Consider the following 230,686-nt stretch of genomic DNA (forward strand, 5'->3'; position numbering starts at 1 on the left):
CCAGACGACTGCCACGTGGCAGGAACGCTACCGTCACGACCTTCTCGGTGTGTTCGGCAGCCCCCAGCTGTGTCTGGAGCGCGGGCACGGTTGCGTCGTCGTCGACAGTGACGGCAAGGAATACCTTGACCTGCTCGGTGGTATTGCCGTCAACGCTCTGGGATATGCACATCCCGCATGGGTTGAGGCAGTCAGCCACCAGGCTGCCAGCCTTGCTCATGTCTCGAACTTCTTCACCACGCAACCGCAGCTCAATCTTGCCGGGAAGTTGTTGTCCCTGGCCAAGGCGCCACGGGGATCCGCAGTGTTCTTCTCGAACTCGGGCACCGAGGCCAATGAGGCGGCGGTCAAGATCTGCCTTGCCCATGACCCCGGTGGTCGAATCATCGCGCTCGAGCATGCCTTCCACGGCCGGACGCTGGGCGCCCTCTCGTTGACGCACAAGATCGCCTACCGTCAGCCCTTCGGACCTTCGGCGGTTGACGTGACCTTCGTCCCCCCGGAGGATGCCGAAGCTCTTGCCGCCGAGTTGGACAAGGGCGACGTGGCCGGGGTCTTCATCGAGCCGGTCCAGGGAGAGGCTGGTGTCGTTCCTATGTCGGTGGAGTACCTGCAGCAGGTGCGAGAGCAGACGGCCTCGCACGGTGTCCTCATGGTTGTCGACGAGGTGCAGTGCGGGATGGGGCGTACCGGTCATTGGTTTGCCCACCATGGCGCTCACATCACACCCGACATCATGACCCTGGCCAAGGCGCTGGGCGGCGGATTTCCCATTGGGGCGACGATGACATTCGGGCCGGACGTGTCCGGGATCCTTACTGCTGGCCAACACGGGACGACCTTCGGCGGCAACCCGTTGGCCTGCGCGGCGGCCTACTCAGTCATCAGCACCATCGAGTCCGAGGATCTGCTGGCCCGTGTGCGTCAGATCGGTACCTTGTTGTCGACGGCGCTGAGGCAGTGCCATCCTCGGGTCACCGAGGTGCGGGGCAGTGGCGCGCTCATCGGTATCCAGTTCGACTCCGAGATCGCCGGTGCCCTGGTGGGTGCAGCTCGCGAGCATGGTTTCATCGTGAATGCTGCCAATCCATCGACGGTGAGGTTGGCCCCTCCATACATCCTTGGCAAGGAGGAGGCTCAGTCCTTCATCGATGCCCTGCCCGATCTCATCGACGCGGTGACCGTCTGACAATCTGGTCGGGGTCCCCGGGAAACGCCACAGCTGGACGGGGAGGGGCATGGTGGCGGGTAAGCTGAAAACACGTTCCCGAGCGAGGAGTTCTTCTTGACCACCGAACCGCACGACCACAACCGGAACAGCTCTGACCGTCCGATGGCATTGTGGGGTGGACGCTTCTCCGGTGGGCCGTCCGAGGCGTTGGCGGCCCTGTCCGTGTCGACCCAGTTCGACTGGCGGCTGGCACGCCACGACATTGCTGGTTCCAGGGCCCACGCCGGAGTTCTCCATACCGCGGGTCTGCTGGACGACGAGCAGTACCAAGGCATGATCGAGGCTCTCGACAGGCTTGAGGACGATGTCGTCTCCGGACGATTCGTCGCCGGCCCTGATGACGAGGACGTTCACACCGCCCTCGAGCGCGGCCTCATGGAACGAGCTGGTGACGATCTTGGCGGACGTCTGCGTGCTGGTCGCTCCCGCAACGACCAGATCATTGCCCTGTTGCGGCGGTATCTGCGTGAGGAGGCTCGTAGCCTGGCCGGTGAGGTGCTGGAACTGGTCGACGTGTTGGCGCGACGGGCCGAGGAGGCTGGTGACGCCGTCATCGCTGGCCGTACCCACATGCAGCACGCCCAGCCGGTGCTGTTGGCCCATCATCTGCTTGCTCACGCCTGGCCACTGGTGCGCGACGTGCAGCGTTTCCGTGACCTCGATGCCAGGATGGACTGCTCTCCGTACGGCTCGGGGGCCCTTGCGGGGTCGTCACTCGGTCTGGATCCGGAAGCCGTCGCACGGGACCTCGGGTTCTCATCGTCGGCTCCCAACTCGATCGATGGCACCGCGGCTCGCGACGTCGTTGCCGAGTTCGCCTTCGTGGCTGCCCAGGTTGGGGTTGACCTCTCGCGGCTCAGCGAGGAGATCATCATCTGGAATACCCGCGAGTTCAGCTACGTCACCCTTGACGACTCGTTCTCGACCGGGTCGTCCATCATGCCGCAGAAGAAGAACCCCGATATTGCCGAGCTCGCTCGTGGCAAGGCGGGCCGACTCATCGGCGACCTTGCGGGTCTCATGGCTTCCCTCAAGGGCATGCCGCTGGCATATGCGCGGGACCTGCAGGAGGACAAGGAGCCGGTCTTCGACCAGATCGATCAGCTCCATCTGCTGCTTCCTGCCGTGACCGGGATGATGGCCACCGCGGTGTTCAACACCGAGCGCATGGCCGAGATGGCTGGTCAGGGATTCTCCCTGGCCACCGATGTCGCCGAGTGGCTGGTGCGACAGGGGGTGCCGTTCCGCGTCGCCCACGAGCTGTCCGGGGCGTGCGTGCGTGAGGCTGAGTCCCAGGGTGAGGAATTGGCCGATCTCACGGACGAGGAGTTGTCGGCCATTGATCCTCGTCTCACCCCGCAGGTCCGTGAAGTCATGACGGTCGGGGGGTCGGTGCGCTCCCGGTCCGGACGCGGTGGCACTGCTCCTGTTCGCGTGGCCGAGCAGATCACCGAGTTGCGAAACGATGTTGCACAGTTGAGCGTTTTTGCCGAAGACGTGTCGCGATGAGTACCGCGTGGCAACCGGAGACCTCTTCACTACGTGTGACACACGAACAGCGCGAAAGAGTCCTGGACCACGTCAGTGACGCTTATGCGCACGGAGTCATTGACGACATGGAGCGAGAACGCCGAATTGAGACTGCGTTGTTGGCACGAACTCGCTCTGAACTCGACGAGAGCTATCGCGGGTTGCCGTCCTTCAAGCCATCGGTTCCCGAAGGGATCAGGGCACCGTTGCCGGACGTTCCCGAGGAGCGACCGACGATGGGCGTAGGACTGTGTGGATTGTCGGCGCTCGTTAGCGGCCCCATTGGACCCGCTGCCGGGTTCGCGCTGACTCCTAAGGGGTCATGGGCACACCGGAAGATCACGCATCAACTAGTGACTCAGGTGGTGTTCCTCCCCTTGCTGATCGGGATCGGTTCGGGCTCGGTCGGCTCTTTCAGGGGTGTAAGTCTTGTGGCGCTGGTCTGGATGATTCTCACCATCTCCCACGCCGTTCGTGGATTCCAAGGTCAGGACTGAGACGCTGGTCTGGGTTCAAGCCGTGGCTCCTATGGCCACGGTCGATGCCGCAATGGCGGTCATTGGTTTGTGCCGGTGACCGGGTCATCATGGACAACGTGAACAGTTATCAGCCGTGGCAGTCGGGAGGGGATCAGTGGCTCGTCAACGACGTTCAACGCGACCGAGTCGTGGCCTTCTTGCGCACTGCCTATGTCGACGGTCGGCTCTCGTCGGCTGACTTCGAGGACAGGGTGAGTCGTGCTCTGGCCGCGGTGACGCGAGCTGATCTCAACGCCACGTTGAATGGTCTGGCCGTCATCGGTGGTCAGGCACGGTCGTCTCGGGCGGGGCGTGTCGCTTCCGGGGAGTCGCTGGCTGCTGGGCTGATCGGGTTGTCCCCGCTCTTCCTCGGGCCGCTGGGTCCGATGTTGGGGGTGGCAATGTCGCCTCGGGGCTCGTGGACCCGTCGTCAGGTTGCTCATCAGGCGAACTTCCAGGTGCTTGCTCTGCTGCTGGCCATGGTTGTGTTGGGAGTTGCTGCCAACACAACCATGCTCATCATCGCCTTCCCCCTTGCTGGGATGGCGTGGTTCGCCGGGACGATCATTCACGCCGCTCGTGCCTTCGAGGGGGTCGAGTGGACGAATCCGCTGCTCGACGCGATCCCGCTGAAGTTCTTCGACGACGGTCGGCGTCGGCTGACGGGTTCGGTGACTCGGGGCCGATGAGGTAGACTTGACTGGTACAACACCATAGAGGGGATGACTGGTTTCGACTTGGAATGGTTGTTCCAGGAGAAGCGGGCCGAGGACCCAGGGTCAACTCGTTAACGACCCCTGGAAACCTATAAGTGCCGAGAACACTCGCACTGACTTCGCTCTCGCTGCCTGATCAGTGATCGAAGGGTCAGCCCGGATGTAGCCTTCCGTCCGGATCCTGGCCTCGTTTAGAAGGCTTGCTGTACAGCCGTGGTCACGGAGGCTGTACGGGACTTTTCCGTGACTGGGCTTGTCTGCACCATGTCGGTGTGTGTGCAGGAGCCGAGTAACAACGACAGCATCGACTGCGCCCGGAGAATGTCTGGACTGTCTTTCAAGGACGCGGGTTCAATTCCCGCCATCTCCACTGAGTGCCTGCTGGCGTTGGTACATTGGCGCGCCGGCAGGCATTTTGATGCTGTCTGCGCTGGGGCCATCGGTCCTAACCGGGGGGAGCAGGAGGACCGGGACATCGAGCGCACTCTCTACTACCCGAGGAATAGAACGGGACGAGCTGGTCAATGTCCAAATCGGTCGGGGTACTCACTCGATAGGTTGCAACGACCAAGACAGTGTGAGGGCCTTTCCGGTTGAACCCGTCGTCAACCGGAAAGGCCCTCACGGCGGCTCATGATGCCGGCCTTAGTCCTTGGCCCCAACCATTAACAGGCGCTCAGCAAGCCTTGTTGACGACTTTGCTCGTGGTCAGCAGCTGGTTGGTCAGAGTGGTGCTCGAGGGGGAACTGGACGGTTGCCCGGTGTATGTGATGGTTGCTGACTGCACATATGACGTGAGACTAAATGATGACCATCCGTCATTAGCCATCATCCGGAACGTTGCCGGCATGATGAGGGTTTGCCCGTAGTACTTGGTCTTTGACTGGGTCACCGTGAATGACTTCGTGGTCGTGAAGGTGAGCGTGCCGGTGACCTTCAGTGATCCGTCTGGCAATGTGGTTGTTGTCGGCGCGGTGACGGACCAGCTGCCACCGACATTTTGGCTGGCCAGATAAGGCGCTTTGCCAGGTATCGTGATTAGTTTTCCAGAAAGCTCTTCAGTCCAGTAGTCCTGCTGGTTCACCCTAATGTGGTTCGCCGCGTACTGGGCCTCTTGCGGAACGATGAACTCGATATCGGTCACGAAGGTGGCCCCACTGTTCAGCGTCGCGGTCGAGCCAGGAATATATCCGGTGCCCGTCTGTGACGACGTGGTGGGAACGGACCACCAGAAACCGCTCGCCGAAGCATAAGAGCCATTCGTTCCCGATGAAATGTTGGTGACGGGAGTGAGTGACCCTTCACTGTTGTGGAAGAAGGCGCTATTGCTGTAGCACGTGGCAGAATCGTCCCAATAGATGTCATTTTGAGGGCTGCTACCGGACTTGACTGCAGTGAAGTATTCGCTGGGGGTCGTCGGGTAGTTGCCGGTAGAAGGATCGTCGGTTTGGTCATATCCGACATAATTCGTCGAAACGAACTCAGTGCTCATGCCGGCAGTGACAAACAGACCATACTCGGCGGAGGCTGCGGGGGGGGGGGTGGACGCTGCGGAAGCTGGCAGTCGGTGTGCGGAGATGACAGCCGGCGTCGCCCACGCAGTGCCTGAGATCACGGTGCGGCGTCGGATCGCGGGAGAATTCACGGTAGCCTTTCACAGTATGGCAGCATAAGAACGATTTCATCCTGCCCTATTGATTGATGCCGTGCAAAATAATGCTCATCATATGGTCTCACTGTGCTTGCGCCCATACCTTAGGCTATCCTCCTTCGGATACCGATCATGTGCCTCTGAATCCCTACACCGTCGAGTTGGTCACAGGTCGACACGATTGAGCTATTGCGGCGGCCGCTTACAGTCGACCTCACATTGACGATTACCTCGAATCACCCCGGCTCTGGGTGACACAATGGGCGTCGTGATACTCGCGAACCCTCTCAAAGCTGGTGACCTGCTGTTGGCGAGTCGCCACATCGACGAGGGGTGCTTCTGCGAGTCCGTCGTCTATCTCATCGACGTCGCCCCTGACGGTGTCCTCGGGGTCATCGTCAACCAACCCTGCTCGGCGGGAACGTTGCGCAGCCAACTACCCGACTGGGAGCCTCTCGCCACCCCTCCGCAGGACCTCTTCTTCGGGGGGCCGATGTCGCCGAGCGGGGCCATCTGCCTGGCCCGCGTGCAACGATCAAGCGAGGAGCCTCCCGGGTGGCGACGTGTCGATGGGCTCACCGGACTGCTTCACCTCGACACCCCGACCGAACTCGTGGATGGCGCCTTCACTGACCTCCGTGTCTTCGCGGGATACGCCGGATGGGAGCCCGGACAGCTTGAGGCTGAGTTCATCCGCGGCGACTGGATCAGAGCCGTCGCCCACCCCGAGGACATCTTCTCCTCTGAGCCGAGAGCTCTGTGGCGAGCCGTACTGCATCGTCAGAACGGCGCTGCGGCGGTGCTTGCCACCGCCACGGACACCCCCACCCTGAATTGATCGATGGTCGGGAGCCATTGGGGCTACGATGTGCACCATTGCGGAATGAGTCAGGAGGTCTGTGGTGGACACCGCCGCTGATCACGGGCCGATTCTTGTCGTTGATGACGATGCGGCCCTGGCCGAGATGCTTCAGCTCGTCCTGGTGAAGGAGGGTTTCTCAACCGTGTGGGTCGGGCACGGCGATGATGTCATGGATGTGTTCCGGCAGCGCACGCCCGCGCTCGTTCTCCTCGACCTCATGCTTCCGGGCCGTGACGGCATCGAGATCTGCCAGGACATCCGACGCGAATCCGGCGTCCCGATCATCATGCTCACGGCCCGCTCGGACACCCCTGACGTCGTTCGTGGATTGGGGGCAGGTGCCGACGACTACGTCTCGAAGCCCTTCCGGTCCGCCGAACTTGTCGCCCGCATACGTGCCCGCTTGCGCACTCCAGCCATACAACGAGACGAAGGCGGAATCATCAGTGTCGGGGATCTGACCATTGATTCATCAGCCCATGTGGTGCAACGCGGAGGGGAAGAGATCTCCTTGACGCCGCTGGAGTATTCCTTGCTCGTGACGATGGCTCAGCATCCCAACAAGGTCTTCAGCCGCGAGACCCTGCTCCGGGAGGTCTGGGGTTACACCAGCAATGCCGATACTCGCCTCGTCAACGTCCACGTGCAGCGGTTGCGCTCCAAGGTGGAGGGAAACGCTGAGCGTCCTCAGATGATCGTCACGGTGCGCGGAGTCGGATATCGCATCAGTACACCTGGGGAGGAGAGCTGATCACCCCGGCGCGGCGTGCTGGGCGCCACCGACGATCTGGTTGGCCCCGGTCCTGGCTTGCCGGTCTGCGGCGGCTGTGGTGGTCGTCATTGCCGCTGCGTATGGTGACCATCACGTTGTCGAGCAGTCTGGTCATTCTCGTCGTCGGTGGGTTCTTCCTGGTTCGTCAGGCCACCGCGGGAATCGTCGAAGCCAAACGTGCCTCTGCCATTGCGGAGACGACTACGACGATCACTCGCATCCAGGGCCAGCTGCGAGACACCGATCTGCGCACTGCCTCTCTCCATGAGCGGCTCAACCGACTTGCAGACGACGCAGCTGGACAGTCTGGGCAGTATCACGTCGTCATCCAGGGCCCTGTCTCCGGACTCATTTCCCAAGGGGTCGCGCCGGAGTCCGTCCCGGCTGAACTCACCGCGAAGGTGGGGGAGTCAAGTGGGATGTGGACCGCGCCGACGATGATCCATTACACCGACCACGTGCGTCCTGACGTCCCTGGGATCGTGGTCGGGTCGGTCCTGTGGTCCCCTGGGACCAGCCAGTCCATCCCGGTGTACTTCATCTTTCCGGAGACCCAGGAGGTCGCCACCGTCGAGTTGCTGCGACGCAGTGTCATCAGCGTCGGAGCTCTCATGGCCCTGGCCATCGCTTTGGCGACCTACATGGCGACCCGTCACCTGTCCCAACCCATTCGGCAGGCCTCCATCACAGCGTCGAGATTGGCCGGCGGGGCGTTGGACGAACGCATGGTGATTCGGGGGACTGACGACCTGGCGACCCTCGCCAAGTCCATGAATGACATGGCAGCCCAGCTGGATCGACGAATTGGGGAATTGGAGAGGTTGTCGACATTGCAGCAACAGTTCGTCTCGGATGTCTCCCACGAGTTGCGCACACCCATGACGACGATGCGGATGGCCTCCGACATGATCGTGGCCAATCCCGATGATCCGGTCCAGGTGCGGTCGGTCGACCTCATGCGGACCCAGATGGAGCGTTTCGAGACTCTGTTGGCCGACTTGCTCGAGATCTCTCGGTTCGACGCCGGAGCCGCACAACTGTCACTGGAGGACTGCGACATCGTCGAACTTGTCCGCACCGAGATCGTCGATGTGACGCCACTCGCAGAGCGTCTGGGAGTTCCGATCGTACTCACCACCGAGACGTCGCAGACTGCTGAGGTTGACCCGCGCCGGATCAGCCGCATCGTCAGGAACCTGCTGTCGAATGCCGTTGAACATGCCGAGGGAAAGATGGTCGAGGTGACCGTCGCCGGTAATGACTGTGCTGTGGGGATCGCCGTGCGTGACCACGGGGTCGGATTCGAGCCATGGCAGGCGGAAAAGGTCTTCGGTAGGTTCTGGCGCGCAGACCCGTCCCGGGTGCGCACCGTGGGTGGCAGCGGTCTCGGCCTGGCGATTTCTCGTCAGGACGCCAACCTGCACAATGGCTGGCTGACGGCGTGGGGACGACCCGGTGAGGGCGCCTTCTTCCGGCTGGTCATTCCGAGGGATTCCGGCGCAGTGGTCGTCGAGTCCCCACTGCCCGCCAAGCCCAGCGATGCCAGCCCGACCGGATCTGAGGAGGAGCGATGACACTGCGTCCCACACGCCGTGCCGTGTTGTCGGGAGCCGCCCTCGTGCTGGCGGGTTGCGCCGAGGTGCCGTCCACGGGGGCAGTGAGACAGGCCGACGACCCACACGAGGTCTCAAGTCAGCGGGAGGGCATTGACGTCGCTCCTCAGCCTCCTGTTGATGGCGCGTCGATTGACCTTGTCGTAGGCGGTTTCCTGCAGGCAATGACGAGTGCGGATGACGACTACCGTGTCGCTCGTGCTTACCTCACCAAGGACGTGGCGGACCGCTGGGATCCCCATTCCCGGGCGACGATCTACGAGGCCACCAATTACAAGCCGACAAGCACGGTGGCGACGGCGTCTCTTCAGGCTCCGATCGTTGGCACCATAGATGCCGACGGGCACTACCACCCGGCGACGTCACAGACGCTCAAACACGATTTCGGCATGGCTCAGGAATCCGGACAATGGCGGATTTCCCGGCCCCCCGAAGGGCTGTTGATCTCGCAATATACTTTTCAGCGCGCCTGGTCGGCGATTCCGATCTACTTCTTTGCCGCCGACGCCGACCGTCTGGTCCCGGATGTCATTCACCTGCCGAGCCCGCGGGCTACTCCTGACGTCGCACTCAGGGCGATGATGGCCGGTGTACCGGAACACTTGAAGCCTGTACTTCGCACGGCATTACCGGACGGTGTGAAGGCCCTTGGGACGACCTCGGTTGACGCTGTTGGCGTCGTCACCGTGCCACTGAGCGCGTCCGCAGCCCAACTCTCAGAATCTCAACGTCGGCTGCTTGCCAGTCAAGTCACCTGCACTCTGAGTGGTTTTGCCGCCGTCTCACGCATCCGATTCACCGCCGGCGGATCCCTACTACCTCTCCCCGAAGCGGCTGAGGACAACACTGTGTCGGCCGACCTGTACGCCGACCTCATACCTCTCCCGTCAACGGTCTCCCCAACGGTCGTTGCTGTCGTCAAGGGGCAGATGGGACGGGTCAGCCCATCAGGCCAAGCCCTCCAGATCATGCCCGGGGCATTGGGCCAGCAGACTCGCCCGGAGGCCGGTGTCTCAACTGTTGCGTCCACCCAGTTCGCCATGCCCGTCGCAACCTTGAGTACCCCCGGCGCGGTGTGGCACGCGGTTTCTGCAGATCGTCGATCATTGGTGACATGGCGGGAAGGTAGCGATCAGGTCAACGTCGTCGCCACCGGGGCGAATCTGCTTCGCCCACAAGTCCTCGTCGATCGCAGTGTGATGACGTTCTCCTCGACAGATCCCACACTCGTCGTCGTTGACGCGGATGGGTCCCGAGTGGCCACTGTCGTTGACCTTGGCGGCCGCACAGTAACCTCGTTCAGTGTCTCTCCCGATGGTATTCGTGCGGCTCTGGTCCTCAAGCGGGGGAAGACCTTCGGATTGGGTATCGGCCTGCTGTCACGGCAGGGCCGCGTAGTTCATCTAGGCCACATCGTCGAGACACCGTTGTCCGCCTCGGACGCGAACTTGTCGAAGATCAGCGACGTCGCCTGGCTTTCCCAAACCCAACTGTGTGTCCTGGGCAGCGCGATCGAAGCTGGGGTGACTGCGCCGTACGAGGTCATGGTTGACGGCTCGGGCGCAACCTCCATGGGGCCGCTCAGCGGGGCGAGCATGAAATCCGTGGTGACAGTCCCGATGGAAACCGGCATTGAGGCCGTTGTGCTCAGCGACGACGGAAAACTGCTTCACCACGAGGAGAGATTCCGCTGGCGCCAGGTTCTGCAAGGGGTCAGCGCGGTCGCGATGACAGCTTGACCCTTCCATGACATGACGTTGACCGGCGAGACTGGTTCATCGTGAACCCACTGGACTGCCTGGCCGACCTGCTGCTGGGAGCATGCTGTCCTGGCTGCGGGGAGCCGGGTGTGGGGCTGTGTGAGACGTGTCGGTCTGCGATCAACCCGGCCCCACGGGTCATTGTTGACGGTCCGCCACCGATCATTGCCTGTATGGGGTATCACGATCCTGTTCCCGGGATCGTGACAGCTCACAAGGATCGTGGTGCCGCATGGTTGACCGATGAACTCGGCCAGTGGTTGGCCCAGGGGCTCGCTCCAGCGATAGCTGCCGCTCCCAGCCACGTCGACGTCGTTCCGGTGCCCTCATCGGCGAAGGCTGTGCGGCGGCGAGGTGCTGATCATGCCGCCAACATGGCGCGATCAGCTCTGCGAACCTTGGATGCTTCCAACGCCTCGCTCGCTCAGGTCTTGCACCGAACTCGACGGGTGGCGGACCAACTTGAGGTACGGCATGAAGATCGCAGTGCCAATCAGTGCGGATCGATGAGAGCCCCGTCGGCGCAAGGGGATGTCATTCTCGTTGATGACGTTCGCACCTCAGGGGCGACGATCGACGAGGCGTGCAGAGCCTTGAGGCGGTCTGGGCGACGGGTGCTGTCGGTGGTTGTCCTGGCTGATGCTGCTACCCCACTGAGATGGCCGTGATCACATCTGACCACAAGCATGAGTGACATGGTCGCCTCGGATGTCGAACCTTGCCAAACAACTGTTGGGAGCCCCCTCATGGGCTAGCGTAGATGCATGGCACGACGTGATTGGTACCCGGCCCTCCACGAGAGGTATGAGGGGCGGCGTCGTGCCATTCGTGTCAGCGTCGGAAACACCGATGCGAACCCCAATACAGGAGGTTGTCATGGATGCCATCGTTACGGGTCGGCATTGCCACGTCAGTGATGACGTGCGCGCCCAGGTCGAGGACAGGCTCTCCGGGGTCGAGAAGTTGAAGGACCGGGTCCAGCGCGCCGAGGTGGTCTTCACCGCCCAAGGCACCAAGGGGCCCAAGGATCAAGCCATGACGTGTGAAATCACACTGCGGGCGAAGGGGCCGGTGGTGCGAGCCGTCGGGCAGGCGGAGGACAAGATGGTTGCCTTTGACATGGCTGCCGATCGACTTCGCACCCAGCTTGTCAAGGCCGCTGATCGTCGTCGCAGTCGTCGTGGACTGCGCGTCTCCCAGGTTCTGGACGTCTTGCCCGAGGAAAGCACCGATGATGCACCCGAGATTCTGGCCACCAGGAAGATCGCGGGCGACGTGGAGGTCACCGGGGACAGCCCCATCTATGTCAAGGAAAAGGTCTTCCAGGCCGTTCCCCTGACCCTTGCTCAGGCCCTCGACGAGATGGAACTGGTCGGACACGACTTCTTCCTCTACCTCGATCAGGATTCCAAGCGGCCCAGCGTCGTGTATCGGCGAAAGAAGGGTTACAACTACGGCGTGATCCATCTGGATCTTGACCACGAGTGATCCTGGAGCGTCAGCGAGCAACGACACCGGCGGCAGTGCGGGATGATCCCGCACTGCCACCGGTCTGTGTCGTGAGCCGACGGCGAGGAAGGATGGTCAGGAGAGGTCGTCGCAACTCTCAAATGCCCACGATGAAAGGCCACGGCGTTCTTGCTTCGGTCGCAAACCCCCTAGGATGGGGGAGGTGGCTCTCTTGAGCTGCTCGTCCGGCATGCGCCTGGACGACACGACGTCTACTCCTTGAAGGACCCACCCCGTGAACCTCATGGATCGCGTGCTGCACGCCGGTGAAGGCAAGATCATCCGCCGACTCAACCGCATTGTCGGCCAGGTCAATAGCATCGAGGAGGATTACGTCGCCATGAGCGACGACGAGTTGGCAGGCCAGACCGCCGACTTCCGTCAGCGTCTCGACAACGGCGAGAACCTGGAGCGGCTGCTCCCAGAGGCCTTCGCGACGGTGCGTGAGGCGTCCACGCGAGTGCTCGGCAAACGTCACTTTGACGTTCAGATCATGGGTGGCGCCGCCCTCTACCAGTGCAACATCGCTGAGATGAAGACTGGTGAGGGCAAAACCCTTGTTGGTCTTCTTCCCGCCTACCTCGAGGGGCTCCTCGGCAAGGGCGTCCACGTCGTGACCGTGAACGACTACCTGGCTCGAGTGCAGTCCGAGCAGATGGGTCGGGTGCACCACTTCCTGGGGCTGACGATCTCGGCAATCCTGTCGGACATGTCTCCGACGGAGCGCAAGGAGGCCTACAAAACCGACATCACCTATGGCACGAACAATGAGTTCGGCTTCGATTACCTGCGTGACAACATGGCGGGCTCCCTGAGCGAGTGCGTGCAGCGCGGTCATCACTTCGCCATCGTCGACGAGGTTGACTCGATCCTCGTCGATGAAGCCCGTACCCCGTTGATCATCTCGGGCCCCGCCGAGGAGAACAAGCAGTGGTACCCGGAGTTCGCCAAGATCGTTTCGAGGCTTCAGCGTGACGTCGACTACGAGGTCGACGAGAAGAAGCGTACCGTTGCCGTCCTCGGTCACGGCATCAGCGTTGTCGAGGAACGTCTGGGCATTGAGAACCTGTACGAATCGGCGAACACCCCGCTCATCGGTTACCTCAACAACGCCATCAAGGCCAAGGAGCTCTTCCACCGTGACAAGGACTACGTCCTCATCGATGGCGAGGTCCTCATCGTTGACGAGCACACCGGTCGTACCCTGGCAGGGCGTCGTTACAACGAGGGTCTGCACCAGGCCCTTGAGGCCAAGGAACACGTCGAGATCAAGGACGAGTACCAGACCCTCGCAACGATCACCCTGCAGAACTACTTCCGCATGTACGACAAACTCGCCGGGATGACGGGTACCGCCAAGACCGAGGAGAGCGAGTTCCAGAAGATCTACGGGTTGGGCGTCATTCCGATTCCGACGAACCGCCCGATGATTCGGAAGGACCAGAAGGATCTCATCTACCGCACCGAGGACGCCAAGTTCGACGCCATCATCTCCGATGTCGTCGAGCGTCACGAGGCTGGTCAGCCCATCCTCATCGGTACCGCATCCGTCGCCAAGTCGGAGCTGCTGTCGGAGAAGCTCAAGCGGGCTGGCGTTCCCCACAAGGTGCTGAACGCCAAGCACCACGAGTCCGAGGCGGCGATCGTCGCCCTGGCCGGTCGCAAGGGAAGTGTGACGGTCTCGACTAACATGGCCGGTCGTGGTACCGACATCATCCTCGGTGGTAACCCAGAATTCCTCACGGAGCTGGATCTTCGCGAGAAGGGACTCGACCCGGTGGAGGACGAGGAGGCCTACCAGACCGCTTGGAACAACACCTTGGCGAGGTATGAGGAGCAGTCGAAGGCTGAGCACGAGGAGGTTGAGGCACTCGGTGGCCTCTACGTCATCGGTTCCGAGCGTCACGAGTCTCGCCGTATCGACAACCAGTTGCGTGGACGTTCCGGTCGTCAGGGTGACCCGGGGGAGTCCAGGTTCTATCTCTCCTTGCAGGACGAGCTCATGCGGCTGTTCAAGCCGGAGGTCATCGACCGCGCCATGGTCACCCTCAAGATGCCTGAGGACATGCCGATCGAGTCCAAGTGGGTGTCTCGTCAGATCGAGAGCGCCCAGAAGCAGGTGGAGGCGCAGAACTTCGAGATGCGTAAGAACGTCCTGAAGTATGACGACGTCATGAACCGGCAGCGTCACGTCATCTATGGCGACCGTCGTAAGGTTCTCGAGGGAGCCGACGTCGAGGCCGAGCTGCGCGCCACCACCGACCGCGTCGTCGAGGCCGGGGTGCGCAAGTACACCGAGGGGTACTCGGAGGACTGGGACCTCGAGGCCATGTGGAACGAGATCGGTACCGTCTACCCCGTTGGTCTGGACATCAACGAGTATGCCGACTGCCAGGATGTCGAGGAACTCGTCGAGGACTTCAAGACGGATGCCCAGGAGGCCTATGACCGTCGCGAGACTGAGCTCGGTGAGGCGACGATGCGTCAGCTCGAGCGTGAGGTATTGCTGACCGTGCTCGACCGCAAGTGGCGCGAGCACCTCTACGAGATGGACTACCTGCGTGAGGGCATCGGCCTGCGTGCGATGGCCCAGCGTGATCCTCTGGTTGAGTACCAGCGCGAGGGCGGCGACATGTTCACCTCGATGATGGATTCCTTCAAGGAGGAGGTCGTCGGCTTCCTGTTCAACCTCGAGATTGAGACCGGACCTCAGGTTGGCCTGGTGACCGATGATGAGGGGCAGCCGGTCACGGCAGACTCGGTGCTGCCCAAGGAGAACCATTCGCGTCGTGCGCTCAGCTACTCGGCTCCCGACGAGCAGGGTGATGCCGCGACGACCTCCGAAAATGGCGCGCCGAAGGATCCGAAGGCCGGGGGCAATCGTGCCGCCAGAAGGGCGGCGTCCAAGAAGTCGAAGAAGAGGCGCAAGAAGCGCTGATGGCACATTGCCGCGGTGTCGACGCTGCTTTTGTCACGCCATACCGACGGCCTCCTGTGTGATGTGCTTGTCGGACAGGAGTGCGGCCACTCTGGGGTTCAGGACGAGCTCGACGGCTTCGAGATGCCAGACACCCACGTGCTGAACCAGGTTCGTGGCCAACGGGAGCCGTCTGCCACGTAGATCGATCAGGCCGACCCCGTCCACGTGGTCCTCGTCGAAACTGACCTGAGGCTCGCCGACGAGGAGCATGCGGCTCCAGCCAGGACCCCGGGGCCATGTGCGCATGGTTGCCGTGGCACGAGGGCTGGATGCTCTCATGAGCTGATTCATGGGGCGTCGACCAGCCATCGTCTCGATGATGATGATGTGCATTGCCCGAGTCAGCCGCACAGCCTGTTGACAGGCCTTTGAGTCGTCTTGTGTGGTGCTCGTCACTGGTGATGACGAGACGACGCGCAACTCGTCCGGCCACCAGTCCCGGTCGAGCTCCAGGACGATGTCCGAATGGTGTCGCCGCGTCGAATCAAGGGGGATGGGCGTTGATGTGATCGTCATGGGCCCTAGGACAGCGCAGGAAGTCGTTCCAGGGGAAGGGCTGATGCGCACATCTGTGGAAAAGTCGAGTGAACACACCATTTCGTCATCTGGGATGGTGCGAACCAATATGTGATTCCTGTTCGTATCTGAGTACCGTGGACGATGCACTAGGGGTCACACTGACCAAGGAGGGTTCAATTGTCGACGTCCACCATCGTTTTCATCCCAACCAATGCGCAACGGGCCCGTGAGCTCGTTGCTGCGCCGGGAGAACAGGTGACGGCCTTCACAGTCACCGAGGAGCTTCGTTCCATCCTCGACGTCACCGATCCCGAGGAAACCGAACATGCCGCCATGGTCATCGGTTCGGTGTGGGGTCTGACCCATACCGGTCGTCGACTCGTTCTCGTCGCCCATGTCCCTGCCGAGCAGATTGCCGACCATGAAGAGGTCGACAACGGCGGCGTCACGCTGACTCGTCTGGAGCCCTCGCAGATCACGGCATGGTTCGCCGACGATGACGACGCCGACTCCAAGGGTGCTGCTGCAGCTGTCAGGGGCATGGTTATTGACGACGCCTGGAATGACGTCGCTATTCAGACTCTCATCGGTGAGCACGGGCTGTCCTGGCACGACATCACCGAGGAACTTCCGAGGGCCGACACCGATCCCGAGGGTTTCCCTGGATTGGAGTGACGTCGGCCCCGCACCGGGTGGGTCCGGCTCAGCGGGAGGCCAGCCAGTCGTCACCCGCCTGCTGCTGCATGTCGAAGGCCTGGGTGATGTGCGGAGCTGCGGCCTTTTCCAGTTTCTTGCCCACCATCGGGACCGAGACGGTGAACGTACCGGTGTAGATGACCTCGGTTCCGGTGGCGTCGGGACGCACGGAAGCATGCCCGTCCGCCCTCGCCGGCATGCCCTGAGGAACGATCTGCAAGGTACCTTCTCGCGATCCATCGGGGTTGGCGGACTGCCACGACACGGTCTGCTTGGCAGTGAGGGTGGGGCCGACGAGCTTCGTCACCTGGCTGGGAGCGGGCATGGCCACGTCCATACTCAACGAATCGCCCGTGACGACGGCATTACTGGTGGTGCCCCCGGCGCGATGGTGGACATCCTGCCACCATGCCGGATTGGTCATCATGGTGACGACTTGATCAGGGGTTGCGTCGAAATGGGCCCGTGAATTGATGTCCATGTCACCATGATGCCCGACGATTGCGACACATCGTGCACAACGACCTTGCTCGGTGGTTCACGGGGAGGCATAGACCCTTGTAGAGTTTCCATCGAGGACCACATCGAAGTGGCCCCGTGACCATGACGAAGGTGACCTGATCGTGTCAGAGATGGACAAAGTCATCCCGGCTCTCGTGACATCGCTGCTGGAACAGCACACCATGGGAGATCACTGCTGTGAAGAGGTGATTCGTCAGATGATGGAACGGCAGATGACGCTTGCCGTGAAACCTGGCCCGGTTCGCGTCGACGTCATCGTTGATCCACCGTGGTCTGACGGCCAGGTCAACTCGGTGCAGGTGGTCATGGATGACCGTCCCTTCCTCGTCGACACGGTCGTGTCGTGCTTGCTTCGTCACGGGTGGCGCGTCGAGGATGTTCGGCACCCGATCTTCGGTGTCAAGCGTAACGCCGAGGGAGCCGTCGAGAGCGTCGGAACTCCGGGCCGAAGCGGCCATGAGTCGGAATCGTGGATACACATCGATGCCTTGGCGCCGCTCGGCATTGATACTGGTGAAGCTGCCAAGAGGCTCGATGAGGATCTTCACAGCTGCCTTGACCAGGTTGTCCGGGCCACCGACGACTGGGCAGCGATGCACGAGGCAATGCTGCGAACCGCCGAGCTGGTGAGTGCCTCCCAAGGGCCCGCCGATGATCGTGACTCGACGCGTGAGCTGCTGGAATGGTTGGCCGACGACCATTTCATGTACCTGTCCTACGAGGAGTTCCGGGTTGACGGGGACACCATGACGCCAGTGCCCGGTACCCGGCTGGGTATCACTGACCACGGATCACGCTTCGATGCGATTCCTCACAGCGAGGATGACTCCACCCTCGTCGTCACGAAGGACTCGGTTCGGTCCACCGTGCAACACAATGGGTACCGGGATTACGTCGGAGTGCGAATCCGTAACGAACACGGCGTCGTTGTCGCTGAGCACCGCTTCATCGGTCTGCTGGGGTCAGCTGCCTACACCGAGTCGGTCATGCACATTCCGGTCCTGCGTGCCAAGGCCTCTCGTGTGCTCGCACTTTCGGGATATCGAGCCAACTCCCACGGCGGCAAGGCGGTCATTCGCACCATTGCTGAGTTCCCACGTGACGCCCTGTTCGAGGCCTCGGCGGAGGAGCTCGTGCCACTCATCATGACGATCATCGACCTGCGCGAGAGGCAACGTCTGCGGGCACTGGTCCGTCGAGGTCCGTGGGGTCGGTTCTTCCACCTGTTGGTCTTCATCCCGGCCGATCGTTTCGACGCCAGCACTGTTGGTGTCGTCGAGGGAATCGTCGCCAAGCGGACTGGTGCGGTGGAGATCGACTCGACCACGATGATGGGTGAGTCCTCCTTGGTCAGGATCACCTTGACTGCCAAGGTTCCTGACGGTGAGGTCCTTCCCCCGATCGACGACGAGGAGCTGCAGGCTGAGCTCGCCGAGGCCACCTCGAACTGGGATGACGAGTTCATGGCCCTGGCCAGCCGCATCGAGAGCGACCGACGCGGAATTGACTTCGGACCTGAGTACAAGCAGGAATTCACGGCCACGCAGGGCGTTCTGGATCTCGAACTGCTCAACGGGTTGGCCAAGGACGACCTGGGCCTGGTCATGTACCGACCGAATGACCCTGCCGATCCCTCCGATTTGCGTCTCAAGATCTTCAACCAACACGCGACGATGACGTTGTCCCAGGTCATGCCGCACCTGTCGAGCCTCGGCGTCCATGTCGTTGATGAGCATCCGCACCGGATCGTCCTGCGCGGTCGGGAGATCTGGCTGTTCGACCTTGGTCTGCAGACCCCCGGGGAATTGTGGAACGACTCCGAGCGAGATCGTTTCACCGAGGCGTTTGCCGCATCCTGGCGTGGCGAGTGCGAATCCGACACGTTCTCCGGCCTCGTGACCGAAGCGGGCCTGACGTGGCCCCAGGTGTCCATGTTGCGCGGTATCGCTCGTTACCTCCGACAGGTGGGTAGCCCATTCTCCCAGACCTACATGGCGAAGGCGCTACGGGCGAACCCCAATCTTGCTGGTGACCTCGTCAGAATTGTCGAGGCCAAGTTCGATCCGGCAGCCTACGATGACGGCGTCGATGCGGGAGCCGAGCGGCTGGCCACGGTGGAGGAACTGTCACAGACCTTCCTGTCTGACCTGGACGACGTCGCCTCCCTTGATCACGATCGCATCCTGCGCATGATGCATACCGTCATCAAGGCCATGATCCGTACGAACTGGTGGAAGAAGGATCGCCGCGCACTGGCCTTCAAGGTGCGTCCGAGTGAGCTCGACTTCGCCCCAGCTCCACGTCCCACCTTCGAGATCTTCGTCAATTCCCCGAGGGTTTCCGGAACGCACCTGCGTTTTGGTGCGGTGGCGCGAGGAGGCCTGCGGTGGTCGGATCGTCCCGAGGACTTCCGCACCGAGGTCCTCGGTCTGGTGAAGGCCCAGATGGTCAAGAACTCGGTCATCGTTCCTGCGGGCGCCAAAGGCGGCTTCGTCCCCGCCCATTTGCCCGATCCCACGACTGACCGCGCGGGGTGGGCCGAGGAGGGTAAGGAGTGCTACCGCATCTTCGTTTCCTCCCTGCTGTCCCTGACAGACAATGTCGTTGAGGGCAAGGTCGTCGTCCCGGAGAACGTCGTTCGCCACGACGGGGATGATCCCTACCTCGTCGTTGCCGCTGACAAGGGCACCGCTACCTTCTCCGACACCGCGAACGCGATTGCTGCAGAGCACGGGTTCTGGCTTGGCGACGCCTTCGCCTCGGGCGGATCCCACGGTTACGACCACAAGGCGATGGGCATCACGGCGCGGGGCGCCTGGGAGTCGGTGACCCGGCATCTCGCCGACCTCGGTATCGACCAGACGACTGATGACTTCACCTGCGTGGGTATCGGCGACATGTCCGGTGACGTCTTCGGAAATGGCATGTTGTTGAGCACGCACATCAGGCTGGTGGCAGCCTTCAACCATCGTCACGTCTTCGTCGACCCGAACCCGGATCCTGCCGCATCGTGGCAGGAACGCTGTCGCCTCTTCGATCTCCCGCGTTCGAGCTGGGGCGATTACGACTCGTCCCTCATCTCTGCGGGAGGTGGTGTCTGGGATCGCACCTTGAAGTCGATCCCGGTGAGCCAGCAGATGCATGAGGCCCTCGGCATCGACGAGTCCGTCACGAAGATGACCCCCGACCATCTCATCTCCGCAATCCTGCGGGCCCCGGTCGACCTGTTGTGGAACGGCGGAATCGGAACCTATGTGCGTGCCACGAGTGAGACTGACGCCCAGGTCGGCGACCGTACCAATGACCCGGTTCGCATCACGGCCACGGAAGTGCGGGCCAAGGCTGTTGGCGAAGGTGGAAACTTGGGGTGGACCCAGGCGGGCCGCATCGAGTACGCCCGTAACGGTGGCAGGATCAACACCGACTTCATCGACAACTCCGCCGGCGTCGACACCTCGGATCATGAGGTCAACATCAAGATCCTGCTCGATGCCGAGGTGGCTGCAGGGCGTCTCAGCGCAGAGGAACGTGACGAACTCCTGCCTGCCATGGCTGATGATGTCGCTGCCCTGGTGCTACGGCACAATCGTTCACAGAACCTCGCGCTGGCCAATGCGTTGAGTCCGTCCGGCCCGACTCCTGGAGTCCTGGAAGCCTGGATGTGCGAACTTGAGGAGTCCGGCCATCTTGATCGCGTCGTCGACACCATGCCGTCGACCGCCGAGATGAATCGCCGAATCGCCGCAGGTGAAGGGCTCGCCAGCCCGGAGCTGTGCACCCTGCTCGCGTGGACGAAGATTGCCCTGTGCGACGCCGTGCTCGCCACTGATCTTCCAGAAGATCCCTTCGTGGCCGACAGTCTGGCCGGCTACTTCCCACCGCTGCTGCGTGAGAGGTTCGCAGATCGGATGTCAGATCACCGGCTGCATCGGGAGATCATCACGACCGAGGCCGTCAACAAGTTCGTTGACTCCCCGGGTATCACGGCCTTCCACCGCCTGCATCTGCAGACAGGGGCTGACATCGCCCAGGTCATACGCTGCCAGCTGGCGGCCCGATCGGTTTTCGAACTGGACAGGGTGGAGACGAACCTCACCGATCTCGGACTGGACGCAGTTCGTACCGGCGAGATCAGGTTCGCTCTTCGAGATCTCGTCATGGACACCACGGGGTGGTTCCTCACTCACGGTGGTGTGGACAACATCTCTGCCACCATCGAGACGTACCGCCCAGGTATCGCCGCACTCGTCAACAAGCTCTCCGACCTGCTGGGCGACAGTGCCGACGAGTGGCAGGAGAAGGTTGACGAGGTCACCGAGCTGGGACTAACCCGTGCGGATGCCGCTGTGGTGGCCTCACACGATTGGTGTCAAGTCCTGTTGGGCGTCGTCGAGATCTCCGACGAAAGTCATCCTCTCGACGAGGTCGCCGAGGCATACCTGACGCTGGCACGCCGAGTGGACATCACTGGCCTGACCCGTCTTGTCGAACAGCTTCCTCAGGACCGTCCGACGGATGCCCGAGTGCGGGCCAGCCTTCGCGAGGATCTTCTCCAGGTGATGTCCGATGCGACGCGACGGGCTCTTGAGGTTGGAACGGACAACGTTCTGGTCGATGGTGGACGTATTCTTGAGAAGATGACGACAAACCCGGATCTTGCGCACTGCGTCGTGATGGTCAGCGACCTGAGGTCCGCCGTGGGTCAGGAGGCCACACAGTGAGAATTGATCTCCACACCCACTCCACGATCTCGGACGGGACGGATTCCCCGACCCGCCTCATGATGAAGGCTGCCACGAGCGGTTTGGACGTCATTGCCCTGACCGATCATGACACCTTCGATGGGCTGGAGGAGGCTCAGGCAGCCGGACAGCGGTTCGGCGTCCGGCTGCTTCCCGGTCTCGAAATGACGTGCCACATCGGTGATCGTGACGTCCACCTTCTCGGCTACGGGCCGCATCCCGACGATCCAGCGTTGAGCAGGGAGCTGCAGATCACGCGGGCTTCGCGAGCCGGGCGCCTGGACGCCATCTGCCAGAAACTTGCCGAGGCCGGATTGTCGGTGACGACGGAGGATGCGCACCGAGCTGCTGGCACGGCCTCGAGCTTGGGACGGCCCCATGTGGCAGATGCGATGGTGGCCAAGGGATACGTCGAGGATCGCGACGAGGCCTTCCGCGACTGGCTCGCCGACGGTAAGCCCGCTTATGTTCCGCGGCACAGCGTGGCACTGGAGAAGGGTATTGACCTCATCCACGACGCTGGCGGCGTGGCCGTCGTGGCCCATCCGTGGGGCAGGGGAGCTCAGCAGGTTCTCACCCCGCAGGTGATTGCGGCGCTGTCCGCCTATCACCAGCTCGACGGCATCGAGGTGGAGCACCAGGACCACGACCAGGCCGCTCGCCGGATGCTCTTCGACCTAGGAGGACGGCTCGGACTGGTTCGTACCGGCGCGAGCGACTATCACGGCTCAGGTAAGAAGGACCATGAGCTGGGATGCAATCTCACTCGTGAGACCGCATACCGAGAGCTCGTGACGAGGATCCAGCTGCGCGGTGGGGTTCTTCGCGTCCGGTGAGACTGCTACAGTGGCCGACATGACGATTGCACCTGCGAATGCCACCTCGTGGTGGCGTCGTTGCGTGCGGCACTGACGATGTGACGGCCGCCCTGCCCGGCGCGTCGCCTCGTCGCCAAGGAGGGCGGCGAGGAAGGGATTAGTGATGACCAGCGACGTTTCCAAGATCGGATCGAACGCTGCCACCTTGGCGCGCTCACAGGCCCGCAGTGCCAAGGTCGAGGCCGATCTGGCCGTCCATCCCGAGAAATGGCGGATTCTCACCGGGGACCGTCCCACCGGAAGTCTCCACATCGGTCACTACTTCGGCTCGCTGGCCAATCGGGTGCGGCTGCAGGACAAGGGAATCGAGTCGTTCCTCGTCATCGCTGATTACCAGGTGATCTATGACCGTGACGGCGTCGGCGAGCTTCAGGCCAACGTCATGTCGAACATCGCCGATTATCTCGCCATCGGTATCGACCCGACCCGTACCACGATGTTCACCCACTCGTCCCTACCAGCCCTCAATCAGCTCCTGCTGCCCTTCCTGTCGTTGGTGACTGACGCCGAGCTGCGTCGCAATCCGACCGTCAAGGACGAGTTGGCCACTTCGGATCGGCCGATGTCGGGCCTCATGCTCACCTTCCCGGTGCACCAGGCCGCTGACATCCTCTTCTGCAAGGCCAACCTCGTCCCGGTGGGCCGGGACCAGCTGCCGCACATCGAGCAGACCCGCGTCATCGCCCGTCGTTTCGACGAGAGGTATGGACGTGTCGACGCCTCCAAGGCGGTCTTCCCCGAGCCGGAGGCGTTGCTCTCGGCCACCCCGCACGTGCTCGGCCTTGATGGCACGAAGATGAGTAAGTCGAAGGGCAACACCATCGAGATCGGTATGACCGCCGATCAGACCGCCAAGCTCATCAAGAAGGCCAAGACAGACGCGCAACGGCGCATCACCTGGGATCCGGAGAACCGCCCCGAGGTCTCAAACCTGCTGTTGCTCACCGCCTTGTGCGAGAACGGTGATCCCGCTGACATTGCCGATGAGATTGGTGATGGTGGCTCGGGCACCCTCAAGAAGCGTCTCACCGCCTCACTCAACGATTACTTTGCCCCAATTCGTGAACGTCGCAGCGAGCTCGCAGCGGACGAGGGCCACCTGCGTGACGTGCTCCGGGAGGGTAATGAGCGTGCCAATGCCGTGGCGGATCGGACCCTCAGCGAGGTACGCCAGGCGATGCAGATGGTTTACTGATTGACGCGATCCACAGCGCGGGATCACAGGATTGGTGGCGTGATGAACGGCAGATACGACACGGTGCGGCACCTGTGACACGAGGCACGGGCCTCAGCCGCGTGCCTCGTCCTAGTCGCTCTCAATGCCTCACAGCGAGCGGCGCGCCCTGCGGTGGCGGGGGGCGGTCTCAGCACCCTTGCCGCCACTGGCCTTCTTCCTGGCCGTTGCCTTGGGAGCCTGGTCCCTGTGGGGAGCGGACTCCTTCTTCGAGGACTTCGACTTCTTGTGGCCCTTCGCCTCGTGCGTGCCGTGGTCGCTGCTGGCCTCGCCGCCGCGGATCACCTTGCCGTTGCGACGACGGGTGCGCTTGCGGCGCGGCTTGTCCTCGTCCTTGGAATCCTTGCGGGACCGACGGCCCTCACCATGATCGCCATGCTTGTGGTGGCCGTCATGTTTGTGGTGATGGCGCTCGCGTTTCTCGGCACCGGGCAGAGCTCCCTTGGTGCCCTCCGGGATGTCGAGATCGGTGTAGAGGAACGGGGAGGTCGAGTAGGTCTCGACGGGTTCGGGGATCTCGAGATCCAGCGCCTTGTTGATGAGCTTCCAGCGGGTGACGTCAGCCCAGTCGACGAGGGTGACGGCCACGCCTTTGGCACCGGCACGTCCGGTACGGCCGATGCGGTGGACATAGGTCTTCTCGTCCTCGGGGCACTCGTGATTGATGACGTGGGAAACCCCGGTGACGTCAATGCCACGGGCTGCGACGTCGGTGGCAACGAGGATGGTGGCGTCACCGTTGCGGAACTTCTTGAGGGCCTTCTCGCGAGCGACTTGGGTGAGGTCGCCATGGATGGCCCGAGCCTTGAAGCCCCGGTTGTCGAGGTCGTCGGCCAAACGTTGACAAGCGCGCTTGGTACGGCAGAAAATGATGGCCTTCTCGACGTCGCGGGACTGCAGGATGCGCCCGATGATCTCGATCTTGTCCATCGGATGGGCCTGGTAGACGAACTGCTGAGTGTCCGGAACAGTGGCCTGGGCGTCGGCACCCTCGGCACGCACGTGCACCGGACGGTTCAGCTGCGAACGGGCCAGAGCCATGATCGGCGCCGGCATGGTGGCCGAGAAGAGCATGGTCTGACGGGAGGTGGGGGTACGTCCGATGAGGTTCTCGACGTCCGGCAGGAAGCCCAGATCGAGCATTTCGTCAGCTTCGTCCAGGACGACGATGCGCACGTGGGACAGGTCCAGGTCCTTGCGCTGGGACAGGTCAAGAAGACGTCCAGGGGTGCCGACGACGACGTCGACCCCATCCTTCAGGGCATCGATCTGGGGTTCGTAGCCGACGCCGCCATAGACGGTGAGGACTCGGGCGCCGCGCACCGAGGCGGCGGTCGAGATGTCCTTGGACACCTGGAGGGCAAGCTCCCGGGTCGGGCACATCACCAGTGCTTGGGGCTTGCCTCTGTGCTCGGACTCCTCCCAGCCGTCATCTCCGGGCAGGGTGATGCGCTGCAGGAGGGTGATACCGAAGGCAAGGGTCTTGCCGGTGCCGGTGCGGGCCTGGCCGATGAGATCGGTGCCCTGAATGGAGATCGGGATGGACATGGCCTGGATGGGGAAGGGAGAGACGATTCCCATCCCCTCCAGCGCCTGGCAGATGTCTTCTCGGACGCCGAGATCGGAGAAGGCGGTGGAAACGGAAACTGTGGTCTCGGTCAGTGTCTTGGCCTCTTCGTGCGCGGGCCCGTCAAGGCCCTGTGTCATTCTTCTGTCATTCTTCGTAGTCGCTCCTCGTGATGTCGTCGCGCGAAACTGTTCCGCGACGATGTCACGCGCGGTGCGGACCTGCGAGGTGGCGCGGTCGACACACCATCGCCTATCTTACCTCCAGTACCTTCGACCCTCTAACCTGTTGGCGTGAGCATCGAAGACACGAACTCCAACGACTCCTCGGTTGTGACGCTCTTCTGGTCCGTCGCAGCGTCCTGTGCCTTGCATGGATTCTCTGCAACGGTGTCTGGCATGAATCTGGCCACCGGCCTGTCAGAGCGGTTCCTCGTCGTCGATCGCAGCGCTGAGGTTCAGAAGATCTTGGCTGAGACCAGAACCCACTTGACGGATCGCGCGCTTCTGGCAGAGATGGAACCCCTCATCGGGTCCGTCAAGGAGTATGTGCCCTCCCAATCCTGGTCCCAGGTGTTGCTGCGCGACCACATCGTCGTTGATCTCATCGCCGATTTCCTGGATCGGATCGAGCCGAATCTCGCACCTGAGCTTCATCCGGCCTGTGGGTCTTTCGGCCCGTGGCTCGGTCGCGGTACGGGGAGCCGCGTGAGATGGGATGCCGCGATGCGTCACACCATCGCAGGGCAACGTGACACGTCGGCGGAGTCCCTGTTCGCGCGCCGTCTCGTGGGAGAGGTGCTGTCAGTGGCCCAACGCCTCTTCGCGCGTCATCAGGCGCTGACCTCGGCCCTGACGCAAGCTGGTGGGGGAGAGTTCGATGATCTCGACCTCATCAATGAGGTCATGGCTGGTGTGTTGAACGCCCACGACGAACGCATGATCGATCTCGGCCTCGAACCGTGAATGACGAACGGCGACTGACTTCGAGCGGAACGTGACCGAGGTCAGAGAGCCCCAAAACCGACCTGGCGGCTGTTCGGCTGCCCCAGGTCGAGGTAGGCAACCCCACGGGCGGGAACGAGAACCTTGCGGCCCTTGGCATCGGTCAGGGCGAGGACGGCGTCGGGCTGGCTGAGGCTGTTCTTGAGCTGCTGCTCAATGGACTCAGCGCTTTCCTGAGCGTCGATGCTGACTTCACGTGCGGTGTTGACGATGCCGATCTTGATCTCCATGACGACAAACCTACCGCTGGATCAAACATCCCGGCGCCACAGCGCCACGGTGATGTTGTCATGACCGCCGCACTTGTTGGCGTGCGCAACGAGTGCGGCCGCGAGGTCTGCAGGGTCGCGACGGCCTTGATCGTCCTTGCGAGCCCTGCTGGCAAGATCTGCGATGAGCGTGGCCAGGTCGTCCGGATCGGGAACGTGATTCCACAATCCGTCGCTGCACACCAGGAGCCACCCGGAATGCTGCGGTTGGTAGGCCATGACGCGCGGAGCGAGATCGGTGGCGGAGGCGCCGATCCACTTCGTGATGGTATGGGCGCCGATCCCTGCCTCAGCCTCTTCCCGGGACATTCCCAGATCCATCTGCGCCTGGACCATCGAGTCATCGACGGACAGCCGGAGACAACCACCCTCATCAGGAAACCAGTAAGTTCGGGTGTCACCGATGTTGCCCACGACGATGCGTTCTTGCGTCGCAACGGCGATGGCCAGAGTGCACGCACCAATCGGAGGCGATGAGCTCACGACGGCCTCGTGTGCCTTTCGGAACGCCCGCTCGAACAGGGTGACGATGGCATCGTCGTTGGCTGGCACCCCCTGGTTCATCGTCGCCGTCAGGTAGTCGCGCGCGGCGCGGGATGCGATTCTGGCGCATTCCTCAGCGCCATCGGTCGATGAGACGCCATCAGCGACGACGAGGACGACATGACGCCCGGAACTGTCGATGCCGAGGGCTGCGGCGTCCTGGTTCGTCTCATGACGCAGTCCGATGTGCGAGGCGCAGGCGACATCTTCACGAGCTGCAGCTCGCTCGGTGAGGTCCACTCGCGACGTGGCGGAGGTCTCTGGTGTCACGATGTCGACCGATGACTGCTCCGATTCATTCATGAAGGTCCTCAGGCTGAGCAATTGTTCTCCGCACGGCTCCGGCCGAGACCGGGTGCAGCGTTCGATGCAGTGTGGCGATCGCGGTAGATCCATGTCTACTGACGACGCTCATGGCCTGCTACGAGCGTGCGGACACGTCCCATGGTGATGAGACAGCACTTCTACCATCTCACATGGTGGGTCGATGGGGCCAGGAAATGGTTGCTGACGTCGTTGTTCTGTGGAAAAGACACAGTCGGACGGCGATTCTGTCTCATGTCAGTGGTGAGATGTGTGCCATGCATGGATGGGATGACGCTCAGGCGCGGGTGCTCAATGATGACGCCGGTACGGTCCTCGTCATGGGAGGACCGGGCACCGGACGGACGAGTCTGTGTCTTGAGGTGGCCGCGCGGTACGTCGAGGCTGGCGGATCCCTGTCCGACGTCCTGCTGCTCGGTCAGACGCGACCAGCTGCCCAAGCATTGCGCAATGGCCTCGTACGACGACTCGGAGGCGCTCATCTGGATCCTCGTGTCATGACGGTTCATGCCCTGGCCCGGCGAATCCTAGGATCTCGGCAGTTCTCGGGACGGCTGTTGACCGCTCCTGAGCAGGAGTTCCGTATCAGAGAGCTTCTTGCGGCTCGGGACATGACGGACTGGCCGGAGGAATTGCAGGCATGCGCACAGACCGCTCAATTCGCCGCTGACGTGCGTGTCATGGCGGCGCGACTCCGTCAAGAAGGATGCGATCCACAGGACCTCACTGGTGCGGGAATGACTTGGGGCATGCCGGAATGGCAGGTTCTTGGACCATTCCTGACGGACTACCTCGATGTCCTTGATCTGGAGGGAGCAGTGGATTACGCCGAGGCGGTGCATCGTGCTCGGATCGCCTTGACGCGCCCAGGAGTGGCCATCGACGTGAGGTCACGAGTCAAACTGCTGCTGTGCGACGATGTGACCGAGTGTGATCCGTCCCAGATTCGCCTTATTGCCGACATTGCGCAATACCATGTTCCGTGTGTGCTGACCGCTGATCCGGACCAGACGGTCTACGGCTTTCGTGGCGCAGTTGCGGAGCGCTTTGACGATCTGATTGATGAGTTTCCGGATTTGTCAATTCACCATCTGACGATCAATTACCGCAATCATGAGCATGTTGCTGACGTCGTTGAGTCGTTGCGCACGGGAATGCCAGCGATACCGTCGTCCAGCCGTCTGCGGCGGCGGGCGAATCATGCCGTGACCGCAGACGCGGGAATGGTGGCCGCCGTCCGGGCTGGCAGCACCTCTCGCCTGGTGAGAAAGGTTGCTGGAACTCTTCGTCACGCCCACGTGGCCAATGGGATCCCCTGGAGCGAGATGGCTGTGGTGACCCGTCACAGGGCTGAGTTGGGAGTGATCGCGACGATTCTTGCCTCTCAGGGCATACCAGTCCTGCGCTCGCGAGATGAGCACGCGTTGTCTGACGTCCACGCCGTCACTCAGATCCTCAATGCTCTTGAGGTGGCGATCTGTCTCGCGACAGGAACTCGACCTGGCCAGCGAGAAGTGACGGCCCTGATGACGAACCCATTGGCAAGTATTGATCGCACTGTCGTTCATCGCCTCGAAACCTGGTGCCGACTCGTTCGCCGCGAGGAACTGAATTGGCAGGTGATGCAGGAGCTGGCCACTGATGTAAGCGGTTCCGTGACGAGGACAGCGCTGGTCGACGACGCCGTCATCGGTGAATCTGACGACGACAGCGAGACGTCCACCGTGCCCCCAGGTCTACGGGTTTTGGCGGAGCCGCTTGCCGCATTGGTCCGGCGAGTCCAACGCGCAGCGAACCTCTTGCTCTCCGGTGGCACGTGCCATGAGGCGTTGTGGGTCTTGTGGCAGGGCAGTTCGTGGGCGTCTGCCCTGCGACGTCGCGCCTTGGCCGGGGATGCGTCGGCTGATCGTGATCTCGACGGGCTGTGCTCCCTCTTCGACATGGCAGAGGCAGCTCACACCATGGCTGGAGTGTCGGGAGGACGTCGCCTCATCGACATGGTCAGGCGAGAGCAGATTCCAGCCGACCGCGCGCGTGAATCTGATGAGGATCGCGATGCGGTCACCGCTGTCACTGCTCATCGTGTCAAGGGAAGAGAGTTCAGCGTGGTGGCGGTCTGCGGATTGGAAGAAGGTAACTGGCCTGCCACCAACCACACCGGCTCCCTGGTCGGTGCTGACAGGTGGTCTCCAGACGGCCCCGTGGTGGTTCCCGGATGGTCCGACAACCTTCGTGCCGAGATCAGGCTGTTGCTCGTGGCGTGTTCGCGCGCGAGGAATCAATTGCTGTTGTGTTCTGTCGAGTCTGCGGATGAGGGCATCCGTCCATCTGGGGTGTTGACGGGTATTCCGCACCTCGAGGACAGCGCGAGTGTCGTGAACGTAGCCAGCCTCACCGAACTTGTTGGTGAACTACGCCGAGTTGTCGCGGACGAGACCGAGTCACCCGGGGTGCGGGTCCAAGCTCAGGAGCTTCTCGATGATTTGCGTGGCGAGGAACATCACGGCCGGCCCCTCGTGCCACAAGCTGATCCGCAGACCTGGTGGCGCAAAGGTGCCCCTCGTCAGGCTGATGTCACCGGTGAGATCGAGCTGGGCGCCTCGCACATTGGGGAATTGCTCACCTGCCCGAGACGGTGGTTCATGACTCGTCGTGCCGGCGCCAGCAGCGGTACCGCCCTGAGAGCGAGTATCGGCACCCTTGTCCACCGGATCTGTGCGGAGAACATGGATCGTTGGTCCTTGCCGGGAGCACTGGCTGAGTTGGAGGAGTCGTGGCCCGAGATCGAATTGACCGCGCAGTGGCAGCGAGGGGCCGAGCTCGACGATGCGAAAGCTGCGCTGAAGCGTTTTGATGGGTGGCTGGCCTCGCGTACTCGAGACCTCATCGGTGCTGAGGTGCGCGTCAACGGCACGATCAAGGTTCCGTCCGGTGTGGCTCGAGTACGTGGCAGCGTGGACCGGCTCGAACGAGACGCAGAAGGAGCCTGCTATGTCGTGGATCTCAAGACCGGGACCAGCAAGTCCCCTGAGACGAAGAACTCCCACCACCTCCAAATCGGTGTTTACCAAGCCGTCATCGCCTCCGGTGGAGTCGCCAGTCTCGGGAAGGCATCGGTGAGTGGCGCGGAATTGGTCCATCTTCGGATCGGGGCGGGCAAGGGCCAGGCGAATGCGAAGATCGACCGCCAAAGTGGGCTTTCGGATGTCCCCTGGCCCAACGACATGGAGCCAGTTGATGGCTGCCAGAACTGGATTGAGGCAAGCGTTGACAAGGCCATCGAGATCGTCAAATCCGGTGAGTACACCGCGATTGCGAACAAGGGTTGCAGCCATTGCCCTGCGAGGGCCGGATGCCCAGCCCTGGTCCCGAAGGACTCCTCAACCGCAGTGCCTCGACAAGGTAGGAGGGCCTCATGATGGAGCCGACTGATGACATCCACGACAATGATGATGTCGACGTTGCATCTCTGCTTGGGATTCCCATCTCAGCTGAACAGGAGAGGGCCGTCACGGCACCGCTCAAGCCGTGCGTCGTCATTGCTGGAGCAGGTACGGGTAAGACGACAGTGATGGCAGCTCGGGTGGTGTGGCTTGTCGCCAGCGGGCTGGTCCGGCCTGAGGATATCCTGGGGCTGACGTTCACCAACAAGGCCACATCTGAATTGTCGGAGCGGATTGAGAAGAACCTCATCAGTGCGGGTTTACTGACCCCGGAGCAACCCAGGCCCACAGTGGCGACGTATGACAGCTTCGCCGGAACTCTGGTAGCCGACTACGGGGCCTGGGATGGGATCGACACGGGTGCTCATCTCATCACAGGGGCGAGGGCATACCAATTGGCCGCGGAGGTTGTGTCAGAGCTGGACACACCACCGCTGGTGGGCACCCATCTGACGCCGACGTCGATTGCTCAGGCTGTGGTGTCACTGGCCGGCGCGATGGCCTCCCACGATGCACGCGACGACACGGTTCGAGCTGCGGATGCTCGTTGGCGTCAGATGCTTGTCGATGCTCCGAAACGACGCGACGGGCAGCAGTACGCCAGTGTGAAGAAGAACCTTCTCACGGTGGACGAACGTGAGGACCTGCTCGACCTGGTGAAGGCCTACCAGGATCGCAAGCGGCAGCGTGGATTCGTGGAGTTCGGCGATCGCATGGTGCAGGCCCTTCATCTCGTCGCACATCATCCAAGGGTCGGGCAGGAGGTGAGGGCCCGGTACCGTGTCGTTCTTCTCGACGAGTATCAGGACACGTCGTCGGCGCAGGCTGACCTGTTGGCTGCCCTCTTCTCTGGCCCGGACGTTGATCACGGAATGGGTCATCCGGTGATGGCTGTCGGTGATCCATTGCAGGCCATTTACGGGTGGCGTGGAGCAGCCGCGAGCAACATTGTGGATTTCCATCGGCGATTTCCGGATGCGACGGGTTGCCCTGCGACCATGCTGTCCCTGGCCACGAATCGACGATGTGCCAATCAGATCATTGACGCCGCGAACGTGGCATCCGAGGAGCTTCGGGCGTCACTGGTTTCGTCAATGAAATGCGTTGACGACAGCGTGGCTGACGACCGTGTGGAACTCGCGGTAGGGATGCCGCTGGTTGCCCCGGAGGAGAACCTTCCAGGGGAGGTGGGTGTTGCCGCACATCTGACCTGGGTTGATGAGTGTCGTGCGTGCGCCGACATGCTGGTGGAGGCCAAAGAACGTGGGGCACTCACACGGTGGTCCGATGCCGCGATCCTCGTGCGACGTAACGGCGACATTGCCGACCTCTACGACGCGCTGAGCTCTCGTGACATCTCGGTGAGAGTGGCAAACCTCTCAGGGTTGTTGTCTCTGCCGGATGTTGCCATGGTGGTGGCCCACCTTCGGCTGCTCGTTGATCGTCACGACGATGCAGCCATGGCAATTCTGCTCGCTGCTCCTCGATTTGGGTTGGGAACGGACGATCTTGCGTGGGTCCACCGCCGAGCACGGACATTGGCCAAGACACAGGCAGAGGCCGACGGCCTGGACACCAAGGATGTTGACGCCCATCTCGTGGACGCCGTCATGGAAGGTCGACCAGTAGGAGATGAACGAGTGCAATCTGCACTCAAGCGCCTCGCTGCGGAGATCACCGAGGTTGCGGTTCATCAGGGGGACAGCCCTGACGACCTGATCCTGCGCATCGAAGCCATTACGGGTCTCGTGGACGACATGGCCGCTGACGACCCAGGTCGTAGCGTGGCCCGCCGTGACCAGCTCGACGAGTTGTGGGACGCGGTACGACAGGTGCGTTGGAGCGACCCCGACATGACGATCGCGGGGATCGTCGCATGGCTGGCAGCCGAAGAGGAGCATGGACATGGTCTTGCCCGAGCCGCTGTTGACCAGGGCGACGCCGTGACGATATCGACCGTCCACGGGGCAAAGGGACTGGAATGGCCGTTCGTGATCATTCCTGACATGGCCCAAGGCGTGTTCCCGTCGGAACTGAGCCCGGACAACTTCGTGACCGTGGCGGCTGTTGTGCCATCCTTCGCCAGGGGAGATGCGAGTGAGATCAGCCACCCCGTTTCCGGAAGCGATGTCGATGCCAAGGGATACCTCGCAGCTCTCAAGGACGATTCACAATGGTCAGAGGCCAGGTTGGTTTATGTGGCCCTGACGAGAGCCAAAGAACGCTTGATCGTGTCATGGCACAAATGGGATTCACGACGACAAGGTCGTTACAGCCCCAGCCAATACGCGGATCTTCTTGCCGCCATGCTGGATGTGAAGTGGCCAGAGTTGGGTGAGCGCCCCGAGACCAGTAGCCAGGACGGGACTCCATGGCCTGTATTCGCTGATGAGAGCGCCATCTCGTGGATCAACAAGAAGGTGCCAGATGGTGCTGATACCCCAGCAGTTGATGATCCCGCTGACGCTGATCGGGTGGCATCGTGGCGATCTGACGCGCAAGCGTTGGTGGCTGATGCTCGACGTCAGTGTGATGGCAGCGACGATGTGGTCATTCCACCGCGACTGACCGCCTCCCAGATGGTGAGGCTCCACGCCAACCCACAGGGGTTCCAGGAGGATGTGCGACGTCCGATGCCTCGACCAGCCGACAGGGGAGCCGGTATTGGAACCGCATTCCACGAGTGGGTGAGTCAACGCCTCGCCCCAACCGAGCCGATCCCGCTCTTTGACACCGACGAGATCGCCGAACTCGAGGAGGACAGCCGTGAGCTCGAGGATGAGGCGGCGACTGGGTCGGTTGGGGGGCATGCATTGCAAACCCTTTGCCAGGCTTTCGAGAAAAGCCGATGGGCAGATGCCACGGTCCTCGCGGTGGAGAGATCTTTTGTCATGACGATTGGGAGCACCGTCGTCCGCGGGCGTCTTGACGCGGTGGTGGCTGACCCTGATCATCCCGGTGACGAATTGGTCATTGACTGGAAAACCTCGCGGCCGCAGTCGGCTGATCCTCTTCAGCTGTCCATCTACCGGTTGGCATGGGCCCGGGCACGAGGGATCGAGCCGTCCAGGGTGCGAGCGGTTTTCCATCATGTCGGGGCCAACGAGACGATCACCGCAGAACCGTTGCTGGATGCTGATGAGGTGGCTGCGATTCTGGACGGGGTGGGCGGCGGATCCGATATGTCGTCAAGCAGGTCACGGCCCTCGGCTGGTTCACAATGACCGGATTACAGTGACAACGTGACTGGAACCAGCGAGACGCGAATCGTGGCTCGACCAATATTGGATCGTTGCCATACAGACCGGGACGACGACGAGGCGAATCGAGCTCGGTGGGAGGATCCGAAGGCCCGATTGTTGCTGATCGACCTGCATGACAAGGTCGTGATGTCCGACGGACGCGTGGCTACTGTTGCGACTGAGGGGGAGCGGGACGACCAGCGCGACCTATTCCTGGGCATCGTCGATGGAGTGCCGTGGTTCGCCCGACGGAACGGTGAGCCGCGTTCAGAAGCTCGCAGCGTGCGCACCGTAAACCTTGACCCGACTGATCGTGAAGTGGTGATGTCGGCTGTCGCAGCTCTCGCGTGGCACGAGGACAATCCGACGTGCCCCCGCTGCGGGGAACCAACACGCATCACCAACGGTGGCCCGGCTCGGGTCTGTGCCCATGGTCACCAGGTCTTCCCACGTACGGACCCGGCAATCATCGCTGCGGTGCTGGATGCCGAGGACCGGATTGTGCTTGCTCGACAACACTCCTGGGCTCCTCACCGTCGATCCGTTCTGGCGGGATTCGTCGAAGCTGGGGAACCAGCGGAGCATGCCTTGGTTCGGGAAGTGGCCGAGGAGACGACCCTGAATATCACAGCGGCGCGGTATGTGGGATCACAGGCATGGCCTTTCCCGCGCTCACTCATGTTTGGTTACGCCGCACGAGCAGTCGGAACGATCGATGTGGGCCACGACGAACTGGCGGAGGCTGATTTCTTCTCCCGCGACGAGATGTCCGATCAGGTTGAATCAGGTCAGTTGCAGTTGCCGCCGACCTTGTCGATTGCCAGGGCTCTCATTGATGCATGGTTGACACATCAGCTCCCCGACCCCGAGAGCGGGTTCGACTTGTCGTCTCCGCTGAGGTGAACGCCGGCAAGCCCTTCGGCAGTTGCTCTGGTCACAGCGAGTGAGTCTCCTCCCATCGACGCTGAATGCCAGACCTGCGGTCATTGGCCCGATCGATGGCCCGCTCCACGGACTCCTTTGTGCCGACAACCGTGAGGTGCTCACGAGCACGAGTGATCGCTGTGTAGAACAACTCACGGGTGAGGAGCGGTGAATCCGGGGGCGGCAGGATGACCGTGACATTGGTGAACTGACTGCCCTGGGCCTTGTGAATCGTCATCGCTTGCAGAGGCTGCAGGGACGGGATGAGTGAACAAGGCAAGCGCCGAGGAGCGCTGCCAGGTCCGGGAAGAGCTACTGTCGGAACAGGTCGCGTCTCCACGACAACCCCGCAATCGCCATTGTTGACGCCCAGCTGAGCGAGGTTATGTGTGACGATGACGGTTTCACCGAGCGCCCATCGGCTCTGGTCAACTCCCGGAAGGACGTCGGTGAGGACAGAAACCGTGCGTTGCGACCACTCGTCGACACCATATGGTCCTTCCCGATGGGCGCACAGCAAGCGATGAGCGTCCACGAGTTTGAGGGCAGCGGCGTCAGACCCTGACTGGACCAGCTCGAGCATCCGCGATCCTGTCTGGGCGATGACGTCCGCGACGGCTGGAAGGTCAGCCATGGTGATGTCGGCGGGATCGGTATCGATCCAGGACATGCTTGGCAGAACGGAAGCTGACCCTGACACATCGTGCTCGGGCCGGAACGTGGTGAGCACCTCAAGAGCGGTGTCCTTGTCCCCCTCACGAACGGCTTCCGAGAGATCCGCGATGTCTCCTCGTGATCGGTGATTGTGAGTGAGAATCGTGACAGGCAGACGTGTGTCGAGGGTCTCGGCTGAGGACACAATATCTGCCAGAACACTTCCAGCGTCCACGGAAACGAGCTGGCCCGGGTCTCCCACCAGGATGAGGCGAGTTCCGGTTCCAACGGCGGCGAGGAGACTGGCCGCCAGTGGGAGGGAGAGCATGGACGCCTCGTCGACGACGACCACTCCGAACGGAAGCTGGCGCTGCTCGTCGTAGCCGAAGGACGTCCCTGGTCCCTGCCATTTCAAAAGCGAATGGACGGTCGTGGCATCAGCGACGACGGGTCTGAGATCGTCAGGCATGCGCTCTGAGACCTCTGACACCGAGTCACGAAGTCGGGCCGCTGCTTTGCCGCTGGGGGCTGTGAGGGCAATGGCACCGAGGTGAGGATCTGCCTTCTGAAGTGATGCCAAGATGGTGCACACTGTCGTCGTCTTTCCGGTCCCAGGTCCACCAGCAAGGACACTGATCCGGTGCGTGATGGCGGCAACAGCAGCCTCGGCCTGGGCCGGATCCAACACGATCCCGGAAGACGCGAGAGCAGCGCTTACCTCTGAGACGATCTGCTCGGCGGGAACGGGTCCCTGGCCTGGGGGGTTCGCGGCCAGGGAGGCCACGTCGCGTGCGACATCGTGTTCAGCCTGCCAGTACTTCTCAAGGTAGAGCAGGCCCTCGTCCAAACGGGCCGGCAATTGATTGAGTGGATCAGCGCGGCCCGCAATGACGGGGCTTTCGGCAAGGGCAGAGAGCCACTGCCCAGGTTCAGGCCATTCCAGGTCGTCAAAGAGCGCAGCCAGTTCGCTGTCGTTGATGTCCGGAATGGCTGGATCGAGAACCTGATGTCGGATGGACTCGGCAATCTCGTGGGGATCCCAGAACACTGATCCTCGGCGCAGCTCACGGCACGACAACGCAATAGCCAAACTCACGTCAGCGTTGTGTTCCCCGCCGATACGGCACACCAAGTTGGCAAGGTGAATGTCGCTTGGTTCGAGGACGCCTGCGCGGGCGAAAGGCTCCAATCTGTTTCCGGCCCCGACCGGCACGAGTTCAGGCACGATGACCTCCCAAACAGTCGCTGATGGCCTCGATGAGTTCCGGCTTTGGATGCCAGGTGAACACTCCCTGCGGCATCCCCGTCTCCGGAGCTGGGCGACCGGTCATCCCTCGAACGAAGAGATACCCAATCGGGCCGAGGTGGCGGGCAGGGTCGTACCCGGTAAGGCTCGACGAGAGAAAACGATGCAAGGCCGCCGAATACAACAGCCCCTGAAGGGGGTAGTGAGAGCTGAACATCATGGCGCGCATGGTGTTGGTGTCGTACATGTCGGCCCGTAACTTCCGAGCACCAGGAACTCGATTCGTCTTGTAGTCGACCACGAGGTGGCGTCCATCCGGTCGCCTCAGAACAGCATCAATCGACCCGGTGAGGAATCCGCGTAGGGCCTGATCACTGTTGGGTATGTGGGCCAGCGCGTCTCCATAACCATGGATCGGATCGTCGGGTGGCACCAAACCTGGATCCCCGAGCAGGGCTGCCAGGTCGGTCGTCGTTGCTGCGAGACCGGATTGAGACATCGCCAACTCGAAGTTCATCTCGGCGAGTCGGTCGTCGGGGGAGAAGCTCGCCAAGGACATGCCCGGCGCCAGCTCGCCGAGATCAGTTCGCAGAACCTGTTCCAAACCGTTGGCAAGATCTGTTGCAGGGACATCCGGCAGCGGCGTAGTTCGCAGAATCCTGCGGGTGATCGCGAGGACCTCGTTGAACACATCCGCAGAAGTTGTGTCGACGTACTCCAGGACTTCGTGTACCAACGTGCCGAAGGACGTGCCGCCTGGAAGGCCGCAGAGGCCTGGTGCAGTGGTGTCGGGGGACCCATTGTCCTTGGGCTCGTCAGTCAATGTGGTCGTCAGGGCAGTGAAGGCGGAGCCATGAAGCTCGGCGGTCAATCCCGAGTACGAGGTTCGGACGAAGTCGAGGTCGAGCGGTCGCCTCAGAGAGCGAGGAGATGCAATGACCCGATGCTCGGCGTCGGACGTTCGAGTGAGCTGTTTCTGATTGATGGGTGCGAGGGTTGTCATAATGGGCCCTGAGTTGAGCCAAGGGAGGGTACCTGGATCAGTTCCGGCCCTGCCAAGGCCGAGTTTGCCAGTGGACCGGTCCATTTCGACCAGACGCTGGAAGGCTGACCATCGATTGCGCCGTGAGCACGGAGACCACCACAGCCGAACGGCTGATCGGGCACGGGTGAGGGCAACGTAGAGAAGTCGCAGATTTTCGCCACGCTCGTCCTCCTCGTGGCTCTCAATGGCCATGGCACGATCAATCCCCTGGGAGGAGATGTCGAGCACGCGGCGCTGCCCGTCATGCCAGACAACCGGCCCGCTGATGCTCTTCCTCGGCGCCCATCCATGGGCGACATCAGGTAGCAGGATGACCGGGAACCCCAAACCTTTCGCCTCATGAATGGTCATGACGTTGACGGCTTGGTGGTCACTGTCGAGACGACGGGGATCATCGTCACCAGCTCGTTGTTGCTGATCGCGTATCCATCCTGCGGTTGCCGTCGGCGTCAATGCGGCCTCGACAGCTGCGGCATGGGCCTTTTGAGCGATCTGACGGAGGTCGGTGACGTATCGCTCGCCCCCGCTCATGCTGACAAGACGATCCAACACCCCTGGTCGGTGAAGGGCGGCTTCCACGGTGCCCCAGACCCCGGTACTGGGCCACGCGCTCGCCCAACGGGCCACGTCGATGGCGAGGTCGGAACGCACTCGCGACTCCGATGCCGCGAGGTCAGCAGGAGTTGCACCAATGAGGTCAGACAAGCACAACCGGGTTCGCAGCCTCTCGTCAGTGTTGTCGAGAGCTTCCAGGACGGTGATGAGATCCTCGGCTGCACGGGAAGACCACACCGGTGATGCGCCGGAGAAGACTGCAGGTTGATTGGCCCGTGACAACGCGGCAGCGATCTCGGCACCTCGCCTCCGCGTCCTGACGAGGATGGCGATGTCGTTGGGGCGAAGTGGCCTGTCATACTCGTCGCCATCACGAATGGTCGTGCCGCCTTCCAGCATCATAATGACTTGATTGACGAGGTCCTCGGTGATGAAGCAATCCGAGGTGGTGGCATCCAGTTGCCCGTCAATGGGGGCTTGGAGACAACGGATTTGGAATGGTTGTGACCAGCTGTATCGGTGGCCCTGCGAAGCTTCGGTGCCAATTCGTGACGTCTGGTGACGGGCGGTAACCGGCTCCATGGCGATACCGCGTCCTAGCTGTGCATTGCCGAAAAGGGTATTGACCGCCTCGACGATGGGCTTGTCCGCCCGGTAATTGACGTCGAGGTGGAGGACGTGTTCAGCAGAATTAGCGGCATCCTGATAGGCGTAGATGTCGGCACCGCGAAACGCGTAGATGGACTGCTTGGGATCTCCGATGAGCCACAAGTTGCTGTGTCCATGAAATGCCCGGTGCAAGATTTCCCACTGGAGAGGATCTGTGTCCTGGAACTCATCAACCATGACCAGGGAGAACCGCTGTGCCAACGTCGTACATGCCATTGGGCCACGTACGTGATCCCGCAGCGCTCCGACAAGATCTCCGATGAGGTCGTCAAAGGTATGGACTGCTCTCGTCCGCGAGCGCCTTCGTACCTCGTCACGCACGGACATGGCCCAGCCAAGATCGGGCGACGCGACGTCCACATCTGTCGCGATCGGCACTTCGCCGTACCTGACGGCAACGGCCCTGGACAGATCCCGCTTGTCACCGACCGAAGGAGGTCGGTCAGCATCGAGGTATCGAGCCAGATAGAAGTCGTCAGACACCTCGTTGGCCACTGGAGTGAGGTCAGCCATCAGGACTGACGACGGGTCGTGATCTGCCAGGACTCCCAACTCGGCGAGCATTCGGGCGGCGAACTCGTGGGTGGTTGTCATGACGGCCCGGTCGAAGGAGTCGAGGGCCGCCTCCACACGTTTCAGCCCTTCTGCACCTAGGCTCTTCAGGGAGCCATCGCAGGTGTCAGCAGACTCCCGGCGACCTGCGAGCAAGGATGCGGTGCTGACAAGGCGTTCATACACTCGGCCACGTAGTTCCTGAGCTGCTGATCGGTTGAAGGTGACCAGCAGGAGATCCTCGATGTTCACCATTCCGGTAGCGATCGCTTTGGCACACACCGCCGAAATCGTCCACGTTTTTCCGGTTCCCGCGCTCGCAGACAACAGGACCGTTCCCTGTGGTAGCGGATCAGCGATGTTGAATGAGGTGTTTGTCGTCATGCCATACTCCCGGGATGAGTGAAACGAGCCATTGAGGGTTGTGAGGACCCGGTTTCTTGCGACGCCCGAATGATGGGGTTGAACAACCACCCGGAAAGCTCCTCAAGGGTGGTTCCGAGTTCATGACAGCGGGTGATCAGCTCGGTAACGTCAGTGCCCAGGAATGCTGCCCAGTTCGGATCACGTTCCCGCGACCACTGCACTTGGAGAGCACTGGCCCCGGTGCGGTAGTCATTGCGGGCCATGGGAGACAGGCCCACCAGAGCATGGGCCAGTTTGACGGGCAAAGGGATGAGCTGTTGGTTGCTCCACCATGCCAGACGTGCCAGACCGGCGAGAATCCGGCGTGCACGGTCGGGATCCGGGGCCACCATCTTTCGAACTCCGTCGCTCGAGACCAGCGCGCCACTCCATCCGACCTCCTCAGTGGTGATGGCGACCGCTAGGAGGTCAACCCACAGGTCAAGAATCGGCCTGGCATTGGCACGGGTCGCGACAGCGTGAACGATCTGTTTGTTTCTCACGCCCACCCGGCCTCGCAGCGAGACCGCATGTATCGGGTCGATGATGAGACCGTCAGGCCACCTCAATGGCGGGTTGTCACCTTCAACGAGATCAAGGTTGATTTCGATGAATCGTTCATCGGCATCACCACGAAGCTGGTTGGCCAGCTGTGAAATACGCATCGCATCGTTTGCCAAGGAAGTGACGAGATGCTGACCCAAGCGGCCCGGGGGAGTCGATCCGCGCAACCGCTCGGCGTCAATGGCATCGTCTGGGTTCGAACCATGCTCGAGGTCCGTGAGGATCCGAGAACGGATCCAATACTTGTCCAACGGTGTTGGGGCAAGGGGGAGGTCGATTGGCAACGGCGTGGTTCTCTCGTTGGCTGGAGCACCTGCCCGTGCCCGGAGCAATGTCCGAGCTGGGTGAGACAACGCCAGGGTGAGATCGGTTGGCGACATTCGCGATTCGGGAAGCTCCGCCACCGATGGTAGAACAACGCGTTCACGACGTCGCTGCGAACCAGGTTGGCATCGTGCCGCACTGGCTGCGATGTGATCGAAACCGCGCCACGATACGCCGCTTCCATCACAGAACTCATCAGGCGAGAAGGGCTGCAAACCGTGATCGACGTATTGGGCAGTGGTGGATCTCACCTGGAGTGATTGCTCGAGCGACGTCGTGAATGGGCCAGGCAGCACGGGCAGGTTGGTCACGGCGTTTCGAGCCTGTCGCACGACGATGAGACGGCTCCTTGCCGACAGGGCAACGTCAAGCAGGTTCTGGCGTGCTCTCGCAGTCGGGTCGAGGCAGTCATCGCGCAACCCTTGCAGCTGGTCGGCCCGAATGACGTCTTGATCAGGGTCAACGATGATGACGACTTGATGATCAATGGGGGAGAGATCCCCGGGACGACACACGTGAAGCGAACCGTCGAACCATGTGTGACGACCGTGATGTGTACGCGACAGCCAGATCAGAAGATCAATGATCTCCTGGCGATCGAAGTGTCGGTTCTCCGCAGCCACGTCAAGACCGGTCAGAAGGGAGAGGGTGTCCAGGACAGAGCGCGGAGCATCACTGGGCGCGGCAGTGAGGGTGTCGACGAGATCGCTGATGCGAGTTGACCACGCCGTGATTGTCGCGGGTGCCTCGGTGTCCAGAAAGGCCTTGCGCAGTCGCGATACCAGTTCGGCGAGCTTTCCGACCACTGGGATCGTGGTGGAACCGACGTCAGTAATGGGTGTGACGGTACCAAGATGGGTAGGAGGAGCTGACGACATCGCGATGGCGAGAAGCATGCGCTCGATTCCGGCCAACCAGGTCGACTGCCTGATGCGTCCCAGCCCGGCATTCTCTCGAGCCGCTGGATCAACCCCCCATCGGATGTCCGACTGGCTCACTAGTCGTTCGATGGTTTCCTGGTCATCGTCGGAGAATCCGAAACGTGCCCTCACAGCTGGCATCGCGCACAGATTGAGGAGATCTTGTCCGGTCGCGCGAGACGACGCCAAGCCAAGGACGGTTGTGACGGCCTCGGTCACCGGATTGACACGATCCTGGGGAGGGAGAGTCGTGAAACGGATTCGGTTGGCCGGGTGAGTGACGTCCGCCATAGTGCTTGCGGACAACAGGTGCACAGTATCCGGGCGTCCCGAACAGACGATGACGACATCCCTTGGTTGAACCGTCTCGTCATCGGCGAGAACTGCGCAGACGACGTCGCGTATCACTTCTGCCTGACGGTCTGGCCCGTGGCAGTTGTGGATCTCGACCGGGGCCAGCTCGTTGGCTGGAGCGCCCGAAGCCTGACCCGTCACCGGAAGCGATGATGCGGTCCACTTCGTGGTCGTCCTGGTGCGCAGGCGGTCGAAGGTGCGCCACGGATCGTCATGGTCAATGGCGTGGTCGAGGTGGACGATCATGATCGTGCGCGATGCCGCCAGTGCTTCGACCAACTCGACGTCATGATGGGGCAGAGCTGTCGAGGACAGCCACACGATGGGTGCACCGGATGACGGTTCCAGGCTTCGTACTGCGTCGACCAGCATCTCGTGCCTGGTCACGGGGTCGGCAACGGGGCAGGACTCTGCGAGCAGGGTACGCCAGAGTGGGGCCCACCAGGACCGGGCGGGATCCAGGGGGGTGCCGGTGAGATCGACGTCATGGTCATCGTCGCGTCCGGGACCATGACCTTGTGACCAGGTTCGCAGCACCTCGTGGGAGTCTCGGACCAACGCCGTCAAGGCTTCTGCGGCTTGCCGGGCAGTCGTCCATGATGCGCGCGGAATACCTTGTCGGCGGCTGGCATCGACATGAGCGGAGACGATCTCGAAACCCGGGGAATCGGTCTCGATGATGCGTGCAATTCGCAACGCCAATGGCCCAGGGCGCCACGGATCCTCGCCGCGCTCAATCCCGAGGAGCTGTTCCTCGAGACGGGTGCGGAGACCTTGAGGCGTTGCCGACTGGATACCGGCGGCGATGCCATGACGGCGGGCAAGTTCCTGCAGCAGAGCGCGGGAATGGGCAGCGCTGGGTGTCACGAGCAGCGGGCGAATGAAAGGGTCCTCAGAAGGTTGCGCAAGGGCCGCCGTCACAGCTTCGCAGACCTGGTGCCAGCTGTGAACAACCTTCACCACTCCTGCCATCGGAGCACCTCCTCGTGACGACTCGGTCCCATCCTGAACTGTTGGAAGCCGAACTGGTCAGTCAGTTTAGGGGCGCTGTCGGACAGGATTTGAGACAGTTGGATACGTGTCAGCCGAACAGCTCGACGGACCATGCCGCCGTGGAGCTGTCGGTACGTGCCTCTAGGGTGAGCACCGTGAGACCCCGATCGGCGGATGCGATCCTGGCAGCACTGGATCCTGAGCAGGTGAAGGTTGCCAAGACCTTCGACGTTCCGGTGTGTGTCATAGCTGGTGCCGGAACGGGAAAGACTCGCGCTGTCACCCACCGCATCGCCTACGGAGCCGCGACCGGAAAGCTTGACCCGCGCCGGACTCTTGCCGTGACCTTCACCACCAAGGCCGCCGGCACGATGAAGGGACGACTCGCTGACCTCGGTGTGATGGGGGTACAGGCTCGCACCATTCACTCGGCAGCCCTGCGCCAGATCAGATTCTTCTGGCCGCGCGCCTACAACTGCGAATTGCCACCGGTGAGCGATTCGAGATTCTTCATGGTTGCCGAGGCCACCCGACGTATCGGCCTGGGACATGACACAGCACTGTTGCGGGATCTGTCTGCCGAGATTTCCTGGGCGAAGGTCTCGAATGTTCCCAACGAACGATATGCAGCCTTGGCGCGAACGGAAGGACGGGTGGTGGCCGGGGTGTCCGCCACCGATGTCGGCAGGGTCCTGGCCGGATACGAAGCGGTCAAACGGGAGCGTTGCGTCATTGACCTGGACGACATCTTGCTGTGTGCCGTCGGAATGTTGGTTCAACACCGCGACATCACTGAGGAAATCCGTTCCCGATATCAACACTTCGTCGTTGATGAGTATCAGGATGTGTCTCCCCTCCAGCACCGGTTGCTCGAGCTGTGGTTCGGCGACCGCAATGATGTGTGCGTTGTCGGGGATCCCCATCAGGCCATTCACTCTTACGCTGGTGCGCGGGCCGACTACCTGATGAACTTTGTGGCAGATCACCCTGGTGCCACACGCATTGACTTGGTCCGGAACTATCGTTCGACTCCGGAAATCATCCGGCTGGCCAATGGAGTTCTCGTCAACCGCATGGCCTCCGATGAAGCTCCCGAACATGGCAGGGGAGTGACCTTGGTCTCTCATGGCCGTTCGGGCCCCGAGCCGATCTACCAGGTGCTTGGTGACGACTCGTCCGAAGCCTCGGCGATCGCGATGTGGGTGGAATCGCGTCATGCCGCGGGGACCCCGTGGTCTGAGATTGCCGTGTTGTACCGAGTGAATCCCCAGGCGAGCCATCTTGAGGCAGCGTTCGCCGAGCGGTCCATCCCATACCTGGTCAAGGGATCCGAGCGGTTCTATGAGAGGCGGGAGGTCCGGCGCACTCTCGATGCCCTCATCCGGATCGTCGCTGATGAACCTGGGGCCGACGCCATGCTCGCCTTCGACCAACTTCTTGCCTCGCAAGGGTGGACGACCGCAGCTCCCCAGGGAGAGGGAGAGGTGAGGCAGCGGTGGGAATCGCTGCAGGCCCTCCATGACCTCGCGGCCTCTGCCGTCAGGGAGGGGGCGACGACCCTGGCGGACTTGGCCACCGTGTTCTCGCGGCGAGCTGCTACCCGGGAAGTCCCTGTTGGAGACGGCGTCACTCTGTCGACATTGCACGCATCGAAGGGGCTCGAATGGGATGTCGTCGCCCTGTATGGGATGAGCGACGCCATGGTGCCGTTCATCATGGCGGAAACTCCCGCCGAGATCGCCTCGGAGCGACGTCTGCTTCACGTCGGCGTCACCAGAGCTCGTCGAGACCTGTGGGTTTCGTATTCCTGGGCGGGATCGAACCGCGACCGCCAGGGGATCTCGCGCTTCCTGCGAGGATTGCCGGGCGCCGCAGACGCATCCACCACACCTCCACACCACCGGAAACGCCGCGCGACCGTCGCAGTGTGTTCGGTCTGTGGGGAGGCGTTGACTGTTGCGCGGGATCGCAAACTCGGCCACCACATTGCATGCGAGGTCGGGGTTGACCCGGCACTGGTCGAGCGGTTGCGCGCATGGCGTAGCGAACGAGCGGAGGCGGATCGCGTACCCGCCTTCGTCATTCTCACCGATGCCACCTTGCTCAGCGTGTCCGAGAAACGGCCAAAATCGGTGGAGGAGCTGCTGCAGGTTCCGGGAATCGGCCGACGTAAGGCCGATCTTTACGCAGCTGATCTCATCCAGGTGTTGCACGACCCCTCCTGAAACGACCAGCAGTGACAACCCGGCTGAGCCGGCACATCGAGACTGCGTTCGCCGGCGTCGGTCTTCACGTGGACGGACTTCGCGCGACACACATCTGAGCCATCGCGAAGGGCCAGAGCTGCCGCTTCGATCTGGTTCACCAGCCACGCGGTGACAGTCGGATCGTGACTGTCTCCCTTCGTCGTACGAGCCATCGTCATCCAATCGGGATCGCGCGCCGCCAGCGCCATGTCCGCGCAGTGCTGGCACCCCGGGTGATGATCGTTGATCGGTCCGAGAACACCCCAACGATGGCGTCCCCAGGCAATGACCGACGGGATGCCGGCTCGATGACACTGCTCGGCAATGTCACGGCCTCCGGACAAGGTACTTGGACAGATGACGACGACGTGGACCTCGGGGCAGGACACCTCGGACACGCACTGAAGGTCGCGAAATCCCCGGGCCTGCCCGCCACGCATCCACATCGTCACCTCGACACGTCGTGCATCCAGACCGTGAACGATGTCCTGGGAGACGCCGTCGTCACTGACAACGGCAACTCGCAGGCCGGTCGGTCTCATCACCATTGCGCACGTGTGAAGGCAATTCGCGATATCTGCAGGAACATCGATGTGTCCGTCATGGCTTGCACGCACGCCTCGCAGCCGAAATGATCGACCGTCTGGGGCAAGCAGGCGCAATCCGCCGGGTACGGGCGTCCAAGGACAATCAAGTTCAACACGCATGCCTTGAGAATCGCGAAAGGCTTGAAGCGCGGGAAGGACCAACAAGACGACGGGCAACACGTCAGCAGTGACGGGCAACACACTGCCCCTCGCGGACAACACATGCGGACGTTCGAACAACACCGAGTCCGAGCACGACCTGGCACGTCAGGACACGAGGCTAGAGGGGACATGGGAACCCCCGGACCACCACGATGTGCCTTCCCCTGCACACCCGAGATCCGGGGGTTGGTCTCAATCTAGGGCAGGTTGGGGTTCTCGTCAACCACTGTGCGCTCAGATTTCGTGATGCCTCAGAGCCGAGCCGCAGCGCAGGACACTGCCTCGCCGACAGTGTCCTACCCACCGGGCATGATGGGTCACATGGCTGGCAGGGCAACCACTGACGAGATCATCGCAGCGCGCGACGGTAGGCCAGAAATCATCATTCGGCGTAGTTCTCGACGCCACCGCACCTTGAGCGCACGAATGGAGGGCACGTCCGTCCTCGTCATGGTTCCCATGGGTATGCGGAAAGCCGATCAGAATCGTCAAGTCATGGACCTGGTCGACAAGGTGACGCGATCCCAGACTCGACGACGATCCAGTGCGACATCTGAAGAGCTGACACGTCGCGCTCGTCGGCTGTGCCGGACTCACCTAGAGCCGCGGGTGAGGCACCCTGTCGAGCCCACCTCAGTGAGGTGGGTGTCAAATCAGAACACTCGGTGGGGATCATGTACTCCGGCGACGGGACAGATCAGGCTGTCAGACCGCATGGTCGGATTCCCAGACTGGGTTCTGGATCATGTTCTGGCCCATGAGCTGTGCCATCTGGTGGAAGCCAGTCACAATCGACGGTTCCACGAGCTGCTCGCAGGATTTCCCAATGCGGAGCGTGCAGAGGGATTCCTTGACGGGTATCAGTGGGCTGCTTCCGGAGGAGTCGATACTCCCGAACACCAGCCCGACGACAGGTTGGCTCAGTCGCCCTGACCGTGATCGCGCAACAGCTTCTCCAACTCGGCATCGAGATCATCGCCGTCTTCAGCAATGTTCTGACGATCGCCTGAGACATAGCCCAACGGGTCATCAAGGTCGGCAGCGGTGGGCACGAGATCGGGGTGGTTCCACACCTGGTCGCGTCCGACCGTGCCACGGGCCTCGCGCAGTGCCGCCCACAGGTTAGCCGCGTCGCGGACGCGGCGAGGGCGAAGCTCCAGACCGAGCAAGGACTGGAAGAACGTCTCGGCGGGGCCAGATGTGGCGCGACGACGGCGCACGGCCTCGGCCAGCTGGTCGTGGCTGGGAAGCCAGGTGCGGGCGACCTGGGATGTCACCTCGTCGACCCATCCCTCAATGAGGGCGAGCAGGGTTTCAAGACGCTGAAGGACGCCCTCCTGCTCCGGCGTGCGGGTCGGCTCGAAGAGGCGTCCTTGCAACCGCTCGGACATCTCCTGGGCCTTCTCCGGGGTCAACTGGGACAGGTCATCAATGTCGATGGCGTCCTCGATGGCAGAGGAATCGATGCGAATTTCGCGAGCATAGTGCTCGACGAGGGCCAACAGCTGCGGTCCAAGCCAACTCACCGCGTTGAACAGACGCTGACGGGCCGACTCACGCAGCACGAGGTAGAGCTCGACATCTCGTGGATCAAGGTCGAGGTCATTCCATGCCGCGGCAATGTTGGCCGGAAGAAGGACGACCTGCGGTACCGGCAACACCTGCAGACCAATTTCGGTTCCCGTCACCGTCGAGGTCGACAGTTCACCAAGGCCCTGGGCCAGCTGTGCTCCGTACAGCATGGCCGACATCCGGCGAAACACCGGTCCCATCATCTGGGTCAGGGCAGCCACCGGGTCATCGGGGCCGCCAGGTGACATCAATCCAGTCATCGCCTCGGTCAGGGAGACCAGTACCGGCTCAACGACCGACTGCCATGAGGAAAAGGTGTGCTCGATCCACTCCGCACGGCTCCAACAGGCAGGCTGCGTGTTGACCTGGGCGAACTCGCATTCTCGGTCGAGCCAGCTCTCTGCAAGACGCGATGCGTCGAGCAGGGCGGTGCGCTCCTGCTGGCCTGGCGTCGGATCAGGGCCGCGAGAGGCAGTGATGTGGCGAGCCATGTCCTTGATGTGAGACCAATCGACCGGTCCGTCGCTCGGATTGGCTCCCGGCATTGCGAAACCAACCGGTCCGTCTGAGCTGAACATCTGCGACAACTGGGTCATGAACGAGGTGAGGTCACCATTGGCGGGCAGGCCCAGTTGCTGCATCATGCGGCGTAACTGCGCGGCCATCTCCTCGGGGTCGGGCTGCCCAGAATTCTGGGGTCCGTCACTCATTCCCGTCTCCGTTCGCTCGTCGTGGTGTCCCTGCCAAGTCTAGAGCTGTCGCCGTGGTGGAAAAGTGATTGCCCGTTCCGGCTAGCATGGCCACCATGTCCGAGTCGATCACGCCCACTTCACCGGCGCAGGACTCCGGCACGCCCGCAGCGACGACCACCGCGGTCGATGCCGAGACCCGCCAGAGGGCGCGTTTTCCCACTCGTTGGACCGCGATCTCGTCGGCTCTTGTCGTGCTGCTGTGCGTGCTGGCCCTGATCCTCGTGCCCATCCCATTCGTAGCCAGGTCGCCAGGACAGACGGTGAATCTGCTTTCGACGAACGAGCAGGGTAAGCCGATGATCCAGATTGACGGCTTGACCACTCGGCACAGCGAGGGCGAGATGAGGATGACCACGGTGTCCACCACCCGTGCGGATTCACGTCTCAGTCTCGCGGAGGCGTTGGTGGACCACATCCGTCAGGACCATGATGTCTTGCAGCGGGAGGCCATCTACCCGCCTGGGCGTTCCCCTCAGCAGGTCAACGCTGAGGAGTCGTACATGATGGACACCTCCCAGCGTGATGCTGCCGTGGCTGCACTGCGCGCCGCAGGTCAGCCTGTCGTTGAAATGCCCATGGTCAATGCCGTCAGTGCGGTTGGTCCCGCCCACGGAAAACTCGAGCCCGGTGACCTCATCGAGAAGGTCGATGGGAAGCCGGTGAGCTCCCTTCTCGACGTCGGCAAGGCGCTTCGCAAGCACGCCGTGGGCGACACAATGGTGTTCGGGGTGTTGCGGAACTCCACTTCGAGGACGGTTGCTGTGACGACGGTCTCATCTGTCAGCGATCGCAGAGCTCCCGCCGTCGGCATCACCGTCGACACCGGATACCGCTACGCCCCGACGGTCAACTATGGAATCCCAGCAGACATCGTCGGCCCTTCAGCCGGACTTGCCATGGCCCTGTCGATCTATCAGATGGTCGCCCCGAATGACCTCATCGGCTCGCTTCGAATCGCCAGTACCGGAAGTATTTCCCCTGACGGCAACGTGGTTGCCATCGGCGGTATCCAGGAGAAGATCGCTGGCGCGGAGCGGGACGGCGCCAAGATCTTCCTCGTGCCGGCAGGCAATTGTCGCGACGTCAGTGGGGTTCGGACCTCGATGCGTCTGGTCAAGGTCTCAAACCTCAAGGACGCGATTGCGGTCATCCAGAAGATCCGCAGTGGAGGAACGGGAGTACCGCATTGCTGAGTGATGAGGGCGAGAAGATGAGTCAGGATGTCGAGAACGCAGGGTCCGAGACACCGTCGGTCAATGATGCGCTCGTGGCATGTCTGGCTGAGATCGAGAGGTTCGTCGGAACATCGAGCTGGGGTGGCCCCCCACGCCTGTTCGCCCTGGCGCGCACCGTCGACCTCATGAAGGCCGAACCTGCACTTGCCGGTCAGCTCGCCCCGGGCAGTCCGGGTAGTCTCTCCAGCATCGAGCAGGACGACTTCCATGCGGGGGAGGATCTGGCCCAGGCCCTCGCCACGACGGCTTGGGGAGAGGCCGTTGACGGGGCGGCCATCTGTGTCGAACGGATCTTCCTGCCCGACGAGTGTGCCAACGAGATTCCGGACGGTCCGGACAAGGCTGCAGCTTTCGTCGCAGCTCATCCCAAGCGTCAGGACGTACGTGTCGTGGCCGGTGCGCTGCGTGATGGCAGCCACTATGGGGTGGCCCGTCTCGTCGATCATCCGGAGGACTTGCTCGGATCGGTCGACCTCGTCCCGGCCTTGGAGTCCGCCGTTCTCGGCACCCTGAGGTGACGACCGGTCGTGAGGTCGTCTCGTGGTCGGTAATGTGCACCGTGTCGGTAACGTGCCGCCACATGTAGGAGACGATCATGACCGAGCAGCAACACGAGCTGGCCAAGGACACCTCCGTGACCGACCGCCGTGCATCCGTGACATACGAGCGTTCGCCCCGGGGGACGATGAGGGGCCGTCCGGTCATCGTCGCGATCATGCCGGACATTCCGCGAGCCGTGCTGGAGGTCGGCGTCGAGCATGCCAGGGCCATGGGCGGCAAGATCGTCTTCGCTTATGTCGCGACCGATCGTGTGCCGAACCCGTCTGATCCCGACCAGAGCCACCCACTGGACCCGAGTGCCCAACGCATTTCGATGGCGACTGCCCGGTCGTCGATCCAAGGCGCTCTGGACACCTTCATGGCGAACTACCCGGAGATGGAGTGGGACCTCATCCACCTGTCCGGCCTGCCGGATCAGCAGCTTGCCCACCTTGCTCACAACATCGACGCCGGATGTTTCGTGCTGGGGACACGGCGTCCCGGGTTCCGTGCTGGTTTGCAGGAGTGGCTGGACGGCTCTGTGGCAGTCCAGTTGGGACGCCGCCAGCTGCGTCCGGTCATCATTGCCCCACTGCGTGGCGAGGACTGGGACCAGCCGCTGTGTCGGTGAGGCCCATGGCGTCTGGCGGTTCCGTGCCGGGAGGTGTGGCTGACGAGGGGCTCGGCGAGACGTTCCGGTGCCGCTCAGTCCTCGTCAATCTCTAGTTGAGGCACCTCCCGGCGAGCCTGCGCCCACACGTCCTTGGCGGCGTTGGCATTGATGGCGGACATCACGAGTCCGACGATGACGTCGGGCCAGACCGTGAACCACACCGTCGTGATGAGACCAGCGACCAGAATGAGCACATTGCCGAGCACGTCATTGCGTGCGGCCAGCCATGCCCCTCGAACCAGGCTCGATCCTTGGTGACGCAATGTCATGAGTGCGATGGCGCACGACAGGTTGATGAGCAGGGCAATGATGGCCGTCACTGACAACGGCACGGGCTCGGGCGGGACCCCTGAGATGATCTTCCAGACGGCAGTTCCCAATGCTGCAGCTGCCGGTACGAGGATGAGACCGGCCAACCAGATGCTGGCCTTCCGTCGTGACTGCACCGACCACCCGAGGGCCACCAGGACGAGTCCGTTGATGAGGACGTCCTCGAGGAAGTCTGCCGCGTCGGCGAACAGCGATGCTGATCCGATTATGGATGCGACCGTGACGTCAATGACGAGTCCGATGGCATTGAGGATCGTCACGAGAGCGATGATCCGTCTGGTCGATGGTGAATTGATCTCGTCGGCTGCGTCGGCGGTACAGGTGGGGGACTCATCGGAATGTGTCACGAGTCGCCAGTCTGTCAGATTACGCATGACCGAGTGACCGTGTCCGATTCCTGCGGACGAGTCCGTCATCCCTCGCGAAGCGAACTCAGGGGGCATGACGAAGGCCGGTTCACAAGGAGAGTTCCTTGTGAACCGGCCTTCTGGTGGTAGCGGGGACAGGATTTGAACCTGTGACCTCCGGGTTATGAGCCCGGCGAGCTACCGAACTGCTCCACCCCGCGTCGACTTGCTCGACTATACAGATCACACCGGTGCAAGACAAATCAGGTCGGGACGTGCTTCACACGCCAGGCGCATCACCCCCCGTCTTCGGCATCCGGCCGGTCCGCAGATCGGGCACATCTCACCCCACTACCAACCTCACTGTCAGTATGAATCCGGGGTCGGTTATGCTAACCCGCAGGGTGCTGAACCCGAGGGGAGCGTGACCATACGATGCGAGGTCAGTTGAAAGCTGCGGGGCTTGCCGTGGCAGTGGCTCTGTCGACCACCGGAATCGCCGGTTGCCAGTCCGCCGAAGAGGGAGTTCTCACCATTGGGGCGACGGCTGCTCCTCCGACACTGGACCTGGTGTCGAATGCCGCCGCAGCGATCCCACAGGTCCTCCTCTACAACGTGTATGAAACCCTCGTCCGCATTGACGACTCGGGCAAGCTCGTCGGTCTGTTGGCCAAGTCGTGGCAGCTGTCCGAGGATGGACTTCACCTCACCTTCCGCCTCGATCCATCAGCGCGCTTCGCGTCCGGGACCGCGGTGAACTCAGCGGCGGTGAAGTCCTCCCTGGAACGGATGAGGGCCGAGTCCGCCAGCCCCGTCAACCAGGCGAACCTGTCGGCAATCAAGGCCATCCGTACCCCCGACGACGACACGGTCGTCCTCGACCTGTCCCATCGCGACAATTTCCTGCTGTTCAACCTCGCAAGCACATCGGGTGTCGTCATCGATCCCGCCACCAAGGACCTGGCCACCCGGCCACAGGGATCTGGGCCCTACGTCGTCACCGAGTTCACACCGGGTCACTCGGTGACCTTGTCGCCGTCCCCTCGCCCGTGGCACGAGGGGGGACGTCCCACCGTTCGTTTCTCGTACTACTCGGACCCGACCTCGCAGACGGCCGCCCTGCTGTCGGGAGATCTCGACGTCGTCTCCGATCTGACGACACCTCAGGCGCTCTCCCGCTTCACCGGCAACCCGGACTACCGGGTACTGCGGGGATCCACGAACGGCGAGGTCGTGCTGGGCATGAACAACACCTCCAAGCCGCTGTCAGACCGACGCGTCCGACAGGCCATCCTCATGGCGATCGACCGCAAGGGATTGCTCGATGTCGTGTGGAATGGCCAAGGAACACTCATCGGTTCGATGGTCCCACCTACCGACCCTTGGTACACTGATCTGTCCCACACCTGGCCCTATGACCCAGCACGGGCGCGCAAGCTTCTCGCTGAGGCCGGATACCCCAATGGGCTGACTCTCAGGTTGCGGGCCGCAGCCCTGCCCTACGCGACGGCAGCATCCCGGGTGATTGCCTCCGACCTGGCCCAGGTCGGCATCACCGTCGACAACGACGAGCTGGAATTCCCGGCTCGCTGGCTTGACGTCGTCTACACCCATGCTGATTACGATCTGACGATCGTCGCCCACGTGGAGGCTCGCGACATCGTCAACTGGGCCAACCCCGACTACTACTGGCGCTACCGCAACAAGGAATTCAACCGTCTCATCGACTCCGCCCGGACCGGCCCAGCCGACCGCACCAACGACACCATGATGCAGGCCAGCCGGATCCTGGCGAATGATGCTGCTGGGGGGTTCCTCTTCCTGATGCCAAAGATCACCATCAGCAAGGCTGACATCAGCGGACTTCAACGCAACACCACCTCAATGAGCTTTGACCTCACCAATGTCAGGAGGTCGAGGTGACCTTCCTCAAACGTGTCCTCCTCCCATTGGGGGAGTTGCTGGTGTGGTTGCTGGTTGCATCCTTGGTCGTCTTTGCCCTGCTCAGCTTGCTCCCCGGTGACGTCGCCCAGGTGATTCTGGGAGCCAACGCGGACCCGAAGGCTGCGGCAGCCGTCCGCACCCGATTGGGCCTGGACCTTCCTTGGCCCCAGCGTTATTGGGATTGGATCAGCTCTTTGATCAAGGGAGACTTGGGTACCTCGATCGTGTCGGCCGAACCGATCGGGCCGCAGATCACCTCACGCCTGGCGGTGACGGGTTGGCTGGTGGGGCTGGCCCTGCTGTTGGCTCTCCTGGTCTGCCTGCCGATGGGCGCCTATGCAGCTGTCCATCGTCGGGAGGGTCGCGGATTCGCCGCCTCGGCACTGTCCCAGATCCTCATGAGCATCCCAGCGTTCCTCGCCGGAATCCTTCTCATCCTGCTGTTCTCGGTGACCCTTGGATGGCTGCCTGCTGGCGGGTATGTCCCGCTGCACGAGGATGTCGGAGAATGGGCAGCACACCTCGTCCTTCCTGTGTTGTCCCTGTCCATTGTCCAGGCTGCGGTCATGACACGTTACGTACGCAGCGCCTTCATCGACGTTCTCGCTGACGATCACCTGCGCACCGCACGCGCTGCCGGCTGGCGGCTGTGGCCCGCGCTTCATCGTCACGGATTGCGTAATGCTTCGATCAGCCTGGCCACCGTCCTCGGTCTGCAGGCAAGCGCAATGCTCGTGGGAGCGATCGTCGTTGAAGAGGTCTTCGTCATCCCAGGTTTGGGGTCCTATCTCCTCGATGCCGTCAGTACCCGCGATCTTCTCGTCGTCAGCGACGTCGTCATGGTCATCGTGGCCCTCGTACTGCTCATCTCCTACCTCACGGATCTTGTCATCGTGGCCCTTGATCCTCGGCTGCGTACCAGTGCCGCTTCCAGACAGGAGGACCGCTCATGAAGAGGGCAAGTCTGGTCATTGGGTGTGTTCTGGTCGGCGTGGTCGTCCTCGCCGGAGTCACCTCCGCGGTGTGGACACCATATGATCCCAATCTCGTCGTTCCGGCAGATCGTCTTCTGGGGCCCAGCAGCCAGCATTGGCTTGGCACTGACGGGTTCGGCTCTGACATTGCATCCCGGATGCTCGTGGGCGCCCGTACCTGCCTGCTCGTCGGTGTGGTGTCAGTACTCATCGCTGCCGGAATCGGAGTGCCGTGGGGGGTGACATCTGCCATGCTTGCCCGGCCTTGGTCCATGATCGTGGGACGAGCTGCCGATCTGCTGTATGCGTTCCCAGCCTTGTTGCTGGCCATCATTTTTGCCGCGGCGGTGGGTGGATCAACCCTGACCGGCATGGTGGCCATCGGCGTCTCGACGGTTCCGGTATTCGCGCGAATCACGAGAACGGCCAGTCGGCAGGTCCTTGCCCAGGATTACGTCGTCGCGGCCCGCAGCTCAGGAATGTCATGGCACTCCGTCGCCTACAACCACGTGCTGCCCAACATTGCTCCACTGATCGGCGTGCAGGCCTCGGTGTCCTATGGCACCGCGATCCTGGCAGAGGCAGCGCTGAGTTATCTCGGTCTGGCCACTCCGGCAACCGTTGCCACCTGGGGACGAATGTTGCGTGATTCCCAAGTGTATCTTTTCGACAACCCCTGGCTAACCGTGGCGCCGGCGTTGGCGATCGCCGGAGTCGTCATGGGCTTCACGCTCCTGGGAGACGGTTTGCGCGATTTCCTTGATCCGAGATTGCGGGAGGTCCGCTGATGGCACTTCTGGAAGTCAACGATCTCGTTGTCGATTTCGGACGGCACCGTCGGGTCGCGGTCGATCATGTCAGCTGGTCCCTGGATCCCGGTGAGCGCCTTGGCCTCATCGGTGAGTCCGGATCGGGGAAGTCCGTCACTGCCCTGGCGATCATGGGCCTGCTTCCTGGAAACGCCCACGTCTCGGGTTCCATCCGTTGGAGGGGCGAGGAGATCATCGGGGCCAGCGATCGAGCTATGTCCGCATTGCGAGGCAGCAGCATCGGGATGGTGTTCCAAGAACCCATGACAGCACTCGACCCGACGATGAAGGTCGGAAGGCAGGTTGGCGAGGTTCCCCTGCTGCACCATGCCATCGCGCGAGGCCGGGCTCATGATCGAGTCATGGAGATGCTGGAACAAGTTGGCATTGAGGACCCGGCCCGAGTGGCCAACTCCTACCCACACCAACTCTCCGGTGGCCAGCGTCAGAGAGTCCTGCTTGCCATGGCCCTGGTCAACTCCCCGGACCTGCTCATCTGCGACGAACCGACGACAGCCCTTGACGTGACGGTGCAGGCACAGGTACTCACAACGATTGACGAGGTGCTTGACTCAGTGGGCGCGGCCTGTTTGTTCATCACTCACGACCTTGCGGTGGTGTCCCACGTCTGCCACGACCTCATCGTCATGACCTCGGGCCGGATCGTCGAAACCGGCCCGGCCCGCACAGTGCTGTCCGAACCAGCTCATACCTACACCCGACGGCTACTGCGAGCCGCCCGACTCGACCTTGTCGAGCCCGGGGCAGCGATCGTGTTGGAGGATTCATGACCACTCAGATCGAGGTTGAGGACCTGCATCTTCATCTGGGGCCGCGTGGCGCCGGGGTTGACGCTCTGGGCGGGGTCTCCCTGCACATCGACGAGGGGGAACGGCTCGGTCTGGTGGGGGAGTCCGGATCAGGGAAGTCCACCCTGCTGAAAGTCATGATGGCCTTGCGGCGGCCGGATTCTGGCTCCGTCCGCTTCCGGGGACGATCCTTGGACGATACCGACGCGGTACGTGATTTGCGTCGGTCGGCCTCGATGGTGTTCCAGGACCCGCGGTCCTCCCTGGATCCGCGTATGAACATCGGTCGAGCGATCACTGAGCCACTGCGGTCCCCGGTCGCGCGCAAGATGACCCGCCAGGAACGAAAGGACCGGCTGACGAAGGCCATGATTGACGTCGGACTGGATCCCGAGTCCGCCAGCCGTTTTCCCCATGAGTTCTCTGGTGGTCAGCGTCAGCGTATTGCCATTGCCAGGGCCTTGGTCACTGAGCCCGCCGTCCTGCTGGCCGATGAACCGGTGTCGGCGCTCGACGTGTCGGTGCGTGCCCAGGTGCTCAACCTGCTGAATGACTTGGTGCGTCGACGAGGACTGACGATGGTCTTCGTTTCTCACGATCTGGCCGTGGTGCGTCATCTGTGCGACACCGTGGCTGTCATGAGCGCTGGACGCATTGTCGAAAGAGGCCCTCTTTCTGACGTCTACCGCGATCCGCACCACGAAGTCACCCAGGAATTGTTGGCAGCGATTCCTCGGATCCGTGTGGGCGATTCCACCCACTGAGACGGGCTCGGCACGTCGACCCTGCTGTCTCCATAGACTGATCGCCATGAAGGCGCTCCTGCTTGAGAACATCCACGATGAAGCCGTTCGAACCTTGAAACAGGCCGGTTATGAGGTCGAGCGGGTGAGTGAGGCCCTCGACGAGGACGACCTCATCAGCGCTCTCGACGGAGTTGATCTGTTGGGTATCAGGTCGCGGACTCGCGTCAGCGGTCGGGTCGTCGAGGCGTGTGGTGACACTCTCACTGCTGTGGGAGCTTTCTGCATTGGCACGAACCAGATGGATCTGGCCACCATGGCCCAGGTTGGTGTTCCGGCTTTCAACGCCCCTTATTCCAATACCCGATCAGTTGTTGAACTGGTGATGGCGGAGATCACTGCGTTGGCCCGTCGTCTTGGTGATCGCAACACCCAGATGCACAACGGGGTGTGGCGCAAGTCCGCCATTGGGTCCCACGAGATCCGCGGTCGTCGTCTCGGCATCATCGGATACGGAAACATCGGCCAGCAGCTGTCCGTGGTGGCCGAAGCGATGGGCATGCAGGTCTTCTTCTACGACATTGCTGACGTCCTGCCCATGGGAAACGCCCACAAGTGTGAATCCATGGAAGAGCTGCTGGGCAGTGTTGAGACGGTGTCCTTGCACGTTGATGGACGCCCGAGCAACGACAACCTCATTGGAGCGCGGGAGTTTTCCATGATGAGGCCGCGCTCGTTGTTCCTCAACCTTTCTCGCGGCAAGGTCGTCGACATTGATGCTTTGGTTGACAATCTGCGTACCGGACACATCGCAGGTGCAGGAATCGACGTCTACCCTGAGGAACCCGCCTCGGGCAAGGAGCCGTTCATGTCCCCATTGCGTGAGCTGGACAATGTGATCCTCACTCCGCACATTGGTGGCTCCACCCAAGAGGCCCAGGTCGACATCGGTCGTTACGTCGCCGGGAAGCTCATTGATTACGTCGAAAATGGCGCAACCGGGATGAGCGTCAATATTCCCGAAATCACTCCGTCTCCGCGTACTGGCGCCCGTATCGGTCATCTTCATCGCAATATCCCCGGTGTGATGGCCACGCTCAACCGACTCGTCGCCGACCAGGGAGGCAACGTCACGTATCAGGCGCTGGCCACCAAGGGGGAGCTCGGCTATTGCGTCCTCGACATTGCCGAAACTGACGGCGAGTTGTTGGCCAATGTCACCGATCTCGAGGGGACGATTCGCGCCAGAATCCTCTGATCCCAACGACACAAGACAGCAGGAGGCGATGATCACCCGTCCGCTCCCTTACCAACGGGTCTGAGGTTGACGGCGGAGCCTCAATCCTCAGGCCTGACCAAGCCCAAGGCCTCGTCGTGAAGGAATCCGTTGGACGCCATGGCATTTCCTGACCAAGGGCCCTCCCTGCCATCGAGGCCAGTGAACTTGCCGCCGGCCTCGGTGACGATGACGTCAAGGGCGGCCATGTCGTGCAGTCCCAACTCCGGTTCGCATGCCAGGTCGACGACTCCCTCGGCCACCATCATGTACGACCAGAAATCACCGAAGGCGCGGGTACGCCACACCGATCTCATGAGCTCGCCGAAACCTCGACCGCGTCCACTTTCCACCCATCCGTGGAGGGAGGAGTAGGACAGGAAGGCGTCGTCAAGGTTGCGCACATTGGACACGTGAATGGGTGTTGCCGAGGCAAGTGACTTGCCGGTCCACGCCCCGGAACCCCTGGCGGCCCACCAGCGTCGTTTCAGGGCTGGAGCCGACACGACGGACGCGACGACCTGGTCCTCGACGCTGAGGGCAATAAGGGTGGCCCATACTGGAACTCCGCGTAGGAAATTCGCGGTGCCGTCGATCGGATCGATGATCCAGCGACGCGGGCCCTCGCCGGTGTCGGCCCGTTCCTCGCCATGTACGGCGTCTCGGGAGCGCATCCGCGACAAGGTGCGACGTACCGAATCCTCAACGGCCAGATCTGCGTCGGTCACTTCGGAACGATCGGGCTTGGTCGAGACCGTCAGGTCCCGGGCGCCGAATCGAGACGTCGTCAAGGAGTCGGCATCGTCAGCGAGAATGTGTGCCAAGCGGAGGTCATCGGTGTGATCGGCCATGTCCTCACCCTACTGGTGTGCGCGGCATCGAGGACACCGAAACTCAGGAGGTTTGCGATCGACAGTCCTAGGCTGAGGTCATGACGACAGATGAAACCTCCACCAAGGGCCCAGAGACACCCGCTCCGACTGATGACCTGGTGACGACTCACCACACCATCTCCACGGTTGACGGTGACCTCAGCTACACCGCAACCACCGGACGCATCGTCCTGGGCAGCGAGAAGATCGTCAACAATGCCTTCACCGCTCACACGCCGCTGGCTCTCATGGGAGTGACGGCCTACACCTTGGACGACATCGATCCCACCACGCGACCGTTGACATTCGTGTTCAATGGTGGCCCGGGATCCTCCTCGGTGTGGTTGCACATGGGCCTGGTTGGACCCCGCGTCGTTGATCCGGGGACCCCTGAGGACCCGGCCACCCCGCCGTTCCACCTCATGGACAACGAGCACACACTACTTCGGGAGACCGACCTCGTCGTCATTGATGCGATGTCGACCGGATACTCCCGAGTTGTTGACGGCGAGGACCCCACTCAGTGGCACGGCTGGAGCAAGGACGTCGAGCTCGTCAGTGAGCTCATCCGACTGTGGGTCACCCGTCATGGCAGGTGGGCAAGCCCGCTCTACCTGTTGGGAGAGTCCTACGGAACTGTCCGGGCCGTGAGTGTTGCGCAGCGCCTGCAGGACACCTTCTCGATGTACCTCAACGGCATCATCCTCGTCTCTTCCGTGCTCGACTTCGGTAACCAGGACTTCGAGGACCTCACCTGGGATCGCGCCTGCGTTGACTTCCTTCCAACTTATGCCGCCGTCGCCCACTACCACGGCCACAACGCTGATCGCAGCCTTGAAGACGTGCTCGCAGAGGCCGAGGAATTCGCCGTCGGTCCCTACCGTCAGGCTCTCGCCGCCGGTCATCGCCTTGACCGTGCGGAGAGGGGTCAGGTCACGGAGACCATGTCCCGGCTCACCGGTCTGAACGGCGGCTACATCGAACGTGCCGACCTGCGTGTCGAACACATGCGCTTCTGCACCGAGCTGCTGCGTGGCGAGGGCAAGGTTGTCGGCCGTATCGACGGCCGCTACAAGGGTGCGTTGCCGAAGCGAACCGACGAGATTGCCGACACCGACCCGAGTGGCGACGACACCGGGGCAGCCTTCGTCCATGGCTTCCAACACTACCTGCGCAGCGAGCTCGGGGTGACCACCGAGTCCCAGTACAACCTGGGCCTGCCGCTGTACAAGAACTGGAATTACAAGGAGTTTCAGGGCCGTCCGGTCAACGTCACCGACAAGCTGGAACGGGTCATGCGAGCTCAGAAGGGCCTGCACATGCGCGTCGAATACGCCCACTACGACCTGGCCACCCCGTATTTTGCGGCTCGCGACACCATCAACCATCTCAAGCTCGACGACGATGCCTTCGATCGCATCGAGGAGGCCTTCTTCGACACCGGTCACATGCCGTACATTGGCTGTCGTGATGAAGAAGCCGACGGGATCGCAACCTTCATCCGTCGTACCAGCGGACGTCTTGCCATCGAGGTGCTTGAGGAGAACGCCGAGGACAACCGGGATGACAGCAAGTGAATGACGCTGCTGCCCTGCTCAGCGCGGGGCGGTAGCGCTCAACAGGCGTCGCAGTGAGTCCACCCGGGACTGCCGCACCCTTCCCGTGGCGAGGGCCTCGTCAATGGCGCACCCGGGACTGTCGTCACTGTGGCGGCACCCGCGTGGGCACTCGACGGCAACCTCGTCGAGTTCCTGGAAACTGGCGAGGATGTCATCGGGCTCGACGTGGGACAGGCCAAAGGACCGCACCCCAGGGGTGTCGATGATCCAGCCGCCCTGGGGCAGCGGGATCGCTTCCGCGCTGGTGGAGGTGTGGCGGCCACGCCCGGTGACGTCGTTGACGTGGCCCGTGACCCGATGGACGCCGGGAACCACAGCATTGATGAGCGTTGATTTTCCGACTCCGGAATGGCCGACGAGTACGCTGATCCTGCCGTCCAGCAGCTCGTGAAGATCCTTCAGATCGCTACCTGGGCGGCTGGTCACGACCGGAATCCCCAAGTCGCAGTAGAGCGCCACGAAGTCATCCCCCGGCGCCAGATCAGCCTTGGTCAGGCAGATGACGGGGGAAACCCCGGAGGCGTGGGCAGCCACCAGAATACGGTCGATCATCCCGGGACGCGGTGGGGGATCGGCGAGGGCGGTGACGATGACCACCTGATTGGCATTGGCAACGATGGGACGCTCATGCGGATCGGTGTCGTCGGCCGTGCGACGCAGGACGGTGGCACGTTCCTCGGTGTGGACGATTCTGGCCAACGTCCCCTCGCCACCCGACACGTCGCCGTCAAGACGCACTTTGTCCCCGACGATGACTGACTTGCGGCCAAGTTGTCGTGCCTTGGCAGCGATGACCTCACTGTCGTCATCGAGACGGCAGCGGTATCGGCCTCTGTCGATGGTGATGACGGTCCCGATGGGCAACGAGGAGTGATCCGGGCGTTGCTTGGTTCGCGGCTTGGTGCGGCGACGTGGTCGGTCGTAGGAGGACCAGTCGCTGGTGTCGATTCCCGAGGAGGCCAGACGTCGTGGTGACACTCAGCTCTCCTTGACGAGGTCAGCCCACATCTGTGGGAACTGCGGCATGGTCTTGGCCGTGCACGTGATGTCGTCGAGCTCGATCCTGTTGACGGCCAGGCCCAGAAGGGCACCGGCATGGGCCATCCGGTGATCGGCGTAGCACCGGATCAACCCGCCATTGAGGGAGTCGGCACCGTGACCGTCGATCTGCAGACCGTCCTCGGTCTGTTGGACGGTGACGCCGATCCTGGACAATTCATGCTCGAGGGCGGCAAGGCGATCGGTTTCGTGGCCGCGAATGTGTGCGACCCCACGAATACGCGACGGCCCCTGGGCAAGGGACGCAACAGCAGCCACAACGGGGGTGAGCTCGCTCGCTTCATGCAGGTCGACGTCGATCGGTTGGAGGGCTTGCCATCCGGGGGATTCCAGTGTCATCGAGCCTTCGGAATGAGTCGCTGTGGCTCCCATCATCGTGGCGATCTGGATGAACTGTGCCCCGGGTTGGGCGCTGGATGCAGGCCATGCCTGCACCGTCACGAATCCGCCAGCGACCAGGGACGCGGCGAGGAAGACGGCGGCATTGGTGAGGTCTGGCTCGATGACGTGGTCAAGGGCGTGAATCGGGCCGGGCCGCACCACCCAGTGGCAGAGCTCGTCACTGGTCACCGTGACGCCACGATCCGCCAGCATCTCGCAGGTCATGGCGATGTGGGGAGCTGACGGCACAGACGTCCCGTCGTGATGAAGATCAATACCACGTGGGAAGCGAGCCGCGGCTAACAACAAGGCCGAGATGAACTGGCTCGACGTCGAGGAATCGATCGTCACCTCGGGGCCACCCAGACGGTCAGGAGCTGTCATGGCGAATGGCAGCTGGTTGGAATCAACTGTCACACCGAGCTGGCGCAACCCGTCGAGAACGGGGCCGATCGGACGTCGGCAAGCCTGCGTGTCACCGACGAAACGGGTCTTGCCGGGGACAAGTGCGGCAACCCCCGGGAGGAACCTCATGACGGTGCCGGCGAGGCCGCAGTCAATCAGACCGGCAGAATGCGCCAGGCCGGGCATGACTCGAACCGAGGACGGGCCGACTGGCTGGATGTCAGCACCGAGGCGCTGCAGCCCGGCGGTCATGAGGGCAGAGTCACGCGAGGTGAGGACACCGTCAAGGACGCTGGGTCCGTCACCGAGTGCAGCGAGAACAAGGGCGCGGTTCGTCTGGGACTTGGATCCCGGGACGACGACACGCCCCGCGAGACGATGGTCGACTCGCGGGGCGGTCCAGCGGTGCTGGTCAGTCAGCAATCTTCTTCTGAGCCTTCTTGGCCTTTTTCTGCGCCTTGACAGCTTCCTTCTGAGCTCTTTCCTGGGCCTTCTTGAGCTTCTTGCGGGCCGACTTCGACAAGTCGTCGACGGAGGAGCTGACGGCCTTGCGCTGGTCGCTGGCAGCAGACGAGACCCGACGCTGGGTGTCAGCAGCGCGCCAAGCCAGGCTGGGACGACCGGCGGTGTCGCGGGAGGCCATCATGGCCCCACCCAGAAGAGCGACGTTACGCAGCAGGACCGAACGGGCCGCGGCGCGCTCGTCCTTCGGCAAGGACTTGTCAGGAATGGAAGCGAGCACATGCGGAATCATCGTGGTGGCGACAACTCCGGCACCGACACGACGGGCGAGACCCGTCGCCATTCCAAGACCGCCACAAGCCTGGGCAGCGCCGGTGATGCGAACCAAGATCTTGGTGTCCTCAGGGATGTACGCGCCGACAGATGCCGGCAGTGCGCGCTGTACCAGAGGAAGGAGACGGTCGGCAACCGGCTCGGCATCCTCCACGAAGGAATCGGGCTTCATCGCGGAGTTCGTCCCCTTGACGATGAAGTAACTGGCGAACATGGTTCGGCCCAAGCCTCGGATGATACTCATGAATACATGTCTACCGCGCCAACGGCCACCGCGGTAGCCGGATGGGCAATATTTTCGTCAGATGAACACGTGCCGTGGGAATAGATCAACCTTTGTGATGTGTTGACCGGACATGAACGCTGTCCTCACCACGCGATGTACCGGGCGGAGCCGTCGCCCCTCCGATCGTCATCGGCGCTGTGCATTAAGCTGGACAGCGATGACCACAGGAGAGCCCAAATCCATGATGAATCGCCGCGGGGACGCGTCGAGCACCATGGATGTCACCAAGGAAACCGAGGCTGAAAGGGCCGAGCGGTTCGAACGTGATGCCCTCGAGTATCTTGATCAGCTCTACGGCGCCGCGCTGCGAATGACCCGTAACGCGGCTGACGCCGAGGACGTCGTCCAGGAGACCTATGCGAAGGCATTCGTGTCATTCCGTCAGTTCCGCCCAGGGACCAATCTCAAGGCTTGGCTCTACCGCATCCTGACGAACACCTACATCAATTCGTACCGAAAGGCCCAGCGCCGACCGCAGACCTCCGACGATGAGGACGTCGAGGACTGGCAGATCGCGCGGGCTGCATCCCATGACAGCAACGGACTTCGATCCGCCGAGTTGGAAGCCTTGGACGGGCTGCCCGACCAGCAGATCCTTGATGCTCTTGACGGGCTGTCCGACGAGTTCCGACAGGTTGTGCTGTTGGCCGACGTCGAGGGATTCGCCTACAAGGAAATCGCCGAGATCATGGGTACGCCCATCGGTACGGTGATGAGCCGGCTCAACCGCGCCCGCAAGCAGCTGCGCACGCAGCTGGTTGACGTCGCAGGTGCGCGAGGGATTGGCCCTCACGCCGGTCAGGTCGACGAGGAGTATCTCGGCCGTCCGGAGTTGGCCCGTGTGGCAGGAAAAGAGGGACCACGATGACACAGCCCCTCGGTGACGAGGAATCCTGTTACTGGGTCATTGACCACCTCCAGGATTTCCTGCACGGTGAGATGAGTGCGCAGGACGCCGACGCGTTCCGCCGTCACATCGTGGCTTGCGAGAGCTGCATGGACGAGGCGGACATGGAGGCAGCCGTGTCCCGTGCCCTCAAGCGATGCAATCGCACTGTTGCTGCGCCGATGCAGTTGCGCAGCCGTGTCGTGCACATGCACGTGGCATATCGCTGACAGTCCTGACACCGCCCACCGGGGCCGAAGCATGTACAAAAGACCCCCGTCCATATGGACGGGGGTCTCGTCAGCCCACAAAAAACTCAGGCGTTGGGACGCTTACCGTGGTTGGCGCCCTTCTTGCGACGCGCACGACGCTTACGACCAGTCTTGCCCATGGCGCTCTCCTTCCTGAGGGGTCACAAACCTCCCTACTGATGAAGGAGGGTCCGCGCGGATGCGCGGCAACGACGACTAATTCTGCCGTATCGGGTGGGCGTGCCCCAAATCGAGACGCACATTCGTCGACAACAGGCGCCGGGTGGAGATCGCTCGATCCTGGTCACTAGAGTGACGGCATGCCTGCCATCAATCGCTTGGTCGCCGACCGGACCAGCCTCGCTGCTGCCGACATCACATGGCTCGAGGAACTCGTCGACGACTGGCAGATGTTGGCCGACACGTCCTTTTCCGATCTTATCCTCTGGGTTCCCGACAAGGACCCCAATGTTTTCTGGGCCGCGGCCCAAGTCCGTCCCGACACCGGCCCGACCGCCCTGGAGGACGACGTCGTCGGCGAGTCGGTCTCCTACGACGACGAGAGCCTCGTCACCGAGGCGTTCATGAGCGCCGAGATGTGCGAGACCAGCGACAACAAGCTGTCGGCGGGTATTCCTGTGGACGTCTGGGCGATTCCCGTCATTCGTCATGACGATGTCATCGCCGTGGTCGAAAGACACACCAACCAGATGGGGGTGCGAGCTCCCGGCAGCACCGAGGACAATTACCTCGAAATCGCCGACATCCTGTCCGAGATGCTTCACCATGGTCGGTTCCCGCTCTTTCCGGACTCTGACCGGGCACTGGCTCCGAAGGTGACCGACGGCGTCATCAGGGTCGCGTCGACGGGAATGGTAACCTTTGCCAGCCCGAATGCCCTGTCGGCCTTCCGCCGCCTGGGCCTGGCAGGAGACCTGGACGGCGAGTACTTCATTCCGACGGTTCGGGACCTGTGCCCCAAGGTGCGCGAGGTCGGGCAGTCCCTCACCCTCGATCTGGAAGGCAGGTGGCTTTCCGAGACCGATGTCGAGAACTCCGAGGCGACCTTGCGTGCCCGCGTCATTCCCCTGCAGACCTGGCTGGATGACGTCGAGGTCTCGGCAGGAACGATGATTCTCATCCGCGATCTCACCGAGTTGCGGGACCGAGATCGTCAGCTCGTCACCAAGGACGCCACGATCCGTGAGATCCATCACCGGGTCAAGAACAACCTGCAGACTGTGGCAGCTCTGCTGCGTCTGCAGTCGCGACGGATCAGGAATCCGGACGCCAAGGAAGCTCTCCAACTGGCCATGGGACGAGTCTCGGCCATCGCCGTGGTGCACGAGATCCTGTCACAGAACTTCGAGGAGCAGGTTGCCTTCGACGAGGTCGCCGATCGCATCCTCCACATGGTCGGGGACGTCGCAGCATCATCAGGATCTGTGGTGGCGCGGCGCGAGGGGACCTTCGGCAGTGTTCCTGCCGAGGCTGCCACAGCATTGTCACTGGCGACGACGGAGCTGTGCCAGAATGCCATTGAGCACAGCCTGGCCTCCTCATCGGGAAACGTCATCGTGCGTCCTCACCGCACCGAAGACTCGCTGGTCGTCGACATCGTCAACGACGGAAAGCCTCTACCGGAGGGGTTCGTGCTCGACCGGCACCGAAGCTCCTTGGGCCTGTCCATCGTCACGACATTGGTCCAGGACCTCGGTGGAACCTTCACCCTCGAGAACAATCCTGACGGCGTGGGGACCTGCGCCAAACTCGTGATCCCGCTTGACCGGTTGTGAGTCTGAGACGCGACCGTCGGTCGGCCCGGGATGGATTCGAATCATTCTGGGCTGCTGTCCGACCTGCGTCAGGACCGACGAACACGCGAGCGGGACTGACGACGCTTGATGGCGCGCCTCTCATCCTCGCTCATGCCGCCCCACACACCGTGATCCTGGCCGGCTTCCAGAGCCCAGGCCAGGCACTCGGTGCGAACCTCGCAGCGGGCACAGACCTTCTTGGCCTCCTCGATCTGGGCAAGGGCCGGGCCGGTGTTCCCAATCGGGAAGAACAGCTCGGGATCCTCAGTCAGGCAGGCAGCCCTGTGGCGCCAGTCCATGCCTCTTCGACTCCTTCTCCCCAGCGCAACCCGGGGCACGTGTGATATGCGGGTGGATGACCCGTCATGCCGTACGACCGACGAGCGACCGTGCGGCGGGCAACCATCAAAGTTTGGCAACCGTCGAATGTTCTGGCAAGAGCATCCACCGAAGGACGAACATCCTCCCACGAATTATCCGGACACGATGAACGTTAATCCGGGAGATGACGCTTCGAGGAGTTCGCGGCCAGTTCGATTATGATACGTCGCCGGTCCACCCGTGCAGGAGCAAAACAATGATTCCCTCAGGCGAGCAGGAGTCATGATCGCCAACGGTCTGCTTCACGTCGTTGCCCTGGTGTCTCAGTCGTCCTCGTCGTCGAGTCGGGCGAGGAAGGTGGCCAGACGCTCAACGGGGACTTCAAACTCTGGGTTGAGGTCGACGAAGTGACGTAGCTCGTCGGCCAGCCACGCGAAGGTGATGTCCTCGTCTCCGCGACGATCCTCCAGTTCCTCAATGCCCCTGTCGGTGAAATACATGGGCACAATGATGCACCACGGCGCCACCCATTGTGGGATGGCGCCGTGGTGGTGATCAGGCGGGTCAGGCGATGGCCTTCTCGAGCAGCTCCTGCTCCTCGCGGACGTGCACGCTGTGCTGGCCCACGGAGGGGGCTGAGGACGGCGGACGCGTCACGGCGGTCAGGTCATCGAGGAAGCCGGGCAGTGTGTGGGACATCGCCTGAGGCAGGTGGGTGAGGATGTAGTACCAGGCACCCTGGTTCTCCGGCTCCTCCTGCACCCAACGAACGTCAGTGACGTTGCTGTAGGGTGCGAGCACCTCGGTCAGCTCCTTGTCTGGTAGCGGATAGAGACGCTCCAGCGGAATAATGGCCAGCTGCCCGTCGAGTCCGGCAGACTTGCGCCGCTTGACGAGCTCCCAGCGCACCTTGCCCGAGCACAGGATGACCTTCTTGACGGTCGACGGATCAGTGATTGACGGATCGGGAAGGACCGGACGCCACTTGCCGGTGGTGAACTCCTCTGGGTCAGAGGTCGCCATCTTGTTGCGCAGCATGGACTTCGGGGTCGCGATGACGACCGGTCGGTGCATGTTGACATAGGCGTGCTGACGCAGCAGATGGCTGTAGCTGGCCGGGGTCGAGGGTTGGCAGACAGCCAGGGCGTCCTCGCTGCACAGGTTGAGGAAGCGCTCCAGACGGGCTGAGGAATGGTCCGGTCCCTGGCCCTCATAGCCGTGGGGGAGCAGCAGGACGACGCCGGACTTCTGGCCCCACTTCGAACCTGCCGAAGCGATGAACTCGTCAATGATTGTCTGGGCTCCGTTGACGAAGTCACCGAACTGGGCCTCCCACAGCACCAGGGAGTCCGGACGGGCGACCGAATACCCGTACTCGAAGCCCATTGCTGCGTACTCGTTGAGTGGGGAGTCGAACACGTCCAGGTGAGCCTGTTCGCCACCGAGGTGGTTGACGGGCACGTAGAACCCTCCGGTCGCACGATCGACCAGGGCCGCGAAGCGCTGCGAAAAGGTGCCGCGGCGGCTGTCCTGCCCGGCCAGGCGGACGTGGACGCCATCACGCAGCAGGGAGCCCAAGGCGATCATCTCGCCGGTTGCCCAGTCGATCCCACCCTCGCGGATGTGCTTGGCGCGACGCGTCATCTGAGGAGCAACCTTGGGATGGGCGTTGAAAGTCTCCGGCAGGTTCTCGTGAGCCCGGGCGACGGCCTCCAAGGTGTCGGCCTCGACCTTGGTCGGATGCAGGCCACTGTGCTTGACGGGGTAGTCCGGAACGCCGCTGTAGGGCTCGGGCTTCGAGGTGGCCTCCCGGACCTCCTTGAAGACCGTCTCCAAGCGAGACCGGAACTTCGACATCACGGCATCGGCGTCCTCGTCGGTGATGTCACCACGACCGATGAGGCTCTCGGTGTAGAGCTTTCGGGTCGAGCGCTTCTCAACGATGAGGTCGTACATGTGCGGCTGAGTGAAGCTGGGATCATCGCCCTCGTTGTGGCCGCGGCGGCGGTAGCAGATCACGTCGATGACAACGTCACGGTGGAAGGTCTGACGGTACTCGTAGGCAATACGAGCAGCATGGACAACCGTTGCGGGGTCATCTCCATTGACGTGCAGGACCGGCGCCCCGACGGCCTTGGCAACATCGGTGCAATAGGTCGAGGAACGTCCGTCACGAGGCGAGGTGGTGAATCCGACCTGGTTGTTGACGACGACGTGGATGGTGCCACCGGTGCGGTATCCGTCGAGCTGGCTCATCTGCAGGGTCTCGTAGACGACACCCTGACCCGAGAAGGCAGCGTCACCGTGCATGAGGATTGGCAGCACCGGGAAGTCGTCCGGGTTGCCCAGAGCGTCGAGCTTGGCCCGGCAGATGCCCTCAAGGACCGGATCGACGGCTTCGAGGTGACTCGGGTTGGCGGCGACCGAGGCCTTGATGGTGTTGCCGGAGGCTGCGGTGAACTCACCCTCGTCACCGAGGTGGTACTTGACGTCACCGGATCCCTGCGAGTTCACCGGTTCGGCATTGCCCTCGAACTCACGGAAGATCTGTCCGTAGGACTTGCCGATGATGTTGGCCAGCACGTTGAGACGACCGCGGTGAGGCATGCCGATACACACCTCGTCGAGGCCGTTGTCGGCAGCCTGGTTACACAGTGCAGCCAACAGGACGATGGCCGACTCTCCACCCTCGAGGCTGAACCGCTTCTGACCGACAAACTTGGTCTGCAGGAAGGTCTCGAAGATCTCGGCCTCATTGAGCTGGTCGAGGATCTGCAGGTGCATCTCGCGGGAGAGGGGCTGGTGCTCCTTCTCGAAACGATCCTGGAACCATTTGCGCTGCTCGTGGTCAGCAATGTGCATGTATTCGATGCCCATCGTCGAGGCGTAGGAGTCACGCAGGATCGTGAGGATCTCACGCAGAGTCATGATGGCGCGACGCTGCCCGGCGAAGTTCGCGATCGGGAAGGTGCGGTCCATGTCCCACAAGGTCAGGCCGTGGCTGTTGAGCATGAGATCGTGGTGGAACCGCGGTCGGTATTCGATGGGATCGATGTCGGCGGACAGGTGGCCGAAGCGACGCCAGGAGTTGATGAGTTCGATGACGCGGGCTTGCTTGCCGACCTGGTCGGGGCGGTTGGCCTGACGGTCGCTTGCCCACTGGACCGGAGCGTAGGGGATGCGTAGCGACTCGAAGATGCTCTCGTAGAAGCGATCGGCGCCCAGGAGCAGCTGGTGCATGCGCCGCAGGAACTCGCCGGACTGGGCGCCCTGGATGATGCGGTGATCGTAGGTGGAGGTGAGGGTCGTCACCTTGGAGATGCCGAGCTCCGCCATACGAGTGGGAGAGTTGCCCTGGTAACCAGCCGGGTAATCGATCGAGCCGACGCCGAGGATCATGCCCTGACCAGGCATGAGGCGGGCAATGGAGTGGTTGGTGCCGAAACCACCGGGGTTCGTCAGGGAGGTCGTGACCCCCTTGAAATCCTCGATAGTCAGCTCATTGGTGCGCCCCTTGCGGACGATCTCCTCGTAGGCACGCCAGAAGTTGAGGAAGTTCATTTGCTCGGCGCCCTTGATCGCGGGCACCACGAGCTTGCGGGAGCCGTCCTTGTTGACGACGTCAATGGCCATGCCGAGGTTGATCTGACGGTTCTCGATGAGGTGTGGCTTGCCGTCAATCTCGGCGTAGGAGTTGTTCATGGCAGGAATGGTTTTCAAGGCCTGAACCATCGCGTAGGCGAGGATGTGGGTGAAGGAGACCTTGCCGCCCTTCGCCTTGCGGAGGAAATTGTTGATCATGGTGCGCTGCTCGATGACAAGCTGCATCGGCACGTCACGCACCGTGGTGGCAGTCGGCATGGTCAGTGACTGATCCATGTTCTTGGCGGTGCGCATCGGCGCACCCTTCATCTTCGTCACCGTCGGCTCGACGGTCTCCAGCTTCGCGCTGTGACGCGGGGCATCGGCCGTCAGCAGAGGACGGGCAGGCTTGCGGGAGACCATCGATGGTTCGGGCTCTGATGCCACGTCCATGGCTCTCGGCGTCGAGGTGGGGCCGGGCTTGAGAGTCCGCTCAGGCTTGGGATCCTGACGCGCAGGCTGTTCGTCGACAGTCGATCCATTCACCTCGTCGTACGTCTGGGTCGCCTCGTGGCGAAAAAAGGTGACCCAGGCGGGATCGACCGAGGTCGGATCATTCTGGTACTGGTCGCGCATCTCCTCGATGAGCCAGTCATTGGCCCCGAAATCAGAAGAGTTGTTGGACTTGTCGTGTGGGGCGGGACTCACCACTGCCTTCTTCCGTCAAACCGTCGTGTCAAGCATTCGCGGAACCTCTGGAAAGGCCCTCCGAGCTGCGTTGCTCCATCTGTGTCCATCGACCCAGACGTCATGATCGTAGCCGGATTGACCAAGCCATCCCAACAATTTGGGCGCATCGGGGAACACCGCCCCCCGATCGCTCAAATGTGAGATTGGTCACCGCGCTTCCAGAGCAGCGTGGGCTGGTCTTGCCGGTGCCGATGCTGGCTGGGTGGGACGGTCCACGCGGAGGCTCGCGATGAGCGCGACAACACAAACCACGAGGGTCACAAGGGTCATGACGTTACGGGCGACCAAGACGCTCGTACTGGCGCGGCCGGGAGACGACCCGATGATGCCGCCGTAATGCAGTGGGTACACCAGTTGGGTCATGCAGGCTGTGATGAGCAGGAACCCCGCGACGATCCAGCACCATGTCCGGGCCCAGGACAGGGCGCTCGGATTGGGAGGATTCTCAGAGGTGTTCTCCCCCCGGACTCGATCGAGAACCATGGCTGCTGGCGCAGCCCACCACACGAAGTACTGAGGGGACAACGTCTTGTTGGCGATGATGAGATCGCCGATGATGACGAGATCAGCCAGCACAGCGCTGCGGTAGTCAAGACCATTGCGTCGCCACGAGAGAAGGGCCATCCCGATCGCCAGCGCCACGGTGAGGGACATGAGGACGGTCGAGATCGATTGCCACGTAGACACGCCTGGTCCATAGATTTCGAAGGCGTTGTACTTCGACATCTCGACCTTGTAACCACCGTCGGGGTTCTTGAACCGTTGGTACATGGGGACGGTTGCGAGTACGGATTCAGCCTGGAGGCCCCGGTCCGACTGCCACGTCAGGGGGGACATGAGTCGGTCCCATCCGCCTGCCAGCAACGAGGCCAGTGCAAGCGCAATGCCAGTCACACTGAACGCGATGAGGCGTCGGACAGCTGCCTTGTGCCGGGAAATCATGGGAAGGATGAGAAGGGCCGGCCACAGCTTCACCGCGGCACCCAAGGCAATCATGACACCACAAGCGGCGGGGTGACGTCGGCACCATAAGACTGCCAACCCCACGCAAACGGCGGGGACCATGTCGAAGCGATTCCACATGATCGGTCCGAGGCATGGCACCAGGACGATCCACCACAGTGCCCCAGCTCGGTGGCCTTCGAGCCACATGGCGACAGCGAGCAGCGCGTCAAGCAGCAGCATCGTCGTGGCGAATGCCGGTAAGAAGTAGGAGTTACCGGCAGACCAGTACAAGGCTCGCAGGAACCACACGACAGGAATCGGATACTCCGGAAGAACTGCTGAATCGGGCTGTCCGCTCTGCATCCACCACAGGTAGTACTGCACATCCCCGGTGATGTAGTTCGACGACGGTTTGATGAAGACGTGGAGCATGATCATGCGTCCGACGACCCACAGCATGATGGCACCGGTCCCGGAGAACAGGGCGGCTCGTGATCTCTGATGAGGAGAGTCGGTGTCAAAGACTTGCACGATGTGAAACCCTAGCCGACAAACTGGTGCCCCGCTGCGTCACTGGTGGGCGCTCCCGGAGGGATTCGAACCCTCGCTCCCGCCTCCGGAGGGCGGTGCTCTATCCCCTGAGCTACGGGAGCCGTTGGGTCCGTGGGCCCCGACTGTCCGTTGACTTTAGCGCACGGGTGGGGTGATTTGCCATTCATGACCACGGGTATGGACACCTGCCAGTCCTGTCGTCACTCTCTGGCAAGGTGGAACCATGACGCACATGCACGTTGCCGGCTCGGTCCATGCCGACGTCGCGGCTGCCGGGCCTCAGTGGCTGACCCTGCCCGATGACGTCAACGCCTTGGATCCTGCGCTCTGGTCAGCGTCAACGGGACGTGGCGATGATGGAATCGTCGATGTCGCAGGCGTTTGCGTGACAGATCTTCTGGCCGAGTACGGTTCCCCCCTCTACGTCCTTGACGAGGCTGACTTCCGCCAGCGCGCCCGGACCTTCCGCGACGCTTTCGCAGGCTGGGACGTCTACTACGCAGGCAAGGCCTTCCTGACGCGCACCGTCGCCTCCTGGATCGACGAGGAAGGCCTTTGTCTGGACACCTGCACCGGTGGAGAGCTCATCACCGCTCTCCAGGGCGGAATGGATCCTGCGCGCATCGGCCTGCACGGGAACAACAAGTCCATTGACGAGCTCAAGTTGGCGCTCAGTACCGGGGTCGGTCGGATCATCGTCGACTCGCTTGATGAAATCACCCTTGTCGAGAATCTATGTCGCGAGCACGGCTGGCACGCCCGTGTCATGGTGCGTGTCACGGCGGGTGTCGAGGCTCATACACACGAGTACATCGCCACCGCACATGAGGACCAGAAGTTCGGTTTCTCGATCACCAATGGTGCAGCCATGGTGGCCATGGTGAGGTGCCACACCAGTGATGTCATTGACCTGTTGGGCATTCATTCCCACATTGGCTCCCAGATCTTCGACACCGCAGGTTTCGAGGTGGCGGCTCGTCGCACCATGAAACTGCTCGAACAGTTCAAGCAGGCTACCGGTATTGCCCTGCCGGAACTCGACCTCGGTGGCGGATTCGGTATTGCCTACACCAGCCAGGATTCTCCGGCCACCGCTGAGAGCCTGGCTGACTCCCTTCGGGAGATCGTCGCCCTTGAGGCCAGGGGGAGAGGAATGGCGGTTCCTCACGTCTGTCTGGAGCCTGGTCGTGCGATCGTCGGGCCGACGACGATGGCCCTGTACACCGTCGGCACTGTCAAGCCGGTGGACCTGTCCACCGGCGCTCAGCGGATCTACGTGTCGGTTGACGGTGGCATGAGCGACAACATTCGTCCTGCTCTCTATGCCGCGGAATACTCCGCCGTCATCGCCAACCGTGCCTCCACGGTCACCCCGTTGCTGTGCCGCGTCGTTGGAAAGCACTGCGAGGCCGGCGACATCCTGGTCCGCGACGTGTACCTCCCCGGCGATGTGTCTCCGGGCGACGTCATCGCAGTTCCTGGTGCCGGCGCCTATTCACGGTCCATGGCATCCAACTACAACCACATACCGAGACCTGCTGTCGTCTGCGTCGGTACCGGAGATCCCCCTGGCACATCGGTATTGCTACGGCGCGAGAGCATTGACGACCTGCTGTCCCTGGATCCGGGCCCTGTCAAGTCCGAGGTGACGTGGCCGTGATAGATCACAAAAGCAGGTGGCCCAGGCCCCCTCAACAATCATCAGCTGACAACAACGAGATGAGGACGAGATGACGAACACCATCGATTCCGCGTCAGCCCAGCCGATCCGCGTGGCCCTCCTGGGGTGCGGGGTCGTGGGTTCCCAGGTGGCCCGCATGATTGAGTCCCGCAGCGACGACGTCACCGCTCGAGTGGGCCGTCGCGTCGAGCTCGCAGGCATCGCTGTTGCCCATCCTGATCGCCCGCGCCAGGGCCTTGACTCGCGGCTGTTCACGGATGATCCGACAGCGCTGGTCAATCGTGGCGACATTGACATCGTCATCGAGCTCATCGGTGGCATCGACCCTGCGCGTCAGCTCCTGACAACCGCCCTTGAGAAGGGTCATTCCGTCGTCACCGCCAACAAGGCTCTGCTGGCCGCCCATGGTACGCAACTGCACGCGGTCGCCGAGGATCATGGCGTCGACCTCTATTACGAAGCTGCTGTGGCCGGAGCCATCCCGATCGTTCGGCCTCTGCGCGAGTCACTCGTCGGTGACCAGATCACCCGAGTCATGGGCATCGTGAATGGTACGACGAATTACATCCTCGACCAGATGACGACCACGGGAGCAGGTTTCGACGAGGCCCTGGCCCAGGCGCAGGCCAAGGGATATGCCGAGGCTGATCCGACTGCCGACGTCGAGGGCTATGACGCCGCTGCCAAGGCGGCCCTGCTGTCCACCCTGGCGTTTCACACGCGCATGCGCGGCGACCAGGTGTACCGGGAGGGCATTACTGCGATCACCCGTGAGGACATTGCCGCCGCTCGGGACATGGACTGCGTCATCAAGCTGCTCGCCGTCTGTCAGGCCGCCCCTGTCGGTATCTCCGCTCGCGTTCATCCGGCTCTGATTCCTGCCGCTCATCCGCTGGGCGGAGTGTCCGGCGCCTTCAATGCTGTCTTCGTGGAGGCCCGCGAAGCCGGACACCTGATGTTCCTCGGGCCGGGTGCTGGGGGTGCCCCGACGGCCTCAGCCGTGATGGGTGACTTGGTGACGGTGGCTCGTAACCTGGTTCGAGGAGTGGCCGGGCCTCCCCAGGACGTCTACGGCGAGTTCCCGATTCTGCCCATCGCCGACGTGCACACCAGGTTCCACCTGCGCCTGCAGGTGCGCGATGAACCGGGCGTCCTCGCCGAGGTCGCGAAGATCTTCGCGAGTCATGGTGTCTCCTTGCAGACCGTCCAGCAGTCAGCGGTGGAGGGCAATGACCGTGCCGACGGCTGGTCCGCGACCCTCAAGATCCTCACCCACGAGGCCCGAGAGTGCGACGTCCAGGAATGCGTCGATGAACTCACCGGACACCATTACGTCAACTCTGATCCTCGTGTCATCCGAGTGGAGGGAATGTGATCATGACCAAGCAGAAGTGTCCCTTCGGCGTCATCGAGAATTACCGAGACCATCTCCCGATGGAGGGTATCGACGAGATCATCACCCTGGGGGAGGGCTCCACACCGTTGGTGCCTGCGTCGCGTCTAGGCGCCGAGCTTGACGCCTCGGTGTGGATCAAGGTCGAGGGGGCCAACCCGACCGGTTCCTTCAAGGACCGGGGCATGACGATGGCCATGACGAAAGCCGTGGCCGATGGTTCCAAGGCCGTCGTGTGTGCCTCCACCGGCAACACCTCGGCCTCGGCCTCGGCCTACGCAACCCGGGCCGGCATGACCCCAGTCGTGCTTCTTCCGCAAGGAAAGATCGCGGCCGGCAAGCTTGCCCAGGCCGTCGTCCATGGCGGTCGCATCATCCAGGTCCTCGGAAATTTCGACGACTGTCTTCGCATCGCTCGTGAGCTGGCCGAGAACTTCCCGGTGTCCTTGGTGAACTCGGTCAACCCGTACCGCATCGAAGGGCAGAAGACGGCTGCCTTCGAAATCGTCGACGTCCTCGGCGATGCCCCTGACATCCATGCCCTGCCGGTCGGCAATGCAGGAAACATCACCGCGTACTGGAAGGGTTATCGTGAGTACGCCGCTGACGGCTCTGCTGGTCACGCCCCGAGGATGTTTGGGTTCCAGGCCTCTGGGGCTGCTCCGCTGGTGTTGGGCCACGACGTCGACGATCCCGAAACAGTGGCCACGGCCATTCGTATCGGCCGTCCGGCATCGGGCAGTCTCGCCCTTGCCGCCCGCGATGAGTCGAACGGTCTCATCGAGGCCGTCACCGATGAGCAGATCCTCAACGCGCAGGCTTTCCTGGCAGCTCGCGAAGGCATTTTCGTGGAGCCAGCCTCGGCCGCTGGGGTGGCCGGTCTTCTCAAGCTGAAGTCTGAGGGTCGTCTGGAGTCCGGGCAGCGCATCGTCATCACGGTGACGGGCAATGGCCTCAAAGACATCGACACTGCTCTGAGCCGTACCACCTTGTCGACCGAGGCCGTCGAGGCGTCGACCGACAAGGTCGCAGCGTTGTTGGATTTCCACTCCTGAGAGGTTGACAATGGCTGACAGTGTGCGGGTGCGTGTTCCTGCCACCTCGGCGAATCTGGGTCCTGGCTATGACTGTATGGGCCTGGCACTGGACCTGTGGGACGACGTTGGAGTCGAAGTCCTTGATCAACCCGGGGTGCAGATCGATGTCACGGGGCAGGGGGCCGACACCGTTCCCCATGACGAATCTCACCTTGTCGTCGCGACGCTGCGACAGGGGTTGGTGGAACTGGGTTACCCCCACCCGGGTGCTGGATTGCACCTGACCGCTGTCAACGCCATTCCGCACAGCCGTGGCCTCGGGTCCTCGGCTGCGGCAATCGTGTCAGGATTGGCCTTGGCCTGGGGACTGGCGCGTCCCGGAGTCCCGTTGGATCGCACCGAGCTGCTGACGATGGCGGCTGCCATCGAGGGGCATCCTGACAATGCCGCCCCGGCCATCCTCGGCGGTGCCCAGCTGGCGTGGTTGAGCGGGGACGTCGTCAATCACATCGGGCTGGCCGTCAACCCGTCAATCATCTTCCGGGTCTTCGTTCCCGACCGCCATATGCCCACTGCACTGGCACGCCAGGTCCTTCCAGAGCAGGTCGATCGTGGCGACGCCGTGCACCAAGTTCTGGCCGCGTCCCTCCTGGTCACAGCGTTGACGACCGCACCGGAACACCTGTTGGCTGCCACTCAGGACTGGCTACATCAGCCTTACCGTCGCACTCTCATGCCGGAGTCAGCTGCGCTCATGGACACCCTGCGCGATCGTGGTGTGGCCACCGTTGTTTCCGGCGCCGGACCCACCGTCCTGGCCTTGGGAACGCGTGAACAGTTCGAGGCAGCCTGCGACGTCGACGCGACCGGTTTCGTCGTCCACGATCTCGTTCTCGGTGAAGGTGTTCATGTCCTTTGACCGCTGTGTGAACGCGATCCGTTGTGTGCGTTATAGTAGTGACGTACACGCGCCGGATGCGCGCAATTCCCCACTGACGATCGAGTCGTGACCCTTGTGTCACAGTCCCGTCCTTGGGGACCATGTCCTCGGCGTTCGAGGGCCTCGAACGCCACACCATGGCCGAGAGTCTCACTCAGCAGACCATCCCGGATCTCCGTGGTGTCAGCCGCCCGACCCATTGTCGATTCCGACGGCAGGCCCGATGAAACCTCGCCCGCCGGAAGTTGCACCGGCCAGGGCAGTTCGAAGGGACTTACGTGACTCAAACCTCACAGCCGGGTGGATCCTCGGATCTGTCCACGAAGTTGCTGCCTGAACTTCGATCCATCGCCACCCAGATGGGTATCAAGGGAGCTCGCAGTATGCGCAAGGCTGACCTCGTGGCCGCCATCTCAGAAGGGGGATACCCAGGAGCCAGGAAACCAGCCCCGCGCCGTGACGGTGGTCAAAAGCCCCACACTTCCGGTGAGGGGGACCAGACCCGTCCACAGCGTACCCAGCGTCGTCGCGACAATGACCTGATCGATTCCGAGTCGCGCTCCTCGAAGGGCGAGAACACTCCGTCGGTCGGTGACCTTCTTGAGTCCGCGGAAGCACACAAGCGCGCCGACAAGACGAAGAAGCTGGAAGGCGACGGCCAGCGTGGCGAGGACGACACCAACGACCGTCCGCACGGCGACAATGGCGACCGTGGCGGCAGAGGAGACCCGCCGCGTCGTCGGGCTCGCAACACCTCCCGCGAGAATTCCAACGGAGATTCCGGCGACAGCAATGTCAACGATGAGGTCGGTGCCCGGTTGGAGGCACTCTCGCGTGGGAAGAACGGCGAGCGTTCCCAACTGGATCGCGGAGGTCATCGTGACCGCACCAACAATGACAACGACTCGAACCATGAGTCCGACGACGACTATGGCCGCTCCTCGGACTACGGCAATGGTGGTCGCCGCTCGCGCCGTCGCCGTCAACGCGATCGACAGAACCGTCGCAAGCGTTCCAACGATCGTTACTCAGATTCCGAGCCGAATGTCCGCGAGGATGACGTCCTCGTGCCGTGCTCCGGCATTCTCGACACTCGCGACCAGTACGCTTTCGTGCGTACCTCGGGATACCTGCCCGGCTCGAACGATGCCTATGTCTCAATGGCCATGGTTCGTCGTCATGGGCTACGCAAGGGCGATGTCATCGTCGGTCAGATGCGTGCACACCGCGAGGGGGAAAGGCGTGAGAAGTTCGCACCCTTGGTCAAGATCGAGCAGGTCAATGGTGCGGATCCTGAGCAGATGAAGCAGCGTCCCGAGTTCTCCAAGCTCACCCCGCTGTATCCGCAGGAGCGTCTGCGTCTCGAGGATGACCCGAAGAACATGACCGGCCGCATCATCGACCTGGTCAGCCCGATCGGTAAGGGCCAGCGCGGCCTCATCGTCTCGCCTCCGAAGGCCGGCAAGACGATGATCATGCAGTCGATCGCGAACTCGATCACCAAGAACAATCCTGAGGTTCACCTCATGGTGGTGTTGGTCGACGAGCGCCCTGAGGAGGTCACCGACTTCCAGCGCACCGTCAGTGGTGAGGTCATTGCGTCGACCTTTGATCGTCCTGCCGACGATCACACCCAGTTGTCCGAGTTGGCCATCGAGCGAGCCAAGCGTCTGGTGGAACTCGGTCATGACGTCGTCATTCTGCTGGACGGCATCACCCGTCTGGGACGTGCCTACAACCTGGCCGCCCCCGCCTCCGGACGTATCCTCTCCGGTGGTGTCGACTCGGCCGCTCTGTATCCGCCCAAGAAGTTCTTCGGCGCGGCCCGAAACATCGAGCACGGCGGCTCCCTGACGATTCTCGCCACCGCCCTCGTGGAGACTGGCTCGAAGATGGATGAGGTCATCTTCGAGGAATTCAAGGGCACCGGCAACATGGAGTTGCGCCTGCGCCGCGAATTCGCAAACAAGAGGCTCTTCCCGGCCATTGATGTCGACGCATCCGGTACCCGGCGCGAGGAATTGCTGCTCTCGCGTGAGGAGACCGCGATCATGTGGAAGCTGCGCCGCGTTCTCTCTGGTCTGGAAGGCTCCCAGGCCCTCGAGATGATGCTCTCGAGGCTGCGCAAGACTCAGACCAACGTCGAATTCCTCTACACGATTTCCAAGACGACTCCCAGCCAGGACTGACACGGCCGAGTGGACCGGTACCGGCCATTCGGTGTACTGTGGAGCGCCGGTTCCGGTTCACGCCCGAGTGGATCAGTCGGGCGACCCGGAGCACGTTTGATTAAGGAGATCACATATGAAGCAGGGAATTCATCCCGAGTACCATGAGACGACCGTGGTGTGCACGTGTGGGAACACCTTCACCACCCACAGCACCGCGAAGTCCGGCACCCTCAATGCCGACGTCTGCTCGCAGTGTCACCCGTTCTACACCGGTAAGCAGAAGATTCTCGACACCGGTGGCCGCGTCGCCCGGTTCGAGCGCCGCTACGGCAAGAAGAACTGACGTCGTCCATCAATGACGTATCACCATGACGCCGGGCTCATGCTCGGCGTCATGGTCGTTTCCGGGGCCTTTCAACGCCCCCCGGGCATGGTTGGTCAGGAGGGTCATGAGTGAATCGACGCAGCAAGCGGTTGACGAGGTTCGTCGTCGGCTGCGGGAGGTTGAGACCCAACTTGCCGACCCACATGTGTTGTCTGACCCGGCAGTGATGGGGCGATTGGGCAAACGCCACTCACGCCTATGTCACGTTGTGTCAGTCGCCGACCGCGTCAACCAGCTGACCGCAGACATCCAGGCCGCTGACGACCTTGCCGACGAGGACCCCGCCTTTGCGCAGGAGGCCGAAACCCTGCGAAACCACCTCGATGCCTTCAATGCTGAACTGACCGAGCTGCTCGTCCCCTCGGACCCACTCGATCATGAGGACGCCTTGGTCGAGATCCATTCGGGTGAGGGCGGCGAGGAGTCCGCCCTCTTCGCCGCTGATCTGCTGCGGATGTACACGCGCTACGCCGAGAGGGTTGGCTGGTCGGTTCGTGAACTCACCAGCGAGTTGACTGACTTGGGTGGTTACCGTTCTGTCGTCGTCGCCGTCGAGGGTGTGCCGTCACACCCGGCGTACGGCTACCTTAAGCACGAGGGCGGCGTTCACCGAGTTCAGCGGGTGCCAGTGACGGAATCCGCTGGACGTATTCACACCTCAGCGGTCGGTGTCCTCGTCATGCCTGACGTCGACGAGACAGAGGTGGACATCGATCCTGCCGATGTTCGCGTCGACGTGTACCGCTCGTCGGGCCCCGGCGGACAAGGAGTCAACACCACCGATTCCGCGGTCCGTCTCACCCACCTTCCAACCGGAATCGTCGCCAGCTGCCAAAACGAACGTAGTCAGCTGCAGAACAAGACCGAGGCCATGCGGATGCTGCGTGCCAAGGTTGCTGCTCTGGCTGCCCAGCGAGCTGCTGATGAGAATGATCGTATGCGCCGGGACCAGGTCCGTACCGTTGACCGCTCGGCGCGAGTGCGGACCTACAACTTCCCGGAGAATCGGCTCACCGACCACCGCATCGGCTACAAGTCCCGCAAACTCGACCAAATCCTCGCGGGTGATCTCGGCGAGGTACTTGATGCTCTCCACACAGACGAGGTGAGACGGCGGATGGCTGACGAGCGTCATGAGCAGGAGGCCTCATGACAGATCCCAGCCCCTCACTGCTTCTGGCACGAGCTACCCGAAAGCTGGCCACCGGAGGTGTCGAAACCCCAGCTGCTGACGCACGGATGTTGCTGTGCGAGGCCCTTGACGTCCAACCCGCCACGCTTGTCTTCGTGTCGAGTGTGAGCCCTCATGACGCGGATCGCTTCGACGAGATGGTGGACCGACGTCGATCCGGGGAACCGACCCAATACATCGTCGGTCATGCCTGGTTCCGCGGGCTGCGCATGGACGTTGGACCTGGGGTCTTCATACCTCGGCCGGAAACCGAATTGCTGGTCGAACGGGCCGTTGACGAGGCACGCCGTCTCGTCATGGCCGGATCCGCCCCGAGCGTCATCGATCTGTGTGCGGGTACCGGCGCCATCGCGCTAGCGATTGCCAGCGAGGTACCAGGAGCGCGTGTCAGCGCGGTCGAGCTCGATGAGGACGCCTTGGTGTGGACTCGTGGGAACCTTGCCGGTTCCGGGGTGGAAGTTCTCGCCGGTGACGCATTGGAGGTGCCGGATGATGGACGTCGCTTCGATGTCGTCGTCACCAACCCACCGTATCTGCGACGCGTCGATGCTGCTGCCATGCCCACTGACGTCACGGACCACGAACCCGACCTCGCGCTGTTCTCCGGGGATGACGGGTTGGACCTTCCACGTCGACTCATTGACCGTGCATCAGAGCTCCTCGTGCCGGGAGGACTGTTCGTGATGGAACATGGTGACACTCACCGCCAGGCCGTGACTGAGTACATGACGACGACGGCACAGTGGGACGAAGTCGAGGATCATGATGATCTGGCAGGTAGGCCGAGGTTCGTCACTGCTCGACGACGGTGGAAGGATGTATGGCATGGATGAGACTGACCAGACGATGGTCGAGGACAACGAGCTGACGGAAGGCGCTGACGTGGAGTCGGCCGACAGTCAGTCCGATCCCATTGAGGCCGAGGCCGACACGGAGGGCATCGGGACCACCCCGCTCATTCTCGATGTCACGAATCCAGACACCTACGAAGCGGCTCTGGAACAGGCCGCGGATGCCATCGCTGATGGCGAGTGCATCGTCCTGCCGACCGACACCGTGTACGGGATCGGCGCTGATGCCCTCGACACCTTGGCCGTTCAGCGTCTTCTCAATGCCAAGGAACGCGGGCGTGACATGCCACCGCCGATCCTCGTCAGTGATTCGGTCGCGCTGCCGGCCCTGTGCCAGCGCATCCCGGCCGCAGCGGAGGCTCTCGCGCAGAAGTACTGGCCAGGTGGTCTGACTCTCATCCTGCGTGCTCAGGAGTCGCTCGGGATGGACCTGGGAGAGACCAACGGGACTCTTGCCGTGCGCGTCCCTGACCAGGAGCAGACCCGTGAGTTGTTGCGCATGACGGGCCCCATGGCGGTCTCGAGTGCGAACAAGTCCGGACATTCGGCTGCGCTGACGGCTCAGGGAGCCGCCGAACAACTCGGCGTCACGGTTGCGGTGTATCTGGACGCCGGACCGAGTCGGGTAGGGGAGGCGTCCACCATCATCGACTTCGTGTCGACCACTGACGGCAAGATCGTTCGTCAGGGTGCCTTGTCCTTGGAGGCCATCCACGAGGTGGCTCCCGATGTTGTCGGAATGGAAGAGCCCAAAGCCGCCGAGGAGGACGTTCGCAAGGCCGACACCACTTCGTCGGACGAGCCCGGTCCAGACTCCGAGCCTCCAGCCACCTCGACCGGCGAGAACTGACCCGCGAACATGCGCGAGTACATCCTGGTGATGCTGACATCAGGTCTGACGACCTATTTGTTGTCGAGCCTGTGTCGGCAGGCTGCTCTGAGATGGGGGGCTGTTGCCAAGGTGCGCTCGAGAGACGTCCACACCAGGCCTGTTCCCTACTTCGGAGGGGTGGCCATGCTCGGTGGAGTGGCATTGGCATGCTTGTTGGCGCGAAACATGCCTTTCTTGGGGCGTCACCTCCTGGTGGCTGATGATGCCCTGACGATTTGCGTCGCGGGGGCCGTCATCTGCGCCGTGGGTGTCCTTGACGACCTGCTTGACCTACCTGCTCTGGCGAAGGCTGCAGGGCAGGTGTTGGCGGCCGGAATCGTCGTCACAGGTGGAGTCCGGATGTTCTGGATTCCGCTGCCCAACTCAATCATTGCCCTGGGGACGCCAACGTCGATCCTCGTCACGGTCTTCTTCATCGTGTTGTGTGCAAATGCGGTGAACTTCATCGATGGCCTGGACGGGTTGGCCTCTGGTGTCGTCGCCATTGGGTCTCTCGCCTTCTTCTTCTACACCTACCTGCTGGCCCACGAGCAGGATTTCGTGGTGGCGACGACGACGAGCCTCATCACCGCTGCGAGTGCGGGAGCCTGTATGGGATTCCTGCCGCACAACTGGCACCCCGCGAAGATGTTCATGGGGGATTCGGGATCCCTGTTGCTGGGTTTGCTTCTCGCCACGTCCACGATCTCTTTGACCGGGCAGATCGACTCCACAGCCCTTACGGCCCACGGTGGTGGGTTGGTTCCCGCCTACCTGCCGATCATCGTCCCGCTCATGGTGCTCGCGATTCCCTTCCTCGACCTCGTCATGGGGTACGTCAGGCGAACGTGGCGAGGAACCTGGTTCTTCGTCGCCGACAAGCAGCACCTTCACCACCGTCTTCTGCAGCGAGGGCACTCCCACATTCGAGCCGTGTTGCTGATGTACCTGTGGACCACTGTGTTGACCTTCGGAACGGTGTTCATCGGCTTGGAGAGAACCTGGTGGGCGGTAGCCATCGTCATCGCGGGGCTGATCATGTGCGTGCTCCTGACGATGGAAAACTCGCGGCATCCATCTGCCGAAACCTGAGACTTCGACGCCATCACGCGTCATGTGTTACGTTTCTCACCGAGGGCGACCTCACCAGGCCAATCACTCGACTCACAGCGTCGCGTTGCCGAGTTCTGATGGTTTGACTCACCACTTTTGGATTCATTGGTCATGACCACGGGGAGGGATGACGAGATGACACGTCTCGCCATGGGTCATGCTCGCGTTGACCGTCGTGCGTCGGCGACATCTCGTGTCGTGTCTCGTGTGTACCGTAGTGGGCTGCTGTGGGCTACAGTGACCGGCCTGCTCGTGACCTCAGTGACGACCGTCATCGTTCGACCCCGCGTACCGTCAGCCTGTAGTGGTCTGGCTGGCACCGTCGTGGCTGTGGCATTTCTTGCGTGCGGCCGTGGTGTTCATCTGCTCAATCGGAGCGGTTCCTGGCTTCTCGGCGTTGGACTCTTCGTCATCCAGATCAGTGTTCTGGGCGGCCTTGGGGTTCTGGTATCCGAGCACCACACTGGGCTTGTCCCGCTTCCATGCGCATCAGCAATAGTCGGGTCCGCACTGGCCTGGACCGTCGGCGCGGCCCTAGCTAGTTCGCAGCCACAGCGGATTTATGAAGATCCTGAAGATCCCAATCCGACCGATGCCGAGTGTCGTCACGACGATGGCAGCCTTCGATGAGTACTAGTGGGGTCATGGCTGCTAAAGTCACCATAGACATGAGTACGAACTCAATGACGCGAACGAGTACCAGCTCCGCGCCGTCCAGTGACGGCGACGCCTGGGGGGTCTTGAGCTATGTCCTCGCGGGCATGCTCTTCTATGGTGGTATCGGCTGGCTACTGTCAAGCCACTTCCATCAAGTGTGGATTTTTGTCGTCGGCATGATCGGTGGCTTTGCGGCGAGCGTCTATCTCATTGTCAAGCGCTACGGGATCGTGCCCGACCAGAACAACGACCGGGAGGGTCAGTGAACGGGATCGTGTCTCCCCTGGAATTTCACACTCCAGGGCTTGAGGACTTCATGTTCGACGGGACCTTCGGGGTGGCTTGGATGGACAAGCCGTTCTGGCAGGCGATCATCGCCTTCATCGTCGTCATCGCCTTCTGGGTATGGATGAGCCGCGGGCTCAAGGTCGTTCCCGGTAAGCGTCAGGTTTTCGGCGAGTACTGCTACAACTTCATCCGCAACGCGCTGGTGCGCGACACCATCGGTCATGGGTTCGAGCCCTGGTTGCCGTACTTGGTAGCGCTGTTCAGCTTCATCCTCATCAACAACTGGTTCGGCGAGCTCTTCGTCTTCATGTTCCCGACCTTCTCCCACGTCGGGTACGTCTACGGTCTCGCGATCGTCTCGTGGTTCGTCTACGTCATCGCCGGCTTCAAGACCAAGGGCATCCGTTACCTCAAGGACTCGATGCTTCCTCCAGGCGTCCCGTGGTACCTGTGGTGGCTCATCATCCCGCTCGAGTTCCTGTCAAACTTCATCACCCGTCCGCTGACCTTGTCGTTGCGACTGTTCGCCAACATGTTCGCCGGCCACCTCATCATCATGATCTTCGTCGTCGGCGGCGGATTCCTTCTCACCTATCCCTCCAGCGTCATGTACAACATCGCTGGTGGTTTCTCCCTGATCCTCAGTTTCGCGCTCTTCGCGCTGGAACTGTTCGTGGGCTTCCTGCAGGCCTACGTGTTCACCGTGCTGTCGGCACAGTATGTGGCATCCTCGATATCCGAGGAACACTGACGGCACGCTGCCTCTAGGACCTCGTCGTCAAACAGACCGGCGACGAAGACAACGCCCCACAGGGGCACAATTCGGAAGGAAACACCATGGTACCCATGCTCATCGGTGGCTCGCTCAACGTGCTCGGCTATGGCCTGGCCACCCTCGGCCCGGCCCTCGGCGTGGCGTGGATCTTCGCTGCCGTCATCAATGGCACCGCTCGTCAGCCGGAGGCCCGATCGGCTATGTGGACGCCGGCAATCCTCGGCTTCGCTGTGGTTGAGGCCCTGGCGCTGTTCGGCTTCGTTCTTGCCTTCGTCGTTAAGTGAGCCCGGACGTATGAACATCCTCGAGATGGATCTCGGGCCGCTTGCTCCTGAGGATCCCATCGAGATCATCGTCGGAGTCATCCTTGTCCTGCTCCTCACGTGGCTCATCGCCAAGGCGGTTGTTCCCCGTTTCGAGGAGCTTTACGAGGAGCGCACCGAGACGATTCAAGGTGGAATTGAGAGGGCCGAGAAAGCTCAAGCTGAGGCGAAGGCGGCTCTGGAGAAGTACCAGGCTCAGCTGGCCAACGCGCGCGGTGAGGCCGCCCAGATACGTGACGACGCCAAGAACCAGGGCGCGCAGATCGTTGAGGAGATGCGTGCCCAGGCCCAGGCCGAGGCCAGTCGCATCACTGAGCGCGCCAACGCCCAGATTCAGGCGGAACGCGATCAGGCTGTGCGCGACGTACGTGCCGAGATCGGTGGCCTTGCGACCACTCTGGCCAGTCGGATCGTAGGGGAGTCCTTACAAGACGACCAGCGCGTCCAGGCGACCGTCGACCGCTTCCTGTCCTCGCTGGCCGAGGAGCCCTCGGCTTCTGACTCGCGGACGGTGAATCGGGTATGACGACGGCGGTGAGCGCATCACAGCACCTAGACGAGGTTGGCGATCGGCGTGGTACAGGTACCGATTTCGCTACTGAGATTTTCGCGGTTGTCGACGTTCTGAATCGTGAGTCCGGCTTACGACGCGCAGTGTCAGACACTGGTTCTGAGGCCAAGGCGCGTCAGGGACTCGTGGACGCGGTCTTCGCGTCGAAGGTCTCTCCTGACTGCAAGGAACTTCTGGACGCGACCACCACGTGCACGTGGCGGTCACCAGCAGCCTTGACGCGCGCCCTGGAGCGTCAGGGTGTTCGTGCCGTGCTGCGCGGAGCCCGACAGGCTGACCGTCTTGAGGCGGTTGCCGACGAGTTGTTCCACATCAGTCGGCTGGTGCGCGGACAGGCTTCACTTCAGGTGGCGATCGGTGATCCGAACCGTTCGGTGGAGGATCGCCAGAAGCTGTTGACGACGCTGATAGGCGACCGAGTCAGCGCGGACACCCTCGCTCTGGCTCGCCGCGCGGTGGTGTCATCCGACAGCACTTTCGAGCAGGTCGTCGACGGCTATCTGCACATTGCCGCCGAAATGGCCGAACGGAGGCGTGCCATCGTGACGACTGCCAGTGCGCTGACTGCCGCACAGCGTGCCGAGATGGTGAAGCAACTGGAACGGATCACCGGCAGCCCGATCGAGCTGTCCGAGGTCGTCGACCCGGCGGTGCTTGGTGGTGCGCTCATCGACCTCGGCACCGAGGTCATCGACTCGACGGTGGCCCACCGTCTGGACAAAGCCCGACGAGAACTGGGCTGACACACGTGACCCCCACCTCGAGTGCGGGACAGGGGAGCTTACAAGGAGACGCAATGGCGGAACTGACGATACGTCCGGAGGAGATCCGCGACGCCCTGGACAACTTCGTCCAGAACTACGAGCCGGAGACGGCGGCCCGTGAGGAGGTCGGCACTGTCGTCACCTCCGGTGACGGTATCGCCCACGTCGAGGGTCTTCCCTCGGTCATGGCCAACGAGTTGCTGCGCTTCGAGAACGGGACGATGGGCATTGCCCTCAATCTGGAAGAGCGGCAGATTGGTGTGGTCGTGCTTGGCGACTCCGACGGCATTGATGAGGGATCGACCGTTCATGGCACTGGCGAGGTGTTGTCGGTGCCGGTTGGTGAGGGTTACCTCGGTCGCGTCGTCGACGCGATGGGCAACCCCGTGGACGGCCTCGGCGAGATCAAGGATGTTGAAGGTCGCCGTGCCCTCGAGATTCAGGCTGCTGGTGTCATGGATCGCCAGGAGGTCCGTGAGCCGTTGCAGACCGGTCTCAAAGCCATCGACTCGATGATCCCGATCGGTCGTGGTCAGCGGCAGCTCATCATTGGCGACCGCAAGACCGGTAAGACCGCCATCGCGATGGACACCATCATCAACCAGAAGGCCAACTGGGAGTCCGGCGACCCCAAGAAGCAGGTCCGCTGCATCTACGTGGCCGTCGGCCAGAAGGGCTCGACGGTTGCCGAGGTCAAGGGCGCCCTCGAGAAGGCCGGTGCGATGGAGTACACCACCATTGTTCACGCTCCTGCGTCCGACCCCGCCGGCTTCAAGTACATTGCTCCGTACGCCGGATCGGCCATCGGACAGCACTGGATGTACCAGGGCAAGCACGTCCTCATCGTGTTCGATGACCTGACCAAGCAGGCCGAGGCCTACCGAGCAATGTCGCTGCTGCTGCGTCGTCCGCCGGGCCGCGAAGCCTACCCCGGTGACGTTTTCTACCTCCATTCCCGTCTACTGGAGCGTTGTGCGAAGCTCTCCGACGAGCTGGGTGGGGGTTCGATGACCGGTCTTCCAATCATCGAGACCAAGGCCAACGACGTGTCGGCCTTCATCCCGACGAACGTCATCTCCATCACCGATGGTCAGATCTTCCTGCAGTCCGATCTGTTCAACGCCAACCAACGTCCGGCTGTCGACGTCGGTATCTCGGTGTCCCGTGTCGGTGGGGCGGCCCAAATCAAGGCCATGAAGTCGGTGTCCGGCACGCTCAAGATCTCCTTGGCCCAGTACCGGGACATGGAAGCCTTCGCAATGTTCGCCTCCGACCTGGACGAGACCTCTCGTCGTCAGCTGGATCGTGGCGCCCGCTTGATGGAGCTCCTGAAGCAGGGACAGTTCTCCCCTTACCCGGTCGAGGAGCAGACCATCAGCGTGTGGGGCGGGACCACCGGCAGGTTCGACGACGTCCCCGTTGATGACGTGCTGCGTTTCGAGGGCGATGTGCTCGAGTACCTGCGCAGCCACGGAAACGTGCTGACCACGATCCGTGAGACCGGCAAGTTCGACGACGACGCCCAGAAGGAGGCTGCGGTCGCCTTCGACGTGGTCAAGCAGGGATTCAAGACCTCTGACGGCAAGGTGTTGGCTGGTCATGAGGAGTTCGATCCGATGTCCGCCGAGGACATCGATCAGATCAAGATCGTTCGCGCGAAGAAGGGCTGAGTCGTGGCCTCAAACCTTCGGGAACTGCGGGAACGGCGGAACTCGGTCGCGACGACGAAGAAGATCACTCGCGCGATGGAGCTCATTGCCTCCTCCCGGATCGTCAAGGCACAGAACATCGTCAAGGCGGCGAGTCCGTACTCCTTGGAGCTGACGCGAGCCCTGTCGGCGGTTGCCTCTCGCACTCACGAGGAGCATCCGCTCACCTCCGTCAATCCGGATCCGAAGCGTTCGGCCGTGCTGTTGATCACCTCCGATCGTGGCCTTGCCGGAGCATATTCCTCAAACGTGATCAAGTCGGCTGAGCAGTTGCACGCTGCTCTCAGACCGAGGCAGGAGGTTGTCACCTATCTGTGTGGTCGCAAGGGAGTGCAGTACTTCGAGTTCCGTGGCCGCAAAGTCGAGCACGTGTGGGGTGGTTTCTCCGACTCGCCTACCTACAAGCAGGCCCGGGACATCGCGGACACGCTGATCGAGGAGTTCCTCCGTCCGACCGAGGATGGTGGGGTTGACGAGATTCACGTCGTGTACACCCATTTCGCCTCGATGCTGACGCAGATGCCGAAGGTCGTGAGGTTGTTGCCGCTGGCCGTCGTCGACCCGGAGGCGACGCCGGAGGGAGAACTCGAGGCTGGTGATCCTGGAGTCGGTACATCTGATGAGGAGATCTTCCACGAGTACCGCTTCGAACCGGATCCGGTCAGCGTTCTGGATCAATTGCTGCCCTTGTACGTCGCGAACCGTATCCATTACGCCCTGCTGCAATCGGCTGCCTCGGAGCTGGCAAGCCGGCAGCGCGCCATGAAAGCGGCCACCGACAACGCCGAGCAGTTGATCCAGTCGCTGAGTCGGCAGGCCAACCAGGCTCGTCAGGCTGCCATTACCCAGGAAATCACCGAGATCGTGGGTGGCGCCGCTGCCCTTGCAGAGTCCGCCCCACAGGAGTGAGAGAGAACATCATGACTGCGACAGCTATGTCCCCCGAGATGAAGGACGAGGTTGCAAGTGTCGGCCGCGTCGTCCGCGTTATCGGCCCCGTCGTTGACGTCGAGTTTCCGGCTGGACGGATGCCGGAGATCCTCAACGCCCTTCACGTCGACACCGAGGTGATGGGGGAGACCCATACCATCACCCTCGAAGTGGCCCTGCACATCGGCGAGAACGTTGTGCGTGCCATCTCCCTCAAGCCGACTGATGGTCTGCGCCGAGGCACCGAGGTCCGTGACACGGGTGCTCCGATCAGTGTGCCGGTGGGCGATGTCACCAAGGGCCACGTGTGGAACGTGACCGGTGACGTCCTCAACGTCGATCCCTCGACCATCGAGGTCACCGAGCGCTGGCCGATCCATCGTGATCCGCCCGGATTCGATGACCTGGAACCTGAGACCGAGATGCTGCAAACCGGCATCAAGGTTCTCGACCTGCTCACCCCGTACGTCAAGGGCGGCAAGATCGGCCTCTTCGGCGGCGCTGGCGTTGGCAAGACGGTTCTGATTCAGGAGATGATTTACCGCATTGCTCACAACTTCGGCGGTACCTCGGTGTTCGCCGGTGTCGGGGAGCGTACCCGTGAGGGCAATGACCTCATCAATGAGATGGACGAGGCCGGAGTGCTGAAGGACACCGCCCTTGTCTTCGGCCAGATGGACGAGCCCCCGGGCACCCGTCTTCGCATTGCCCTGACCGGCCTGACAATGGCTGAGTACTTCCGCGATGTCCAGAATCAGGACGTGCTGCTGTTCATCGACAACATTTTCCGCTTCTCGCAGGCTGGTTCCGAGGTCTCGACCTTGCTCGGCCGCATGCCTTCGGCCGTGGGTTATCAGCCGAACCTGGCGGACGAGATGGGCCAGCTGCAGGAGCGAATCACGTCGACCCGAGGTCACTCGATCACCTCGATGCAGGCCGTCTACGTCCCTGCCGACGACTACACCGACCCAGCTCCGGCCACGACCTTTGCTCACCTGGATGCCACCACCGAGCTCTCCCGCGAGATTGCCTCTCGTGGTCTGTACCCGGCTGTGGACCCGCTGACGTCGACCTCTCGTATCCTCGACCCGCTGTACGTGGGCCAGGAGCATTACGACACTGCGACCCAGGTGAAGCAGATATTGCAGCGCAACAAGGAGCTTCAGGACATCATCGCCATCCTCGGTGTTGACGAGCTGAGCGAGGAGGACAAGGTCACCGTCGCTCGTGCCCGTCGCATCCAGCAATTCCTGTCGCAAAGTACCTACACGGGTGAGAAGTTCACTGGTGTCCCTGGCTCGACCGTCTCCATGGCCGACACCATTGAGGGATTCCAGATGATCTGCCGCGGTGACGTGGATCACGTCCCGGAGCAGGCTTTCTTCAACGTTGGCAACATGGACATGGTGATGGAGAACTGGGACAAGAAGAAGAGGGAGGGCTGAGTCCCCATGGGTCACCCGACGCTTCAAGTCAAGGTCGTCTGTGCTGACGGCGAGGTCTGGAAGGGGGAGTCGATCAACATCATCGTTCGGACCACCGAGGGTGATATTGGTCTCCTTCCCGGACACGAGGCCTTCCTCGCGGCCCTCGTACCCTGCGCGGCCCAGATCATCACTCCTGATGGAGCTCGTGAGGTCATCGCCTGCGACGGTGGCTTCGTGGCTCTCGACAATGACGGGCACGTGTCGATCATCACCCAGTACGCCACGAAGTCGGAGGAAATCTCGGTCGATCAGGCCCACCGTGACCTCGACGAACTGAGGAAAAAGATCAATACGGACGAGCGCACCGAGGAGGACTCCTTGGTCATCCAGGATCTGACCCATCGTCTTCACCTGGCCCAGGCTCAGCTTGCTGCTTCCCGCATCGCCGGGAAGAAGAACGTCTGACAAAGGCCGGGAAGGGGCTGTCGCGACTCATGGCAGCCCCTTCCCCGTATCGTCACCGGCGGTCAACCTTAGGGTGACCTTCATGGACTATCAATGATCTGATGACTAGCGTTGAAACGTGCGTGCTTCCATCGTTTTCATCGGGATGAGACCGATGTTGTCGACACTGGCGATGGATGCCGTCATCATCGGCCTCATTGTTTGTTGTGCCGTCATCTACATGATTTGGCTCCTCGTCAGGCACCGCGTCCTCATGCGTAGACGCGGTGCTTTTTTGTGTGGCTTGCGAGTCATAGGTGGGCCCAAACCCGGTGGATGGATGATTGGATCTGCCCGCTACGTCGACGGCGCCTTCGAGTGGTACCGGGCAATTGATCCACGTCACGTTCCCACCATTGTCCTGAGACGGGGCGGACTCGTCATGGTCGAGCATCGCCCACCGAGTGTGGATGACTCGTTGGCACTTGCCTCCGATGCCTACGAGACCGTCACCCTTGAGACGGGGCGCAAAGGCAAGTATTCGGTGTGCCAGATCGTCGTTGACCCTGGCGTGGTGACTGGCCTCATGTCGTGGCTCGAGGCGGCTCCCCCTGGTGGCGTCGAATACGCCACCAGGGGTCACCTCCTCTGATCATTCCTTGTGAGCCGCCGAGTTGCGTTCGCCGCCCGGAACCCACAACACCTCGTCGGAAGAATCCTCGCCAGCCTTGTTGGCTGTCCGCGACAGGATGAAGAGCAGGTCGGACAAGCGATTGAGGTACGTGATCGCCAGTTCGTTGACGCCTCCCGGAGTCGTCTCGGGATCGTCCGAAACCTCAGTTCCGTATGCTTCCGCAGCGCGCCATGCCGCTCGCTCCGCGGTACGAATGGCAGTTCGGCACACGTGCAACTGCGCACCGACAGGGTTTCCGCCGGGCAGGATGAACGACTTCAGAGTCGGAAGATCGGCACCGAACTCGTCACACCAACGCTCAAGCCGATCAACGCTTCCCGCATCGGTGCGTAGCGGCTCCCACTTCGGGTTTGCGGTAAGGGGGTTGGCCAGATCAGCGCCGACGTCAAACAGCTCGTTCTGGACGATGCCGAGGGCTTCGCGCACCTCATCGGTGAGGACGTGGACCATTGAGTCCAGGGCAACAGCCAGACCGATGTTCGCGTTGGCCTCATCAATGAGACCGTACGCTTCGACGCGCAAATCTGACTTCGCTGCCACGGAGTTGTCGACCAGACGAGTCGAGCCGTGGTCGCCAGTACGGGTGTAAATCTTGGAGAGAATGACCATGTTCCCAGCCTACGAGCATTCTTCATGCGCGGAAGGCGGTCATGGTGCGTGGTTGTCCACATCGCCAGCTATCCTTACGCGATGGATCGAGGTCTCTTCTTCAGTGTCGATCAGGCCGCTGAACTGGCGATGGCGTGCGGCAGGGTGCAGCGTCATGCCAAGAGAATGGCTGGTGTGCCAGGGGCATCTGTGACGTGGCGGGTGCTGCGCACCATCGAAAGCGAAGGCCCCTTGCCGATGGGCGCTCTCACTCGGATCGAGGGGACCAAGCCCGCCACCACGACTGACCTCATCAATCGCCTCGTCGACGAGGGGTATGTCACGCGGACTGTCAAACCCAGCGATGCTCGCACGAAGGTGGTCGCCATCACGGACCAGGGACGCCACTACTGCCGCGAGTCCGAGAGGAAGGTTGGCGAAGGATTGGTTGGCGCCCTCAACGAGATGTCCGTTGAGGAGAGGCGGATCCTGTTGGCCGCACTTCCGACGCTGTCCCACCTGGTCACCGTACTCAGGTACACCCACCACGACGGTGAGGCTGTGTCATCCGAGGGCCAGACCGCGAAGCGTGTGGACGGCGTCGCCGAGCATCTGTCGCGTGAGGCGTCCGGTGTTCGTGTTCTGCCGACTGACGTGGTAACACCCGACGATGTGGACTGTGGTGCCATCTGTCCTCGTGATCTCGGCTCGAGCCCCGTGACCGAAGCGGGGAGCGGGACGGGGGACCTGCCACCCGAGCCTGCGGGCAGCACCCAGAGTTGACGTCCAGGCAATCTGGCCAAGACACATCATGGCGCGCAGGGTGGCCAACGCAGAGAGTTCTCGGTCGAACCAGATCGCACAGGTGCGTTTCTCGTCGGGATTCGGCCAATTGTCTGGGGGCGCGCAGTGCACCGGGGCAATGATGCGACAGTCGTTGAGGCTCAGACCATCAGCGGCGTCGACGCTGTCCGCCTGAGAAGCGATACCGGCGTCATGCAAGGCACGGTACAGCCACTCTCCAGACTGGTCTCCGGTGAACATCCGACCAGTCCGATTCGCCCCGTTGGCCGCGGGAGCCAAGCCGATGACGGCCATTCGGGCCGTCGGATCCCCGAATGAGGGCACGGGCCGTCCCCAGTAGGGCTCGTCGCGCCATTGAGCGCGCTTGCTGATCGCTTTGCCCTCCCGCCACTCGATGAGTCGAGGACATGCCCGGCACACTGAAATTGCGGCGTCAAGGTTGGCAAGTTCATCGCACTGGGCAGCGATCCTCGCAACGGCATCAGCGTTGGTGGCAACTGGTGTTCGTGCTGTTGCCAGATCGCCTGGCCAGCCGGTTCCAGGAATGACAGGGGATGTGAACAGGTTGCCTGTGCGTGGATGGGGGAGAGCAGTCATGGTCACTTCTCAATGATTCGGTCGTGTTCAGTCGGGTCTCGGTCGAAGTGTTTCATGTGGTGGCGGCTCATGACAGTGACGACGAGGACGACCGCAACCAAGGAGTCGGTCACGATGAAAGCGATGGTCGCAAGGAGGTTGAGTAGATGGAACCCTGCCTCATGAAGGTTGGTAGTCGGGCGTCTGGCTCGACGAAAGTGCCGATGATCCAACCAACGGCCCGACACACAGTGCCACACCATGACGCCGCGGGAATGGAATGTCCTCTCTTCACGACCATCGGTGGCGTCGTCGTGTCGCTCGTGGGTCCTCATCAGTAAAGTGTCGCGTCACATGCTAGGGGACATAGACGTGGCGATGACCTCATGATGAAATACTCCGGAAACCGGAGTACTCTGAGATCATGTGACTCCCGGACGCACCCTGCCCGAACCCTTCACTCCGTCCGAGGCCGAATCCGCGGCCGACCTGGTTCTCGCCTGCGGTCGATTACAACGCCTGGCCAAGCGACGTGCTGGCATTCCGCCGTCCTCAGTGACGTGGCGGGTCCTGCACACCCTCGAGGTGATGGGGAACATCAGTACTGGGACCCTCAGCCGTGTGGAAGGCACCAGACCAACCACCACGACGGACATCGTCGAGAGGCTCGAGCGTGACGGATTGGTGACCCGACGGCGTGACCCCAACGACGCCCGCAGCAGGTTGATCGAGATCACCGACGAAGGCCACGACTACTGTCGCCGTTGCGAAGTGTCAGTGGGGAAGTCGGTCGTGCCCGCCCTCAAGGAAATGACCGACGAAGAGCGCTCCATCCTGAGTCACGCGCTTCCAGTTCTGCGGAAGGCGGTCCAGGTGCTGGCTGCCGACGAGAGGACGACAAAGAAGTGACGAGTAAGGAACCCATCAGACCGGCCGTGTGGGCGGTCACCATTGCGGCGGCCTTCTCCTACATGGGGGTGGGCGTGGTTGACCCCATCCTCCCGGAGATTTCGTCGGCCCTGCACGCCAGCCCGGGGCAGACCGAGCTGCTGTTCAGCACCTATCTCTTCGTGTCTGCCGCGTCGATGTTCTTCGCCTCATGGGTGGCCACTCGCATTGGCCGCAAGAAGACCCTCCTCGTCGGACTCATCGTCATCGTGACCTTTGCGACAGCATGTGCATTGTCTGGTCACGTCAACCTCATCATCGGGTTCCGCGGCGGTTGGGGAGTGGGGAACGCCCTCTTCGTCTCAACCGCCTTGGCGACCGTTCTTGGTGCTTCTTCCGATGCCCGTCGCGCCATCATGCTGTACGAGGGGGCTCTTGGAGCAGGGATGGCCCTGGGGCCACTCATCGGTGGCGCTTTGGGGTCTATGTCATGGCGAGGCCCTTTCATCGGCACTGCTGTTCTCATGGCGATCGGTCTCGTCGCCATCGCGTTCTTCGTCCCACCAACCCCGATCCACAAGTCCCAGCGCCGGTCTGCCGCCGAGCCGTTCAAGGCTCTCGTCGATCCGCGGGTCGCGATTCTCATGCTGGCTGCCCTGGTCTACAACTACGGCTACTTCACCTTGCTTGCCTACGCGCCGTTCCCGCTGGCCGAGGCGTCCATTCGAGCTGGTGGTCAATTCACCCCACTCGATCTGGGACTGGTCTTCTTTGGTTGGGGGCTCATGGTCTCATTGGGGTCGGTATGGCTCGGGCCGCGTTCCTGCGAGCACCTCGGTATCCGTCGCACAGTTGTCGTCACTCTGGTCCTGTTCACCATTGACGAGATCCTGCTGGCGACGTGGATCTCGCCCATTCCTCAGGTGATCGGGGTCATCATTGGTGGTCTGTTCATTGGCATCGTCAACACTGCCATGACCGAAATCGTGATGTCTGCAAGCACCATTCAGCGCGAGGTCGCGTCGTCGGCCTACTCCGGGGTTCGCTTCCTTGGCGGCGCATGCGCTCCCACCCTTGCGGGTGCGCTGAGCTCCTTGTGGGGAGTTGGTGGACCGTACTACGTCGGAGCCGGCACCCTCGTTCTCACAATCGTCTTGTTGTGGATTGACGGTCAGCACCGCATGCGGATGACGGCACACAGCGTGGCATTGAAGTGACGTCGATTCCCGTGAAGTCTTGAGTAGCCCACATCAGACTGGTGCGAACCCTCAATCGGGTGGAGAGGGGGAGCTCAGCCGCTCCTTGATGTCATCGGGGAATACAGGCTTTGCGTCACGCTGTGGACACATTCGGCAACAGCTATTCTGGGAATATCAGACTGGGCACATGAAAGCGAGGGGAGTGACATGGTCAAGGAGCTGGAAGTCATTCCTGGTTTCGTCATTCCCGAGTCACAGTTGCATGAGAGGTTTTCCCACAGTTCTGGGCCAGGTGGACAGGGCGTCAACACCAGCGACTCTCGGGTGGAGCTCCTGTTTGACGTGGGTCACTCTGACGCCGTGCCGGAACACTTGCGGTCGATTGTGCTCACATCACTGTCGAAGCGCCTTGTCAATGGTGTGTTGACGGTAACCGTTCAGAATGAGCGGGCTCAGCTCGCGAATCGCCGGTTGGCTCGGGCCCGGTTGGCCACTGTGCTTGAGGAAGCGTGCATCCAACCCCGCCGACGTCGTCCCACCAAGAGAACCAAAGGATCACAACGACGCCGTCTTGACGCGAAGAAACGGCGTGGAGAGGTCAAAAGGAATCGGCAACGTCCAACGTGGTAATCGCGATGATCAGTCATGTTTCTCGCGGGAACTGGCTGGGGAGCGTTACCCACTGGCGTAGTGACATAATGATCCTTATCGGACATACGGGGATGGTCATGTGCGACTGCCCTGTGAGAATTGCATCACGGCTATCTTGGTCTGCTTCGACCGACACGATGCAGCCAGGACCACTGTCCTGGACATCTCCACGATCGCACGCACCCCGTCACCAGGGGGGAAACTGGCTTGGAGTCCTTTGTTCTGGGGGCTCAACGCAGAGTGTCGAGCCCCCATCCATCACTGTTGACCCACCGTCATCACCTGGGCTGGACGGTCCACTCCGGCGGGGTGTCCTTGCCGGACTCCTCGTCCGCCTCGGCGTCGGCAGCGGTCTCATGGATGATTCCCTTGGCGTGGTGACTCGGCGCGTACACCGCGTAGACCTGCATCGGCTCGTCGCCGGTGTTGACGATGTCGTGCCACGTGCCGGCCGGCACCTGCACGGCCCAGCCGTCGCTGACGTCCTGCACGACGGTGGCCTCATCCTGGTTCTCGTTGGGGCCCAGGATGCACTTGCCCGTGCCGCCGTCCAGACGCAGGAACTGATCGGTCTCGGGGTGCACCTCCCAACCAATGGACTCCCCCACCGGGATCGACATGAGCGTCACCTGCAGGTACTTGCCGGTCCACGCCGTCGTTCGGTAGTTGGTGTTCTCCTCGGTGGCTGTCTCGATGTCGAAGACGTTGGGTTCGGGTCCGTTGTCCACAATCTTCACGATGAACTCCATCCTTCGTTGTCAGGCTCACTGTCAGCGTTCGATCGCTTGCGCAATCGTCAACTTCCTACTTTGGCACAACCACAACGTGCCGCCACGTATTCCCCTGTCCATGATCGTCACGCCGGTACGGCTGAGGGGCCACGCCAGTATCGTGCCGAAATACCTCCGTCGATGACGAACGGGATACATTGTTGGGGTGCATTGTGACAGTCAAGGGCCTGTGACGACGTGGTGAGTGACTATGTGGTCGCGCGATCCTTCAACGTTCTCTACATCTGGATCGACGTCATACTGTTGCTGGCCTTCCTCTGCATACTGGCGTGGACGCGGCGTCGTGCTGCGCTCGTCGTTGGCCTGCTTGGTGGCCTGCTCTACTTCGTCGTCGACTACGGCTTCTTCCACATGTTGCTTGGAACCCGGAGCGTGGTCGGGATGGGTGTCCTGTCACTGGAGTTCTGGCTGTCCTTCAGCTACGGCATCACGAACATGGCATGGATGTGGCTCTGGTTCGACGAACCGGACAACCGCTGGGAGTGGTCGATCCTCTTCCCCGCAGGGTGGCTCACCAGCGCTCTGGTCAGCCAAGGACTTGGCGACACCTTCCACAGCGTGGAGATCGCGCGTCATGTCGGCAGTTACCACGGCGCGATGGCTGCCTTCGCTCTCGTGGGATACGGATGGCTTGCGCTGCACAACCTGCGCCACCAGGACGAGCGCTATTCGATTCGCTCGGCATTGACGATCGGTATCGGTATTCAATTCACGTGGGAGGCGGTGCTGATGATCTCGGGCATCAGGCCGTTGTCCTGGCGTCCGCTTGTCGTCGATTCCCTCATCGAGACCAACCTCGGTGCCCCGTTCATGCTCCTCATTGTGCGGGCATGGCGGGTGCGTCATCCCCGGGAATTCTCGGATCCAGCCCCAGCTCACACTGGGCGGTCGGTGATCCGACAGGAATCCATCTGATCTGGTGGGGCGAGCCTGTCAGATGTTGATCATCTCACCGGTAATGCCCTCAACGGCCTCCTTGAGAGCCTCGGACAGCGACGGATGCGCGTGGATGTTGCGTCCGATCTCCTCGGCGGTGATGTCCCACAGCTGAGCCAAGGTCAGCTCAGGCAGCAGCTCGGAGACGTCGTGTCCTACCAGCGAGGCCCCCAGGAGCTCCCCGTGACGGGCGTCAGCAACGATCTTGACGAATCCGCTGCCATCTCCCAGTCCCCAGGCCTTGCCGTTGGCGGCGAACGGGAACTTGGAGACCTTGACCTCGTAGCCCTTCTCGCGGGCCTGGTCCTCGGAATATCCGAAGGAACCGATCTGCGGCTGACAGTAGGTGGCGCGCGGGATCATGTCGTAGTTGATCGGCATGGTTTCAGCCCCGGCGATGGTCTCAGCGGCGACGACGCCCTGGGTCTCGGCGGTGTGGGCCAGCATGAGCTTGGCGGTGCAGTCACCAATGGCGTAGATGCCGTCGACGTTGGTGCGCATGAAGTCGTCAATCCCGATGGCGCCACGCTCGGTGAGCGTGACCCCGGTCTTCTCCAGACCGTAGCCTTCGACACGCGGGGCAAATCCGACGGCCTGCAAGACGCGATCGGCCTCGATGACCTTGGAGTCGCCACCCTTCGAGGGCGAGACAGTGACCTTGACCTTGTCGCCGGAGTCGTCGATGGAGTCGACCTTGGTCGATGTCAGGAGCTTGATGCCGAGCTTCTTGTAGGCCCTGGTCAGCTCGGCCGAGACGTCCTTGTCCTCATTGGGAACCATGCGGTCGAGGAACTCCACGACGGTGACGTCACAGCCGTAGTTGGCCAGCACATAGGCGAACTCGGTGCCGATAGCGCCGGACCCGGCGATGACGATCGATCCCGGGACGTTGCCGGAGAGGATCTGCTCCTTGTAGGTGACGACGCGATCGGACAGTTGGGTGCCCGGCAGGGTCTTGACGACCGATCCTGCAGCGATGATCGCATTGTCGAAGGTGATCTCATCGGTGACATTGCCCTCAGAGTCCTTGACGGAGATGGCCTTGGGGCCGGTGAATTCTCCCCATCCGTTGAACTCTGTGACCTTGTTTTTCCTCATGAGGAAGTGGATGCCCTTGACCATGCGAGCGGAGACCTCACGAGACCGGCTGAAGGCCTTGCCGTAGTCGACGGTGATGTCGCCACCGATGCCGAAGGTCTTGGCCTCCTTGGTGACGATGTGCGCAAGTTCTGCGTTGCGCAGAAGAGACTTCGTGGGGATGCAACCAACGTTGAGGCAGACACCACCCCAGTATTCCTTCTCGATGATGGCAGTCTTCTTGCCGAGCTGAGCGGCACGAATGGCGGCAACGTAGCCACCGGGGCCAGCTCCGAGGACAACAACGTCGAAATGTGAGCTCATGGGTAACACTCTAGTGGGAAGGTCAGTGTGTGACGAAGATCTCACTGAAGAGATTTCGGACGGATCGCACAGCGCCCTTCTTCCCCACATCTGAACTCAGATCTGATATATCGTTGTCGGAAGACTTCTTCTCGTTGAAAGGATCTGCTGTGGATAACATCACCCCCGCTGCCGTTGGTCGCCTCATCCGCGACGCACGCAAGCAGCGTGGCATGACGCAGAACCAACTAGCGGAGCTTCTCAAGACCTCCCAGAGCGCCATCCACCGGGTTGAGTCAGGCACACAGAACCTGTCCCTGGAGTACATCAACCGCATAGCGGAGGCCCTTGAGTCCCCCATCATCACTCAGCCTGGTAGCGGCACGATGAACTACCGCATCGAAGGTGGCCACAAACTTGAGGGCTCCATCGAGGTACGTTCCTCCAAGAACGCTGCCGTCGCCCTGCTGTGTGGGTGCCTCATCAACCGTGGTCGCACTGTGTTGCGCGGGATCGCTCACATTGAGGAGGTCAATCGCATCCTCGAGGTGCTGACCTCCATCGGTGTCACCTACGAGTGGTCCGAGGACGAGCGCGACCTTACCCTCGTTCGTCCCGCTGAACTCAACCTTGACGACATGGACATCGAGGCTGCCCGTCGCACTCGAAGCGTCATCATGTTCCTCGGCCCGCTCATGCGGTTCTACGACTCCTTCAAGCTTCCCTATGCCGGTGGCTGCAATTTGGGCGCCCGCACCGTCGAGCCTCACTTGCAGGTCCTACGCGCCTTTGGTCTGGACGTCGTCGCGACCGAGGGCTTCTACCAGTGCCGCGTCACGGATCGCACGGTGAGGGAGCGTCACATCGTCCTGACCGAACGCGGCGACACCGTCACCGAGAATGCCCTGCTCGCTGCAGCCCAGACTCCGGGCGTGACGGTGCTGCGCAACGCCAGCCCCAATTACATGGTTCAGGACCTGTGCGTCTTCCTTTGTCAGCTCGGCGTCGAGATCGAGGGCATCGGGACGACGACCCTGCGCATCCGTGGCGTCGAGAACATTGACGTCGACGTCGAGTATGCCCCGTCCGAAGACCCGATCGAGGCCATGAGCCTCATCACGGCAGCTGTCGTCACCAAGTCCGAGTTGACGATCACCCGCTGCCCCATCGAATTCCTCGAGATCGAGTTGGCGATTCTCTCGGAGATGGGTCTGGACTTCGATCTCTCCCCCGAGTACGTCTCCCACAACGGATTCACCCGTCTGGTCGACGTCACTGTCCGCCCGAGCGAGTTGCGCGCGGTCGCGGACAAGATCCACCCGATGCCGTTCCCGGGCCTCAACATCGACAACTTGCCGTTCTTCGCCGTCATCGCCGCCGAGGCCAAGGGCCAGACTCTCATCCACGACTGGTGCTACGAGAACCGAGCCATCCATCTGCTCGACCTTGGCAAGCTCGGTGCCGACGTCCAGCTCCTCGATCCGCACCGACTCATCGTGCGCGGACCGACGCGCTGGCGTGGCCGAGAGCTCATCTGCCCGCCGGCCCTGCGCCCGGCCGTCTGCCTGCTGTTGGCTGCCCTGGCGGCCTCCGGCGAGACGACCCTGCGCGACGTCTACATGATCAACCGCGGTTACGAGGACCTGCCCACGCGACTTGGGGCGCTGGGAGCCAAGATCTCGGTCTTCCACGGCTGAGCGAAAGCGTCCTCCGGCCACCAGTTCAGCTCGTCACCGGGATGGTTCCAGGTGCGCTCGAGGACGGCATGGACGACGCCGGACGCTTTGCCGAGAGCGGACTGCCAGGACTCCCCTGCGGCGAGTTGCGCGGTCAGGACTGCCGTCGTGAGATCTCCTGCACCGTTGAAGTGACGATGGATGAGTGGGCCATGGGTCATCGCGGCCCACTCCCGCGCCACCGCAACCATGCCCAGCCCAGCACCGTCCTCATCCTGGTGCGGTACTGAGGTGACGACGACGAGCTGTGGTCCGGTCAGGCCACGAGCTGCCTGCACGATCTGGTCAATGGTGCGCGGCATCGTGTCGGTCAAGATGCCGAGCTCGGCCACATTGGGTACGAGGACGTCGGCACACTGGATCGCTTCTTTCATGAAAGCCACGGTGTCGTCGGGAACGTAGACCCTCACCTGGTCGCCATCCATGTCCCCCATGACGGGGTCGCACACCCACATGGCATTGGAGTGGCGTTCCCGACATTTCTTCACGGTCCGCAGGACGGCGGGACCGGTGAGAGCCGTGAGATAACCCGACAGCACTGCGTCAACATGCTTGAGTTCGCCGTTGGAATCGAGGGCGTCAACCATGCCGTTGATGTGCTGCGCCTCGATCGGGGCGCCGGCGACGCTCGAGCGACCGTTGTGGTTGGACAGCAGGGCAGTCGGCATCCCCCATGCTCGGATCCCCATGGCGCGCATCACCGGAACCGCGATGCTGTTTCCGACGGTGCCCTGAACGACCTGGGACTGCAATGACAAGACGGTGGGGCTCACACATGGACACTGTAGTGGCCAAGGCGATCATGGATCCGAACCAGCTCAGCGGCAGAATGGATAGCCGTGAGAGCCACTGAATACCCGTATTGCCAACGTCCCTTCACCGTTCTTGCTCATAGGGGCGGAGCCGGAATGGCAGTCAACACAGGGATCGAGAACACCCTGGCGGCCTTTGGACATGCGGTGGATCTGGGATGCACCCACCTCGAGACTGACGTCCACGCCACCAGAGACGGTGTGCTCGTGGCCTTTCATGACCCTGTTCTCGACCGAGTGACGGAGTCCAGCGGTGTCATTGCGAAGATGCCGTGGCACGAGGTCAAACAAGCCAGCGTCGGCGGCGAGCCCATCCCGACGCTTGATGAGATCCTCGACACGTTTGCGGAGTCCTTCATCAACATCGACATCAAGCACGACGCCGCCACCATGCCCCTCATCGACGTACTGTCCCGCCACCGTGCCTGGAATCGGGTCTGCGTCGGATCGTTCAGCAGCAAACGAATAAGAACATTCCGCCGGTTGGTGCGCGAACGCACGGCCACCGCAGTGGGACCGCTCGGGGTCGGTTGGGCCGTCATCGGACCGAACAGTCTCCAGATGGCCGAGTCCCGAGGTGAGGCGTACCAAGTTCCCCACCGTGTGACCCGTTACGGTGTTCCCCTAGTGACACCAACCTTCATTGCCGCTGCCCATCGCCTTGGTCGCGCGGTTCACGTCTGGACGGTCAACGAGGTGTCCGAGGCTCTAGAACTCATGGACATGGGAGTCGACGGGATCGTCACGGATCGTCCCGACCTCATGTGTGACTTCGCGCGTATTCACCAGCCCAAGGATGCTCCGACCCTCGTTCCGAGGTGAGTGACGACGAGCTGAATGCCTACTTGGTCACAGGTTGCTCCGCGACGTGAACACCCGTCCCGGAATCCGGTTCTGTTCCCGGGATTTGTGGCTTGTGGGATGCTGGACCTGTGGACGACGGCCCAACCAGGGCCGGACCCCTACGACCAGGAGGGAGCATCATGGCCGACCGTGCACTGCGAGGCATGGGTTTGGGATCCAAGAGCTTCGAGGACGAGGAAGGCGTTGAGATGGCCGAACGCCAAGAGATTGGCTTCGACTGTCACAACGGCCACCACTTCGACCTCACTTTCTCCACCGAGGCGGATCTGCCGAGCTTGTGGGAGTGCCCGCGCTGTGGCGCTGAGGCGCTGCGAAGCGACGGCACCGACCCTCAGTGGAAGAAGCAGAAGCCACAGCGCACCCACTGGGACATGCTCACTGAGCGCCGCTCGATCCCCGAACTCGAGGAACTGCTTGCCGAAAGGCTGGAGGAGATCCGGAAGGAGGACTGATTCCCCGACCACTCCGGCTCCAGGCCACCAGACCGACGTGGCTTGGACTCCAGAAACAGACGGATGTGCCCCGCGGACATCCTCCGCGGGGCACTGTCATGCTCTGTGGTTGCCCTCAGTGCTTCGAGCGGCGTTCCTTGATGTCGCCGGCAACCTGCTCAGCCCGTTCGAGGGCGACGTGTCCGAGATCCTTGAGCTGATGAGAGCGATGATGAACCCCCCACACGGTGGTGCGAAGCAGAGCCTCAACGACGATGTCCTTGCTCATCTTGGAGTTGCCATACTCGCGCTCGATGAACTCAATCGGCACCTCGGCAACGGTCATGTCCTTCTTGAGGGTGCGCCACGTCAGGTCGAGCTGAAAACAATAACCCGCCGAGGCGACCTCGTCCAAGCCGATGGTTCGAAGGGTGTCTGCGCGGAATGCGTTGAATCCACCGGTGGGATCCTTGACATCGATTCCCAGGCACATGCGAGTCCAGAGGCCGCCACCGCGTGAGATGAGCTCACGGTACTTCGGCCAGTTCACGACGGACCCACCCTTGACGTAGCGGGATCCCTTGACCATGTCGGCATGCTTGAGGGCCTCGAGGAGCAACGGCAGCTGCTCGGGCTGGTGGGAGCCATCGGCGTCCATCTCGACGAGGACGTCGTAGCCGTGGTCCAGACCCCAGTGGAAGCCGGCAAGGTACGCGGCGCCGAGGCCTTCCTTGCCCTTGCGATGCAGGACGTGAACGTGATCGTCCGCAGACGCCAGACGGTCAGCGATCTCGCCGGTGCCGTCCGGAGAGTTGTCATCGGCGACGAGAACGTTGACCTTCGGATTGGCGCGGCGGGTACGCGTGACAATCATCTCGACATTCTCCGCCTCGTTGTAGGTCGGAATGATGACGAGGGCCTTGTCGAGCCGGACCTCAGTGTCGGTGGCGGACATCTTTCTCCGATCTGTTGTGGTGTGCTTGTGTGAGCATATCGCGGCGGTGCCGAGGCACCGACATCACTGTTGCCCCAGTCGCAGTGAGAACGACGACGACCCGTAGCCACCTTGCAATTCTTACGGCCGGCGTCAGCCCTGACTCCAGCGGCAGCGTCACCGTGACATTGGTGTGCCCTCCCTCGTCAGTACGTAGCGCGACCGAGCCATCTGGATTGACCAACCCGGAAAAGGAGTTCGTCGTCGAGACGATGATGTGACGGCCGGTTTCAACCGCTCGCGCCCTGGTGATCTGCCACTGCTGACGAGTCTGGCCTGTGTCGATGAAGGACGAATTGTTCGACTGGACGGCCAGTATCCGTGCCCCATGGCGAACCGTGTCCGCGACGGTGTCGTCGTGGGCCACTTCGAAACAGATCGCCACACCAACCGATATCTTCCTGCCAGCAATGGTCGCGTCGAGGACACCGGGGGCCGTCCCCGGAACGGACTGTCGTCCGATGTTCTTCAATATGGGAATGAGCGGCAGGAAGAATGACCTTGCGGGGATCCACTCACCAAATGGCACCAGGTTGCGTTTGTGATAGGTGGATGTCGGCTCAGGTGACGACACCGGCCACCACATTGATGTCGTCTGGCGTTCGTCGTCACCGGGACCGTCAGTCACGGCCCCCACGAGGATTGGCAGCTTCGAGATGGCCAGCGCCCCCATGACGATCTGGTGACTTTCGTCGTCGAGAATCGGATCGATGTCAGTGGAGTTCTCGGGCCACAGAATCATGTCGGGCGCGCCCCTGCCCGAGACGCGGTGCTCGGCGACGGCCATGATCGTCTGGGAGAGATGATTGTCCGTGACGGATCGGGCGTAGCCCATCGCGTAGGGGCCAGCGGTGCCGTCCACTCCTCCTTGGACCACGAGTACCCGAATCTTCTCATCGTTGGTGGCGCGCGTGGCGATCACTCCTGATACCGAAGCCAGGACGGCCACGACGAGAAGCTCCGTGACGAGTGCGATGGCGTGGCAAAGGCGTGACCTTCCACGTGTGACGACAACACGCGCCAGGAGAGCTGCTGCCAAGGCGACGAGAAGGCTTGTTCCCGCCGTGCCAGCCCATCTCAGGGCTCCGACCCATGGAGTGTCGACGACAGTCCATGCCAGCCGAACCCACCCGAAACCGCCGAGCGGGACCGCAGCCGCTCCCACCTCGGTGGCCGTCCAGACCATGGCCTGCCACAAAGGTGCACCGGGAAGCCCGCTGACGCAACGGATGGCCCATCCAGCCAGCAGACACCACATCGCCATGACTGCGACGAGGAGCACCGCCACTGGCGGACCCATGACGCCAACCCAGGCGAGGGTGGTGGTACACAGGCCGAGACCGAAGAGGTACCCCAGACCGGCGGCGGCCCGCCCGGTCGTGGGACGGACGAGCAGGATGAGTACGGCGAGTCCTGGGATGACGAGGATCCACCAGTTCTGCGGATGGAATCCGGCACCCGTTGCGACTCCGGCGACGAGTGCGGCCAAGCCGCGCAGCCACGAGGTGCGCGGGAGACGGGAGAGCCGCGTCACCGGATTCCCAGCATGCCGAGATCGTCGAACATGGTGTCGAGGACGACCACCGTCTCCGTGCCGCAGTGACACTCCTTGCGGATGCGGGTGAGCAGCTGGTCGAGGTGACTGGTGTTGGGGGCCTGGACCCGGGCTAGGTAGGAGGCCGAGCCTGCGATGGAGTGACAGCCGCGCACCTCTGAGAAGGTCCTCAGGATGTCAGGGATCTTCTCGTCCTCCTCAGGATCAATAGGGTTGAGGAAGATGAATGCTGTGATCCCAGCGCCGATGGCTTCCAAATTGAGAGTGGCGTGGTAACCGCGGATGATTCCCTTGGCTTCGAGCCTCTTGACGCGCTGCTGGGCAGCGGAGGTTGACAAACCCGTTTGGTGCCCGAGCTCGGTCCACGACATCCGACCGTCTTCCTCGAGCAGACTCAGGATCTGACGATCGGTGGCCTCCAGAATCGGCGGCCGCTCCTCGTCCTCGTCGTCGTGGTGCTTGGTCATGAATGGCTCCTCCCCGTACCCGGTTCGGCCCAGTGGGATCTCAGCACGTGAATGGTGGACCCGGCGAGCAGATTCGGTCCTGCAGATGCTACCCGGGATGGACGACCTCGGCCGTCGAGGCACACCCTTTCCACGGTCTCCAGATTGAATTCGGCGAACCAGTCCTCAAGGTCTGCCACACCGGAATACGACTGGTTGGGGGTGTCATGCCAGGAGTACGGTAGGTCATGGGAGGTAGGCATTCTGCCTCCGATGATCTTGAGTCGGTTGCGCCAGTACACGAAGTTCGGAACGAGCAGGATGAGCAGGGTACCGATCCGCGCCATTTCTGCGAGCACGACGTCGGGTGAGACGACGGCCTGCAGGGTCTGGGACAGGATGACGACGTCGTAGGAGTCGTCGTGGAACTCCCCCAAGTCCTCGTTGAGATCCATCCCCAGCACCGGCACGCCCGTCGACATGGCCGCCACCAGGGAGGATTGATCGAGTTCAACCCCCGTTCCCAGGCAATCCCGGGTGGTGATGAGATGCCGAAGCAGAGATCCGTCGCCACATCCAAGGTCAAGGACACGGGAATGGGACGGCACCAGCGACGTGATGATGCGTTGATCGGGACGAATTGTCACAGCGTCGTCTCTCTCGTGCATAGATGGCCGTCAACGTGCGGGGCACGCCGTGATGCCCTCATCGGCAGCCGATCGGCGTTGAGGAAGGCCCTGACGAGGTCGTGGTAGGGGTCGAGCTTCATGAGGAAGGAGTCATGACCCCATGACGAGGCGATAGTCGCACAACTCACTGGTAGTCCTGCCCCCTCGAGATGACGGACGATCCGGCGTGAGTGGGCCGGGGAGAACCGCCAGTCGGTGTCGAAGCAGATGACGAGGAAGTTGACCGGATCTGCCACAAGTGCGTCGGTGGCCCCAGCTCGACCGAAGGGGTCGAAGTAGTCCATGACCCGCGTCAGATAGATGTAGCTGAGTGGGTCGAATCGGGTGAGGAAGGCCTCGCCCTGGTGATCCAGGTAGGACTCGACGGCGAAATTGATGCCGAATCCGCGTTTCACCGATTCTGATTGACGGGACCGTCCGAACTTCTCGGCGAAGGCGTCCTCGGACAGATAGGTGATGTGAGCGAGCATCCGCGCAATCGACAATCCGGTGTCGGGACGGACGTCGTCATAAGTACCGTCGGCAAAGGCCGGATCGCGCAGGATGGCTTCGCGCCCCACTGCCGAGAAGGCGATGTTCTGGGCCGTCAATCCACTCGATGAGGCGATGATGATGGCATTGTCCAGGGTGGTCGGACGCGTCAACGACCAGTCGAGGGCCTGCATGCCGCCCATGGAGCCGCCGACGACGGCGTGAAAGTGCTCCACACCCAGGTGCTTGGCGAGTCGTAGGTGCACTTCGACGAAATCGTGCATGTCAATCTGAGGAAAATCGAGTCCCCAGCGTTTCCCGGTGTCCGGGTTGGTCGAGGCAGGTCCGGTGGTACCGGAACAGCCTCCCAGCAGGTTGGAGGCAATGACGAAGAAACGGTCGGTGTCGATGGCGCGCCCTGGGCCGATGATGTTGTCCCACCATCCAGGGCGATCCGCTCCCGGGTGGAAACCCGCCGCATGGGCATCGCCGGTGAGAGCGTGACAGATGTACACCGCGTTGTCACGAGCTTCATTGAGAGCGCCGTAGGTTTCATAGGCGACGGTGACATGATCGAGACGGCCACCTGCGACCAGATGGAGAGGGTCATCCGGTGTGGCGACCGTCGCGTATTGGGTCTCGACGATCCCGATTCCGGGACCGTCGGGGCTAGTTCTGGGCGCTGGTAGACGAGGTGACATCGTGACCATTCTGCCAGTTCTCGTCGTCGTGCCCACGATGTGAAGGCCTTCAGCCACTACGCTCTTTGTCATGCGCATGATGGATCAAGGCGGACTCGAAGGCGTCATGCATGGTGTCAGGGGCCAGCCCCGGGTGATCTGTGGTGGTTCGGGGGCCACTCCCCTGCCACTTCTGGACGTCATCGACCGATGCGTCGAGAGGTGGCGGTTGGTGTGCGTCAATGCGCCACTTGGCGTTCCGACACGCAAGGACGTCGTTCACGAGACGATCTTCATTGGCCCGGGTGGCCGTCGTGCCGAGAGCCTCGAGTACATTCCTTGTCGTCTGAGTCTGGCACCGAGTCTCTACGAGGAACGATTGGCGCCCGACATCCTCGTCCTACACACCAGTACTCCGCGCAACGGCTCAGTGAGCATGGGCATTGAGGTCCAGGTGTTACCGGCTGCCCTGGAGGCGGCCAAGCGTCGGGGGGCCCTCATCATTGCCCAAATCAATCCGAACATGCCCTATGTCCTCGGCGATGGGATCGTCAACGTCGACGACATTGACATAGGCGTGGTCGTCGACGTACCCCTGCCTGCGGTCGCCATGCCGTCGCCGGGTCCACTGGCTTGCCAGATCGGTGACCGAGTAGCATCTCGGATCCCTGACGGTGCCACTCTCCAGGTGGGCATCGGTGCGGTTCCTGATGCGGTCGTCGCTCAACTGCCCGAGGACATCCACGTGGGCGTGTGGACTGAACTCCTCACCGACTCCATCCGTGTCCTGGAGGAGGCTCACACACTGGATGATCGCGTCATCACCGGCACCTTCGCCATGGGAACACCCGCCTTGTACGAATGGCTTGAGGATAACCCGCGAGTGTCGTTGCTGCGCTGTGAGACGACGAATGACCCCGGTACCATCGCCGGCCAGCCCAAAGTCACCAGTGTCAACACGGGTTTGCAGGTGGACCTGTTCGGTCAGGTCAATGCAACTCGAGTGGGAACCAAGATCCATTCCGGGGTGGGAGGCTCCACTGACTTCCTGGTGGGAGCCATGCACTCCCCCAGCGGTCAGGCTCTCATTACCATGCTCAGTTGGCACCCGAAAGCCAACTGCTCGACGATCGTCGACGCGCTGGACTCACCAGTTTCGGCGATCCAGCCCTCGGTGATCGTCACGGAGCAGGGCACGGCTGAGCTGTTCGGCAATTCCCAGAACGAACAGGCCCGTCAACTCATCGAGAACACCGCCCACCCCGCCGCCCGCGACCATCTGTGGCAACGGGCCCGGGAGTTTGGGCTGGTCTGATCAGACCTCCGGAACATCGACGCCGAGCAGCTGAGCAAGGACCGTGATGACGCCGTTGTCCTTGTTGGACGGGGCAACGTAGTTCGAGGCCGCAATGATGTCGGGATGGGCGTTGGCCATGGCAAAGGACCACGTCGCCAGCGGCATCATCTCGAGGTCGTTGAGGAAGTCCCCGAAGATCGCCGTCTGGTCAGGGGAGACCCCCAGGTCGGCCTGCACAGCCTCAACCGCGCTGCCCTTGTTCACTCCTGGGTTCATGATGTCGACCCAGTTCGGGGTGGCAAGGATGACTTGGTGGTCAGGGGCGATGTCCTGCATCGTCGGGTGGGTGACCTCGGAGGCCTCACCGAAGTCGTAGATGGACAGCTTGATGACGTCGTCAATGCGCTCCGTGAGGTCATCGACGACGGTGTTTCTGTGGTAGTAGGTTGCGACGTGGGAGACGAAGGCGTCGTCACCACGCTCGAGGTAAGCGATGGACTTGGTCGCGAGGACCAGCCCGACGTCATGACCATCTTCCACGAGCTTTCGAACTCCCTTGATGACCTTGCGAGCGAGGTTGGGGGCGATGATCGAGGAGGAGACGTCGACGCCATCGCGAACGACATAGGTACCGTTTTCCGAAATGAGTGGCATCCCGTCAAGGTGGGAATGAAACATCGTGGACAAAGTGGTGCATTGACGTCCGGAGGCCGGTACGAAGGCTACGCCACGATCATTCATGATTTCCAGCAGAGGCCACAGCTGGGGCGGGATGTTCCCCTCTCCGTCGAGAAGAGTGCCATCCATGTCGGAGATGACCAGTCGGAGGTCGTCGGCGGGGGCAGGAAATGGGGTCGGCTTCGGCATATCCACGCGATCAGGATAGCGATCGCGGCACGGGCCGGACACACAGGCGCCGTGGCTGTCCTGGGAGTGTGCATGTACTCCTCGCTGGCAGCCTTCGAACTCCTGCGATGTGGCCCAACGGGCGGTCAAGATGTGACTTATGCGGTTTCGTTGTGACGAGGTGCGACACTCGGATGGGGATAATACGAGTCCCATTCGCCGAGGACCACAAAACCGCGTCGTTGCGGGTGGATATGCGGACAGTCCTTCCCCGGAAATGATGAATGCCTGGCGAGAACCACGTTCTCACCAGGCATGTCGTCGGGCTGACAGGATTCGAACCTGCGACCCCTTGACCCCCAGTCAAGTGCGCTACCAAGCTGCGCTACAGCCCGATCGGATCGCTTGGCAATCCGAGGAAGCACATTAGCTTACTTCCACTCCGGCGACCAAATCGGTCACTTCTTCCCGCGCCTGCCGCGCGGTCGAATCTGGACGTGAACTGGCGATCCGGTGAAGCCGAAGTCCTCGCGAAGTCGCCTGATGATGAACCGCACGTACCCCTGGTCGAACATCCCGGAGGTGAACAGGGCGAAGGTCGGCGGGCAGTTGTGGGCCTGGGTACCGAAGAGGATCCTTGGCTGCTTGCCACCACGCACCGGATGCGGATGAGCCGCCGCCAGACGTCCGAGGAACGCGTTGAGCTTGCCGGTCGAGATCCTCGTCTCCCAACCTGCTGCGGCCGTCTCGATGGCCTTCTCGAGCTTGTCGACGTTACGACCCTTGAGAGCAGAGATGTTGACTCGGGGAGCCCAGGTGTAGGCCTGCACATCCCGTTCGATCTCACGCTCCAGGTGACGACGACGCTCATCGTCGGTCAGATCCCACTTGTTGTAGGCGATCACCATGGCGCGTCCGGTGTCCTCGACCATGGTGAGGATGCGCAGATCCTGGTCACTGATCGGCTCCGAGGCATCGATGACGACGACGCACACCTCGGCACGCTCGATGGCAGCCTGGGTGCGCAAGGAGGCGTAGTACTCGTGCCCCGAAGCTTCCTTGACCCGCTTACGCAGACCAGCGGTGTCGATGAACTGGTACACAGTGCTGCCAACGGTCACGAGCTCGTCGACCGGGTCCACCGTCGTACCGGAGACGTCAGAGACCACCGCACGGTTGTGACGGGCCAGACGGTTCAGTAGGGACGACTTGCCGACGTTCGGCTTGCCGACGATAGCGACACGGCGCGGGCCGCCCGTCGTCTCGTAGTTGGCGGGACTGTCAGGAAGCACGTCTATGAGGGCGTCGAGAAGATCACCCGATCCACGACCGTGCATGGCTGACACCGGATGGGGCTCCCCCAGGCCGAGATCCCACATCGTTGCGGCCTCGGCCTCGCCACGCACGTCATCAACCTTGTTAGCTGCCACGACGACGGGCTTGCGTGACTGCCTCAACACCTGGACGACCGCCTCGTCCTCGTCAGTCGTACCGACATTGGCGTCGACGACGAACAACACGGCGTCAGCCGTCGAGATGGCCAACTCTGCCTGCTCGGTGATCATCGCGGCCATGCCCGAGGCATCGGAGGCCCAACCGCCAGTATCGACGAGCACGAACTGCCGACCGGACCACTCGGCGTCATAGGACACCCGGTCACGGGTCACGCCGGGAACATCCTGCACAACAGCCGCTCGGCGACCAAGGATACGGTTGACGAGGGTGGACTTACCCACGTTGGGCCGTCCGACGACGGCGACAACAGGCTTTGGAAAAGTCTCCTCGGTGCCGTCGAGGAACTCGGGCGAGTCGGACATGAGGACACCCTCCTGCTAGGGGACTGGACCACGGTACACGCTCTGGCGCCCGTGGAGATGCTGCTCAACGCAGCGACGGGGGAACCAGATCGATGACGGCGTTGATGACCTGGTCCAGATTGAGGTGGGTGGAGTCGAGCAAGGTAACTCCCTCGGCGGGCTTCTCGAAGGTCGACACCGTCGAGTCGTCACGGTCGCGACGCACGATCGAGTCGATGACCTGTTCCATGTCGACGTTCTCGCCCAGCTCAGCCTGACGGCGCGCAATACGGACGGCGGGATCGGCGACGAGAAGCACTCTTACCTGAGCGTCGGGGTACACCACCGTGGTGATGTCGCGTCCTTCCATGACGATACGCCCGCACTCGTCCGCGATCTGGCGCATGCGAGCGGTGAGGGCGTCACGAACAGGCTGAATCGTGGCAACCGCGGACACCTGGGCACTGGTTTCGGGCCGTCGGATCTCCTCGGTGACATCTTCGCCGTCGATGAGGACGAGGTCATGGTTGGCAGAGGTGTCGAGGTTCAAGTGACAAGTACGAGCCACCTCGATGGCGTCACGAGGATTGGCCTTCGGATCGATCCCGAGGTGGGCAACACGACAGGCCACCGCGCGATACATCGAACCGGTGTCCAGATGGGCCACGTCGAGTTGATGGGCAACCCCGCGAGAGGTCGATGACTTGCCGGACCCGCTGGGCCCGTCAATGGCGATGACAAGAGGTGAGAGGGACACGTTCTGCCTGCCTTTCGATGGCGCTCCGACGAGGTGAGACTATCGGTATCCACCGACAAGGGTCAGGAACGCACCGACCATCCATGATCGCGCATCAAGACCGTCAACTGCTCCGCACCTTCCGGGGCAACATCGATGGACAGGAAACCTATCTCTCGAGCCGGATCATGCTCCACCGACAAATCCTCGACGTTGACCCCGGCAGCCTCGACGTCGGCGAACAGCCTTGCGAGGGCACCAGGGGCATCGGGAATCTCGACAACGACAGCGGTCGTCTCCATCATCTGGTGACCATGCTTACCTGCGACCTTGCGTGCCCCCGACTGCCCGACGCTCAGGAATTCCTCAAGACAGTGCGGGTCGTCCAGACGAGACAACAGGTCGTCAACATCGTCACGAATGGCTTCCAGCTGACGCCGAACCTCAGTGCGATTGGAATTGAGGATCTGGCGCCACATGGCGGTCTGGGAACGAGCCACTCGCGTGACGTCACGGATCCCTGATCCTGCCAGTCTGAGATGTTCGGGGCGAGCATGCCGCAGATTGGCCGCCGTGAGGATGCTCATGAGATGAGGAAGGTGAGACACCTCGGCGACGGCTCGGTCATGCTCGTCAGCGTCCATGCTCACTACGCGAGCACCACATGCCCCAGCCAGTGCAATGACCCGTTCGACGTCGTCATGACGGTTGTCACTGCGAGGAGTGACCACCCAGGTGCGATCGACGAAGAGGTCGTCAGAGGCCGTCAGTGGGCCGGTGTACTGAGTGCCTGCCATCGGGTGTGAACCGACATAACGGGTGAGGTCGACATCGCGGCCAGCTGCCAGGTCAAGGAGGTCGGCGAGTACCGCCCCCTTGACCGACGCCGTGTCCGTGACGACGGCGTGGGGATGACGGTTGAGGCGCTCGACGATGGTTGACGCGACGGCGGCGGGCGGGGTCGCCACCACGACAACCCGATAGGCATCGTCGTCGAGACCGTCCAGCTGTCCTGCGCCGCGTCCGGCTGCCACCAGGGCGTTGGCGCGATCGATATCCCACAGGTGGACGTCAATCCCTGCGGTGACGAGGGCTCTCCCGATCGACGCACCGATGAGCCCGGTACCGACGATGAGAACGGGCCCCCTCAAGGCCGGTGCAACGCTGTCAGGACTCGTCACCATCAGCCTCCAGCACGGTGACAGCGTCGAGACGACGGAAATGACGTCGAGTTGAGGCGTGGCGATCGAGAAATCCTATTTCAAGGCTCTCTGGTCCGGCACCAAGAATGCTCACCGAAGCCCGAACGACGTCAGACACCGCCGCATGGTCCGGCAGATCGAGAGAGTGCTGAGAAGCCACCCCCATGAGAACAGGACCGGTGCTGGCACGCACGGTGCCGTCAAAGTCAATGGTGTAGAAGCGATCCTCGGAAGGGACGAGGCCGAGTTCTGCCACGGTCACCTGAACCTGGTAGGGCTTGACCTCAGGGTGAGCGAAAACCTTGCCTATGATGCGGGAATACATGCTCGCCAAGCTGCGTCCCGTCACGTCGAGCCGGTCATAGGCATAGGCGCGAAGATCGGCGAACCGAATGCCCGCCACCCTCAGGTCCTCGGCCTCATGGAAGATCCCGACCGCGGCGAAGGCGAGCCGATCGTGCGTCTCGGAGATTGACCTCATACCCCTGGGCAGATGTGCACCACTGTGACGCGCGACCAATGCAATGCCTTCGGCACATCGAGCGACGACGACGCCGTCACCTTTATCGCGGATCGAATCAGACACGAAGCTGGCCCGGTCAGCCACCCACTGACGTGGAGGAACGTAGGCAGGAATCGTCATGACCGAGCCTCCTCATGCTCCGTCTCGGCAGTGATCCCATCAACGACTCGCTTCGCCAACATCGCGATCTCCTCGGTGGGAATCCGCGTGACACCGGTGGGATCGGCATGGCACACGGTCGGGTACAGGCCACGGGACAAATCAGGTCCTGACGGCGCCGAGGTGGTGTCGTCGCTGACGGCGGCGTGCAAGGCGCGAATCGCAAGCATGACGGCGTCGTCGCGATCCATACCGGGGCGGTAGCCGTCATTGATGACACCGGTTGCGAAGAGGGTCCCCGCCCCGACGCAGGCGTGGGCGCGCTCCTCAGTGCGTCCACCCGTTCCGTCGTAGGAGAAGATGCGTCCTCGATGAGCGAGGTCATCCCACCCGGCCAACAACGGCGTCACCGCCATACCCTGAGCCATCATCGTGCCGTTCGAGCGAACCAAGCTGGACAGCCTCGCGGCTCGACCGTCCATGCTGATGCGTTGTCCTTGGATCTTCTCGAGGTGATCGACCTCGGCCTGGAAGAGGCGAATCATCTCCCCTGCGAGACCCGCCGCCCCGGCGGCTCCGATCACGCAGCGATCATCGGTACCGAGAATTCGGTCAATGTCTCGCTGGTTCGGGTGCCGCGTCATCGTCGATCCAAGGTCAGCGGCGGCTATCACGCCCCCACTGCAACGAATGGCCAGCACCGTTCTGCCGTGCCTCAACAGCTCAGGAACACTGGTGTCCACCGTCGTCGGGGGCAGCAGCTCAGGGGCCACACGCCTCAAGAACAGGGCAAACGAATCGGTGGTTGTACTCGAGGTGAGGTAGGCCTCATCAAGATCGGACAGCGACAGTGGCATGACCCTCCTCGTCACGGATGCACTCGGGATTTCCAGCCTAGCCGACCGATTTGGGTACGGGCCTCGATGCGGATACCATTGGTATTCGATACCAGTGGTACTGCTTACGATCCCCTTGCTCTTCCAAAGGACGCCAACCTGTGATGCCCACCGCAGTGGAAAGACCTCATCGCGATGAGGTCAGAAACCGTATCCTCGCCGCTGCTACCAAAGAATTCGAACGGGACGGCTATGCCGGCGCAAGTCTGCGTCGTATCGCATCGGATGCCGGATTCACCAAGGGAGCCGTGTACTCCAACTTCGGATCCAAGCCCGACCTCTTCGGGCAGGTGTGCACCGAAAGACTTGCCAGTGGCGAGCGGGACGTCGTCGATGCCCTCTCCCCCATCTTGTCGAACGGTGGCAGCCCTGACGAGGTCATGAGGCAGATCAGCCAGAAACTCACGGAAATCCTCCTGGAGGATGCTCCGTGGCAGGTGATCCTCGCAGAATTCCGCGCTCTGGCCCGCCACGACGAGGAGATCGCCGAGGCCTACGCAAAACTGCAAAAACAGCGGATCGCTCAACTGGTCGATGTGACGACCCAGTACGGTGTACTCGATCACGTCGACTCCACAGAAGCTGCCAACCCACGCAGCCTCGCGGTGGTGGTCCTCAGCCTGGTCAACGTACTCGCCTTGGAATTCTCCGTGGCCAGTGCGGTCATTGACCAGCAGGTCATAACCGATGTCATCGAACGTTCAATCAGGGGGTTCCTTCAGTGATGCGTTTCTCGAAACGTCCTCCGGTCGACACCCAGGCCCTTGAGGACGCCTCGGGAGTGGTGCTCCACGCCCACGACTTGAACGCCCAGGGGCGGCAGGGGATGATCTTCGGGCCTCTCGACATGGACCTGGCGCCGCGTCAGCTCGCCGTTATTCACGGCCCGGCTGGCGCCGGAAAGTCCGCCCTGTTGTTGGCGTTGTCCGGACGATTCCGCAGGACGCGCGGGACTCTCATCATTGACGGTATTGACGCGATGGCCGAACCCTACCGCGCGATTCAGCGCACGTCCGTCGCCCGCATTGCCGATTACGTCGTCCCGGAGGACCGCCTTACCCTCAACGAGTCGCTCGCCGAACGGTGCCATCTCGATGCCGTCAACCTCAAGACAGCCGAGGGCAGGGTGCGTCAGATCGAGGAAATCGTTGGTTTCCGCATCGACCGCTCCTGCGAGTTCGAGCAACTCGATGCCATTGAGCGTGCCGTGGCGTCCGTAGCTCTCGCCATGCTGAGGGAGACGAAGGTTGTCGTCATCGACGATGCCGACGTCATGGTTCCCCACAACCAGCAGCGAGTGTTGTTCGAGATGTTCTCGAAGCTCACCGAGCTCGACGATTCGACCATCATCGCCGCAACGGTCGATGACGACATGGCTCCGCCCGGATCTCTCGACGTCGAGTTGCCGGCCCACCACCGCACCCATGCGGTCACGGACATTCATGGCAACAAGGACGACGACGATAATTCTGGTGGCCCAGAAGTCCCAGAGGTAACACACATTCCTCGCGAGGCCGACGAGGAAGGCGCAGAGACCACGGTGGAGATCGAGTCCAGATCTCCATCCGATGACGAACCCGAAAACAACGCCCTGAGGGAAAGTGACCGTCCCGATGACTCCTCCCGGAGATAACGCATGCTGACTCGATTCATCAGACTCGTACAGTTCGAGTTCCGGCGTTTCAAAGGACGCTCCAAGCTCGGACTCATCTTCATTCTCATCATTCCGCTGCTGTACGGCGGTATCTATCTTCACGCCAACTGGGATCTTTACTCCAATACCGACAAGGTGAAGATCGCCATTGTCAGCCATGACAAGCCGGCCACGTTTGACGGACGGACCGTCGAAGGTGGTAAGGAATTCCAGGAAACCCTGAAGAAGAACCCGCGATTCGACTGGCAGTTCCTCGGAACCGATGAGGACAAGGCTTATCAGGGGCTTCGTGACGCCGAGTACTTCATGGTCATCGAGGTACCTGATAATTTCTCGACGAGCATCGTGTCCGCCGGTGACTTCAAACCAGCTCGCGCGACACTCAAACTCCACCGAGACGACGCCAACGGATTCATCATCGGTCTGTTGACCTCGCAGGTTCAGACAGCCCTCGAACAGGCCTTGGACCAGAGTGTGTCCGAGACCTACTTCAATGCACTCTTCATCAACCTGGGCGTCATCAAGGACGCATTGACCAAAGCGTCTGAGGGGTCAGCGACACTCGATACTGGCATGAAGACCCTCGACGCGGGGGTCAATGAGATGAACACCAGGGTCTTGGGGGCAACCAAGGCTATCGGCGACTCCACCGCCACCATCAACAAGGTCAATTCCGCACTGGCGAACGCCGACTCGGCAGCGGCCAAGACGTCGATGGCAGTTGGCCAGACTCGGGTGGGTGCCCAGGCCATTACCGGGTCCGCACAAAGCGTCATGGCCGATACCCAGGCCGTCAATTCCGCGATGATTCCGCTCATCAACAATGTGACCAAGAATCTCCCTGCCCTGCAGAAGCAAGCCAGGAATCTTGTCTCCGCGACGGCGACGTTACAGAACCCCAACGGGAATTCAGTCGTCAAGATTCAGCATGATGTGAATGGAGCAGCCAACAAGGCATCCTCTCTCGTTGCCAAGCATCCTGAAATTGCCGATGACCCTGACTACATCGCTTTGGTCAAACAAATCAATGGCGCCGCGAGTTCGACGACGACCGTGTCGTCCAACATCGCGGCCGTCGCAAATATCTCTGCCGGTCTCAACTTGAGCCTCAATCAACAGAACGCTGACACCTTGGCCGACAATGCCAAGGCTGCGCTGAATCGTCTCAACAAGGACGCCCAGCAGGTCAACAACGGCCTTGAGACGATCAACGGCGCCATGGACACCGCTGATTCGGCTGCCAAGGATCTCAACAAGGCCGTCAACAATGCCACCGACGCCGGTCGAGACTTCACCGCGAAGGCTCCCGAAATTGCATCCGGCGTCATGCAGTTGAGCAACGGTCTGGGACAGCTCAAGTCGGGTGCTGACGCCCTGTCCAAGGGAGCGACACAGCTCCATCAGGGCCTCGACAGCGGTGCCAAGCAAATTCCCGGCATGACGGACGACCAGCGCACCAATCTGGCCAATGTCATGAGCTCCCCGGTCGACGTCGAGCAGACCATCCTCCACTCCGCAAAGTACTACGGACGTGGCCTTGCACCGATGTTCTTCTCCATCGCGATGTGGATCGCCTGTATCTCCACCTTCCTTGTCGTGCGTACTTTCTCCGGTCGTGCCATGACGGGGCGGGCGAACGCCCTGTCGATCGCGCTCGTCGGCTTCGGTCCGCTGGCCGTCATCGCCCTGGTCGGTGCGTACATCATGGCCTTCGGCGTCTGGTTCACCTTGGGACTCGACCCGGTCCATCCCTGGCACTTCATAGGATTCGTCACACTGACCTCACTGTCATGGATGATGCTGGCCTTCTGGATTCGACTCATCTTTGGCTCTCCACAGACAGCTATCTTCCTCATCCTCCTGGTGCTTCAGCTGCCCACCTGTGGCGGAACCTTCCCCGTGACGATGCTGCCGCCGGTCTATCAAAAGCTGGCAGTCGTCATGCCGATGAAGTACTCCGTCGACACCTTCCGTGTCGTCATCTCCGGTGGACCGATGTCGACGATGGCGCTCGGATTCGCCGTCCAGGGTGGCATCCTCATCATCTCGACGATCATCACCTTGGCGCTCGTCCATCGCCACAAGCTGTTCCGTATGCGTGACCTGCACCCGCCGATGATCACCTCGACCTCCACGGCCGACTTCGCCTTCTCCGTGAGGCCGCGATGAGCGACGACCTGGCATCGCCCTTGGTGCGAAGGGCACTCGTCGCTGACATCATCTGTGTGATCCTGTTCGCGACGATTGGACGGGCCAGCCACGGAAGGGCCCTCTCCCCCGGTGGCCTGTTGCGAACCGGCACTCCCTTCGTGCTGGGACTTGCCGTCGGTTGGGTCATCGTCGTGACGGCCCGTGTCCCGGCACAGCGCTGGGTGGCTGGACTGGTTGTGTGGGCGTCCACCCTCATCGTGGGAATGGCAGTTCGCTACTTCACGAACCAAGCAGTGACAGTCTTCTTCGTGACCGTGGCGGCGAGCTTCTTGGCTCTCGCCCTCATCGGGTGGCGGGCCGTGATGATTGGCATCACAGCGACACGTCGCAAGAAGCCACAAACGTGACCGCGAGAGGGCCGGCGGGATTCACCCTGCCGGCCCTCTGACTGTGGTTGAAACTATGCGGTCGAACGCATCAGCCACAGCGTGGTCATGCCGCTCCAGCCATCACTTCTGCTCCTTCGGCAACCGCCACTGGTCGTGCTCTGTGATGTTGCGTGGCCGAGGGCCGTGATACTCAGGCCCGTAAGCACCCGGGGCAGGACGACGCTTACGCATGGGTGCCGTCACACCAGGAGCAAGACGTCGTGAGATGACAAGGAAACCGGTGTGGCCTGTCGTACCGTGCCCCGGACGGATGGCCAGGCCCTCCGCGTGCCAGTCTCGGGTCGTGGTCTCAGTGGCCTGGGGCTCCGTCCATCCACCGTCGGCACGGAGGGTTTCCATCACCCGACCCATCTGGGTCGTGGTCGCGACGTAACAGCACAGCACGCCGCCCGGAACCAACACCTTGCCAACCGCCTCGACGCACTCCCAAGGAGCGAGCATGTCCAGGATGGCGCGGTCAATCGGCTCAGATGTCATGCCGGTCACCAGGTCGGAGACCTTGAGGTCCCAGCTGGACGGCACCTCGCCATAGAAGGACTCGACGTTCATGCGGGCCACGTCAGCGAACTCCTGCCGCCGCTCGTAGGAATGCAGACGCCCGTTCGGGCCAATGGCGCGCAGCAGTGGGATCGACAGACCACCGGACCCGACTCCTGCCTCCAGCACGCGCGCCCCGGGAAAGATGTCAGCCCACATCGTGATCTGGGCCGCCTCTTTCGGATAAATGATTGCGGCCTCGCGCGGCATGGAGACGGTGAACTCGCTGAGAATCGGTCGCATGGCCAGGAACTCCAGGCCTCCGACTGAGGTGGCGACGACCCCCTGAGGCCCGCCGATGAGGTCGTCGTGGCGAACTGCCCCCTTGGTGGTGTGGAAGATGCCACCTGACTGCAGGACGACTGAGTGTTTGCGCCCCTTGGGATCGGTGAGAGTGATCCGCTCACCAGCACGCAGAACTCCCCCGCCCCCATTGGCCACCGGAGCAGCAGGCTCGTCGGCAAGGTGCCAGAGGCTGACGAGATCAGCCAGCGACAGACCGGACAGGTCCGGGCGATGAACCCGGCGCGGTCCGGGACCGACACCAGCCAGCCCGTCGACGGTGAGTACCGCGGCACCGGCTGTCGTCGCCGAGGTGGCCCCCTTGGGGGAATCCTCGATCGCCAGGCAGTCGGCGATGTCGACGCCAAGCCTGTCGGCAGCCAACAAGTACGGCTCTGGAGCTGGCTTGGCGGTCTCCGGGGTGACGTCGTCGAAGGTCACGACCGTGTCGAAGGGGTTGCCGATAAGGTCGCGGATTGCCTCGAGCACCGGTTCGACGACAGCGTGTGCCGATCCCGTGACGATCGCCATGGGGATGCCAGCCTCACGGATCTGTGTCAGCAGGTCCAGCACACTCGGACGCCACGGCACCTCTCGTTCCCGGTTGAAGGTCGAGACCATCGTGACGAGCTGGTGTTGCACGTCCTCGGCGGTCACCGACTCACCAATCTCCGCAGCCATCGCCTGGCAGACGTCGGTCATCGGTCCGCCGGTGAAGCTACTGGCTTTTTCGGCCTCCCACGGGATCCCGTGGGAGGCCAGAATCGCCAGTTCTGCCTCGACCCAGCGAGATTCGGTATCGACGAGGGTCCCGTCAAAGTCCCACAGCACTGCCGCAAAATGGTCGGCAGTCCAGGTGTGCACGGGCGTCTCACTTGGCATTGAAATAGTTGGCCTCCGGATGATGGACGACGAAGGCGTCGGTGGACTGTTCTGGATGGAGCTGGAACTCCTCCGACAGCTCCACTCCGATCCTCGCCGGGTTGAGCAGTGTGACCACTCTGGCCCTGTCTTCGAGGTTTGGGCAGGCGGCGTACCCGAAACTGTACCGGCAGCCACGGTAGGTCTGATGATCGATGGCATCGGCGACGGAGGAACCGTCGTCGTCAATCCCCAATTCGTGACGCACGCGAGCATGCCACATCTCGGCGAGGGCTTCGGTCAGCTGGACAGACAACCCGTGCAACTCGAGGTACTCCCGGTAGGAATTGACCTCGAAGAGCCGTTGGGTGGCAGCCGAGATGGCCTTGCCCATCGTCACCAGCTGGAAGCCGATGACGTCTGGTCCGTACTCGCCGGCCTCGTCAGTATCCCGGAAGAAGTCGGCCAAGCAGAGTTTCCTGCCATTGCTCTGGCGCGGGAACGTGAATCGAGTGAGCTCCTTCGAGGTGTCCTCGGGATCCAGGACGATGAGATCGCGCCCCTGCGAGAAGCACGGCCAGTAGCCATCGACCACGCCGAACTGGGCCAAGTTCTCCTGACGAACGCGGTCGAGCAGGAGGCGCAGGCGGGGCCGAGCCACCTCGTTGACCATGCGATCCCAGGACCCGTCGGTGCGCGAGCCCTTGAGGCCCCACCGGCCCATGAAGGTGGCGCGCTCATCGAGCCAGACCAGAACGTCGGCCAACGAAATACCCGTTGAGACTCGCGAGCCCCAGAACGGTGGGGTCGGGATCTCGACCGAGCCCGGCACCGGACGTGCCACATCGGCGCGTGGGACGTCGTCATCACAGGTCATGTCGTCGGTCTCACCAGTGGTCCGTCTGATCCTGGCACGACGGCGTCGGGGCTTCGGGAGTTCGGCTCCCGGGACCCCCCTCTTGACGGCCATCACGGAGTCCATGACGCGAAGCCCCTCGAAGGCGTCCTTCGCGTAACGCACCTCGCCCTCGAACAGGTCATTGAGGTCTTCCTCGACGAATGTCCTCGTCAGGGCTGCGCCACCGAGCATGACGGGGTACTTGGAGGCCAGTCCGGCCTGGTTCAACTCGAGCAGGTTGTCCTTCATGACCATCGTCGACTTCACCAGCAGACCGGACATACCGATGACGTCAGCCTGGTGAGTTTCGGCGGCCTCGATGATGGCTGTCACCGGCTGCTTGATGCCCAAATTGACGACGTGGTAGCCGTTGTTGGAGACGATGATGTCCACGAGGTTCTTGCCGATGTCGTGGACGTCTCCTTTGACCGTCGCGAGCACCAGGGTGCCCTTGCCCGAGGTGTCCGACTTGTCCATGTGAGGCTCGAGGTGAGCCACTGCCGCCTTCATGACCTCCGCAGACTGCAGCACGAAGGGAAGCTGCATCTTGCCCGACCCGAAGAGGTCGCCAACCACCTGCATGCCGGCCAGGAGATCCTCGTTCACGATGTCGAGAGCGGGCTTGGTCTCCATGGCCTCGTCGAGGTCGGCCTCCAGGCCCTTCGCATTGCCGTCGATAATGCGCCGCTTGAGGCGCTCGGACAGCGGCATGGCAGCCAACTCAGCCTCACGCTCAGCGCGCATCGAGGCAGCCGTCACACCCTCGAAGAGTTCCAGGAAGCGATTGAGCGGGTCATAGCCCTCATGACGACGGTCGTAGACGAGGTCGAGGGCAACTTCCCGCTGCTCGTCGGGGATGCGATCGATCGGCAGGATCTTCGCGGTGTGGACGATGGCCGAGTCCAGACCGGCCTTGACAGCCTCGTGGAGGAAGACCGAGTTGAGGACGATGCGAGCGGCCGGGTTGAGGCCGAAAGAGATGTTCGAGACGCCGAGTGTGGTGCGCACACCCGGGTAACGCTTCTTGATCTCGGCAATGGCGTTGATGGTCTCCAGACCGTCGCGGCGGGTCTCCTCCTGACCGGTGCCGATGGGGAAGGTGAGGCAGTCGACGAGAATGTCACCGATGTCCATGCCCCAGGTACCAACGAGATCGTCGATGAGCCGAGAGGCCACCCGGACCTTCCATTGGGCAGTGCGGGCCTGACCATCCTCGTCGATGGTGAGCGCGACGACTCCAGCCCCATTCTCGACGACCATCGGCATGACACGCTGGTAGCGCGACCCAGGGCCGTCCCCGTCCTCGAAGTTGACCGAGTTGATGACGCAGCGACCAGGCAGGTGCTCCAGACCAGCGGCCAGGACGTCGGGCTCGGTGGAGTCGAGGATGATCGGCAGCGTGCAGGCGGTGGCGAGGCGAGCGCTGAGTTCCGACATGTCCGCCACGCCATCACGACCGACGTAGTCGACGCACAGGTCGAGCAGGTGGGCACCGTCGCGGGTCTGAGCCTTGGCGATGTCGACACATTCATCCCAGTTCTGGGCCACCATCGCTTCGCGGAAAGCCTTGGAACCATTGGCGTTGGTGCGCTCGCCAATGGCGAGATAAGCGGTGTCCTGGCTCAGCGGGACGTCGTTGTACAGGGAAGCCACAGCGTTGACGTGGTGACTCTCTCGCTGGCGAACCGGGCGGCCTGACACCCGCTCGGCAACAGCACGGATGTGGTCGGGGGTGGTACCGCAGCAGCCGCCGACGACGGACAGGCCGTAACGATCGACGTAGTCGTCCAGAACGGGGGCGAGATCGCCAGGACTGAGAGGATAATGGGCTCCCTCCCCCGTGATCTCGGGAAGGCCGGCATTGGGCATGCACATGATCGGCACCCGTGCACCACGGGACAGGGTGCGCAGATGCTCGGCCATCTCAGCAGGTCCAGTGGCACAGTTGAGGCCGATGGCGTCGACACCGAGGGACTCCAGCACCGTCACAGCGGCACCGGTCTCCGACCCCATGAGCATGGTTCCGGTGGTTTCGACGGTGAGGTCGACGAGAACCGGCAGGTCAACCTTGCGCGCGGCGGCGGCACGATGAGCGCCGATGATGGCAGCTCGGGCCTGCAGGAGATCCTGGCAGGTCTCGATCTGGACGCCGTCGGCGCCGGCGTCAATCATGGCCTCGATGACCTGCTGGTACACGTCGCGAATCGCGGCGAAACCGATCTGACGAAGGGTCGGCAGTTTTGTTCCTGGACCGATCGATCCGACGACATAGCGCGGCTTGTCGGTGCGTTTGTCAGCTGCTTCACGAGCCAGTTCCGTGGCCGCGGCTGCCAGTTCAACAGCGCGTGGGGCAATGCCGTACTCCGTCAACGCCGGTAAGTTCACACCGAAAGTGTTGGTCTCGATGATGTCAGCACCGGCATCCAGATACGCGTCATGAATCCCGGAGATGACGTCGGGTCGGGTGACATTGAGGATCTCATTGCAGCCCTCGAGTCCTTGAAAGTCATCGATTGTGAGATCGCTGCTCTGCAGCATCGTGCCCATGGCGCCGTCAATGACGAGAACGTGCTGGGACAGAGCGGTGCGAATGGTCATGGCTTCCAGCCTAGGGGCCGGGCTAGCCTTGACACCATGCGATTTCGACACATGGACCGGCCATGGGTCGTGGTGGCCTTCAGCGGCTGGAACGACGCCGGCTCGGCCGCCACTCAAGCGGCAACCCTCATCGCTGAATACTCCGAGGCGAAGACCTGGCGCACGATCGATGGCGAGGAGTTCCACGACTTCCGTCAGACCCGTCCGGCCATCACCGTCATGAACGACGTCGAAATCGTCAACTGGCCGCGCACGACGATCTGCCTCGGCAGCTGGCAAGGCCGGCCGATCATCGTCGTCACCGGTCCGGAGCCGAGTCTGCGCTGGCGAACCTACTGCCTGCGCTTGCTGCGACGACTACGCCGGTTCAAGCCGGCCGGCCTGGTCGTGCTCGGCGCAATGGCCACTGATGTCGCCCACACACGGCAATTGCCGGTGATGGTCTCGACGACCAACCCTGACCTCATCAGTGCGCTGGGCGCGGAGAAGCTCACGTACGACGGTCCGACGGGGATCCCCTTCGTCCTCGTCACTGAGGCACGGCGTCACGACTTCAACGCGATCGGGTTGTGGGTCGGGGTGCCGCAATACGCCTGCGAATCCGCCTGCCCGCCGGCTGTGCAGTCCCTCCTCGTCCGGATCGAGGAGCTCACCGGAATTGCCGTACCGCAAGCCGGTCTCGAGGAGGACACGCGGGAGTGGGCCACAGCCATCGACGAGGCCTTGTCAGAGCATCCCGAACTGGCCGAGTACGTCGCAGCCCTGGAGACCGAACAGGACGCCGCCCTGCCCGAGGGGCTCACAGGAGACGTCCTGGCCGTGGAGTTCCAGTCCTATCTACGACACCGCAACACATGAGACCGCGGTGACTCAGTGGCAGCAGCTCTGGGCCGCCTGAGCCTGACTGCGCAGTGAGGCGACGACCTGGTCCGGGTCATCGGATCGGTAGACGGCAGAACCCGCCACGAACGTGTCAGCCCCGGCCTTGGTTGCCCGCTCAATCGTGTCAGCCGAGACCCCGCCGTCGATCTGTAGCCAGATGTCTGCCCCCGACGCGTCAATGAGTGTGCGTACTCGACGGATCTTGGCAAGGACCGGGTCGAGGAATCCCTGGCCGCCGAATCCAGGCTCCACGGTCATGAGGAGGATCTGGTCGAACTCCGTCAGGACATCAGCGAGCTGCTCGACCGGAGTGGCCGGACGCAGTGCCACGGATGCACGCGCCCCCATCGCCCGGAGCTCACGGGCCAGCTTGATGGGCGCGGTGGCAGCTTCCAGGTGGAATGTGACCGACTGGGCACCGGCCTCGACATATTGCAGTGCCCATCTGTCGGGATCCTCGATCATGAGGTGGACGTCAAACATGAGGTCAGTGGTCGGACGCAGGGATTCCACGAAAGACGCCCCCATGACGAGGTTCGGTACGAAGTGACCGTCCATGACATCGATGTGGAGGCCGTCGGCAGAGGGGATTCGCGCCACCTCCCCCGCAAGGTTGGCCAGGTTGGCGTTGAGGATTGACGGTGTGATGCGAACTGTCATGCTGTCAGCCTAGAGGGTCAGGGGACGCGGGGAAGGACTCTCCTTGCCACGACGTCAGGACCGTGCCCACCATCCCCGCTTGAAGTGATGGTGTACCCAGAGTTGATGACGACTACCGCGTCGCTCGTCAACTATCGACACAGGCTTGGGTGCAGGAACACCGACGCCTGACCCGCGACATGTCGCGATGTACGACCACTTGACGGTGGCCGATTCGGTAACCGTCATGGGGGGTGGACATTCGCAATACCCTTTCGATGCATCATCACCAACATCTTGGCTTCCGCATCGTCCATCGGTGACGACTGCGACTCACGTCTTTGTCCCGGATGTGGAAAGGACATTGATCACGACTGACATGACCAGCCACACACAAAGCGATCATCAGGACCACCAGCGTGGTCCTGATGATCATTGGTATCAGGCGAAAGCCACCGGAGCATTGGCAGCCGGCATGCAGAAGGATGGCGAGGCCGGAGCGTCCTTCTTGTTCGGAGCTTTGAGGGCGTCCTGGTAGGCGACCTTGAGGTCCTCCATGGCCTGGTCGACTTCGGCGACCCGCACCCATGCGTTACCACGAATGAGACCAGCCCTGTCAATGGCACGGTTGAGCTGACGGATGGTGTCGTTGTCCTTGTAATTGATGACGCAGGTGTCGCGATCGAACAGAACTTGCGCCATCAAGCGTCCCAGTTTGGCGCGCACGAACTTGGTGGCAACATCGGTCGGCTTAAGGTCGGGCATGGCCTGAGCTGTAGCGAGAGCCTTTTTAAGTGCAGCCACCTCGTCGGTCAACTGCGCGGGGGTGGAATCAAGAGAAATCAGCACGTTGATGGCGTGGGCAATCTCATCGAACACGACAGTATGCGCGTTCTGCACCTTGTCTTGAATGGTGAGAGTCGCGGTGTGCGTGGTGTCGCACATGGTCAGGAACAACTCGACACGAGCCGGAATCGACTTGACGAAGGTGGTGACTCCCTTGATGACCTTCTCAAGTTGAGCCTTGAGAATCTTGGCCTGCTTCAGTAGGTCCGAAATGGTGTCAATGACCTCCTTAGGAGACAGAGAGACCTTGGCGACCTTGAGATCACTGGTCAGCGAGTCAATACGATCATTGACATCGCCGAGCAATGCGTGTGCATCAGAGGTATTGCTCGACACGGCGGAAACAGCCGGTACGGCAGCCTGAGCCGCGGGGGTGGAAAGAGCGGCTGGAGCCATCAGGGCACCGGCAACCAGTGGGGCGGCGATCAACTTGATCCTCATGAGGTTCTCCTCGTTAGAGCGACTTGTCCACGATCTCGGACCACATCACCATCGCAGACGAGCCCGAGTGCTGAGAATGCAAGAGCCGGGACATCCCCCAAAACGCTACCTACATGTATACCAAGGAACTCCGCAGGATGACGAGAGCTAACTTTTGTCTTCCATACCGTGTCGAGCACCACGCGCACCAAGGCTGCTGCCGACTCATGTCACACGTAGCCCGTTCCGACCTACGGTGTGGTTGCCAACCAACCCGGGGGCAACCACTCCCCTCGGCCCCGCTTCCGGAAATACCCAGTGCGTCAAGTGCCGACGTCAGCGTGGACTGGGCTGTTTCTGCATCTTGGGATGTCGTTTGACATCCTTCAGCCACACATATGCCTGATAATCGCATTCCTCACTCGTCATGTCTGCGGAACAATGCGCAACACATGGCGTCGGTGCCGTGACGATGTGGCCACAGTTGGATGACGTTTGAGTTTCCGGACGCAGCGATACCAGGAATGCCCGGGAGCATGGCAGGAGCGTCGAGGACGTCAACTGGCAGGGACGCGCGAGCATACTCAACGATGTCAACGGTTTCGGCTCGGTGCGGTGAGCACGTGACGTATCCGACGATCCCACCTGGTCGGCTGAGATTGACCGCCGAGGTAAGGAGTCGACGCTGCAGGTGGGTCAACTCCTCGACGTCAGCAGGAGTACGACGCCAGCGCGCTTCTGGACGTCTGCGCAGGGATCCCAGACCCGAGCACGGCACATCAGCAAGGACGGCGTCAAAAGACCGAACTGGAAGTGGCGGGCACGTGCCGTCGGCAGTCATGACGCGATGGTTGCCCGGGATGGTCTTGAGGGCCTTCGCCACGAGATCAGCACGATGTTCATGCAGTTCCACCGCGGTCAGATTGGTGTTGTGCTGGTTCGCGAGTCCGGCCAGGAGCGCGGATTTGCCACCCGGCCCGGCACAGAGATCCAGCCATTGACCAAAATTGCCATTCGCCTCGGCTGCATGAAGCAAGGCCAGGATCACCAATTGAGAGCCCTCATCTTGTACGCCGACCCTCCCCTCACGCACCGCAGTGACATCGGACGGGTTTCCTGGACGCACGACACCCCATGGGGAATACCGAGTTGGGGTCCCAGACTCAATTTCGTCGCGCTCAGCGAGGCCAGGGCGGACGACCAGGGTCGGGACCGGCGGCTCGTTGTCCGCCAGCAGGGCGGCCTCCACCTCGTCAGTTCCAAGACGATCCTGGAAGGCCTTGACGATCCAGGTCGGGTGCAGGGTTCGCAGGGCCATGACGTCGACGCCCTCGCGTCCACCGATCTCGCTGGCCCATTCCTCGAGGCTGTGGGTGCTGATGCGCCGGGATACAGCGTTGACAAGACCTGTTACTCGTTCTCCGATGACTTGACGGGACAAATCGACCGAAGTGGCCACAGCAGCCCGGGTGGGCACCCTCATGGCAAGGATCTGGTGTGCCGCCATCCGTAGGACGACGCGCACTCCGGGCTGGAGTTTGGCAGGGTTTCGCCCTGATGCGGCCTCAATGATGCGATCCCAGGTACCCGATCCGCGGGAGGTGCCGTCGACGAGCTCGGTCGCGAACGCCGCGTCACGTCCGGTCATCCCGGTGGCACGCAATTGGTCGGCCAGGGCAAGGTTGGCATAGGCACCATGGGTCTCGACGGCCAACAGTGCGGTGTATGCCAGCCGTCGTGCTGGATCCGTCTTGCGGCGTTTCTGGTGGGGACGCTGATTCATCGCAGCCTGGTTCCGGCGTCAATCCCTGCGCCTCGCGCCCAGTCAGCTCCGTTCATGGCCTTCTTCCCGAAAGCCTGGACCTGCAGCAGTTCGAGGGGCCGAGAACCAGTCCCGAGGAAGAGCTGTTTGCGGGTGGCGACGAGCTGGCCCGGTCGAGCCGTCGTCACGGTGTTCGGGACCGTGGCGTCGGGGCCAAGGTGGCAGGTGCGCAACACTTTGAAGCGCTTGTCATCGAGTTCAGCCCATGCTCCCGGGGTCGGGGACGTGCCACGGACCAGATGGTCGATCTCCTCGGCAGGAGCCGTCAGATCAATGCGGACGTCACCTGGGTGTATCTGTGGGGCGGTCGTCACCCCTTCAGACGACTGAGGCGTCGGCTCGATCCCGGAATCGATGTCCTCGAGTGTCTGAGTCACCAGCGGGGTCGCGGTCTGGGCCAGTTCGGCGAGGAGCTCACCAGCTGTGGTCGTCTCGCCAATCGGCACTGTCATGGAGCGATACACCGGTCCGGCGTCGAGGTCCTTGACGAGTTGGAAGACGCAGGCACCCGTCTCCTCGTCCCCAGCCATGATGGCCCGCTGCACCGGGGCAGCTCCCCTCCAACGGGGCAACAGGGAGAAGTGCAGATTGATCCAACCATGTTTCGGCGCAGCCAGGAGATCAGTGGGGATGAGACCGCCATAAGCGACAACGACTGCGGCATCAATGTCGAGGGATGCGACAGCATCGTGCCCCTCACCTGACTTCACGCTGGCTGGCTTGATGACGGGAATGCCGAGATCCTCGGCTGCCTTGGCGACTGGGCAGGGACGCGGTGTGCGATGACGTCCGACTGGGGCGTCGGGTCGAGTCAGGACGGCGACGACCTCGTGGTGCGGGTCGTCAACAAGGGCCGTCAGGGTGGGGACGGCTACGTCCGGGGTGCCAGCGAAAAGTAATTTCACCCTTCCAGCCTATCGGCCGGACAACGCCTGCCGGCTTCACAAGAGATGCGCAGGATCGATGACGACGCGCAGAGTGCCCTGCTCATGGTTCATGGTGTGTTTGGAACGCAGGTGGAACAGGGCTGAGGACAACTCCCCGACGGAGAGTTGTCCCACCGGACGCACGATGATCCGGTCACGCTCACTCTCTCCAGCTCGCCGCTGTTGGGGGGCCGGGCCCAGCACTTCCAGCTTGTCCCCCATGTCCGCGTTCAGTCGCTCGGCTGCCAGGGCGACCGCTTGCGGTTCCCCGTCGACGATCCCACAGGGAACCGCGGGTGGGAACCGAGCCTCTCGTCGGTCCTCGAGCTCACGGGCCGCCCAACCGATGGGATCGTTGCGAACCATGGCCTGCAAGGCAGCATCCTCCGATGGGCCGACGACGACTACCCGCCCGCCATCGCGAACTGATCTGACGAGGGCCATGATCGCCATCCAGCGATCAACGGTCTGCTCCACCGCAGCCAGCCCCGGTCGAGACAGGGAGGACAGCGCATCGAGGATGACGGCGCAGGAGTATCCCGATTCCGGCGCTGGTTCAGCCCCCGGCGTGGCGACGACGAGTCTGGGAGCTGGGTCGACGCTGTCTCGCACGTGGTTTCCCGAGGAGTCGACGACGGGCACGTCCGGGAAGGCGCGGCCCAGTTCGCCGGCCGTCGTAGTCGCTCCGACGATTCCGGACCTGACGTCGGTGGAACCGCACTCGGGGCAACGCCACCGAGGTAGATGGGTGCCGCACCAAGTGCAGTGCAGGTCAACTCCCGTGTCAGTACGCCGTCCTGTCACCGGGCCGCCGCAGGAAGGACATCTCACGGGTGTCCGACACACCGAGCAGGATGGTGAGACCAGATCCCCAACTCGAGGCACCGACACGAGGACCGGTCCACGCAGCAATCCTTCCCTGATCGTCGTCATCGCCAGATCAGGCAGCCGCACGGACCGGGCCAATGGATCTCGTTCCAGAGCGATGTCGGAATCGCCTGGGATGCGTACCGGCGCACAGACGGATCTCATCGTCTGACGGTCTGCCCCGATGCTGACGAGCCAGCCTGACCTTAGCCACGACGCACAGCGAACCGAGCAGGAGTAGCTCGCCAACAGCAGAGCGCCGTGGTCGACCTGGGCTCGTAGGGCCGCAACATCCCGGGTGTTCGGGTAGGGAGCTCGGGGCTCGTCATGAAGGTCGGAGCCCTCGTCCCAGACTGCGACCAGCCCGATGTTCTCGATGGGCGCCATGACAGCTGACCTGGTGCCGATGACGACCTTGGCTGTACCACGAATGACGGCCAGATAATGACGCCATCTCGTCGACGCCGGTTGATCAGCGTGGAGGACGGCCACCGTCCCCGCCCCCAGGACGGCTTCGAACCTGGAATGGAGGGTGGTGACATCCTCGACGGTCGGACAGCAGACAATGGCACTACGCCCGGAGGCAAGAGCTGCGGAGACGGCCTGCAACAGGCCATTGGCCCAGTCCCCCAGACCTTCGTCATCTCCTGGGCCGCATACTGGGGTGACCCGCCAATGAGCTCGGGGACGCTCGCCGGCTGCCACCAGGTCGAGGAAATGACGTCCATCCGTGAGGGCCCGCAAGGTGCCTGACGGCATCGTCTCGGACGGGTTTGGCCACGGCGGCGGGTCAGCAGCCTCGGTCGTCGCGTGACGGGTCGGAATGGCCCACCTGAGCACCTCGTCGAGAGTGCCAGCCCAGTGATCGGCAACCTTACGAGCCAGCCTGAGCTGGTTCGGGGTCGACACGACCTGTTCGGAGATCAGCTTCACGACCGGGGAAAGCTTGACCCCTGGTTCCTGTTCGTGGTCGACCACCATCACGACGCCGTCACACAGTCGTCCGGCGAGTTTCACCCTGACCCGCGCACCCACCTGAATCCGACCGACGAGGTCATCAGGGATGAGGTAGTCGAAGGGACGGTCTAGGTGCGCCAAACCAGTGGAGACGACCACATGGGCAATCCATGTGGTCGTCTCCAGCAGCGGTTCGGTCATGGGTCAGATGCTACGGCCCACCACCGACGGCATCGCGACAGGTGGTGTTCTCTCAGAGACGGGCGGCCGCGGCCAAGGCCTCGGCACGGTCCGTCACCTCCCAGGTGATGCCGGGGAGCTCGCGTCCGAAGTGTCCTCCGGCGACGAGCTGGGAGTAAATCGGACGAAGCAGGTCGAGGTTCTTAATGATCGCCCCGGGACGAAGGTCGAAGACCTCGGTGACTGCGCGCTCGATCTCGATCTCGGGAACATGGTTGGTCCCGAAGGTGTCGATGCGGAATCCCACTGGACGCGCGGCACCGATGGCGTAAGCCACCTGGCACTCGCAGCGGTCGGCCAGACCTGCGGCGACGACGTTCTTGGCCACCCAGCGCATGGCGTAGGCAGCGGAACGGTCGACCTTGGAGGGGTCCTTGCCGGAGAAGGCACCGCCACCGTGACGGGCCATGCCGCCATAGGTGTCGACGATGATCTTGCGACCGGTCAGACCGGCGTCGCCCATGGGGCCACCGATGACGAACTTGCCGGTCGGGTTGACGAGCACCCTCATGTCCTTGTGATCAAGGCCGTAACGCTCCACCACCGGGTCGATGACAAGACGCCGCAGGTCCGCGCTCATCGTCGCGTCAATGTCAACGCCGTCACGATGCTGACTGGACACAACGACGGTGTCCACCGCCACCGGCTTGTCGTTCTCGTCGTAACGAATCGTGACCTGGGTCTTGCCATCGGGGCACAGGTAGTCCAGCGCACCCTCCTTGCGGACCTTGGTGAGCGTCAGGGACAGGGCGTGTGCCATGTCGATCGGAAGCGGCATGAGGGACGGGGTCTCGGTGCAGGCGTATCCGAACATCAGGCCCTGGTCGCCGGCGCCCTGGGCGTCGACGAGGTCAGTGGAACCGTGCCGTGTCTCGTAGGCCGAGGTCACTCCCCGAGCGATGTCGGGACTCTGGGCATCAATCGCCACCGATACGCCGCAGGAAGCACCGTCGAAACCCTTGGCCGAGGAGTCGTAGCCGATGTCGAGGATGCGGGACCGAGCAATACCTGCGATGTCGACATAGGCCTCGGTGGTGACCTCGCCACAGACCATCACCTGCCCGGTCGTCACGACAGTTTCGACGGCTGCGTGGGAATGCGGGTCCTCGGCAAGAAGAGCATCGAGGACGGCGTCAGAGATAGCATCAGCAATCTTGTCGGGATGGCCTTCCGTCACCGATTCGGATGTGAACAGACGAGTGGTGGGCATGGTGATTTCCTGTCCGCGCGGCCACAAGCCGCGCATCGTGTTACTGAGTGGCCAGCAGCGTGTGGACCTGGTCGAGAATGGCCACTGCAGCCTGCGACTTCGATCCGGTGAAGCGTCGACCGGGCCCCTGCTGGTGGACCACAGTGACGTCGGTGCCGGCCTTGCCGAACACCTTCCCCTCGCTCACGTCGTTGACGACCAACAGGTCGCATCCCTTGCGGGCGAGTTTGGCCTGAGCCAGCTCAAGGAGCTGGTCACGGTCAGGTGCCGTCTCGGCGGCAAACCCGACGACGACCCGGTGCGGTATCGATTGGGCACAGATTCGGGCCAGGACGTCAGGAGTCTGGTGTAACTCAAGGGATGTCGTCGTGGCGCCGACGGAGCCCTCTTCGTATTTCTTGATCTTCGTACTGACTGAAACCGGGGCGAAATCGGCAGCTGCAACGGCCTGGATGACGACGTCAGCCTCCAGTGCCAGATCATCCATGGCCTCGGCGAGGTCCTCGGTACTGGAGATCCGCGTCAGCTCGACGCATGACGGCATGGTGACATCAGTATGAGCTGCCACGACGTGAACGTTCGCACCGCGAGCAGCTGCCACCTGAGCGATGGCCCTTCCCATCCGTCCGGAGGAGGAGTTCCCGAGGTAACGCACTGGGTCAATGGCTTCGCGGGTGCCACCCAACGAGATGACGACGCATTTTCCTGCAAGATCCCGACGACACATTGCGTCAGCGGCATCCGGACAGGTCAACAAAAGCTCAACGAACTCGGCGATCTCGTCAGGATCGGGCAGACGTCCCGGACCGGAATCCCGACCGGTGAGACGTCCGGAGGCCGGATCCTTGACGACGATGCCGCGACGACGCAGGGTTGCGACATTGTCAACAGTGGCTGGATTCTGCCACATCCCGGTGTGCATGCCGGGAGCCAGCAGAACGGGCGCGGACGTGGCGAGAATCGTCGTTGTCAGGAGGTCGTCGGCGTGACCACCGGCGATCCGTGCCATGAGATCGGCGGTCGCTGGGGCGACGACGACCACGTCGGCACGCTCGGCCAGCCGAATGTGTTCGACGCCGGGAACGTCGTCGAAGACATCGGTGTGGACCGGGTGCCCACTCAGTGCCTCCCACGTGGGGCGTCCGACAAATTCGAGAGCAGCCCTGGTGGGGACGACGTGGACCTCATGGCCAGCCTCGGAAAGGAGCCGCAAGAGCAGACATGCCTTGTAGGCGGCAATTCCTCCTCCGACGCCGAGGACAACGACACTCACGCCGGACTCAGATCAGGCGTTCGGATCAGCGAGGTCGGCAAAGGGGTCGTCGAGCTCGATGGCCGGGGCCTCCTGGGCCGCCTCGGCCTGAGCAGCGATCTCCTCGGCGTCCATCTCATGAGCCTCGACGACGCCGGCCTGGATCTCACGCATGGCGATGGACAGCGGCTTTTCCTGGTTGGTGGTCTCCACCAGCGGGCCGACGTTCTCCAGCAGCCCCTCCGCCAGCTGCGAGTAGTACGCGTTGATCTGACGGGCGCGCTTCGCGGCGAAGAGAACGAGGCGGTACTTCGAGTCGACGTGCTCGAGGAGCTGGTCGATGGGCGGGTTGACGATGCCTTCAGGCGTGGTCTCGGTCAAGGAATGTCCTCCCAGTATGGTCATAGACCCAGCAACCCTACCAGAGAGGCAACGGCATGGTCCACGGTGTCGTTGATGACAACGGCGTCGAACTCATCGGCGTTCGCCAACTCCACACGAGCTGTCTGCAGCCGACGCTCCTGCTGTGCGGGAGTCTCCGTCCCCCGACCGATCAAACGGTGCACGAGCTCCTCCCACGACGGCGGGGCGAGAAAGACCTGAGTGGCCTGCGGATAGGTCTGTCGCACCTGACGAGCACCCTGAAGATCGATCTCAAGAATGACGGTGCGCCCGCTCGCAACTGCCTTCTCGACGGGCTTGCGCGGGGTGCCGTACCGGTGACTGTTGTGGACGACGGCCCATTCCAGCAGCCCGTCACCCTCAACAAGGTCATCGAACTGCTCCTGGCTGATGAAGTCGTACTCAATTCCGTCGCGCTCAGTGGGGCGAGGCGGACGGGTCGTCACTGACCTCGAGACGACGATCTCAGGGTGGCGACGCAGCAACGCGCTCACCACCGTTCCCTTGCCAACGGCTGTTGGCCCAGAGACGACGGCCACCTTGACAGGGTCGTTGTGCAGAAGGCCACGGGCCTGTGGGATGGTGGGATCGCTGCTCATGGCAACACCCTAATGGTCCATGGCGACGACGTCGCGCAGGGGCGTGGAACCTCAGGAACGATGGTCGAACTCGGCACGCAGGTCAGCGACCTGATGTCGCCCCAGGCCACGAATGCGACGATTCGGGGCGATCTCAAGGCGCTCCATGATCTCGGCGGCACGCTTGTCCCCCACGCGAGGAAGGGCCTTCAGCAGGTCAACAACCTTGACGTGGGCAAGCACATCATCCTTGGCAGCCTCGTCCAACGCCTCGGACAACGACAAGTCACCGGTGCGAACCTTCGCCTTGAACTCAGCTCGGACTCGCCTGGCCCGTGTCGCTGCTTCACGAGCAGCCGAAAGCTGTTCCGGTGAAAGAGTGGGTATGGACACGAGCCCCTCCGATCAAGTGCGCAGCCATTCCGAACAATGCGAAAGGCTCCCACCAGAACCCTGGTGGAGACCTTTGGCACACTAGTCCGCTTAGTCGGAGTTTGGGTCCGATTTGTGGAGATCTGTATCCAATTCGTGATCTTTGGATGTTGGGTGTTCTTCCGCCTCCAGATCGGCTCCACCAGAGAGTTTCGTGGACTCTACGACATTTTCGGTAGCCAGACCCACATTGTCAGCCTCGTCGGAGACAGAGTCGGAATCTGAGGTGACCTTCATCCGCAGCTGCTCGGTTCCATCTGGTGGTTCGGCTCTGTTCTCGTCTTCACCAACAGTGTGCGGGGGGAGGACGTCCGCAGAGGACACATCCTCCACCCGGGCAGGGCCGTGGGCAATGACGGCGTTCAGCAGACCGTTGAGGAATGGCGCCGAGTCATCCGTCGAGAACTCCTCGCTCAACTCAATGGCCTCAGAGATGACGGCCGGGTCCGGCGTATCCGTGTGCAGAATCTCGAAGGCGGCCAGGCGAGCGAGAGCACGGTCGACGCGCGGCATCCGAGCCAGCGTCCAGCCCTCGGAGAGGCAATCAGCGAGGACCGAATCCAGACCAACCTGGCAGGCAGCCACTCCGCGAACCAGATCAGCTGCGAACGGGCGCACCGGGTTCGTGAAGACCCCTGGGCGAGCGGCCAGGACTTCGAGGGGATCGGTGCTCATGAGGTCAGCCTCGAACAGAATGTCGAGCGCCTGTTTGCGAGCCTTGGACCGCGTAGAGAGATCAGTGTGCTTCTGGATGTCTCCGCTGATGCGCCTGACCTCGAGGTCCCCGATCCTCTCGACGGGGCCCTCGTCGTCAGGCGTGGGAGTGGTGCTCGTACTCACTTCTCGGAAATGCGACCGAGGTAGTCGCCGGAGCGGGTGTCGACCTTGACCTTCTCACCAGTGGTGATGAAAAGCGGGACCTGGATCTCGCGACCGGTCTCGAGGGTGGCTGGCTTGGTGCCGCCGGTGGAGCGATCACCCTGCAGGCCAGGCTCGGTGTAGGTGATCTCGAGTTCGACCGAGGCGGGCAGATCAATGTACAGCGGGTTGCCCTCGTGCAGGGCGACGGTGGCGGTCTGGTTCTCGAGCATGAAGTCCTTGGCGTCACCGACGACCTCGGAGGGAATCGGCAGCTGCTCGTAAGTGGTCTCGTCCATGAAGACGTAAACGTCACCATCTTGGTACAGGTACTGCATGTCGCGGCGATCGACCTCGGCCGACTCGATCTTGACGTCAGAGTTGAAGGTTTTGTCCACAACCTTGCCGCTCAGAACGTGCTTGAGCTTGGTACGAACGACAGTGTTTCCCTTACCCGGCTTGTGGTGCTGGAACCAGATGACCGTCCACAGCTGGCCGTCGAGGTCGAGAACGGTGCCGTTCTTGATGTCATTGGTGGAGATAACCACAGGTCGGTCCCTTTCGAGGTGGATTGCGTCGATCATGGATCAGGATGAGGCCCGCCAGCCGACATCCCGAGCAAGTCTAGCGGACGCAGGCCTTCACCCCTATTGCCGGTAGCGGGCCGGCCCCTGATATACACATCCCAACCACTCGACGCCTTCACGACATGATCCTGTCACGCCCCGTTCATGCCGTTGAGGGCTTGGCCGCGCACCTCGTCAGTAACGTTGTCGCCATGCACGACCTCGACTCCACTGAGCTGCGGGCCCACTTCGATCCCGCCACGGATTCCGACCAGCACTCACTGCGCGAATTCATTGATCTGGTCGCTGATGCCGGATATGTCGTCGATTCCGATGAGCACGGAGACGATCCCGAACTCATCGCTCCTGACGGTTCCGCCGTGGAGACATGGCATGAGGACTACCCCTATCCGAATCTCATGGACAGGCGCGAGTACGAAACCCAGAAAAGGTTGCTGCAAATTGAGCTTCTCAAGCTGCAATACTCCATTGACGACACCGGCGAGCGCCACGTCATCGTCTTCGAGGGACGCGACGCCGCAGGAAAGGGTGGGGCAATCAAGAGATTCAGTGAGCATCTCAATCCCCGTCGCTGCCGTACCGTCGCCCTCGACAAGCCCTCGGACCGCGAGCTCGGTCAGTGGAACTTCCAGCGGTACATCCAACACTTCCCCACTGCTGGCGAGATCGTCCTCTTCGACCGATCCTGGTACAACCGCGGCGGTGTCGAGCGAGTGATGGGGTTCTGTACCGACGAAGAGCATCGAGTCTTCCTGCGTCAAGCACCAATCCTTGAGGAGATGATGATCGAGTCGGGAATTCACGTCACCAAGTTCTGGTTCTCGGTGACCCGTCAGGAACAACGCACCCGATTTGCCATTCGTCAGCTTGATCCAGTTCGCCGCTGGAAGCTCTCTCCTATGGACCTGGAATCCTTGGGACGTTGGGACGACTACACCCGCGCCAAGGAAGAGATGTTCGCCGCTACTGACACCGATGCTGCCCCGTGGATTTGCATCAAGTCCAACGACAAGAAACGCGCGCGTCTCAATGCCATGAGGTATTTCCTGTCCCAATATGATTACGAAGGCAAAGATACCGATGTAGTCAGTCAGCCCGACCCTCGGTTGGTACGTCGAGCCCGAGACATGGTTGGAGACTGAGTGGTGCTGGCTCGACGAGGTTGAGTGGTGGCAGCCCTGACGGCAGAACTCATGGCGTGCTGATGTGCCACGGCCCCCTCCTGGCGACATCGCACTACCCCCCGTCTCGCCTTCCAGCACGTTGAAGGCGCTGGGCAAAGTTGGCAAGGCTCGAGGAGATGAGGATGACGTCGGCAGATCGTCGGGCCATCTCGATGCAGCACCCATGCCCACTCCGACAGTTGCTGCCGAAAGAGCGGGAACGTCGTTGACGCCATGACCGACCATGACCATCTTGTGTCCCGACACCATGAGTTCCGAGGCGACATCGGCGTTTCCGATCGGACGCAGTTTGGCGCGATCCTCGTCAATGAACTGGATTGCGTCAATCCACTCGTCGTTCACCCATACGTGTGACCGCGCGGTCGTATCCGTGGAAAACCCGGTGGGACACGGCGGCTGACCCCGACATGGCGGCCGCTCACGCCACCTGAAACACCATGCCCAAACTCTTGACGGAACTCCGCGGCCATAGGGGCTGGCGAATCACGACCCGCACAGATGACGCAGTCAACCGGATGTTCACTGAACTACTCAACGGCTGCGACCGGCATCGGACCTCCAGTGATCCGGAACTGATCAACCTCGGATACACCAGTTTCGACGGCTCCATCCATGGCGATGCGGTCGCCTGGAGAGATGACGACGAAGTCACCCACGCCTTCGGCCAAATCGTTCACGGGGCCCCTCCGCCACGGGGTCGACGTAGTCGCTGTCGACACCACAAAGACATGGCTGCGTATTTTTCGCTCACATGAAGGTAGTCAGCGTGGTTGATGCCGAGCAGCAACCCTGCGATTCCTGTTGACGGTCATTCCCAGCACGCAACAGGGTGAATCGATGGGCGGTGTGTCGACCTCCCCTCTTCTCCTCCCTGTGGCAATCTTGATGATGCCCAGCGTTGGGCACCGAGCGACGTCGCAAGAACCTCGACCAACAGACAGTTGTCCACAGATCTGACATTGCCTGACAGATTTCACGGTCTCCGACGACAACTGAAGGCGTGAAGACCTTTCAAGACCAGATCGAGCGCCGCGGTGTCGCCCGTATTCACCGCCACAGCTACATTCGAGGCCAAGCGGACCGTGCAGTGGCCCGCGGAGACGCAGTCCGGATCCTGCCCGGAGTAGTTGCCGCAGCCTCGCTTGCTCGCGACCCACAGACGATCATCCGGGCACTCTTCCTGTGGCACCGAGATGTCGTTCTCGTCGGCAAGGCGGCCCTCATCCTTCTCGGCATGAGGGCCCCGGGATCGGCTCGACCGATGGACTTGCGCAGCGTCGCCGAGGTCGAGGCATTCTCCCGAACCCGCAGCCTCGTTCGTCCAGCCATCCAGGTTCATCGCTGGCATGTACCGCACCGATTCATCACTGAAAGGGAGAGAGTTCGTCTCGCCACACCCGAGGTGTCAGTCCTGATGCTGGCCGTCCAAGGCGAATGGGAATGGGTGTGCGAAGCGCTGCGCCAGCGCATCGTCACTCCTGGGAGCTGCCGAAAGGCGCGTAGGGGGCTCACCGGGCGGTTCCCGAAGGTCCAAGTTGATGCCGCTCTGGCTGACATCACGTTGGTAGCCTGGTCGATTCCCGAGTTGGAGATGGGCCGAATGCTGAGGGCAGTTGGGATAACCGGACACAAACCAAACCACAAGGTTCAGGTCGGCGACCGCTACTTCTACCTCGACCAAGCTTTCGAGGAGGAAAAGGTGGCCCTCGAGATCGACGGCAGGAAGATGCATGGCACCGCGGATGGTTACGAGGCGACGATGATGCGGTCCGCCCATCTCGACCGGCACGGGTGGAAGGTGCTCCACACCACCCCGACCATGATCCGGCGGAATCCTCAATTCGTGCTTGACTGGTTGGCCTCTCATCTCCATCGCCGTCACCGACCCAAGGCCATGTTCAGCGAACCGGTGTTGCGGAGCATCATGATGGGCCTTGGCACCGCCTAGCGACCTTCTCGCCAGACACTGGACTAATAAGATCACTGTTCCAGGTTTTCATCCCGTGCGGCTGTGGCGATATCGGTCATGACCACGCAATGTGCTGCCACACGTAGCAATCTCAGCCTTCACAACCGGGATCGCCACACGAGAGGATGAAGACCTCCGAACACACAGATGCACTCGTAATGGTTAGGGGAGGCGGACTCGTCATCGGGGACACCAGCTTGTGATCAGCGAGATGTGACGGGGCGTCGTGATGACGAACGGGCAGTTTTCCCGACCGAAGGGCGAAGAGATCGACGGCAGGAACCGCCTCACAGCGACTGACCCGCAGCATCAGGAAGCCTGCAGGCTCCTGTAACACTCGACCAGCACGTCCTCATCGGGATCCGCGATCATCGCGGCCTCACCAGGCTCACTGATGCCGACGAACCTCAACACACGGCGGCCAGTCTGTGGGTCGAGTCGAGTCTTCTTGTCGAGGTCCATCGTCTCGCGCAGCTCCGACCACGCGACCTCGTCGAAGGTGATGGGCAGTCCGATACCCGACAGGATGGCCCGAGTACGAGAGACCTCCCCGTCGGACAGTCCTAGGTACCGTCGAGACAACTCAGCAGCGAAGACCATCCCGACGGAGTCCGCCTCCCCGTGACGCCAGGTGAAATGCTTGTGGGCCTCGACGGCGTGGGCCAAGGTGTGCCCATAATTCAATCTCTCGCGGCCAACGTGTCCGCTCGAGGAGGTTCGCTCGTGCAGATCACCACTGACAACCTCGGCCTTCACTGCGACCGCCCTGGTCAGCACCTCGACGAAAGCCGCCGAGGTGACGTCGAGAACGTCCTGTCCGGCAACAAGATCCAGGATCACCGGGTCATTGATGAACCCACACTTGACGATCTCCGCCAAGCCCGATCGCACCTCACGAACAGACAGGGTCGTCAAGAGATCGGTGTCACACAGCACGGCCTTCGGCTCATGGAAGGCACCGACGAGGTTCTTCCCGGCAGGAATGTTGATACCGGTCTTGCCGCCGATCGCGGCATCGGCCATCGCGAGCACCGTCGTCGGGATCTGGATGGCGTCGACCCCGCGCATCCAGGTCGCCGCCAGGAACCCGGCGAGATCCGTGGCGGCTCCCCCACCGAGACCGACGATGACGTCGCCGCGAGTCATGCCAGCCTCGGCCAGGCCCTGCCAACCGCGGGCCAGCACATCAGGTGACTTGGCGGCCTCGGCGTCCGGCACCTCGATGACGACCGGATCGTGAATTCCAAGTCGCCCGACGCGGTCCACGAGTGGCTGGGGACACACCACGGCGACCCTGCGTCCTGCCACCAGAGTGGGCAGTTCCGTCACCGCGCCGGGGCCAATCCGCACCTGGTAGGGCTGCGCCGTTGGTACCTCGACACGGCTCATGACTCCCCCTCCAGGTCGGCCAGCTCACTCATGATCGCCTCGACGACCTGGTCAGGGGTCAGTTTGTCGGTGGCCACTCGGATAGTTGCCGGGCGCTCATACACCGCTCGCCTATCCTTCATGAGCCGCACCAATTGCGAGTGCACTTGGCCTCCCAACAGTGGTCGGCCGGTGTCCTTCAGCCCCACCCGGTCAGCCGCGGTACGAGCCGAGACGTCCAGCCAGACGACGCACACCTGGTCCAAGGCCTTACCGACCTCGATGTCGACCGGCGCTCCCCCACCGAGGGAAACCACCCCGCCGCGTTCGATCGCAGCGAGGGTCTCCCGCCTCTCCACCTGGCGGAAGTACGGCTCTCCCTCGACGAGGAAGATCTCCGGGATGTCGCGCCCCTCGACCTGCTCGATGAGAGCATCGACGTCGACGAACTCCTCCTCCAGGCGCTCAGCCAAGAGCGGCCCCACCGTCGACTTGCCGGACCCTGGAGCACCGATGAGGACGATGACACTCACGGGGCCACCACCAGACCGCGTTCGGCCAGGCGACCCAGGTAGGCCTGAGCGTTACGGCGGGTCTCGGCCACCGAGTCTCCGCCGAACTTGTCCAGGGCGCACTCGGCCAGCACCAGGGCAACCATGGCCTCGGCCACGACACCTGCCGCCGGGACCGCGCAGACGTCGGAACGCTGATGATGGGCCGTGGCGGCCTCACCCGTGGTGGTGTCGATCGTCGGCAGGGCACGGGGAACAGTTGCGATGGGCTTCATGGCCGCCCTCACCCGCAACACCTGGCCGGTGGACATGCCGCCCTCGGTACCGCCCGCACGATCACTCATGCGGTGGATACCCGCCTCGGTCGGCTCCATCCAGTCATGGGCCTGAGAGCCGCGACGACGGGCCAGCTCAAAGCCGTCCCCCAGTTCGACGCCCTTGATGGCCTGGATCCCCATGAGTGCTCCGGCGAGACGCGCATCGAGTCGTCGGTCCCCCTGGCTGTGGGATCCCAACCCGGCAGGCAGGCCATATGCCAACACCTCGACGACACCACCCATGGTCTCGCCCTCCTTGCGGCACGCCTCCACCTCAGCAACCATCCGCTCGCTCGTGGCCGGGTCAGTACAACGCACCGGATCAGCGTCAATACGGGCCAGATCCGCCGGTTCCGGCCGCACATCCTCAGGACACTCGATAGGCCCGAGGGACACGACATGGGACAACACATCGACGTCGAGGGCCTGTTTGAGGAAGGCCTTGGCAATTGCTCCCAGGGCCACTCGCGCAGCGGTTTCACGGGCCGATGCGCGTTCCAGGATCGGCCGGGCCTCATCAAAGTCGTACTTCTGCATACCCGCGAGGTCAGCGTGTCCCGGACGGGGACGGGTCAGAGCAGCTCCACGAGCCTGACCGGCCAGCTCCTCGGGGGATACCGGTCCGGGGGCCATGACGGTACGCCACTTATCCCATTCGGAGTTACCGATCTGGATCGCGATGGGATCGCCGAGGGTCTCCCCGCGACGGAATCCCGCGATCAGCTCCAACTCATCGGCTTCGAAGGACATCCGGGCCCCTCGCCCCACCCCGAGGCGACGACGCCGCAACTCCTCTGAAATCTCGTCGGCCCCGACGCGGACATGGGCCGGGATGCCCTCCATCGTCGCGACAAGGGCAGCGCCGTGAGACTCCCCGGCAGTGAGGTAACGCAACATGGAGCCCAGTCTCTCAAAGGCGTGCGCGCTCAGCCAGAGCGTTCTGCGCTGTGGACCTCAAGACATCCATGGGAACGTCATGGCCCGTCATGAGACGAACCTGGTCGACGGCCTGTCCGGCGAGCAGGTCGAGGCCATCGATAATCGTGATGCCGGCGTTCTCCCCAGCCACCGTCAGCGGCGTCGGCCACGGGTCGTAAATGACGTCGAAGACGGCGTCAGCACGGGCAGCGAGGTCCTCAGCCCGGTCCATGAGGGACCCGGCCGGAACCGTCGAGACCATGAGGTCACAACGCGACGGCTCGGACTCGAAGGGCAACCAGGCGACGCGGATCCCAAGACGGTTGGCAAGCTCAAGGATCTCGGTCGACCGATCGCGAGAGCGCGACATGATGATGACCTCGTCTGTCCCCAGTTGGACGGCAGCGGCAAGAACTGACCGTGCCGTCGCCCCCGCTCCGAGCATGACGACCTTCCCAACCCCGGTGACGCCCCGAGACCGAAGCGCAACCCCGGCGCCGGTCACGTCGGTGTTACGGACGATGGCTCTCCCGTCACGACGCACCCAGGTGTTCGCCGCTCCGAGCAGTTCGACGGTCTCGTCGGCCTCCCCCAACTCACTGAGATCAACCTTGTGGGGCATCGTCACCGACAAGCCGCGCCACGACTCGTCCAGCTCATCGACGAAGGTGCGCAGTCCACCGGGCTCGACGTCAACGGCGTCATAGGACCAGTCCAGTCCGAGAACCCGATATGCGGCCCGGTGGATTGCCGGCGACACGGAATGAGCCACTGGATGACCAACAACCGCGCACCGCATCGTCAACTCCCCCCGATCAGCACTTGCCCTTGTGGGCCTGACACCACGCCTGGAACTTCTTCACATTCTTCTCGTGATCGGCCAGGGTCTTGGCATAGGCCGTCGTCCCCTTGTCGGGATCCGTGACGACCCAGTACAGGTAGTCGCTCTTGATCGGGGTCACGGCCGCCTCCATCGACGCCGCACCAGGATTGTTGATGGGAGTCGGTGGGAGGCCGTTGTGCAGGTAGGTGTTGTAAGGAGAGTCCTTGGCACGCTGCTCGTCGGTCGTCGTCAGCTTTCCGTCGGCATGGTTGGCGTACAGCACCGTCGCATCCGACTCCACCTTCATACCCTGGTTGAGACGGTTGTAGATGATGCCGGCGACCATCCTCATGTCCTTGGGGTTCCTGGCCTCCTTCTCCAGGATGGAGGCGACGATGAGGGCATCATAGGGACTGCGCTTGATGGCCTGGGCCTGACCCATGAAGTTCATGGTGTTCACCTGTTTGACGAACTGGTTCGCCTGCATCTGCAGAATCTCCAGCGGTGTCGGGTTGGAACCCACCTCGTAGGTGTCGGGGAAGAGGAAACCCTCCGGACGGTCCTTGGCCCACACCGGCAGGCCAAGCTTCTTGGTCTGCTTGTACGCGACCTTGAAACTGTCGACGGGCATGGTGGTGCCCTTGGCCATGATGGCGAACTGTTCCTCGGTTGTCAGTCCCTCGGGAAGGGTGACGCGAGTGCGCTGGATGTTGTCCGGGTTGCCCAGGATGGAGACAGCCTTCGCCGCGCTCATGTGGGTCTTGAGCTTGTACTGGCCGGCCTGGATCGTGACGTCAGACTCCGACTCGCGAATGGCCTTGTTGTAGGCCTTCGTCGACTTGATGACGTCGTTGTCGAGCAGGATCGATCCGACCTCGCTCACCGACGCGCCCGAGGGCACACGCACCAGGACGTCCTTCTCACCGTCTCCGAGGTAGTCGTCGGCCGACTTGTACGAGATGTAGGCGTCATAGGTCTTGACACCGACGAAGACGCACCCACCAACGAGAACCGCCAAGGACAAGATGACCGCCACAGCACTGCGAAACTTGTACCAGAACTCCGCCTTGGGGTCATCCTGTTCGTCGAACGGTCCGCTCACGAATCCGTCCCTCCTGTCGTCGTCGCCGATCGGGCCGACCGGACTTGCTCCAACACGTGCTCCAGTATGGCCACCGCAGCCACCTGATCAATAACGCCACGCTGTTTGCGCGCGTCTCGCCCGGCATCGTGGAGAGCACGAGCGGCCGTACGTGTCGTCATCCTTTCATCGACCCAGCGCACCGGAATCGGACTGATGGCCTCGGCAAGCTGATGTCCGGCCTGCCGAACATCCCGCGCGGCGATCTTCTCGGTGCCGTCGAGGGCCACCGGGAGGCCCATGATGACCTCGACGGGCTCATACTCGGCGACAATCTCGGCCAGGCGCTGTACCGGACGATTCGCGGTCTGCACCGTTTCGACCGGGAAGGCAAGGATGGCATCACGGTCACTCGCAGCCACACCAATCCGGGCCTTCCCCCAGTCGACAGCGATCCTCACACCGCGCAGGGAGGTATCGGGGCGCTCCTCGGGGTTCACAGCGCAGTCAGCTCAGCATTGACGGCACGAAGAGCGGCGTCGATGCCAGAAGCATCGCTGCCAGCACCTTGAGCCATGTCGTCCTTGCCGCCACCGCGGCCACCGATCGGCCCCGTGCCGGCCTTAATGAGGGCACCAGCCCTGGCTCCGGCGGCGCGAGCGGACTCAGTCGTCGCGACGATCATGGCGGGCTTGTCGTCTGTACCTCCGATGAGGGTGACGACCGCCGGGCGATCCTTGACGCGGACCCGGACCTCGGAGGCCAGGGTGCGCAGGTCGTTGCCAAGAACACCAGGCACCCTGGCCGCGATGAGGTCAAAGGACCCGGCCGGGGTGGCACCGGCGACGATGTCGTCAACCTGCCCCATGAGTTCGCGGGTGCGGGCGGCGGCCAGCCTGTGCTCAGCGTCCTTGAGGTCGGCAGCGAGCTTGGAGACGCGGTCGGCCAGCTGGTCAGGCTGCACCTTGAGGATGCCGGTGAGCTCGTTGACCAGGGCACGTTCGGCAGCCATGTGGCGGAAGGCATCGGTGGAGACCAGCGCCTCGACGCGGCGAGTCCCTGAACCGACCGATTGTTCGCTCAGCAGGCTCAGCATGCCGATACGACCGGTGGAGGCGACGTGAGTGCCACCGCACAACTCGCGGGACCACGGGCCGGCCAGTTCGACGACGCGCACGATCGGCGGGTACTTCTCGCCGAACATGGCCATCGCTCCCATGGCCTTGGCATCCTCAAGAGGCATCTGGGTGTCGGTGACCTCGAAGTCGTCGTGGATGGCGACGTTGCAGCGCTCCTCGATCTCCTCCTTGAGGGATTCCGAGAGTCCCTTGGTGGCCGAGAAGTCGAAACGCAGGTAGCCGGGCTTGTTGTAGGAGCCGGCCTGGGTGGCCGACGGCCCGACCAGCTCGCGCAGGGCTGCGTGGATGACGTGGGTGGCGGTGTGGGCCTGGCAAGCTCCAAAACGGGTGGTCGGGTTGACCTGCGCGGTCACCTTGTCACCGACAGCGAGGTCTCCGTCGAGACGTACCTTGTGGACGATGAGGCCGGGAACCGGGCGCTGGACGTCCAGGACCTCGAGATCGAAGCCATTGGCGCGGATGATGCCGGAGTCGGAGTCCTGGCCACCCATCTCGGCGTAGAACGGGGTCTCGGCGAGCACGACCTCGACGACTGATCCGGACTCGGCAACCGTGACGGAGGCACCGTTGGCGATAATGCCAGTGACGGTGGTGTCGACGGTCAGATCCGTGTAGCCGAGGAAGGGAGTCTCGCCGAGGGCGCGCACCTGGGAGTAAGCCTCCGGGTCGGTGAGCAGGCCCTTCTTGGCCTTGGAGTCTGCCTTGGCACGGGCGCGCTGCTCGGCCATCAGGGCGGTGAACTTGTCACGGTCGACCTGCAGGCCCTGTTCGGCCGCCATCTCAAGGGTGAGGTCAATCGGGAAACCGTAGGTGTCGTGCAACTGGAAGGCCTTATCGCCAGACAGGGTCTTGGAGCCCGCAGCTCTGGTGTCTGCCACCGCGGCGTCGAGCATCGCGGTACCGGCGCTGAGGGTACGACGGAAGGTCTCCTCCTCGGCAGTGGCAGCCCCGATGACGCGATCCCACTGAGCGAGGACGTCCGGGAAGGAAGCCGACATGAGGTCACGGGAGACCGGCAGCAGCTCAGGTAGCACCGGATCCTCCACACCGAGCAGACGCATGGCACGGACGACGCGACGCAGCAGACGACGAAGCACATATCCACGAGCCTCGTTGCCGGGGGTGACGCCGTCGGTCATGAGCATGAGGCCGGAACGGACGTGGTCGGCAACCACGCGCAGCCGGACGTCGTCGTCATGGTTGGCGCCATAACGCCTGCCCGACATCTCCGAAGCCTTCTCGATGACGGGGAAGACCTGGTCAATCTCGTACATGTTGTCGACGCCCTGGAGCAGGTACGCGATGCGCTCCAGACCAGCGCCGGTGTCGATGTTGAGGCTGCGCAGCGGGCCGGCGATGTCGAAGTCGTCCTTGGCGCGAACCGCGGACAGATCCTCGGTCTCGAACACGAGGTTCCAGATCTCGAGGTAACGATCCTCATCGGCCTGCGGACCTCCGTCGGGGCCGTAAGCCGGACCACGGTCGATGTAGATCTCGGAGCAGGGGCCGCCCGGACCGGGGACGCCCATGTGCCAGTAGTTGTCCTTGAGGGAACGGCCCTGGATGTGCTCATCGGGAACCCCGACGGCTCGCCAGGCCTCGCGCGCCTCGATGTCGCCCTCGGGGTAGTCCGGATGGAATCCCGGGCCGAGGACCGTCACCCAGATGCTGGCCGGGTCAAAGCCGAATCCACCCTGATCGGCAGGCTTGGCGACGAGCTCCCAGGCGTACTGGATGGCCTCATTCTTGAAGTAGTCACCGAAGGAGAAGTTGCCCAGCATCTGGAAGAAGGTGCCGTGGCGGGTGGTCTTGCCGACCTCGTCGATGTCGAGGGTACGGACGCACTTCTGGATGCTGGTGGCGCGTTTCCACGGGGAAGGCTCGGAGCCCATGAGGTAGGGCTTGAACGGCACCATGCCGGCATTGACGAACAGCAGGGTGGGGTCGTTGTACAACAGCGAGGCGCTCGGCACCACTGCGTGACCCTTGTTCTCGAAGAAGTCGACGAAGCGCTGTCCGATCTCCGCTGTTCTCATGCCTGGTCCTTCTTGACGTGGTCGCTGATTGTGGCCTGTGGGAAATCCTGACAGATTTTCAGGACATACCGGGTCCCAACCCTACCCGGACGCGCGGTAGGCCACATCTCAGCGCGCCGCGGAAAATGTCGAGCTGGGGAATCGTGGAGCGACGGGTGATCCGATTGTGGATCAGTTCTCGTCGTCGAGGTCCTCAGCTGCTGACGCACCATGACTCACCTCAGCGGGAGCTGTCTCGTTCTCGACCTGGGAGGGATGGTTGCGACGCCTGGGACGACGAATCGTGCGTCGCACTCCCTCACCAAAAGCAGCGGCCTTCACCATCGGCGTCCCGACCGTCTGGGTGAAGGTTTGAGCGAGTTCAGCAGCCTGACCGGTGACGACGGTGCCGTGCTCGGAAATGGTGTGAATGTCCTCGATGACCTGGTCAAGCTTCGAGATCTCACCATTGGTGATGACGACCGTTCCCTTGAGTTCTTCCAAGATCGGCACCGTCGACTCATCCACGTCGCGGACCGTCCTGCGCACCTCATCCAGGACGCCACCAAGTTTCAGCAGGGGAACGGCACACAGCGCGACGAGCACCACCGCCGCGAGAGCAGCGATGAGTCCGGCGATCTGACCCAGGGTCATGACTTCTTCTCCTCGGTGGTATCTCGTCCGAGCAGCATCCGTATCTGGCTCAGACGTTGTGAGATGGCAGCCTCATTGCCGTGGTCGGTCGGGTGGTAATACCGCGTCGAGGCGATGTCGTCAGGAAGATACTGCTGTTCTGCCACCCCGTGCGGAAAGTTGTGAGCGTAACGGTATCCGACCCCGTGACCGAGGTCGTGGGCGGATGAATAGTGCGCGTCCCGCAAATGGGCAGGCACCTCTCCTCCCTTACCGGCGCGGACGTCGGACAGTGCCCCGTCGATGGCGGTGATGACGGCGTTGGACTTCGGGGCGGTGGCCGCTGCAATGGTCGCCTGGGCCAGGTTGAGGCGGGCCTCGGGCATACCGATGAGTTGAACGGCCTGGGCTGCGGCGACACAGGTTTGTAGCACGCTCGGGGCGGCCATGCCGATGTCCTCGCTGGCCAAGATCACCAGACGGCGGCCGATGAACCGGGGATCCTCCCCCGCCTCGATCATCCGGGCCAGATAGTGCAAGGCTGCGTCGACGTCCGAACCACGTACCGACTTGATGAAGGCACTGATGACGTCGTAGTGCTGATCACCGTCACGGTCGTACCGCACCGCAGCGCGATCCACAGCCGTCGAGACGATCTGACTGGTGATGATGTCAGTTCCAGCCGTGCCCGCTCCGGCGGCGGCCTCCTCGAGATAGGTCAGGGCTCGTCGGGCGTCTCCCCCCGCCAGCTGCAACAGGTCGGCTCGGGCATCGTCGTCAAGGGCGTAGAGCCCGTCCGAGTCGGTGCGCAGACCGCGCGGATCACTCAGTGCACGGTCGATGAGGGAGGAGACATCAGCCTCGGTGAGGGGTTTCAGGGTCAGCAGCAGGGATCGGGACAGCAGCGGGGAGATGACCGAGAAGGATGGATTCTCCGTGGTGGCGGCGATGAGGGTCACGGTCCGGTTCTCGACTGCGGGCAGGAGCACGTCCTGCTGGGCCTTGGAGAACCGGTGCACCTCGTCGACGAAGAGGACGGTCGGCTTTCCCAGCGCCAGCTGACGACGAGCGGTGTCGAGTTCCCGTCGGACATCCTTGACTCCGGCGGTCACGGCCGAGATCTCCACGAATCGTCGGTTCGTGGCGTGGGACACCACAGAGGCAATCGTCGTCTTGCCGACCCCCGGAGGGCCCCACAGGAAGACGCTCATGGCCCCGGTGCCCTCAGCCAGCCGACGCAACGGCGACCCGGGGGTCAACAGGTGTTGCTGACCGACGATCTCGTCAATCGTGCGGGGGCGCAGTCGAACGGCCAGTGGCGCGTCAGGGTTGGGAGTGTCCAGGGACCCGCCACTGGTCGCGTCGGGCTGTGCCGGCCCGACGTTGCCGAAGAGATCCTCACTCACCATGGCACCATATCGCCGCGCTGCGACACCCCGACGTCCAACGACGCTCAACATGAGGAACGGGCGACGACCGTACGCATCAGTCGCCGCCCGTCGTCAGCTCGGAATCGTCACTTCTTGGACTTCTCTGCGTCGTCCTTCTGCCCCTCGGGGGACTCGGCCTTCTTCTTCGGCTTGGCGTCCACCCCAGCCTCACGACGCTGAGCCGGGGTGATGGGAGCCGGAGCGGCCGTCAACGGGTCATAGCCGTTGCCGGTCTTCGGGAAGGCGATGACGTCCCGGATGGTCTCGAAGCTGCCGAGCAGCATGACCAGACGGTCCAGGCCGAAGGCGATGCCACCATGCGGCGGAGCACCGAACTTGAAGGCGTCGAGGAGGAAACCGAACTTCTCCTGGGCCTCCTCCGGACCAATGCCCATGACGTTGAAGACGCGCTCCTGGACATCACGACGATGGATACGGATGGATCCACCGCCGACCTCATTGCCATTGACGACGAAGTCGTAGGCGTAGGCGAGGGCCGAACCCGGATCGGTATCGAAGGTGTCCATGCACTCAGGGGTCGGGCTGGTGAAAGCGTGGTGGACAGCAGTCCAGGCACCGTCACCGACCGCGACGTCGCCAGAGGCCTCGGCCTCCTTGGTCGGCTTGAACAGCGGGGCGTCGACCACCCAGCAGAAGGCCCAGTCGGAGGGATCGAAGAGTTCACAACGACGACCGATCTCCAGACGGGCCGCACCGAGCAGCTCCTGGGAGGAGGTCTTCGGTCCAGCGGCGAAGAAGATGGCGTCACCGGGCCTGGCACCGACCTTCTCGGCGATACCAGCCTTCTCCTCCTCCGAGATGTTCTTGGCGACCGGACCGCCAGGCACACCCTCGTCGGAGATGGTGATGTAGGCCAGGCCCTTAGCGCCTCGGGTACGAGCCCACTCCTGCCAAGCGTCGAACTGGCGACGCGGTAGCGAGGCTCCACCAGGCATGACGACGGCGCCCACGTAGGGAGCCTGGAAGACGCGGAACGGGGTGTTGGCGAAGAAGTCAGTGACCTCGGTGATCTTGTTGCCGAAACGAAGATCAGGCTTGTCGGAGCCGTAACGGTCCATCGCCTCGTGCCAGGTGATGCGCGGCAACGGGGTCGGCATGTCGACGCCAATGATCTTCCAGCAGGCCGCCATGGTCTCCTCCGCCAGGGAGATGACGTCATCCTGGTCGACGAAGCTCATCTCGACGTCGAGCTGGGTGAACTCGGGCTGACGGTCAGCTCGGAAGTCCTCGTCGCGGTAGCAACGTGCGATCTGGTAGTAGCGCTCCATACCCGACACCATGAGCAGCTGCTTGAACAGCTGGGGGCTCTGCGGCAGGGCGTACCAGCACCCGGGGGCAAGACGGGCCGGCACCAGGAAGTCACGGGCACCCTCAGGAGTGGAACGGGTCAGGGTCGGGGTCTCGATGTCATAGAAGTTGTGACGGTCGAGAACCTCACGAATGGCGTGAGTCACCTTGGAGCGCAGCACCAGGGCCTCGTGCTGACGTGGACGCCGCAGGTCCAGGTAGCGGTACTTGAGACGGGCGTCCTCACCGACGGTGACGTGCTCGTCGATCTGGAAGGGCAACGGGGCCGAGGGGTTGAGAACCTCGAGCTCGGAGATGGCGACCTCGATCTCGCCGGTGGGAAGGTTCGGGTTGGCATTGCCCTCCGGACGAGCCTCGACGACACCAGTCACCTTGATGCAGTACTCGTTGCGCAGATCATGGGCGCCGGAGGACTCCAGGATCTCGTCACGGATGACGACCTGGGCCAGACCGGATGCGTCGCGAAGATCGATGAAGGCAACGCCGCCATGGTCGCGTCGGTGCCCAACCCATCCGGCGAGAGTCACCTCCTTGCCGATGTCGCTGGCTCGCAGGCTTCCGGCGTCATGGGTTCGCAGCACGTTTCATCCTTCCGTTGTCGCAGGCCACGTATAGACGGTACGGGCCGCGAGCCAGCATACCGGCGGCCACCTCAGCCGTCATCCGGAACGCTCCACCTGAGGGACATGCCTCACGTCACCACATGAGAAGAGCCCCGTAGCGGTCAAAACGCCACGGGGCTCAATCATCGTCCGAGGCAGGGATCAGGCCTCGATCTCGGGGAACCACTCCTCGATCTGCTTGCGGATGGCCTCGTTACCACCGGAACGCTCGTTGTTGGCGAGGATCCACTCGCGCAGCGAGCCGCCGGCAGCGTCATTGATGGCGTTTCGGGCCGTCTCGGGATCGCGCAACACATCCTTCAGCATCGACACCGCCTCGTCAGTGGTGCGATAGAAGTACGGGTAGTCCTCAGGAACGGTCTTGCGGGCCCAAGCAGCATCCGGGAAGACACCGATCGCGCCAGCGACCAGGGCCTCGAGATACTCGAAGCCGTAGGCCTCATTCTTCGCAGTGGCGAGGAATGCCGTCATACGCGCCAGGGCCTCCCAGTATTCCTCGCGCTGACCGAACAGCGGACCGACCGAGGCCCACTTGGGCGAGGACATCTTCATGGCCATGACGCTGGCGAGATCGCGCTGGCTCAGGCGAACCTCCATGCGCACGTCCATCTCAGAGGCGACGCGATTCATGACGTCGAGGAAGACCTTCGGCTGCTTGTTGTCGGTGAGGTGGATGGCCGGGTAGAGGACGGTCGGTACGTCGGGATCGACGTGCTCGCGGACGAGATCGTCACGAATGCCAGGCTGGATCCAGGCGATCCGAGCCTGATGGGCCAGCGGGGAGATCGTCCAGCGACGGACCAACTCGGCCACCTCGCCGGCGGTGCGCTCACCGGAGCACAGGGTCGGGAAGAGAGCGTAGGACAGCCCCATGGCCGCGAAGTTCACCTTGTGGTGGTAATGGGACGGGGGCAGCCACTGCAGATTGAGGATCTTCGGCTCAGCACCCTCACGGTGCATCGTCTGGAACACGCCGACCGAGTCGATGACGTCAAGATTGATGACGAGTGTCTCCAGCGGGTCAAGGCTGGTCAGTGCCTTGGCCTCGAAACCGTCACACTGGCGATCCTCGTGGTCGACGACGACAGCTCCCGGGTACATCTTGAGAAGTCGCTCGACCAGCGCGGTCCCTCCTCCTCGTCCGACAAGTCGACCTTGGTCGTCAACGATGGGGCCACCATCGAGGAAACCCATCTTGATTGCGATGGTCATTGGTCATCTCCCGTTGTCCGTGGGCGGAGGCGCGGCTGTGCGCCAAGCTTGTGGGTATCACTCTATCGCCGGCCGTGGCACAGTGGTGGGCCGCTAAACGTCCCGAGGATCACCAGGATGTGTTATTCCCTGGGAGCCGAACCAGTCAGGGTCTTCTGCAGGGTCGGAGCCTCTCGAGCAATGAGTTCCGAGGCGGAGAGGCTTGCCAGGGATTGCAGTCCGACGACGTAACGAGCCGTGAAGATTCCCAACACATGCGACAGTCCCAGCGAGGCACGGACCCCGGCCTCCTCCTCCCCGAACCGGGGAGCCAAGAGCTCGACGACGGGGGCCAGGATCTGGTCGGTGTAGAACTCACGCACTGTGTCGAAGGCGTCAGGTTGGGTGAGGAGCGCCTGAACCACCCCCTGCATCTGCGGATCTGGTCCGCCCAGGCCGAGGTGACCATCCCAGGCGTCGATGAAGGCCTTCACCAGCGCCTCACCCAGGTGATCCGGGTCTGTGTGGGAACAGACGTCAGCAATGATTCGGTGTGGTCCGTTTGGCAGGGACATTGCTTCGTTGTAAAGAGCCTGTTTGGAGCCGAAGTAATAGCTCACCAGAGAGGTGTCCACCCCGGCCTCGCGAGCAATGGCTCGCAGACTCACCGACTGGAAATCCCCGGCCAGGAAGAGAGCCCTGGCAGCCGCCAGAATCGATGCGCGGGCTGCTCCGGCCTCGCCACGCGGACCACGGCGAGGCGATCGAGTGCACTGTGACTGACGCCGGACAGACATGGCACGACCGTACTCTCCCGACATCTCCCGAAAAACGGGACCCCGGTGGCTGCGGCGTGATTTCCACGGTGATGAAATGGGGGCATGGACGCACATCATGGCAATGCGGTTCCACTGGCCGACCAGGATCTCAGGATGGGCCTTGACGTCGGATCGACGACGATCAAGGCCGTCGTCCTCGACCCCGACGAGAACATTGTCTTCGAGGACTACAGACGCCACCATGCCGACATCACCGGAGCCATGGCGTCACTGCTCGGCGACGCCGTTGAGGCGCTTCCGGGCGCCAAGGTGCGCGCAACCGTCACCGGATCGGCAGGTCTGGGAACCGCTGAGGCCCTGGACCTCACCTTCATCCAGGAGGTCATGGCCGAGACTGCTGCTGTCCAGCACTGGAACCCGGACGCCGACGTCCTCCTGGAACTCGGCGGTGAGGATGCCAAGATCACCTACCTCAAGCCGGTCCCCGAGCAGCGCATGAACGGTTCGTGCGCCGGTGGTACCGGCGCCTTCATCGACCAGATGGCCACCCTGCTCCACACCGATACCCCGGGACTCAACGACCTGGCATCGCGAGCCCACACCATCCATCCCATTGCGTCGCGCTGTGGTGTGTTCGCCAAGTCTGACCTCCAGCCCCTCATCAACGAGGGTGCGCGTCATGAGGACCTTGCGGCGTCGGTCATGCAGGCCGTTGCCACCCAGTGCATCGCCGGTCTGGCCTGTGGTCGTCCCATCCGTGGCAAGGTCATCTTCCTCGGAGGCCCGTTGCATTTCATGCCGACCCTGCGAAACGCCTTCGCGCGAGTACTGGACGGCAAGGTCGACGAGTACATCACCCCGGAGCGCGCCCAGCTCTACGTGGCCATGGGCGCCGCCCTGACGTCGGCCTCGGAGCCCGTCGACCTCGCCGAAACCGCCGAGCGTTCCCGTCACGCCCGCACTCAGAAAGGCATCTCCCAGTCGATGCCGCCGCTGTTCAGGAATGACGAGGAACTGGCCGAGTTCACCACGCGTCACTCCCAGGCCAAACTCCCCCATATGCCACTGCATGACGCCCGCGGCAACCTCTTCCTCGGTATTGACGCCGGTTCGACGACGATCAAGTCGGTCCTGCTCGACGAATCACTCAACATCGTCACCTCCCATTACGCCTCCAACGAGGGCGACCCGGTGAGCGCAGCGGTGCAGATCCTTGCCGATCTCTACGACACCATGCCCGCCGAGGCGACCATCGCTCGTACCTGCACCACCGGTTACGGCGAAGGGCTCGTCAAGGCTGCCCTGGGTGCCGAGGACGGTGAGGTGGAGACCATGGCTCACTACCGGGCCGCCGACCACCTGCTTCCCGGCGTCACCGCCATCATCGACATCGGTGGCCAGGACATGAAATACCTGCGCGTCGTCGACAAGGTCATTGACTCCATTTCCGTCAATGAGGCCTGCTCGTCGGGATGTGGATCCTTCCTCCAGACTTTCGCCGCCGGGATGGACACCGACATCCAGTCCTTCGCCGACATGAGCCTGATGGCCCAGCATCCCGTCGACCTGGGCAGCCGCTGCACCGTCTTCATGAATTCCTCGGTCAAACAGGCCCAGAAGGAGGGTGCCTCCCCCGCCGACATCGCTGCCGGACTGTCCTATTCCGTGGTCCGCAACGCCCTGTACAAGGTCATCAAGCTGACCGATCCGTCCCAGCTGGGTGACAAGGTCGTCGTCCAGGGCGGCACCTTCCTCAACAATGCCGTGCTGCGAGCCTTCGAGAAGCTCACCGGTCGTGAGGTCGTCCGTCCTGCCGAAGCCGGACTCATGGGTGCTTACGGCGCGGCGCTGACGGCCCGTGCCCGCTTCCACGCAGGTGAGCCCACCACCTCTGATGGTCTTCGCGGCCGCGCCGAGCTGGACGGATTTGCCGTCGAGACCTACCGCGACGACTGCACCCTGTGTCAGAACCACTGCCAGCGCACCATCGCCACCTTCTCGGACGGACGGGTCTTCGTCTCCGGAAACAGGTGCGACCGCGGCGCCGAGGTCGACAACCGCAAAATGGCCAAGCTGCCGAAGTCCGAACTGCCCAACGTCTTCGAGGCCAAGTACAAGAGACTCTTCAGCTACCGACGCCTCACTGCCAAGAAGGCCTTCCGCGGCGACCTGGGCCTACCTCGTGCCCTCAACATGTATGAAAACTACCCGTTCTGGTTCACGACTCTTTCGGCCCTGGGCTACCGCGTCATGATCTCGGGACGCTCCTCCCACGCCCTGTTCGAGAAGGGCATGGAATCCATCGCCAGCGAAAACATCTGCTACCCCGCCAAACTCAACAACGGCCACGTCGAAGATCTCGTGGAGCGCGGCGTCAATCGCATCTTTGACCCATGCATCCGCTTCGAGCAGACCAGCGTGACCGATGCCGACGCCCACTTCAACTGTCCGGTCGTGGCCTCCTACCCCGAGGTCATCCGTGCCAATGTCGAGAGCCTGCGTGAGAAGGACATCGAGCTCATCTCCCCCTTCCTGTCCCTGGCCAACCCGGACAAGCTCGCCGAACGACTGGCGGAGATCTTCACCGAGGACGGGGTGACCGTCGAGGAGGCCCGTCAAGCCGTTACCGAGGGGCTCGAGGAGGACAAGGCCTTTCATGACGACGTCCGCAAGATGGGCGAGGACGCCTTGGCCTACATGGCTGAGCACAACGTTCCCGGCATCGTGCTGGCAGGACGCCCTTATCACGTCGATCCCGAGATTCACCACGGCATTCCCGAGATGGTGAATTCCCTGGGCATGGCGGTCCTCACCGAGGACTCCGTGGCCCATCTTGGGTCTGACCTGCTAGAGCGTCCGCTGCGTGTGCGTGACCAGTGGATGTTCCACTCCCGCCTCTACCAGGCAGCCGCCTTCGTGGGCTCCCGCCCCGATCTCGAGCTCGTCCAGCTCAACTCCTTCGGTTGCGGACTGGACGCCATCACCACCGACCAGGTGCGCGAGATCCTGGCAGCGCGTGACCGCATCTACACCACTCTCAAGATTGACGAGGTATCGAACCTGGGTGCAGCCCGTATTCGGATGCGCTCCCTGCAGGCCGCGGCGAAGGAACGCGCCGGCCACGATCGCAAGCTGGTGACCCATCCGCTTTCCGACGACCGGGTCCCCTTCACCAAGGACATGAAGGCGACCCACACCATCCTGGTGCCCCAGCTCGCCCCGTACCAGACCTCGGTCGCCGAAGCAGCACTGCGCGCGTCCGGTTACAACGTCGAGGTGTTGGAGCAAGCTTCCCGAGAGAACATCGACTTCGGTCTGTCGGTGGTCAACAACGATGCCTGCTTCCCCGCCATCGTCGTCATTGGTCAGCTCGTCTCGGCGCTGAGGTCGGGCAAGTACGACCTGGACCACACCACCCTCTTCCTGACCCAGACCGGCGGCATGTGCCGTGCCACGAACTACATAGGTCTGTTGCGCAAGGCCCTCAAGGATGCCGGATTCGGAAGCATCCCGGTCATCGCGGCTTCCCTGCAGGGTGTCGAGGACAACCCGGGCTTCTCCCTCACCGCTCCCCTGATTCACCGCATGGTTCAGGCCATCACGATCGGGGACCTGCTGCAGAAGGTCCACTTGCGTACCCGACCTTACGAGGCGGTTCCGGGTTCAGCTGACGAGCTCATGCATCACTGGACGGCCATCGCCAGGGAGCACTTCCTGGATGGCGGACATTCCAAGACCTGGGGACGGCGCACCTCCTACAAGGCGATCATCAACGGCATCGTCGACGGCTTCGAGCACCTCGAACTCGTCGATGGCCCGCGCAAACCTCGCGTCGGTGTCCTCGGCGAGATCTTGGTGCAGTTCCACCCGGACGCCAACAACCACATCGTCGACACCATCGAGTCCGAGGACTGCGAGGCCGTCCTGCCAGGTCTGATGTGGTTCGTCTACAACTGTTTGTCCGCGGGCGACTACAACTACAAGACCTTCGGTACTGACAAGTGGAGCCGTCACCTCAAGAAGGCCTTCCGTAGTCTACTGATGCAGTATCAGAAACCGGTGACCACGGCGCTGAGGAAGTCGACCCGGTTCGAGGTCCCGACCCCGATCACAGAGCTGATGGAGGACGCCCAACGCATCGTCCAGCTCGGCAACCAGGCTGGCGAGGGTTGGTACCTCGTCGGTGAGATGGTCGACATGATCCGCGAGGGCGTGCCGAACATCGCCGTCGTCCAGCCGTTCGCCTGCCTGCCGAACCACGTCACCGGTCGCGGTATCTTCCGAGAGATCCGCCGTCAGTTCCCGCATGCCAATGTGGTGTCGGTGGACTACGACCCCGGCGCCTCTCAGGTCAACCAGCTCAACCGCATCAAGTTGATGGCAGCTACCGCGCGGGACCGCAATGGTGCCGAGGAGCTCGATGCGAACCAGGCAGTGCGTCCAGAGCCTGACGAGGACATCCCAACCTCACCGCAGACAGCGTCGCGCCAAGATTTCATCACCGGGACACCAGTGATGGAGCTGTCTTCACGCTCGTGAGGGGCCTTTGGAGCAGTGCTAGTGTCAACGTCATGAAACTGGTTGGCACCCGCCCGATCCGAACTGATCGGTTAGTGCTCCGGCAATGGTCTGTTGACGATGCCCAGCAAATGTATGACAACTGGGCCAGTGATACCGAGGTCACCCGTTTTGTGACGTGGCCGCCACACCCACATGTCAATGCAACGCGATCACTATTGACCGGTTGGGTTCAGGGCTATGATGATCCAGCCAGTTTCAACTGGGCGATATGGCTCGACGACGTCATCATCGGCCAGACCGCGGTCGTCCATTGGGAGCCGCAAGTCGAACTCGCCGAGGTGGGTTACTGTTTTGGTGCCCGCTGGTGGAATCACGGTTATGCGACCGAGACTCTGAAAGCCGTCATGGCGTACTTGTTCGATGTCGTTGGGGTCAACAAGGTCGAGGCCAGCCACGACCCAGCCAATATCGCTTCCGGGAAGGTGATGGACAAGGCGGGAATGGTCACTGAGGGGTTGCGACGGGCGTGCCTGGTCGGCGCGCAAGGCCCACGAGATGCCCTGTATCATGGCCTGCTGCGCAGCGAATGGAGAGGCCAGCAACGTGCCCGATCGTCGTGAGGTGACGCTTCGATGCTGGCGCGCCGCCTTCCTCATCCTCGCGTCCTTGACCGCCCTAACCTGGGCCTTCGCGGGCATTCTCAACCCTGCGATGAGCCAGTTGCATGCCTTCGTCTCGGAGTACTCCGCCCGTGACCAACCGTGGCGTTACCTCTTCCAGACCACCGATGTCATCATGGGCACGTCGCTGTGTCTGGCAGGCCTGGTCACTCTCGCCTGGGCTGGTCGTCGTCCCCTCGAACGTCAGGGGTGGTCGGGTATCGGATTCGTCGCTGGCGGGGTCTTCAGCGTTCTTGACGCCTTGGTGACGATGGATTGCTCCCCCAACCGTTCCAAGGCCTGCCTGGCTGCTCAGGAGGCCGGGCACGTGAGTTGGAGTCACTTCATCCACATCGGGACCTCGACGATCGTCGTCATCGGTTTTGCCCTCCCGATCCTGCTGCTCAACTCCACCATGACGAGATTCCGCACCTTCGGTCTGGTGGTGGCATGGGCGTGGGTCGTCTTCACCCTGCTCAATGGCATCGGGGCGATGGACTGGTTCGACGGCACTCCGATGGATTACACCGGGATCTGGCAGCGATTCAGCCTGGCCCTGGGGACCCTGTGGTGGCTGACGCTGGCGGCCGATGACATCCTCACCGCGCGGTCCATGCGACGCTCCGCCACGCACTGAGGTTTCACGTACGAAGGCTCCCGGTTGTCCACCGGGAACCCTTCGTCGGTGAAGCCCGTTGTTCGTGTCACTCACCAGGAGCCGACGACGCCGGGATGAAGATCCTTGGCCGGCGGGTTCCAGCTCGTGGCGTCAGCCTCGACCTGGTCACCGGAGCGAATGTCCTTGACGGTGTCAGGGTCGCGGCGGTCGCTGTGCTCAGCACCCGGGAACCACACGAAGGGGATACCGCGACGATCGGCATGTTTGATCTGCTTGCCGAACTTGTCAGCCCTGGGGGCGACCTCGCAGGGGATACCGCGGGAGCGCAGCGCGTGAGCGATGGCCTCCGAGCTGGCACGATCCCCCTCGGTGTTGACGGCCACGAGAACCGCCGAGGGGACGGAACGAGAGGACGTCAGCTCGCCGCGCGAGATGATCGGGGCTAGCAGACGGGTGAGGCCGAGCGAGATTCCCACGCCCGGGTAGACGTGCTTGCCGTCGGAGGCCAGGGACTCGTAGCGCCCACCCGAGCACACCGATCCCATCGACTCGTGGCCGCTCAGCTCGGTCTCGTAGACGGTGCCGGTGTAGTAGTCCAGGCCGCGAGCGATCTTGAGGTCCGCGACCATGCGTCCGGGCACGACCTTGTTGACGGCGATGACGACCCGGTTGAGGGAATCCAGCCCCTCCTCGAGCATGTCGTTGGACACACCGAGGTCGCGTACCTTGGCGATGAAGGAGTCATCGGCGGACTGGACGGAGGCCAGGGCGACACATTTGCCGGCGACCTCGTCGGACAGGCCGAGCTCGTCGGTGAGGAGTTCACGTACCGCGTCCGGACCGATTTTGTCGTACTTGTCGACCCGCTGCAGGACGGCCATGTGATCCTCGATACCCAGCCCGCGGTAGAACCCCTCGGAGAGCTTGCGGTTGTTGACGTGCATGGTGACGGTCGGGAAGCCCAGCTCGGTGTGCAGACGCTCCAGGGCCGACAGCATCACCAGCGGGGTCTCGATGTCGTGGTGTTCGGAGAGGGTCTGGTCGCCGACGATGTCGATGTCGGCCTGGGTGAACTCGCGGTATCGGCCCTCCTGTGGCCGCTCACCACGCCACACCTTCTGGATCTGGTAGCGGCGGAACGGGAAGTGCAGGTGCCCCGCATTCTCCAACACGTAGCGGGCGAAGGGCACGGTGAGATCGAAGTGCAGGCCCAGACGGTCCTTCTCGGAGCGCGAGTCGTGCGGGTCGGCGTGCAGCCGATCGACGACGTAGACCTCCTTGTCGATCTCCCCCTTACGGGTGAGCTGCCCCATGGGCTCGACGGCACGGGTGTGGATCGGCGCGAAACCATGAAGCTCGAAGGTCTCCTCAAGGATCCGGGTCACATGGTTCTCCACCATCTGTCCTGAGGGCAGGAACTCGGGAAAACCGGACAGGGGCTTGAGACGGGCCATGGAAGGAATCCTTCGACGAGTTGAGTATCTGGGCGGGTTACCCGCAGGGGTCATTCTGCCACCCCGAGGGCGACCGGGTTCATTGGCCACAACGAGGTGAGGCTGCGCGGCGACATTGGGGTGAGGCCTACCGGCGATCGAGGAACACGTTGGAGATCCGTTCCTGGGCCATCGTCGTCGGTCCGCCATGCCCGGGCAGGAGATGTGTGGAGTCGTCCAGGGGCCAGACGACGTCGGACAAGCTGCGCGACATCTGTGCCGGGTCTGCCCCGGGCATGTCGGTGCGACCGATGGACCCTGCGAAGATGACGTCACCTGACATGACGATCGGGCCGAACTCCGCGTCAATCATGCGGATCATCGAACATCCGGGAGTGTGCCCCGGAGCATGCAGGAACTCCAGATCGAGGTCGGCGTACTCGTGATGTGAAAATGGCTCGACGTCGAGAACATCCTCAGGCTCGCGCAAGGTGGTCGACCCATACCACTGCTCGATGAGCGGACGGGCGAAGTCGGACAGGGCTGCCATCGGGTCGGTGAGGAGATGCCGGTCGTCTCGAGGACACAGCACGGGGATGCCGTACTCGTCGCCGGTCTGGCGCGCCGAGCCGACGTGGTCGATGTGACCGTGGGTCAGCGCAACCGCGACCGGGGTCAGATGGTGGGTCTTGAGAGCCTCGCCGAGGAATTCCTCAGCACCCATCCCTGGGTCGACAACGACGCAGTCAGACCCTGGTTCGCGCGCCAGGAGGTAGCAATTGGCCTGAAAGGGACCCGTGACAAATGACGCAATGAACACGTTCGCCACTTTATCGGGCAAGATAGAACCATGAGTCACGCACAACCTCCGCAGTCCTTCGGCCGCGTCGATGATGACGGCACCGTTTACGTCCGAACCGGTGACGGGGAGAGGCCGGTCGGCCAGGTGCCGGACTCCACCAGCGAGGAAGCCCTTGAATTCTTCGTGCGCCGCTATCATGCCCTCGAGACCGAGGTGTCGCTGCTGGAGTCACGAGTGAGCTCCGGGACCGCCTCACCGGAGGAAGCCCGGTCGGCCTCAGGCAAACTCGTCACCTCCATCCGTGAGGCCAACGCCGTCGGCGACCTGGAAGCGCTCGTAGCTCGTGTGGAGGCTCTCAGCCCCACCATCAACGCCAAGGCCGAGACCCACAGGGAGGAGAGGGCCGAGGCCAAGGCCCGCGCAAGGCAGGCCAAGGAGGAGATGGTTGCCAAGGCGGAGGCCATCGCTGCTGGTACCGATTGGCGCGGAGGCATAGGCAAGTTCCGCGACCTGCTCGAGGAGTGGCGTCGTCTTCCCCGTATCGACAAGACCACCGACGACGAACTGTGGCACCGCTTCTCCAGAGCTCGCACTGCCTTCACCCGTCGCCGCAAGCAGCACATGGCCGAGCAGAATCACCTGCGTGAGAAGGCGCGTGTGCTCAAGGAGCAGATCATTGAGGAGGCTCGTCCGCTCGCCGATTCAACGGCTTGGGGGGAGACCTCTCGCCGGTTCCGCGACCTCATGAACCGTTGGAAGGCTGCCGGGCCGGCTCCCCGCGATGTCGATGACAAACTCTGGAAGGAGTTCCGCGCCATCCAGGACACGTTCTTCGGTGCCCGTTCTGCCGCCCAGAGCCAACAGGACGAGGAATACCGTGGGAACCAGCAAATCAAGGAGAAGCTCCTTGACGAGGCTGAAAAGGACATCCTGCCCGTCGAGGACATCGAGGAGGCCAAGGCCAAGCTCCGCGGCTTCCTCGAGCAGTTCAATGAGGCCGGTCGAGTTCCTCGTGACGCCATGAAGCGCATTGACGCCCGAGTCCGTGACTTGGAGCGTCAGGTCCACTCTGCTGAGGAAGCCGAGTGGAAGCGCACCGATCCGCAGACTCGCGAGCGCGCCCGCGCCACCGTCGACATGTTCAGCGCACAAATCGACAAGCTGAATGCCGAGGCTGAGAAAGCTGAGGCCGCTGGTCGGACCAAGGATGCCGACAAGGCCCGCGAGTCGATCAAGACCTACCAGACCTGGTTGGACGAGGCCCAGAAGGCCCTTGACGAGTTCAGCGCCTGATGACGACGCACCCCCATCACATGGTCGGGGTATTACCGGGATGGGGCCAAGGCTCAGGACTTCACACGGAAGACGTCATAGACCCCCGAGATCCGCCGGATGGACTCGATGAGGTGCTTGAGATGAGTCGGGTCGGGGGCCTCGAAGGTGAGCCGTAGCCGAGCCAGATGGGTCTTGGAGGCGCTCATGTTGGCAGAGATGAGGCTGACTCCCTGTTCAGCGAGGACGCGCGAGGTGTCCAGCAGCAGGCCAGCACGGTCAAGGCCCTCGATCTGAATGGTGACCTGGTAGCCCTCCTGCGGGTTCTCCGACCACGAGACCGGTACGATTCGCTCGGGGCGCTCGAGGAGGTCCTTGGCGTTCGAACAGTCCGTACGGTGCACCGAGACACCGTCGTTACGAGTGACGAAGCCCATGATCGCGTCACCGGGCAGCGGGGTGCAGCATCGGGCCAGTTTGACGAGCATGTCGGGATCGCCGTCAACGATAATCCCGGTCTCGCTGCTACGATGACGAGGAGCCTTGAGGCCCACTGCGAGCTCTTCCTCGCCCTCAGCTGTCGTCTCCTCCGGGCCACCGCCGAGGGCAACGAGCTTCTCGACCACCGACTGGGCGCTGACGTTGTGCTCCCCCACCGCAGCGTACAACGCGTTGATGCCGGAGATCCGGAGGTCGTCGGCCACTGCCGTGAGGTACTCCACCGTGAGCAAGGACTGCAGCGGCACACCAGCCTGACGCAGCTGCTTGGCGATGGCGTCCTTTCCGGCCTCGATCGACTCCTCTCGACGCTCTTTGGTGAAGTAGGACTTGATCTTGGAACGGGCACGCGGAGAGGCGATGAACCCCAGCCAGTCGCGACTAGGACCGGCATCAGGGGCATTCGAGGTGAGGACGTCAACGACGTCGCCGTTGGTCAGCTTGGTGTCCAGGGTGACGAGCTTGCCGTTGATACGGGCGCCGATACAGTGGTGACCGACCTCGGTGTGAACAGCATAGGCGAAGTCGACCGGGGTAGCGTCCTGGGGAAGGCCCATGACGTCACCCTTCGGAGTGAAGACGTAGACCTCCGACGAGTTGATCTCGAAGCGCAGCGAGTCCAGGAACTCGCCCGGGTCGGACTCCTCCTTGGACCACTGGTTGAGCGACTGCACCCAGGACAGGTCGGTGCCGTCCGGCTGAATCCCCTTGCCGACGGCGTTGGGGTTCTCCTTGTACTTCCAGTGGGCCGCGACACCGTACTCCGCACGCCTGTGCATCTCGTGAGTACGGATCTGTAACTCCACCGGCTGCCCACCGGGCCCCAGCACGGTGGTGTGCAGAGACTGGTACATGTTGTACTTCGGCATTGCGATGTAGTCCTTGAACCGACCCGGAAGGGGGTTCCATCGCACGTGCATGACGCCCAGTGCGGCATAACAGTCGCGCGGGGTGTCGACGAGGACACGCAGGCCGATGAGGTCGTAGATGTCGGAAAAGTCCCGACCGCGCACGACCATCTTCTGGTAGATCGAGTAGTAGTGCTTCGGTCGACCGTAGACGGTTGCCCTGATGGCGGCCTCGTCGAGGTCCTGACGGACGATCGCGATGACCTCCTTGAGCTGAGCCTCCCGCTGCGGGGCCCGCTCGGCCACCATGTGGACGATCTCGTCGTAGAGCTTGGGGTTGAGGGTGGAGAAGCACAGGTCCTCCAGTTCCCACTTGATGGCATTCATGCCGAGGCGATGAGCCAGCGGCGCGAAGATCTCGAGGGTCTCCTTGGCAATACGGTTCTGCTTGTCCGGCCGCAGGAACCCCAAGGTCCTCATGTTGTGCAGCCGATCGGCAAGCTTGATGACCAGCACTCGGATGTCGCGGCTCATCGCGATGACCATCTTGCGGATGGTCTCGGCCTTCGCCGAGTCCCCGTACTGGACCTTGTCGAGTTTCGTCACCCCGTCGACGAGAAGAGCTACGTCCTCGCCGAAATCTGCCGTCAGCTGCTCGCGGGTGTACGACGTGTCCTCGACGGTGTCGTGGAGCAGACCGGCGCACAGCGTCTGCTCGTCCATGCCGAGTTCGGCCAGGATCATCGTCACCGCGAGGGGATGGGTGATGTAGGGGTCGCCCGACTTGCGGGTCTGCCCACGGTGATAATGCTCAGCCGTGCGGTACGCCCGCTCGATGACAGCGGTGTCAGCCTTCGGGTGATTGGCCAGGACTACGGAGATGAGCGGATCCGTGACGCTCTGGGGCGATCCCGGCGGCTTCGGGGTCCCCCAGCGGACGATGCGCTCACGCATCCTCATCCGGGGCTGGGGACGCTGCTGGTCAGCCTTCGGCTTGCCCAAGGTTCCCTTGCCCGATCCGTACGGACCGTAGACGCTGTCGTCGGCCATCGGGGCACCTCCTGGCAAGTTGGACCCTCCATTCTAGTGGGATTGATCCCCTTGATGTCAGCTGAGTGCGACGAGATGTGAGCAGTCACACCCGTGCTGACAGCTGAATGGGCCTTCTGGCGTGGGAGTATCTGCCGCTTTCAGCGGACCAGACCAGACTCGGTCTGGGTGTCGGCGGCGCGGGGAACCGCCTTCCGCACGACGACGATGACGTCACCGGCCTGTAACTGACCGATCGACGGGTCGTAAAAGTTGCGCAGCACGTCATTGCGGATGACAGCCAGGAGCCGCTCGTTCTGGATGTCGGCCGGACGTGCGCCGATCTCCGTCTTGGAGACCATCCGCTGGACGACCTCCATGCCCTTCGAGCTGGACAGCAGGTCGTCAACGACGGTGCCGACGTGCGGGTTGACCGAGGACAGACCGAGCAGACGGCCCACCGCATCGGCGGAGGTGACGACGGCGTCGGCCCCGGACTCACGCAGCAGCGGAAGGTTCTCGTCCTCCCTGCCGGAGACGACGATGTGGCAACGCGGATTGAGCTGTCGCACCGTCAGTGTGGTGAGGATGGCCGAGTCATCCCGGTTGAGGGTGATGACGACCTCGCGCGCCTTGCTGATCTCCGCTCGTCTCAGCAAGTCTCGCCTCGTCGCGTCGCCTTCGAAAGCAGCCAGGCCTGACCGGTTGGCCTCGGCTACCGCGGAGGGACGGTTGTCGATGACGACGATCTTCTCCACGGGAACATCATGGCTGCGCAGGGTGTTGACGGCACTGCGCCCTTTCGTGCCGTATCCAATGACGACGGTGTGGTTCCTCATGCGCTTCCTCCAAGCACTGTCAAGCAGTCCGCGTCGCCCCTCGTTGGCCAACATCTCGAGGGTGGTACCGACCAACAGCACCAGGAAGGTGATGCGCAACGGGGTGATGATGAAGGCGTTGATGAGTCGTGCATGAGGCGCGACCGGGGTGATGTCACCGTAACCAGTCGTGGTCACGGTGACCGTCGAGTAGTAGAAGGCGTCGATCAAGGAGACGCCGTCACCAGCGGTGGAATCAACATAGGAGTCCCGGTCGACCCAGACGATCAAGGTACTGGCCAACAGCAGAATCGCTGACCAGACCAACCGCTTGACCAGTTCTCGAAAGGGCTTGGTGGTCTTGAACGGAAGCTTGACCAGGGCCGACTGCTCAAAGATGGTGCGACGGCTCGAGGACTCCATTGATTCCGACACCACGATCAGACCGTAATCACGGCGTTGACCGGACCGACACCGGCGCGGTCGAGCTTCTCACGGCCCTCGAGGGCAGACAGCTCCATGAGCACCGACACACCGACGAGCTCTCCTCCGAGCTTGTCCACCAGGGATGCCGTGGCACCGACCGTTCCTGCCGTCGCGAGGATGTCGTCAACGATGAGCACCTTCGAGCCGGGCTGAATGGCGTCCTGACGGACGGTGAGGGTGGCCGAACCGTACTCCAGCACGAAGGACTGGGAGTAGACGTCACCTGGGAGCTTTCCGGGCTTGCGCACCGGGACGAAACCGGCGCCCAAGGACAGGGCCACCGGCCCGGCGAACATGAATCCACGAGCCTCCATGCCGACAACGACGTCTACCCCGCGCGGAGCGGCATCGACGAGTTCGGAGATCGCGGTGGCGTACCCGTTGGCGTTCGCCAACAGAGGGGTGATGTCCTTGAAGGTCACCCCGGGCTCCGGGAAGTCCGGAACATCCCGAATCAGGCCAGTGATGAGGTCAGTACCGTAAGTCATTTCTTCCTCTCGGACCGAGTGGAGCGACGCGGCTGGTGGCGCTCGCTCCCAGTCATGGACGTGACGTCACCAGGGCCTTCGGCGGCGACGGTCTGCGCCGTCACCTGAGGATCCTTGTGAGCAGCACGCTCACGTCGACGCAGGATACGAGCGGTGTGTTCCTTCATGGCCGGCTCATTCTCACGCAGCTGGGTGAACACCGGGGTGGCGATGAAGATCGAGGAATAGGCACCGACGATCATGCCGACGAAGAGGGCCAGACCGAGGTCCTCCAGAGGTCCGGAGCCGAGCACGAAAGCACCGGCGAAGAGTAGTGCTGCCACCGGCAGGACACCGACGATGGTGGTGTTGATGGATCGCACCAGCACCTGGTTGACAGCGCGGTTGGCGCCCTCCGCAAAGGTGTAGTTGCGCTTCTCGATGTCCTGGACGTTCTCGCGCACCTTGTCGAAGACCACGACGGTGTCGTAGAGGGAGTAGCCCAGAATCGTCAGCACGCCGATGACGGTCGACGGGGACACCGTGAAACCGATCAGCGCATATATGCCGATGGTGACGATGAGGTCGTGCAGAAGAGCGATCAGGGCGGCAATGGACATCTTCCAGTGACGGAAGTAGGCCCAGATCTGCAACATCACCAAGACCAGGAAGACGACCAATGCCTTGATGGCCTTGCCGGTGATCTGCTCGCCCCACTGACTACCAATCTTGGAGTACGTGACGGAGTCCGTCTTGGTGGCGGTGGCCTTGGCGATGGCCCCCTGGACCTTGGTGGTCTCGTCGTTGTCGAGTGCCCTGGTCTGCACCTGGACGGCATCCGAGCCGAGACTGACGACCTCGGTGGAGTCCATGTCCGGGACGCCGGAGGACAGCACTGACTTGCGGACGTCATCAACGGTCGAGGTTGCGACGTGGGCAGGAGAACGGAACTGCACGCCGCCCTTGAACTCGATACCAAGGTTCAGGCCTCGCACCAACAGGCCAAGCAGCGAAATCGCGATGACGATGATCGAGATCGCGTACCAGAGCTTGCGGCGCTGGATAAAGCCGTAGGAAATCTCACCCGTGTACAGGGCATGGGTGAAACCATGCTTGTGCTTCTTGCCCTTCTCCTCGTAGCGCTTCAAGGCGACGGACGAGGTCATGGCATTCTCGTCGTCAGTCATGTCTGGCCTCCTCCGTCTCGATGGTGCGCTTGCCCCGCGGGGTGGATCGCCTGCTTCGCCGACCGAGCAGTTGAGCTTCCGTGACACCCATGTGCTCAGCCTCAAGACCGGAACCGCGTCGCCCTTGGCCCCAGAACTTGGTATGCCCCAGCACAGTGACGACGGGATGGGTGAAGAAGAAGCAGATGACGAGGTCAATGAACGTCGTCAGACCCAGGGTGAAGGCGAATCCCTTCACCTGGTCGATCGAGAGCACGAACAGCACGATGGCGGACAACAGGGAGACCCCATCAGCCATCAGGATCGTGCCGCGGGCTTTCCTCCAGCCAGTCTGAAGGGCGGTACGCAGAGTCCGTCCATCTCGGATCTCGTCTCTGATGCGTTCGAAGTAGACGATGAAGGAGTCAGCCGTCACACCGATGGCGACGATCGCGCCAGCAATACCAGCCAGGGAAAGCGTGAATCCGACGGCCTCGCCCAGCAGCACCATGGCCGCGTAGGTCGTGACACCAGCGATGAGCAAGGAGGCGATGGCCACCAAGCCAAGGCCTCGGTAGTACAGCAGGCAGTAAGCGGCAACCAGGATCAGGCCAATGATGCCGGCGATGATCCCGGCGCGCAGCTGTTCGCCACCAAGGGTCGGCGAAACGTTGTCGACGCTGGAGATGTCGAAAGACAGCGGCAGGGCGCCGTACTTGAGGACGTTGGCCAGGTCAGCAGCACTGTCCTGGGTGAAATGACCGGAAATCTCGGCCTGACCACCATTGATCGGGCAGGAGGCTCCCTTACTGCCATCCAGCTGCGGGGAGGAGATGACCTCGCCATCCAGGACGACGGCGAACTGGTTCTGGGGGCTCTGGCGCGAGCACAGGAAGGTGGTCGCCTCACTGAAGGAGTTCGTACCGATCGAATTGAACTTCAGGCTGACCACGTAGGACAGCTGGCCCTGTGGGATCCCGGAGTCGGCACTCTCGACCTGGGTTCCCGTGATGGCGACCGGGGAGAGCAGGTACTTGACCTTGCCCTCGCGGTCACAGGTCACCAGGGCCTTGTTCGGTGGGGAGTCGACGGACTTGGTGCACTTGAACTCTTGGAAAGCCTTCATGTCTTCCGGGGACGGCTTCCACTTCTCGGCATCCTTGACCAACTTGGCTGCAGAGGTCGGATCCTTCTCGTTGTACTTCGGACCGCTGTCCTTGGCGCCAGGCTTCGAGCTGGCAGAGGCAGGTGACGATGCCTTGGCCTTCGGATCGGCTGTGGGGAGGGCCGAAGGCCGTGAAGGCCCCGGAGTCGGGCCCTTCTCACCCGCAGGCTCCTCGGCGTAGACCATGCGGAATCCGAGCTGAGCGGTCTGGCCGACCATTTCGACGAGCTTGGAACTCTCGACGTTCGGGGCCGAGACGACGATGTTGCGATCACCCATCGTCTTTACCGAAGATTCACCGACGCCCAAGGAGTTGACGCGCTGCTGAATGATCAGGCGCGCCTGCTCGAGGCTCGTCGGGGTGGGAGCCTTGCCGTCCTCCGTCTTGGCCGTCAGGGTGACCGACGTACCGCCCCTGAGGTCCAGGCCAAGTTTGGGTGACCACGTACGCGTAACTCCCATGAGCACGTACATGACGATGATGACCACCAGGAAGATCACCAGAGTTCTGCCTGGATGGTGTGTCCGCTTTTTCGTTGCCACGTCGAAAAGATTCCTTGGTCTCGGTGAATGTCAGGCCCGGGGCTGCTCGTCATTGTCTGCAGCGACGGTGGGGTCGATAGCCGAGGTCTCGGGCGGAGTGTCAATCGCCGAATCTGCGGCGAGGGCCTCGTTGCTGACAGGAGCGGTCTGTTCCGCGACGTCGTCAGCGAAGGCGAATTCCTCCTCGTCACCAGCAGGTCGAACGATAGCCTGCTTGAGGACGCTGACCTCGACGCCAGGGGCGAGCTCTACGACGGCCTGCTTGTCACCCAAGTGGGTGATCGTCACGAAAAGACCACTGTTGAGCACGACCCGGGTGCCCTCCTGCAGGTTCGACTCGAGCTGGGCTCGCTCCTCCTGCTGCTTCTTGACCTGCTTCTTGCCCTGCCACACGGTGAATCCGATGAGCACGATGAAGAGGATCAAGATCGGCATGAGACCGCCAAGCGGGCTGGCGAGAAGAAGCATGGGGAGTTCCTTGTCTATGGGGAGTGACCGAGGTCATGCTACCCCGGTGCGGTGAACATGGTCAGAACAGGCCGCCGCCGGTGCTGTTGGAAGGTGGTTCAAGACCGAGGTGGCGCCATGCCCTGTCGGTGGCAACTCGACCCCGAGGGGTGCGCATGAGGAAGCCCAGCCGGACGAGGAAGGGTTCTGCGACCTCCTCAATGGTCTGAGGCTCCTCCGCCACACTGATGGCGAGGGTGGACAAGCCGACCGGCCCGCCCCCAAATTTGAGGCAGACGGCGTTGAGCACGGCACGGTCGAGACGGTCGAGGCCGAGCGGATCTACCTCATAGAGATCCAGAGCCGTCTCCGCCCCCTTCGGTGTGACGGGGGACTCGTCATTGACGTCGGCCCAGTCACGGACGCGGCGCAACAGTCGGTTGGCAATACGAGGTGTGCCGCGAGATCGGGAGGCGATGGCCTGGGCAGTCCCCTCAGCCAGGTCGACTCCGATGACCCCCGAGGAGCGAGTCACGATCCGCTCCAAGTCAGCCACCTGGTAGTAGTCGAGTTGAGCGGTGAAGCCGAATCGGTCCCGCAGCGGCCCGGGAAGCAGGCCTGCCCGTGTCGTCGCCCCGACAAGGGTGAACGGTGGAATGTCAATCGGGATCGCAGTGGCACCAGGGCCTTTGCCCACGACGACGTCGACTCGGAAGTCCTCCATCGCCAGGTAAAGCATCTCCTCGGCAGGTTTGGACATCCGGTGAATCTCGTCAAGGAAGAACACCTCACCGGGAACCAGGGAGGACAGGATCGCAGCCAAATCCCCCGCATGCTGAATGGCGGGGCCGGAGGAGATGCGAATCGGGGCCGACATCTCAGCCGCGATAATCATGGCCAAGGTGGTCTTGCCAAGCCCTGGGGGCCCGGACAACAAGACGTGGTCAGGGGTCGTCCCGCGTGACTTCGACGCGGCCAGGACAAGTCCCAGCTGGTCGGCGACGCGCTGTTGTCCCTCGAACTCCGCCAGTGCGCCAGGACGCAAAGCAGCCTCTTCGGCCTTCTCAGGAGGCTCGGCCCAAGGATCGACGGGCGAATGCTCCACCGAGGTTCTCCTTCCTGACGACGTCAGTCAGTGTGCCAGAGGGGTCCGACATCTCAACGAGCCAGACTGCGCAGGGCCGCACGCATGAGGGCGCCGATCGTCGTCGAGGGATCAGCCTCCTTGAGAGCAGCCACCTCCTCAACAGCCTTGTCAGCATCCTTCTCCGACCACCCCAGACCGATGAGACCATCAGCAACCTGCTCTCGCCACGGTGCCACCGGCTGGCCCGCACCGGCAGGGGTGGACCCGGCAGGAGCGAGAGCTGTCATCTTGTCCTTGAGCTCGAGGATCATCTTCGCTGCCCCTTTGCGGCCAATACCCGGCACGCGGCACAGCGTCGCCTCATCTTCGGCGCTGATGGCCGACGCGAGCTGGTTGGCGTCCAGCACACTCATGATCGCCGCGGCGAGTTTGGGACCGACCCCGGACGCCGTCTGAACGAGCTCGAAGGCGTCCCGATCGTCAGCCTCGACGAAACCGTAGAGGTTCAGTGAGTCCTCGCGGACGACGAGGGAGGTCTGCAACGTCATCGTCTGGTCGACACGTGCACTCGCAGCCGTGGCTGGGGGGCACAGCACCTTGACGCCAATTCCGTGGTTGTCGAGGACGACCCAGGTAGGGCCGGCCGCGCTCACAGTGCCGGAAAGATGGGAGATCACCGGGCAAGATCCTTCCAGGAACGAGGTGCCGGACGGCTACGACGTTGGGCTGCCATGGCAGCTTCGATGCGATTGGTGGCTCCGCCCCGCCACAGATGACAGATCGCCAGGGCCACGGCGTCGGCGGCGTCAGCCGGTTTCGGTGGGGCTGACAACCGCAGCACCCGCGCAACCATGAGACCCACCTGCGCCTTGTCAGCACGCCCCGAACCAGAGATGGCCGCCTTGACCTCGCTCGGGGTGTGCAGGGCAACCGGCAGGCCGTGGCGAGCAGCAATCATCATCGCCATGCCTGCGGCCTGGGCGGTACCGGTGACGGTGTTGCGGTTGTGCTGGGCAAACACCCGCTCGACGGCGATGGCGTCAGGACGGGTGCGGTCGCGCCATTCCTCCAACCCATCATGTATGCGCAGGAGGCGATGGGCGTGATCCAGATCCGCAGGAGTACGAATGACACCGACGGCAATGAGCTTCAACGGGACGCCGGCGCCGCCTTCGACGACCCCAACCCCGCATCGAGTCAAACCGGGGTCGACCCCCATGACCCGCCTGACAAGCGAGTTGGGGGTCGACTCTGGGATGATCACTCGTCCTCGTCGAGAGCCGCAGCAACCTCGGCGGGGATGTCAGCGTTGGAGAAGACGTTCTGGACGTCGTCAAGGTCCTCGAGGGCATCCAGGATCTTGTAGAGCTTGCGAGCATCGTCGAGCTCGACGGGCTGGGTGAAGTCCGGTTTGAAGGAGACCTCGGCCGAATCGTAGTCGATGCCGGCGTCCTGGACGGCCTTGCGGACGTCAACGACGGCGTTGGGGTCGGAGACAATCTCGAAGACGTCGCCCTCGTCGACGATGTCCTCGGGCTCGGCGTCCATGGTGGCCTCCATGAGCTGGTCCTCGTCCACCTCACGGGTCTCGGTCTTGCGTCCCTCCTCGACCTCGTAGGTCTTCGAGACCGCCACGACGCCCTTGCGCTGGAACAGACGCTGCACCGAACCACCGTCGGCCATGGTGCCACCATTGCGGGTGACGGCGACACGAACGTCGGAGACGGCACGGTTACGGTTGTCGGTCAGGCACTCGATGAGGATGGCGACACCGGCAGGGCCATAGGCCTCGTACATGATGGTCTCGTAGTTGACGGCGTCGGCACCCTCACCGGATCCACGCTTGACGGCGCGGGTGATGTTGTCGTTGGGGACCGAGTTCTTCTTCGCCTTCTGAATGGCGTCGTAGAGGGTCGGGTTGCCCGACGGGTCTCCACCGCCGAGCCGTGCCGCCACCTCGATGTTCTTGATCAGGCGGGCGAACAACTTGCCGCGCTTGGCGTCGATTGCCGCCTTCTTGTGCTTGGTGGTGGCCCACTTGGAGTGACCGCTCATGAACGGTGTCTCCCTTCCTCGAATGTCGCAGTTGTCGGCCCAGAGGGGCCAAGCATTCGGCGCAGGACGAGCCCACGCACACAGTGAAACAGTCTACACTTCTCGCCCGACAGCGACTCGGGGTGAAAAGAGCGGACGATGGGCTGACCGTCAGCCAGCGTCGGGAACGGGGGAAGAATCTGCCGGAATCGGTGCCCGGCACACCTCGAGGGCCTCCGGCAGGGTGAAGTTGCCCACGTAAAGAGCTGTTCCCACGACGGCTCCCTCCACCCCGATCGGGACCAGTCCGCGCAGGCGGCGCAGGTCCTCAAGGGCGGCGATGCCTCCAGACGCGACGACGGTTCCTTGAGTGCGCGCGCAGATTCGGCCCAGGAGCTCGTAGTTCGGTCCAGTCAACATACCGTCGCTCGCCACGTCGGTGATGACGTAGCGCTTGCACCCGGCCTCCTCCAGACGAGCCAGGACATCGAGAACCTTGCCACCCTCGCGAGTCCAGCCGCGCGCCGCGAGCCGGTCCCCCTTGACGTCCAGACCGATGGCAACCTGTTCGCCGTAGCGGCCCACGACCTCGTCGCACCAGGCGGGATTCTCCAGAGCGGCGGTACCGATGTTCACGCGGGTGGCGCCAGCTGACAGAGCCGATTCGAGGCTCTTCTGATCTCGGATACCGCCGGACACCTCGACGTTGATGTCCATCTGCTCGACGATACTGCTGATGATCTCGGTGTTGGATCCACGCCCGAAGGCGGCGTCGAGGTCGACCAGGTGAATCCACTGGGCTCCCAGACTTCGCCACTTGTGAGCCACCTCCAGGGGATCGCCGAACACGCGTTCGGAACTGGCCACCCCCTGTTGCAGCTGGACGGCGCGTCCGCCCTGGACATCAACGGCTGGAAGTAGTGTGAGTTCTCCGGTCACGAGGGTCAGGGTATCAACACACCCGATCGAGCCAGCGTTCGAGCAGGGCCAAGCCTGCCGTCCCGGACTTCTCGGGATGGAACTGGGTCGAGGTCACCGGGCCAACCTCAGCGGCGGCCACGAAGGTCGCACCTTGGTGGGTCGCCGCGGTGAAGTGGTCGTCAGGCCCGTGGACGAGCACCCCGTAGGAGTGGACGAAGTAGAACCGCTCGTCATCGACATGTTGGAACAGGGCCGTCCGGGTGGCTGGTTGCACGGTGTTCCACCCCATGTGTGGCAGCCGGTCAACAGGCAGCTCCTCGACGGCACCAGGCAGTACCCCGAGACACTCGACGTCAACGCCGCGCTCGCTGCCACGCTCGAAGAGCATCTGATGGCCCACACAGATCCCGAGCAGAGGCCGTCCCTCGTCAACCCAACGATGCACCAGGTGGTCCCCACCCATGGCGCGCAAGCCTGCCATGCAGGCCGCCAGCGCGCCCACTCCCGGGAGGACGAGGGCGTCATTGTCGAGCAGAATGCCCGGATCCCTGGAAACCGTGACGGTGGCACCGGCCTTGCGCAAGGCACGCTCGGCCGAGTGCAGGTTTCCCGACCCGTGATCGATGATGCCGACCCGCACCAGATCAGACATCAAGAGCGCCCTTGGTGCTGGGGACACAGTCGGCATTGCGCGGATCCAGGGCCACAGCGATCCTCAGAGCGCGGGCCAGAGCCTTGTACTGGGCCTCGCAGATGTGGTGGGGGTCGCGTCCGGCCAGCAGCCGCAGATGCACGCACAGGCCGGCATTGAAGGCCAGTGACTGCACGACGTGATAGGTCATGGATCCCTGGTAGGCAACGCCGGAACCGCCGATACGGGCGTAGATCTGCCCCTCCGGCTCTCCGGTGCACTCCGCCCACGGGCGACCGGCGACGTCGACGACGCACTGGGCAAGGGCCTCGTCGAGGGGAACCATGGCATCACCGAAGCGAGTGATCCCCCGCTTGTCACCGAGGGCCTGGGCCAAGGCCTGTCCCAGCGCGATGGCGGTGTCCTCGACGCTGTGATGGCCGTCGATCTCGACGTCACCGGTGGTGGTGATCGTCATGTCGACGCCTGAGTGCTTCGAGAAAGCCGTGAGCATGTGGTCGTAGAAACCGACCCCGCTGGAGATGGTCGACTCGCCGCTACCATCCAGATCGATGGAGACGTCAACGTTGGACTCCAAGGTCTCGCGGTGAACGTGAGCACAGCGGTGGGTCATCAATCCTCCTCGGGATCGAGTCGACGAGCAGTCACAAGGATGTCGAGCAGTGCAGCCCGGAAGGCTTCGGTCTCGCGAGGAGTTCCGGCGCAGACACGTAGGTACCCGGTCGGGCCCACCTCACGGACGAGAACACCGTGATCGAGAAGGTCCTGGAAGACCGCGTGACGATCGGCAAACCTCCCGAACAGGACGAAGTTCGACTGGGACGAGACGACGTCCAATCCGTGCGCGCGCAGCCAGTCCTCGAGGCTGGCACGGGTCTCACGTAGTTCGTCGACCCGAGCGAGCATCTCGGGAGCATGGGCCAGAGCGACCCGGGCCACCGCCTGGGACACCTCCGAGAGGTGGTAGGGCAACCGGACGATCCGTAGGGCGTCAATCACGGCAGGGGCAGCAACGGCATATCCGAGACGCCCCCCGGCCAAGGCAAAGGCCTTCGAGAGGGTACGCACCACGATGAGGCGTCCGTGCTTGGGAAGCAGGGCGATCGCCGAATCCTCCGGGGCATCGGTGAATTCCTGGTAGGCCTCATCCACGACGACAATCGCGTCGGTGGCCGAACAGACCTCATCGATGACCGCCACTGGGATGGTGGTGCCCGTCGGGTTGTTCGGCGTGGTCAGCAGGACGACGTCCGGCTTGACCTCCTCGATGGCACTCACGATGTCGTCAGTCGTCAGACCGTAGGAGGCATTGCGAGGTCGGGTGACGTAGTCAGTGTGAGTGTTCCGGGCGTACTCGGGATACATGGAGTAGGTCGGCGTGAAGGTCAGGAGAGTACGATCCGGGCCACCGAAAGCCTGCAGGATGTGAGTCATGACCTCGTTGGACCCATTGGCCGGCCAGATCTGATCGCCGCTGACCCCGAATCCGATATACCTGGCCAGGTCCTCGCGCAAAGCCGTGGCCTCTCGGTCCGGGTAGCGATTCAGCCCCTTGCCGGCATTGGAGATGGCCTTGGCCATGTCCTTGCGCACCGATTCCGACGGCGGGTAAGGGTTCTCGTTGACGTTGAGACATACCGGGACGTCGAGCTGCGGGGCACCATAGGGCTTCTCCCCCACCAGTTCGGGACGAAGCGGCAGATCAGCCAGTTGAATGGAGTTCGACTGCGGTTTGGCCACCGGACGGGGGTGGGTCGTGTGTCGACGCTGGGTCATCGCGGCCTCCTCACGGTGATGGCATTGGCATGGCCGGGCAGGTTCTCGGCCACGGCGAACTTCTCGACGGAATCGGCGAGATCGAGCAGGGCGTCCTCGGTGTAGTCAATGACGTGGACCGCTCGCATGAAGGAACGCATCGACAGTCCCGAGGAGTGGCAGGCAGCACCCGCCGTCGGCAGCACGTGGGTGGATCCAGCCGAGTAGTCGCCCAGGGACACCGGGGACCAAGGACCGACGAAGATGGCACCGGCGTTGTGGACTCGCGCTGCTACCGCGGCGGCATCGGCCGTCTGGATTTCTAAGTGCTCTGCAGCATAGGCGTCAACGACCTCAAGACCTTGGTGAATGTCACGCACCATGACGACGGCAGACTGTGTGGAGGTCAGTGAGGTACGGATCCGCTCGGAGTGCAAGGTGGCCTCGACCATCGGGGTCAGTTCCTTCTCCACGGCGTCGACCAGCTCGGTGGAATCGGTGACGAGAACAGCTGCGGCGAGCGGGTCGTGTTCGGCCTGGCTCATGAGGTCGGCAGCGACGTGACGTGGATCAGCGGTCCGGTCGGCCAGGATGGCGATCTCGGTGGGGCCAGCCTCCGAGTCGATGCCGACAGTGCCACGCAGGTAACGCTTGGCAGCAACCACATAAATGTTGCCCGGCCCGGTGACCATGTCAACCCGCGGACAGGAATCGGCCTCATCGGGGCCATCGACACCGTGGGCGAACATGGCGATGGCCTGGGCGCCGCCGACAGCATAGACCTCATCAACCCCGAGCAGGTGGCACAGAGCAAGGATGTTGGGGTGCGGCAGGCCACCGAACTCAGCCTGTGGCGGGGATGCCACCGCGATCGAGGACACGCCGGCTTCCTGGGCCGGGACGACGTTCATGATGACTGAGGAGGCCAGCGGGGCAAATCCGCCAGGGACGTAGAGACCCACTCGACCGACGGGGACGATGCGTTGGCTCACACGAGCGCCAGCAGCCACCTCGACCGGTGCCGACGAGGTCTCCACCTCAGCCTCCCGACAGACCTGACGACGTCGACGAATGGACTCAGTGAAGGCCTGACGCAAGGTGCCGTCAAGATCGGCAGCAGCCTCGGACAGGGCCTGCGCCGGAACCCTCAAATGATCCGGAACCACATGGTCGAACTTCTCGCTGTATTCGCGCAGAGCCTCGGCGCCACGGTCCCTGACCGCAGCGCTGACGGGGATGACGGCCGCCACCGCGGCATCGACGTCAAAGTCAGCGCGCGGCACGGCGCGACGCAGGTCGCCAGTGGTTTCATGGGTCAGATCGACGATTCTCAGCACACCGTCAGTCTAATGAAGCCTCGGTCACCGGCTCGCGGCGTCCACCCCGCGGAGAGCGACGCCAGCCCGTCACCAGGGATGCGATCAGCGTCGGGACCATCGCTGCGAGCAACCAGACCAGCACGGACACCCAGGTGTGGAGGGCGAAATCCACCGGAATGATTTCTCCTGCGTTGGCCGCGGCAATACGCTCGGCGAAGGAGTCCGGGCCGATGAGGACACCCACCCACCAGCAGGCCAGGGCCGACAGACAGGACGACACTCCGGCGGCCAGTACTCCCCAGGCCCCGCGACGGCGCATGAGGACCCAGCTCAGGACGCCGATGATCAGCCCGACGATCAGGCCGACGAAGCAGTAGACGGCGTCGGTCGAGAAGACCTGGATGAGGCCCTCCTCCGTCGTCGAAGCCGCCCCGTCGGATCCCACCGTGTAGGTCGGCAGAATCACCATGGAGTGCCATATCGGAGCAGCAAGTCCGCCCAGGACGACGCCGATTCCCACGACGAGCAGGCTCGATCGCAGTATCGCGAGGCCGTGGGCGCGGGTCGTCTCGTTCATGACTGCCTCCTGGGGATGCACGAGGGGCCGAGCAGGGCCTTGAGGTCGGCCATCAGCGGCTGACCAGGGGCGACCTTGAGTTCATCGGCAAGCTGGAAGGTGGTCGTCACCTTGCCGTCAATGAGTCGCAGTCTCACCTCGGAGCTACCCGGGTGGTTACGAAGTACTCCACGCAGGCCCTCGATGATGCCACTGGTGCATCGTCCGCGACGAAGATCAATCGTCATGGGAGCATTGCTGACATCGGTGAGGTCCAGCAGCCAGACGTCATTTGCCGACATCTCGACGGTCTCATCACGTTCCCTGACGAATCCACGCACCTTGAGAATAGTGTCGACGGCCAGTAATGGCTCCACCCGCTGGTACACCTTCGGGAAACAGGCAATGGTGATGGAGGCGTCAAGGTCCTCCAGGGTGATGGAGGCCCAGATGTCACCGTTCTTGGTGGTACGTCGGACGATCTGGGTGACCATACCGGCGATGGTGTAGCGCCCCTCGTGATGGCCTTCAGGGTTGACGAGCTCAGCCACTGAAATGTCCGATTCGGCCTCCAGAGCAGCTTCCAGACCGCGCAGCGGGTGATCGGAGACGTACAGGCCCAGCATTTCGCGCTCGAAGGCGAGCTTGGTGCTGCGGTCCCAGTCGTCCTCCGGGACGACTCGCTCGACACCCAGCTGGGTGGGTTCGGAGTCGTCCCCCATGCCGAAAAGGTCGTCCTGCCCGTTGGCCTGGTTGCGTTTGATGTCGATGACGGCGTCGACGGCCTGCTCGTAGACCGCCATCAGGCCGCGTCGGGAATGGCCCATGGAGTCGAAGGCGCCAGCCTTGATGAGAGACTCGATGAGCCTCTTGTTGCACACCGTCAGGCTGACCTGATCCAGGAAGCTGAAGAAATCGGGGGCCGGACCGTTCTCCTCGCGGGCTCGAATGATCTCTGCGACAGCGTTTGCACCGACATTGCGGACAGCTCCCAGTCCGAACCTGATGTCCTCGCCGACGGCGGTGAACTCCAGCGAGGAGACGTTGACGTCGGGAGGCAGGATATTGATGTGCTGGGTCCGCATGTCGGCCAGGTACATCGCCATCTTGTCCTTGTCGTCACCAACACTGGTCAGCAGGGCGGCACCGTACTCGGCCGGGTAATTGGCCTTGAGATAGGCCGTCCAGTAGGACACCAGCCCATAACCGGCCGCGTGGGACTTGTTGAAGGCATATCCGGCGAAGGGAACCATGACGTCCCACAGGGTCTGGATGGCGTCGTCGGAGTACCCATGTTCACGCATGCCAGCCTGGAAGGGGATGAAGTTCTCCTCCAGGATGTGCTTCTTCTTCTTACCCATGGCACGACGCAGCAGGTCAGCGCCACCCAGGGTGTAGCCAGCGAGTTTCCGGGCGATCGACATGATCTGCTCCTGGTACACGATGAGGTGATACGTGGGAGCAAGGATCTCGTCGAGGTCCTCCTTGAGCTCGGGATGGATGGGGATGATCGGTTCCCGGTTGTTCTTGCGCTGGGCATACGAGATGTGCGCGTTGGCGCCCATCGGGCCCGGTCGGTACAGGGCCAACACGGCGACGATGTCGTCGAAACAGGTTGGTCCCATGAGACGCAGCAGAGACCGCATGGCCGTGCCATCGAGCTGGAAGACGCCCAGGGTGTCACCTCGGGCCAGCATCTCGTAGGTGTTCTTGTCATCAAGGGCAAGCTCCTTGAGATCGACGTCGACCTCGCGGTTCTCCTTGATGATCTTGATGCAGTGATCCATGATGCCAAGATTTCGCAGGCCCAGGAAGTCCATCTTCATGAGCCCCATCTCCTCGAGCTGGGGATAGGCGAAGCCGGCGATGATCATGCCATCCTTGTCGCGCTTGTGCATCGGCACCAAGTCGAGCAGCGGAGCGCTGGACAGGATGAAGGCACAGGCGTGCACACCGGTGCCGCGGATCAATCCCTCAAGGCCCTTCGCCGTCTCGACGACCTTGGCGACGTCGGGATTGTCGGCAACCAGCTGGCGGAACTCCTGACCTTCGCCGTGCCTCTCGTGAGAGGGGTCGAAGATCTTGCTCAGCGGAACTCCCTTGCCCATGACGTCGGGAGGCATGGCCTTGGTGATCTTGTCTCCGAGGGCGAAGGGGTAGCCGAGAATGCGGTTGGCGTCCTTGACGGCAGCCTTGGCCTTGATCTTGCCGAAGGTGTTGACCTGGCTGGTGTACTCCGCGCCGTACTTGTGAGTGACGTAATCGATGACCTTGTCACGCTGACGATCGTCGAAGTCAAGATCGATGTCGGGCGGGTTGACACGTTCCGGGTTGAGGAACCTCTCGAACAGCAGTCCGTGTTCCAGCGGGTTGATGGCGATGATGCCCGTCAGATAGGCAACGAGGGAACCGGCAGCCGATCCACGCCCCGGCCCGACGGGCACACCCATGGAGCGCGCCGCATTGCAGATGTCGGAGACGACGAGGAAGTAGGAGGAGAATCCCAGAGGCTCGATGACCGACAGCTCGGTCTCGAGACGGTCGAGGACCTCCTTGGGCGGGTTCGGACCGAACTTCTCGTCCATCCCCTCCTGCAGCTTCTTGCGCAGCCAGGACTCCTGAGTCTCCCCCTGAGGGACGTCGAACTGCGGCATCCGATCGACGTACTCGAAGACCTCGTTGTAGGACCCGATCATCTCCGTCAACAGCAGGGTGTTGTCGCAGGCCTCAGGATGATCGGCGAACAGCGCCCTCATCTCGTCAGAGGACTTGATGTAATAGCCCGACCCATTGAAGCGGAAGCGGTTCGGATCGTCCTTGTTACGACCCACACCGACGCACAGCAGCGAGTCGTGAGCGTCAGCCTGGTCCTCGGTGACGTAGTGCGAGTCATTGGTGACCAGCAACGGAATGTCCAGCCGCTTGGCCAGCTTCAGCAAGTCAGAGCGCACCTGCTTTTCGATGGGGACGCCGTGGTCCATCAACTCGCAGAAGTAGTTCTCCTTGCCGAAGATGTCTTGGTAGGCACCCGCGGCTTGGCAGGCCTCCTCGAACTGCCCCAGGCGCAGTCGGGTCTGCACCTCGCCCGACGGGCATCCGGTGGAGGCAATGATGCCACCGGGATACTGGGACATCAGTTCGCGGTCCATGCGGGGCTTCATGTAGTAGCCCTCGTAGGAGGCCAGGGAGGACAACCGGAACAGGTTGTGGAGCCCCTCCGGGTCCTTGGCCCACATCGTCATGTGGGTGTAGCGGCCACCTCCGGACACATCCTTGCCGCCCTCCGCATCCGGATCGCCCGCGTCGCGGGAGGTTCCCCAGAATTCCTGCACCCGGGACTTGCGAGTACTCGGGGCAACATAGGCCTCGATACCGATGATCGGCTTGACCAGCGGGTTCTGATCTCCGTCGTACTTCTTGGAGATCTGGAAGAATTCGTAGGCACCGAACATGTTTCCGTGGTCGGTCATGGCGACCGCCGGCATGCCCTGACGAGCCACCTCGGCAAAGAGCTTCTCGTTGCTGGCAGCACCATCCAGCATCGAGTACTCAGTGTGAGTGTGAAGGTGGACGAAGTCGGATCGGGCCACGGACAGTCCTTTCACGAACCGACCGGAATGGAGGTCACTCCGGCCCTGGGTGGTGCTGACTCGGACAGACTAGTCCGCACCACCGACCGGAGCGACCCGACCACTCACGTCGGGCGGCGAACGACGAAGTCAACCTGCATCCCACCGGCCAACTGGGACACCAGATCCGTGTACGGACCAGCAATCTCACCAACCCTGACGAAGTCCCCGTCAAGCCTGTCGTCATGCACCATGAGGTGGACCTCACCACGATATTTTCCCATGGTGTCCATCTGGAGGGATCCGGCCCTGCGGCACCCGGCGTTGGGGGCGTCACGAAAAGACTCACGCTTCCGTACCCGCTTCTCATGATGCTGCCCGCAATTGCGACGATTCACGCCCCAGACTGCAAAATTCGCGATTTCATACGGATGTCATCGTCGAACTGTTGTTCACTCATCTTGTTTGCCACCGCGTACGAACTGCATCAGCCTCTATTCTGCAAGCGCTGGCAAGGGCTGCCCGCAATGCTGGTCAGCCCAGCAGGCAGCCCTTAACCTCATGTACGGACGTTGAGTAAGCCGAGGTTCAGATCCTGGATAATCAGGAATTCACAATTCTTTGCCCCATCTGCACAAGCCGAATAAGTCGAATCATTTGCTCAATAAGGGACTGTTCAGTCATGGTCGTCATGATTTGATCCTGAGCATGAACAAGAAGAAGTGACATCGGCAGTGACCCATTCAGATCTCGAGTGATGAGTTCAGTCTGAACATCATGAGCAGTCTTCAAGTATTTTTCTGCGTCGATCATACATTTTTCACTCTCCGAAAATTCTCCGGCGTGAGCCTTATCAAGAGCGTCATACAGCAACGACCGAGCCGAACCAGCATTAGTAATTATTTCAAAAATAGAGGCTTCAATATCCTCCATTTCAAATTCTTCGTCTTGACGCATCACAATCTCCTAGCAACAGGACAAATTATTCGTTAGGCTCTTCGAGCTCTTCTTTCTTCAGTTGACTCCTGTCATACATCCTCATGAATGGATAATAAATCACAGTAGCAATCAAAATGTTCAACAGGCAAAGCACAATACTTCGCCAGTCGCCACCGGTTGCCAAAAAAGCGCCTATCGGAGCAGGAAGCGTCCATGGAGGCTGCACTGCCATATAGCTCACCAACCCCCAACTAAATGCACACCATGACACCAGACAAAGAATCAAAGGGGCCAGAAGAAACGGAATGATGAAAAAGGGATTCATCATAACCGGAAGTCCAAACATGATCGGTTCGCTAATATTAAACAGAGCAGGAACCGCTACTGCTCGTGTTATAGATTTTGTATATTTCGCCTTCCCAACTAAAAACCCAGCAATCACTAGCCCTATTGTCGCGCCGGAACCGCCTATCGACACAAACCACTGAAAAAAGGTCTCCGGTGCGATGTGTGGAGCGGGAGAGCCCACGGCAACTGCGCTCGCATTATCGCTGAGGTACTGCAACCAAATCGGCCGGGCAACTGATCCGACTACCGAATCACCGCTAATACCAAAAAACCACAGAAACACTACCAAAAACGCCGGCACTAATACACCAGGCAACGAATCACCTGCTGTAACCAGAGGAGCCAACCCGACCCGTACGATGTCAATAATATCGATACCTAGGACGACAGATACCAGTGCCATGACAACCATTATGGTAAAAGCCGGTACTACTGCCCCGAAAGACTTGCTTACTGATTCAGGCACCTGTTCAGACATCCTAATGGTTAAATTATGCTTGTAGCATACTCGCATCACCTCAACAGCTAATAGAGCCAAGATCATCGCCGGAAATAATCCTTGCGATCCCAGACTCTCGAGATCCAAGAAGACTCCATCACCAATTGCTTTCGGAGTCAGGCTTAGCAAAAATGCGGCAACACCCAACTGACCACCAGCAAGTCCATCAAGATCGTAACTCCGAGCGAGGCTTGAACCGACACCGAAGCATACATATAACGACATTAGCCCAAAGGTCATGCGGTATGGAACTAGAATTTGGTCGATATGCGCTTTCGCCCAAATAGCGAGTCCGGTAGTTTCTGGCACAGGCGGAGCAGCTATGATAAGGACAAAACTTCCCGCAATAATGAACGGTATAGCAGAAATAACACCGTCGCGAATAGCTCGAATATGCCGCTGCTCAGAAACCATGGACATCGGTCCAGCGACACGCCTGTCCAAGAAGTCAAAGAACTTCTCCATTGCGATCACCTTAAATGTTCCTTGACGGTCTTAATTAGCTCCGAACCTCCGAGCGGACCATAGGCGACCGGAGGTATCGAACAAATCGGAGTTCCGCACTGTTCGGCGTACTCTCGAAAAACCTTCATTCTATTTCTTACTTGGGGAGCGACTAAAATCAAATCCCAATTTCCTGTCGATATTTCTTCCTGCGCCTGTCCAGATCCAACAGCCTTGGCATGAACGCTTTCACCTATCTTGTTAAATTCTTTTTCTAGATTCTTTAACACAATCGCACTCGACATGCCACCAGAACAAATCAGCAACACATTTGACATAACCGATACTCCTTGATTGTAGGTTTAATTACTTTCTGGTTGCGATGAAATCATGAAGCCAGTAGTAGCTATCCTTCCGCAACCTGTTATAACTACCATGGCCTTCATTGTCAGCATCAACATAAATAACGCCGTATCGTTTCTCCATTTCACAGCTTCCAGCGCTCACGATATCGATAATTCCCCACACAAAATATGCTTCGACATCCACGCCTTCCCGTACAGCCAACTCAACTTGGTTCATATGGTGTTCGAGATATGAAATTCTGTAATCATCATGAATTCGGTTATCAGGACTTACTTTGTCGCGTGCGCCTAACCCATTCTCGGCGACCATCACAGGCTTTCGATATCGGTCGTACACCTTATGGGCGGCAATCCTTAGCCCAATTGGGTCTATCTGCCATCCCCAGGCAGTGGCTTCAAGGTTAGGATTTTTGAGTGAAGCTACCAAGTTCCCCGGAACTTGTTCCCGCTTTTCATCCACACTGCAGATTGAAGATGAATAATAAGAAAAAGACACGACATCACATGTATTCAATTTCATCGCGTCGCGGTCGTCTTCAGTAATGTCCAGTTCGACATTATGTTCAGACAAAAACCTACCTGCGTAATACCCGTATTCGCCATTTGCTAGCACATCAGCACACCACCACTGATTGATCTGCTCGTCATGAACTAGTTTCATGTTGTCTTCAGGGGTGGGATGCAGAGCATAGTAGTCGAAGCAGCTCACCATACAGACAAATTTTCCCGGCACGCCTATATCGCGACCATATTCTGTTATTAGTGCACTCGCTACCATTTGATAATGAAGACCATTGAATACAGAATTGTAGTCATACGCATGATCATCATTGCCAATTATTCCCAGTCCATTAAATGGGCTGAAATATCCGGCATTAATCTCATTAATAGGGAGCCAGTAATCCACCTCGCTACCCCATCTATCAACGACATATTTCGCCATTTTTAGATAGAGGTCGATGACGTCGCGATGTTTCCATCCTCCGTATTTGTCGACTATCGCAAGAGGGAGCGCATAATGATTAATCGTAATAAAAATCCGGATACCAGCATCAGTAAGACAACGAATGACACGATCATAATATGCCACACCAACTGGATTAGGTTCATCTTCAAACCCAGTTGGGAACAAACGAGCCCAGCTAATTGATAGTCGATATATGTCTAAGCCAAGATCTATGATCTGGCGCAAATCAGACTTCCAGTGCTCGTAGCCTCTCGAGCCGACACGAAAGGGGTATACGGCGTCATCTGCACGGGCTTCTTTTGCATTCTCGACATCATCCTGAGTGAGAAGACGCGTCTGCACCGTATCGTTCGCCGTCCGCGGTATCCATCGACGACAGTCTTGGGTATCGAGCCCCTTCCCATCACAGAGCCCACCTTCATACTGACTAGCAGCAGTAGCGCCACCCCACAGAATACGGTTCATCTCATGCTCCTATCCGCATCAGCATCATGCGACGATCTCCGGCCCCTTATCAACCAGAAGCTATTGGCATCCACCAGCCGTTTCATCTCTTCCGGTGTCATGCTCCGATCCTTAGCAATCTCAGCTAGGGGTGCGCACACATCATCGGGCATCATCACCTCGGTGTGCCACAGTTTCCAAGGCCGATCGATTCGTGTTACGACGGCCCGATGAATTTTATCCACCGAAACAGATTTAATTCCATACCCTGCATTGATATCGGTGTGTGAACCATTGGAAGACCAGTAGTGCAGGATGCTCATAGTATTGCCATCCTGGTCACGCTCACAAGACTTTCCTAGAACAACCACCATGTGACCAGACTCATCTTTTCCTATCTCATCATTCCAGAAGATCTTCATGAAATCGAATTTGTGAATAGTGTCGAACGGAAAATTTCGGTGGCACGAGTTTCTGTACTCATCTGCTGTACCGATGTACATGTTGGTTCCGATTCCCAATTCACGAACAAGTTCAGCGACGCCCGGTCCATTCGCGTTGGCTCGGCCCCACGCACCAACTCCATCGGCTTGAATCGGGTACGCTCGATTCTCGACGGTGTAAGGCTTCAGGTACTCCCACTGTTTCTGTGGGAGAACGTGATCACAGGCATTTTCGTACATTTCAATACTCTTCAGTAGCAGAAGATAGACCGCCGAAGAACAGAACGACGGCGTTGCGAGCTGTGGATTCACCTCAACCCCAGATTCCGAAACGTTAACGGCGCGGTCCATTCCCGCCCAAGTGGTTTGCTGGAAACCTGGAGGAATATTTCTTCCTGTGTGATATCCACCACCCACGGGAAAACACTTCAATGCGCCTTCCATGGATTCTTTCCACATTGTTGTTGGTTTTCTACACGCTGCTTTCGATTCCAACGTGAACTCCGGACTCATGGCCGCCGCCACCGACGCTACACACGTGCCCAGAATCAGCCTTCTTCCCATAATAGGACCGCTAGCGTTCATCGTCATCCCTTCCTTAACTCCTACTGCATTTCTAATTGGGACGTAATTTCATGTTTGGGGAGGTCCAATCCTTTCGATCGTCCTGCCTCCCAACATGCCCCAACTACCGGATGACTTGCGTACATACACCCGCCCAACGATTGTTCAACCATGCTCCGTAACGGGTTGGGACGCACACCGTTGTGGTCAATTCTCGGGGCGAACAAGCCTCCTGCCAGGATTACACGGTTAGCGCTCAGGGTTTTCACAGTTGCTCTTAGTTCGGATGCTGCAGAAGCGACGATGAACGACGCGGTCTCGTCGTCGCTCGCAGACAAAACAATGGGCGCAAAACCTGCCACGTCGGACGGCCGGAGCTCTTTAGTCTCAGCAATGAGGTCCTGCAAACTACATCCGGCAGGCAAGCCAAGAGCGTTGACAACTTCACTAGTAATGGTGGTGTGAGGACCTCGTCCGTCGAGGTCTGCAGCGGCAGCTCTCAAGGCTTTTCTCCCGATCCAGTAACCGGAACCATGGTCGCCAAGCAACCATCCGGCACCGTCTCGGCGATCAACCCAGTGCCACTCCGAGAAACGACCGGCTATCGCTCCGGTGCCTGCCGCAAGAATGGAACCATCACCCGATGTTGCGGCTGACCAATATGCGATTTCTATGTCGGTCGCCACACGAGGGACGACGCGTAGACCGGCAGTGCGGAACGCTTCCTCAACACTGTCCCGAACATGGCGGTTACCAGCCGGACCTGCGCCAGCCGCCCCAACGACAGCTGCTTCCACACGTCCGACCGCAGACTCGGTTAACAGGGCCGTCAAGCAGTCGTTGAGAGCCTGCGACAACGTCGGTCGGCTGATACGAGCAGCACGTTGATATCCCAGTATTGTTCCATCTGCGTCGGTGACGAGGGATCTCACACTCGTTCCACCAATATCGACACCCAAGAAATTCATATCAAGACTCTTTTTCGCGCCTGTCATAGTTCCGCATTAAACATTAAACATATGTCAATATATAAGATTGATTTTTATTCTGTTCTCAACACTGATTTCTATCTACAATTCCGCTTATCTCAAAGATATCCAACTGTGACTCTTTTTTAGAATCCACAAAACCACATGGGGCGATATTCTGGTAATTTTGAATAACGCGACCTACCCCGCGGAAATCAAGTACTCAGAGCACTGAAGAGCCACGCTTCCAGCGTGTTGATGTCGTGCAACAGTCACTTGTTCACGCAAAGTCCGGAACGATCCCCTAGCCTCACTGAACACCCCGTCGAGGCCCATGATGGCCTCAACGTCGGCAGCGTGTGGGGAGACGAGGTTGAGCCGCAACCGGGTCATGCAAATGGTGAACGACTCGACGTTGCCAGGACCACCAACCAGGTCAAGTACTCTCTGCGCGCATTCTTTGTAATCCATGACGTTCTCCTGAAACTCAGTTGTGAGGATGGTCCTCGTCGACAGCGGCGCGAACCGCTCCGCCAGATGTCGTCAGTCGTTCTCGGGCTTGTGCCGCCGTCATGTCCAGCAGGATCATGACGATGGCCGTCTTGGCGTGACCGTCAGCCTCATGAAGGGCGATAACGGCCTGGTCCCGGGTGCATCCCGTCGCGGACACGACGATGAACACAGCACGTTGCCGCAGTTTCTCGTTGCTCGGAGAGACGTCGACCATGAGGTTCCCGTAAGTCTTGCCGAGCCCGACCATGGTCGCCGTGGAGATCATGTTGAGGACGAGTTTTTGTGCCGTTCCGGCCTTCAGACGGGTCGACCCGGTGAGCACCTCTGGGCCGGCGTCGATCTCGACGGGCAGATCGACCTCGTCACTGATGAGGGCGTCATGGTTGCAACACACTGACGCCGTGTGGGCACCGGCCTGCTTGGCGGCGCGCACCGCTCCTATCACCCACGGGGTGCGCCCGGAGGCAGCGAGCCCGACGACGACGTCGTGGAGCCCGGGATGCAGGGCATTGATCTCCTCAGCCCCGCGCTCCTGGTCGTCCTCCGCTCCTTCAACTGCCTGGAACATGGCTTGCTGGCCACCGGCAATGAGACCGACGACCATGGTGGGATGTGTGCTGAAGGTGGGAGGGCACTCGGCAGCGTCGAGAACCCCAAGCCGCCCACTCGTCCCCGCCCCGGCATAGATCAGCCGACCACCGGCCGACAATCCCGCCACCGCAGCCTCGACGATCGCCGCAATGGCAGGAAGCTGCCGGGCGACGGCATCAGGAACACGGTGGTCCTCATCATTCATGACGCGAAGCACCTCGAGGGTCGTCAGCTGATCAAGACCCTCGCTGGCCGGGTTCCGACCCTCCGTGGTGGTGAGCCTAGTGAGATGGTCCATGGACTCGCCTCCTGCGACGACGAAACTTCGTGGTTCCATGTATTGAAACCACGCCCTCTGTACAACGGTGTGGGCCACATAGACCACACTGTCTTCCTGTGGTCCGCATTGGGACCATGCAGTTCAGATGACGTGAAACGATATTACACGAGTATCATTGTTTACGGAAGGGCATTTCATATGGCTGGCAGTCTGTTGCCTCGCATTGACATGGCCAGGTCCACCATGCGCCCGGCGGAGGCGCAGGTTGCCGCAGTGGTCCTTGCTGAACCGGACTGGGCACTCGAAGCATCAACCAGCCGGCTCGCCGAAGCTGCCGGGGTATCCCCCGCATCCGTGGTGCGCTTCTGTCGTGCCCTTGGGCTCAAGGGCTGCCGCGAATTGCGCGCCGAGCTTGCCCGTGACCTGTCTCGCCGCAGCATTGAGATGGAGCGCTCGTCGGTGGCCGAGGGCACCATCTCGCTTGACGACACCTTGGAACAGATGATCTCCAAGATCGCCTTCCATGAGGCTCGCACCATTGAGGACACCGCCCGATCGGTGGACCCGGAAGAGCTCGAAGCTGTGGCCGGCGCCATCTCCATTGCGCCGCGGACCGTCCTCTTCGGAGTCGGTTCCAGCGGGCTCGTGGCCGACGATCTCTCCCAGAAGCTGGAACGCATCGGTCTGGTCTGCCAGCATCACAACGACACCCACGTCCAACTCGTCCATGCCGCACTGTGCGGACAGGCGTGCGTCGCCGTGGGGATCTCGTTCAGCGGTAGCACCCAGGAAGTCGTCGAGGCTCTCACCGTGGCTCGGGCCCACGGTGCCACGACGGTCGCCATGACGGGAGTGCCCCAGTCCCCCGTCGCGCAGCTGTCGGATCACGTTCTCGTCACCCCAGCCCGCGAAACCCAGGTCCGGGCCGGAGCGATGTCTAGCCGAATGTCTCAGTTGGCCGTCATCGACTTCCTCTTCGCCAGGGTCGCTCAGCTGTGCATGGACGATCTTGAAACCCTCCTGACCAGCACCCGAACGGCAGTCAGCACTCACCGGACCTGAGGTCCTCACGTAGACTTGAGCCATGTCGTCACAGACCCTGACAAAGACCTGGAAGTCAATGTGGTGGATCCCCCTCACGAAGGGGATCCTCGCGATCATCGCGGCGGTCGTGGCTGTCGTCTGGTCCCACCAGACCATGGAAGCCCTCGTGGTGATCGTGGGGGTCTACGCCATCGTTGACTCCATCATGACCCTCATCAACGCCCACGCCCTCCACGGCATGGCCGGCACCGGGCTCATGAAGGCCTGGGGAATCATCGGCATCATCGTTGGCCTCGTCCTCGTCATCCACCCCGGATTCTCCCTCCATGTCATCGCCATTCTCATCGGCGTGTGGCTGGTTCTCCTCGGCGTCGCGGCGACCGGTTTCGCGCTGCCCATGAGGTTCATCGCCGAGAAGGCCTGGGGCTGGATGCTCGGCGGTGGCGTCGGACTGTTCGTGCTGGGCATCATCATCGTGGTTCACCCCGGATTCGGTGTGGTGGCGATGAGTTGGCTGCTGGCCATCGGTGTCCTGCTCTACGGAGTCGCTAACATCGCCATCGCAGTAGGGCTCCGAAAGGTCACGAGCTCGATTGTGTCGGCGGTGCGTCGAAACCCGCGCAACACCGTCATCGAGGGCGAGGTCGTCGATTCCCCCAACACTTCTCAGGAGCCCTCGAACCATCGCGAACTCCCGTGAGATGAGTCCGACGTCATCAACCAGGCAGGCCTCAGCGACGAGTCCGTTCGGTGGTTCGACGGCCGGGCTGTGACGCATGTTCGTCGACCGACGTGGATGGCCCAGACCGGCTCGACCATCGTGATCGTTCCAGTCCACTCGGTGTGCCCGAAAGTGGCGGCACTCGGCCCGCCGTGCACGTAGAACCTGTTCGTCCAACACACCTTGGTGGAGTACTTGAGAGCCAGATCCGCATGATGACGTCGTACCCACCGGAATCCACTGCAGGGCGAGCAGTCGGCCACCGGCGTGGACGGCGCTGATGTCCCAGAGCCGCCGCACCGCTCCCAGACCCAGCCGATGCTGGGCGTCAGAAACGATCGTCAATGAACGTCAAGGTAGCGGCCACGACGAGGTCAATGGTGAGGTGGGTCTGCGTCGCAGATCGTCATTCATGACGAAGCATCAGACGGAGGGCGGCCCACGGCGATCATCGTGCTTGTCCTGCATACCGAGGTCGTGATCGAGACGGTCGTCCAAGGACCGAGCCCGGCGCTGGGAGGCCAGACAGGCCCACCAGACCCCGGCACCGATGAAGCCCAGGAAGGACGCGGCCCCACCGAAGGCACCCAGGACGAAGCGCGGATCGCTCAGGCTCGATGCCGTCAGCCCGACGACGTCAAGCACCATGAAGAGGGCGACGCACACCCACGTCAGCACCTCGGCGTGGTGAATCGCCGAATCGAGATCCTGCTCGTCCTCGTTCATCCCAGCAACCTCCTCCCACTCGGTGTACCTTGACGAACCCACAAGGCTTCATCCTGTCGAGCTCGGACCATCATCTGACGATCAGAGGGCTTGACCGGTTTGGGCAGTACCGACGGCGAACCCTTGAGATACGCGTCAAAGCCGTTGGCCACCGCCCGTCCCTCCGCGATGGCCCAGACCACGACAGACTGGCCACGACCCGCGTCGCTGCAGGCGAAGACTCCCGAGACGTTGGTTTCGTAGTCGTCGTTCCGGACGATGTTTTCGCGACTGTCGAATCCCCGACCAAGCTCCTGGACGACTCCATCATGCTCGGGGTGGGCGAATCCCATCGCGAAGATGACCAGGTCAACCGGCCGGTCGTGTCGATGCGGCCCTGATCGAGCCACTCGTCATGAGGCCTGACAGAAGCCAGTCGGGCCTTGATCTGGGACATGCGTCGTCGTGGACGGTGGTCGAAGGTCATCAGTACTCCTTTCGACGCACGCAGGTGTGTTGCACATTCTGTAAACACACTCGGTCCGAGAGACAGGTTGTCACACGGTGACCACTCCTTGACACGAATGTCCGCGTTGTGGACTCATCGAGACACAGCTACTCACCCTGAGCGGCTGGGCGCCCGCTGCACTCGTCATCCTTGCCGTGACGGCGCTGCAGGATGATCAGGATGACGACCGCGCCGATGAAGACCATCAGGGCAGTGACGTCGTTGAGCCGCCATTGTCCCACGTGATGGGCCGGATCAATGCGCAGCCGCTCCACCCAGAAACGACCAAAGGTATAGACCGCTACGTAAAGGGTGAACAAACGGCCATGGTCGAGCTTCCGACATCGATCCGCCCAGATCAGGAATGCTGCTCCGGCCAGGTTCCACAGCAGTTCGTACAAGAAAGTGGGATGGAAGGTGGAGTATTGCAGGTACCCCGAAGGTCGATGGGCAAGGTCGATCTCGAGTCCCCATGGCAGCGTCGTCGGGCGTCCGAAGAGCTCCTGGTTGAACCAGTTCCCGAGACGTCCGATGGCCTGAGCGGCCAGGATGCCCGGTGCCAGGGAATCGGCCACCGGGGCGAACGTTATCCCCTTGTGTCGGCAGTACAGCCAGATCACCACGCTCCCCAGGGCGATGGCACCCCAAATACCCAGGCCACCCTCCCAGATGTAGAAGCAGTGGTACCAGGTCCGACCGGGACCGAAGTAGAGCTGATGGTCTGTGATGACGTGGTACAGGCGCCCACCGATGATGCCAGCGACGACCGCGAGGGCACACAACTCCTCGAAGTGCTCCTGCTTACCACCTCGGGAGAGGTAGCGACGCTCGCCACTGACGTAGGCAATGATGATTCCGGCCAGAATGCACAGGGCGTAAATGTGAATCGTCAGCGGTCCGAGGTGAAAGGCCTCGACCGATGGGCTGGGGATCGACAGCAGGTTCACTGGAGTCGCGCCCGCCGCACTCCGGACACCAGGTCATCGACGATGGTGCGCATCCGGTCGATACCGACGTGTGCAGTCTCCCCTTGCTCCTCCGCCTCGACGAGGGCGCGGACAAGAGCGGACCCGACGATGACACCGTCGGCGAAGGAACCAACCCCAGCTGCCTGGTCACCGTTGGAGACGCCCAGACCGACGCCAACGGGAATCTGTGAGCTGACGGCCTTGACGCGAGACACCAGTTCGGGGGCGGCTGAGGAGGTCTGGATACGAGTTCCCGTCACCCCCATGACGGAGGTGGCGTAGACCCAGCCACGGCAGGCGGCGACGGTGGAGGCCAACCTCTCGTCGGTCGAGGACGGGGCCACCAGGAAGACTCGGTCCAGACCATGGGCCTCCGACACCGCCATCCACTCCTCCGCCTCGTCAGGAGTGAGGTCAGGGGTGATGAGCCCGGCCCCGCCGGCCGATGCCAGATCTCGGGCATAGGCGTCAACCCCGTAGTGCTCGACGAGATTCCAGTAGGTCATGACGACACACGGGGTGCCGGTGTCGGCCACCGCCTCAGCAGCGAGCAGGGTGTCACGAGTGCGCACCCCGCGCTCGAGTGCTCGAGTGGTGGCGTGCTGGATGACGGTCCCGTCCATCATGGGGTCGGAATAGGGCATCCCGATCTCGACGAGATCGACGCCGATACCAGTCGTACCGGTCGTGAGAGCCTTCATGGCGTCGATGGAATCGGGTACCGAGGGGTGCCCCACCGGCAGGTAACCAACCAGGGCCGGACGATTCTCCTCACGGGCCTTCAGGTAGGCACTCGCACTACTGGTCATTCCATACCTCCGGTGGTGGCGTCAACACTGCCGTCGATGTCGAACCACGCGAGAGCGGTGTCGACGTCCTTGTCCCCTCGTCCCGACACGGTGACGATGACGATCGGCGGCTCACCGTCGTGGTCCGGCAGGTCCTTGGCAATCCGCAGGACGCCGGCCACGGCGTGAGCCGACTCAATGGCGGGCATGATGCCCTCGGTCTGGGTGAGGGTGCGCAGAGCCTTCATGGCGTCGCGGTCGTTCACGGGGAGATAGGTGGCTCGCTTGTTGGCGGCCAACCAGGAGTGCTCGGGACCGACACCGGGGTAGTCCAGGCCGGCCGAGATGGAATGGGACTCCATCGTCTGACCGTCCGCGTCCTGCAAGATGTAGGTGCGAGTGCCGTGCAGCACGCCGACCGAACCTCCGGTGATCGACGCGGCGTGACGTCCGGTCTCGAGGCCGTCGCCGCCAGCCTCGAATCCGTAGAGGCGAACCTCGGGGTCGTCGATGAACTGGGCGAAGGAGCCGATGGCGTTGGATCCGCCGCCAACACAGGCACAAACCGCGTCCGGGAGTCGCCCCGTGCGGTCGCGACACTGCTGGCGCGACTCGACCGAGATGACTCGTTGGAACTCGCGCACCAGCTTTGGGAACGGGTGCGGACCCGAGGCAGTGCCGATGAGGTAATGGGTGTCGTCAACGTGGGCGACCCAGTCACGCATGGCCTCGTTCATGGCGTCCTTGAGAGTACGAGAGCCAGCCTTCACGGCGACGACCTCAGCGCCCAGGAGCTGCATACGAGCGACGTTGAGAGCCTGACGCTCAGTGTCGACCTGGCCCATGTAGATCCGGCACTCCATGCCCATCAGGGCCGCCACGGTGGCCGTCGCCACCCCATGCTGACCAGCACCCGTCTCGGCGATGAGGCGATGCTTGCCCATCCGTCGGGCCAGCAGGACCTGCCCCAGCACATTGTTGATCTTGTGTGAACCGGTGTGATTGAGGTCCTCACGCTTGAGCAGGACCCGGACCTCGCGACCGGTGTGCTCAGCCACGTACTCGGAGAACCGGGGAGCCTCCGTCAGAGGGGAGGGACGCCCCGCGTAGTCACGACGCAGTACATCCAGCTCGGCATGGAAGTCAGGGTCAGTGAGGGCGGCCTCGAAGGTCTCCTCAAGCTGGTTAAGGGCAGTCTGAAGTGCTTCGGGGACGAAGCGGCCACCAAAAGCGTCAAAGTGGCCTTGGGCGTCGGGCAGGTCTCGTGCGGACATGGTCATCCTTTCCGTGGGATGTCAGGGGGTCAGACGGTGGCGTCATGGATCTCGCGAAGCACCTGGGCTGGTTCCCGTGGCGAACCAGCATCTCCCCCACCAGCACCGCATCGGCACCACATTCATGAGCCTCGACGGCGTCGTCCACGCAGAGGATTCCGGACTCGGCCACCTTGACGGCGTTCTCTGGCAATTCACCGAGAAGGGTGCCGAAGATGGCGCTGTCGACGTCGAGGGTCTTGAGGTTGCGCGCGTTCACCCCGACGAGGCGGGGGTCAAGGGCTGCTGCCCGAACGGCCTCTTCGGGGGTGTGCACCTCGACCAATGGGGTCATGCCCAGCTCGGTCACAAGGCCGTGGAGGCGTCGCAGCTCGTCGTCGGGCAGGGCAGCGACGATGAGAAGGACGAGATCGGCGCCGTGCGCGCGTGCCTCGAGAACCTGGTACTCGGTGACGACGAAATCCTTGCGGAGAATCGGAATGTCGACCTTCTCACGCACCGCGTCGAGGTCGGCGAGGGATCCTTGGAAACGACGCTCCTCAGTAAGAACACTGATGGCGGCTGCTCCGCCAATACGGTACTGATCGGCCAGCGCAGCAGGATCGCCTATCGTCGCGAGGTGGCCCCTCGACGGACTGGACCTCTTGACCTCGGAGATGACCGACAGACCAGGAGCGGTCAGACGGGGAATGGGGTCGATGGCGGGTGTGACGAGTTCGATCGCCTCGCGAAGATTGTCCGAGGTGATCATGAGCTGACGCTCATGCAGGTCCTCGAGAACACCAGCGATGATCTCGTCAAGAACTGTTCCGGTGGCGGTGGGCGACATTCAGCGCGCTCCGCCGTCACCCGCGGCCCGCATCACCAGGGTGACGACACCGCCAAGAAGGACGAGAGCACCGCCAACAGTGCAATTGGTGCAATCAGCGCTCATGGTGTTCCCTTCGGTGGTCAGGCGCGGAACGATCCACGCAACTGCTCGATGATGCGGGTGAACTCCCCGAGCTGGTCAGGGGGAGCCGTCGGATACCCGCAACGCGGCGAATTCAGTAATAATCCTATCCTGATCAACCGCCGGAGCAGACGTGACGACCATTGTGCGAGCCACTCCCGTCCTCATGTGCCACCTGACCGGAATACGATCCCGCCGATTCGACGTACTCGGGTTCTGCCTTGATCAGAGCCCGCGGTTGAGTCAGGGACTGTGACAGGGTGGGACCTTCTCCTCTGTCCACAGTGTCCCACGCCGATCGCGGATCTGCGACCAGTTCTCCGGTGCAACAAGCCGACCAACAGGCCTACCCATCGTCATGGAGTGACAATCATCAGTCCGCCCGTGACGCGCGCACCCGTCAGCCCGATTCCGGTACACTCCATCCAGGTGTGCCGGGAAGCGACGCTGACAAGAATGACAGCCAGGATCGGGGAGGCGGCAAGAACCATTCACCACCCGGCCCGGATCGACGTCCTCACTGTGCGTCCTCCCACAGCGGATGCAAGGCCCCAGCGTCCTGAATTGCCTGTATGACGGCGGCCGCCTTGTTCTGACACTCGGAATTCTCCTGGGCGGCGAGCGAGTCCAGCACGATTCCGGCCCCGGCCTGTACGTGGGCGACCTCGTCCTTGAGAACGGCGGTCCGGATGGCGATGGCGCAGTCCGAGTTGCCGTGCAGGTCGAAGTACCCGACGACACCGCCGTAGACGCCACGTCGGGTGGTCTCGAGCTCCTCGATGATCCGCATGGCGGAGATCTTCGGCGCCCCGGACAGGGTGCCAGCCGGGAAACACGACATCGTCACGTCGACGGCGTCCAGGCCGTCAACGATCTGTCCGGTCACCACTGCCTCCAGGTGCATGACGTGGGAATAGCGGCCCACGTGCATGAATTCGGTGACGTTGACCGTACCAGGCACGCAGACCCGACCCAGGTCGTTGCGTCCCAGATCGACGAGCATGGTGTGCTCGGAACGCTCCTTGGGGTCTGCCAGCAGCTCGTCCTCCATGGACCGGTCCTCGACCGCAGTATGTCCGCGCGGACGAGTACCGGCAATGGGGTGAGTCGTCGCAACGCCGTCAACCACCGTCACCAGGGCCTCGGGGGAGGACCCGATGACGTCGAATCCAGGCAGTCGTAGCAGGTAGAGGTAGGGGCTGGGATTGGTGCGACGCAGCTGACGGTAGATGTCAAGGGCGTCGGCCTTGGTCTCGACGTCGAAGCGCTGGCTGGGAACGACCTGGAAGATGTCACCGTCACGAATCCGCTCGATGGCGGTGTTGACCAGCTCGCCGAACTCTTCGGGCGTGCGTTGACGTCGTACCTGGCTCACAACGCGGTCCGTGACTCGGGCCGTCAGCACCTTTCGCGGCTCGGCCAACCTCGTCACCATCGCCTCGAGGGCGGCAACCGCGTCGTCGTAGGCCTGATCGACATCAGTGTTGTCCACCACCTGATTGGAGATGAGCCACAGCTCACCGCGCTGGTGGTCGAACACCGCCATCTCCCCGACGAACATGAGGCAGGCCACCGGAAGGCCCAGGTCATCGACGAGATCGTCCCCGATGTCCTCCAGACGACGAACCATGTCGTAGCCGATATATCCAACAAAACCGCTCGTCAAGGGTGGAAGCCCCGGCTCGGCCAGGGTGTTCAGGGCGGCCAGGGCCTCCTTGAGGACCTCAAGCGGGTCATCGCTGACGGTCAACCCAGCAGGCGGTTCGCCGATCCAGTCCATCGAACGCCCGTCGGTGGTCAGAGCACAGCGGGTGTTGACCCCGATGAAGGACCACCGCGACCGGACGCCCGACTCAGCGGACTCCAGCAGGAACGTCAGTCGTCGATTCCCGCACAGATGCCGGTAGAGACCAATCGGGGTGTCGTCATCGCAGACCAGTGTGGTCCGCACCGAGACGACAGTGTGCTCCCCCGCTCGGGCCGCGAAGTCCTCACGTGATGGGGTGACGTCGATCATCACTCGGCCTCCTCATCCAGCAGCACATCGGCGTCGAAACAGGTACGGTCCCCGGTGTGGCAGGCCCCTCCGACCTGGTCGACGCGCAGTAGCAGGGTGTCGCCGTCACAGTCGAGTTGAACTGAGCGAACGTGCTGGGTGTGGCCTGACGTCTCCCCCTTGACCCAGTACTCCTGACGCGATCGGGACCAGTATGTCGCACGACGGGTGGTCAAGGTACGGGCCAGGGCGACATCGTCCATCCAAGCCATCATGAGGACGTCCCCAGTGGTGGCGTCCTGGACCACGGCGGGCACCAGACCAGCGTCGTTGCGTCGCAGACGCGCTGCGATGCCGGAATCGAGAGGATGTTCTTCAGTCAGCACGGGCCTCATTGAACACCGAACCCCCGACAGTGGGAGCCCCCGCCGCGTGTCGGACCAGTGCTGGCAAGATGGACCCATAGCTCGAAGGAGGACCTCAATGTCCATTGCACGAGATGAACGGGCCGGACTGGCTGCAGACCTGTCACGACTTGGCCCCGATGCCCCGACTCTGTGCGAGGGCTGGACGGCCCGAGACCTGTTGACCCACGTCCTGCTCCGGGAGAATGATCCGTTGGCCGTCCCTGGCATGGCCGTCAGTGTCTTCGACGCCGTCACCCAGGCTCGTGCCGACAAATTGGAAGCTTCCGGATCCTTCGAGGATCAGGTGGTACGTTTCGCCCACGGGCCAGATCGTTTCTCGATCTTCCGCATCCCGGGAATGGACGCTGCCGCCAACTCTATGGAGTACTTCATTCACCATGAGGATCTGCTCCGGGCCCAGCCCGGCTGGCAACCCCGGCAGTTGGACCACCGTACTGAGCTTGGGCTCGCGAGGATCATCCGAAAGCACGGACGTGCTCTGACTCGTCGCTGCCCTGTGGGCGTGCGCGTTGAGATGACCGAGTTCAAGGACCCCCTCACCCTTCACCCTGGTGACCGCATCGTCACCATCGTCGGTGCAGCTTCGGAAATCCTGCTGCTGCTCACCGGGCGCACTTCGGTCGCTCAGGTCGATGTTCTCGGCGAGCCGGCCACCATCTCCGAGTTCATGCGCTCCGACCACTCGTTGTGAGGGCCGGAACGCACGAACCCAACCGTGTGGGTCAGGACAGCTTCTCAAGGATGAGCTCCCTGACCCGCTTTGCGTCTGCCTGTCCCTTCATGGCCTTCATGACCTGACCGATGAGCGCGCCGACGGCCTGGACCTTGCCGCCGCGGATTTTCTCGGCAATCTGCGGGTTGGCAGCGATGACACCGTCAACAGCCGCGCCCAGGGCGGCATCGTCGGAGACGACGGCCAGACCGCGGCCACCGACCACCTGCTGAGGATCTCCCTCACCAGCGATGACGCCGTCAATGACCTGACGAGCCAGCTTGTCGGTGAGAGTGCCGTCATCGACGAGCTCCTGCAGTTGGGCGACTTGAGTCGGGGTCATACCGACCTCCGACAGGTCCACCCCGGCCTCGTTGGCACGACGGGACAGCTCGGTGAGCCACCACTTGCGCGCCGCAGCTGGCTGGCATCCGGCATTGACGGTCTCCTCCAGGAGATCGAGGGCGCCGGCATTGACGACCGCAGTCATCTCCAGCTCGGAGAACTGCCACTGGGAGGCCAGACGCGCCTTCTTGGCAGCCGGTAGCTCCGGCAGCCTGGCGCGAAGATCCTCCACCCATTCCCGAGACGGCGCGATCGGCACCAGGTCAGGCTCGGGGAAGTAGCGGTAGTCCTCGGCGTCGGACTTGTCACGTCCAGCGATGGTGTACTCGCCGCTCTCCTGCCACATCCGGGTCTGCTGACGGACCTTGCGTCCCTCGGACAGGATGAATCCCTGACGCTGGATCTCGTAGGTCAGGGCTCCCTCGACCGAGCGCAGCGAGTTGACGTTCTTGGTCTCAGTGCGGGTGCCCAGGGTGCTACTGCCACGCGGCATGAGGGAAACGTTGGCGTCGCAACGCAGGTTGCCGCGCTCCATCCTGGCCTCAGAGACACCCAGGGCTATCATGATGTCGCGCAGCTGAGCCATGTAGGCCCGTGCAACCTGGGGCGCCTTGGCTCCCAACCCACGAATCGGCTTGGTGACGATCTCGATGAGCGGAACGCCAGCACGGTTGTAGTCCATGAGGGAGTGGCTGGCACCTGAGATACGTCCGTCGGAGCCGCCGACGTGCAAGGACTTCCCGGCGTCCTCCTCCATGTGGGCACGCTCGATGTCGACACGGAAGATCTCGCCGTCGACCTCGACGTCGAGCCAGCCGTCATAGCAGATCGGCTCATCGTACTGGGAGGTCTGGTAATTCTTCGTCATGTCCGGGTAGAAGTAGTTCTTCCGGGCCATTCGACAGTACTCGGCGATCGTGCAGTTGAGGGCCAGGCCGATGCGAGTGGCCGACTCCACGGCGCGACCGTTGATGGCCGGCATCGACCCCGGAAGCCCCAGACAGACCGGGCAGACGTTGGTGTTGGGATCCTTCTCGGTGTCCGTGGAACATCCGCAGAACATCTTGGTCGCCGTCGACAGCTCGACGTGAACCTCGAGTCCGATGACTGGCTCGTAGTCGGCCATCACCTCGTCATAGGGCAGCAGTTCGTCAGTCATCGTGCCCCTCCTCTCCCCTCAGCTCGGGAGCCTTCGCCAGCAGCGGGGCACCCCACATCTCGTTCAGCAGCCGTTCCAGCGCCGCACCCACCCGATAGACGCGGTCATCCGCCATGATCGGGGCCATCACCTGCATACCGACGGGCATACCGTTGGTCTCGGACAAGCCAATCGGGAAGGATCCGGCAGGACTGCCGGCCATGTTGGCCGGGATGGTGCACAGGTCGGAGCGGTACATCGCCATCGGGTCGGCGGTGCGCTCCCCCAACCGGAATGCCGTCGTCGGGGTGGCCGGGGAGACGAGCACGTCACAGCTGTGCCAGGCCTTCTCGAAGTCACGCTGGATGAGGGTGCGGACCTTCTGGGCCGAGCCGTAGTAGGCGTCGTAGTAGCCGGCTGACAAGGCATACGTACCCAGGATGATGCGACGTTTGGCCTCGGCGCCGAATCCGGCACCACGGGTGGCCCGCATGACCTGCTCGGCGGAGTGCCTGCCGTCATCGTCGACGCGTAGGCCGTAGCGCATGGCGTCGTAGCGGGACAAGTTGCTGGAAACCTCGGCAGGCTGGATGAGGTAGTAGGCAGGCAGGGCCAGGTCGAAGTTGGGGCAGGAGACCTCGACGATCTCTGCGCCGGCCTTCGTCAGGATCTCGAGGGCCTCGTTGAATCGGGCCTCGACCTGCGGGTCATACCCTTCGCCGGCGAATTCGGTGACCACGCCGATCCGCATGCCGGCGACGTCCGGCTGACTCGCAGCCACGACGATGTCGGGAGTAGGTCGGTCAATGGTCGTCTGGTCCATCGAGTCATGACCGGCTATCACCTGGTGCAGCAAGGCCGCATCCAGGACGGTACGAGCGCAGGGCCCAGGGGTGTCCAGGGAGGAGGCCATGGCAATGACACCGTACCGGGACGTCGATCCGTAGGTCGGCTTGATGCCGACGGTGCCGGTCACCGCACCGGGCTGACGAATGGATCCGCCGGTGTCGGTGCCGAGAGCCAACGGGGACTGGAAAGCGGCCAGGCTGGCAGCAGATCCGCCACCCGAGCCACCAGGAACCCGATCAAGATCCCACGGGTTGTGGGTGGGGCCGAAGGCAGAGGTCTCGGTCGAGGAACCCATTGCGAACTCGTCCAGATTCGTCTTGCCCAGGACCACCATGCCGACGTCCTTGCATCGGGTGACGATGGTCGAGTCATAGGGCGGGATCCATCCCTCCAGCATTCGGGACGAGGCCGTGGTGGCCAGTCCCTTGGTGCAGAAGAGATCCTTCACGGCCAGCGGCACGCCGGCCAGCGGGCCGAGCTTCTCACCGTGGACGATCCGGGAGTCGATACGTCGGGCAGTCTCCAGGGCGCCGTCGTGGTCAACCAACAGGAAGGCATGCACGTCAGCGTCGACCTCGTCAATGCGGTCCAGGTGCGCCTGCGTGACCTCCTCACTGGAGACGTCACGGGACGCAATTCGCGCGCCGAGTTCGGCGGCGGTCAGGGTGACAAGCTCGTTCACTGTGCCTCCTCGTCCAGGATGCGGGGCACGCGGAAGCGCTGATCCTCACTACGAGGGGCCATTCTCAGGGCATCATCAGCCGACATCGACTCCTTGATGACGTCCTCGCGGAAGACGTTGGACAGCGGCAGAGCGTGCGAAGTAGGTGGCACGTCGTCGGTGGCGACGGCTGACACTGCGGCCACCGCGTCGAGGATCGCGTCAAGCTGAGGAGCCAGATACGCGGTCTCGTCGCCGGTGAGGTCGATGCGTGCCAAGCCGGCCAGGCGAACGACGTCATCCGGCGTGAGGGCCACGATGAATCTCCTGGTTGACGGCATGGGGGCGGAATGCCCTCGGACCATCCTAGGACTACTGGTCGACATGACTGCCACATAAGCTCCTTCACCCCCGATGGTGACCCGCCGGAACACGGATTCAGTTTGGGATCGTCGGATCGACCCGCAACAATGAGTGAGTGCTCATGATTCGTATTCAGCTGCCAGACACGCCGGGTTCCCTGGGCTCGGTGGCGACCGCCATGGGCACCGCCAACGCCGACATATCCGCGATTGAGATTGTCGAAAAGGGCGATGGCTACGTCATTGACGACTTCATTTTGACCCTTCCCCCCACCACGATGCCTGACACCCTGGTATCGGCCTGCGACATGCTCGACGGAGTTCATGTGTTGTGGCTGAGCAGATATCTGGAGAACTGGAGTATCGAGTCCGACATTGCAGCCTTGAATCGGATGTCCGAGGACCCGAAGCATTCCGCTGAAGTTCTCTGCGGCGCCGTTCCGGTCGTCTTTCACACTCAGTGGGCGGCACTCTTTGGTGCCGATGAGCAGGTCATCATTTCGACTGCCCTGTCTCCAGAATTCACTCCTGAGGGCATCGCACGCTTGACGCCGCTGGATCACTCCCATGTCGCCGAGCTCGAGGCCGGCTGGATGCCGGGATGGGGTGACACCGTCATCGCCGCTGTTCCGTTGTCAGGGGGGCGCTGCTTGGTTGCTGGGCGTCAGGGAGGTCCGGGATTCCTGGCTTCCGAGCTCAACCGTCTTCAGCACATGGCCGCTCTGGCCAACTGAGGCCACATGGAGGTCTATCTCACCTGGCAGTTCTGGTACCAGGTTCTGTCAGCCTTCGCCTTCGGCGTGGCTTCCAGCTTGGTGCCGGTGCTCAATTCGGAGTTGTTCATCGTCGGCGCCCTGGGATCCAAGCTGCTGGGCCCACTGGAAGTCGCGCTGGGACTGGGTCTTGGCCACGGCGTCGGCAAGCAGATCATGGTCATCGGTATCCGGCGCGGATCAAATTCGCGATGGATCAAGCACAAGGAACCCAAACCGGTTCCGGAGGGATCGTGGAGGTGGCGCCTGCGACGTTGGAATGACACGGCTGCCCACGTGGTCGAGACCCCCCGATGGGGAATGCCGCTGCTGTTCTTCTCGGCCATCACCGGTGTCCCGCCGGTCTACCTCGTCGTCATCTACGCAGCGACGACCAAGATGCACTTCTGGTGGTTTTCGCTGTGGGTCACCCTCGGATTCTTCATTCGGTGTTACCTGCTGGCCCTGGCGACCCAGTACGGATTCCACCTCATCATCTGACGCCAGCGCGACACCGTGCAGGCGCTCGTCACCCACCCATGACGAGGATGCGGAAGAAGTAGTACCCCACTCCCACCAACATCGCGAGGGCGACGACGAAGGCGATGGGTGCGAGAACTCGTTGCACCTTCTTGCGCTTCGTGGTCGGGACTGCGGTCGGAGCCCACCGTTCCTCACCGACACGCGGCCGAGTGCGCTTCGGCGTCTGGCCGTCAAGGTTGAGATTGGTGAAGAAACCCACGGTCGGAACCCTACCTGGTCAGCCTGCCCGGTCCAGCTGCTCATCGACGAGGTCAGCAGCCCGTCTCACCGTCCGGCAGACCTCGGCAGCCGCCTGCCGCGACCATCCGGCCAGCCCGCACGCAGGCGTCAGGACACCGGTCCTCAACACGGCGGGATCGACCTGGAGGCGTCGTGCCAGCCACAGCATCCTGTCGATGAGGCGATCCACTGGTGGCACCTGATCGACCTTCATGGTGTCGACGACTCCCATGCCCAGTCGTCCACCTGACTCCACCCATTGCGCGACGCAATTCAATGACATCGCGTCGGTGATCTCGCACCACATCGTGGCGAATCCGGCCTTGCATGCCATGGACCACGGGATCGGGTGGCCACAACAGTGCATTCCCACCGGAACGTCGTCGCAGCCTCCCACGACCGTCTGCCACAGCTGAGTCGCCGTGGTCTCCTCCATCGCGGGGTGCCGGTACAGACCTGACTGAGTCGGAATCGCCCCCGACAGGACCGCGGGGGCCGCTGGCTCGTCGACCTGCATCGTCCAGGTCACGCGCGGCATCCGGCGTCGCAGTTCGGTCAGGAGCTGGCTGATTCCTTCGGCCAGGCTGGCCGTGACGTCGTTGAGGGCCGAGGCATCCGCGAGGATCGACTCTCCGGCGCGCAGGTGCAGGCACGTGGCAAGGGTGAGCGGACCGGCCACCGAGATCTTGACGGTGGCCTCCCCGTCGACCAGCACCTCCTCGAGGTCATCGAGGTCACTGCGCAGAAGGGATCGCGCTGAGCGAGCGGCATGGTCAGTGGCGTCCGCGAGCCGCCATCCGCCCGGGCCATGATCAACCGGCAGATCAACGAGGAAAGCCGTCGCCCTCCCCACCATCTGAGCACCGGCTCCACGGGCCGGCAGCTCTGGCAGGGCGATGAGCTCGTCGAAGATCTCGGCCATTGCAGCCAGGCTGCCACGCATGTCAGTGCCCGGCAGTGACCCGATACCAGTGGCGATCATGCTGCCTGCTCCGCTGTCGTCCCCGCCCGATCCGTCCCGCAGATGGTTGCTGATCCGACGACGAGGTCACCGTCGTAGAACACCGCCGCCTGGCCAGGAGCGACTCCACGCAGGGTTTCCTCGAGGTCCATCGTCACCCCACCGGCAACCGTGGTGATCGTGGTCTCAACCGGATCCCCATGGGCCCTCACCTGAACCTGGCCACGCCAGGTCCTGGCAGGTTCTCCGGAACACCACACCGGCCGGATGGCCTCGATGTGGCGGACGGTCAAACCCTCAACACCTCCCACGACCACGGTGTTGTTGACCGGTTCGACGTCGAGGACATATCGCGGCTTGCCGTCGGGAGCGGGGACCCCGAGCCGAAGGCCTCTGCGCTGACCGATGGTGAAGTGGTGATACCCATCATGATGACCGACGACAGCCCCTGACTCATCGCGGATCACTCCGTCGGCCGAGCCGATCTTCTCCGACAGCCAGCCGGGCGTGTCCCCGTCAGGGATGAAGCAGATGTCATTGGAATCGGGTTTGTCGGCCACCGACAGACCGAGTTCTGCCGCTTCTCGTCGCACAGCGGTCTTGAGGGAATCCCCGAGCGGGAACAGCGAATGGGCGAGCTGATCCTGGTTGAGGACGGCGAGCACGTAGGACTGGTCCTTGCCCAGGTCTACCGAGCGGTACAGCTTCGTCGTGCCATCGACGACCTCGGTTCGGGCGTAATGGCCGGTGGCGACGGCGTCATATCCCAGGTCGAGACCACGTTCCAGCAGAGCAGCGAACTTGATCCTCTCGTTGCATCGCAGGCAGGGGTTGGGGGTTCGACCGGCCCGGTACTCGGCGATGAAGGGATCGATGACCTCCTCGGCGAAGCGATCGGAGAAATCCCACACGTAGAACGGGATCCCAAGCCTGTCTGCGGCCCGCCTGGCGTCAAAGGAATCCTCCAGCGAACAGCATCCTCGTGACCCCTCGCGATGGGATCGCGGATTGCGTGACAGCGCCAGATGCACACCGGTGACGTCATGGCCTGCCGCGACGAGACGGGCTGCAGCGACAGCGGAGTCGACTCCTCCCGACATGGCAGCGAGAACCTTCACAGTGCTTCCTCTCCGTGGTCGTGCAGGGGCCCAGATCAATCACTAGATCAATGGGGTACGAGATCCCGGCAGGATCTCGATGATAGGGGTTGACGCCGACTCACCGCGCCCCCTTGGCCTGCGCAATGACCGCAGGTAGGATGGTGAGCAGACGATCAATGTCAGTCTCGGTGGTGGTGTGCCCCATCGAGATCCTCACTCCCGACGCGGCTGCCTCGTCATCGCGACCCATGGCCAGCATTGTCGGTGAGGGACGGGAAACCCCGGCATGGCATGCTGACCCGGCTGAAAGGTCGACCCCGTCCCGGTCCGCGAGCATGACGACGTCAGTCCCGCGCGCTCCGGCAACACTGAGGTGAATGATCGTGGGGCTCGTCATGGTGGCATCGTCCACACAGACCCCCGGGATCCGTCGGCACGACTCAACGATCCGATTCCTCCAGGCCTGCCATTGAGGAGCCTTCTCACCGAACTCGCTGAGGCAGGCCCGCAGAGCAGCCGCGAAGCCTCGAGCCAGCGCAACCGGCTGAGTACCGGAGCGAATCCCATACTGCTGCCCACCTCCCGGGGCGACCGGATGCACCTCGACGCCTCTGCGAACCCACAGGGCCCCGATCCCGACGGGTCCACCGATCTTGTGTGCGGACAAGGAGGCCAGATCCACCCCCCACCCGTCGAGGTCCGCCGGGACGTGACCGAGGGCTTGGACGGCGTCGGTGTGCATGAGGGCTCCGGCCCGATGAGTCTTGTCCGCGATCTGATCGACGGGCTGGCATGCGCCGGTCTCGTTGTTGACGGCCATCACCGAGACGACATCAAGGTCATTGCTTAATGGGCTCGCGGCAATCGAGTCAGGGTCGACAACTCCCGTGTCGTCAACCGGGAGCACTCCGGCACGCTGACCGAGCAACCACGGCGAGGTCACCGTGGCGACAGCGGGATGCTCCACGGCGGAGACCAGTGCGTGACCATGGCGAACCGCTCCCATGAGGCCCAGCATGTCCGCCTCTGTTCCTCCGCTGGTGAACACGATCTCCAGCGGACCGACACCGAGCAGGCTGGCGACCTCCTCCCTGGCATCCTCCAGCAAAGCCCTCGAGGCGCGGCCTGAACCGTGAATGGCGCCAGGATTTCCCGGCACTGGTTCGACCATCGCGGCCAGAGCTTCCGGGCGCAGCGGCGAGGTCGCCGCGTGGTCGAAATAGGCACGACCGTGATGTACTGAGCCGAGCTGCGATTGCGACATACCTGTCCTTCCTGACGATTCCTTGACGCTACTGCCGATTGGCAAGGTGTGGAATTGCGCGTTCTCGCTTCTGCAGACGCCGCGACCGACTCAGACTAAAATGATCCGTCGGCCCACTGACGTTCCGATCATCATCCCCGACGAAAGGCCCTTACTGTGACCGACACCAACACGGCGTCATTCGACACCAGTGCGCTTGGCTCCACCCTCATCGACGGCGGTTGCCGTTTCGGGTTGTGGGCGCCACGCGCAGAGCGTGTTGAGCTGGCACTTGTGGCAGACGACAGGTCACAGGTCAACTACGACATGACCATGAACGAGCATGGTGTCTGGACGATTGAGGTCCCCGACGTCACAGCCGGTCGGCGCTACGGATACCGAGTTCACGGCCCGTGGGATCCCGACAGCGGCATGAGGTTCAACCCGGCCAAGCTGCTGCTCGACCCTTACGCCAAGGCCATCACGGCTGGTGTCGACTATCACGGACCAATCATGGATCACACCCCGGAGTCCAACTACGAGCCAGACCCGACCGACGACGCGACCTCGGTCCCGCTTGCCGTGGTGATCGAGGATTCCGAGCCCCCCAAGCCCATCGAGTATCGCCGTGACATCAGCGAGTTGGTCATCTACGAGACCCACGTCAAGGGTCACACCCGGCTCCATCCCCTCGTCCCCGAGCACCTACGTGGCACCTACGCAGGTCTGGCCTACCCAGCCGTCATCGAGCACCTCACGTCCATCGGTGTCAATGCCATCGAGTTGCTGCCCGTCCAGCAGTTCGTCTCTGAGCCTTTCGTCGTGGGACGCGGTCTGTCGAACTACTGGGGATACAACACCCTGGGATTCTTCGCCCCGCACGCCGCGTACTGCTCGGTGGGTTCCCTGGGCGCCCAGGTGCGCGAGTTCAAGGAGATGGTGACGGCCTTCCACGAGGCCGGTATCGAGGTCATCCTTGACGTTGTCTACAACCACACCGGCGAGGGTGGCCACGAGGGACCGACGCTGTCCTTCCGTGGCATCGACCATGAGTCCTATTACCGTCTCACCAACGACCACCGCAACGACTACGACGTCACTGGTTGTGGCAACTCGCTCGACACCTCCCATCCAGAAGTCCTCGCCTTGGTTCTCGACTCCCTGCGGTATTGGGTCACCGAGATGGGTGTTGACGGTTTCCGCTACGACCTGGCAACCACCCTCATCCGCGACAAGTCCCACGAGGTCGACCAGAACCATCCGTTCAAGCAGGCCCTCGTTGACGATCCGGTCCTCAACAAGGTCAAGCACATCGCCGAGCCGTGGGATCTGGGCCCCTACGGTTATCAGGTGGGCGCCTGGGGCCCCCATTGGAGCGAGTGGGATGACCGCTTCCGCAACTACATCCGCGATTTCTGGCGCGGTGCCGTCTGTGGGGTCGAGGAATTCGCCACCCGTCTGTGCGGATCCCCGGACCTCTACGATCAGCCGGCCTCGAGCATCAACTTCATCACCGCCCATGACGGCTTCACCATGCGTGACCTCGTCACCTATGACATGAAGCACAATCAGGACAATGGCGAGGACAACCACGACGGATCCAATGACAACCGCTCCTGGAACTGTGGCTGGGAAGGTGAGACGACCGACCAGTCCATCGTCATGCTGCGTCATCGTCAGGTCCGCAACCTCATTGCCACCTTGCTGCTGGCCACCGGTGTACCGATGATCACCGCCGGCGACGAGATGGGTCGTACCCAGCAGGGCAACAACAACGCCTACTGCCAGGACTCCCCCATCTCGTGGATGGACTGGGACGACGCCGAGGGCTGGTCCGACGTCACCGACCTCGTCCGCACCCTCACCGCCCTACGCCGCGAGCACCCTGCCCTACGCCCCTCGATCTACCGGCACCATGATCCTGTGGGTCTCTCGACCGATGAGCGCCCACGCCGGGCCGACCTGGCGTGGTTCTCCGGTCACGGTGGCGAGATGGTCACCGACGATTGGCATGACGAAGGTCGTCGCACCCTGGGCATGTACACCTCCGACGACAACGAGGCCTTCCTCATCTGGTTCCACGCCGGTGATCACCCGACCGAAATCATCCTGCCGAGTCCCCGCTGGGGTGAGTCCTGGAAGGTGGCTGCCTCCACGGCCCTACCTGGCGAAATCCCTGACGAGCCGGTCCCTGCCGGACGGTCGATCACCCTGCCCAGCAGGTGTGTCGTCGTCATGCAGGCCTCGTTGGCCAGGGACGAGGCCTGATCCCAGACATCGGGTACACGCCGTGCGCACTTTCTCGAACCTGGCCCAGGTGTTTCGGATTGAGATTGTCGGTGCGACGCTGGTTCGAATCATGACGGCCTGGAGCTAGCCACGGTAGCCTGTGACCCGTGTGGAGGATCAACAGGCGAGACCGCCGTCAAGACGAGAATGGCCCCGATGCGCACGACGTGCAGGTGACGCCCCCTGCCCCGGATCCCTCACCCGAACCGGTGGCCCCTGTTCCCCCCGCTGGCACCGACGACGCGTCAGGTTGCCTCGCTATGAATGCCGCGGAAGGTCACACCCGCCAGCACGACGTCGACACCCCCTCACCGCGTCACGCCGCTGAACACGCCTCGGATGACGAGGCCCTCGGGGCAGCCACCTCGGCCATCGACGTTCCTGGTCGTCCCCCACTGCGTGGTTTCGGGCGCATCCCCGTCCACAACGTCCAGCCCGAGGTCGAGAGTGGTCAGCTGCCGATCTATTCCGTCGTCGACGAGGAGTTCGAGGTCACGGCGAATGTCTTCCGTGAGGGCCATGACGCCGTCGGCGCCAGCGTCGTCCTCACTGATCCGGACGGCAACCGCCACGTCACCGACATGCACCAGGTCGATCCCTGGGGCCTGGACATCTGGAAGGCCCACGTGTCGGCCTGTGTCGAGGGTGACTGGACGATGCATGTCGAGGGATGGTCGGACACCTGGGGCACCTGGCACCACAATGCCGACGCCAAGCTAGCCGCCGGGATCGATGTCGAACTCGTCTGTACCGAGGGCCATGCCCTCATCGGTGAGGCCATCGCGCACGCCCAGCAGGCTGGTGACGTCGACGCCGTGACAGCCCTGCGCGAGGCCGATGGCAGCCTCGCTCCTGACCGCGCGCCGGACTCGCTGCGCCAGGTCATCAACACCTTCATGTTCTCCAAGGCGATGCGCGTCCATGCCCCACGCCCGTTGGCCTCTCCCACCACCCCGGTCCCGCTGCGGGTGGAGAGACGTCGTGCCCTCTACAGCTCTTGGTACGAGTTCTTCCCGCGCTCCCAAGGAGCCCACATCGACGAGGACGGCCATTGGGTCTCCGGCACCTTTGATTCCTCCTGGGAGCGACTGGACGCCGCTGCTGCGATGGGTTTCGACGTCGTGTACCTCCCGCCGATCCATCCCATCGGAACCGCGTTCCGCAAGGGCAAGGACAACACCCTGGCCCCCGGTCCCGACGACCCCGGTTCGCCATGGGCCATTGGGTCTCCGGCTGGTGGCCATGACGCCATCCACCCGGATCTGGGCACCTTCGAGGACTTCGACCGCTTCGTCGCCCACGCCCATGACCTGGGCATGGAGGTGGCCCTGGACTTCGCCCTGCAGGCATCCCCGAACCACCCGTGGGTGCGGGAGCACCCGGAATGGTTCACCACCCGTGTCGACGGCACCATCGCCTACGCGGAGAACCCACCGAAGAAGTACCAGGACATTTACCCGATCAACTTCGACAACGACCCGGACGGCATCTACACCGAATGCCTGCGGCTGCTCGAACTGTGGATCTCCCATGGCGTGACGATTTTCCGCGTCGACAACCCGCACACCAAGCCGGTCAATTTCTGGGCCTGGCTCATGGAGCAGGTGCATCGTCATCATCCGGAGGTCATCTTCCTGGCCGAGGCCTTCACCCGTCCCGAAATGATGGCTGCCCTGGGCAAGGTTGGTTTCCAGCAGGGTTACTCCTACTTCACCTGGCGCACCGCCAAGTGGGAGTTGGAGGAGTACCTTGACGAGGTCTCCCATCAGACCTCCCACTTCTACCGTCCGAACTTCTTCACCAACACTCCGGACATCAATCCGATCTACCTCAACGACGGCAACCCGGCAGGATTCGCCATCCGCGCGATCCTGGCTGCCACCATGAGCCCGTCGTGGGGCATGTACTCCGGGTTCGAGATCTGCGAACACGAACCACTGCCGGGACGCGAGGAGTACGCCCACTCCGAGAAGTACGAGTACCGTCCTCGTGACTTCGACTCCGAGCCGAACATCACACAGCTCGTGACTCGTCTCAACGAGATCCGTCGTGCTCATCCAGCTTTGCAGCAGCTGCGTGACACGACCATTCATCATGCTCCCCATGACAACGTCCTCGTCTTCTCCAAGAAAGCCGGGAACGACGTCGTCATCGTCGTCACCTCGTTGGATCCGGTGTGGGGTGTGGAGTCCCAGGTGATGTTGGACATGGCTGCCCTTGGCCTCGGCAGCGACAGCACCTTCGAGGTTCATGACGAGCTCACGGGTGCTGACTTCACCTGGGGACAGCAGGCCTTCGTCAGGCTCTACCCAGCCCAGCCGGCCCATATCCTGCACGTGCGAGAGACCACCTCATGACCCATTCCTCCTGCACTTCCGCCGAGGAGATTCCCGAGACCCTGGCAGCGACCGGGGCCCTCGGGCTGACCTCAGCCCAGTTGCAGGCCAGGCTCGACGCGATCCACCCGGTCGGTTCCATCGATCGGACGCAGACCGAGTGGTTCCGTACCGCGGTGTTCTACGAGGTCCTGGTGCGGTCCTTCAAGGATTCCAACGGCGACGGCATCGGTGATTTCAAGGGTCTGACCGAGAAGCTCGACTACCTGCAGTGGTTGGGGGTGGACTGTCTGTGGCTCCCGCCGTTCTACGACTCCCCACTGCACGACGGTGGCTACGACATCCGCGACTACCGCTGGATCCGTGAGGAGCTGGGGACGATCGAGGACTTCAAGGTCTTCCTCGACGCCGCTCACGACCGTGGCCTGCGCGTCATCATCGACTTCGTCATGAACCACACCTCGGACTCCCACCCGTGGTTCCAGTCCTCTCGCGCAGATCCTGACGGCCCCTACGGCAACTACTACGTCTGGGCCGACACCGACGAGGCCTACTCGGACGCTCGCATCATCTTCTGTGACACCGAGGAGTCCAACTGGTTCTGGGACTCCGAGCGCAAACAGTTCTATTGGCACCGCTTCTTCCACCACCAGCCTGACCTCAACTTCGAGGAGACCCGGGTGATGGAGGAGATGCTTGACGCCGTCCGATTCTGGATGGATCTGGGCATCGACGGTTTCCGTCTCGACGCCGTCCCTTACCTCATAGAGGCCGAGGGGACGAGCTGCGAGAACCTGCCGGGGACCCACAAGATCCTCAAGCAGCTGCGCGCGATGGTCGACGAGGAGTACCCGGGACGCATCCTGCTGTGCGAGGCCAACCAGTGGCCCGACGACGTCGTCGAGTACTTCGGTGACGGCGACGAGTGCCAGATGGCCTTCCACTTCCCCGTCATGCCACGTCTGTACATGGCTCTGAGCCGCGGGTCCCGAGAGTGCATCAGCGACATCCTCGCCGCCACCCCAGATATTCCGCAAGGCTGCCAGTGGGGAACCTTCCTGCGCAACCATGACGAACTCACCCTCGAGATGGTGACCGAGGAAGATCGTCAGTACATGTGGGAGCACTATGCCCCCGAACCGCGCTGGCGGTGCAACCTGGGCATTCGTCGCCGGTTGAGCCCACTCGTCGACAACGACGAGGCCAGGGTCCGCCTGCTCAAGGCCATGTTGCTGTCCCTGCCCGGTTCCCCGGTGCTCTACTACGGTGACGAGATCGGCATGGGCGACAACCCATGGCTTCCTGACCGCGACGGCGTGCGTACCCCGATGCAGTGGGACGATTCCGAAACGGCCGGTTTCTCGACCGCTCTGCCGGAGAACTTCCACCTGCCTGTCATCCACACCTTCGGTCACGACCCGGGACACGTCAATGTCGCTCGCCAGATGGACGACCCGTCCTCCCTGCTGGTGTGGACCCGCGCCATGTTGGGCATCCGCCGTCGTCACCCTGTTTTCGGTACCGGAGGGTTCACCGACCTGGGTGGGGAGGACATGGCCGTGATGTCCTTCCTGCGCCACGACGAGGACGAGACGATTCTGTGCCTGGCCAATCTTTCAGACACCGAGAGAACCGTCACCCTCAACCTGCCCCAGTTCGCAGGTGTGACCGGAACGTCCCTCATTCACGGCCAGGACGCGCAACCGGTGAAGGCTGACGGAACCTTGACGGTTCCGATGCCGCCCTACGCCTACCGATGGCTGCAGATGACCGGAGAGGAGAGGTCATGACCGAGTGGGACGAAGCAGAGGTCAGGGACCGCATCTGGGACCACATCAGCACCGCTCGGTGGTTCTCCGGAAAGGGGCGAGGTGGCACCCTGGCCAGGCTGCTGCCGTTGGCCCCGGTTGTTGACGAGCGCGATCTCAAGGTGATGCCCGTCATTGCCCTGATCTGTTACCCACAAGCGCCGGACGAGTATTACCAGCTCCTGCTCGCCCTGCACCCCGGAGCCTCTGACGCAGTGGCCCGGATTCACATCGATGGTGAGCCCCTCTCGGTCACCGACGCCACCACTGATGAGGAAGCTCGCACGGCGTGGGCCAGGACGATCCTCGAGGCTGATCCCCAGGCCGCGGACGGCTCGTGGCAGCTCCATCGCCGTCTGAAGGCCCCCGAGCCGGTGCGATCAACCGAACGCTTCGGTGGCGAACAGTCGAACACCTCGATCCTGGTTGGCGACGCCATCATCATCAAGATGTTCCGCCGCCTCGAGCCCGGTGACAATCTCGACATCACCATTCACGGTGCTCTCAACGACGCCGGAGTCTCCTCGGTGGCCAAACTCTACGGCCACATCTGCGGGAAGATCCCGGCCGAGGAGGACATCCAGACCGATCTGGCCATGATCATCGAGCGGTTTCCGCAGCCTCGGGACGGCTGGGAACTCATCACCGCCAGGGCAGCTGATCTGGACGACGTCACGGATCTCGTCGCTGACCTGGGCCGGTGCCTGCGAACCATCCACGCCGCGCTGGAGCAGGCCTTCGGGACGGTCGAGTTGGACGGGAACCGGATAGCCGAGGACATGGTTCGTCGTCTCGACGCTGCGGTGGCGGCATCCCCGGTGCTGGAACCGTACCGCAACCTCCTAGCCACTCGTTTCGAGAAGCTACGTGGTCATCAGCTGACCGCCCAGGCGGTGCATGGGGACTTCCACCTCGGACAAACCCTGCTGACACCCGACGGCTGGCGGATCATCGACTTCGAGGGCGAGCCCCTCAAGACCCTGGCCGAACGCCGCTTGCCGGACTCCCGCTGGCGTGACGTGGCAGGAATGATGCGCTCGCTGTCCTACGCCACCTCGGCCCATGCCGAACCCACCGCACCGCAGACCTTGGCCTGGGCACGACGAGCCCGAGAGGCCTTCCTGGACGGCTATGGTCGTCCAGACGATGCCGAACACGACGTCCTGGCCGCTTATGAGGCCGACAAGGCCGGATACGAAACCGTCTATGAGACCCTCAACCGGCCGGCCTGGGTTAGCATCCCACTGTCGGCGATTCGGGTGATGGAGCAGGATTGATGATGTTCACGCCCACCCACACATCTCCATCGAGTCACCGACCCGACGGCCATACCCGCACCCACGACATGCCAGGAGGACGACATGGCTCACGATGAGTTCGGAGGACTCACCGGTTGGGACCTCGAGGGGTTCCACTCCGGTGGGGACACAGAGGTGTGGAAGAGGCTTGGCTCCCACATCGTCACCATTGATGACGACGAGCGCGGCCTCATCACCGGAACCCGCTTTGCCGTCTGGGCACCCAACGCGCAGGCCGTCGAGGTCATCGCGAACTTCAACTGGTGGACCGGCGACCCGATGCGTCTCATCCCGGGATCCGGGGTCTGGGGCCTCTTCGTCGAGGGAGTGGGCGAGGGAACCCTCTACAAGTTCCGCATCCAGGACCAGTGGGGCAACTGGCACGAGAAGGTTGACCCGATGGCCCGCTGTTGCGAACAGGCCCCTCAGAACGCCTCGATCGTCACCGAGACTCACTACGAGTGGAACGATGACGAGTGGATCGCCCACCGTGAAGCCTCCCATGCCCACGTCGAGCCGATGAGCATCTACGAGGTCCACCTGGGCGGATGGCGCCACGGACTGAACTACCGCCAGCTGGCTGACGAACTGGTCAACTACGTGATGTGGCAGGGCTACACCCACGTGGAGTTCATGCCGCTGGCCGAGCACCCCTTCGCCCCGTCCTGGGGTTACCAGGTCACCGGGTACTTCGCGCCGACCAGTCGTTACGGTTCCCCCGACGACCTGCGTTACCTCATCGACAAGTTCCATCAGGCCGGTATCGGCGTCATCATGGACTGGGTTCCGGGACACTTCCCCAAGGACGACTGGGCCCTGGGACGCTTCGACGGCACCGCCCTTTACGAGCACGCCGATCCGCGTCAAGGCGAGCACATGGACTGGGGCACCTATGTCTTCAACTACGGTCGCAACGAGGTGAAGTCGTTCCTCGTCTCCAATGCGCTGTACTGGATCAGTGAATTCCACGTGGACGGTCTGCGCGTCGACGCCGTCGCCTCGATGCTGTATCTGGACTACTCCCGCGAGGATGGTCAGTGGGTGCCCAACAAGTACGGAGGCCGCGAGAACCTGGAGGCCATCGACTTCCTGCGTTACGTGAATACGCACCTGTATTCGCGCCACCCCGGCATCCTCATGATCGCCGAGGAATCGACCAGCTTCCCCGGCGTCACCAAGCCAGTCGACCACGGCGGCCTGGGATTTGGGTTCAAGTGGAACATGGGTTGGATGAACGACTCCCTGCGCTACATGGAGCTCAACCCGTTCCATCGTCAGTACCACCACGGCGACATGAGCTTCGCCATGGTGTACCAGTACTCGGAGAACTTCATTCTGCCCATCAGCCACGACGAAGTCGTTCACGGCAAGGGATCCATGATCAACAAGATCCCCGGGGACGACTGGCAGCAGTTCGCGTCCCTGCGAGCCTTCTACTCCTTCATGTGGTCCTTCCCGGGAAAGCAGCTCATCTTCATGGGTCAGGAGTTCGGCCAGCGCCACGAGTTCGACGAGTCCGTCAGCCTGGAGTGGTTCGTCGCCGATCTGTGGGGTCACGGTGGACTCAAGCGCCTCTTCCGTGATCTCAACAAGGTCTACAAGAAGAACACCGCCCTGTGGCAGCTCGACAGCGATCCGCGCGGATTCGAGTGGATCAACGCCGACGACGCCGGCAACAACCTGCTCTCCTGGCTGCGCCGCAGCGAGGACGGCTCGACGATCGCCTGCTTCACGAACTTCTCCCCCAACCCGCAGACCGACTACCGCGTCGGGATGCCCAAGGAGGGTGTGTGGACCGAAATCCTCAACACCGATTCCTTGGAGTATGACGGGACGGGAGAATTTGGAAACCTCGGCCAGGTCGTGGCCACTGCGCTTCCGGTTCCCGATCGCTTCCCGGCCGTCGCCACGGTGTGCGTCCCCCCGATGGGCTCGGTGTGGCTGCGCCACGATCCCTCGGCGACTGCTGCCCGTCCCGGCGACCCGGGAATGCAGTGACACTGACCAAGGAGGAGTGTTCGTGGTTGATGACGAGTCCGATCTCGAGGATTTTCGGATTCAGGTCGAGGTGGTCGGCGACTGTGGCCGCTTGCTGCTCGACGATCCACCATATCCAGAAGGTCTGACGCGAGCCATCTCGTTGGCCTCCGACGACGCCATTGTTGGTCACGAGGTGCGCCGTCTGGAGGCCCGAGTGGCCATCGACGACGGAGAGGTCATCCATGCCCTGCACCGGGCCGGGTACCGGCGTGAGGGACGGCTGCGTCAGGCTCGCAGCCGAGGAGACGACTGGGCGGACGAATTCGTCTACTCCCGGCTGGCCGCCGACGAGATCTACACCCGGACCGGTTACACCGGCATGCTCGATTCGGTGCTGCCCACCAAACGGGTCATCTCCCATGTCCTGATCCGCGACGGAGTCGGGCGGGTCCTCATGTGCGAGACGACGTACAAGCCTGACTGGGAGCTCCCCGGTGGTGTCGTCGAACCGGTGGAATCTCCTCACGCCGGCGCGGTTCGGGAGTGCCGTGAGGAGCTGGGGGTCACCCTCGACATCCCTGCCACGCCGATCCTCATCGACTGGATGCCACCTGTCCTGGGATGGTCTGACGCCATCGAGTTCATCTATGACGCTGGTATGGTCGACTCGTCGCTGGCTGCCCTCATGAATCCTGCTGACGGCGAGATCAGCCATCTGCACTGGGTGGATCCCGCTGACGTCGGCGAGCACGTCACCGAGTTGTCGGCCCGACGTATCGCGGCGATACTCGCAGGTTGCACTCCACATGCCACCGAGAACGGGTTTTCGTTGTAACCCTGGGGTCGGTGAACGAACGTTCAGCCCTGGTGGTTATGCTACTTCGTCGTCCTGAGAACAGGATGACTGAACACACAGGAGGACCACCTACATGTCATCAACTGCGTCCCAGATCGTGGACGTGGTGGGCGGCCCCGACAACATCGTCGGCCTGACCCACTGCGCAACCCGTCTGCGGTTCCAGCTTCGTGATTCCTCAGCCGTCGACAAGGCTGAGGTGGAGAAAATCCCCGGCGTCATGGGCGCCGTGCCCCAGTCAGGCAACCGTTACCAGGTCGTCATCGGCGGCGCCGTCGGCACCGTCTACAACGACATCATGAACCTGCCGGGTATGCAGAGCCTCGGCTCCGGCAACGACAAGCAGTCCGATGCGGACCTCAAGGCCGCACATCGCTCCAAGGGCCCACGCGGCAAGTTCTCGTGGCTCGACAACCTGTTCGAGTACCTGTCGGACTCCTTCCGTCCAATCATGGGCGCCCTGCTCGGCGCCTCACTGTTCATCACCTTCATGGCCCTCATGGGTTCCATGGGCGTCATCGGCAACTGGGCCGATTCTCGCGTCTCCCTGCCCCCGAGCTGGCAGTTCGTGAACCTGGCGTGGCAGTGTGTCTTCTACTTCTTGCCCTTGTTGGTCGCCTACAACGCCACCAAGAAGCTCAATGCCGACCCGTGGGTTGGATTCTCCGTCATGGCCGTCGTCATGCTCCCGGGATTCGCGGAGCTCGGCAAGGCCGCTCACACTCTGACTCCAGGCGGATTCAAGATCAACGTCGTCGACATCTTCGGCCTGCCACTGACGATCTTCGACTACGGCTCCCAGGTCTTCCCACCCCTCATCATGGCGGCCATTCTGGCTCCGTTGTACAAGTGGCTCAAGAAGGTCATCTCCCCCAATGTCCAGATGATCTTCGTGCCCTTCCTGACCATGCTCATCATGATCCCTCTGACGGCGTTCCTCATCGGCCCCATCGGTGTCTACGCCGGCGCTGGTCTGGCCAACGGACTCAAGGCGGTCAACGACGTCTCCCCCTTCATCTTCGCCGTCCTCATCCCGCTGCTCTACCCGTTCATGGTTCCGCTGGGCCTGCACTGGCCGCTCAATGCCGTCATGCTGCTCAACATCCAGACCTTGGGCTACGACTACATCCAGGGCCCGATGGGTGCCTGGAACTTCGCCTGCTTCGGTGCCACCGCCGGCGTCCTCTTCCTGTCCATCCGTGACAAGGACGTGACGATGCGCCAGACCGCGACCGGTGCCCTGGCGGCAGGTCTGCTCGGTGGTATCTCCGAACCCAGCCTCTACGGCATCCATCTGCGGTACAAGAAGATCTACCCGTCCATGCTGGTCGGCTGCCTCGTCGGTGGCGTCATCATTGGTGTCGGCGGCGGCCTGCACACCCCGGCCTTCGTCTTCACCTCCCTGCTGACGATCCCGGCCTTCGACAACATCGGTCTGTACGCCGTCGCCATCGCGGCCTCCTTCATCACCGCCATGGCCCTGGTCATCGTGCGCGACTACCGTGACGACGACGAGAAGGCTGCTGCCAAAGCTCATCGTGCTGAGGCCAAGGATGCCGACGAGATCCAGGGTAGCAAGGCCGAGCCGACTGCCGCTGACGCCGCAGCGACCGTCACCGCGGTTGCCACCAAGCCGGAGACCGAGACCGCCACGGTCGAGGGAGTCGAGGCCCCGACGGCCGCTGAGGTCACTTCCGAAGCCGTCACCATCACCTCCCCTCTCAGGGGACGTGCGGTTGCGATCTCCCAGATCCCCGACCCGGTCTTCTCCACCGGCGTCGTCGGTGACGGTATCGCCATCGAGCCCAGTGACAACATGGTCGTCTGCCCTGCCGACGCCACCGTCGTCACCGCTCCCGACTCCGGTCACGCCTTCGGACTCAAGCTGGACTCAGGCGTCGAGCTGCTCATCCATGTCGGTATCGACACTGTCGAGCTGGGCGGCAAGGGATTCGACGTCAAGGTCAAGGCCGGCGACCACGTCAGCGCCGGTCAACCCCTGGTCGTCTTCGACCCGGCGATCATCGACGAGGCTGGTTACTCGAAGATCACCCCGGTGTTGGTGACTAATGGGTTCGACTACTCCAACGTCACCGGCATTCCTGCCGATGACGTCACCACGAGCACCCCGGTCATCACCGTCGTGAAGTGAGCCGGGGACGACCGGGTCCCAGACTCGGCCACTCCTACCGCACGAAGGAGGAGGTCGACGCCATCATGGTGCCGGCCTCCTCTTTCGTTGCATTTGTCAGACCGTCACTCCCACGAGGGCGGTATTGAGGAGGCGGCGATCTTCTCAGCGATGCTTCCAGGAACTTCCGCCGTAACGAGGGAACCATCTGCACGCCGCAATCCCGAGATCGGGTGCGTTCCACGCAGACTGGGACGCAACGGGCCCTGGTCGCTCAGCGGGACTCGAACCGACTCGGTGCCGATGTGGTACAGCTGCCCGCGTACCGTCACCTCGCGGTCATGTCCCGACAAAACTTGGAGAGTGAGCGCGTCACGTTCCAGCTTCACCAGCATGTGCGAGTCGCCGATGAGCATGTGGTGCTTGATGGACGTCCACTGGGCCGGCAGACGCGGATCGAAACGCAGGTTCTCCCGGTCATTGCGCATGCCCACGAATCCATGGACCAAGCAACCCCACACACCACCGGTCGATGCAACGTGCACACCATCCGAGGCGTTGTGGTGGGTGTCGGCCAGGTCGCAGTAGAGAGCGTCAAGGAAATATTCCATGGCCATCTCCTGGTGGCCCACCTCAGCCGCCATCACCGACTGGACCACTGCCGAGAGGCTCGAGTCACCGGTCGTGATGGGGTCGTAGTACTCGAAGTCAGCGAGCTTGACCGCTTGGGTGAATTGGTCGCCCTGCAGGAACAGGGCCAGCACGACGTCAGCCTGCTTGAGTACCTGGAACCGGTAGATCACCAGCGGGTGGTAATGCAGCAGGAGCGGGTGCTTGTCATCGGGGGTGTTCTTGAGGTCCCACAGTTCCCGCGAGAGGAATTGGTCGTCCTGAGGATGGATGCCGAAGGTGTCATCGAAGGGGATGACCATTCCTGCGGCGCACTCCTCCCATCCGCCGACCTCGTCCTCGGTGAGATCCAGTTCGGAGCACAGGTGCTCGTACCACAGCGGGTCCTCGTCCCTCATCCGCCTCATGACGCTGGCGGCGTCAATGAGGTTCGCCCGTGCCATGACGTTGGTGTAGAGGTTGTTGTTGACGACCGTGGTGTACTCGTCAGGCCCGGTCACCCCATGGATGTGGAATTCCCGGCCTCCGTTGATCCGCCAGAAGCCCAGATCTGCCCACATCCGCGCCGTTTCGACGAGAACAGGTGCGGCATCGCGGAACAGGAAGGTCTTGTCCCCCGTGGCACGAGCGTGGTTCATGATCGCGTGAACGATATCGGCATTGATGTGGTACTGAGCGGTTCCTGCCGCGTAATAGGCTGACGCTTCCTCGCCGGTGATCGTCCGCCATGGAAAGAGGGCTCCCCGCTCGGACAATTCTTCGGCTCGTCGTCTGGCCTGCGGAAGGGTGTTGACGCGAAATCGCAAGGCATTCTCAGCGATTCGCGGATGGGTGTAGGTCAACATCGGGATGACGTAGACCTCGGTGTCCCAGAAGTACTGGCCCTCGTAACCGGACCCGGTCACCCCCTTGGCAGGGATGCCGAGCTGATCAGCGCGGGCCGAGGCCTGGGCGATCTGGAAGAGATTCCACCGCACCGCCTGCTGAATACCGGCCGGTGCGCCTCCAACCTCGACGTCTGCCGTTGCCCAGTAGTCGTCAAGCCACTCTCGTTGCTCGTCGTAGTACACCCCATGTCCCTGCTCGCGGACTCGATCGAGACTGCGACGAACACGGTCGAACAGTTCGTGTACCGGCGCCCCTCGCGAGGAGTGGTAGGCGACGGCCTTGTCCACTCGGATGGGACGACCTTGGGTGGCCTCGATGCGATACACCCGCTTGCCGCACCCGGGCTCGGTGTCGATGAGGGAGACGTACTCGTTGTCGGTGGTGATCTCATGGTCAGCGCCCACCGCCAGGGTCATCTCGGACCTGGCCGTGTGGAACCCCAGGATCATCCGCCGGTCCGAGTGCCAGTCCTTCTCCGCAACGAGCACCTCGTCTGCGAATTTGCGGGCCTGACGAGGATCGTCGGTCTTCCCCGAGTTCTCAGCATGATACTCATCCATGCCGTCCTCACGATTGAGGATCTGGGAACTGATGACAATGGGAGCGTCTCCCTCGAGCATCGTCACCTCGATGCTCATGAGAGCCATGTGACGGTGGGTGAAGGACACCATGCGAGACGTCGCCACCCGCACCAGCTTGCCCGCCGGGGTCCGCCACACCAGTTCGCGACGGACCACCCCTTCGCGGAAGTCGATCCAGCGCTTGTACGACCGAATCTCGTTGACGCTGAGCAACAACGGCTCGTCGTCAACGTAAAGCTTCATGAGTTTGGCGTCAGGGACATTGACGATCGTCTGCCCGGTGCGCGCAAAACCGTAAGCATTCTCGGCGTGATGAATGTCCCAGATCTCATGGAATCCGTTGATGTAGGTGCCATGGCTGAAGGAGTCACGTCCTTCGGGCGGATTACCGCGCATGCCTAGATAACCGTTACCGACCGAGAACAGGGTCTCGGTCGTCCCCAGGTCATCGGTGCTCGGTGACGTCTCGACGATCGCCCATGGATCGTCAGGAAAGCGCCATCGATCCATCGGGTCGGCGCCCACTCGCGTCATGCCATCTCCTCAACCATCTCGTCCAGGTCATCGACCACTCGGTCAGCACCAGCTTCGCGTAGCCGGTCAGCCCCCACGCCACGATTGACGCCGAGCACCATTCCAAATCCGCCAGCCGCACCAGCGCGCACCCCCGAGACCGCATCCTCGACGACAACGCATTGATCCGCGGGTACACCAAGTAGATCAGCTCCACGCAGGTAGGTCTCAGGTGCGGGCTTTCCAGGCAGGTTCTCCTTCTTCGATCGGTTGCCATCGACCAGCACCGGGAAATCCTTGCTCATACCGGCTGCCCCGAGCACTGCAGCGGCATTGCGCGACGAGGACACCACAGCCATCGTCACGCCCCGTTCGTGCAGCAGGTCCACCCAACGGCGAGACCCCGGATAGGGCTGGATGCCGTCTCGGACCAGCACCGTGTTGAACAGGTCATTCTTCCGGTTTCCCAACCCGCAGATCGTCTCAGCATCGGGACCATCGGAGGGATCCCCCTCCGGGAGGGTGATGCCGCGGCTGGCAAGGAAGTCACGCACCCCGTCGTACCGAGGCTTGCCGTCGACGTAGGCGAAGTAGTCCTCATCGGTGTAGGGGTCCTGGGCCCCGTGTCGGGCCAGCTCCTCGTTGAACATCTCCCCCCAGGCACGCATGTGAATCAGCGCGGTAGGGGTGAGGACGCCGTCAAGGTCGAACAAAACGGCATGGAACTTCTCGTCGAAGGGGGTCGAGTCCATGATCCCATGCTATTGGTCGATGGCGACACGTCCAGCAGGATTGGGGCTACGTGTCACCACGTGCTCACGGCCCGGGAACGTATTCCCAGGCCGTCAACACGTCTGGCGACGAGGATCAGAACAATGCCGCTGCCAGCGAACGGCGCGCGGCTGCCACGTCAGGATCGGACTGTCCGACTATGGCAAAGAGCTCCAGCAAGCGAGTCCGAGCGGCTTCGCGCTCCTCATCATCAGTGGTGCGCACCACCTGGATGATCCGGTTGAAGGCGTCAGCGTTCCGTCCGCCCATGAGCTCGACGTCGGCAGCCGCCAGCTGTGCCTTGACGTCGTTGGGATTCTGCTGGGCAGCGGTGAGCAGGGCAGCGGGATCCTTGCCGTCCAACCTTCCCAACAGCGCCGCCCCATGACGCCCCGCGATGAGGACGGGATCGTTGGGCTCCTTGGCCAGCACGGCGTCATAAGCTGCGACAGCCTCGTCGAACTTCCCGGCCTCCATGAGCTCCTCGGCCTCGACCGTGCGCGGATCAGGCCCAACGACTTCCTCACCGCTCGTCTGGACCGTCACCGGCTCCGCGCGACCTACCATGGCACCAGCAGTTGCGGCCTGAGTCACCTGTTCGGTGATCTCACGAAACTGCTGTTCGTCGATCGTGCCCTGGGCCAGCGGTGCCAGCTTGCCACCGATGACCGCAATGAGCATCGGAACGGCCTGAACACCCACGCTCTGGGCCAATCGGGGCTGGGCGTCGATGTCGACGTGCACCAGCAACCACTTGCCTGCGGCCTCGTCGGTGACTCGACGCAGCACCTGCGACATCTGTTCAGCACCATGGGCCTTCGGTGTCGTGAACTCCACCAACACCGGGTGCTGCACCGACTTCTGGAGCAGCGAGTTGAAATTCTCCTCGGTGCCCTCGACCACCCAGGTCCTGGTGGTTCCCGAACCAGCTGGCGCGGATCCGGCAGCAGAGTCGGAGGAACCGACTGCGGCTGCCAGCCCCGACAGATCGACGGCATCATGACGATGAATCGAGTCAGAAGACATGTCCCCCATTCAATCAGACCCTCTGTGATCCACCCCCGCACTGGTGACGACCAGTGGCGAACTCCCTGATTCCCCACGGCGGCCTGCCGCAGCGCGCCGCTCGGTGAGACAATGGCCCTATGGCTCATGAACGTGCTGGGAAACCTGCCCAGGAATCTGATCTCATCGATGTCGATGCTGTCCTGTCGGCCTACCACGACATCACTCCCGACCCCTCCAACCCGGACCAGATGGTTGTTTTCGGCACCTCAGGTCACCGCGGCTCCTCCTTGGACGGTGCCTTCAACGACGCCCACATCGCCGCCACGACCCAGGCAATCGTCGAGTACCGTGCGTCCCAGGGCATCGCCGGTCCGTTGTTCATCGGTAGGGACACCCACGCCCTGTCCATGCCCGCGTGGACCACTGCCATCGAGGTGCTACGTGCCAACGGCGTCGAGGTCGTTGCCGAGCAGGACGACGAGTGGACCCCGACCCCGGCGGTCTCGCGAGCCATCATCGTCCACAACCGTCTGAGCGAGGGGCGCCAGGCTGACGGCATCGTCGTCACTCCCTCACACAATCCGCCTCGCGACGGCGGCTTCAAGTACAACCCACCGCATGGTGGCCCGGCTGACACCGATGCCACCGGCTGGATCGCCGACCGCGCCAACGAGCTTCTCGCCGATCCGTCGGGTATTAGGCGCACGCCGTACGAACGGGTGCGCGACGAGGTATCCCGTTACGACTATCGCAGCGCCTACTGCGACGACCTACGTAATGCTGTCGACCTCGACGCCATTGACCAGGCCGGCGTGCACATCGGCGCGGATCCGCTGGGCGGCGCCTCGGTGCAGTACTGGGAGTACATCGCCGATCACCTCGGCATTGACCTCACCGTCGTCAACCCCAAGGTCGATCCGACCTGGCGGTTCATGACTCTGGACACCGACGGCAAGATCCGGATGGACTGCTCCTCGCCGTCCGCGATGGCCTCCCTCATCGCCAGCAAGGATGCCTACGACATTGCCACCGGTAACGACGCTGATTCCGACCGTCACGGCATCGTCACCCCTGACGCCGGTCTCATGAACCCCAATGCCTACCTGGCTGTGGCGATCGGCTACCTCTTTGCCCATCGTCCAGGGTGGGGGCCGGACACCGGCATCGGCAAGACCTTGGTGAGCTCCTCCCTCATCGACAAGGTGGCTACTGATCTCGGGCGTCGCCTCGTCGAGGTGCCGGTCGGCTTCAAGTGGTTTGTGCCCGGCCTGATGCGTGGGGATCTTGGATTCGGTGGCGAGGAGTCGGCTGGAGCCTCCTTCCTCGACCTCGACGGCCAGACCTGGACCACCGACAAGGACGGCATCCTCTTGGCCCTGCTCGCCAGCGAGATCAAGGCCGTCACCGGCCGTTCTCCCTCAGAGCACTACGTCGATCTGGAGAGCCGCTTCGGCAAGTCCTACTACGCCCGTGTCGACGCCGATGCCAACCGAGAGCAGAAGGCCCGCCTCAAAGCCCTCTCCCCCGACGACGTGTCCGCCGACGCCATCGCTGGCGAGAAGATCGAGCAGATACTCACCAAGGCCCCGGGTAATGGTGCTCCCATCGGTGGCATCAAGGTCATCACCGGGAACGCCTGGTTCGCTGCCCGTCCGTCGGGCACCGAGGACAAGTACAAGATCTACGCCGAGTCCCTGCGTGACGCCGACCACCTGGCTGCTGTGCAAGCGGAGGCCCGCGAGATCGTCGACAAGGCCCTGCAAGGCTGACGCATCAACGCCATGAGCACTGCATCGCCCCGCCCGCATTCCAGCGGTCGGGGCGATGTCATCTCCACCACGATGTCGCGTTCGACAGGATCACTTGGGACACGCCAGGTTCGTCCGCAAACCGGCCACCTGAATGACGCGCTGGATCGTCAGGTCGCGATCCTCGGGGTGCCCGACGTAGTCGATCTCTCGCAGGCCCTGGTCCTGAGCCGCCGACTCGAAGATGAAATGGCCATAGCCGAGCAGACGACCGAGGAACGGCTGCTCGACCGAGATGTCGAGGATACGAGTCATGGGCATCGTCGCCAGGTGCTGGTCGAAGATGCCATGGACACGGAACACCCGCATGTTGGTGATGACGAAGCGGTCCATGTGATCCAGGTGGAAGCGCAAGGCTCCCCAGGTTGCCAGCGCGATTCCCATCACGAAGGGGATGCCCCACCACCGCTGCGCGAAGACCATCGAGATGAACAGCAGTGTCGCCAACGCCATGGCGATGGTCGGGGCCACCAGTACGATCCAGTGCTTGGGAACCTCGTCAATGACGAACTCCCCCTCGCTGATCAGCAGGTGGCGATCAACATCGGGATCCACGAAACGACGGATGACGTCGGGCAAGGTCAGGACTGCCCGCCCAGTGCCCTGATGAACCCGAAGAGGCCACTGAAGAAGCCACGAATGACGCGAGCAGTGCCATCCGGATCCGTGAAGACGTAGTACAAGCAGAACACAACGAGGAACACGACGACGATCGTGTGGATGGTCTTCTTCACGTTCACTAAGGCTCCTTGCTCGGCACGTGGCCCGGGGAAGGGCTCAGGGGGCACTTCGAGACCATTCTTGACCGAAATTTCTCCTCCGCACCACTCGCAACGCCGAACAGATCCCACATCCTCAGGATCCAACAGTGTGGTCAG

General features: G+C 62.3%; 197 protein-coding genes, 3 tRNA genes, 1 other RNA gene and 5 pseudogenes (1 of these 206 running past the window's edge). 89 read left to right on the plus strand and 117 right to left on the minus strand.

Features of this window, described 5'->3' with window-relative positions; genetic code table 11:
• The 5 genes from ACSJJT_RS00295 to ssrA all read left to right on the plus strand — a co-directional run.
• Nucleotides 1-1,189, plus strand: the 3' portion of a protein-coding gene (locus ACSJJT_RS00295; RefSeq protein ID WP_435916420.1) for an acetylornithine transaminase. It extends 29 nt beyond the left edge of the window; 1,189 of the gene's 1,218 nt are visible here — the last part of the coding sequence; its start codon lies off the left edge, out of view; the stop codon is at nt 1,187-1,189.
• Between the two features lie 144 nt (nt 1,190-1,333).
• Nucleotides 1,334-2,740 (plus strand): argininosuccinate lyase, encoded by a 1,407-nt coding sequence (argH, locus tag ACSJJT_RS00300; RefSeq protein ID WP_435916981.1) that lies wholly within the window; start codon nt 1,334-1,336, stop codon nt 2,738-2,740.
• The gene (locus ACSJJT_RS00305) at nt 2,737-3,258 is read left to right on the plus strand and encodes a DUF1707 SHOCT-like domain-containing protein (RefSeq protein ID WP_435916421.1); all 522 of its coding nucleotides are present in this window, start codon (nt 2,737-2,739) and stop codon (nt 3,256-3,258) included. Before argH ends, ACSJJT_RS00305 begins: the two co-directional genes overlap by 4 nt.
• Nucleotides 3,259-3,356: 98 nt before the next feature.
• On the plus strand, nt 3,357-3,968 hold the full coding sequence (locus ACSJJT_RS00310; RefSeq protein ID WP_435916422.1) for a DUF1707 SHOCT-like domain-containing protein: 612 nt from the start codon (nt 3,357-3,359) through the stop codon (nt 3,966-3,968).
• A 29-nt stretch (nt 3,969-3,997) separates the two neighbouring features.
• Nucleotides 3,998-4,368, plus strand: a transfer-messenger RNA (tmRNA) gene (gene ssrA, locus ACSJJT_RS00315).
• Nucleotides 4,369-4,671: 303 nt separating this feature from the next.
• On the opposite strand, the gene ACSJJT_RS00320 is transcribed toward ssrA, so the two are convergent.
• Nucleotides 4,672-5,487 carry a hypothetical protein gene (locus ACSJJT_RS00320; RefSeq protein ID WP_435916423.1) on the minus strand — a complete coding sequence of 272 codons (816 nt, stop codon included), beginning with the start codon at nt 5,485-5,487 and terminating at the stop codon, nt 4,672-4,674.
• A gap of 418 nt (nt 5,488-5,905) precedes the next feature.
• Between ACSJJT_RS00320 and ACSJJT_RS00325 the strand changes: the two genes are divergently transcribed.
• The 7 genes from ACSJJT_RS00325 (at nt 5,906) to secA (ending at nt 15,100) form a co-directional block, all read left to right on the plus strand.
• Nucleotides 5,906-6,484, plus strand: a complete 579-nt coding sequence (locus ACSJJT_RS00325) for a YqgE/AlgH family protein (RefSeq protein WP_435916424.1) — start codon at nt 5,906-5,908, stop codon at nt 6,482-6,484.
• A gap of 64 nt (nt 6,485-6,548) precedes the next feature.
• Complete coding sequence (gene mtrA, locus ACSJJT_RS00330; protein ID WP_435916425.1) at nt 6,549-7,259, plus strand: MtrAB system response regulator MtrA; 711 nt, start codon at nt 6,549-6,551, stop codon at nt 7,257-7,259.
• Nucleotides 7,260-7,375: 116 nt separating this feature from the next.
• A complete protein-coding gene (gene mtrB / locus ACSJJT_RS00335; RefSeq protein ID WP_435916983.1) occupies nt 7,376-8,854 on the plus strand; it encodes an MtrAB system histidine kinase MtrB in 1,479 nt (492 codons plus the stop codon).
• Entirely contained in the window at nt 8,851-10,632 is a 1,782-nt protein-coding gene (locus ACSJJT_RS00340) for an LpqB family beta-propeller domain-containing protein (protein ID WP_435916426.1), read from the plus strand. The genes mtrB and ACSJJT_RS00340 overlap by 4 nt, the downstream gene beginning before the upstream one ends.
• Before the next feature lie 194 nt (nt 10,633-10,826).
• Nucleotides 10,827-11,321: a ComF family protein gene (locus ACSJJT_RS00345; protein ID WP_435916984.1), complete on the plus strand. Its 495-nt coding sequence runs from the start codon at nt 10,827-10,829 to the stop codon at nt 11,319-11,321.
• A 208-nt stretch (nt 11,322-11,529) separates the two neighbouring features.
• On the plus strand, nt 11,530-12,141 hold the full coding sequence (hpf, locus tag ACSJJT_RS00350; RefSeq protein ID WP_435916427.1) for a ribosome hibernation-promoting factor, HPF/YfiA family: 612 nt from the start codon (nt 11,530-11,532) through the stop codon (nt 12,139-12,141).
• 256 nt (nt 12,142-12,397) lie between these two features.
• On the plus strand, nt 12,398-15,100 hold the full coding sequence (gene secA, locus ACSJJT_RS00355) for a preprotein translocase subunit SecA (protein WP_445439668.1): 2,703 nt from the start codon (nt 12,398-12,400) through the stop codon (nt 15,098-15,100).
• 33 nt (nt 15,101-15,133) lie between these two features.
• Here the strand turns inward: secA and ACSJJT_RS00360 are convergent, their stop codons facing one another.
• On the minus strand, nt 15,134-15,658 hold the full coding sequence (locus ACSJJT_RS00360) for an Rv3235 family protein (protein ID WP_435916428.1): 525 nt from the start codon (nt 15,656-15,658) through the stop codon (nt 15,134-15,136).
• Nucleotides 15,659-15,838: 180 nt separating this feature from the next.
• Between ACSJJT_RS00360 and ACSJJT_RS00365 the strand changes: the two genes are divergently transcribed.
• The gene (locus ACSJJT_RS00365) at nt 15,839-16,336 is read left to right on the plus strand and encodes a DUF6912 family protein (RefSeq protein ID WP_435916429.1); all 498 of its coding nucleotides are present in this window, start codon (nt 15,839-15,841) and stop codon (nt 16,334-16,336) included.
• 28 nt (nt 16,337-16,364) lie between these two features.
• On the opposite strand, the gene ACSJJT_RS00370 is transcribed toward ACSJJT_RS00365, so the two are convergent.
• Nucleotides 16,365-16,838, minus strand: coding sequence for a DUF2505 domain-containing protein (locus ACSJJT_RS00370; RefSeq protein ID WP_435916430.1), 474 nt, complete (start codon nt 16,836-16,838; stop codon nt 16,365-16,367).
• Between the two features lie 142 nt (nt 16,839-16,980).
• Between ACSJJT_RS00370 and ACSJJT_RS00375 the strand changes: the two genes are divergently transcribed.
• The 3 genes from ACSJJT_RS00375 to trpS all read left to right on the plus strand — a co-directional run bounded on the left by ACSJJT_RS00375 (nt 16,981) and on the right by trpS (nt 23,694).
• The gene (locus tag ACSJJT_RS00375; protein WP_435916431.1) at nt 16,981-21,600 is read left to right on the plus strand and encodes an NAD-glutamate dehydrogenase; all 4,620 of its coding nucleotides are present in this window, start codon (nt 16,981-16,983) and stop codon (nt 21,598-21,600) included.
• Nucleotides 21,601-21,602: 2 nt separating this feature from the next.
• Nucleotides 21,603-22,457: a PHP domain-containing protein gene (locus tag ACSJJT_RS00380; RefSeq protein WP_435916986.1), complete on the plus strand. Its 855-nt coding sequence runs from the start codon at nt 21,603-21,605 to the stop codon at nt 22,455-22,457.
• Nucleotides 22,458-22,602: 145 nt separating this feature from the next.
• Nucleotides 22,603-23,694: a tryptophan--tRNA ligase gene (gene trpS, locus ACSJJT_RS00385; RefSeq protein WP_435916432.1), complete on the plus strand. Its 1,092-nt coding sequence runs from the start codon at nt 22,603-22,605 to the stop codon at nt 23,692-23,694.
• Nucleotides 23,695-23,823: 129 nt separating this feature from the next.
• Here trpS and ACSJJT_RS00390 read toward each other — a convergent pair whose 3' ends face one another.
• Nucleotides 23,824-25,440: a DEAD/DEAH box helicase gene (locus ACSJJT_RS00390; RefSeq protein ID WP_435916434.1), complete on the minus strand. Its 1,617-nt coding sequence runs from the start codon at nt 25,438-25,440 to the stop codon at nt 23,824-23,826.
• 258 nt (nt 25,441-25,698) lie between these two features.
• Between ACSJJT_RS00390 and ACSJJT_RS00395 the strand changes: the two genes are divergently transcribed.
• Complete coding sequence (locus ACSJJT_RS00395; protein ID WP_435916987.1) at nt 25,699-26,265, plus strand: hypothetical protein; 567 nt, start codon at nt 25,699-25,701, stop codon at nt 26,263-26,265.
• Nucleotides 26,266-26,306: 41 nt separating this feature from the next.
• Here the strand turns inward: ACSJJT_RS00395 and ACSJJT_RS00400 are convergent, their stop codons facing one another.
• Both ACSJJT_RS00400 and ACSJJT_RS00405 read right to left on the minus strand, forming a co-directional pair.
• A complete protein-coding gene (locus ACSJJT_RS00400; protein ID WP_435916435.1) occupies nt 26,307-26,534 on the minus strand; it encodes a DUF3107 domain-containing protein in 228 nt (75 codons plus the stop codon).
• A gap of 21 nt (nt 26,535-26,555) precedes the next feature.
• On the minus strand, nt 26,556-27,419 hold the full coding sequence (locus tag ACSJJT_RS00405; RefSeq protein ID WP_435916436.1) for a PP2C family protein-serine/threonine phosphatase: 864 nt from the start codon (nt 27,417-27,419) through the stop codon (nt 26,556-26,558).
• Between the two features lie 269 nt (nt 27,420-27,688).
• Here ACSJJT_RS00405 and ACSJJT_RS00410 point away from each other — a divergent pair, with 269 nt between their 5' ends.
• From ACSJJT_RS00410 to nudC, 3 genes are all read left to right on the plus strand, one after another.
• Nucleotides 27,689-30,859 carry an ATP-dependent helicase gene (locus tag ACSJJT_RS00410; protein WP_435916437.1) on the plus strand — a complete coding sequence of 1,057 codons (3,171 nt, stop codon included), beginning with the start codon at nt 27,689-27,691 and terminating at the stop codon, nt 30,857-30,859.
• Nucleotides 30,856-34,107, plus strand: coding sequence for an ATP-dependent DNA helicase (locus ACSJJT_RS00415; protein ID WP_435916438.1), 3,252 nt, complete (start codon nt 30,856-30,858; stop codon nt 34,105-34,107). Before ACSJJT_RS00410 ends, ACSJJT_RS00415 begins: the two co-directional genes overlap by 4 nt.
• 132 nt (nt 34,108-34,239) lie before the next feature.
• Nucleotides 34,240-35,028: an NAD(+) diphosphatase gene (gene nudC / locus ACSJJT_RS00420; protein WP_435916988.1), complete on the plus strand. Its 789-nt coding sequence runs from the start codon at nt 34,240-34,242 to the stop codon at nt 35,026-35,028.
• Between the two features lie 31 nt (nt 35,029-35,059).
• On the opposite strand, the gene recD is transcribed toward nudC, so the two are convergent.
• The 3 genes from recD to ACSJJT_RS00435 are packed head-to-tail and all read right to left on the minus strand — an operon-like array spanning nt 35,060 to nt 43,309.
• Nucleotides 35,060-36,928: an exodeoxyribonuclease V subunit alpha gene (gene recD, locus ACSJJT_RS00425; RefSeq protein ID WP_435916439.1), complete on the minus strand. Its 1,869-nt coding sequence runs from the start codon at nt 36,926-36,928 to the stop codon at nt 35,060-35,062.
• Nucleotides 36,921-40,154, minus strand: a complete 3,234-nt coding sequence (locus ACSJJT_RS00430; protein WP_435916440.1) for a UvrD-helicase domain-containing protein — start codon at nt 40,152-40,154, stop codon at nt 36,921-36,923. The genes recD and ACSJJT_RS00430 overlap by 8 nt, the downstream gene beginning before the upstream one ends.
• Nucleotides 40,151-43,309 (minus strand): exodeoxyribonuclease V subunit gamma, encoded by a 3,159-nt coding sequence (locus ACSJJT_RS00435; RefSeq protein WP_435916441.1) that lies wholly within the window; start codon nt 43,307-43,309, stop codon nt 40,151-40,153. Before ACSJJT_RS00435 ends, ACSJJT_RS00430 begins: the two co-directional genes overlap by 4 nt.
• Before the next feature lie 140 nt (nt 43,310-43,449).
• Here ACSJJT_RS00435 and ACSJJT_RS00440 point away from each other — a divergent pair, with 140 nt between their 5' ends.
• Complete coding sequence (locus ACSJJT_RS00440) at nt 43,450-45,555, plus strand: UvrD-helicase domain-containing protein (RefSeq protein WP_435916989.1); 2,106 nt, start codon at nt 43,450-43,452, stop codon at nt 45,553-45,555.
• Here the strand turns inward: ACSJJT_RS00440 and ACSJJT_RS00445 are convergent.
• Nucleotides 45,513-46,118 carry a hypothetical protein gene (locus ACSJJT_RS00445; protein WP_435916442.1) on the minus strand — a complete coding sequence of 202 codons (606 nt, stop codon included), beginning with the start codon at nt 46,116-46,118 and terminating at the stop codon, nt 45,513-45,515. The genes ACSJJT_RS00440 and ACSJJT_RS00445 overlap by 43 nt on opposite strands.
• A gap of 516 nt (nt 46,119-46,634) precedes the next feature.
• On the opposite strand from ACSJJT_RS00445, the gene ACSJJT_RS00450 reads away from it, so the two are divergent.
• Complete coding sequence (locus ACSJJT_RS00450) at nt 46,635-47,258, plus strand: M48 metallopeptidase family protein (RefSeq protein ID WP_435916443.1); 624 nt, start codon at nt 46,635-46,637, stop codon at nt 47,256-47,258.
• On the opposite strand, the gene ACSJJT_RS00455 is transcribed toward ACSJJT_RS00450, so the two are convergent.
• Nucleotides 47,246-48,607 carry a zinc-dependent metalloprotease gene (locus ACSJJT_RS00455; RefSeq protein ID WP_435916444.1) on the minus strand — a complete coding sequence of 454 codons (1,362 nt, stop codon included), beginning with the start codon at nt 48,605-48,607 and terminating at the stop codon, nt 47,246-47,248. The genes ACSJJT_RS00450 and ACSJJT_RS00455 overlap by 13 nt on opposite strands.
• A gap of 86 nt (nt 48,608-48,693) precedes the next feature.
• Here ACSJJT_RS00455 and ACSJJT_RS00460 point away from each other — a divergent pair, with 86 nt between their 5' ends.
• The 3 genes from ACSJJT_RS00460 to ACSJJT_RS00470 all read left to right on the plus strand — a co-directional run bounded on the left by ACSJJT_RS00460 (nt 48,694) and on the right by ACSJJT_RS00470 (nt 51,055).
• Nucleotides 48,694-49,842: a YlbL family protein gene (locus ACSJJT_RS00460; protein ID WP_435916445.1), complete on the plus strand. Its 1,149-nt coding sequence runs from the start codon at nt 48,694-48,696 to the stop codon at nt 49,840-49,842.
• Nucleotides 49,843-49,859: 17 nt separating this feature from the next.
• Nucleotides 49,860-50,402, plus strand: a complete 543-nt coding sequence (locus ACSJJT_RS00465) for a PPA1309 family protein (RefSeq protein ID WP_435916446.1) — start codon at nt 49,860-49,862, stop codon at nt 50,400-50,402.
• Between the two features lie 167 nt (nt 50,403-50,569).
• Nucleotides 50,570-51,055, plus strand: a complete 486-nt coding sequence (locus tag ACSJJT_RS00470) for a universal stress protein (RefSeq protein ID WP_435916990.1) — start codon at nt 50,570-50,572, stop codon at nt 51,053-51,055.
• Nucleotides 51,056-51,129: 74 nt separating this feature from the next.
• Here ACSJJT_RS00470 and ACSJJT_RS00475 read toward each other — a convergent pair whose 3' ends face one another.
• Entirely contained in the window at nt 51,130-51,774 is a 645-nt protein-coding gene (locus tag ACSJJT_RS00475) for a cation efflux transmembrane domain-containing protein (RefSeq protein WP_435916447.1), read from the minus strand.
• 144 nt (nt 51,775-51,918) lie between these two features.
• Nucleotides 51,919-51,995: transfer RNA gene (locus tag ACSJJT_RS00480), tRNA-Met, on the minus strand.
• Nucleotides 51,996-52,209: 214 nt separating this feature from the next.
• Between ACSJJT_RS00480 and ACSJJT_RS00485 the strand changes: the two genes are divergently transcribed.
• The 6 genes from ACSJJT_RS00485 to serA are packed head-to-tail and all read left to right on the plus strand — an operon-like array spanning nt 52,210 to nt 58,311.
• On the plus strand, nt 52,210-53,697 hold the full coding sequence (locus ACSJJT_RS00485) for an ABC transporter substrate-binding protein (RefSeq protein ID WP_435916448.1): 1,488 nt from the start codon (nt 52,210-52,212) through the stop codon (nt 53,695-53,697).
• On the plus strand, nt 53,694-54,671 hold the full coding sequence (locus ACSJJT_RS00490; RefSeq protein WP_435916449.1) for an ABC transporter permease: 978 nt from the start codon (nt 53,694-53,696) through the stop codon (nt 54,669-54,671). Before ACSJJT_RS00485 ends, ACSJJT_RS00490 begins: the two co-directional genes overlap by 4 nt.
• Nucleotides 54,668-55,480, plus strand: a complete 813-nt coding sequence (locus ACSJJT_RS00495) for an ABC transporter permease (RefSeq protein WP_435916450.1) — start codon at nt 54,668-54,670, stop codon at nt 55,478-55,480. The genes ACSJJT_RS00490 and ACSJJT_RS00495 overlap by 4 nt, the downstream gene beginning before the upstream one ends.
• On the plus strand, nt 55,480-56,292 hold the full coding sequence (locus tag ACSJJT_RS00500; RefSeq protein ID WP_435916451.1) for an ABC transporter ATP-binding protein: 813 nt from the start codon (nt 55,480-55,482) through the stop codon (nt 56,290-56,292). Before ACSJJT_RS00495 ends, ACSJJT_RS00500 begins: the two co-directional genes overlap by 1 nt.
• Complete coding sequence (locus ACSJJT_RS00505) at nt 56,289-57,074, plus strand: ABC transporter ATP-binding protein (protein WP_435916452.1); 786 nt, start codon at nt 56,289-56,291, stop codon at nt 57,072-57,074. Before ACSJJT_RS00500 ends, ACSJJT_RS00505 begins: the two co-directional genes overlap by 4 nt.
• Nucleotides 57,075-57,120: 46 nt before the next feature.
• On the plus strand, nt 57,121-58,311 hold the full coding sequence (gene serA, locus ACSJJT_RS00510) for a phosphoglycerate dehydrogenase (RefSeq protein WP_435916453.1): 1,191 nt from the start codon (nt 57,121-57,123) through the stop codon (nt 58,309-58,311).
• Between the two features lie 80 nt (nt 58,312-58,391).
• Here the strand turns inward: serA and ACSJJT_RS00515 are convergent, their stop codons facing one another.
• Complete coding sequence (locus ACSJJT_RS00515; protein ID WP_435916454.1) at nt 58,392-59,180, minus strand: inositol monophosphatase family protein; 789 nt, start codon at nt 59,178-59,180, stop codon at nt 58,392-58,394.
• Between the two features lie 80 nt (nt 59,181-59,260).
• On the opposite strand from ACSJJT_RS00515, the gene ACSJJT_RS00520 reads away from it, so the two are divergent.
• Complete coding sequence (locus tag ACSJJT_RS00520; RefSeq protein WP_435916455.1) at nt 59,261-60,778, plus strand: S10 family peptidase; 1,518 nt, start codon at nt 59,261-59,263, stop codon at nt 60,776-60,778.
• An 18-nt stretch (nt 60,779-60,796) separates the two neighbouring features.
• On the opposite strand, the gene rsgA is transcribed toward ACSJJT_RS00520, so the two are convergent.
• From rsgA to ACSJJT_RS00535, 3 genes are read right to left on the minus strand one after another with little or no spacing between them, the layout of a single operon-like run.
• The gene (gene rsgA / locus ACSJJT_RS00525; RefSeq protein ID WP_435916456.1) at nt 60,797-61,798 is read right to left on the minus strand and encodes a ribosome small subunit-dependent GTPase A; all 1,002 of its coding nucleotides are present in this window, start codon (nt 61,796-61,798) and stop codon (nt 60,797-60,799) included.
• Complete coding sequence (gene aroA / locus ACSJJT_RS00530) at nt 61,799-63,088, minus strand: 3-phosphoshikimate 1-carboxyvinyltransferase (RefSeq protein WP_435916458.1); 1,290 nt, start codon at nt 63,086-63,088, stop codon at nt 61,799-61,801.
• Nucleotides 63,078-63,704 (minus strand): DoxX family protein, encoded by a 627-nt coding sequence (locus ACSJJT_RS00535; protein ID WP_435916459.1) that lies wholly within the window; start codon nt 63,702-63,704, stop codon nt 63,078-63,080. Before ACSJJT_RS00535 ends, aroA begins: the two co-directional genes overlap by 11 nt.
• A 226-nt stretch (nt 63,705-63,930) precedes the next feature.
• Here ACSJJT_RS00535 and ACSJJT_RS00540 point away from each other — a divergent pair, with 226 nt between their 5' ends.
• Together ACSJJT_RS00540 and ACSJJT_RS00545 are read left to right on the plus strand one after the other, a co-directional pair.
• Complete coding sequence (locus ACSJJT_RS00540) at nt 63,931-64,614, plus strand: sigma-70 family RNA polymerase sigma factor (RefSeq protein ID WP_435916991.1); 684 nt, start codon at nt 63,931-63,933, stop codon at nt 64,612-64,614.
• The gene (locus ACSJJT_RS00545; protein ID WP_435916460.1) at nt 64,611-64,862 is read left to right on the plus strand and encodes a zf-HC2 domain-containing protein; all 252 of its coding nucleotides are present in this window, start codon (nt 64,611-64,613) and stop codon (nt 64,860-64,862) included. Before ACSJJT_RS00540 ends, ACSJJT_RS00545 begins: the two co-directional genes overlap by 4 nt.
• 86 nt (nt 64,863-64,948) lie before the next feature.
• Here ACSJJT_RS00545 and ACSJJT_RS00550 read toward each other — a convergent pair whose 3' ends face one another.
• Nucleotides 64,949-65,023 (minus strand): 50S ribosomal protein bL37, encoded by a 75-nt coding sequence (locus tag ACSJJT_RS00550; protein ID WP_369797015.1) that lies wholly within the window; start codon nt 65,021-65,023, stop codon nt 64,949-64,951.
• A 180-nt stretch (nt 65,024-65,203) separates the two neighbouring features.
• On the opposite strand from ACSJJT_RS00550, the gene ACSJJT_RS00555 reads away from it, so the two are divergent.
• Nucleotides 65,204-66,679 carry a sensor histidine kinase gene (locus tag ACSJJT_RS00555; RefSeq protein ID WP_435916461.1) on the plus strand — a complete coding sequence of 492 codons (1,476 nt, stop codon included), beginning with the start codon at nt 65,204-65,206 and terminating at the stop codon, nt 66,677-66,679.
• A 68-nt stretch (nt 66,680-66,747) separates the two neighbouring features.
• Here the strand turns inward: ACSJJT_RS00555 and ACSJJT_RS00560 are convergent, their stop codons facing one another.
• The 5 genes from ACSJJT_RS00560 to ACSJJT_RS00580 all read right to left on the minus strand — a co-directional run bounded on the left by ACSJJT_RS00560 (nt 66,748) and on the right by ACSJJT_RS00580 (nt 72,951).
• On the minus strand, nt 66,748-66,999 hold the full coding sequence (locus ACSJJT_RS00560; RefSeq protein WP_435916462.1) for a WhiB family transcriptional regulator: 252 nt from the start codon (nt 66,997-66,999) through the stop codon (nt 66,748-66,750).
• A 345-nt stretch (nt 67,000-67,344) separates the two neighbouring features.
• Nucleotides 67,345-67,521 carry a DUF6104 family protein gene (locus tag ACSJJT_RS00565; RefSeq protein WP_435916463.1) on the minus strand — a complete coding sequence of 59 codons (177 nt, stop codon included), beginning with the start codon at nt 67,519-67,521 and terminating at the stop codon, nt 67,345-67,347.
• Nucleotides 67,522-67,585: 64 nt separating this feature from the next.
• Nucleotides 67,586-71,314 (minus strand): multifunctional oxoglutarate decarboxylase/oxoglutarate dehydrogenase thiamine pyrophosphate-binding subunit/dihydrolipoyllysine-residue succinyltransferase subunit, encoded by a 3,729-nt coding sequence (locus ACSJJT_RS00570; RefSeq protein ID WP_435916464.1) that lies wholly within the window; start codon nt 71,312-71,314, stop codon nt 67,586-67,588.
• Between the two features lie 186 nt (nt 71,315-71,500).
• Nucleotides 71,501-72,730 carry a glycosyltransferase 87 family protein gene (locus tag ACSJJT_RS00575; protein WP_435916992.1) on the minus strand — a complete coding sequence of 410 codons (1,230 nt, stop codon included), beginning with the start codon at nt 72,728-72,730 and terminating at the stop codon, nt 71,501-71,503.
• Between the two features lie 149 nt (nt 72,731-72,879).
• Nucleotides 72,880-72,951 (minus strand) — tRNA-Arg (locus ACSJJT_RS00580).
• A gap of 122 nt (nt 72,952-73,073) precedes the next feature.
• On the opposite strand from ACSJJT_RS00580, the gene lysA reads away from it, so the two are divergent.
• The 21 genes from lysA to ACSJJT_RS00685 all read left to right on the plus strand — a co-directional run bounded on the left by lysA (nt 73,074) and on the right by ACSJJT_RS00685 (nt 93,024).
• On the plus strand, nt 73,074-74,510 hold the full coding sequence (lysA, locus tag ACSJJT_RS00585) for a diaminopimelate decarboxylase (protein WP_435916465.1): 1,437 nt from the start codon (nt 73,074-73,076) through the stop codon (nt 74,508-74,510).
• Nucleotides 74,511-74,580: 70 nt separating this feature from the next.
• Nucleotides 74,581-75,906, plus strand: a complete 1,326-nt coding sequence (locus ACSJJT_RS00590) for a homoserine dehydrogenase (protein WP_435916466.1) — start codon at nt 74,581-74,583, stop codon at nt 75,904-75,906.
• Nucleotides 75,907-75,908: 2 nt separating this feature from the next.
• Nucleotides 75,909-76,979 carry a threonine synthase gene (gene thrC, locus ACSJJT_RS00595; protein ID WP_435916467.1) on the plus strand — a complete coding sequence of 357 codons (1,071 nt, stop codon included), beginning with the start codon at nt 75,909-75,911 and terminating at the stop codon, nt 76,977-76,979.
• A gap of 10 nt (nt 76,980-76,989) precedes the next feature.
• Nucleotides 76,990-77,880 (plus strand): homoserine kinase, encoded by an 891-nt coding sequence (gene thrB, locus ACSJJT_RS00600; RefSeq protein ID WP_435916468.1) that lies wholly within the window; start codon nt 76,990-76,992, stop codon nt 77,878-77,880.
• A 299-nt stretch (nt 77,881-78,179) separates the two neighbouring features.
• Nucleotides 78,180-80,090 carry a transcription termination factor Rho gene (gene rho, locus ACSJJT_RS00605; protein ID WP_435916469.1) on the plus strand — a complete coding sequence of 637 codons (1,911 nt, stop codon included), beginning with the start codon at nt 78,180-78,182 and terminating at the stop codon, nt 80,088-80,090.
• A gap of 115 nt (nt 80,091-80,205) precedes the next feature.
• Nucleotides 80,206-80,415, plus strand: a complete 210-nt coding sequence (rpmE, locus tag ACSJJT_RS00610) for a 50S ribosomal protein L31 (protein ID WP_435916470.1) — start codon at nt 80,206-80,208, stop codon at nt 80,413-80,415.
• A 106-nt stretch (nt 80,416-80,521) separates the two neighbouring features.
• Nucleotides 80,522-81,610 carry a peptide chain release factor 1 gene (gene prfA / locus ACSJJT_RS00615; RefSeq protein WP_435916471.1) on the plus strand — a complete coding sequence of 363 codons (1,089 nt, stop codon included), beginning with the start codon at nt 80,522-80,524 and terminating at the stop codon, nt 81,608-81,610.
• A complete protein-coding gene (gene prmC / locus ACSJJT_RS00620; RefSeq protein ID WP_435916472.1) occupies nt 81,607-82,482 on the plus strand; it encodes a peptide chain release factor N(5)-glutamine methyltransferase in 876 nt (291 codons plus the stop codon). The genes prfA and prmC overlap by 4 nt, the downstream gene beginning before the upstream one ends.
• Complete coding sequence (locus ACSJJT_RS00625) at nt 82,475-83,350, plus strand: L-threonylcarbamoyladenylate synthase (RefSeq protein ID WP_435916473.1); 876 nt, start codon at nt 82,475-82,477, stop codon at nt 83,348-83,350. The genes prmC and ACSJJT_RS00625 overlap by 8 nt, the downstream gene beginning before the upstream one ends.
• Nucleotides 83,351-83,359: 9 nt before the next feature.
• The gene (locus tag ACSJJT_RS00630) at nt 83,360-84,463 is read left to right on the plus strand and encodes an MraY family glycosyltransferase (RefSeq protein ID WP_435916474.1); all 1,104 of its coding nucleotides are present in this window, start codon (nt 83,360-83,362) and stop codon (nt 84,461-84,463) included.
• A gap of 156 nt (nt 84,464-84,619) precedes the next feature.
• Complete coding sequence (locus tag ACSJJT_RS00635) at nt 84,620-85,114, plus strand: cyanate permease (protein ID WP_435916475.1); 495 nt, start codon at nt 84,620-84,622, stop codon at nt 85,112-85,114.
• A gap of 14 nt (nt 85,115-85,128) precedes the next feature.
• Nucleotides 85,129-85,407 (plus strand): AtpZ/AtpI family protein, encoded by a 279-nt coding sequence (locus ACSJJT_RS00640; RefSeq protein WP_435916476.1) that lies wholly within the window; start codon nt 85,129-85,131, stop codon nt 85,405-85,407.
• Entirely contained in the window at nt 85,404-86,180 is a 777-nt protein-coding gene (atpB, locus tag ACSJJT_RS00645) for a F0F1 ATP synthase subunit A (RefSeq protein ID WP_435916477.1), read from the plus strand. The genes ACSJJT_RS00640 and atpB overlap by 4 nt, the downstream gene beginning before the upstream one ends.
• A gap of 86 nt (nt 86,181-86,266) precedes the next feature.
• Entirely contained in the window at nt 86,267-86,488 is a 222-nt protein-coding gene (locus ACSJJT_RS00650; protein ID WP_435916478.1) for an ATP synthase subunit C-like protein, read from the plus strand.
• A gap of 10 nt (nt 86,489-86,498) precedes the next feature.
• Nucleotides 86,499-87,053: a F0F1 ATP synthase subunit B gene (locus ACSJJT_RS00655; RefSeq protein ID WP_435916479.1), complete on the plus strand. Its 555-nt coding sequence runs from the start codon at nt 86,499-86,501 to the stop codon at nt 87,051-87,053.
• Complete coding sequence (locus ACSJJT_RS00660; protein WP_435916480.1) at nt 87,050-87,841, plus strand: F0F1 ATP synthase subunit delta; 792 nt, start codon at nt 87,050-87,052, stop codon at nt 87,839-87,841. Before ACSJJT_RS00655 ends, ACSJJT_RS00660 begins: the two co-directional genes overlap by 4 nt.
• A gap of 53 nt (nt 87,842-87,894) precedes the next feature.
• Nucleotides 87,895-89,532 carry a F0F1 ATP synthase subunit alpha gene (atpA, locus tag ACSJJT_RS00665; RefSeq protein ID WP_435916481.1) on the plus strand — a complete coding sequence of 546 codons (1,638 nt, stop codon included), beginning with the start codon at nt 87,895-87,897 and terminating at the stop codon, nt 89,530-89,532.
• Nucleotides 89,533-89,535: 3 nt separating this feature from the next.
• Nucleotides 89,536-90,480, plus strand: coding sequence for a F0F1 ATP synthase subunit gamma (locus ACSJJT_RS00670; protein ID WP_435916482.1), 945 nt, complete (start codon nt 89,536-89,538; stop codon nt 90,478-90,480).
• 11 nt (nt 90,481-90,491) lie between these two features.
• Nucleotides 90,492-91,946, plus strand: a complete 1,455-nt coding sequence (gene atpD / locus ACSJJT_RS00675; protein WP_435916483.1) for a F0F1 ATP synthase subunit beta — start codon at nt 90,492-90,494, stop codon at nt 91,944-91,946.
• Nucleotides 91,947-91,952: 6 nt separating this feature from the next.
• A complete protein-coding gene (locus ACSJJT_RS00680) occupies nt 91,953-92,393 on the plus strand; it encodes a F0F1 ATP synthase subunit epsilon (protein ID WP_435916484.1) in 441 nt (146 codons plus the stop codon).
• 145 nt (nt 92,394-92,538) lie between these two features.
• Nucleotides 92,539-93,024, plus strand: a complete 486-nt coding sequence (locus ACSJJT_RS00685; protein WP_435916993.1) for a DUF2550 domain-containing protein — start codon at nt 92,539-92,541, stop codon at nt 93,022-93,024.
• Here ACSJJT_RS00685 and ACSJJT_RS00690 read toward each other — a convergent pair whose 3' ends face one another.
• Nucleotides 93,025-93,675, minus strand: a complete 651-nt coding sequence (locus ACSJJT_RS00690) for a cob(I)yrinic acid a,c-diamide adenosyltransferase (RefSeq protein WP_435916485.1) — start codon at nt 93,673-93,675, stop codon at nt 93,025-93,027.
• Nucleotides 93,676-93,840: 165 nt separating this feature from the next.
• On the opposite strand from ACSJJT_RS00690, the pseudogene ACSJJT_RS00695 reads away from it, so the two are divergent.
• Nucleotides 93,841-94,017 (plus strand): annotated as a pseudogene (locus tag ACSJJT_RS00695) (MarR family transcriptional regulator); the annotation flags it as partial.
• Nucleotides 94,018-94,218: 201 nt separating this feature from the next.
• On the opposite strand, the gene ACSJJT_RS00700 reads toward ACSJJT_RS00695, so the two are convergent.
• Together ACSJJT_RS00700 and ACSJJT_RS00705 are read right to left on the minus strand one after the other, a co-directional pair.
• Entirely contained in the window at nt 94,219-95,055 is an 837-nt protein-coding gene (locus ACSJJT_RS00700) for a uracil-DNA glycosylase (protein WP_435916486.1), read from the minus strand.
• Between the two features lie 2 nt (nt 95,056-95,057).
• Nucleotides 95,058-95,369, minus strand: a complete 312-nt coding sequence (locus tag ACSJJT_RS00705; protein WP_435916487.1) for a hypothetical protein — start codon at nt 95,367-95,369, stop codon at nt 95,058-95,060.
• Between the two features lie 253 nt (nt 95,370-95,622).
• On the opposite strand from ACSJJT_RS00705, the gene ACSJJT_RS00710 reads away from it, so the two are divergent.
• From ACSJJT_RS00710 to arfB, 3 genes are all read left to right on the plus strand, one after another.
• Nucleotides 95,623-95,943 carry a MarR family winged helix-turn-helix transcriptional regulator gene (locus ACSJJT_RS00710; RefSeq protein WP_435916994.1) on the plus strand — a complete coding sequence of 107 codons (321 nt, stop codon included), beginning with the start codon at nt 95,623-95,625 and terminating at the stop codon, nt 95,941-95,943.
• A complete protein-coding gene (locus tag ACSJJT_RS00715; protein ID WP_435916488.1) occupies nt 95,940-97,139 on the plus strand; it encodes an MFS transporter in 1,200 nt (399 codons plus the stop codon). The genes ACSJJT_RS00710 and ACSJJT_RS00715 overlap by 4 nt, the downstream gene beginning before the upstream one ends.
• A 189-nt stretch (nt 97,140-97,328) precedes the next feature.
• Complete coding sequence (gene arfB / locus ACSJJT_RS00720) at nt 97,329-97,751, plus strand: alternative ribosome rescue aminoacyl-tRNA hydrolase ArfB (protein ID WP_435916489.1); 423 nt, start codon at nt 97,329-97,331, stop codon at nt 97,749-97,751.
• A 299-nt stretch (nt 97,752-98,050) separates the two neighbouring features.
• Here the strand turns inward: arfB and ACSJJT_RS00725 are convergent, their stop codons facing one another.
• A complete protein-coding gene (locus ACSJJT_RS00725; RefSeq protein WP_435916490.1) occupies nt 98,051-98,509 on the minus strand; it encodes a cupin domain-containing protein in 459 nt (152 codons plus the stop codon).
• A 231-nt stretch (nt 98,510-98,740) separates the two neighbouring features.
• Between ACSJJT_RS00725 and ACSJJT_RS00730 the strand changes: the two genes are divergently transcribed.
• Nucleotides 98,741-99,478 carry a hypothetical protein gene (locus ACSJJT_RS00730; protein ID WP_435916491.1) on the plus strand — a complete coding sequence of 246 codons (738 nt, stop codon included), beginning with the start codon at nt 98,741-98,743 and terminating at the stop codon, nt 99,476-99,478.
• Nucleotides 99,479-99,496: 18 nt separating this feature from the next.
• Here ACSJJT_RS00730 and lpdA read toward each other — a convergent pair whose 3' ends face one another.
• The gene (gene lpdA, locus ACSJJT_RS00735; RefSeq protein WP_435916492.1) at nt 99,497-100,900 is read right to left on the minus strand and encodes a dihydrolipoyl dehydrogenase; all 1,404 of its coding nucleotides are present in this window, start codon (nt 100,898-100,900) and stop codon (nt 99,497-99,499) included.
• Between the two features lie 149 nt (nt 100,901-101,049).
• On the opposite strand from lpdA, the gene ACSJJT_RS00740 reads away from it, so the two are divergent.
• Nucleotides 101,050-102,576: a helix-turn-helix domain-containing protein gene (locus ACSJJT_RS00740; protein ID WP_435916493.1), complete on the plus strand. Its 1,527-nt coding sequence runs from the start codon at nt 101,050-101,052 to the stop codon at nt 102,574-102,576.
• On the opposite strand, the gene pdxY is transcribed toward ACSJJT_RS00740, so the two are convergent.
• The gene (pdxY, locus tag ACSJJT_RS00745) at nt 102,513-103,388 is read right to left on the minus strand and encodes a pyridoxal kinase (RefSeq protein WP_435916494.1); all 876 of its coding nucleotides are present in this window, start codon (nt 103,386-103,388) and stop codon (nt 102,513-102,515) included. The two genes, ACSJJT_RS00740 and pdxY, sit on opposite strands and share 64 nt — an antisense overlap.
• A 66-nt stretch (nt 103,389-103,454) precedes the next feature.
• Here pdxY and ACSJJT_RS00750 point away from each other — a divergent pair, with 66 nt between their 5' ends.
• Together ACSJJT_RS00750 and ACSJJT_RS00755 are read left to right on the plus strand one after the other, a co-directional pair.
• Nucleotides 103,455-104,249, plus strand: coding sequence for a glycerophosphodiester phosphodiesterase family protein (locus tag ACSJJT_RS00750; protein ID WP_435916495.1), 795 nt, complete (start codon nt 103,455-103,457; stop codon nt 104,247-104,249).
• Between the two features lie 161 nt (nt 104,250-104,410).
• Complete coding sequence (locus ACSJJT_RS00755; protein ID WP_435916496.1) at nt 104,411-104,743, plus strand: RNA polymerase-binding protein RbpA; 333 nt, start codon at nt 104,411-104,413, stop codon at nt 104,741-104,743.
• A gap of 115 nt (nt 104,744-104,858) precedes the next feature.
• Here the strand turns inward: ACSJJT_RS00755 and ACSJJT_RS00760 are convergent, their stop codons facing one another.
• The 5 genes from ACSJJT_RS00760 to metX are packed head-to-tail and all read right to left on the minus strand — an operon-like array spanning nt 104,859 to nt 109,587.
• Nucleotides 104,859-105,677 carry a polyprenol monophosphomannose synthase gene (locus tag ACSJJT_RS00760; protein WP_435916497.1) on the minus strand — a complete coding sequence of 273 codons (819 nt, stop codon included), beginning with the start codon at nt 105,675-105,677 and terminating at the stop codon, nt 104,859-104,861.
• On the minus strand, nt 105,658-107,250 hold the full coding sequence (gene lnt, locus ACSJJT_RS00765; protein WP_435916498.1) for an apolipoprotein N-acyltransferase: 1,593 nt from the start codon (nt 107,248-107,250) through the stop codon (nt 105,658-105,660). Before lnt ends, ACSJJT_RS00760 begins: the two co-directional genes overlap by 20 nt.
• Nucleotides 107,247-107,738: an Lrp/AsnC family transcriptional regulator gene (locus tag ACSJJT_RS00770; protein ID WP_435916499.1), complete on the minus strand. Its 492-nt coding sequence runs from the start codon at nt 107,736-107,738 to the stop codon at nt 107,247-107,249. The genes lnt and ACSJJT_RS00770 overlap by 4 nt, the downstream gene beginning before the upstream one ends.
• A complete protein-coding gene (gene metW, locus ACSJJT_RS00775; RefSeq protein ID WP_435916500.1) occupies nt 107,735-108,385 on the minus strand; it encodes a methionine biosynthesis protein MetW in 651 nt (216 codons plus the stop codon). The genes ACSJJT_RS00770 and metW overlap by 4 nt, the downstream gene beginning before the upstream one ends.
• A complete protein-coding gene (metX, locus tag ACSJJT_RS00780) occupies nt 108,361-109,587 on the minus strand; it encodes a homoserine O-acetyltransferase MetX (RefSeq protein ID WP_435916995.1) in 1,227 nt (408 codons plus the stop codon). The genes metW and metX overlap by 25 nt, the downstream gene beginning before the upstream one ends.
• A 67-nt stretch (nt 109,588-109,654) precedes the next feature.
• On the opposite strand from metX, the gene ACSJJT_RS00785 reads away from it, so the two are divergent.
• A complete protein-coding gene (locus ACSJJT_RS00785) occupies nt 109,655-110,872 on the plus strand; it encodes an acetyl-CoA hydrolase/transferase family protein (RefSeq protein WP_435916996.1) in 1,218 nt (405 codons plus the stop codon).
• Here ACSJJT_RS00785 and ACSJJT_RS00790 read toward each other — a convergent pair whose 3' ends face one another.
• The 7 genes from ACSJJT_RS00790 to prcB form a co-directional block, all read right to left on the minus strand.
• Nucleotides 110,873-111,721: an HAD family hydrolase gene (locus tag ACSJJT_RS00790; protein ID WP_435916997.1), complete on the minus strand. Its 849-nt coding sequence runs from the start codon at nt 111,719-111,721 to the stop codon at nt 110,873-110,875.
• Nucleotides 111,722-112,021: 300 nt separating this feature from the next.
• Nucleotides 112,022-112,095, minus strand: a tRNA-Pro gene (locus ACSJJT_RS00795).
• Nucleotides 112,096-112,158: 63 nt separating this feature from the next.
• Complete coding sequence (gene der / locus ACSJJT_RS00800; RefSeq protein ID WP_435916501.1) at nt 112,159-113,517, minus strand: ribosome biogenesis GTPase Der; 1,359 nt, start codon at nt 113,515-113,517, stop codon at nt 112,159-112,161.
• A 64-nt stretch (nt 113,518-113,581) separates the two neighbouring features.
• The gene (gene cmk, locus ACSJJT_RS00805) at nt 113,582-114,253 is read right to left on the minus strand and encodes a (d)CMP kinase (protein WP_435916502.1); all 672 of its coding nucleotides are present in this window, start codon (nt 114,251-114,253) and stop codon (nt 113,582-113,584) included.
• A 62-nt stretch (nt 114,254-114,315) separates the two neighbouring features.
• Nucleotides 114,316-115,419, minus strand: coding sequence for a prephenate dehydrogenase (locus tag ACSJJT_RS00810; protein WP_435916998.1), 1,104 nt, complete (start codon nt 115,417-115,419; stop codon nt 114,316-114,318).
• The gene (prcA, locus tag ACSJJT_RS00815) at nt 115,400-116,077 is read right to left on the minus strand and encodes a proteasome subunit alpha (RefSeq protein WP_435916503.1); all 678 of its coding nucleotides are present in this window, start codon (nt 116,075-116,077) and stop codon (nt 115,400-115,402) included. The genes ACSJJT_RS00810 and prcA overlap by 20 nt, the downstream gene beginning before the upstream one ends.
• The gene (prcB, locus tag ACSJJT_RS00820; protein WP_435916504.1) at nt 116,074-116,913 is read right to left on the minus strand and encodes a proteasome subunit beta; all 840 of its coding nucleotides are present in this window, start codon (nt 116,911-116,913) and stop codon (nt 116,074-116,076) included. Before prcB ends, prcA begins: the two co-directional genes overlap by 4 nt.
• 143 nt (nt 116,914-117,056) lie before the next feature.
• Here prcB and ACSJJT_RS00825 point away from each other — a divergent pair, with 143 nt between their 5' ends.
• From ACSJJT_RS00825 to ACSJJT_RS00840, 4 genes are read left to right on the plus strand one after another with little or no spacing between them, the layout of a single operon-like run.
• On the plus strand, nt 117,057-117,677 hold the full coding sequence (locus ACSJJT_RS00825) for a TetR/AcrR family transcriptional regulator (protein ID WP_435916505.1): 621 nt from the start codon (nt 117,057-117,059) through the stop codon (nt 117,675-117,677).
• Nucleotides 117,677-118,585, plus strand: a complete 909-nt coding sequence (locus ACSJJT_RS00830; protein ID WP_435916506.1) for an ATP-binding cassette domain-containing protein — start codon at nt 117,677-117,679, stop codon at nt 118,583-118,585. The genes ACSJJT_RS00825 and ACSJJT_RS00830 overlap by 1 nt, the downstream gene beginning before the upstream one ends.
• 3 nt (nt 118,586-118,588) lie before the next feature.
• Entirely contained in the window at nt 118,589-120,775 is a 2,187-nt protein-coding gene (locus ACSJJT_RS00835; protein WP_435916507.1) for a YhgE/Pip family protein, read from the plus strand.
• Nucleotides 120,772-121,164: a DUF3054 domain-containing protein gene (locus tag ACSJJT_RS00840; RefSeq protein ID WP_435916508.1), complete on the plus strand. Its 393-nt coding sequence runs from the start codon at nt 120,772-120,774 to the stop codon at nt 121,162-121,164. The genes ACSJJT_RS00835 and ACSJJT_RS00840 overlap by 4 nt, the downstream gene beginning before the upstream one ends.
• A 102-nt stretch (nt 121,165-121,266) precedes the next feature.
• Here ACSJJT_RS00840 and ACSJJT_RS00845 read toward each other — a convergent pair whose 3' ends face one another.
• Entirely contained in the window at nt 121,267-122,907 is a 1,641-nt protein-coding gene (locus ACSJJT_RS00845) for an HAD-IA family hydrolase (RefSeq protein ID WP_435916509.1), read from the minus strand.
• Nucleotides 122,897-126,382: a methionine synthase gene (metH, locus tag ACSJJT_RS00850; protein WP_435916510.1), complete on the minus strand. Its 3,486-nt coding sequence runs from the start codon at nt 126,380-126,382 to the stop codon at nt 122,897-122,899. The genes ACSJJT_RS00845 and metH overlap by 11 nt, the downstream gene beginning before the upstream one ends.
• A 51-nt stretch (nt 126,383-126,433) precedes the next feature.
• Between metH and ACSJJT_RS00855 the strand changes: the two genes are divergently transcribed.
• On the plus strand, nt 126,434-127,240 hold the full coding sequence (locus tag ACSJJT_RS00855; protein WP_435916999.1) for a proteasome assembly chaperone family protein: 807 nt from the start codon (nt 126,434-126,436) through the stop codon (nt 127,238-127,240).
• A 12-nt stretch (nt 127,241-127,252) separates the two neighbouring features.
• Here the strand turns inward: ACSJJT_RS00855 and rpe are convergent, their stop codons facing one another.
• From rpe to efp, 12 genes are all read right to left on the minus strand, one after another.
• Complete coding sequence (gene rpe / locus ACSJJT_RS00860) at nt 127,253-127,924, minus strand: ribulose-phosphate 3-epimerase (RefSeq protein WP_435916511.1); 672 nt, start codon at nt 127,922-127,924, stop codon at nt 127,253-127,255.
• A gap of 420 nt (nt 127,925-128,344) precedes the next feature.
• Entirely contained in the window at nt 128,345-129,190 is an 846-nt protein-coding gene (locus tag ACSJJT_RS00865) for a CAMP factor family pore-forming toxin (RefSeq protein WP_435916512.1), read from the minus strand.
• A 397-nt stretch (nt 129,191-129,587) separates the two neighbouring features.
• Entirely contained in the window at nt 129,588-130,952 is a 1,365-nt protein-coding gene (locus ACSJJT_RS00870; protein ID WP_435916513.1) for an RsmB/NOP family class I SAM-dependent RNA methyltransferase, read from the minus strand.
• Nucleotides 130,949-131,896 carry a methionyl-tRNA formyltransferase gene (gene fmt / locus ACSJJT_RS00875; RefSeq protein WP_435916514.1) on the minus strand — a complete coding sequence of 316 codons (948 nt, stop codon included), beginning with the start codon at nt 131,894-131,896 and terminating at the stop codon, nt 130,949-130,951. Before fmt ends, ACSJJT_RS00870 begins: the two co-directional genes overlap by 4 nt.
• A gap of 36 nt (nt 131,897-131,932) precedes the next feature.
• Nucleotides 131,933-133,942 (minus strand): primosomal protein N', encoded by a 2,010-nt coding sequence (locus ACSJJT_RS00880; RefSeq protein WP_435916515.1) that lies wholly within the window; start codon nt 133,940-133,942, stop codon nt 131,933-131,935.
• Between the two features lie 52 nt (nt 133,943-133,994).
• A complete protein-coding gene (metK, locus tag ACSJJT_RS00885) occupies nt 133,995-135,191 on the minus strand; it encodes a methionine adenosyltransferase (protein WP_435916516.1) in 1,197 nt (398 codons plus the stop codon).
• Between the two features lie 40 nt (nt 135,192-135,231).
• Nucleotides 135,232-136,464, minus strand: a complete 1,233-nt coding sequence (gene coaBC / locus ACSJJT_RS00890) for a bifunctional phosphopantothenoylcysteine decarboxylase/phosphopantothenate--cysteine ligase CoaBC (RefSeq protein ID WP_435916517.1) — start codon at nt 136,462-136,464, stop codon at nt 135,232-135,234.
• 12 nt (nt 136,465-136,476) lie between these two features.
• Nucleotides 136,477-136,824, minus strand: a complete 348-nt coding sequence (gene rpoZ / locus ACSJJT_RS00895; RefSeq protein WP_435916518.1) for a DNA-directed RNA polymerase subunit omega — start codon at nt 136,822-136,824, stop codon at nt 136,477-136,479.
• Between the two features lie 20 nt (nt 136,825-136,844).
• Nucleotides 136,845-137,444 carry a guanylate kinase gene (gene gmk, locus ACSJJT_RS00900; RefSeq protein ID WP_435916519.1) on the minus strand — a complete coding sequence of 200 codons (600 nt, stop codon included), beginning with the start codon at nt 137,442-137,444 and terminating at the stop codon, nt 136,845-136,847.
• Between the two features lie 51 nt (nt 137,445-137,495).
• On the minus strand, nt 137,496-137,816 hold the full coding sequence (gene mihF, locus ACSJJT_RS00905) for an integration host factor, actinobacterial type (RefSeq protein ID WP_435916520.1): 321 nt from the start codon (nt 137,814-137,816) through the stop codon (nt 137,496-137,498).
• A 90-nt stretch (nt 137,817-137,906) separates the two neighbouring features.
• The gene (gene nusB, locus ACSJJT_RS00910) at nt 137,907-138,695 is read right to left on the minus strand and encodes a transcription antitermination factor NusB (RefSeq protein ID WP_435916521.1); all 789 of its coding nucleotides are present in this window, start codon (nt 138,693-138,695) and stop codon (nt 137,907-137,909) included.
• The gene (efp, locus tag ACSJJT_RS00915) at nt 138,692-139,261 is read right to left on the minus strand and encodes an elongation factor P (RefSeq protein ID WP_435917000.1); all 570 of its coding nucleotides are present in this window, start codon (nt 139,259-139,261) and stop codon (nt 138,692-138,694) included. The genes nusB and efp overlap by 4 nt, the downstream gene beginning before the upstream one ends.
• Before the next feature lie 230 nt (nt 139,262-139,491).
• On the opposite strand from efp, the gene ppk2 reads away from it, so the two are divergent.
• Nucleotides 139,492-140,442, plus strand: coding sequence for a polyphosphate kinase 2 (gene ppk2, locus ACSJJT_RS00920; RefSeq protein WP_435917001.1), 951 nt, complete (start codon nt 139,492-139,494; stop codon nt 140,440-140,442).
• A 569-nt stretch (nt 140,443-141,011) separates the two neighbouring features.
• On the opposite strand, the gene ACSJJT_RS00925 is transcribed toward ppk2, so the two are convergent.
• Nucleotides 141,012-141,161, minus strand: a complete 150-nt coding sequence (locus ACSJJT_RS00925; protein WP_435916522.1) for a P-type ATPase actuator domain-containing protein — start codon at nt 141,159-141,161, stop codon at nt 141,012-141,014.
• 386 nt (nt 141,162-141,547) lie between these two features.
• Here ACSJJT_RS00925 and ACSJJT_RS00930 point away from each other — a divergent pair, with 386 nt between their 5' ends.
• A complete protein-coding gene (locus ACSJJT_RS00930; protein WP_435917002.1) occupies nt 141,548-142,432 on the plus strand; it encodes an endonuclease domain-containing protein in 885 nt (294 codons plus the stop codon).
• A gap of 330 nt (nt 142,433-142,762) precedes the next feature.
• On the opposite strand, the gene ACSJJT_RS00935 is transcribed toward ACSJJT_RS00930, so the two are convergent.
• The 12 genes from ACSJJT_RS00935 to ACSJJT_RS00990 form a co-directional block, all read right to left on the minus strand.
• The gene (locus tag ACSJJT_RS00935; RefSeq protein WP_435916524.1) at nt 142,763-143,842 is read right to left on the minus strand and encodes a 3-dehydroquinate synthase family protein; all 1,080 of its coding nucleotides are present in this window, start codon (nt 143,840-143,842) and stop codon (nt 142,763-142,765) included.
• Nucleotides 143,839-144,354, minus strand: a complete 516-nt coding sequence (locus tag ACSJJT_RS00940; RefSeq protein ID WP_270236099.1) for a shikimate kinase — start codon at nt 144,352-144,354, stop codon at nt 143,839-143,841. The genes ACSJJT_RS00935 and ACSJJT_RS00940 overlap by 4 nt, the downstream gene beginning before the upstream one ends.
• On the minus strand, nt 144,351-145,547 hold the full coding sequence (gene aroC / locus ACSJJT_RS00945) for a chorismate synthase (RefSeq protein WP_435916525.1): 1,197 nt from the start codon (nt 145,545-145,547) through the stop codon (nt 144,351-144,353). Before aroC ends, ACSJJT_RS00940 begins: the two co-directional genes overlap by 4 nt.
• A 13-nt stretch (nt 145,548-145,560) precedes the next feature.
• The gene (locus tag ACSJJT_RS00950; protein WP_435916526.1) at nt 145,561-146,367 is read right to left on the minus strand and encodes a shikimate dehydrogenase; all 807 of its coding nucleotides are present in this window, start codon (nt 146,365-146,367) and stop codon (nt 145,561-145,563) included.
• Nucleotides 146,368-146,383: 16 nt separating this feature from the next.
• A complete protein-coding gene (gene mltG / locus ACSJJT_RS00955; protein ID WP_063279946.1) occupies nt 146,384-147,493 on the minus strand; it encodes an endolytic transglycosylase MltG in 1,110 nt (369 codons plus the stop codon).
• Complete coding sequence (gene ruvX / locus ACSJJT_RS00960; RefSeq protein ID WP_171048567.1) at nt 147,490-147,933, minus strand: Holliday junction resolvase RuvX; 444 nt, start codon at nt 147,931-147,933, stop codon at nt 147,490-147,492. Before ruvX ends, mltG begins: the two co-directional genes overlap by 4 nt.
• A 35-nt stretch (nt 147,934-147,968) precedes the next feature.
• Nucleotides 147,969-150,647, minus strand: coding sequence for an alanine--tRNA ligase (alaS, locus tag ACSJJT_RS00965; RefSeq protein WP_435916527.1), 2,679 nt, complete (start codon nt 150,645-150,647; stop codon nt 147,969-147,971).
• A gap of 171 nt (nt 150,648-150,818) precedes the next feature.
• Complete coding sequence (locus ACSJJT_RS00970) at nt 150,819-151,280, minus strand: DUF948 domain-containing protein (protein ID WP_435916528.1); 462 nt, start codon at nt 151,278-151,280, stop codon at nt 150,819-150,821.
• Nucleotides 151,277-152,668 carry a replication-associated recombination protein A gene (locus ACSJJT_RS00975; RefSeq protein ID WP_435916529.1) on the minus strand — a complete coding sequence of 464 codons (1,392 nt, stop codon included), beginning with the start codon at nt 152,666-152,668 and terminating at the stop codon, nt 151,277-151,279. The genes ACSJJT_RS00970 and ACSJJT_RS00975 overlap by 4 nt, the downstream gene beginning before the upstream one ends.
• Nucleotides 152,669-152,775: 107 nt before the next feature.
• Nucleotides 152,776-154,599 (minus strand): aspartate--tRNA ligase, encoded by a 1,824-nt coding sequence (gene aspS, locus ACSJJT_RS00980; protein ID WP_435916530.1) that lies wholly within the window; start codon nt 154,597-154,599, stop codon nt 152,776-152,778.
• A 183-nt stretch (nt 154,600-154,782) separates the two neighbouring features.
• Nucleotides 154,783-155,853 carry a glycosyltransferase family 1 protein gene (locus ACSJJT_RS00985; protein ID WP_435916531.1) on the minus strand — a complete coding sequence of 357 codons (1,071 nt, stop codon included), beginning with the start codon at nt 155,851-155,853 and terminating at the stop codon, nt 154,783-154,785.
• Between the two features lie 122 nt (nt 155,854-155,975).
• Nucleotides 155,976-156,629, minus strand: a complete 654-nt coding sequence (locus ACSJJT_RS00990; RefSeq protein WP_445439669.1) for a TetR/AcrR family transcriptional regulator — start codon at nt 156,627-156,629, stop codon at nt 155,976-155,978.
• A gap of 84 nt (nt 156,630-156,713) precedes the next feature.
• On the opposite strand from ACSJJT_RS00990, the gene ACSJJT_RS00995 reads away from it, so the two are divergent.
• From ACSJJT_RS00995 to ACSJJT_RS01005, 3 genes are read left to right on the plus strand one after another with little or no spacing between them, the layout of a single operon-like run.
• The gene (locus tag ACSJJT_RS00995) at nt 156,714-161,150 is read left to right on the plus strand and encodes an acyl-CoA dehydratase activase-related protein (protein ID WP_435916532.1); all 4,437 of its coding nucleotides are present in this window, start codon (nt 156,714-156,716) and stop codon (nt 161,148-161,150) included.
• A gap of 32 nt (nt 161,151-161,182) precedes the next feature.
• The gene (locus ACSJJT_RS01000; protein WP_036975979.1) at nt 161,183-161,752 is read left to right on the plus strand and encodes a GNAT family N-acetyltransferase; all 570 of its coding nucleotides are present in this window, start codon (nt 161,183-161,185) and stop codon (nt 161,750-161,752) included.
• Nucleotides 161,736-162,428: a DUF998 domain-containing protein gene (locus tag ACSJJT_RS01005; protein ID WP_435916533.1), complete on the plus strand. Its 693-nt coding sequence runs from the start codon at nt 161,736-161,738 to the stop codon at nt 162,426-162,428. Before ACSJJT_RS01000 ends, ACSJJT_RS01005 begins: the two co-directional genes overlap by 17 nt.
• A gap of 71 nt (nt 162,429-162,499) precedes the next feature.
• Here ACSJJT_RS01005 and hisS read toward each other — a convergent pair whose 3' ends face one another.
• Nucleotides 162,500-163,864: a histidine--tRNA ligase gene (gene hisS, locus ACSJJT_RS01010; protein WP_435916534.1), complete on the minus strand. Its 1,365-nt coding sequence runs from the start codon at nt 163,862-163,864 to the stop codon at nt 162,500-162,502.
• A 127-nt stretch (nt 163,865-163,991) separates the two neighbouring features.
• The gene (locus ACSJJT_RS01015; RefSeq protein ID WP_435916535.1) at nt 163,992-164,663 is read right to left on the minus strand and encodes an MBL fold metallo-hydrolase; all 672 of its coding nucleotides are present in this window, start codon (nt 164,661-164,663) and stop codon (nt 163,992-163,994) included.
• A gap of 30 nt (nt 164,664-164,693) precedes the next feature.
• Between ACSJJT_RS01015 and ACSJJT_RS01020 the strand changes: the two genes are divergently transcribed.
• Nucleotides 164,694-165,938 carry a DUF349 domain-containing protein gene (locus ACSJJT_RS01020; RefSeq protein ID WP_435916536.1) on the plus strand — a complete coding sequence of 415 codons (1,245 nt, stop codon included), beginning with the start codon at nt 164,694-164,696 and terminating at the stop codon, nt 165,936-165,938.
• A 53-nt stretch (nt 165,939-165,991) separates the two neighbouring features.
• On the opposite strand, the gene ACSJJT_RS01025 is transcribed toward ACSJJT_RS01020, so the two are convergent.
• From ACSJJT_RS01025 to murQ, 26 genes and pseudogenes are all read right to left on the minus strand, one after another.
• Entirely contained in the window at nt 165,992-168,313 is a 2,322-nt protein-coding gene (locus ACSJJT_RS01025) for a RelA/SpoT family protein (RefSeq protein WP_435916537.1), read from the minus strand.
• A 140-nt stretch (nt 168,314-168,453) separates the two neighbouring features.
• Entirely contained in the window at nt 168,454-169,548 is a 1,095-nt protein-coding gene (locus ACSJJT_RS01030; protein ID WP_435916538.1) for a potassium channel family protein, read from the minus strand.
• Between the two features lie 2 nt (nt 169,549-169,550).
• Nucleotides 169,551-170,084 carry an adenine phosphoribosyltransferase gene (locus ACSJJT_RS01035; RefSeq protein WP_435916539.1) on the minus strand — a complete coding sequence of 178 codons (534 nt, stop codon included), beginning with the start codon at nt 170,082-170,084 and terminating at the stop codon, nt 169,551-169,553.
• A complete protein-coding gene (gene secF, locus ACSJJT_RS01040; protein ID WP_435916540.1) occupies nt 170,081-171,250 on the minus strand; it encodes a protein translocase subunit SecF in 1,170 nt (389 codons plus the stop codon). Before secF ends, ACSJJT_RS01035 begins: the two co-directional genes overlap by 4 nt.
• Entirely contained in the window at nt 171,243-172,895 is a 1,653-nt protein-coding gene (gene secD / locus ACSJJT_RS01045) for a protein translocase subunit SecD (protein ID WP_435917004.1), read from the minus strand. The genes secF and secD overlap by 8 nt, the downstream gene beginning before the upstream one ends.
• 72 nt (nt 172,896-172,967) lie before the next feature.
• On the minus strand, nt 172,968-173,405 hold the full coding sequence (gene yajC / locus ACSJJT_RS01050) for a preprotein translocase subunit YajC (RefSeq protein ID WP_435916541.1): 438 nt from the start codon (nt 173,403-173,405) through the stop codon (nt 172,968-172,970).
• 61 nt (nt 173,406-173,466) lie between these two features.
• Nucleotides 173,467-174,489, minus strand: coding sequence for a Holliday junction branch migration DNA helicase RuvB (ruvB, locus tag ACSJJT_RS01055; RefSeq protein WP_435916542.1), 1,023 nt, complete (start codon nt 174,487-174,489; stop codon nt 173,467-173,469).
• A 53-nt stretch (nt 174,490-174,542) separates the two neighbouring features.
• Nucleotides 174,543-175,148, minus strand: a complete 606-nt coding sequence (gene ruvA / locus ACSJJT_RS01060) for a Holliday junction branch migration protein RuvA (RefSeq protein WP_435916543.1) — start codon at nt 175,146-175,148, stop codon at nt 174,543-174,545.
• Nucleotides 175,145-175,690, minus strand: coding sequence for a crossover junction endodeoxyribonuclease RuvC (gene ruvC / locus ACSJJT_RS01065; RefSeq protein WP_435916544.1), 546 nt, complete (start codon nt 175,688-175,690; stop codon nt 175,145-175,147). Before ruvC ends, ruvA begins: the two co-directional genes overlap by 4 nt.
• A gap of 41 nt (nt 175,691-175,731) precedes the next feature.
• Complete coding sequence (locus ACSJJT_RS01070; protein WP_435916545.1) at nt 175,732-176,526, minus strand: YebC/PmpR family DNA-binding transcriptional regulator; 795 nt, start codon at nt 176,524-176,526, stop codon at nt 175,732-175,734.
• 150 nt (nt 176,527-176,676) lie between these two features.
• Nucleotides 176,677-177,444, minus strand: coding sequence for a bifunctional 1-(5-phosphoribosyl)-5-((5-phosphoribosylamino)methylideneamino)imidazole-4-carboxamide isomerase/phosphoribosylanthranilate isomerase PriA (gene priA, locus ACSJJT_RS01075; RefSeq protein ID WP_435916546.1), 768 nt, complete (start codon nt 177,442-177,444; stop codon nt 176,677-176,679).
• 13 nt (nt 177,445-177,457) lie between these two features.
• Nucleotides 177,458-178,078 carry an imidazole glycerol phosphate synthase subunit HisH gene (gene hisH / locus ACSJJT_RS01080; RefSeq protein WP_435916547.1) on the minus strand — a complete coding sequence of 207 codons (621 nt, stop codon included), beginning with the start codon at nt 178,076-178,078 and terminating at the stop codon, nt 177,458-177,460.
• On the minus strand, nt 178,071-178,691 hold the full coding sequence (gene hisB, locus ACSJJT_RS01085; protein ID WP_435916548.1) for an imidazoleglycerol-phosphate dehydratase HisB: 621 nt from the start codon (nt 178,689-178,691) through the stop codon (nt 178,071-178,073). The genes hisH and hisB overlap by 8 nt, the downstream gene beginning before the upstream one ends.
• On the minus strand, nt 178,691-179,818 hold the full coding sequence (locus tag ACSJJT_RS01090) for a histidinol-phosphate transaminase (protein WP_435917005.1): 1,128 nt from the start codon (nt 179,816-179,818) through the stop codon (nt 178,691-178,693). Before ACSJJT_RS01090 ends, hisB begins: the two co-directional genes overlap by 1 nt.
• A 32-nt stretch (nt 179,819-179,850) precedes the next feature.
• Entirely contained in the window at nt 179,851-181,170 is a 1,320-nt protein-coding gene (hisD, locus tag ACSJJT_RS01095; protein ID WP_435916549.1) for a histidinol dehydrogenase, read from the minus strand.
• 4 nt (nt 181,171-181,174) lie between these two features.
• Entirely contained in the window at nt 181,175-181,729 is a 555-nt protein-coding gene (locus ACSJJT_RS01100; protein ID WP_435916550.1) for a hypothetical protein, read from the minus strand.
• A complete protein-coding gene (dnaE, locus tag ACSJJT_RS01105; RefSeq protein ID WP_435916551.1) occupies nt 181,726-185,298 on the minus strand; it encodes a DNA polymerase III subunit alpha in 3,573 nt (1,190 codons plus the stop codon). The genes ACSJJT_RS01100 and dnaE overlap by 4 nt, the downstream gene beginning before the upstream one ends.
• A gap of 104 nt (nt 185,299-185,402) precedes the next feature.
• Nucleotides 185,403-185,675 carry a hypothetical protein gene (locus tag ACSJJT_RS01110; RefSeq protein ID WP_435916552.1) on the minus strand — a complete coding sequence of 91 codons (273 nt, stop codon included), beginning with the start codon at nt 185,673-185,675 and terminating at the stop codon, nt 185,403-185,405.
• 205 nt (nt 185,676-185,880) lie between these two features.
• On the minus strand, nt 185,881-186,210 hold the full coding sequence (locus ACSJJT_RS01115) for a PTS lactose/cellobiose transporter subunit IIA (protein ID WP_435917006.1): 330 nt from the start codon (nt 186,208-186,210) through the stop codon (nt 185,881-185,883).
• Nucleotides 186,211-186,259: 49 nt separating this feature from the next.
• Entirely contained in the window at nt 186,260-187,537 is a 1,278-nt protein-coding gene (locus tag ACSJJT_RS01120; protein ID WP_435916553.1) for a PTS sugar transporter subunit IIC, read from the minus strand.
• Nucleotides 187,534-187,845, minus strand: coding sequence for a PTS sugar transporter subunit IIB (locus ACSJJT_RS01125; protein ID WP_435916554.1), 312 nt, complete (start codon nt 187,843-187,845; stop codon nt 187,534-187,536). The genes ACSJJT_RS01120 and ACSJJT_RS01125 overlap by 4 nt, the downstream gene beginning before the upstream one ends.
• A 28-nt stretch (nt 187,846-187,873) precedes the next feature.
• Nucleotides 187,874-189,304 carry a glycoside hydrolase family 1 protein gene (locus ACSJJT_RS01130; RefSeq protein WP_435916555.1) on the minus strand — a complete coding sequence of 477 codons (1,431 nt, stop codon included), beginning with the start codon at nt 189,302-189,304 and terminating at the stop codon, nt 187,874-187,876.
• Nucleotides 189,301-190,317, minus strand: a complete 1,017-nt coding sequence (locus tag ACSJJT_RS01135; RefSeq protein ID WP_435916556.1) for a Tat (twin-arginine translocation) pathway signal sequence — start codon at nt 190,315-190,317, stop codon at nt 189,301-189,303. Before ACSJJT_RS01135 ends, ACSJJT_RS01130 begins: the two co-directional genes overlap by 4 nt.
• A 14-nt stretch (nt 190,318-190,331) precedes the next feature.
• Complete coding sequence (locus ACSJJT_RS01140; protein WP_435917007.1) at nt 190,332-191,258, minus strand: N-acetylglucosamine kinase; 927 nt, start codon at nt 191,256-191,258, stop codon at nt 190,332-190,334.
• 300 nt (nt 191,259-191,558) lie between these two features.
• Nucleotides 191,559-191,729, minus strand: a pseudogene (locus tag ACSJJT_RS01145) (PTS sugar transporter subunit IIB); the annotation flags it as partial.
• A 16-nt stretch (nt 191,730-191,745) separates the two neighbouring features.
• Nucleotides 191,746-192,660 (minus strand): N-acetylmuramic acid 6-phosphate etherase, encoded by a 915-nt coding sequence (gene murQ / locus ACSJJT_RS01150; protein WP_435916557.1) that lies wholly within the window; start codon nt 192,658-192,660, stop codon nt 191,746-191,748.
• A gap of 180 nt (nt 192,661-192,840) precedes the next feature.
• Here murQ and ACSJJT_RS01155 point away from each other — a divergent pair, with 180 nt between their 5' ends.
• Nucleotides 192,841-193,704 (plus strand): MurR/RpiR family transcriptional regulator, encoded by an 864-nt coding sequence (locus ACSJJT_RS01155; protein ID WP_435916558.1) that lies wholly within the window; start codon nt 192,841-192,843, stop codon nt 193,702-193,704.
• 22 nt (nt 193,705-193,726) lie between these two features.
• Nucleotides 193,727-194,386 (plus strand): HdeD family acid-resistance protein, encoded by a 660-nt coding sequence (locus tag ACSJJT_RS01160; RefSeq protein WP_435916559.1) that lies wholly within the window; start codon nt 193,727-193,729, stop codon nt 194,384-194,386.
• A gap of 444 nt (nt 194,387-194,830) precedes the next feature.
• Here ACSJJT_RS01160 and ACSJJT_RS01165 read toward each other — a convergent pair whose 3' ends face one another.
• The 9 genes and pseudogenes from ACSJJT_RS01165 to hisI all read right to left on the minus strand — a co-directional run bounded on the left by ACSJJT_RS01165 (nt 194,831) and on the right by hisI (nt 201,993).
• Nucleotides 194,831-195,133, minus strand: coding sequence for a hypothetical protein (locus ACSJJT_RS01165; protein ID WP_435916560.1), 303 nt, complete (start codon nt 195,131-195,133; stop codon nt 194,831-194,833).
• A pseudogene (locus ACSJJT_RS01170) lies at nt 195,130-195,498 on the minus strand (hypothetical protein); the annotation flags it as partial. The gene ACSJJT_RS01165 and the pseudogene ACSJJT_RS01170, both read right to left, overlap by 4 nt.
• A 229-nt stretch (nt 195,499-195,727) precedes the next feature.
• On the minus strand, nt 195,728-196,567 hold the full coding sequence (lgt, locus tag ACSJJT_RS01175) for a prolipoprotein diacylglyceryl transferase (protein ID WP_435916561.1): 840 nt from the start codon (nt 196,565-196,567) through the stop codon (nt 195,728-195,730).
• Nucleotides 196,564-197,397 carry a tryptophan synthase subunit alpha gene (trpA, locus tag ACSJJT_RS01180; RefSeq protein ID WP_435916562.1) on the minus strand — a complete coding sequence of 278 codons (834 nt, stop codon included), beginning with the start codon at nt 197,395-197,397 and terminating at the stop codon, nt 196,564-196,566. The genes lgt and trpA overlap by 4 nt, the downstream gene beginning before the upstream one ends.
• On the minus strand, nt 197,394-198,650 hold the full coding sequence (gene trpB, locus ACSJJT_RS01185) for a tryptophan synthase subunit beta (protein ID WP_435916565.1): 1,257 nt from the start codon (nt 198,648-198,650) through the stop codon (nt 197,394-197,396). Before trpB ends, trpA begins: the two co-directional genes overlap by 4 nt.
• 29 nt (nt 198,651-198,679) lie before the next feature.
• Nucleotides 198,680-199,479, minus strand: a pseudogene (gene trpC / locus ACSJJT_RS01190) (indole-3-glycerol phosphate synthase TrpC).
• Nucleotides 199,480-199,700 (minus strand): annotated as a pseudogene (locus tag ACSJJT_RS01195) (HGxxPAAW family protein). It lies immediately after the preceding pseudogene.
• 419 nt (nt 199,701-200,119) lie between these two features.
• Complete coding sequence (trpE, locus tag ACSJJT_RS01200; protein ID WP_435916566.1) at nt 200,120-201,619, minus strand: anthranilate synthase component I; 1,500 nt, start codon at nt 201,617-201,619, stop codon at nt 200,120-200,122.
• Nucleotides 201,619-201,993, minus strand: coding sequence for a phosphoribosyl-AMP cyclohydrolase (hisI, locus tag ACSJJT_RS01205; protein WP_435916567.1), 375 nt, complete (start codon nt 201,991-201,993; stop codon nt 201,619-201,621). The genes trpE and hisI overlap by 1 nt, the downstream gene beginning before the upstream one ends.
• 88 nt (nt 201,994-202,081) lie before the next feature.
• Here hisI and ACSJJT_RS01210 point away from each other — a divergent pair, with 88 nt between their 5' ends.
• Entirely contained in the window at nt 202,082-202,717 is a 636-nt protein-coding gene (locus ACSJJT_RS01210) for a TIGR03085 family metal-binding protein (protein ID WP_435916568.1), read from the plus strand.
• A 31-nt stretch (nt 202,718-202,748) separates the two neighbouring features.
• Here ACSJJT_RS01210 and gatB read toward each other — a convergent pair whose 3' ends face one another.
• Genes gatB through gatC form a run of 3 tightly spaced genes read right to left on the minus strand, consistent with a single transcriptional unit; the run spans nt 202,749 to nt 206,072 of the window.
• Complete coding sequence (gene gatB / locus ACSJJT_RS01215; protein ID WP_435916569.1) at nt 202,749-204,242, minus strand: Asp-tRNA(Asn)/Glu-tRNA(Gln) amidotransferase subunit GatB; 1,494 nt, start codon at nt 204,240-204,242, stop codon at nt 202,749-202,751.
• Nucleotides 204,235-205,752 (minus strand): Asp-tRNA(Asn)/Glu-tRNA(Gln) amidotransferase subunit GatA, encoded by a 1,518-nt coding sequence (gatA, locus tag ACSJJT_RS01220; protein ID WP_435916570.1) that lies wholly within the window; start codon nt 205,750-205,752, stop codon nt 204,235-204,237. The genes gatB and gatA overlap by 8 nt, the downstream gene beginning before the upstream one ends.
• Nucleotides 205,749-206,072, minus strand: coding sequence for an Asp-tRNA(Asn)/Glu-tRNA(Gln) amidotransferase subunit GatC (gene gatC / locus ACSJJT_RS01225; protein ID WP_435916571.1), 324 nt, complete (start codon nt 206,070-206,072; stop codon nt 205,749-205,751). The genes gatA and gatC overlap by 4 nt, the downstream gene beginning before the upstream one ends.
• Before the next feature lie 143 nt (nt 206,073-206,215).
• Between gatC and ACSJJT_RS01230 the strand changes: the two genes are divergently transcribed.
• Nucleotides 206,216-206,827 carry an ACT domain-containing protein gene (locus ACSJJT_RS01230; protein ID WP_435916572.1) on the plus strand — a complete coding sequence of 204 codons (612 nt, stop codon included), beginning with the start codon at nt 206,216-206,218 and terminating at the stop codon, nt 206,825-206,827.
• Nucleotides 206,828-206,833: 6 nt separating this feature from the next.
• Nucleotides 206,834-207,346 (plus strand): hypothetical protein, encoded by a 513-nt coding sequence (locus ACSJJT_RS01235; RefSeq protein ID WP_435916573.1) that lies wholly within the window; start codon nt 206,834-206,836, stop codon nt 207,344-207,346.
• Nucleotides 207,347-207,374: 28 nt separating this feature from the next.
• Here ACSJJT_RS01235 and ACSJJT_RS01240 read toward each other — a convergent pair whose 3' ends face one another.
• From ACSJJT_RS01240 to ACSJJT_RS01255, 4 genes are all read right to left on the minus strand, one after another.
• Nucleotides 207,375-207,587 (minus strand): hypothetical protein, encoded by a 213-nt coding sequence (locus ACSJJT_RS01240; protein WP_435916574.1) that lies wholly within the window; start codon nt 207,585-207,587, stop codon nt 207,375-207,377.
• Nucleotides 207,588-207,605: 18 nt separating this feature from the next.
• On the minus strand, nt 207,606-208,550 hold the full coding sequence (locus ACSJJT_RS01245) for a methionine synthase (protein WP_435917008.1): 945 nt from the start codon (nt 208,548-208,550) through the stop codon (nt 207,606-207,608).
• Between the two features lie 35 nt (nt 208,551-208,585).
• Entirely contained in the window at nt 208,586-209,686 is a 1,101-nt protein-coding gene (mnmA, locus tag ACSJJT_RS01250) for a tRNA 2-thiouridine(34) synthase MnmA (RefSeq protein ID WP_435916575.1), read from the minus strand.
• 100 nt (nt 209,687-209,786) lie between these two features.
• Complete coding sequence (locus tag ACSJJT_RS01255) at nt 209,787-210,932, minus strand: cysteine desulfurase family protein (protein WP_435916576.1); 1,146 nt, start codon at nt 210,930-210,932, stop codon at nt 209,787-209,789.
• Between the two features lie 156 nt (nt 210,933-211,088).
• Between ACSJJT_RS01255 and glgX the strand changes: the two genes are divergently transcribed.
• The 7 genes from glgX to ACSJJT_RS01290 all read left to right on the plus strand — a co-directional run bounded on the left by glgX (nt 211,089) and on the right by ACSJJT_RS01290 (nt 223,630).
• Nucleotides 211,089-213,179, plus strand: coding sequence for a glycogen debranching protein GlgX (gene glgX, locus ACSJJT_RS01260; protein ID WP_435916577.1), 2,091 nt, complete (start codon nt 211,089-211,091; stop codon nt 213,177-213,179).
• A gap of 128 nt (nt 213,180-213,307) precedes the next feature.
• Entirely contained in the window at nt 213,308-215,557 is a 2,250-nt protein-coding gene (locus ACSJJT_RS01265; protein ID WP_435916578.1) for an alpha-1,4-glucan--maltose-1-phosphate maltosyltransferase, read from the plus strand.
• Nucleotides 215,554-217,326, plus strand: coding sequence for a maltose alpha-D-glucosyltransferase (gene treS, locus ACSJJT_RS01270; RefSeq protein WP_435916579.1), 1,773 nt, complete (start codon nt 215,554-215,556; stop codon nt 217,324-217,326). The genes ACSJJT_RS01265 and treS overlap by 4 nt, the downstream gene beginning before the upstream one ends.
• Complete coding sequence (locus ACSJJT_RS01275; protein WP_435916580.1) at nt 217,323-218,621, plus strand: phosphotransferase; 1,299 nt, start codon at nt 217,323-217,325, stop codon at nt 218,619-218,621. Before treS ends, ACSJJT_RS01275 begins: the two co-directional genes overlap by 4 nt.
• An 84-nt stretch (nt 218,622-218,705) precedes the next feature.
• A complete protein-coding gene (glgB, locus tag ACSJJT_RS01280) occupies nt 218,706-220,640 on the plus strand; it encodes a 1,4-alpha-glucan branching protein GlgB (RefSeq protein WP_435916581.1) in 1,935 nt (644 codons plus the stop codon).
• Nucleotides 220,641-220,662: 22 nt separating this feature from the next.
• A complete protein-coding gene (locus ACSJJT_RS01285) occupies nt 220,663-221,457 on the plus strand; it encodes an NUDIX hydrolase (protein WP_435916582.1) in 795 nt (264 codons plus the stop codon).
• A 94-nt stretch (nt 221,458-221,551) separates the two neighbouring features.
• The gene (locus ACSJJT_RS01290) at nt 221,552-223,630 is read left to right on the plus strand and encodes a glucose PTS transporter subunit IIA (protein ID WP_435916583.1); all 2,079 of its coding nucleotides are present in this window, start codon (nt 221,552-221,554) and stop codon (nt 223,628-223,630) included.
• Nucleotides 223,631-223,734: 104 nt separating this feature from the next.
• Here ACSJJT_RS01290 and ACSJJT_RS01295 read toward each other — a convergent pair whose 3' ends face one another.
• The 3 genes from ACSJJT_RS01295 to ACSJJT_RS01305 form a co-directional block, all read right to left on the minus strand.
• On the minus strand, nt 223,735-226,242 hold the full coding sequence (locus tag ACSJJT_RS01295; RefSeq protein WP_435916584.1) for a glycoside hydrolase family 65 protein: 2,508 nt from the start codon (nt 226,240-226,242) through the stop codon (nt 223,735-223,737).
• A complete protein-coding gene (locus ACSJJT_RS01300) occupies nt 226,239-226,973 on the minus strand; it encodes an HAD family hydrolase (protein WP_435916585.1) in 735 nt (244 codons plus the stop codon). The genes ACSJJT_RS01295 and ACSJJT_RS01300 overlap by 4 nt, the downstream gene beginning before the upstream one ends.
• A gap of 115 nt (nt 226,974-227,088) precedes the next feature.
• On the minus strand, nt 227,089-228,027 hold the full coding sequence (locus ACSJJT_RS01305; RefSeq protein WP_435916586.1) for a tetratricopeptide repeat protein: 939 nt from the start codon (nt 228,025-228,027) through the stop codon (nt 227,089-227,091).
• Nucleotides 228,028-228,137: 110 nt separating this feature from the next.
• Here ACSJJT_RS01305 and pgm point away from each other — a divergent pair, with 110 nt between their 5' ends.
• On the plus strand, nt 228,138-229,769 hold the full coding sequence (gene pgm, locus ACSJJT_RS01310; protein WP_435916587.1) for a phosphoglucomutase (alpha-D-glucose-1,6-bisphosphate-dependent): 1,632 nt from the start codon (nt 228,138-228,140) through the stop codon (nt 229,767-229,769).
• A gap of 90 nt (nt 229,770-229,859) precedes the next feature.
• On the opposite strand, the gene ACSJJT_RS01315 is transcribed toward pgm, so the two are convergent.
• Nucleotides 229,860-230,387, minus strand: a complete 528-nt coding sequence (locus ACSJJT_RS01315; protein WP_435916588.1) for a PH domain-containing protein — start codon at nt 230,385-230,387, stop codon at nt 229,860-229,862.
• A 2-nt stretch (nt 230,388-230,389) separates the two neighbouring features.
• On the minus strand, nt 230,390-230,542 hold the full coding sequence (locus ACSJJT_RS01320; RefSeq protein ID WP_435916589.1) for a hypothetical protein: 153 nt from the start codon (nt 230,540-230,542) through the stop codon (nt 230,390-230,392).
• Between the last annotated feature and the right edge of the window lie 144 nt (nt 230,543-230,686).

Origin of the sequence: Cutibacterium nasicola (assembly GCF_051303185.1) — a bacterium.
Taxonomy (GTDB): Bacteria; Actinomycetota; Actinomycetes; order Propionibacteriales; family Propionibacteriaceae; genus Cutibacterium.

Bases quoted from the DNA above. Each gene is read 5' to 3' on its own strand.
- ACSJJT_RS00950 (WP_435916526.1), bottom strand. From the start codon at position 146,367: ATGCGGTGCGCGGTTGTTGGTCATCCAGTGGCTCATTCCGTGTCGCCG.
- ACSJJT_RS00755 (WP_435916496.1), top strand. From the start codon at position 104,411: ATGGCCGACCGTGCACTGCGAGGCATGGGTTTGGGATCCAAGAGCTTC.
- ACSJJT_RS00835 (WP_435916507.1), top strand. From the start codon at position 118,589: ATGCTGACTCGATTCATCAGACTCGTACAGTTCGAGTTCCGGCGTTTC.
- ACSJJT_RS00540 (WP_435916991.1), top strand. From the start codon at position 63,931: ATGAATCGCCGCGGGGACGCGTCGAGCACCATGGATGTCACCAAGGAA.
- metK (WP_435916516.1), bottom strand. From the start codon at position 135,191: ATGCCCACCACTCGTCTGTTCACATCCGAATCGGTGACGGAAGGCCAT.
- ACSJJT_RS00415 (WP_435916438.1), top strand. From the start codon at position 30,856: ATGATGGAGCCGACTGATGACATCCACGACAATGATGATGTCGACGTT.
- ACSJJT_RS00545 (WP_435916460.1), top strand. From the start codon at position 64,611: ATGACACAGCCCCTCGGTGACGAGGAATCCTGTTACTGGGTCATTGAC.
- ACSJJT_RS00990 (WP_445439669.1), bottom strand. From the start codon at position 156,629: ATGTCTGTCCGGCGTCAGTCACAGTGCACTCGATCGCCTCGCCGTGGT.
- ACSJJT_RS00390 (WP_435916434.1), bottom strand. From the start codon at position 25,440: ATGACACAGGGCCTTGACGGGCCCGCGCACGAAGAGGCCAAGACACTG.
- ACSJJT_RS01160 (WP_435916559.1), top strand. From the start codon at position 193,727: ATGTCGTCACAGACCCTGACAAAGACCTGGAAGTCAATGTGGTGGATC.
- gatB (WP_435916569.1), bottom strand. From the start codon at position 204,242: ATGACTGACGAACTGCTGCCCTATGACGAGGTGATGGCCGACTACGAG.
- ACSJJT_RS00485 (WP_435916448.1), top strand. From the start codon at position 52,210: ATGCGAGGTCAGTTGAAAGCTGCGGGGCTTGCCGTGGCAGTGGCTCTG.
- ACSJJT_RS00705 (WP_435916487.1), bottom strand. From the start codon at position 95,369: ATGAGGACCCACGAGCGACACGACGACGCCACCGATGGTCGTGAAGAG.
- trpB (WP_435916565.1), bottom strand. From the start codon at position 198,650: ATGTCCGCACGAGACCTGCCCGACGCCCAAGGCCACTTTGACGCTTTT.
- argH (WP_435916981.1), top strand. From the start codon at position 1,334: ATGGCATTGTGGGGTGGACGCTTCTCCGGTGGGCCGTCCGAGGCGTTG.
- trpS (WP_435916432.1), top strand. From the start codon at position 22,603: ATGACCAGCGACGTTTCCAAGATCGGATCGAACGCTGCCACCTTGGCG.
- ACSJJT_RS01135 (WP_435916556.1), bottom strand. From the start codon at position 190,317: ATGACGATGAACGCTAGCGGTCCTATTATGGGAAGAAGGCTGATTCTG.
- ACSJJT_RS00770 (WP_435916499.1), bottom strand. From the start codon at position 107,738: ATGACCAAGCACCACGACGACGAGGACGAGGAGCGGCCGCCGATTCTG.
- ACSJJT_RS01100 (WP_435916550.1), bottom strand. From the start codon at position 181,729: ATGAACGAGACGACCCGCGCCCACGGCCTCGCGATACTGCGATCGAGC.
- thrC (WP_435916467.1), top strand. From the start codon at position 75,909: ATGACCAAGCAGAAGTGTCCCTTCGGCGTCATCGAGAATTACCGAGAC.
- ACSJJT_RS00785 (WP_435916996.1), top strand. From the start codon at position 109,655: ATGATGGATCAAGGCGGACTCGAAGGCGTCATGCATGGTGTCAGGGGC.
- ACSJJT_RS00445 (WP_435916442.1), bottom strand. From the start codon at position 46,118: ATGAGACCGACCGGCCTGCGAGTTGCCGTTGTCAGTGACGACGGCGTC.
- ACSJJT_RS00635 (WP_435916475.1), top strand. From the start codon at position 84,620: ATGACACGTCTCGCCATGGGTCATGCTCGCGTTGACCGTCGTGCGTCG.
- ACSJJT_RS01020 (WP_435916536.1), top strand. From the start codon at position 164,694: ATGAGTCACGCACAACCTCCGCAGTCCTTCGGCCGCGTCGATGATGAC.
- ACSJJT_RS01300 (WP_435916585.1), bottom strand. From the start codon at position 226,973: ATGGACTCGACCCCCTTCGACGAGAAGTTCCATGCCGTTTTGTTCGAC.
- lpdA (WP_435916492.1), bottom strand. From the start codon at position 100,900: ATGAGCTCACATTTCGACGTTGTTGTCCTCGGAGCTGGCCCCGGTGGC.
- hisH (WP_435916547.1), bottom strand. From the start codon at position 178,078: ATGTCTGATCTGGTGCGGGTCGGCATCATCGATCACGGGTCGGGAAAC.
- ACSJJT_RS01165 (WP_435916560.1), bottom strand. From the start codon at position 195,133: ATGAACGAGGACGAGCAGGATCTCGATTCGGCGATTCACCACGCCGAG.
- ACSJJT_RS00685 (WP_435916993.1), top strand. From the start codon at position 92,539: ATGAGACCGATGTTGTCGACACTGGCGATGGATGCCGTCATCATCGGC.
- ACSJJT_RS00340 (WP_435916426.1), top strand. From the start codon at position 8,851: ATGACACTGCGTCCCACACGCCGTGCCGTGTTGTCGGGAGCCGCCCTC.
- ACSJJT_RS00825 (WP_435916505.1), top strand. From the start codon at position 117,057: ATGCCCACCGCAGTGGAAAGACCTCATCGCGATGAGGTCAGAAACCGT.
- ACSJJT_RS00505 (WP_435916452.1), top strand. From the start codon at position 56,289: ATGACCACTCAGATCGAGGTTGAGGACCTGCATCTTCATCTGGGGCCG.
- ACSJJT_RS00400 (WP_435916435.1), bottom strand. From the start codon at position 26,534: ATGGAGATCAAGATCGGCATCGTCAACACCGCACGTGAAGTCAGCATC.
- ACSJJT_RS01155 (WP_435916558.1), top strand. From the start codon at position 192,841: ATGGCTGGCAGTCTGTTGCCTCGCATTGACATGGCCAGGTCCACCATG.
- arfB (WP_435916489.1), top strand. From the start codon at position 97,329: ATGGTCAAGGAGCTGGAAGTCATTCCTGGTTTCGTCATTCCCGAGTCA.
- pgm (WP_435916587.1), top strand. From the start codon at position 228,138: ATGGCTCATGAACGTGCTGGGAAACCTGCCCAGGAATCTGATCTCATC.
- ACSJJT_RS00430 (WP_435916440.1), bottom strand. From the start codon at position 40,154: ATGACGACAAACACCTCATTCAACATCGCTGATCCGCTACCACAGGGA.
- metH (WP_435916510.1), bottom strand. From the start codon at position 126,382: ATGACCATTCGCACCGCTCTGTCCCAGCACGTTCTCGTCATTGACGGC.
- prfA (WP_435916471.1), top strand. From the start codon at position 80,522: ATGAGTGAATCGACGCAGCAAGCGGTTGACGAGGTTCGTCGTCGGCTG.
- rpmE (WP_435916470.1), top strand. From the start codon at position 80,206: ATGAAGCAGGGAATTCATCCCGAGTACCATGAGACGACCGTGGTGTGC.
- ruvC (WP_435916544.1), bottom strand. From the start codon at position 175,690: ATGGGGGTCGACCCCGGTTTGACTCGATGCGGGGTTGGGGTCGTCGAA.
- ACSJJT_RS00680 (WP_435916484.1), top strand. From the start codon at position 91,953: ATGGGTCACCCGACGCTTCAAGTCAAGGTCGTCTGTGCTGACGGCGAG.
- ACSJJT_RS01210 (WP_435916568.1), top strand. From the start codon at position 202,082: ATGTCCATTGCACGAGATGAACGGGCCGGACTGGCTGCAGACCTGTCA.
- ACSJJT_RS00630 (WP_435916474.1), top strand. From the start codon at position 83,360: ATGCGCGAGTACATCCTGGTGATGCTGACATCAGGTCTGACGACCTAT.
- ACSJJT_RS00325 (WP_435916424.1), top strand. From the start codon at position 5,906: ATGGGCGTCGTGATACTCGCGAACCCTCTCAAAGCTGGTGACCTGCTG.
- ACSJJT_RS01000 (WP_036975979.1), top strand. From the start codon at position 161,183: ATGAAACTGGTTGGCACCCGCCCGATCCGAACTGATCGGTTAGTGCTC.
- atpD (WP_435916483.1), top strand. From the start codon at position 90,492: ATGACTGCGACAGCTATGTCCCCCGAGATGAAGGACGAGGTTGCAAGT.
- glgB (WP_435916581.1), top strand. From the start codon at position 218,706: ATGGCTCACGATGAGTTCGGAGGACTCACCGGTTGGGACCTCGAGGGG.
- treS (WP_435916579.1), top strand. From the start codon at position 215,554: ATGACCCATTCCTCCTGCACTTCCGCCGAGGAGATTCCCGAGACCCTG.
- der (WP_435916501.1), bottom strand. From the start codon at position 113,517: ATGTCCGACTCGCCCGAGTTCCTCGACGGCACCGAGGAGACTTTTCCA.
- ACSJJT_RS01295 (WP_435916584.1), bottom strand. From the start codon at position 226,242: ATGACGCGAGTGGGCGCCGACCCGATGGATCGATGGCGCTTTCCTGAC.
- trpE (WP_435916566.1), bottom strand. From the start codon at position 201,619: ATGATCGACGTCACCCCATCACGTGAGGACTTCGCGGCCCGAGCGGGG.
- ACSJJT_RS00830 (WP_435916506.1), top strand. From the start codon at position 117,677: ATGCGTTTCTCGAAACGTCCTCCGGTCGACACCCAGGCCCTTGAGGAC.
- metW (WP_435916500.1), bottom strand. From the start codon at position 108,385: ATGCACGAGAGAGACGACGCTGTGACAATTCGTCCCGATCAACGCATC.
- ppk2 (WP_435917001.1), top strand. From the start codon at position 139,492: ATGCACGACCTCGACTCCACTGAGCTGCGGGCCCACTTCGATCCCGCC.
- ACSJJT_RS00700 (WP_435916486.1), bottom strand. From the start codon at position 95,055: ATGACTGCTCTCCCCCATCCACGCACAGGCAACCTGTTCACATCCCCT.
- ACSJJT_RS01230 (WP_435916572.1), top strand. From the start codon at position 206,216: ATGATTCGTATTCAGCTGCCAGACACGCCGGGTTCCCTGGGCTCGGTG.
- ACSJJT_RS00840 (WP_435916508.1), top strand. From the start codon at position 120,772: ATGAGCGACGACCTGGCATCGCCCTTGGTGCGAAGGGCACTCGTCGCT.
- ACSJJT_RS01290 (WP_435916583.1), top strand. From the start codon at position 221,552: ATGTCATCAACTGCGTCCCAGATCGTGGACGTGGTGGGCGGCCCCGAC.
- ACSJJT_RS00690 (WP_435916485.1), bottom strand. From the start codon at position 93,675: ATGGTCATTCTCTCCAAGATTTACACCCGTACTGGCGACCACGGCTCG.
- gatC (WP_435916571.1), bottom strand. From the start codon at position 206,072: ATGCCGTCAACCAGGAGATTCATCGTGGCCCTCACGCCGGATGACGTC.
- metX (WP_435916995.1), bottom strand. From the start codon at position 109,587: ATGGTCACGATGTCACCTCGTCTACCAGCGCCCAGAACTAGCCCCGAC.
- ACSJJT_RS00995 (WP_435916532.1), top strand. From the start codon at position 156,714: ATGGACGCACATCATGGCAATGCGGTTCCACTGGCCGACCAGGATCTC.
- ACSJJT_RS01035 (WP_435916539.1), bottom strand. From the start codon at position 170,084: ATGACTTACGGTACTGACCTCATCACTGGCCTGATTCGGGATGTTCCG.
- aroC (WP_435916525.1), bottom strand. From the start codon at position 145,547: ATGTTGCGTTACCTCACTGCCGGGGAGTCTCACGGCGCTGCCCTTGTC.
- ACSJJT_RS00790 (WP_435916997.1), bottom strand. From the start codon at position 111,721: ATGCCGAAGCCGACCCCATTTCCTGCCCCCGCCGACGACCTCCGACTG.
- alaS (WP_435916527.1), bottom strand. From the start codon at position 150,647: ATGAGAACAGCGGAGATCGGACAGCGCTTCGTCGACTTCTTCGAGAAC.
- ACSJJT_RS01140 (WP_435917007.1), bottom strand. From the start codon at position 191,258: ATGAATTTCTTGGGTGTCGATATTGGTGGAACGAGTGTGAGATCCCTC.
- ACSJJT_RS01130 (WP_435916555.1), bottom strand. From the start codon at position 189,304: ATGAACCGTATTCTGTGGGGTGGCGCTACTGCTGCTAGTCAGTATGAA.
- ACSJJT_RS00410 (WP_435916437.1), top strand. From the start codon at position 27,689: ATGTGTGCCATGCATGGATGGGATGACGCTCAGGCGCGGGTGCTCAAT.
- ACSJJT_RS00470 (WP_435916990.1), top strand. From the start codon at position 50,570: ATGAGGGGCCGTCCGGTCATCGTCGCGATCATGCCGGACATTCCGCGA.
- ACSJJT_RS00845 (WP_435916509.1), bottom strand. From the start codon at position 122,907: ATGCCAAGTGAGACGCCCGTGCACACCTGGACTGCCGACCATTTTGCG.
- ACSJJT_RS00370 (WP_435916430.1), bottom strand. From the start codon at position 16,838: ATGGACATCAATTCACGGGCCCATTTCGACGCAACCCCTGATCAAGTC.
- ACSJJT_RS00515 (WP_435916454.1), bottom strand. From the start codon at position 59,180: ATGGCCGATCACACCGATGACCTCCGCTTGGCACACATTCTCGCTGAC.
- thrB (WP_435916468.1), top strand. From the start codon at position 76,990: ATGGCTGACAGTGTGCGGGTGCGTGTTCCTGCCACCTCGGCGAATCTG.
- ACSJJT_RS00520 (WP_435916455.1), top strand. From the start codon at position 59,261: ATGACGACAGATGAAACCTCCACCAAGGGCCCAGAGACACCCGCTCCG.
- ACSJJT_RS00865 (WP_435916512.1), bottom strand. From the start codon at position 129,190: ATGAGGATCAAGTTGATCGCCGCCCCACTGGTTGCCGGTGCCCTGATG.
- ACSJJT_RS00395 (WP_435916987.1), top strand. From the start codon at position 25,699: ATGAATCTGGCCACCGGCCTGTCAGAGCGGTTCCTCGTCGTCGATCGC.
- hisI (WP_435916567.1), bottom strand. From the start codon at position 201,993: ATGAGGCCCGTGCTGACTGAAGAACATCCTCTCGATTCCGGCATCGCA.
- yajC (WP_435916541.1), bottom strand. From the start codon at position 173,405: ATGCTTCTTCTCGCCAGCCCGCTTGGCGGTCTCATGCCGATCTTGATC.
- ACSJJT_RS00495 (WP_435916450.1), top strand. From the start codon at position 54,668: ATGAAGAGGGCAAGTCTGGTCATTGGGTGTGTTCTGGTCGGCGTGGTC.
- prmC (WP_435916472.1), top strand. From the start codon at position 81,607: ATGACAGATCCCAGCCCCTCACTGCTTCTGGCACGAGCTACCCGAAAG.
- serA (WP_435916453.1), top strand. From the start codon at position 57,121: ATGAAGGCGCTCCTGCTTGAGAACATCCACGATGAAGCCGTTCGAACC.
- ACSJJT_RS00305 (WP_435916421.1), top strand. From the start codon at position 2,737: ATGAGTACCGCGTGGCAACCGGAGACCTCTTCACTACGTGTGACACAC.
- ACSJJT_RS00435 (WP_435916441.1), bottom strand. From the start codon at position 43,309: ATGGCAGGAGTGGTGAAGGTTGTTCACAGCTGGCACCAGGTCTGCGAA.
- ACSJJT_RS00935 (WP_435916524.1), bottom strand. From the start codon at position 143,842: ATGAGCCGTGTCGAGGTACCAACGGCGCAGCCCTACCAGGTGCGGATT.
- ACSJJT_RS00460 (WP_435916445.1), top strand. From the start codon at position 48,694: ATGGCCACCATGTCCGAGTCGATCACGCCCACTTCACCGGCGCAGGAC.
- prcB (WP_435916504.1), bottom strand. From the start codon at position 116,913: ATGCCACTGTCGCTGTCCGATCTTGATGAGGCCTACCTCACCTCGAGT.
- ACSJJT_RS01235 (WP_435916573.1), top strand. From the start codon at position 206,834: ATGGAGGTCTATCTCACCTGGCAGTTCTGGTACCAGGTTCTGTCAGCC.
- rpe (WP_435916511.1), bottom strand. From the start codon at position 127,924: ATGACAGTTCGCATCACACCGTCAATCCTCAACGCCAACCTGGCCAAC.
- ACSJJT_RS00655 (WP_435916479.1), top strand. From the start codon at position 86,499: ATGAACATCCTCGAGATGGATCTCGGGCCGCTTGCTCCTGAGGATCCC.
- ACSJJT_RS01070 (WP_435916545.1), bottom strand. From the start codon at position 176,526: ATGAGCGGTCACTCCAAGTGGGCCACCACCAAGCACAAGAAGGCGGCA.
- ACSJJT_RS00640 (WP_435916476.1), top strand. From the start codon at position 85,129: ATGGCTGCTAAAGTCACCATAGACATGAGTACGAACTCAATGACGCGA.
- ACSJJT_RS00405 (WP_435916436.1), bottom strand. From the start codon at position 27,419: ATGAATGAATCGGAGCAGTCATCGGTCGACATCGTGACACCAGAGACC.
- ACSJJT_RS00975 (WP_435916529.1), bottom strand. From the start codon at position 152,668: ATGGTGAGTGAGGATCTCTTCGGCAACGTCGGGCCGGCACAGCCCGAC.
- ACSJJT_RS00320 (WP_435916423.1), bottom strand. From the start codon at position 5,487: ATGAGCACTGAGTTCGTTTCGACGAATTATGTCGGATATGACCAAACC.
- ACSJJT_RS01275 (WP_435916580.1), top strand. From the start codon at position 217,323: ATGACCGAGTGGGACGAAGCAGAGGTCAGGGACCGCATCTGGGACCAC.
- ACSJJT_RS00880 (WP_435916515.1), bottom strand. From the start codon at position 133,942: ATGACCGAACCGCTGCTGGAGACGACCACATGGATTGCCCATGTGGTC.
- ACSJJT_RS00450 (WP_435916443.1), top strand. From the start codon at position 46,635: ATGATGGGTCACATGGCTGGCAGGGCAACCACTGACGAGATCATCGCA.
- ACSJJT_RS00710 (WP_435916994.1), top strand. From the start codon at position 95,623: ATGGGGAACATCAGTACTGGGACCCTCAGCCGTGTGGAAGGCACCAGA.
- ACSJJT_RS01255 (WP_435916576.1), bottom strand. From the start codon at position 210,932: ATGTCGCAATCGCAGCTCGGCTCAGTACATCACGGTCGTGCCTATTTC.
- trpA (WP_435916562.1), bottom strand. From the start codon at position 197,397: ATGACCAGTAGTGCGAGTGCCTACCTGAAGGCCCGTGAGGAGAATCGT.
- ACSJJT_RS00455 (WP_435916444.1), bottom strand. From the start codon at position 48,607: ATGAGTGACGGACCCCAGAATTCTGGGCAGCCCGACCCCGAGGAGATG.
- ACSJJT_RS00870 (WP_435916513.1), bottom strand. From the start codon at position 130,952: ATGAATCAGCGTCCCCACCAGAAACGCCGCAAGACGGATCCAGCACGA.
- ACSJJT_RS00535 (WP_435916459.1), bottom strand. From the start codon at position 63,704: ATGAGTATCATCCGAGGCTTGGGCCGAACCATGTTCGCCAGTTACTTC.
- ACSJJT_RS00565 (WP_435916463.1), bottom strand. From the start codon at position 67,521: ATGTATTTCACCGACAGGGGCATTGAGGAACTGGAGGATCGTCGCGGA.
- ACSJJT_RS01305 (WP_435916586.1), bottom strand. From the start codon at position 228,027: ATGGGGGACATGTCTTCTGACTCGATTCATCGTCATGATGCCGTCGAT.
- hisS (WP_435916534.1), bottom strand. From the start codon at position 163,864: ATGGCCCGTCTCAAGCCCCTGTCCGGTTTTCCCGAGTTCCTGCCCTCA.
- ACSJJT_RS01115 (WP_435917006.1), bottom strand. From the start codon at position 186,210: ATGGAGGATATTGAAGCCTCTATTTTTGAAATAATTACTAATGCTGGT.
- ACSJJT_RS00345 (WP_435916984.1), top strand. From the start codon at position 10,827: ATGGGGTATCACGATCCTGTTCCCGGGATCGTGACAGCTCACAAGGAT.
- ACSJJT_RS00970 (WP_435916528.1), bottom strand. From the start codon at position 151,280: ATGACCCTGGGTCAGATCGCCGGACTCATCGCTGCTCTCGCGGCGGTG.
- gmk (WP_435916519.1), bottom strand. From the start codon at position 137,444: ATGAGCAGCGATCCCACCATCCCACAGGCCCGTGGCCTTCTGCACAAC.
- ACSJJT_RS00555 (WP_435916461.1), top strand. From the start codon at position 65,204: ATGCCTGCCATCAATCGCTTGGTCGCCGACCGGACCAGCCTCGCTGCT.
- hpf (WP_435916427.1), top strand. From the start codon at position 11,530: ATGGATGCCATCGTTACGGGTCGGCATTGCCACGTCAGTGATGACGTG.
- ACSJJT_RS00575 (WP_435916992.1), bottom strand. From the start codon at position 72,730: ATGCTCCACGTCTTCATCAAACCGTCGTCGAACTACATCACCGGGGAT.
- murQ (WP_435916557.1), bottom strand. From the start codon at position 192,660: ATGGACCATCTCACTAGGCTCACCACCACGGAGGGTCGGAACCCGGCC.
- ACSJJT_RS00650 (WP_435916478.1), top strand. From the start codon at position 86,267: ATGGTACCCATGCTCATCGGTGGCTCGCTCAACGTGCTCGGCTATGGC.
- ACSJJT_RS00465 (WP_435916446.1), top strand. From the start codon at position 49,860: ATGAGTCAGGATGTCGAGAACGCAGGGTCCGAGACACCGTCGGTCAAT.
- ACSJJT_RS00985 (WP_435916531.1), bottom strand. From the start codon at position 155,853: ATGACCATCGCAATCAAGATGGGTTTCCTCGATGGTGGCCCCATCGTT.
- ACSJJT_RS00625 (WP_435916473.1), top strand. From the start codon at position 82,475: ATGGATGAGACTGACCAGACGATGGTCGAGGACAACGAGCTGACGGAA.
- ACSJJT_RS00560 (WP_435916462.1), bottom strand. From the start codon at position 66,999: ATGGACTGGCGCCACAGGGCTGCCTGCCTGACTGAGGATCCCGAGCTG.
- ACSJJT_RS00500 (WP_435916451.1), top strand. From the start codon at position 55,480: ATGGCACTTCTGGAAGTCAACGATCTCGTTGTCGATTTCGGACGGCAC.
- ACSJJT_RS00660 (WP_435916480.1), top strand. From the start codon at position 87,050: ATGACGACGGCGGTGAGCGCATCACAGCACCTAGACGAGGTTGGCGAT.
- atpA (WP_435916481.1), top strand. From the start codon at position 87,895: ATGGCGGAACTGACGATACGTCCGGAGGAGATCCGCGACGCCCTGGAC.
- ACSJJT_RS00855 (WP_435916999.1), top strand. From the start codon at position 126,434: ATGGACCGGCCATGGGTCGTGGTGGCCTTCAGCGGCTGGAACGACGCC.
- ACSJJT_RS01245 (WP_435917008.1), bottom strand. From the start codon at position 208,550: ATGCGTGGCAGCCTGGCTGCAATGGCCGAGATCTTCGACGAGCTCATC.
- prcA (WP_435916503.1), bottom strand. From the start codon at position 116,077: ATGACGATTCCTGCCTACGTTCCTCCACGTCAGTGGGTGGCTGACCGG.
- ACSJJT_RS00360 (WP_435916428.1), bottom strand. From the start codon at position 15,658: ATGACGATCACATCAACGCCCATCCCCCTTGATTCGACGCGGCGACAC.
- hisB (WP_435916548.1), bottom strand. From the start codon at position 178,691: ATGACCCACCGCTGTGCTCACGTTCACCGCGAGACCTTGGAGTCCAAC.
- lysA (WP_435916465.1), top strand. From the start codon at position 73,074: ATGACGCACATGCACGTTGCCGGCTCGGTCCATGCCGACGTCGCGGCT.
- ACSJJT_RS01025 (WP_435916537.1), bottom strand. From the start codon at position 168,313: ATGGCCGACGACAGCGTCTACGGTCCGTACGGATCGGGCAAGGGAACC.
- ACSJJT_RS01125 (WP_435916554.1), bottom strand. From the start codon at position 187,845: ATGTCAAATGTGTTGCTGATTTGTTCTGGTGGCATGTCGAGTGCGATT.
- ACSJJT_RS00590 (WP_435916466.1), top strand. From the start codon at position 74,581: ATGACGAACACCATCGATTCCGCGTCAGCCCAGCCGATCCGCGTGGCC.
- ACSJJT_RS00760 (WP_435916497.1), bottom strand. From the start codon at position 105,677: ATGTCCGCCACCGACACTGAGGTCCGGCTCGACAAGGCCCTCGTCATC.
- secF (WP_435916540.1), bottom strand. From the start codon at position 171,250: ATGACTGACGACGAGAATGCCATGACCTCGTCCGTCGCCTTGAAGCGC.